Raw genomic sequence first — 229196 nt, forward strand, 5'->3', positions numbered from 1 at the left:
TGGCAGCATGGCGTGGTTGCTGAAGTTCGGCGTATGGCCATTAATCGCCACGCGCTCTTCCAGGTCGCTGCGCAGGCTGTCGACCATCTGCTCGTCTTCGTCATCGACGTAACGGAATTTCTTCGGCAGCTCGGAAACGCCAATCACCCCGTACGGGTGCATGATCGCCATACGCTCGACCAGGCTGGCCAGCTCGCGCACGTTACCCGGCCAGCCGTGGCGACACAGCGACATGATCGACGCGGAGTTGAAGCGGATGGACCCGCGCTTCTCGTGCTCCATACGCGAGATCAGCTCGTTCATCAGCAGCGGGATGTCTTCCACCCGCTCACGCAGCGGCGCCATCTCGATAGGGAACACGTTCAGGCGGTAGTACAGGTCTTCGCGGAACGTACCCTCCTCGATCATGGTCTCGAGGTTCTTGTGGGTCGCGGCAATGATGCGCACATCGATGCTCTGGGTCTTGTTGCTGCCCACGCGCTCGAAGGTACGCTCCTGCAACACGCGCAACAGCTTGACCTGCATCGGCAACGGCATGTCGCCGATTTCGTCAAGGAACAGGGTACCGCCGTTGGCCAGCTCGAAGCGCCCGGCACGGCTGGTGATCGCCCCGGTAAAGGCGCCCTTCTCGTGGCCGAACAGTTCGCTTTCCAGCAACTCGGCCGGGATCGCGCCGCAGTTGACCGGCACGAACGGCGCCTCGCGGCGTTTGGAATGGTAGTGCAGGTTGCGCGCGACCACTTCCTTGCCGGTGCCGGACTCACCCAGGATCAGCACGCTGGCATCGGTATCGGCCACTTGCTGCATCATCTGCCGCACGTGCTGAATGGCACGGCTGGTGCCGACCAGGCTGCGGAACAGGTTGGGTTCGCGCTGGCGACCACGCTCGCGCGCCTGGTCGTACATCTCGCGATAGACCTGGGCACGGTGCAGCGAATCCAGCAGCTGGCTGTAGCTTGGCGGCATTTCCAGGTTGGAAAGCACCCGGCGGCGAAGGTCTTCCGGGAACTCCGCAGAAGAAATTTCACCTAAAAGCAGAACCGGAAGGAACTCATCCCACCCAGTCACTGTCTTAACGAGCCCAAGCACACTGCCCGGGGCATTTACAGTGCCAATAAGCACGCACAGCACTTCGCGACTCGAAGACAACGGCTCGACCACTTGCTGCCAGTCCTGGCTGGAGCAAGCGAGGTTTTCTTCGCCGAGGAAGTTAAGCACCACCGCCAGGTCGCGGCGGCGTGCGCTGTCGTCGTCGATCAGCAGAATCTTGGTTTCACGCCACATGCAATAGCAACTTCCCTAGTCATATCGGCGCCCGAGGGCGTGCTCGACATCATTCCGACTGAATGGTCAGTGTTCGGACGTCTGAAATTCGAAAACAGCCACTAGTAAAGTCAAAAAACACCAGCCAGTCAAATTAATGGCGCATGGCTTTTGGCAACATCTGTGGTCAGGTGAACAAATGGTATACCTTTGCCGCGTTCTTCGCCTGACGGATTTTCGTCATTTCATCCACCAAGGATTGACGTTCGCCACTTGCAACATCGATTAGTTGACGGTATACGGCCAACAACTGCTCAAGGCTACCACGTACTTCCGCTTCGTTTTCATGAGCCTCGGCAAGCACATCGTCGACACACAGCCGGCATTCCAGGTCGAGCTCGCCAACTGTACCCCAGTCGCGATCAGCCAGCGCCGCCAGCAAGGCTTCTCGGGTGTGCTCTATACGGGCGATAACCTCGCTCATGTCATCCTCCTGGCTTAGGAAGCCGCCGACGGGTCGCCGATCGCGTCCCAACCTTCCTTGATGGTGATCAGCAGGCGCGCCACTTCGTCGATGATCTCCGGGTCATTTTTTGCATTGGCTTCGATCAAGCGACGACTCATGTAGGTATACAGGTTGTCCAGATCGGCCAGGGTGTCGGCATGGTTTTCCAGATCCAGGCCTTCACGCAGGCCGCCGATGATGTCGATGGCCTTGCCGATGAGGATACCCTTCTGGGCTATATCATTGCGCGCGATCGCGCCCTTCGCCTGCGCCATGCGATCAAGGCCGCCCTGCATGAGCATCTGCACCAGGCGGTGCGGACTGGCTTCGGATGTCTGTGCCACGCCGTTGACTTTCTGGTATTGCCGAAGGGCCAACATCGGGTTCATGGATCTGCCTCGTTGCTGCGAAAAAGGTTGCGTCTACCCTGTGTATCGCCGCCACGTCAAAAAACTTTAGGGTTAAAACGAAAAGCCCGGCGCGTCTGGCAAACGCTGCCGGGCTTTTGTCACACGGAAAGAATCAGGACTTCTTGGCCTGCGCGTTGATCGCCTCGAAGATCGACGTGATCTGGTCGGCCTGGGCTTTCATCTTGCCTAGGGCAGTGTCCAAGGCCACGTATTTCTTGGTCAGTGATTCGGTCAACGAGTCGGTGCGCCGATCGAGGGCAGCCTGCTGCTCACTCAAGTTCTTGGCAACGTTGCTCAATGCGCTATTACGGCTAGCCAAACTACCATCAGTGGCATTGTACGGGTCAATGGCCTTGTTCATCCGCTCGAAAATGCCATTCGTGCCGGTGAACAACTCCTGCACTTCCGCTCCCAACTTCTTGTCATTCATCGCTGCGGCGAATTTGGTGCTGTTGAACTCCAGAGTGCCGTCTTTTTGTGTGTTGATACCTAACTGACTCAGAGTGGTCAGCTGATCGCCTGCCCCCACTTCGGAAAGCACCTTACGAATATCACCCAACAGCGACCGGGTGGTAGGGTCGTTGGTCAGAGGTCCCAGCACCAGGTTGTCATCGTCATCACGGCTGGTCGAAGTCAGCGACGTAATAGCCTTCTGCAGCGTGTTGTAGGCATCGACAAAACTTTGGATGGAGGTCTTCAGGCCATCATTGTTGGCCGCTACGGTGACCTTGGTTGCCGCCGCGCTCTCACTGATCAACTCCAGGCTCAAACCACTGATCGAATCACTAATGGTATTGGTGGCGCTGGTGATCTTCAGGCCATCGATCGTCAGCTCGGCGTCCTGAGCTATATCGGTAATATAGCCTGCCCCCGTCCCTACCATCTTCTGGGTGCCGACAATATTCAGCTCAGTCTGATCGACATCCCCCTTCAATGAGAGATCATTGCCCGCGCCAGTCTTTGAGGACGTCAACACCAGACGAGCGCCATCCTCACCTGTAATGATGTTGGCACTGATGCCGTTGGCACTCATTTCCTTGTTGATCTGGTCGCGCACGCTTTGCAGCGTGGCGCCAGCGCCGACCTCGATCGTGTAGGCCGTGCCGCCAACTGCGGGATCACCTTGTTCGATCGTCAGGGTTCCCGCGGCAATCGCTTTGGAGGCACCTTCGACAAACGCCTGGCTAGCCACTTTCGAACCCGTTGCCAGCTTTGCTACCTGAATGTCGTAACTACCGGCGACTGCGGTGTTGCCCGAGGTGACCTTGACGACCTTGTCATTGGCCGAAGTAGCCGCATAGGCATTGAACGACGGCGCGGTCTTGTCGTTGAGCTTGGTCATGGCAGTCTGGAAGGCCGTGAGGGCACTACGCAGCGACCCGATTCCGGAGATCATCGCACTGTTGTTACTGGTCTGCCGGGTAATCTGCGCCTGCTTGGCGGCAGTGTCGGACTGGACCAGGACCTTGACGATCGAACCGATGTCCAGACCGGACCCGAGGCCAGTACTGGAGGCGATTGGGCTTGCCATGCTGTTCTCCCTCTCGTTAACCGCCAGCCCACTCCTGCGGGGCCGACATGCTTTACTTCATTGGTACTCGCCGCCAGTCAAACCTTGGCGTCGAACAGAACACTGTTGGCATCACTCAGGCTGCGGGCAATTCGCAACGCCTCTTCCGAGGGCAATTGGCGAATCAACTCACCACTGTCGCTGGCGATGACTTTGACCACGATCTTGCCGGATTCTTCGTCCGTGGAGAACTCCAGATTGCGCTGTGACGCTTTCAAAAATTTTTCGATTTCAGAGACGGCATTCTTGACCTTTTCGGCATCCTTCGCCGCCAGCGAGTCTTTCTTGTCGTCTTCACTGGGTACTGCAGCTTCAACTGCCCGGGTAACCGGCTTTTCGGCAACCTGCTCAACCGAACGTGCGACCGGGTAACTCAGGTTCAGCTTGGCACTCATGTCCATGCCCACCACCTCACGATGAAAAGGCGGGGAAGCGCCACGCATGCACTTCCCCGCCAGCGACTAGGCAGATTAGCCCAGCAGCTTCAGTACTGCCGACGGCAGCTGGTTGGCCTGAGCCAGAACCGAGGTCGAAGCTTGCTGCAGAGTCTGCTGCTTGGTCAGCTGGGCAGTTTCAGCAGCAAAGTCGGTGTCCTGTACACGGCCACGAGCGGCTTCGGCGTTCTCGTTGATGTTCTGCAGGTTGTTGATGGTGCTGGTCAGACGGTTCTGGGCAGCACCCAGATCAGCACGGGTGCTGTTGATGGTTTGCAGAGCGGAGTCGATAGCGTTCACAGCAGCGCTGAAGTTAGCACTGATGGTGCTGTCAGCACCAGAAATCGCGATAGCACCCGAGTTAACACCCAGGGCGGAAGCAGTCAGGTTAGCCAGCTTGATGGAGATCTGGTTTTCAGTACCAGTGTTGGAACCAACCTGGAAGCTCAAGGTGGCAGTGGTGTTGAGCAGGTTCTTGCCGTTCAGCTGGGTGCTGTTGGCGATACGAGTCAGCTCGTCGGACATCGAGGCGAACTCAGTGTTCAGAGCATCACGGTCCTTGTCGCTGTTCGAAGCGTTGTTGGCCTGGATGGCCAGTTCACGCATGCGCTGCAGGATGTTGGTCTGCTCTTGCATCGCACCTTCAGCGGTCTGGGCGATGGAGATACCGTCGTTGGCGTTCTTGATAGCCATGGTCTGACCGCGAATCTGCGAGGTCATACGAGTGGCAATTTGCAGGCCGGCGGCGTCGTCCTTGGCGCTGTTGATTTTCAGGCCGGAAGACAGGCGGGTCATCGAGGTGCTCAGTGCATCGGTAGCACGGTTCAGGTTTTTCTGAACACCCAGAGAGGTGGTGTTGGTGTTAACGGTCAAAGCCATGACGAATTCCTCGTTGGATTGGGTACTACGGCTTCCGGCCTTGGCAATTCGCCGGGTGTGGCACAGAGAACCTTCGTCATGGTTATCGTCGTCAGGGCGCGTTGCTTGAGGTTTTTTTTAAAAAATTTTACTGGCCACCTGCCAGCCCAAGAAAATCAATACGTTGACGCCAAAAAATCTTCGCACGCGTGGAGCATCACCTCAGAGATAGCATCAACCGTGACAATTGACGCCTCACTCCACCTCCCTGTGAAAATGGTCAACATACTCTAAAGTTGCCCGCCACGCGGCCGATCCCAATTTCACTCTCCGCTGTCAGCACGCGAAAGCCCGCGCCTGGCAGCCAGGACCCAAATAGAGCCGCGCAATAAAGGCTCGATACCTTCTGGCCCCCTCCAAGAGCTGATCAGCCATGAATTTATACGTAAACCAGACGAAGAACAGGCCGGCGCTGCGAGATGACATTTACCAGGGCGACATTTTTCTCGACACATCCCTGCGCAGTGCATACGACCTGTGCGCCCTTGCCCGGGCCTCTATCACTCAAGCGTTCGATGGAGAAACCGATCACCAATCGCTGCATAAAATGATGCCGGTGGAAAGTTTCGTTGAGCGGGTAACCGCCCTCAAACGCCATTTCACCAATGGCGGAGAAGCCAAGGCGCTGATCCAGGCGTTCATTCTGGAAATCGGGGCCGATCCAGGCGAATACTTGTTCGATGTGCCACGCGTACGGGTAGTGCCACATTACGATTACCTGCATGCAGGCGTCAGTTATGCCTACAAACCCCACCGGGACACCTGGTACGGCAATGTCGACTGCCAGATCAATACCTGGATGCCGCTGTACTCGCTCAAGCCCGAGCAAACCATGATGATCAACCCTGCCTACTTCAACCGCCCGGTGAACAACTCATCCGACGGCTGGAGCCTGGAGCACTGGATCACCGAACAACGCTTCAAAGCCAAGGAAAACATCACGCAGGAAAACCGCGTGCACCCGGTTCCCTTGGAAGAAATTGATGACCGCTCGGAGCTGCGCATTGCCAGCAACAGCGGCGAGATGCTGATATTCAGTGGCTCCCACTTGCATGGCACCGTGGCCAACACCACCGATCAAGTGCGTTTCAGTGTCGATTTCCGCCTGATTCACTTGCAAGATCTGATCAACAAGCGCGGCGCACCCAACGTAGACAATGGTTGCATCGACGCCCACGCCGGTTTTAAAGACCTTTTCCACGCCAAAGATTTTTCCAGATTCCAGGGAGTCAACCCATGACAAAGCGCCGCCTGACTGCTGCGGAAGTTGAGTACAACGAAAAACGCGCCACCGTGCTGAGCAAGGTAGACGCGCAGTACGTTGCCGATGCACCGTTCGTGTTTGCCAACCGAATCACCGTGACAGCCGCGCTATCGCGCATGGAGCTGTTCAAGATGGTGCAGGACGTACCCGGCGCAATCGTCGAATGCGGCGTCTACAAGGGCAACTCATTGATGCTCTACATGCACCTGTCAATGATTCTGGAACCGTATGCAATCAATCGCTCGATCATTGGTTTCGATACTTTCCAAGGATTTGCCAGCATCGACAAAGAGAATGATCCGACGGACATCAACGAAACGATGTTCTCCGACACCGATGACTCGATTCTTCAGGAAATGATCGACACTAATGACCTGGTGCGCCCGGTCAATCGCATTCCGCGCTGCGAGATCATCAAAGGCGACATCCTCGAGACCGTACCTGCCTTCGTCAAGACCCGCCCCGACCTCGTGGTGGCGATGCTGATTCTTGACACCGACCTGTATGCTTCGACCAAAGTAGCCTTGGAAACCTTCCTGCCTTACATGCCAAAAGGTGCGATCGTAGTACTCGACGAAGTCGCCTACCGTAACTTCCCCGGCGAGACCGCCGCATTGCGCGACGTGCTGGATCTGAACAAAATCGAACTCAAGCGTCTCCCGTTCGATTCAACCGTGGGCTATTTCCGCGTCTGATACCGCAACAATCGTCCGATGCCTTGCAGTGGCATCGGACGATCCATCGGCACAATCTTACTCAGGCGCCCTTTCGAGGATCGCCGACCCCCAAGACAGCCCCACACCAAAGCCGCTGAGCGCCACGCGCCTGTGCTGCGAACCGAGCACGTGCTTTTCGAGCAGTAGTGGAATGCTTGACGACACCGTGTTGCCGGTTTCCACCATATCCTTGACGAACTTCTGCTTATATTCGCCCTCGACAAAGCGCGACGACACCGCGTCGACGATCGCGGCGCTCCCCTGATGCAAGCAGTACAGATCGATATCGTCAGCCTGCAACTTGCTGGCTTCGAGCAACTGCTGCAGGTGTGCAGGCACCTTGACCAAGGCGAAGTTGTAAACCTGGCGACCATTCATGAAGAACTTGCCGTCGGTGGTACGTAGGTGCTCGGCACCGGCACCATCGCTGCCGAACAACGACCTGCCCAACTGCCAGGCGGCACCCTCACCCATCCAAGTGGCCGTGGCGGCATCACCAAACAACATGGTGGTGTTGCGATCCTCCGGGTCGACGATCTTCGAATAGGGGTCGGCGGTGATCAACAAGCCGTTTCTCAGGCCTGCGGCCTCCATGAAGCCTTTCATCGCATAAAGGCCGTAGACATAACCCGAACAGCCCAGCGAGATGTCAAAAGCGGCAACCGCTGTCGACAGGCCGAGCTTGTGCTGTACGATCGCCGCCGTATGCGGCAAACCTTCGGCATCACCGTTCTGAGTGACCACGATCACCACATCGATGGATGCCGGGTCCAGGGATGGATTGACAGCGAACAGGTTTTTCGCGGCCTCTACGCAGAGGTCGGACGTTTCCTGGGCAGCATCCTTGCGCGGCAAAAAGGTCGAACCGATCTTGCCGAAGATAAAATCCTGGTCCTTGCCGAATTTCGCGCCCTGGGCGTAGTTGTCCACGCCGTCAGTCGGCACGTAACTGGCGATACTTTTAATGCCAATCATATGGCTTCCCAATTCAGTAACAGCGAAATACCCGCCACGGAACCAAACGGCAAAACGCCAGGCGATGCGGTGGTTTCCGATCCCTGACAATTTGTTCGGAGCGGCGCGGCGGTTCCCGGTTTCGACAATATACAGTGAAGATGCGCGTTCTGACTCTCAAGTCACGCTCTTTTTGTCGAATCGACAAACCGGTGCGGCTGCGCCCACAAAAAAGCCATAACCGCCGCGAGGCGGTCATGGCTTGGCGTAGTTCCGCAACAGATGTCAGGCGATCAACGCCTGCCAATCAACCCGGCCATCCAGATCAAGGCTGAATAGCTTGCCGTCCAGACTATGGTTGGCGTTATAGCAAGTGTCCTGAGCCAATGCGTGCGCCCAGCGCTCACGCATGTGTGGGCAGGCCATCGCATCGTCGCCCACCAGAACATGCCGTACGGCCTGGGCCTGTGGTGTCCACACTATCAATAGGCCCGCCGCCACTGCTTGCAGGCACAGGTCGACGTGCGCGGCGCGCAGATTCGGTGACTGCTCTTCGAGCCCACCGACAGCGTGCAACAGTTCCGCACGTAGCATGATACAACCCGACACCGCCGAAACACCGTGTTCCACCTGAAGGCGCTGCATGTAACCAGGCGAATCCCTGGATTCGCCGACGAACGCGGCACGTACACCCGCCTGCCCTGCCAGCACAAGCCCAGCCTCGACCACCCGTCCCTCGGGGTTCAGCAACTTGCCACCCACTACACCCACTTCCGGACGCTGGGCGTGATTGAGCATACCTTCCAGCCAGTTGGCGTTAAGCACCTCGAGCTCGCTGTCCAGCAGCACCAGATACTCGCCCTGCGCCTGCTGAATGGCCAGATTGAGCATCGCAACCGGCGCTAGGGCGCGCTCGCTACGGACCACCCGCAACCGGCTCCCTCCTAACTGCAAGCTAGCCAGCCAATCGCACAGCTCGGGCGACTGGCTGGCATTGTCAGCAACGAGAATTTCATGCTGCTGATAGCGGGTGCGCTGCAACAGGCTGAGCAGGCACGCTTGCAACGCTGTGAAGTTGTCCTGGCAGTGCACGATGATCGAAACCATCGGCCGCGCCTCATGCCGATAGTCAACGGCCAACGTTCCCGGACGGACCGACCCGACCGACACCGCATACCCCCGCTGGGCCACATGCTGTACCAGCACGGCACGCTCTTGATCGTGCCGGCTATTGTCAGGCGCAGAGCAGAGCAACAGTGGCTCCGCCAGGTGGGCAAGGCCCGCCATACCTCCTTTGCCGATCAAGCGCAGTAACAGATCGAACTCCAGCGCCTGCGGGTAACGCGCGTCGAACCCACCTGCCTCCAACCACAGGTCGCGACGCACCAGCCAGTGCCGAGCCATCAGCCCAGGCACGCTCTGCAGCAGATCCAAGTTGATGCCTGGACGCATGACATCGCTCAGCAAGCCGTTGGCCTGTTCCTGCAATTCGTCCATCGCCACGGCACGCACCCCTTCGACGCCTAGCAACTCGAGCCCAGCACGCATCAGGCCGCCGGCGGTGAACTGATCACCACTTTCGGCCAGCATGATCCAGTCAGTGCCCAGTTGCCTGGCCGCCTCGTTCATGCGTTGAACATGATCCTGCTCGGTAACCTTGATGAAATGCACAGTCTGCTGCGGCTTTGTCACCGACGGCAGCTCTCCGGTGGTCAATACAACCACCTTGAAGGCGCGCGAGTAGCCGTTCATGAGACTGTCGAAGGTAGCCTGGAGCTTGACGATGTCGGCTTGCAGATCGAGCAATAAAATGCCAAAGCTCGGACCGCCATGATGCTTGTCCAGACGCTTGGCAGCCTGGCGTACCAACTCGTCGCCTGGCTCACGAGCCTTGAGCCAATTAAGCAGCCGCCCCGAGGACATACTGCTTAACAACACCTCGTTGTCGAAGCCAGGAAGCGACTCCAACCGGCACAACCAGTCACGTAATTGCTCCGCTTCGGCCTGGGCTTGGTCGTCCTGCTCCAGTTGCATCAACAGGCGCTCGACCACCGTCCGGTTGAACGGGTTGATGACAAGCGCCTCCCAGAGGCGAGTGCGCAGGGCAGTGGTATCATCACTGGCACGCGCCTGGAGCAAACGCCATTGCCTTTGCAGGATCGATTCCAGTTCGGTGAGCTGATGACGCCCGGCCGGCATGGCATGGATATGGAATTCGATCTCGGTCAGCAAGTCGAAGAACGCCTTGTTGTAGAACGGAAGTTCCACGAACTGCTGCTCGCCAAAGATTCGTTTAGGTTCGTACATCGGTCGCTGCCATTCGGAGCGAACAATCGGGCAAGCTTGTAGCGCACGCCCCGTCAGCAACCCGTCGGCCATGCTCTTGAAGCTTTCGAGGGCGATCTGCTTGACCGCAGCGGCGCCCCTGCTGCTCAACTCGGTAGGAATCGATGCAAGAAACTCTGCAAAGACTTCACGCCCCTGGCGTGACTTCTCGTCCTGCAAGGCAAGCACCGTGAGTACGTTGGTGCCATGCTCAGAACCGCCATAGTTGCCCTCTCGAACCGCAAAGGGAATCGGCAGAATTCGAGCCTTGGCATTGGCCAGCAGGTAGAAAGCGTGGCCGATTTCCTGCCATTCGAAGCTGGTGCCCAACGGCAGCAGCTCATACCACTGCTGCAACAGGTCAGTGCGGGTAACGGCGTAAAAAGGCGGGAGGAACTGGCCCATGAACTCCAGCAAGCGCTGCTCTGGATCTTGCGAACAGTAGTCTTCCTGCACCCGATTATCACGTTTGTAGTACTCGACCTGCGCGCCACCGGGCACATACATCATCCCGTAACCATGGCAAAGACCGTAATCAGAGTGCTGCTCAAGGAACTCCACCGAGCGGGTTATGCTGTCATGCAGCAGGAAGTCGTCGACCGCAATGAAGAGCATGAACGGCGTGACGACCTGCTTGACCCCGAAAGCCAGCTTTTCCAGCAATGCAGTGTAAGAAAACTGCGGTAGATGGCGGTAATCGACATCTGGGTAATCGCGAGCAATTTCATCGTCAGCCTTCAGCGACGAATCCAGCACCAGGATGCTGGCCGGGTAGTTGCGGTAGTAGCACAAGGCCCGGCGCAAAAAATCTGGGCGGTTGTGGGTAAGCAACACCAATGTGAGGCGATCCTTGAGCGATGCGTCGCCCCGGTGCTGTACATGTGCTTGCATATCTGCTTCTGCCTGTTGGTTGGTTCAGCGCACTCGGCGCAGGTAGCCATCACGCGCCACGGTGATCAGCAGCTTGTCGTGGATTTCGGCATCGATGACGAAGTCCTCGGTTTCCTTCAGGTAAGCCCACACAGCAGTGCGCGGGTTGTCGCCAACACCCCATGGCCGATCAGGGAAGGCATCGGCAGGCATGTCCTCGACCACCGTATCCATCACCACGCAGTAGCAGTCTTGCGACACTAACGGCGCGTAGGCGCGCAGTTCGGCCAGCACGTGGTCGTGGGTGTGGTTGGAATCGAGCACGACGATGACCTTCTTGCCCTCGGCCAGCATCCGCACCCGCTCGACAACGGCCGGGTCGATGCTGGAGCCTTCGATCATGCTGATACGCTTGAACATTGGGTGACTTTCGATGGCTTCGCGATTATGTGGACGGATATCGCGATCGATGCCAAGGACCTCACCATGCCCCACCAACTCCATCATCGACGCGTAATAGATGATCGAACCGCCATGAGCGATGCCACATTCGATGATCAAGTCAGGCTTGAGTTTCCAGATCAGCTCCTGCATGGCAACCATGTCCTGGGGCAGCTGGATGATCGGGCGGCCCATCCAGCTGAAGTGGTAGGTGTATTTGTGCTTGGCCGATTCGTTGTAGAAGACCTGGGCCAGTTCGCCCAGCGCCGCATCGTTGCCTTGGGCACGGATCTCGGCCTGGCATTCTTCGGCGAATACCTGTAGTGGCGTTTTGTCGCTCATTTGCAGCCTCTTGAAAAGTGTTGGCCCGACAGCGTCAGCGGTGCAAGGGCTCGATAGTGGATTGCAGCATGCGCTGCAAACGATCGGTCACCGCCCAGAACGCCATCGGCTCATGGGTTGGATAAGGGTAATAACCAAGATTCAGGCTCAGGCTGGCTCCTCGCTCACGCAGACGCTGCTCGACCAGACTGCGCACTGCAACCGGCTGACCACTGGCGCAATTGACCACCCCTGAGAATTCGCGACAGTGCAACACACCAGCCAGCTGGCGGGCGGCATCGGTAATCGGCTGAAAGTCGCGCAACTGCTCGCCACCGGACATGGCGAACGATGCCTCGCTGCTATCAATGGCTCGATCGAGCCCTGCCAGCAGGCTGTTGGGGTTCTGCCCCTGACCATACAGGTAGAACAGTCGCGCCCATTGCAGAGTGAATGGCCGATGCAACTGCAATGCCTGGAGGAACTGGTGCAGGCTGTGCTTAGCCAAGCCATAGGGGTTGGTCGGGCGCGCCGGACATTGTTCGTCCAGCGGGCCGCTCTGCATCCCGTACTCGAAGCAGGTGCCGGTGACCAGCACCTGTCGTACACCAGCCTCGACCGCGTGCTTGATGAAGCGGTAGTCGGCCATCAGGTTCTGCTCCAGATGGAACAGCGCCTGGTAGTTGGGCAGTCCCGGCCAGGCCAGGTGAGCAAGGGCGTCGATACCATCGACCCAACTGGCCACCGCTGCGGCGTCGGCCAACTGCAGGTCACCGGCAACGAACTCCACTTGGTCGAACCACGCCATGCCCCGTGCGCGCTCGACGTCACGCGCCAAGGCGCGCACGCGACAACCGCGGGCCAGCAGTTCGGCCACCAGATGGCGGCCAACGAAACCAGTGGCGCCGGTTACCAGTACATGCAATGCGGTCATAGCACGGTCAACTCGGGGACGGCGATGACGAACTGCCCGCCCCACTCACGGATGCCGGCCTGCTGCTCGCTGATTTCGTGCAGCAGATTCCACGGCAGCACCAGCACATAGTCCGGCTGTTCCTCGGCCAGGCGCTCGGGCGCCACTATCGGAATGCGGCTACCAGGCAGGAACTTGCCCTGCTTGTGCGGGCTGGTGTCGGCCACCCAGGCCAACAGGTCAGCCTTGACCCCGGCATAGTTGAGTAAGGTGTTGCCCTTGGCGGCAGCGCCGTAACCCACCACGCGCTTGCCAGCAGCCTTGGCGTCGAGCAGGAAACGCAGCAGCTGCAGCTTGATACGCTCGGCGGCAGGCGCCAAGGTGGAGTAGAAGCCAGCGCTGCGCACGCCCACGTCGTTCTCCAGCGCCAGCAGGCCGGTGACGGCCGGCTCCACCGTACGGCGCTGGCCATCAGTGCGTTGCACGAACACCCGCAGTGAACCACCGTGAGTCGGCAGCTCCTGCACGTCGAATATTTCCAGGCCGTTGCGCTGGCAGAGGATCTGCACCGCCGTAAGCGACAAATAGGAATAGTGCTCGTGATAAAGCGTATCGAACTGGTGCTCGGCGATCAGCGACAGCAAATGCGGGAATTCGAACGTGGCCACGCCGGTCGGCTTAAGCAAGGTGGCGAAGCCACCGAGGAAGTCATTGATGTCCGGCACATGGGCGAGCACGTTGTTGGCCGCCATCAGGTCGGCACTCCAGCCTTCGGCCACCAGTTGCGTCGCCACGTCGCGACCGAAGAACACTTCGCGGATCTCCAGTCCTTTGGCACGCGCCGCATCGGCAGTGCTGCGGGTCGGCTCGACCCCCAGGCAGGGAATACCGCGCCGGGCGACGTACTGCAACAAGTAGCCATCGTTGGCAGCGATCTCCACCACACGGCTGTCGGCGCTCAGCGCGAAGCGCTCGGCCATACCAGCCACATAGGCTTCGGCATGGCCCAGCCAGGAACTGGAATAGGAACTGAAGTAGGCATAGTCCGCATCGAACAGCTGCTCGGCGCGGGTATAATCCTCGGTCTGTACCAGCCAGCATTGCTCGCACACTGACACCTTCAACGGTACCCACTGTTCAGCCCCGGCCAGTTGCTCGGCACGCAGGTAGGCGTTGGAAGGCGGCGCTGTGCCCAGATCGATCAACGGCAGGTGCAGGGCGCTGCCACAACCACGGCAATTCATACGGTCACTCCGGTAAAGCGGCTGTCCAGCCAAGGATGCATTTCATCCCGGGCCGAGAGGTTGATCACGGGCAACGGCCAGGCGATGGCCAAGCGCGGGTCAAGCACCGACAGACCACCCTCATGCTCCGGGGCATAGTCGGCGCTGTGCAGGTAAAGCAGCTCGGCATCGTCGCTCAGCGCCTGGAAACCGTGGGCGAAACCGGCAGGTACCAGCAAGCTATTGCCCTCACCGGCCTTGAGGTGCTCGGCATGCCATTGCAGGAAGGTCGGCGAATCGGCACGCAGGTCAACCACCACGTCCCACACTTCACCCTGCAGGCAGGTGATGTACTTGCTCTCCGGCTGCGGCCCGACCTGATAATGCAAACCGCGCACGCTACCGCGCCCGCGAGTCAGCGAGCAGTTGATCTGGCGGATGTGGAACGGCGCTCCGAAACGCTCCAGGCTGCCTTCGCAGTAAAGCCGCGAGAATGCACCACGGGCATCCTCATGGCGGCGATGATCGACGCGGGCTAGGCCCTGCAATGGCAAGGGGTGCAAGGTGTACTCGCTCACAACGACTCCTGATACAAGCTCAACTGGGTCAGACAGACTGCACGCATGTCCATACCCTTACGCCAGGCCAGGTGCCAGCCTAGGGTTCGCTCCAGGCATTCGTTGAGCGTCCAGCGTGGTCGCCAGCCAAGCAGCTGGCGGGCTCGAGAGCTGTCCAGGCGTAGCAGCCCGGCTTCGTGCAGGTCGCTCGTCTCGACCTTGACCCCTGGGGCCAGAGGCCACTGCCCAGCCAGCAACTGGACCACCTCACCGACACTGCGCATGTCGTCGTCACCCGGGCCGAAGTTCCATGCACCTGCATAGCGCTGGCCCTGCTCGTATAGGCTGGCGGCCAGCAGCAGGTATCCGGCCAGCGGCTCCAGGGCATGCTGCCAAGGGCGCACCGCCTGGGGGAAACGCAGCGTCACCTGCTCGTCAGCAGACCACGCCTTGAGCACGTCGGGGATCAGCCGATCGGGCGAGAAGTCTCCTCCGCCCAGCACATTGCCGGCGCGTGCGGTTGCCAGGCTCAGGCCATGGTCGGCGTACCGCTCGGCAGGGAAGAATGACGCCGCGTAGGACTGTGCAAGAATCTCGCAGCAGGCCTTGCTGCTGCTGTACGGATCATGACCACCGAGCGCTTCGTTCTCGCGGTACGACCAGACCCACTCCTGGTTGGCGTAGACCTTGTCGGTGGTCACCACCACGCAGGCGCGCACGCCGCCTACCTGCCGCACGGCCTCTAGCAGATTGAGGGTCCCCATGACATTGCTCGAATAGGTGCCCAACGGGTCGCGGTACCCTTCACGCACCAGCGGCTGGGCTGCCAGGTGCAAGACAATTTCCGGCTGCACTTCGGCGACCAGTTCCAGCAGAACGCCAAGATCACGCACATCACCACGGCGATCATCGATGCCCTCGCCAACCCGTGCCAGATCGAACAGGTTCGGCTCGGTCGATGGGTCGAGGGCGAAACCGGTGACCTGAGCGCCCAGGCTCTGCAGCCAGAGCACCAGCCAGCTGCCCTTGAAACCAGTGTGACCAGTGACCAGGACGCGCTTACCGGCCCAGAACGCGGGACTCAAGCCCACTGTTTCCATGGCGCCTCCCCGCTGCTCCACAACTGTTCGAGGTGGTTCTTGTCGCGCAAGGTATCCATGGGGTGCCAGAAGCCGTCGTGCTCGAACGACATCAGCTGGCCTTGCTGGGCCAGGGTGGCCAACGGTTCGGCCTCCCACGGCATAGCATCACCGACAATATAGGGGATGACCTTGGGAGAGAGCACGAAGAAGCCACCATTGATCCAACCTCCATCACCGCGCGGTTTCTCGCTGAAACCTCGCACCCGGTCGCCCTCGCGCTCCAGTGCTCCGTATCGACCTGGCGGCTGTACCGCTGTGACAGTGGCGAGTTTGCCGTGACCGAGATGGAAGTCAACCAACGCACCGATGTTCAGATCAGAGACGCCATCACCATAGGTGAAGCAAAACGACTCCTCGTCTTCCAGGTATCTGGCAACACGACGCAAGCGGCCACCGGTCATGGTATCGTCACCAGTATCCACCAACGTCACACGCCATGGCTCGCTGTAGTTCTGATGCACATCCATACGGTTGGCACGCATGTCGAATGTGACGTCGGAGGTATGCAGGAAGTAGTTGGCGAAGAAGTCCTTGATCGCGTACCCCTTGTAGCCGAGGCAGATCACGAAGTCGTGGATGCCGTGCGCCGAATACTGCTTCATGATGTGCCAAAGAATTGGCTTGCCACCGATCTCGATCATCGGTTTGGGCTTGAGGTGTGACTCTTCGCTGATACGCGTGCCGAGCCCACCCGCCAGAATGACTGCCTTCATCGATTTCCTCATGTGCTTCGCGCCCCAGGTCCGCCCGGGTGAAGGATTTATGGCGATATCGATGGGTATTTGCAGGAAATGCGCCAACCCGCTTAAAGGGCCAACAGTTTTTTAATCCGATGTGGTAGACAACGCAGGCCTTTCCGGCAGCGGCGCCGGCCATGAAAGATGACTGCCCGCAACGACACACTGACGTTTAACAGAGCAGCAAACCGAAAGGGCCATAAGGCAGCCTTATCACAATACACAGAGCGCTATCACGGTGACCAGAAAGCCGTATCAATCCGCCAACCAGCCCCACTCCCAATGGCGCAGGTTGTCATCGCGCAAAACGAAATCACGCATCACCGCCTCGCGCAACTCATCCCCCATGCGATAACTGGAGGCCGGGTCTGCGAGATGCGAGCGAATCGCTTCGACCCATTCCTTGGTGCTGTTGCCATACACCCGCGTGCAAGGCAAATAACCGCGGTACGCCTCGGTATCGGTACAGATAACCGGGTAACCACAGGCGCCGTATTCCAGCAAGCGCAGGTTGCTCTTGCAGTCGTTGAAGATATGGAACTCCAGCGGGGCCAGGGCCAGATCCAGATTCAGGCTGGCAAGCTTGGCCGGATAGTTGGCCAAGGCTACCGGTGGATGAAACTCATGCACGTACGGGCGAAGCTCATCTGGGCACATGCCGAAGAACACCCAATGAACCTCATCCGCCAAAAGCCGAACTGTTTCAGCAATGATTTCCAGGTCACCCGAATGACTGGTGCCGCCACCCCAACCCACACGTGGTTTCGAGGCCGTTGCCCTCTCGCACTTGAAAGCGCACCAGACCTCCGGGTCGAGCATGTTCGGGACTACGCGGAAATCACTGTGCATCGAGCCCAGCGCATCTGCCAGCGCCTGGGTGGTAACGACGACACGATCACACAACCCGATTGCGCGGCGCAGGTGCTGCTCGATATCTGCCGGCTTGTTACGGGCATGCTTGTTCTTCTTCGGCGCCTTGAGCACATAGTCGTCGATCTCGTAGATACGCCGCGCACTGGAAAACCTGGCCAGCCGTTCAAGGTCGCTGACCGAGTTTTCGTTATGCCGCAACTGCACCACGATGATATCGGGATTCATGCGGGCGAGTTGGACGGTATCCGGGGACTCGTACGAAACCCGTCCGACAATACGCCCGCCAGCCTCCAGACGGGCGAACGGTTCGGTGACCCTATACGCGCCAACTGCCGAGGCGTTCACAGGTAAAGCGAGCACCGAAGGCAGCGTCCGCGCGCAGAACGGGTCCCAACTGCCTTGCTGGCTGGCATCCAGGTCGAAATTGACACGCCCCAGCCCCAGGTTAGGATTATATGCGGGATCGCGCACGACCAACGAACGCCAACGCTCGAAAAAGACCGACTGCTGCTCGAACGTCGCGTTTGCGTGAGGCTCGCCAGAGGCTGCTCCAATCGCATACAAACACGCATAGGGCGTCCAGACGACCAGATAACCCAGGCTTCTCGCGCGCAGGCACAGATCGACTTCACCCAACCCTGCGGAAAACTGGGTGAGATCCAGAGCATCTAATGCGTCAAAAACTGACTTGCGCACAATCAGACAGTCACCTGCCACCGCACTCCAGTTCTGAGTGACCTGCAGACGTTGCAAATAGCCTCGACTTTGTCCTTCTTCACCCGCACATACCAGCCCTACGCCACCACTGCCGCCTAGAACCAGGCCTGCGTGAACGACTCTGTCATGCACATCCACCACTTTGGCGCCCACGATTGCCACCTCTGGACGCTGAGCATGGTTGAGCAACTCACCTAGCCATTGGCTCTCGCGGACTTGCAGCCCCGATGAAAGCATCAGCAGGTAATCGCCGCGCGCTGTCTTAGCGGCTTCGTTGATCATCCGCCCGACATCGGCAGCCCCACTCAAACGCAATACCCGAAGTATCGCGCCGCCCACCTCGGCCATTGCATGAAGCCAGTTGCCTGCAGCGGGCTCGATATCATCAGCCGCGACCAGTACCAATTCATAGCGCGAATACGTGGTCTGCTCCAGCACCGACATGACGCAGCGCTGAACGATCTGAAACGGCTGGTTACAGGGCAGCACAAGCGTGACGAGTGGCTGCTCGGTGTGCAGATAGTCGACTCGGTTAAGTACAGGCACTTCATCGTGGCGTATCTGGTGAGCGACACCCAGACGATTCAAGTGCTCGTGAAGCACGGGCTCGCTCTGGGCAATTACCGAATCTTGCGACAGCCACTGCGCAAATCCGAGGGTCGAATGCACCTGAATCTCGGCAATATGCTCAACTGCCTGAGGGCCTTTGGCCTCCACCAACCGCCAGAGCAGATCATGCGCCGCCAGGTCTGCAAAACGTGAATCTAGGCCGCCCAGCGTAGCGAACGCTGCTCGATCGAAAGCTAGAGTACGCCCGACGTACGGATAGCTACGCATCAGGTCGATGTTGAAAGCAGGTTTGAAAATCGGCTCGCAGAGCGCGCCATCCACCCAAGTATCTTCATCGCTGTAGATACAGCCCAACCCCGGCATGACGGCGATGCGCTCCGCCAGCAACAGCAACGCGGTGTCGACAAGCCTGTCACCCGCATGCAACAGGTAGACCCAATCGCTTTCAGGCAAAGCGGCTACGACTCGATTGATCTGGCCGACCCAGTCCCCCTCCAGCGCATGCTGAGCAACCCCCGACCACACACAGCCTTTGACATCAGATAACACAACGCAATCCTGGGCTACGTAGCACTGCGCCTGAACGCTGTACACAGTCTGACTGAGCTCATCCAGGCTACCGGCCAGATCCAGTATCACTACGGCAACTCGGGGTTTGCGGGGCCAGGACTCGAAGGTACGGGGCAGCTGCTTGAGCTGTGCAGCACTCAGTTGACGCTCATCCACCCAGGCCTGGTAAAGCTCGGCGTAACTTTCACTGTCACTACCGATACGGCAACGCATGGTCTGCTGCCAGTTGCCCAACAGCAACACCAGATTCATCTCGCGCCATTGACCCGGCATGAGCGAGGTGTCCGACAGTGCCCGATAACGTACCCACCCTTGCGCCGGGGCTTGCTCGCCACCACGCTGCTCCAGCATCTGACGCAGCCAGCCCCATTCGCGCACGAGCGATGCCCTCACCGCTGACTGTTTGCTCAAGCGCTGGGCATGCAGGCGTTCAATCACCAGGACATCGCCGAGCAGCATCAACTGCCCGGTGCGCATCAAACAGCAGAAGAGCACCATATCCAGCAATGCCACGAACCCCTGCTCATCCTGCGTCAATGCGCACAAGAAGCTCAAGACCTGCTCACGCCGCATCATCGCTGAGGAGAAGTTGCCGAGGAAATTAGCCGGGCTATCGTTCAGGATCGACAATATGTCGTTGCCATTGAACAGGCTGTCGGTGTCAACAAACCGGGCATTGGCCAAGCGCATCGGCAGCACATAGCTGTTCTCGTCGACGAACATGCGCTGAGCGAGAACCAAGCTGACCTCGCTATCATCTGCCAGACACTTTGCCTGGCGCGCCACGCATAGCGGCATCAGCCGGTCATCGTCACACAACACCTTGACCAGCTCGCCAGATGCCATCTGCACAGCTTGGACCAGATTGCCGACAAACCCGAGGCGACGCTCGTTACGAACATAACGCACCGCCCTACCGCTCTGCTCTTCAACGCAACGCACGATCGTTTCGATCTCATCCCCTTCACTGTCATCACAGACCAGGACCTCGAGGTTCTCGTAGGATTGCCCCACCGCGCTCTGCAACGCCACGGCGAAAAAGCGCGCGCTGTAGGCAGGAATGAGGATGCTGACGAGGGGTTGTTCGTTCACGTTGGAGCCTTGAGAAAAGGGGCTGCGTCAGAGCGGGCACACTGACACAGCGAAGTTGAAACAGGAGGGGAAAGAATCAGATGTAGTTGACCAGCGAAAGCCCGGCGACTTTCGCATACGCTTGCAGCGAAGCTTGCAGCATGTTGGTCTGCATCTGCAGGCGCAGCATCACTTCTGCCGGGTCGCTTTCACGGATCGAGCTCTGAGTCTTGATGTTCTCGGTACTCAGCGCCTCGTTGGTCTCCGACTGAACGTCCAGCGCCTGTCCACGGCCACCGATGGCGCTGACGGACGACGAAACCTGATTGATAGCGCTGGTAATGTTACCCACGGCCGAATCCAGCGAAGCCAGGAAGTTCTGTCGAGCAACCGGATCATTATCCATCGGCGTGGTCAATGCGGTACGCAGCTTGCTGATGGTGTCCAGCGGGTTCTGGGTCTGGTGGGTATCGACCTTGACCGCAAACAAATCGCCCGCACTTGGCGCGCCCGACAATTCGAAACTGACGCCAGCCGCTGTCGCGGTAGTGCCACTCGCCCCGCCGAGCGCCCCAGACGCTATAGGGCGGCTATTGGCAGTAACCGGAGTTGCATACAGCTCGAACGTCGAGCTGCTGGTGAACTTGAGCACGCCCCCCCCTGACGGGAAAGCGGCCTTGTAGGCAGCCTGATCGGTGATGGTCGCGCCCGTCACCTGCTCGGAGGAGGTATTGCCAGGGCTGCGGGTGCCGGAAACCTCATCGGCCTTGGAGCTCAGGTTGAACGTATGCCCTGCGATAGCAGCATCTTCATTACCCTTGTCGCCATCCTTGAAGGTGATGTCCAGGCGCAGATCGACACCGCGGAAGCTGATGCTGGTGTTGTCGCCATTGGGGTCGAACTTGCCGCCCTGGCTGGCCTCGAGCGTGACGTCATTGCCGTCGACATCGGTGATCTTGTATTCGGTGCTGCTGAGGAATTCGATGGTGTATGGCTCGCCACTGCGGAAGCGATCGTTGTACAGGCTGTTGCCGGAGACCTGGCCGTTGGACAGGCTGACGCGGCCATCGTCGGTGGCCGGCGCGGTCAGGCTGGTCTGGCTACGGCTGGTGTTGAGCGCCTGCTCGAAGGCGTCGTAGCCGGTTTCATTGGCCGCCAGGCTGAGCATGTCACCCACCTGCAGGTTGAGCTTGCCCTGGTCGCCCTGGTAGCTGTAGGTGCCATCGGCATTGCGCGCGTAAGGCGGGGTATCGCCCTTGGAACCGGAGAAGATGTACTTGCCGTTCTCGTCCTTGCTGTTCATCAACGAGAACAGCTGGTCTTCCAGCGACGCCAGTTCGTCGGCGTTGGCCTTGCGGTCGGCATCGGTGAACGTACCGTTGCCAGAGCTCACCGCCAGCTCGTTGACCCGCTGCAGGATGGTGCCGATGGAGTTCAGGGTGCTTTCGGCAGTGCCCAGGGCGTTACGTACGTTGACGATGTTGCCGCTGTACTGCTTCAGCATGTTCTGCTGTTGTTCCAGTTGCAGCAGACGCGCCGCACCCACCGGGTCATCCTTGGCCGAACGCACGCGAATGCCATCGCTTGCCTCCTGCTGGCTCTTCACCGTCTTGGCGAAGTTGCTCTGGTAGTTGGCCTGGTTGGTGTTGTAGAACTGCGAAGTAGAGATGCGTACGCTCACGATCTACGGCTCCTTAAAGACTGTTGATCAGGGTGGCGAAGGTTTCCTGGGCCGCCTTGATGATCTGCGACGACGCGGTGTAGTACTGCTGGAACTTGACCAGGTTGCCGGTCTCTTCATCGATCGACACACCCGACAGGCCGTTGCGGCTTTCCACTGCCGAGGCATGCAGGGCAGTGGTGGCATCGCTGTCCATCTGCGCCTGGCCGGCCTTGCCGCCAACATTGGAGACCAGCTTGGCGTAGGCATCGGTGAAGCTGATGCCCTTGCCGTTGGCGCCAACCTCGACCGTGGACTTGGTCTGCAGGTCGATCACCGACAAGGCGTTGCGGTTGTCCGCCGAACCTGCGCCGCTCAGCGCCACGGTATAGCTGTCGCCGTTCTTCGGCGCGCCGGAAACGCTCATCTCGAAGGTGAAATTGCCACCCAGCGAATTGCCGCTGCCATCGACCATCGGCACCGACAGCTGCAACTTGTTCTCCTGCCCCGGCACGATGGTGCCACTGCCGATTTCGGTGCCCTTGGCGTCGTACATCTTGTAGGCCTGGGGCGAACTGGTGTCATCGCCGAACACCAGCTTGACCGGGGTCGAATACTTCAGGCCAGTCTGCAATTGCGAACGCTGGGCGGCATCGTAGATGTCCATTTCCGAGGTCAGCGTCGGCTGGGTGATGACGCCGGTACCTTTGTTGCCCGATCCACTGGTGGCGGTCAGCGGCGAAGCCAAGGCCAGGCGCTTCGGGTCGGTCAGGACAGTGTCGATGCCTGCGGCGGCATTGCGGGTCGGGGTGATCTTGAAGCTGTCGCCAGCACTCAGGCCGCCACCATTGAGCGACAGGGTGAACCCGTCGATCACCGGAGGCGGCGTGTCGGTGAGGTCGAAACTGCCCATGTCGGTGCCTTCCGGCAACTTGCGCACGCTGTAGCCAGTGGCGCTGGTGAAGGTCACCTGGTAATCGCTGGTGCTCAGCTTGCCGGTGTCCTTGATGGTCACATCGAGGTTGCCGGAGCCGGTGCTGTTGCCGGTCTTGGCGACACTGCGCTGGCTGATGGCAGCGGCGCTGTTGATATCGCCGAACAGGGTGGCACCGAAGTCACCGTTCTTGTCGATGCCCTGGGCCAGCTGGCTGTTGATCGCATCGGCTACTACCAGGGCCACGCGACCGAGCTCGTTGAGCGCCGGGTCGAGGGTATCCTTGCGGTAGCGGATCAGGCCGCCAAGTTCACCACCGGTAGTGGTGCTGGTGATGTCCATCTTGGTCGAGCCGCGATTGAGGATCAGGCTCATGCGGGTCGGGTCGGTGGCGCTCGGCTGCACGCCGATGGTCTGGGTGGTGTTGCCCAGCACCAGGGCCTGGCCGTTCTTCAGGTAGATGTCGTAGTTGCCGTTCTTCTGCTCTACAACGTCGGCACCGATCAGCGCCGACAATTCGCGCACCGCACCGTCGCGCTGGTCGAGCAGGTCGTTGGGCTGGCCATTGACGGCCGTCATCTTGGAGATCTGGCCGTTGAGGTCGGCAATCGACTGGGTCAGGGCGTTGACCTTGTCAGCGATCGACGCCATGTTGGCATTGATGTCGCTGTTCTGCTGGTTGAGCTGCGCCGACAGGGTATTGAAGCGCTTGGCCAGGGACTGCGCGCTGGTCAGCAGCAGTTGGCGCGAGGCGTCCTCGCTCGGCTTGGCCGCAGCATCCTGCATCGCACTGAAGAAGCTTTTCAGTGCAGCGGTGATACCGGTGTCGCTGCTCGACAGGGCGGTATCCAGCGGCGTGATCTGGTTCAGGTACGAGGTGGCATCGCTGCTCAGCGAGGTGGTGCTGCGCAGCTGGTTCTCGAGGAACGCGTTATAGACCCGGCGCACATCCGCCAGGGTAGTACCGCTGCCGATGAACACCTGGCCGACTTGCTGCCCGCCCTTGGTCTTCTGCACGTTCTGCTGGCGCGAGTAGCTTTCGACATCGGCGTTGGCGATGTTGTTACCGAGGGTGTACATCCCCGATTGCGCGGCGCCAAGCCCCGACATACCAATGTTGATCAGACTCGCCATGGTTCCATGCCCTTAAAGTTTCGTTGCGGTACCGAGCATTGCGTAGTGCTCGTACGACTTCATCTGTCTTGCGATCTGCGAGATCTTGCTGGCGTAATTCGGGTCGGTGGCGTACCCGGCCTTTTGCAACTCTTGCACGAACTGCTCTGGTTTATCGGCGGCCTTCACCGCATCTTGATAGCGCGAATTGTTCTGCAGCAGGCTGACCAGGTCGTGGAAGCTGTCCTGGTAGGAATCGTAGGAGCGGAACGCCGCCGTCTCCTTGACGAACTGGCCATCGCGGAACTCGCTGGTGATCGCCCGCGCCTCGCCACCTTCCCAGTTGCCGGTTGCCTTGATGCCGAACAGGTTGTGGCTGCTGCTGCCATCGGTGTTGCGCATGACCGATTTGCCCCAGCCGGTTTCCAGGGCGGCCTGCGCCACCAGGTAGCGTGGGTCGATACCGATGCGCTTGGCCGCCTGCTCGGCCATCGGCAGCATGGTGGCGACGAACTCGTCGCTGTCGGCAAAGGCCTTTTTCGGTGCCAGCGGTGGCTGGGCCACGGCGCGCCCGAGGATGCGCAGGCCGTTGTCCGGCACGGCGAAGGCCTTGGCCACTTGCTGGCCGTCACGGGCCTGCACGGCTGCGGTATTGGTGCTGGCCGCCGACGGCACGATGCCGGCCATCAGGCGGTCGGTGAGCTTGCTCGGCAGCGCCAGGCGTCGCGAATTGAGCGCGGCGACGTCGTTGCGGGTGGCGGTCGACTGGGCGGCATGCACGGGCTCGGCCACCTTGTTGCCCCACAGCGTCGGGGCATTGCCCTCGATGCGCGGAAACGGGCTGGTGTTGGCCGGCGTGCCCTTGTTCTTCGACAGCTGGCGCACCAGTACGTCCTGCAGCCCGATACCGCCGCCTTCGCGAGACATGCTCACGGCCAGTTGCTGGTCGTACATGTCGCGGTACTGCTTCACCGTTTCGGTGTTCATCGGGTTGTCGTCGGCCAGCACGTCGCTGGCCTTGCGCGAGGCCTTGAGCATTTCGCTGATGAACAGCGACTCGAACTCCTGGGCCACCTTGCGCACGTTGGCGTCGCTGTCGCGATCGCCATGCTTGAGCGAGCTCAGGCGGTTGAGGTCGGTGTAGGCGCCGCTGTCGGCGCTGCCGGAAACCAGGCTTTTGCTGTTCATCCGCGCCGTCCTCAGATCACGATCAGGTCGGCCTGCAGGGCGCCGGCCTGTTTCAGGGCTTCGAGGATGGCCATCAGGTCGCTGGGCGCTGCGCCCACCTGGTTCACCGCACGGACGATTTCATCCAGCGTGGTGCCCGGGCCGAACTTGAACATCGGCTTGGCTTCCTGCTCGGCGTTGACCCGCGAGCGCGGCACCACGGCGGTCTGCCCATTGGAGAACGGCCCCGGCTGGCTGACGATCGGGTCTTCGGTAATGGTCACGGTCAGGCTGCCGTGGGTCACCGCGGCCGGCGACACCTTGACGTTCTGGCCAATGACGATGGTGCCGGTGCGCGAGTTGATGATGACCTTGGCGACCGCCTGGCCCGGGTCGATCTCGAGGTTCTCGAGGATCGACAGGTAGTCCACGCGCTGGCTCGGGTCCATCGGCGCAGTGACCCGTACCGAACCGCCGTCCACGGCCTGGGCCACGCCCGGGCCGAGCAGGTCGTTGACCTTGTCGACGATGCGCTTGGCAGTGGTGAAGTCGGGGCGGTTGAGGTTCAGGGTCAGGCTGTTGCCCTGGTTGAAGCCGCTCGGCACTGCACGCTCGACGGTAGCACCGCCAGGGATACGACCGGCCGACGGAACGTTGACGGTGATCTTCGAACCGTCACGGCCCTCGGCATCGAAGCCGCCCACCACCAGGTTACCCTGGGCCACGGCATAGACGTTGCCGTCGATACCCTTGAGCGGGGTCATCAGCAGGCTGCCGCCGCGCAGGCTCTTGGAGTTACCGATCGAGGACACGGTAATGTCCACCACCTGGCCTGGCTTGGCGAACGCCGGCAGGTCGGCATGCACCGACACTGCCGCAACGTTTTTCAACTGCACGTTGCCGGAGCCGGCCGGCACCTTGATGCCGAACTGCGACAGCATGTTGTTGAAGGTCTGCAGGGTGAACGGCGTCTGGGTGGTCTGGTCACCCGTGCCATTGAGCCCCACCACCAGGCCGTAACCGATCAGCTGGTTGGAGCGCACGCCAGAAATGCTGGCGATGTCCTTCAGGCGCTCGGCCTGGGCGCCGAAGGCACAGGACAGGAGCAGGGTTGCGGCAATCAGCTGCCTCACGTTGAACATGGTCATCCGTACTCAGAAAGGCCAAAGCGGGCTGATGAAGAAGCGGTCCAGCCACCCGGGCTGGCTGGCATCGGCGAACGAGCCGGTACCGGAATAGGTGATGCGCGCGTCGGCCACGCGAGTGGACGGCACGGTGTTGTCGGTGGCGATGTCGTCGGCGCGGATCATGCCGGCGATGCGCACCAGCTCTTCGCCGGTGTTCAGGGTCAGCCATTTCTCGCCGCGCACGGCGATGATGCCGTTGGGCAGCACTTCGGCCACGGTCACGGTGATGGAACCGGTCAGGGTGTTGCCCTGAGTGGCCTTGCTGTCGCCCTTGGTGGCGCGCTCGCCGCTGTAGCCGGCCTCCAGCGACAGGTCACCACTGCCGAACGGGTTGTTGGTGTTCGGCGTAGTGCCGAACAACGATGTCAGGCCGATGTTGGCGTTGCTGTTTTTCTGGATCTGCGAGCCGGCGTTCTTGCTGGCCGATGTGCGCTCGTTGAGGGTGATGGTGATGATGTCACCCACCCGGAACGCCTTGCGGTCGCTGTACAGGTTCTGCTCGAAGCCGGCCTGGTAGATCGAACCGTTGTTGGCCGCTGCCGGCAACGGGGTGCGCGGCAGTACCGGCGCGTAGTACGGGTCGTTGGGCTTGGGCGTCGGCGCGACGCAACCTGCCAGCAACACCGCCCCCCCCAGGGCGAAAACGGACAACAGACGATTCATGACGCTTACCTCACGGGTGCAACGGAGTGACGGGGTTAGAGCTGCCTGCTTCAGAGCTGTTGAGTAACGAACGACAGCATCTGGTCAGCCGTGGAAATGACCTTGGAGTTCATCTCGTAGGCACGCTGGGTAGTGATCATGTTCACCAGCTCTTCCACGGTGCTGACGTTGGAGTTTTCCAGGGTCTGCTGCAGGGTGGTGCCGAAACCGTTCAGGCCCGGGGTGCCGACTTGCGGCGCGCCACTGGCGGCGGTTTCGAGGAACAGGTTGTCGCCAATCGCCTGCAGGCCGGCCGGGTTGATGAAGTCGGCGGTCTGGATGTTGCCGATCACCTGCGCAGCCGGGTTGCCGGCGGTGGTGATCGACACGGTGCCGTCCTGGCCGACGGTGAAGGTCTGCGCGTCGTTCGGCACGACGATGGCAGGTTCCAGGGCGAAACCGTTGGCGGTGACGATCTGGCCGTCGGAGTTCAGGTGGAAGGTACCGTCACGGGTATACGAAACGGTGCCGTCCGGCTGCAATACCTGGAAGAAACCACGGCCGTTGACCGCCATGTCCAGCGGGTTTTCCGTGGTTTGCAGGCTGCCGGTCTGGAAGTTCTTCTGGGTGCCGACGATGCGCACACCAGTACCGACCTGCAGGCCGGAAGGCAGCTCGCTGTCCTGGGTGGACTGCGCGCCCGGCTGGCGTTTGATCTGGTACAGCAAGTCCTGGAACTCGGCGCGATCACGCTTGAAGCCGGTGGTCGAGACGTTGGCCAGGTTGTTGGAGATGACCGTCAGGTTGGTGTCCTGGGCGGACAGGCCGGTTTTAGCGACCCAAAGAGCCGGAAGCATGTAAGTTCTCCTCGTGCGCCTGTTTTACGGCACTCGTTCAAAAGTGATTAGCCGATTTGCAAAACACGCGCCATGGCTTCGTCGCCTTCCTTGGCCGCGTTCATCATCTTCACGTGCAGTTCGAATTGACGGGACAGCGCCAGCACCGAGGTCATTTCTTCCACGGCGTTGACATTGCTGCCTTCCAGGAAGCCCGACACCACCCGCACGTTGACGTCGGCGTCTGCCGGCTGGCCGTCGCGGGTATGGATCAGGCCATCCAGGCCCTTGGTCAGGCCTTTGGTATCGGGGTTGACCAGCTTGATGCGGTCGACTTCGGCCATCACGCGCGGGTCTTCCCCCATGGAGCGGATGCTGATGGTGCCATCGGCGCCGACTTCGACCTTCTGCTCTGGCGGAATCGCAATCGGGCCGCCGTTGCCGATTACCGGCATGCCGTTGCCGGCACGCAGCACACCAAGGGCATCGATGTTCAGGCTGCCGGTGCGTACGTAGGCTTCACTACCATCGGGCGCCTGCACGGCGATGAAGCCCTTGCCGGTCACCGTCACATCCAGATCGCGGCCGGTTTCCACCATCGGACCTTCGCTGAAGTCGGTGGCCGGGCGCTCGGTCATGGCAAAGGCGCGCGACGGAAAGCTGTCGCCGAACACCGGCATCGAGCGGGCCTGCTCCAGGTCTCGCTGGAAACCGTTGGTGGAAATGTTCGCCAGGTTGTTGGCGTGCGCCTTCTGGGCCAGCGCATTCTGGCTCGCGCCGGTCATGGCCACGTAAAGCATCTTGTCCACAGTCATCCTCCATTGCACTGGCGGTCGTTTGCCGCTCGCCGTTGCTATGCGAGCTAGAAAGCAAGTTCCGAACCAACTTTGCGAAATCATGAAAAAGCCCGTGGATACGGGCTTTCGAGGGGGCAGTCGACGTGTTGGACGCCGGTTATCCGGCGCTTGGTTGCCGATGACGGCAAACCTGTACCGGCCTCTTCGCGGGTGAACCCGCTCCCACAGGCACAGCGCGACACCTGTGGAGCGGGTTTACCCGCGAAAAGGCCAGTACAGGTTTATTCAAGGCTCGCGGCAAGCGCCGTTGCTGTAGGGGCCGGCGAACTTCTTCCAGCCATCCCCCGGCGGCCATTGCGAGCAGACCAGGCGCCCGTCCACCTGGCTTTCCCAGCGCCACCAGGGCGCGGTACCGGCCTGGGCCTGGTACAGGCAGAAAGCAGCAACCAATGTGACAACCAGCCTTTTCATGACCCCTCCGGCAAAGACGACGAACCCCTTCATGACAAAGGGGTTCGCCCACATACACTCAGCCAGCAACCATCAGGCCATCTGGATGACGGTCTGCATGATGGTGCTTTCAGTGGAGATAGTCTTGGCGTTCGCCTGGTAGTTGCTCTGCGCCTTGATCAGCTCGACCAATTCCTGAGTCAGGTTCACGTTCGAGCCTTCCAGCGCGTTGGACTCGACGCTGCCCAGGGTACCTGTCTTCGGTGCATCGATGCCTGGGATGCCGGAGGTGTAGGTTTCGGTCCAGCGGGTACCACCAATCTGCTGCAGGCCCTGCTCGTTGGCGAAGCTGGCCAGGGCCACCTGGCCAATGGCGCGGGATTGCTGGTTGCTGAAGCTGGCGAACAGCACACCCGTCGAGTCGATGCTCAGGCTCGACAGGATACCGGTCGCGTAGCCGTCCTGAGACTGCGACATGCGCGCGGTCTCGGTGTTGTAGGAAGTGGTGCTGTTCATCGCCAGGCGCATGCCATCGGCATTGCCTACCGCGCCATTGGAGATCCAGTTACCCGCAGAATCCTCCACCGCCGGCACCCAGCCAGTCATGGTGAAGGTATTGTTGGTCACGGTGAACGACGAGCCCGCCGGGTGCCCGGTATTGTCCGCAGTCATGCTCTTGACCGAGCCATCGCTATTGAAGCTGATGGTGCCAGTCAGCGGCACGGTGGAGGATGGGGAAAACGGGTTGCGCCCATCGACCAGGGTGTACATGGTCCACTCATTGGTGCCAGTCTTGCGATAGAACTGCTCCATGGTGTGCTCGTTACCCTGGCTGTCGTACACCTTGGTCGGGAAAGACTTGGTGTAAGTCGTCTGATCGGAAGGATCGAACGGCAGGTTCGGCACCATCACGCCAGTGCCATCGTCCACTTCCAACGGGATGTCGGCGGCCGAAGAATTCAGGTTGATGCCCTGGTCGATCAGCGATGTTGCCTTTGGCTGCAGCGCCGACGTATCGATCTGCAAATCGGTCAGCACGCCCTTCTGGATCTTGCCAGTCGAGTCGGCGGCATAGCCCTGCAGGCGCAGGCCGTCCGAGGTAACCACGAAGTTGTCCTTGCTGGCCTGGAAAGCACCCGCACGGGTGTACACGCGCGAGCCGTTATCGGACAGCACGAAGAAGCCCTGCCCCTGGATCCCCATATCCAGCACGTTGCCGGTGGTGTTGACGTCACCCTGGGTGAACTGCTGGGAAACCGCTGCCAGGCGCACGCCGTTACCCACCTGGTTCTTGCCAACACCCAGGCGGTTGGAACCTGCATAGACATCGGCGAACTCGGCACGCGACGACTTGAAGCCATTGGTGTTGACGTTGGCGATGTTGTTGCCGGTGACATCCAGTTGCTTGTTTGCTGCGTACAGACCGCTAAGGCCGATATTGAAAGACATGAATTCGCTCCTTTTGCCGCTCTAGCGGGCCTTAGATACCGATGGTTTGCACGTCGGAGAGGGACACTTTGCCAACACCGGCGAGGTTGAGCACCATTTCGCCGGCGGCACTGAAACTGACGCTGGTCACCTTGGCTGGCAACAGCGTGTTCATCTGCACCGACTTGCCATCCACCGTGGTGGTGGCAGTGAAGGTGTAAGTACCAGGATCGACTTTCTCACCACTGCTGTTGGTACCGTCCCAGATGAAATCGGCGTAACCGGCTTTCTGCTCGCCCAGCTCGATGGTCTTGACGGTATTGCCGTCCTTGTCCTTGATGGTGATCTTCGCTTCGCCGATGGCTTGCGGCACGACGAACTGCGCATTGAAGCTTTCTGCGGTGTCGACCACGGCCTTGTCGTTCTGCACTACCACCGAACGCCCGACCAGCGACGACGCCTGCAGGGCCTGGGACGAGGCCATGGCGCTGGTGATGGAGTTGACCGATTCGTTCAGCGAGGTAATGCCTTCCAGGCTGCTGAACTGCGCCAACTGGGCAACGAACTCACCGTTGTCCTGTGGGTCCAGCGGGTTCTGGTGCTGCATCTGGGTGACCAGCAACTGCAGGAACGCGTCCTTGCCGAGCGAGTCGTTGCCGGTCTTGGATGCGGTGTCCGTGGTCTTCTTGGTGCTGGTGCCTACACCCGACGCCGCGAGCACGTCGTTGAGGTTCACACCGTTGGTATCGATTGCCATGCTCTGGTTTCCTTATCACTGACCGAGGGTCAGGACCTTCTGCATCATGGCCTTGGCCGTATTCATCAGCTCGGCGTTGGTCTGGAACGCGCGGCTGGCGGAGATCATGTCAGCCATCTCTTCAACCACGTTGACGTTCGGGTAGTAGACGTAGCCGTCCTTGTTCGCCGCCGGGTGGTTGGGCTCGTAACGGGCCTCCAGATTGCTCTGATCCTCGACGATGCCTTTTACCTGCACGCCCTGCCCTGCTTCGCCCTGGTCTTCGAACAGCGACTGGCTGCCGCCGGCCTGTGCGTCCTGGAAGGTGGTGGCGAACACCGGGTGGCGGGCGCGGTAGGTCTGATCGATGCTCGAAGATACGGTCTCGGCGTTGGCGATGTTGGAAGCAACGGTGTTCAGGCGCGTGTTCTGCGCACTCATGCCGCTACCGGCAATGTTGAAGACGCTGGAAAGGGACATGATCATTCTCCCCGCAGGGCCGAAACCAGCCCTTTGAATTTACTGTTGAGCAAGGTGAAGCTGGCCTGGAAGCCGACGGCGTTTTCGGTGTAGTTCGATTGCTCGATCTGCGCGTCCACGGTGTTCTGGTCGATCGACGGCTGCGTTGGCGTACGGTACTTGAGGGTATCGTCGGCCATGGCCAGGCCCTCGGCCTCGATATGGCGGCTGTTGGTACGATCGAGGCTGAAACGGCCGCCGCTCTGCTGCTTGTCGCTCTCGGCAGCGAGCACCGATGCGAAATCCATGTCGCGCGCCTTGTAGTTGGGCGTGTCGGCGTTGGCGATGTTGTTGGCCAGCACTTCGGCGCGCTGGGCGCGGAAGCCCAGGGCCTTTTCGTGAATACCAAGCGCCTTGTCGAAGCTGATGCTCATGTCGGGGAAACCTTCGGAGGTTGACCGGAATATCGTTGGGCAAGGTATAGCAAGGGCTGTGCCAACCAATAGAAAGCCCGGAAATACGGGCTTGCAGGGCAAGGTGCTGTCAGAGTGATGCCAGAAAAGCGGCAAAGGCCTTCCGCCTTCGGGCGCGAAAGCGGCAATTGCCGGGCGGCAAAAGCGGCAAAACAAAAAATTGACGTCAGTGTTTTGCGATAGAGGTGTTGCGCCTATGAGATCGAGCGCCGCCCGCGCGGCGCTTCGCGGGACAAGCCCGCTCCCACATTTGTTGCAACGTGGCCATGCCTGTGAGATCGGCGTTGCCCGCCTTGGTGAAGTGTTTGAGACTGGCGAGACGGCTGTAGCGCCAGCCCGGAAACCGCGTCAAGGCAACAAGGCTGACAACCATGGCCTGACAGGTTTGGCACGCTGCAACAAATGTGGGAGCGGGCTTGTCCCGCGAAGCGCCGCGCGGGCGGCGCTCGATCTCACAGACGCAACAAACCTTGACCCCGCCCCTACTTCGCCTGGTAGATGATCCCCGGACTGCACTGCACCATCTGATAATGGTCCGGCAACCCGTTCAGCGCCTCGGAAGCCCCGAGGAACAGATACCCACCCGGTTTCAAGGTACTGTGGATACGCAACAGGATGTCCTTCTTCACCTGCGCCGAGAAATAGATCAGCACGTTACGGCAGAACACCACATCGAACTTGCCCAGGCTGGCATAGCTGTCGAGCAGGTTGAACGAGCGGAACTCGACGCGGCTGCGAATCGCCGGCTTGACCGCCCAGCGCCCCGGCCCCTTGGTGTCGAAGTAGCGCTGCAGGCGCTCCTGGGACAAGCCTCGGGCAATCGCCAGGCTGTCGTACTCGCCGGTCTTGCAGTTGGTCAGCATGGTGCCGGACAGGTCGGTGGCAACGATCTGCGCGCCCATCTTCAACTGGCCGAGGTTGCTACGCTCGAACTCGTCGATGGCCATCGAGATGGAATACGGTTCCTGCCCCGACGAACAGGCCGCCGACCACATGCGCAGGCGCTGGCCGGGGTTGTTGCGGATGAACTCGGGGATGACCTTGTTCTTCAGCACCTCGAACGGATAGGTATCGCGAAACCACAGGGTCTCGTTGGTGGTCATGGCATCGACCACCTGCTCGCGCAAGCCGCCGCGCGGCTGGGCCTGGATGCGCTGCACCAGCTCGCCCAGGCTCTTGATGCCCTGTTGCTCCATCAGCTTGTTGAGACGGCTGGAGACCAGGTACTGCTTATTCTCGCCCAGCAGGATGCCACAGGCTTTCTCCAGGAAGACCCGGAACTGTTCGAAATCCAAATTACCCGTAGACACTACTGCCGCCTCTTTTAAATCACTGGTGCCGGGGGCCTGCCCCCGGCTGCTTCAATGCGTTGCCTTGATCCGGTCGACCACCCGCTGGGCCAGGTCGTCCGGCTTGAACTTGGCCAGGAAGTCATCGGCACCGACCTTCTTGACCATCGCCTGGTTGAACACCCCGGAAAGCGAAGTATGCAGGCAGATGTGCAATTTTTGCATGCGCGGATCGCTGCGGATCTCCGCCGTTAGCGTATAGCCGTCCATTTCCGGCATTTCAATGTCCGAGATCATCATCAGGAACTCTTCTTCCGGCTTCTTGCCCTCATCCACCAGCTGGCGCAGGTAGTTCAGGGCCTGACGACCGTCATTGAGCGCCACCACCTCGACCCCCACGGTCTGCAGGCAGCGGCTGACCTGCTTGCGCGCCACCGACGAATCGTCGACGGTGAGCACCCGAAGCAGCACGGCCTTGTCCTGCACCTCGGCATCAATCACACCGGCCGACACCGACTCGGAGGACGGCGCCACTTCGGCCAGCACCTTCTCCACATCGATGATCTCGACCATGCGGTTGTCCACCCGGGTGACCGCGGTCAGGTAGTGGTCGCGGCCGGTGCCCTTGGGTGGCGGATGGATCTCTTCCCAGTTCATGTTGACGATCCGCTCCACCGAATGCACCAGGAAGCCTTGGGTCTTGGTGTTGTACTCGGTGATGATCACGAAACTGTTGCGCGTGTCTTCCTGCAGCGGCCGCAACCCGGTGGCCATCGACAGGTCGAGGATCGGGATGGTCGCCCCGCGAATATTGGCAACACCACGCACCACCGGGTGCGCCTTGGGCAGCAGGGTCAGCGCAGGGCATTGCAGCACTTCCCTGACCTTGAATACGTTGATGCCGTAAAGCTGCTCGCCATTGAGGCGGAACAGCAGCAATTCCAGGCGATTCTGCCCCACCAGCTGCGTGCGCTGGTTGACCGAATCCATAACACCTGCCATGCCAGACTCCTTTATGTTTCAGCCTTTCGTTGCAACTCAGGTAGCGAGTCGGCACGGGCTTTGCTTTTTTGAGCGCCATGTACACGAAAACGACATTTTTCCGACGATTGACGCGCCTGCTGACTGGCTCGCTGGCCATGCTGTGCCTTCTGGTGCCCGGCGTTCGCACGGTAGCGGACGCGTTTACCTTGCCTGAACAGCTTATCGGTGTCACTCAAGGGTTTCTTGAATTCAGCGTCGAAGATTATCTGGCCACCACCCAGACCGCCGGCCGTTACGAGATCCAGGTCAATCCGCTGGACCCGCGCCTGCGTATGCCGCTGTGCAGCCAGCAGCTGGACGCCTCGCTGGAAAGCCCGGCTCAGCCGTTGGGCCGCGTCACGGTGAAGGTACGCTGCGAAGGCTCAGCGCCCTGGACCGTGTTCGTGCCGGCCACCGTGCGGCTGTTCCGCGACGTGGTGGTGGTGACCCGGCCGCTCAAGCGCGACAACGTGGTGGACGAAGGCGATGTGGCCCTGCGCGAGCGGGATGTCGGCACCCTGGGCCAAGGCTTCCTGACCGAACTGGAACAGGCGGTGGGCATGAAGATGCTGCGCCCCACGGTGATCGACCAGGTACTCACCCCGCAACACTTGGAACAGGCCGAGGTGGTGCGCAAGGGTGACCACGTGGTGATCATCGCCCGCAGTGGCAGCCTGAGTGTGCGCATGCCCGGAGAAGCCCTGAGCAAGGGTGGCCTGAGCGAACAGATCCGGGTGCGCAACCTCAATTCCAAACGGGTGATCAAGGCCAGGGTGACCGGCCCTGGGCAGGTCGAGGTAAGTATGTAGCCAGCCCACTGATTTGCGCTGGCGGTGAGGAACCGCTTTTCCTAAACTGTGTCAGAAAACGGGTTCGCGAGCTTGCTGACAGGCGGCTATGCATTTGTGCCTAAAGTTTCTTTCGGGTTGGCCGAAAACAAGGCAAGCGTCCAAATACCCAGAGGTTTCTGATCATGGTCATCGACTTCAGTCGTTTGAATAACTCTCCGTCCGTCACGGGCGGCGTGCGCGGCAACAACGCGTCCGGCAGCGCCGAAAAACCGGCAGCCAGCCAGGAAGCGGCAACCGCCACCAGCGCCAGCGGAGAAGCGGTACACCTCAGCCAAGAGGCCCAGCAGTTGCAGAAGATCAGCGACAAGCTGCGCGACGAGCCGGTGGTCAACAGTGCCCGTGTGGCCCAGTTGAAACAGGCGATCGCCGACGGCAGCTACCAGGTCGATGCCGGCCGGGTCGCCAGCAAACTGCTCGATTTCGAAGCCCAGCGCTGACCGTTCGGCGCGCTGACTTCACGGACGCTAGAAAAGCCAAGAGTTAGCCATGCACGACACCACCTTGCTGCAACTGATCGAAGATGACATTGCCCCTATGCAGGAACTGCTGGACCTTCTGCAAAAGGAAGCGGTCGCCCTGCATGGCCGCGACATGGCGCCACTGGAGAATATCCTGGCCCGCAAGCAGTCTTTGATTGTGCTGCTGGAGCAGCAAGGCCTGCGGCGCAACAACCTGCTTGCCAGCCTTGGCCTGAGCCCTGATCGCGCCGGAGTGGAGGCCGTGGCGGCACAATCGCCGAACGGTGAACTGCTGCTGCAGCAACTCGATGTGATCAGCCAGCTGATGCAAGCCTGCCAGCAGCTCAACGAGACCAATGGCCGGATCATCCAGGTGCAGCAGCACGTCACCAACAACCAGATCCGGATCCTCATGGGCGGCGATTCTCCGTCGCTCTACGACAGCCGCGGCAGCACCTCGCCGCTGGCCAAGCCACGGGCGCTCAGCCAAGTGTGATTTTTCTATCAAGGCACGGAACATACTGGCAAAATGCCGTTAATTGCGTGTGTCGCTTTTGCCTGGAGAACGATAAGCCGTGTTCAATGAATCCGATGCCCCGCAGCCGCCAAAGGTGCTGAACACCCCTTTGGAGATTGCGGCCAACTTGCGGCAGCTGCAGGAAAGCCACGACCCCCTGATCATCACCTTCCACGACCGCAGCCAGCGCTTCCAGAGCTACGTGGTGCACGTGGACCGTGAAAGCAATACCCTGGCGCTGGACGAAATGATCCCGCGCGACGGTGAGAAGTTCATCGAGAACGGCGAACACTTCCGCGTCGAAGGCTTCCACGATGGTGTGCGCATCGCCTGGGACTGCAACCACGAGTTGAAGATCAGCGAAGTCGACGGTCACCGCTGCTACCGCGGCGCCATGCCCCTGGAAATGACCTACCACCAGCGCCGCAATGCCTTCCGCGCCGCGCTGAAGCTGTCGCAGCTGGTCGATATCATCCTCGATGGCACCCACCTCAAGGGCAACGGCGCCCTGCGTGGCAAGCTGCTGGACATCTCAGCCACCGGCTGCAAACTGCGGTTCGAGGGCAATGTCGAGGATCGCCTGCAACTGGGCCAGGTGTACGAGCGGTTCAAGGCGGCCAACCCGCTGGGCCTGGTCGATACCATGGTCGAGCTGCGCCACCTGCACTATGAAGAGCGGATCAACACCACCTTTGCCGGCGTGCGCTTCCATAACCTTACCGGGCAGGCGCAGCGCAAGGTCGAGAGCTTTGTCTACCAGCTGCAGCGTGAGGCACGGCGCTTCGACAAAGACGATTATTGAGTGCAGGCCCACTGTGCGGGTGTAGCGCACAGCACCTGGGCGTGGTGCGCTTCCAGGTTACCTATGGCTCCGCGGCTGCTTAGTGTACTTGTACCCAAGCGACCGCCGAGGAGCCCACAATGATCCAAGCCAATTTCACCGCCGAACTCCACTGCCAGCATGGCCAGGTGGGAGTGGTCGACACCCCGCTGTACGTTCACCCCCTATTCTCCCTCGATCAGGATGGCTGGCTATGCACAGAGCACCAGCGCGGGGACAGCCCGAGCTTCAAGCCCATCACTTTCGCGTTCCGTTTCCTGAAGCACCAGGGCGAGCGAACGCACTATGCGATCAACGGCGCCGAGACCTGGGAATATTTTGGTTCGAGCCTGGAGCGCAACCGCAATGGCTGGGTAGGCTTTTATGCGACGCATATCGTTGGCCGGATCATCGGCAACGCCAATCTCGCAGAGGCTTTCTATGAGGCCATAGAGGGCAAAGGGCAATGGAAGATCGAAACGCTCAGCCCCTGGGACGGCCGCCTGGAAACAGCCGAAGAAGTGCCCTTCTACCTGCGTGACCTGAACGGTTACCGGGTGGCGCTGGCCAGGTCCACCTATACCCGGGACAAGGTCAAGCGCCATTACTGGTTCCTCAATGCCAGTACCAAAGAGGGCGAGATACTGGTCTTCAACCTGAAGAACATAAAGCCAGCCTGACTCGCCAGGGGCACCGGACATGACCGGCACCCTTCGAGGGGCAGGCCAACAGGCCGTCAGACCGCAGAGTTGATCTCGGCCTGGGGCTTGCCCTGCTCCTCATTCTGGCGGGGCTCGTCTTCGGTATCCTCCGCCGCCACCGGTGCCTGCATCACCTCCTGTACCGTCTGCTCATCCACCCGTGGGTCCAGCGCCGCCGACAGTGGCGAACCGGCAGCCGGCATCGCAACGTGGCCCAAAGGCGCATCCTGCACCTGGTGCAGCCCGGTGACCGCCTTCGGCCGAATGCGCCACACCAGCACCAGGGCAAAGAACACGAAGAAGGCATACAGCATCTGCGGGCCCAGCACCTTCATCAGCACGCCTGCCGCCAGCGGCCCGATACACGCGCCCACACCGTAGGTCACCAGCAGCATCGCGGTCAGCGACACCCGCCGCTCGCTTTCCACATGGTCGTTGGAAAACGCCACCGCCAGCGGGTACAGGCAGAACTGCAGCAACGAAATCACGAAGCCTATGCCGAACAGCAACTCCAGCGGAACGCTGGGCAGCATCGCCAGTGGCGCCGAGGCCAGCGCAAGCCCCACGGCCACGCTGCGGATCAGCACCGCCCGATCGTAGCGATCAGACAACCAGCCCAGCGGCCACTGCACCAGCAGGCCGGCAAAAATGCAGCTACCCATGAACAGACCGACCTGCTCGGTAGTCATGCCCTGACTGGAGGCATACAAAGGCGCCAGACCATAGAACGAGCCGACGATAAGCCCCGAACCCAGCACCGTGCTGAGCGACTGCGGCACCCGCTTGATGAAGAACTTCGGCTCCATCGGTGCCGGGCGCAACGGTGCGGGGTGAATGCGCCGGGTCATGGCCACCGGCACCAGGCACAGGGTGAAACACATGGCCACCAGCATCAGCAGCTCCAGGCCAAGCTGTGGGTGCACCACCAGGATCAGCTGGCCGAGCACCAGGCCCAGGTAAGAGGCGATCATGTAGCCGCTGAACACCGCGCCGCGGTGCTTCACATCGGCCTGCTCGTTCAGCCAGCTTTCGATGACCATGTACTGGCACATCATCCCCAGGCCGACGATCATCCGCAGCCCGACCCAGGCCGGCAACCAGCTGGTCAAACCATGGCCGAGCACCGCCGCACCGACGATGCCAGCGCAAGTGGCGTAGGCGCGAATGTGCCCTACCCGACCAATCAACCGGTGGCCGACCTTGCCGCCGACCGCCAGGCCAAAGTAGTTGGCCGCCATCAAGGCACCCACCCACAGGCTGTCGACATGATCGGCTGCCAGGCGCAGGGCCAGGTAGGTACTGAGCAGGCCCGAGCCGATCAACATCATCAGCGCGGCGAAATACAACGACTGAAACGGCTTCCAGATATTTCGCATAAGTCCCTTGCGGCTCCCGGGTCAGGTGGCGATGGGTTGCAGACAAGCATAAGGGCAAATGCCAGGGAATGAGTGCGGTGGCGATTAAAATGCTGTTGCCGGGGCGCGTCCGGTGCAGGTCATGTCGCGATCAGGCCTGTACAGCAGGCTGACAGGCACCCTCTTCCGTTGGCTGAAACGCATCCATGTCCCAAGTCGACAGGCAGTGCCTTAGCCTGGGCTACCGCCTCAACAATCATCGGAGACTTACATGATAAGGGCCAATTTCACCGCTACACTTCATAACGTCCACCGTGGCCAGATCGTTGTTGCAGACAACAACGTACACCCAGTGCTTGGCCTGGATGAAGACGGCTGGCTGTGCACGACTGCCGCGCGCAGGAGCGTGCCACGCAGTGCGGATGAATTCCAACGACTTGCATTCCATTTCGAATTCATCGAGCACCGTGAAGACCGCACGCACTACTACATTACCTGCGCAGAACACTGGGCCTATATTGGCGCCAGGCTTGAAAGCAGTTCCAATGGCTGGCTAGGCCTGTATGGTACGCATGTGGCCGGGCGGGTCCGGGATGTGCTCAACGCCCCACATCCGTACAACCTGCTACGTACCCGGCCCTACTGGAAAATCGAAACGCTCCAGCCATGGGACGGCACAGTGGAAAGCGCCGGCTTGGTTCCCTTCTACCTGCGGGACATGAACGGCTACCGTGTTGCGGAGTCGCTCTCGGACAATGTCCCGGTACTTGACCTGGGCCGCCAGTACTACCTCAACGCCGGCGAGCGTACCGGTGACGTGCTCGAATTCTTCCTGCGCGATATTCAGCTGACCTGACCAGCAAGTGCAGTACTCGGACGGCTACTCCCGCAAGGTCATGCCATTGGCCGGCAGCGGCAAGGCCGTCTTGTAGCGCACCTGCTTCAAGGCAAAACTGGAACGGATGTTGGCCACCCCTGGCAACCGCGTCAGGTAATCCAGGAACCGTTCCAGCGCCTGGATGCTGGGCAGCAGTACCCGCAACAGGTAGTCCGGATCGCCGGTCATCAGGTAGCACTCCATCACCTCGGGCCGTTCGGCAATCTCTTCCTCGAATCGATGCAACGACTGCTCGACCTGTTTTTCCAGGCTCACATGGATGAACACGTTCACATCCAGCCCCAACGCCTCGGGTGACAGCAAGGTCACCTGCTGGCGGATCACCCCCAACTCCTCCATGGCCCGAACCCGGTTGAAGCAGGGCGTGGGAGACAGGTTCACCGAGCGGGCCAGTTCGGCGTTGGTGATGCGGGCATTTTCCTGCAGGCTGTTGAGAATGCCGATATCGGTACGATCGAGTTTGCGCATGAGACAAAATCACCGGTTTTTTGTGTTTATGCGGAATGTTTATCTGCCCTGCTCGGCAAAGGCAACCAACTTGAGAGAAAAATTCTCCTGCCGGACCACTAAGATGTAGGGGACGCTGACCTACCAGTCACAAGCCGGTACTCAGCGGCGGCCGCTTCAGAGCTCACAAAAACAAATACCCGAGCGAGCGTAAAAAGCATGAACGAGTACGCCCCCCTGCGTTTGCATGTGCCCGAGCCTACCGGCCGGCCAGGCTGCCAGACCGATTTCTCCTACCTGCGCCTGAACGATGCAGGTCAAGCCCGTAAACCCCCAGTCGATGTCGACGCTGCCGACACCGCCGACCTGTCCTACAGCCTTATCCGCGTGCTCGACGAGCAAGGCGATGCACAAGGCCCGTGGGCCGAAGACATCGACCCGCAGGTTCTCCGCCAGGGCATGCGCGCCATGCTCAAGACGCGGATTTTCGACAGCCGCATGGTGGTCGCCCAGCGCCAGAAGAAGATGTCCTTCTACATGCAGAGCCTGGGTGAAGAAGCCATCGGCAGCGGCCAGGCCCTGGCGCTGAACCGCACCGACATGTGCTTCCCCACCTACCGCCAGCAAAGCATCCTGATGGCCCGCGACGTGTCGCTGGTCGAGATGATCTGCCAGTTGCTGTCCAACGAGCGCGACCCGCTCAAGGGCCGCCAGTTGCCGATCATGTATTCGGTGCGCGAGGCCGGTTTCTTCACCATCAGCGGTAACCTGGCGACCCAGTTCGTGCAGGCGGTCGGCTGGGCCATGGCCTCGGCGATCAAGGGCGATACCAAGATCGCCTCGGCGTGGATCGGCGACGGCGCAACCGCCGAGTCGGACTTCCACACCGCCCTCACCTTTGCCCACGTGTACCGCGCCCCGGTGATCCTCAACGTGGTCAACAACCAGTGGGCGATCTCCACCTTCCAGGCCATCGCCGGTGGCGAGTCGACCACCTTCGCCGGCCGTGGCGTGGGTTGCGGCATTGCCTCGCTGCGGGTCGATGGCAACGACTTCGTCGCCGTGTACGCTGCCTCGCGCTGGGCCGCCGAACGCGCCCGCCGTGGCCTGGGCCCGAGCCTGATCGAGTGGGTCACCTACCGTGCAGGCCCGCACTCGACCTCGGACGACCCGTCCAAGTACCGCCCGGCCGATGACTGGAGCCACTTCCCGCTTGGCGACCCGATCGCCCGCCTGAAGCAGCACCTGATCAAGATCGGCCACTGGTCCGAGGAAGAACACCAGGCCACCACTGCCGAACTGGAAGCCGCGGTGATCGCCGCGCAGAAGGAAGCCGAGCAGTACGGCACGCTGGCCAACGGTCACATCCCGAGTGCAGCCTCGATGTTCGAGGACGTGTACAAGGAAATGCCCGACCACCTGCGCCGTCAACGCCAGGAACTGGGGGTTTGAGATGAACGACCACAACAACAGCATCAACCCGGAAACCGCCATGGCCACCACTACCATGACCATGATCCAGGCCCTGCGCTCGGCCATGGATGTCATGCTCGAGCGCGACGACAATGTGGTGATCTACGGCCAGGACGTCGGTTACTTCGGCGGCGTGTTCCGCTGCACCGAAGGCCTGCAGAACAAGTACGGCAAGTCCCGTGTGTTCGACGCGCCGATCTCCGAGAGCGGCATCGTCGGCACCGCCGTGGGCATGGGTGCCTATGGCCTGCGCCCGGTGGTGGAAATCCAGTTCGCCGACTACTTCTACCCGGCCTCCGACCAGATCGTTTCCGAGATGGCGCGCCTGCGTTACCGCTCGGCCGGCGAGTTCATCGCCCCGTTGACCCTGCGCATGCCCTGCGGTGGCGGGATCTATGGTGGCCAGACCCACAGCCAGAGCCCGGAAGCGATGTTCACCCAGGTGTGCGGCCTGCGCACTGTCATGCCGTCCAACCCGTATGACGCCAAGGGCCTGCTGATCGCCTCGATCGAATGCGATGACCCGGTGATCTTCCTGGAACCCAAGCGCCTGTACAACGGCCCGTTCGACGGCCACCACGACCGCCCTGTCACCCCCTGGTCGAAGCACCCGCAAAGCGCCGTACCCGATGGCTACTACAGCGTGCCGCTGGACAAGGCAGCCATTACCCGCCCCGGCAATGACGTGACCGTGCTGACCTACGGCACCACGGTGTACGTGGCCCAGGTGGCCGCCGAAGAAACCGGCGTCGACGCCGAGGTGATCGACCTGCGCAGCCTGTGGCCGCTGGACCTGGAGACCATCGTCGAGTCGGTGAAAAAGACCGGCCGCTGCGTGGTGGTACACGAAGCTACCCGCACCTGCGGCTTCGGCGCCGAACTGGTGTCGCTGGTACAGGAACACTGCTTCCACCACCTGGAGGCGCCGATCGAGCGCGTCACCGGTTGGGACACCCCCTACCCCCACGCACAGGAATGGGCTTACTTCCCAGGGCCTTCGCGGGTAGGTGCGGCATTGAAAAAGGTCATGGAGGTCTGAATGGGCACGCACGTCATCAAGATGCCTGACATTGGCGAAGGCATCGCGCAGGTCGAGTTGGTCGAGTGGTTCGTCAAGGTCGGCGACATGATCGCCGAAGACCAGGTGGTGGCCGACGTCATGACCGACAAGGCCACCGTGGAAATCCCTTCGCCGGTCAGCGGCAAGGTGCTTGCCCTGGGTGGGCAGCCCGGTGAAGTGATGGCGGTCGGCAGCGAGCTGATCCGCATCGAAGTGGAAGGCAGCGGCAACCATGTGGATGTGCCCACCAAGGATGTGCAAAAGCCCGAACAGGTCGAGGCCCCCGCGGCCCCGGTAGCCGCCAAGCCAGAGCCGCAGAAGGAAGCAAGACCGGCCGCTTGCCAGGCGCCTGTCAACCACGAAGCAGCCCCGATCGTGCCGCGCCAGCCAGGCGACAAGCCGCTGGCCTCGCCGGCGGTGCGCAAGCGTGCCCTGGATGCCGGTATCGAACTGCGTTACGTGCATGGCAGCGGCCCGGCCGGGCGCATCCTGCACGAAGACCTCGACGCCTTCATGAGCAAGCCGCACAGCGCTGGCGGGCAAGCGCCGAGCGGCTATGCCAAGCGCACCGACAGCGAGCAGGTACCGGTGATAGGCCTGCGCCGCAAGATCGCCCAGCGCATGCAGGACGCCAAGCGCCGCGTCGCGCACTTCAGCTATGTGGAAGAAATCGACGTCACCGCCCTGGAAGCCTTGCGCCAGCAGCTCAACAGCAAGCACGGCGACAGCCGCGGCAAGCTGACCCTGCTGCCGTTCCTGGTGCGCGCCCTGGTCGTGGCACTGCGCGACTTCCCGCAGATCAACGCCACCTATGACGACGAAGCCCAGGTCATCACCCGCCATGGCGCGGTGCATGTGGGCATCGCCACCCAGGGTGACAACGGCCTGATGGTACCGGTACTGCGCCATGCCGAAGCTGGCAGCCTGTGGAGCAATGCCGGCGAGATCTCGCGCCTGGCCAACGCTGCTCGCAACAACAAGGCAAGCCGCGATGAGCTGTCCGGTTCGACCATCACCCTGACCAGCCTGGGCGCACTGGGAGGCATCGTCAGCACGCCGGTGGTCAACACCCCGGAAGTGGCGATCGTCGGCGTCAACCGCATGGTCGAGCGGCCTGTGGTGATCGACGGCCAGATCGTCGTGCGCAAGATGATGAACCTGTCCAGCTCGTTCGACCACCGCGTGGTCGATGGCATGGACGCCGCGCTGTTCATCCAGGCCGTGCGCGGCCTGCTCGAACAACCCGCCTGCCTGTTCGTGGAGTGAGCATGCAACAGACTATCCAGACTACCCTGTTGATCATCGGCGGTGGCCCTGGCGGCTACGTGGCTGCCATCCGCGCCGGGCAACTGGGCATCCCCACCGTGCTGGTGGAAGGCCAGGCACTGGGCGGTACCTGCCTGAACATCGGCTGCATCCCGTCCAAGGCGCTGATCCACGTGGCCGAGCAGTTCCACCAGACCTCGCGCTTTGCCGGCCCGTCGGAGCTGGGCATCAGTGTCGCCTCGCCGCGCCTGGACATCGGCCAGAGCGTGGCCTGGAAGGACGGCATCGTCGACCGCCTGACCACCGGCGTCGCAGCCCTGCTGAAAAAGCACGGAGTCAAGGTGATCCATGGCTGGGCGAAGGTGCTCGACGGCAAGCAGGTCGAGGTCGATGGCCAGCGTATCCAGTGCGAGCACCTGTTGCTGGCCACTGGCTCCAGCAGCATCGAACTGCCAATGCTGCCGCTGGGCGGGCCGATCATTTCCTCGACCGAAGCCCTGGCGCCGAAAACCCTGCCGCAGCACCTGGTAGTGGTGGGCGGCGGCTACATCGGCCTCGAGCTCGGCATCGCCTACCGCAAGCTGGGCGCCCGGGTCAGCGTGGTGGAGGCGCGCGAGCGCATCCTGCCAACCTACGACAGCGAGCTGACCGCCCCGGTGGCCGAATCGCTGAAGAAGCTGGGCATCACCCTGCACCTGGGGCATAGCGTCGAAGGTTACGAAGGCGGCTGCCTGCTGGCCCGTGATGGCCAGGGCGGCCAACTGCGCCTGGAAGCCGACCAGGTGCTGGTGGCCGTGGGCCGCCGGCCACGCACGCAAGGTTTCAACCTGGAGTGCCTGGACCTGAAGATGAACGGCGCCGCCGTCGCCATCGACGAGCGCTGCCAGACCAGCATGCGCAACGTCTGGGCCATCGGCGACGTGGCCGGCGAACCGATGCTGGCGCACCGGGCCATGGCCCAGGGCGAGATGGTCGCCGAGATCATCGCCGGCAAGGCGCGCCGTTTCGAACCCAGCGCGATCGCCGCGGTGTGTTTCACCGACCCGGAAGTGGTGGTGGTCGGCAAGACCCCGGAGCAAGCCAGCCAGCAAGGGCTGGACTGCATCGTCGCGCAGTTCCCGTTCGCCGCCAATGGCCGGGCCATGAGCCTGGAATCGAAAAGCGGTTTCGTGCGGGTGGTGGCGCGCCGTGACAACCACCTGATCCTGGGTTGGCAGGCGGTTGGCGTGGCGGTTTCCGAGTTGTCGACGGCGTTTGCCCAGTCGCTGGAAATGGGCGCGTGCCTGGAAGATGTGGCCGGCACCATTCATGCCCACCCGACACTGGGTGAGGCGGTACAGGAAGCGGCGCTGCGCGCGCTGGGCCACGCCCTGCATATCTGACACTGAAGCGGCCGAGGCCGATTTGGCCCGCAGCGCCCCTGGCGTTGCGGGTCTTTTTTCAGGGGCGAGTCAGTGCCGGCCTCTTCGCGGGTAAACCCGCTCCCACAGGGACATCACTGCCCGTGAGAGCAGTGGCGCACCTGTGGGAGCGGGTTTACCCGCGAAGAGGCCGGCACAGGCTACTCGGCAATGGCGTTCTTGCCGCTCCCCTTGGCCCGGTACAGCGCCTTGTCGGCACGCGCCAGCAGTGCATGCTGGTCCTCCCCTTCCTCCCGTTGCACCACACCGTAGCTCATGGTCAGCCGGCAATCGCCCACCGGCTCTATCTGCGCCATCGCCTGGCGCAAGCGTGCAGCCACCTCCAGTGCCTCGCCCAGCGACTCCTGCGGCAATACGATGACGAACTCGTCCCCACCCCAGCGCGCCAGCAGGTCCTGCTCCCGCAGGCAGGCACGCAGGACGTCGACCACCCGCAACAGCGCCGCATCGCCATGGGCATGGCCATAGCGGTCATTGATCGGTTTGAAGTCATCCAGGTCCATGGCTATCAGCGACAACGGCTGGCGAAAGCGCTGGGCACGCTCGCACTCCAGTTGTAACGCCTTCTCCAGCCGATAGCGATTGGCAATGCGGGTCAACGCATCACGCTCGGCCAGCTCGCGGTTTTCGTCCAGCTGCCGCTGCAACTGCTGGTTCACCCAGGACAGCTCGCGAGTGCGTTCGGCCACCTGGCTTTCCAGCGACTGGTTCCTCTGCTGCAGTTGCGCCACCAGGCGCTTGTTGGCGTCAATGTTGCGGTGGGCACCAAGCATGCGCGCCACCGAGCCGTCCTCGTTATGGGCGATGATGTAACCGCTGTCTTCTATCCACAGATAGCTGCCATCCTGGCAACGGCAGCGGTATTCGACCAGATAGTGCTCGTTACGCTGGTTGATGTACGCCTCGAAATGCGCCATCACCCGTGGGTAGTCCTCCGGGTGGATCACGCTTTCCCAGGTGAGCACCGAGTTGGCCATGGAGTGGCTGGGGTAGCCAAGCATGGCGTACCAGCCCGGGTTGCGATAGACGTAGCCGGTATTGGCATTCCAGTCCCAGATACCATCGCTGATAAGATCGAACAACGTACGCAACTGCTGCTCACTGAAGCCGGCAGGTACCGGCCGGGTTTCCTGACTCATTGACGCTCTCCCTGACGGCTGGCGCACCCGAACAGAATAGCCCCGACGCCCTGTTTTTGCGGCGCTGTGAAAGCAGGCATGGATCGAGGACGCTCAAGCCAGATGCAACAGCGCCTCCTCCACCGCGGCAACCACCTGGTTGCCCTTGGCACCCGGCAGCCGCCATGCGGCGATGGTCACACCCAGTGGCACAGCGCGGTCGATGGGGGCGACCAGTTCACCGCTGTCCAGATAGCGCTGCACCAGGCTTTTGCGCCCTATCAGCACCCCGGCGGCCAGCAAGGCTTGCTGCAGGGCGATCGAGTACAGGGAAAAACCCGGCCCACGGGCAACGAACTTGTGCCCGGGCATCACCGCCCCCGTCCACACCGCCCAGTCGTTCCAGCCCACGTCAGCGATGCAACGGGCGTCGGCAAGGTCCTCGGGCTTGGTGATGCTGGTGGCCAGGGCCGGCACGCACACGGGCAGGATTTCTTCCGTGGCTATCCTGCGTTGCCAGCGCTCGGGCTTTTCGGTGTAGAACAGGCACAGGTCGAACGGGCTGCGCTTCAGGTTGGGCGGCTCATCCACCGCAGTCACCGAGATCTCGATGGGTGCCAGCAAGCGGGTCAGTTCCGGCAGGCGTGGCCCGATCCACAACTGCGCCAGAGCAGGCGATGTGACGATATGCACCCGCTGCGGTGCCGCCAGGCGGCGCAGTGCGCGCGCAGCGGCTTCCACGGCGTCGAATGCCTCGGTGAACTGGCCTTTCACGCTTTCGCCCAAGGGCGTCAGCCGTACGCCTTTGGCATGGCGCTCGAACAAGGCCGCGCCGTATTCGTTCTCCAGGGTCTTGACCAGGGCGGCGATGGCCCCCGGTGTCACCTTCAGTTCGAGTGCGGCACGGGCAAAACCGCCCAGGCGGGCTGACGCTTCGAAGGCACGCAAGGCATTGAGCTGCAGCGAGTGCCGGGTAGGGGTGTCGAGGTACACGGTTTCAGGCCTATTTTTTTTAGGCCTACTATTTCAGAAATCTGACGTTGTGGCCAACTGTCGCGCGCATTAACGTGGACGTGCCGCCCTTGTACCGCCTGCACACTTTCAAGGATTTCAAATGCCGTATCCAAGCGCGCCCCAAGCGTTCAGGCAAGGTGCCCACAGCGCCCTGCCATTGACCTCCGGCATAGTGCCCTTCGGCCTGATCACCGGGGTCACGGCGATCGGCATGGGCCTGTCGCCAACCGATGCCATCGGCATGACCTTGCTGTTCTACTCCGGTTCGGCGCAGATGGTGGTGATGCAGTTGATGCAAAGCGCCGCCCTGCCGGTGACCATGGTAGTCACCGCGCTGGTGATCAACCTGCGCTTCCTGATGTACAGCGCCAGCCTGGCCCCGCACCTGGGCCAGTTGCCCCGCCGCCGCAAGTGGCCGATGGCGTACATGCTGTCGGACCAGTCCTTCGCCCTGTGCATGCTGAAGATGGGCACGGGCGGGCTGGGACAGTATGCCTACCCCTACTATGCCGGTACGGCAATCACCATGTTCTTTGGCTGGAACCTCTCGGTGCTGGCGGGCATGTACCTGGGCGCGAGCATTCCTGAAGACTGGTCGCTCGGCTTTGCCATTCCCTTGTCGTTCCTGGCCCTGTTGATACCCGGCATTCGCAATGCAGCCACGCTTGGCGCAGCGCTGACCGGCGGTGTGCTCGCCGTACTGGCCGTCGACCTGCCCTACAACCTCGGCCTGCTGGCTGGCGCGCTGGGCGGCATCATCGCCGGGCTGGCCATCGAGAACTGGCAAAAACAGCAAACTGCGGCAGAAGCCAATACCGAGCAGGAAGCATCATGAGCGAAACGACCCAGTGGATGACCTTCATTCTGATCGGCCTGGGCACCTTCGCCATCCGCCTGTCGTTCATCGAGTTGCACACGGTGTTGCGCATCCCCCCACTGTTTCGCCGCGCCCTGGCGTATGTGCCAGCCAGCGTGTTGGCCGCATTGGTACTGCCGGCCGTGGTATTCCCGGACCGGCAGGCGGGGTTCGACTGGATGAACCCACAGATACCAGCGGCGATACTTGCCGCGCTGGTGGCGTGGCGTACGCGCAGCACGATGCTGACGCTGATTGTAGGCATGGGAGTGCTGTGGGCCTTGAAGCATCTGGGGATGTAGGAATACGCAGCTTCAAGGCTTCCCGATTTCGCGTCACCAACACCGGGTGAACGCGGTAAGGGAACGAAAGGAAATGGCGTCCCAGGCAGGAATTGAACCATTATCTGGGGTACCTACGTCGCCCAGCAGCATTACCTAAAGCTTTATGTTATTGATTTAATGATGAAATCTCCATAAAAAAAAGCCCGCCGTCAATAGGAGTTCAGACTCCTATTGACTAGCCTGATTGGCCGCGCTTGGGAGCCTCGCGACTCAAAAACCCACCCATCGGCTTGGGCTTAAATCGGGCTTTACGATCACTCCGTTTCCCGCCTCACATGGCGGCTTCAAAGCATACGGATCATCTGAGCGTCGTGGGGCCAGGCATATCTTTGTCAATCTGTGTGGGCCTCAAGCATTCCGAGCCCCACGAACATGACCGTTCGTCGCGAAGCCAGTCTAGCCAATAGCAACTCTTTATTGTGTCGCAAACTCCATCTAGCCCTACTGGAATATATATATAGTCAAATTAAGCCAAGCCAAGGAAGCTTAAAAAGCTTAAAAAACATGACGTTACGACGCATCAAAAACATATAAAAACATAATAACAAGAAAGCTCGAATAAAATCAGCCACTTACAAAAAACCAATATTGAGAAATTGACAATATAAAAAGATAATACAACCAAAAAGAAAGCCACCAAACTTATTTATATACATAAAATCCACCACTTGACAGCATCAACTCGTCTTATCTAAGGTGCTAAGAGAAATCTAACATAGTCTATGACATCGCCACAGGAAACTGGCGAGTGCATGCTCGTGGGAGATGGAAATGTTGGTTAACTTCTTTTACACGACATCAATCCACCTCGGAAAACGGTACCATGTTCTCCGCAGTTCCGATCAAGATAATTTCGGAAAAGAGTTTACTCCACTTTCGATTCATCTCCGAGATTTGATTGAATCAGGCAGCCACCAGCAAAGCGTAAGAAAGTCCGGCCCTTGCGTCGCCAACTTCATCGACTACTTTCACATCGCATCCAAATACATCACACCAACAAAGTCCGCTATAAATACCGTCTTTCGCGAGTATCACTCTTACCTGACAGCAGGTGAGGACAGCTTCTCCGAGACCGTCCGAAAGGTCTGCGAGACCAAGCCCTCCCCTAAAGTTGAGAACTCCTCGTCATTCAACTATCACATGCAGATCATACCGTTTTTGAAAGACCTGAAAAATATTTATCAAACTTATGAAGAATATATTGAGAACGGCCTAACTGCAGACCAGCCTGAAACATCTCAGCTCATTGATAGCTTGATGAAAATCACTCCTTCCATGAGCAAGATCAGCAAGTACGAAAAAGCAGCCATGGCGCATCATATTACTCCAATGACTGCCGGGTCATGCAAAAAACAACGTAGAGCCAGCTATACAGGCCATATTCCCTACGAGGAAAGTTTCGCCAAAACCATCGAAGAGCATCAATTCTTCCCATTAGATCGAATAACAGACCTGATTAATAATGCGAGCAGTTTTCGCAATGCCTGCCTGTACGCCTTAATAGCGGCTACTAACGCTCGAGACTCAGAGGCTGATCAGATCCTCTGGCAGGATATAAATTTTTCAACACGAGAAGTGCTCCTAAGAAACCCGAACACCCGAAGCCACCCAAGTGAGGCCTATCGCGGGATAAGCGAGATTGATAGGAATAGGCTTGAGTGGAAAGGCCGAGGCACGGAGCTGACAGTATTACTAGAGCCGTATGGGACGCTTTTCTTCAAAAAGCTGGAAGACTACCTCCGATATGAATACAAACCGAGCTGCGGCCATAACTTCGTCTTTCATGATAAGTATGGGAAACCGCTCTTTCTCTGTGACTACTCCACCGTCATCCTCCATCAGTTCAAGCAGGCCGCCGCCAAAGCACTTTCAGACCAACCACACTTAGCTAGAAGACTTGGTTTGCATAGCCTTCGTCATAGCAACATTTATTTTTTTAAAAACTACCTTGAGCACAGCCAAGGACAAGGTCTGAGTGACAGTGAACTGATACTACTCACAGGCCATAGCGATATTCGAAGCTTGCAAAAATATGCCAAAGCAGACCGAGAAATGTTGCTGGAAAAAATCTTTCTTGCAAATCACATGCGAAAAAACGGCAATATAAAATCAAGCATCGAGTTCCAGGTAAAATATTTAGAAGAAAGGCTCGAAATTTTCAAGAACGAGCTAAAAAAACAGAGAAAAACCGAGGATTCAATATGATAAATCTTACGAAGAAAGTCATACTCCTCATGAACAGCGAGAATCTGATTAGCCATACAAAAGCAGCAATTGAACTTATCATCAAAATATTCGCCACAAACAATAAAAATTTTCACACAGCGCTAAATAAATTCCGCGCAATATGCTACCTCCAAGACATTAACACCATTGAAAAATTTTTAAACGATTGCTTTGAATATGTGGCCAACGACAGCACAAAGAACCATCACACATACACAAGGATTGAGCGATCATATTTCTCATCGCTGACAAAGACCGATGTAGACCCAACAAAAACGATTATTAAACTTACACTTGTTTACCTGCACAAAACAAGCTCGCTTTTACTGCCTCAAAATTTTACTCGCCCCATTGGCTCAATAACGTTACTGCCTGAGTCCCAAAAATTATTTTATGCTGAGACCATTCATCCATTTTTAGATTTGGAAACAAACTCTAGCCACAACCCGGGGGATGGGAAGAGAATTTATACAGAAACCCAAAGAGTCTGGCAGACCGGCATTAAAGTTCTTCTTATATCATCATCATTGCGCCCCGAAGACATAAGCGTAACCGATGTACAAGAGTTACGAGTCGCACAAATTAGAGGCAAGAGAAACATAATAATACCAATCCCCACAACACAGATATTCAAAGTCATATGCAGCAGATTCCCCTCTCGCGTTCCGCAGGAACTAAAAAATTGGGTTGAACAATCACTCAATTTAAAAAACTCCATTAGCGTGATGTATGGGACGTGTGAAGAACTATTGACTGACACACTGAAGAGGTATAGCTCGCCGCTGGATATCACCCTACAACTTGCAAAATCCCGAAAGCACGGAGTTAGTAGCTTTTCAAATGAAAACCTACATTACTACCAAGCAGATGTTCATATCCATCAGGGATGGGAGATGTTCAAAACAGCCATGAGAACTTGGCTCGCCGCAGAGCAGGCTTATTTAAACTACAAGAAACTTGAAAAACCAAGAAAAATGCGTTCGACATTTGGAAAGCTTAACCTCTACTTGTTTATTTATCTGCCACTCTGGGTATTACAGAACCCACTCTCTAAATTTAAATACCCCGACACCCCAGAAAAATTTACTAGCAGCGTGCATTACGATTGCCAATCCGACCTCACCGAGGACAGGCCTTTATCCCTCTGTGAGCTATTTCGCATAATGGGATACTCTGAAAGCTATGGAAGTCAAACGGACTTCCGAAGCTTCTTCAGCTACTTGATGGAGCTTGGAGACGATCTTGAAGGTTGCACTGGAGTCAAACAACCTGTTCGAAAACTTCCAGCCAGCAAGAAATACACCAATGTAACCAAAAACGTTTTCACTGGCGAACAACTTCGTCAGTTCATTGCATACCACAACTCAATTAACGCAGCCTCCGACTATTTCTCCGAACATTCAAACCAAATAAAGGCAGTAGTCGACGAAGCCAGAAAAAACAACACCTTTGTAGACACCAATGACCTAGGGTTTATTCCAGTCATGTATCATGATGGAAAATGCAGCCCCATACGACGACTGCATCCGGATACTTTCTTTTTCGTAGAACACGATTACCACTTCCACTACCATCCCGGTTCAATCCGTTTCAGCTTATTCATGCTAGAGTGCGGCGTAAGAGGGCAAACATTGCAATGGCTGGATGCTAATACATACGACCGAGTATCACACCGCCTGTCAAAAGACTCTTTGCAACTCACGAGCCTATGGCTAAACACCGACAAAATCCACAAGATGCCGCTGATTATTTTGACGACAATGGGCAATCTTATGCTTCTTGACGATCAGCGCCGTTGGCGTCAATACATGATTGACGACATCAACGTAAGCGGCTTCACTAAAAAGGTGTACTATGACCATGAGCCTAAATCTCACTGGGGCAAAATTCTTCCACTTTTTGTGGCCAACCCCGTTACCGGCGACCCCTTCACTGATGGGCAATACACCACCCTTTGGAACTCTCACTGCCTTAATTTTCAAATTTGGCTCAAGGAAAACACACAAGAAACAAAGCCTATCATCGGCTACCTTCCTCTTAAAAAAACGCCAAAAAACTCATATTTTACTTGGGAAGAGTGGGCAAACGGAATCAACCCCTCGAATGTGTTAGTCATAGAGGGCTCAGATGCTAATCATATCTACCAGGGCGATTATTGCCCCATAGCTCTCCGTGCGTTCGCAACTCCTCACGCCGCACGAGCATCTTTCATAACCGACATGTCTACCAATCTGCCTCCAGAGGCAGTTTCGCTACTGACGGGGCAAAGCCTCAGCACCATTATCAGATATAACAAAGGGCATCACCTGCTTATAAATAAACTACAGGGCGCATTCAATAACAAAGATGCCTCATGGTATCTGACAAATCTTTTCAACCCATCATTTTCGATGATGGATGCAAGAGACAATCTTGAAGAAGCAGTACGGCAAGGCCATCTTCCGACGGCTGTAGAGAAGCTTGGGCTGAACTCTTTCCCAACCTCTTCAAGCCCTCGCGAAATGACAGGCTTAAAACTCATTGCGACTGATAGGTCTCTACGCCTGGGAGCTTGCTACACACACATTTGCCCATACAACTTCATCTGCCCGGAGTCTATATTAATCAAGTTCGGAGGGCAGAAGAGATGCTCTCAATGCCCTTTCGCAGTTTTTTCGACTCATAACCTACCGGCAATCGAAGCTCACCGCCAAAAAGTGGCCGAGGACTACCTCAGCACCGTTGAGGTCGTTGTACAACACAGCGCCAGTAAAGAGGTTTCTACTGCAGAAGTCAGCCGCCTTCAGGAAGAGATCAAGAGCGCAGCCAAAGATGTGATGAGCTGGATGTGGGTAGAAGAGTTCTTGTGGGCTAAAATTGAAATGCAGCAGCACGAAGATGAAGACTCACTAGATAGAGACTTAGTGGTTACTGACGGCGAAGCCGTCCTCAATCAATTATCACGTTCAGAGTACAAACTAGACTCGGTTGAAGGCTTCCTCTCACGACTTAATAGCGCCTGCACGCATCCAGAGTCTCTCTCCCGGAGCTTCGAATACAAGATAGACCGTGCAACTCGCTTACTGATGATTAACGATGGCAAAACCCTGGAGGCCGCTACGATGTCCTCCAGCTTTCCCAGCGCGGTAAAACTGGCAGGCATGCTTCGCTCCACTCTTGAATTCAAAGATATCGACCTTGATCAATTTGTTCGTTTGATCAACCTAGAGGACAAGCAATGGACACAGGCATTGCTGTCATACCGCCCCTCTAAAAATTCAGGAAACGAGACGTGACGGCGTAGCACCTAAGGGGTGAAACAATGGACTCAAGTAACTGCTATAGATGGCAGCAGGATCGCATTCAAAACCGCCTGGAAATTATCGAAACCGCATTACGCGAGCTCGATGAGCGGAAGGCAAATTTCAAATTTATTACATATCTAGCTAAGCATCTAGCGGAAGCGATTTCATCCGCCGAACGTAAAGCGCTTTTGGATATCAAGAATCTTGGCATAAAGGTTTCTACGAAGAAAACGTGCAGGGCTAGCACCCTTCTCAAGAGTAACACCTATCGTCCACGTCTTGATATGTGGTTCTTGAGGAATGGTGGTAATAACATCAAGGAGAGCGCTGAGCTAACCGAGTTGCGGTTCAAATTATTAAAGCTCAGCAACGAACACGCGATTGTGAAGGACGACCTTCGGATGCTTCAGGAACTCCATGGGCGCAAGGTTGATACTTATCAAATAACTACAGACCGCAACGATGGAATGACTATTGCCCAGATGGTTATCGAGCACTTTTACGAGTTTTGTGAAATACATGAGGGAGCACTGGTAGAGCCATCACCAGGCCGCCCAACAATCGTTCCTAGCCATTTATTCGCTGCATACTTGAAGTGGAGGAACAGCTTGTATTAATGGATATTTAGAATGGATAATCACCTTCATACCGATCACTACCTGCCTCATCCAGACCGAACTCATCTATCCTTCTGATTGCTCAATCCATTAATGGGCCAGACATGTCTTCAAGCACCTCCTCCCTGCGCTCCCGCAAGGTACGGACAGCCCTTTGACCCCATACTGCACCATCACCAATGCCCTCAGATGGGAGCTCGACAGCTTACCCACACGTAAAGGTATGCGCATAACATACTGATATCTCGTCGGATTTTTTGAAAAAGCACCCTCCTCGCCTTGACCCTTCCTGCCCTCCAGTCTTCATTCCTCATATCACAAGGAGGAATGCGTATGTCGACACCCGTGCTGTTCCACCCTGAGTGTGATCCCGTGACGGTGCTCGGCGGGCCCGACTACGTCATCTACAGCTGTCTGCAGTGGCAAGACCAAGATCTCCGGGTAATGGCCCAGCCCGCCATACAGACGTTCTGCGTGATGCACGGCGACTACATCGATGATCGCTTCATCACGGCCTTGGAGCGTGCTTATCTCCGGGGAGCAATGGCTCCGGTGAAGCTGATCGCTATCCATGAGCAGGATTTGGATATCTTTCTGGACAGCAAGGTATCTGGCAGCAGCATCCCGGCCATCGAGGCAATTTGGAAAATCGATACCCATCTTTATTCGGGTCGGCATTACACCGTAGCTTTCGCGAGCGAAGACGAGATCTACTCAGGCCGTTCTGACTACGCATTCTGGCCTGTGGTCAAAGAGATTATGGAGTCAACCGCTCTGGGCATCAGTCCGTATGAGCTCCCCTGCTATGGCGAAAATGACCTGGAAGACTACACCGACGACAGCCTGAGTTTTCTCCCTTCTATCGATGAGGGCCAGCCATGATCTACTCTAGATTCCTGTATACCGAGTTCGAGCAGCCTCATGACGATGACGGTGAAGGCGGCTTTACGATTTTTAGCACTCCGCAGTCATTGGGTGCCAACGCAACGGACGAACAGCGCGTAGGCTTTCTTAACTTCGCTGTCTTGTGGGATGGAGAACCTGATACCAGGGTCATCTATCTGGCCGAGCAAGCAATCGTCCGTGACGTTATGGCGCCAGTCAGGCTCCTACATGCGCATGAGGGTACGCTCACCGTCGTCTATGAGCATCAAGGCGAAGCGCTCGACATTGATGCGTTCAAAGAGGCGTGGGAAGACATCGTTTCTGGCGTACAGTTGGAATATTGGACTGTTGAAGTGATCGAAGAAATTCTAGTAGGCCACTTGCTGTATGGTGGGCGACTGTTCCGCAAGTATGCCCCCGAAATTATGGCTAGCGATTATCTGGGAATGTCGTTTTACACGGAAGAAGATTTCTTGTTTGCGGATGACTGGACAGAGGATGAAATGTTTGGCTCTGGGCAGCAGCAGGATTCAGACGATGAACCACCACCTCCAAACGGGGGACTCTTCTAGGTAGGCCAGTGCTGCAAAAGCGTCCTGGGCGCGCCCTTCGGGCCGGCTGTCGTGAACCAAGCCGCTCGCCGCATGGCGGCGTCTTGGCCCTTACGGGCTTCCATCCTCGCGCCTCCGCCTTCCTGGCTGCGCGCTCCGCTTGCCGGTGCTGGGCAGTTCGAAATGTCTAAGCCTATCACTACTCCTTCAATAGATCGGTGGCCAGCGAACTGGGGCAAAACACACGAGGAGGCAGGCGCTCGCTTGCACTAGATTGCCTAGCAGTGGCCTTTGTAACGTACTTTCTGGAATGTAACATTGATAATGTTACATTCCAGAAACCGCGTTACATAGGTAGGTTCACGAGAGGGATGTCATGACCTGTATTCTGGTTGCTCATCTGGGCAACGAAGTCATAATCGCCGCAGACAAGCGTGTCACCCACATCGCTGAGGACGGCGTGAAAACACCTTGCGGTGACACCGAGGAAAAAATTGTAAGAACCGAGGTTGGCGTCATCACGGGCGCTGGCTCACTGGCGATGCTGGAGCCTGTCAAATCGCTTGTTAGAGACCACGGTTTCAATAGCCCTGATGACGTGCTGGATTTGATCCTGCGCGTGCGCGACTCGTTTTCAGAGATCCACGCCGACAACCCTCGCCTGCATGCCGATCTAGCAGAGACGTCCTGGATGTTCACGTACCCGACGCTGGTAAATGATCAAGCGGTTACTCGGTTCGTCTACTTCCACCAGCAGCACGGAGCTGAATCGTTGAGGCGATTGGATGCGGGCAGGGTAATGTGCTTCCCCGGTGGTTTCTCCCTGGAACAGGCGCAAGAGCTGCAGGTCAAGCTTCAGGATGCGGTGACCAAATCTCTCAAGTCCCGTCCTCCCGAACAGGCTAGGCAGTTGGTGATCTCGCGCATGCTCACATTGATGAGTGAGATCTCCACTACAAGCGAAACTGTCTCACACACATGTGACATCGCTGTTGTTGACGGTAGACAGGTGTACGTTGCCATGTCGGCCTCGGCTGGCGTTGAGGCGCTTACGTTTGTTCCGATGGCCCACCTGCCAAGCGGTTGAACTGGTCGGTGAGAACTGCCCTCTTAAAGAAATGGCAGATCACCGCTACTCATAAGGATCCCTTTTGGGGACATTAGCCCATCAAAACGCCATTAATGATCCATTTTGGGAACATTATGTGAGACGTTGTACCTTCGCCCAAATGCGGAAGTGCTTTGCCGCTAGACCGCCGGCAATCAGACTATAAATTTGGTGGTCGACTGTCGCTGGGGAGGCTGTATGGAGAAGGTCTTTAGCATGAGTCAAGCTCGGCGCCGCTGGCGTAGGATCATGAAGCTTGTCCAGCACGGCGAGATGTTTGTGATCACCAGGCTAGGCAAGCCGGTATGTAAGGTTTGTCCACCGGAGTAAGCATAAGAGTACATCTGTACTCCATCGCTACTGCGAGTTCGTCAGCCCTTGAGACCGATATCGGACGCCTAGCCAAGGTTGATACGAAGTCTCTTTACGGATAGGGTAACAGCGTATGCGTCTGGCACCAAAGCCTCAGCCCTGAGGACAAGAACTCTTCATTGGCACGCCGAAAGCCCGCCCGGGAGAGCCAGATACCCCGAGCTACACCCCCTGTAACCGCCCTTTGGCGGTTTTTTTCTTCCCGCTGCATGGTCGTACAGCCGCACCTCTGCAAAGAGCCTCCGATGCGGGACGGGAAGATGCTGTTCAACACCCGTTCCAAGGTTTTTGCATAGGCACTCTCGAAAAATCTCCTCTCGCCAGGCAGCACCAGGATTTCGGTGGGCGGAAAAGTCTCCTACAACGAATCTGGACACATTTCACGCCGGCAACGCTTGGAAGATACTCAGAGCACCTATCTCAGGCTTTCATGCTTAAGCTCAAATCCGAAAAAAAATCCGAACAATTTGGATGAGATCTTGCCTGCAGGCCAGGTGCGGCAAGGGCTGTAAGGTTTCATCAAATCAGCAAATCCGGGCATCCCACCACTCATGATCGAGCGTCATTTTCCTAAATGCCACTAGGAGTACAAATGTACTAAACACCTTTGATCAACTTTTGGGGATGCTTACTCAATCTGCTGCTAGTGTCATTAGTGCGGAGTTACTGTCCCGCGCGGTCGGCTCGTGAAGGCGAATGCCACAGGTAACAGCACCATCTTCCTCGCACGCATCTCGACGATAGTCAGTGGGGAGCCGACACCACGACGCTACCGGAGATTTGCCATGCGTGTACCTATCTCTCCATGCGACCTCACTCACAGTCATGGCTTCAAAAGCATTGCGAAGAAGCTCAAGGCGAATTGGTGCGGTACGTCTCCAATCACCCTGGCGTTTGCTCAAGAAACCTTGGCACAGGGATTTGGGTATAGCAGTTTGTACGACCTCCAAGAGCTCGCAAAAACTTCAAAATCAGGTCAGGCTACGCCGTCCGAAGCAGATGTGAGAATGGGTGTGCTGGCTGCCATTAAGAACGCTATCGCGTTTGATCAGGAGCCGTTCACGGATGAGGGCAGTCTGATCAAGCTCGTCAACGAACTGCCCATCAAGTCGTTGTCTGCGTATCGCTTTAGAGATCAGCTTGAGCAAGCTTCGCCAAGATCGACTCAAGGAGTTGATGCTCGAGGAACCGATCTCAGCCATCGGTCGGATACTGAGCGCCCTCCATTGCTCAGCCAGGAGGAGTTGCAACGCATAGAGACTGTCGTCGCGAGCTCCGGCAACCTAAGGGATGTGGCACTTTTGGCTTGCCTTGCAGGAGGACTCCGTGGAAATGAATGCCTGCCAATCAAGGTCAGTCACTCGTCAAACCGAGGCGAGTTCTTTTTTACAACAAAATCTGATCGCACCTTCTTCCTCCGTTCAATAGCTGTCTCCGATTACGTGATGATGCGGGGACTGAAAGCCGAGGATTTTCTCTTCCCTTCGAGGTCTTCCCGTGACCGGCCAATGTCTGATCTCGCACTCCGTAAAATCTGTGCTTCTTGGGCAGAGAAAGCGAATGTGAGGAGCGGTTCGGTGACACCTCAGCAAATCCGGGTTGCATCAATAATGTTCCCGGCCACTTCAACTCCCAGAGCTACCACAGCCGAGATTCGCTACCTGCAACGGTAAATTCAAAACGGCAAACCGCTTGGCCGCTGTCATACAGACCATGTGTGGCATGGCAACGGCCCTACGAGCGTGCGAAGGCAACGGTTCGCCGACTGAACCATGTTCAAAATCGTTAAATTGGCCACTGCAGCAGGATTAAGGCACGGGCATCATCCTGCGTCGTTCGCCGTTTAGTGCAGGGCCTCACCAAGCGCGCCGGCCTTGTGCAACTGGTAGTCGATGACGGTTTGATAAAGATGATCCGCCTCGATACGAAGCCGCTCCACCACATCGGCTGGCTTCCCGTCGTTCACGGCTTGCTGGTGGTCACGGATCGCGTGGAGAGCTTGCCGTAGTAGCGGCTCTCCCGCCTCGGTCATTCCCAGAATCGTTCTCTTCACTTCGAGCACTTATGCTGCCGGCTGGAACGGTGTGCTTTCAGGTGCTCAAGCTCCCTCTGCCAGGTCAGAACAAATTTCTCGAAGTCGAGGAAGTACGCCCCCGCAGCCAGGCGAGTGGATCCCACACTCGCTGCCCAAAAGCGCTGACGCCATGGCTCTGGAATACTGTCATCAACGACTAGGCGAATTCCGTTGTGGTACTGAGTTGTGACGGCTGCCATGAGCTCCTGGCTCGAGAGGTCACGACCCGTCACCAAGCCGTCGAGAGCCTGGTCAATCTCATCGAGCTCTACCAACACCTTCTCAGCGACGGGATTGCCTGGCTGCAATTTCGCAAGGGCCCACAAGGCTCTACGCTTCGCAACTTCGAGTTTGCGCAGCTGATCAGTCGTCATCATGCCCCCCATCGGTCTGTAGCCGGCATCACCTCATATGCCCATTTCATCACCGATGCGATCTCCCTTCATCCTGTGAGTGAGCTGGCTCATCGGCAGTCGAGCCATGAGGCCATCAGCCAAATCACTGGCGTGTCGTGAATACAGCGTGACAGTGCCAGGTACTGCATCACGTAGCGGTACGAATGCTCCGACTCTGCCTTGGGCAATTTTCAGTATATTCAACACCTGGTGGCCCAACGTGCCCGTGGACAGATGATCAACCGTGGCGTGCTCCGGGTAATCAAAAGTGCCCCACAGCTCCACGACGATCTGGAGCAGTGGCTCATGGCCAAAGTGTTCGAGGGCAATCTCCCAAAGCAGGCGCTCCTGATCGAGGGATAGGCGTTTGCTAGGCATAGAGGATATTCGACTGTGAGACTCTTTCTGGACTGCGAATTCACCGAGCTCAGCCAGCAGGCCAAGCTCATCTCCCTGGCGTTAGTCGCCGAGGATGGCCGGGAATTCTACGTGGAAGTGATCGACGCGTGGCGAGAAGAAGACTGCAGTGAGTTCGTGAAGGAGATCGTACTGCCGCAGCTCTGGGGCGGTGAGTACGCCATGCCGATAATCGAGGCGCGGTCGGCGCTCCTACGGTTCCTGGCAAAATACGACGTAGAACTCGAGGTTGTCACTGATGCACCTGTCTACGACTGGGAGCTGTTTTGTGAACTTGCTTACGACGCTGGGCGTTGGCCACAGAACGTCCGAAATAGTCCAATAGATGCGACCACACTGCCTCCGACAACCGATGGAGAAGAGCTGCCGCATCATGCTCTTCTCGATGCCAGGATCATCGCCGGCATGTTCTCCAGTCCAACACTTGACTAGAGCTCGACCAGTTCGGAAACCATTTCCTAATGGCCTTGCTCTGCCGGGCCACCAAGGGCTCGAAGCTGGTAATCAGTGACGGCTTGAAAACGATGCTCAGCCATCAACCGAAGGCGCTCCAGCTCCGCTCCAATTACCCCTTCAGCCTGGGCTTGATGGTAGATCTTCAGAGCTTCCACAGCCTCGGTGTACAGAGGGTGGTCGGGCATGAGCACCTTGCTCAGATCTCTTTTCACGATCCCTCCCTTTCGCCATAGCGATCCCACACGACGCGATGCCATCAAGGCTTGTGTTTAGCCTACCACTGCTGATCAGCCCGGACGGAATGGGCGTACATCAATGCTTCGTCGGCGAGCTCCAGCATGTCAGCCAAGGTTCCTGAGTCAACGGCATGGGTATCACGTAGCGCATATGCGTGATGCAGAAGCTCCCTGTGATGTTTCTTAGGTGCGAGGAGCAGCGCTTGGGTGTCGTTGAGCAACTGCCGCCACTCTTGGATCGACATTACGGGCAGATTGGTGCCTGTCATGGCGGCATCCTCTATTACTGTATTTATATACAGTATTCGGAAAATACCCTGCTGCATAGGCAGTGCGGACGAAATGCGCCCGCGATGAGAACAGATCAGTGGCGGGAATAAGCCACGTCTTCACTGGGAGTGCCGATGCCTCGCCCAGATGGAGAGATTGTTCCAGGTGATGCAACGCCACGCTGTAATGAAGGAGTGTGGGGTCGAGATTTGTCACGCTTCGATGCCGCCCGATTTCTACGTGTTATGTTGTGGCTATCACCCAAGGAGCGGAACAATGGATCAGATTACCCAACTCGACGACAGCATCGAGCGTTTGGCTCGTATCGCGGATGAGCTTGAGCAGCAAGTAGCTCCGTGCCCAGCATCCCGGTTGAGGTTGGTAACCTGGATCACCGACTGGGTAGGTAGTCCGTCAAGATTGGCTGAGCTTGAGCAGGGTTTACCAAGCATTCCGCAGAGCCTGGTTTCAGCTTACACATCTTGGATTCACTCAAACGGTGGGTGATAGCCCGTCGCTTCCAATAATCTTCACGGCATTTTCACATGCAGTATGGGAGCGTTAGCTATCCCTACGTGTGATAGATCTTGCCCGCCTAGCAGCGGGCTTTCTTTTTCCCGCAATTACCCTCATTGCAGGGCGGCCCAAGAATGTGTGATCGCTGGCATCTATGCACAGCGACCACCAGAAGCTGATTTTGAAGTCTATGCCACCTGCTGCACAGCAGGCCGCTGATCGGTCGCGAGTCGTCTTGCACGCCCCACTCCCCAGGCCAAGGCCCGAGTCATCGACTCGCCTGGCCGAGAGTCGAATGCCTCTTCGTGGAGAGCCATGCCACAGCCCGCATACACGCCGATGAACATCTGTGTCTGGCCAGTTCGGGAAAGCCTCACCTGGACATCAATCGAGGTGCCGTCATCCAGCTCCTCGTCATGGCTCCGGTGATGAAGCACAGAATCGGCCCACGCCCAAAAAACTTCACCGCGTATACGCATGCCGCTCTCCTACGACTTTAGTCTTATAGTCCATCAACCATAGCGCGGGATGATGACGTTTCAACCCTCCATGAGATTGGCTGCCCTAATTCAGACAACCGGCAGAAAATCCCTACAAAACAGAGTCCTATGCACACAGTACCGGTGCTGATCAGCATCAAGCTGGTCAGCAACCGCACCTGCCAGCATCGCCATAGAAAAAGCCCCCATCAGGGGGCTTTAGCAAACCGTAAGTGGAGCGTGTTACTGGGCGAGCCAGCCTTCCACCACATCGGAGCCGTACTCGGCTTTCCATTCCTTCAGCAGCTTGTGGTTGCCGCCCTTGGTCTCGATGATCTCGCCGTTATGCGGATTCTTGTACTGCTTCACCTGGCGGGCGCGGCGCGGTGTCTTTTCAACTTCAGCAGGAGCAGCACGGCGGCTGGCCTGTGGATCGAGAATGTTGATAATGTCGCGCAAGCTGTAGCCGTATTTGGCTAGCAGGTCACGAAGATTGGTTTCAAATTCGATTTCTTTCTGCAGTTCGGAGCTACCTTTAAGCGCTTCCAGTTCTGCCAGTTGAGCGGCGAGCTGCTGTTCAAGCTGACGAAATTCTGCGAGACGGGACATGTTCGATCCTCAAAGCTAAGGGAAACAGACGGGACATGCTAAGTAACCGTCCGGCCAACTCACCTTCCTGACCCCGACGCCAAAGGCGATGGTGTCCACCTAATTTAAGTGGACACCATTTCTAGCCTTTTAAGCGGGTCTTTCCATGCAGTCACAACGCCGTTCCTATTCAAAATCCTTCAAGGCCCAAGTTGTCCAAGAGTGCGCCCAGCCCGGCGCATCGATTGCCAGCGTCGCGCAGAAGCACAGCCTTAACGCGAACCTCGTACATAAATGGATTAGGGTACTCACGAACAAAACTATGGCGCTGCAACCTGCTTTCATTCCAGTGCCCTTGCCGCTAGCCGGAGGACATTCGCAGGCAGCTTCATCAAGTATCTGCATTGAAATCCAGCACCCGCGTGGCACCGTCAAAGTGAACTGGCCGACCGAAAGCGCTGTCGCCTGTGCCACCTTTCTGCGAGACCTGTTGGAATGATTCGGATCGATGCCATCTGGCTTGCCACCGAGCCTATGGACATGCGCGCCGGTACCGAGACCGCGCTGGCCAGGGTGATCGCGGTGTTCGGTGTGGCGAAGCCGCACTGCGCATACCTCTTCGCTAATCGCCGTGCCAACCGAATGAAAGTCTTGGTGCATGACGGTGTGGGCATTTGGCTGGCAGCGCGACGATTGAACCAAGGCAAGTTTCATTGGCCCGGCATCCGTCACGGATCGGAAGTCGAACTCGATAACGAGCAACTTCAAGCCTTGGTACTGGGTTTGCCGTGGCAGCGGGTCGGCGCAGGCAGCGCGATCACAGTGCTTTAGCCCCTGCCATTAGCCCATCGGTTTATCGCTGTTGACGACCTGCTCTGACACAATCAGCGGCATGACTTCCTCGCCCAATCTCGACCAGATGACACCGGAACAGCTGCGCGGCTTGGCCGAACAGGCTATGCAGTTGCTGTCCCAGGTCGACTCCATGAGCCAGAAAATCCAACGCCTCGAAACGGTCAACGAGCAACTGGCTCATGAAATCGCCATCCTCAAGCGACACAAGTTCGCCAAGCGCAGCGAGCAACTGAGCCCCGACCAAGGCAGTCTGCTTGATGATCTGCTCGATACCGATATCGCAGCTATCGAAGCCGAGCTGAAGGCAGCCAATCCGCCGGCCGCACCGGCCGAGCCACGTCATAAGCCCAAGCGTGCACCACTGCCGCCGCAGTTTCCGCGAACCGTGATCCGTCACGAACCAGAGAATACTCAGTGCGTGTGCGGCTGCCAGCTTCAGCGAATCGGCGAAGACGTCAGCGAGAAGCTCGATTACACTCCGGGCGTGTTCACAGTTGAGCGGCATGTGCGTGGAAAATGGACGTGCCGTCAGTGTGAAACACTGATCCAGGCGCCTGTACCGGCCCAAGTGATCGACAAGGGCATCCCGACCGCAGGCCTTTTGGCCCACGTGATGGTGGCGAAGTTCGCCGACCATTTACCGCTGTACCGGCAGGAGAAGATTTTTGGTCGGGCCGGACTGCCCATCGCCCGTTCGACACTGGCGCAATGGATCGGACAGACCGGTGTGCAGCTCCAGCCTCTGGTCGATGCGCTGCGTGAGCATGTGTTGGCCCAGGGCGTGATCCACGCCGATGAGACCCCGGTTCAGATGCTCGCACCAGGCGAAAAGAAAACCCACCGCGCTTACGTGTGGGCCTATAGCACCACGCCTTTCTCGGCCCTAAAGGCCGTGGTCTACGACTTCAGCCCCAGCCGTGCCGGCGAACATGCGCGTAACTTCCTGGGCACGTGGAACGGTAAGCTGGTCTGCGATGACTTCGCCGGCTACAAGGCCAGCTTCGAGCTGGGCATCACCGAAATCGGCTGCATGGCCCATGCACGCCGCAAATTCTTCGACCTGCATGCAGCCAATAAAAGCCAGTTGGCGGAGCAGGCGCTTCACTCGATTGGCGGGTTGTATGAAGTCGAGCGACACGCCAAGGAAATGAGCGACGAAGCCCGCTGGCGATTACGTCAGGAAACAGCGGTGCCCATCGCTGAAAAACTGCATGAGTGGATGTTGGCCCAACGCGAACTTGTGCCCGAGGGTTCGGCCACGGCCAAGGCCCTGGATTACAGCCTTAAACGCTGGGTAGCGCTGACGCGCTACCTGGAAGATGGTGCTGTGCCCATCGACAATAACCAGATCGAGAATTTGATCCGGCCGTGGGCGCTTGGGCGCTCGAACTGGTTATTTGCCGGGTCGCTGCGCAGTGGAAAAAGGGCGGCGGCAATCATGAGCCTGATCCAGTCGGCGCGTATGAATGGGCACGATCCGTATGCCTATCTCAAGGATGTACTGATGCGGCTTCCGACACAGCGGGCGAGCGAAATCACGCAATTACTCCCGCAGCATTGGATGCTTGCCTGAGGCAGGCTAAGTGGACTTCGCCAAATAGTCAGCTCAAAGGCTGATTGGCATCAACAATTCGGAAGCGACTTTTCTCAGCATGTAGGTTTCGCGCAGAATTGACTGCCCCATCGAAGACTCGTGACGCTGCATGACGGCTTCATTGTGTGCGATGGCTTCATGCAGGTTGATCCAGACAGGCCGCATACCATTAGCGATTTCGTGGCTTTCCATTCTCACCGGCTCTAGCTGGGGCGCTACTTCGCATTGATAAAAATGCGAGGTCATGTGCATCAGATCGTACTGTGGCTTTTGGTAGGGCCGGTACTCCTCGATGTAACCGTAGTGCTGGAGCACCTGTATTTCACGAGCACCAGTCTCTTCCTCAAGCTCACGCTTCAGGCCTGCGACAATGTCCTCGTCACCATCAAGGCCGCCTCCAGGAAAGCTGAAATCGTTATAGCGCTCGGTGAACAGCAACAGGATCTGTTCACCCCGCATCACGATGCCGCGAGCTGCATGTCGACGGAATACTCTGCCCTGCTTGGATTTCAGCTCGGGGTGAACAATTTCAGTTATGAGTTGCATGTGGTCTCGTAGCGGCAAGATCAGTTAGTCATCGTCCAGGGTGGCCACGGTATTTCCTCAGTTCTGGAAATACTGTGGCCAGTGGAACTGGCTCAGCGAAGCAGCAATAAGGGTACAGTGGATGTACGCAGCATCGTCGTGGTCGTGCTGCCTATCAGAAACTGCCTGATGCGTGAGTGCCCGTACGCCCCCATGACCAAGAGGTCAATGCCGTGCTCTGCCTGATACGCATGCAGTGTGGACTCTACTTCGCCTGGGCGGATCTCGGAATGCACCAGCGAGCCGGAAGACGCAAGCGTGGTTCGTGCCTTCTCCAGCGCGTTCTGGTTGTCTTCAGAATCCGTTCCAACCATGACGATATGAATTGGCAGGCCTTCGCACAGCGGGCTTGAAGCAAGCATCTGTAAGGTCTTGTGGCCTGTTGCGCTGCCGTCAAATGCCACCATGACCGTTTCAGGTTTCCTGAAATGGCTGGTTGTAATCAGGGTGGGGCGGTGGATAGTTCGGACTATCGCTTCAATCTGGCTGCCAAGACTTTGGGCACTGCGCGTGCTGTCCTCACCGACTCTTCCAATCACCAGTAACCGAATATCGTCTTGGAGATCGCTCAGGCTCTCGACGAGATGGCCATGGCGCTGCTTCATATCAGGTGACATGGCGCCAGAGTGAACTGTTCGCTCGCGAGCTTTTTCAAGCATGTGCTGCCCATGCTCCAACGCCAGTTTTGCCCGCTGCGCATCCAGCATGGCCAACTCTTCCAGCAGATGTTCTCTGCTACCGAGACCGATATTGCCGCTGAGGTCAGCGGATGCAGGATATTTCTCCTTATCCAGCACATGAAGCAAGGTCAGGGGAGCGCTGAGTCGTTGCGAGGCCCATGCTGCGTAATCGCAGACCGCCAATGAGGATTGTGAGTTATCAATGCATGCCATTACGCGGGTCATTGTCGTTCTCCTTAGTGGCTCATGAGCTTGTCGATGGCACCGGGTTTGTCATGCACGCCGAAGCGGTCAACGATTGTCGCGCTGGCTTCATTGAGACCGAGCACTTCAACCTCAGCGCCTTCGCGTCGGAACTTGATCACGACCTTATCCAGCGCTGCGACGGCGGTGATATCCCAGAAATGCGCCTGTGTGAGATCGATGGTGACCTTGTTGAGCGCCTCCTTGAAGTCAAAAACCTCAGTGAACTTGTCCGCAGAGCTAAAGAACACCTGGCCCACGACGCGGTAAGTCCGATGCGATTTCGTCTCTTCAAGAGTGCTCTTGATATCCAGGTAGTGCCCGACCTTGTTTGCGAAGAACAGGGAGGCCAGCAGCACACCTACCAGTACGCCGTAAGCCAGATTGTGAGTGGCCACGACGACCACGACGGTCGCCACCATGACGAGGTTGGTCGACAGCGGATGCTCTTTCAGATTACGCAAGGAATCCCAGCTAAAGGTGCCGATGGACACCATGATCATCACAGCCACGAGTGCCGCCATAGGGATTTTGGAGAGCCACTCGCCAAGAAATACCACCATCAGCAGCAGGAAAACGCCGGCACACAATGTCGAGAGACGGGTGCGGCCACCAGATTTCACGTTGATGATCGACTGGCCGATCATGGCGCAACCTGCCATGCCGCCAAGCATGCCGGCAGCGATGTTGGCCACACCCTGGCCTTTGCACTCGCGGTTTTTGTTGCTGGTGGTGTCGGTAAGGTCGTCGACGATGGTCGCGGTCATCATTGATTCGAGTAGACCCACTACTGCCAACGCAGCCGAGTACGGGAAAATGATGCGCAGGGTTTCAAAATTCAGCGGAACTTCAGGCCAGAGGAAGATCGGGAGCGTATCAGGCAGTTGGCCCATGTCACCGACGGTGCGGATATCCAAACCGAGGTAAATGGCGATGGCAGTCAGCGTCAGAATGCACACCAATGGAGAGGGAATCACCTTGCCGATTTTCGGTACATACGGGAACAGGTAGATGATTCCCAGGCCCGCAGCGGTCATGGCATAGACATGCCAGGTGACATTGGTCAGCTCAGGCAATTGCGCCATAAAAATCAGAATCGCTAATGCGTTTACGAAGCCGGTGACTACCGAGCGTGAAACAAAGCGCATCAACGAGCCGAGCTTCAGGTAGCCGGCAAGGATTTGAAGTACGCCACATAGTAGCGTCGCGGCCAGCAGGTACTGGAGTCCATGCTCTTTTACCAGCGTAACCATCAGCAGTGCCATGGCGCCTGTCGCCGCCGAGATCATTCCGGGGCGCCCGCCGACAAAGGCGATGACAGCACAGATACAGAAGGAGGCGTAGAGACCGACTTTGGGATCTACCCCGGCGATGATGGAAAAGGCGATGGCTTCCGGGATCAGCGCGAGTGCGACCACCAGCCCCGCGAGCACGTCGGCACGGACGTTGGAAAACCACGTTTGTCTAAGTTTTTGCAGCATATAAATATCCAAGGCAAAGCATCGCGCACGCCAAGGGAGTGGCGAGCGAATCGATACAAATTCAAATTTTGAGGATTTTTTGCTGTGTGCTTAAGGTGTAAAACCAGGCGTACAGCAGTGAGCACCCGCGAGCGAGGCTAGCGGAAGCAGGTTGTTGCGAGGGGGCGTAGCGCTAAGGCGGCGTAGGCTGCCAGTAGATCGTTTGGAGTACAGTCATGCTGATGTTCCTGTAGCTCAAGGGGTATGCGGAGCCGAAGTATACAATGAAGCCATCGTCGATTGCGACCCGCTGGCAGGCTCTGCATGACCTACGTCAGATACAGGCTTATTCAATGGGTATACCTGCGGGCAAGGCTTTGTTTTCCACCCGTTCTTGTCCGAGCTGGTCTGTGTGCTGAGGGGTGAGTTGGCCAGACGGTTACCATGCTAAAGCATCCCACTAACGATGTCCTTTAAATCGGACGTCCATGCCAGATCTTCGTTCGGTTTAACTAGCCTTAAAACTTCTCAAGACCAAGTCATTAGCCTCGCTTTTTTCAATCACCTGTCTGGAGCGAAGGCGTCCAGGGAGGATAGGAGCTTTTCTAGATCCATAAGCCTCGACGCCTTGATGATGTCATATTCACCGCGACTACTCAGCTTATAGACCTCGCGGGCCTTTTTGACTCGCTCAAGCAATGGCACGACCACACCAGATGCCATCTCCAAAAAGTCATTTATGTCGGCTCTTGTTTGAGGGATTTTGTAGCCTTTGGACGTGCTGGTGATGATGACATCAGAGTCCCGTAGCTTCGCAATGCCACTTGACCTAACCCGCTGCTCTGAGAGATCACCAAAGCCCTTGTCACCAAGATGGGCCAAAATTTCGGCTGTAGGAATGTAATCTTTCGTGACGAATTCGCTCTGAAACCTCAGGTAATCCAGGATGCTGACCTGTAAACGCTCATCCTCGTCTGGGTACTGGCCGGCTTTTTCAATGAAGCGATCTGCTTGTCGAAGAGCTTCCTGATGCACCTGGTAATCAGCGTAGCTGGACTCGTCCATTGGCGGAGATAGCAACGAGTTGAACTTGGGTGGCCATTCCAGAAGGCCAAGGGTCTGCTCGCGGAGAATCTTTTTGTAGACCTCAGCAATATCGCCACCCGCCTTTTGCTCATAGATCTGGGCAACGGATCCTGCGAAGAAATCAGCCACCTGAATCAGTACATCATTCTTGCTAGATTTTGTCTGAAACGCATGGTCGTCCCCGAAAAGATCATCGACATAGCGATCTTGGACGTAGGCCTTCAGGCTCTCCTGAAACTCAACCCCACCATGCTCATCCACCGTCATCTGCAGATTGCGGCAGTTCCTGAAAAGCCGACCGTAGAGCAATCCGTTGATATGCTTTACAAACGAGGTCTTGAATTGCAGGCCTCCATCCTTGTAGATGCGCTCCTTGTCTACGACCACGAAATAGAGCTTGATCGGAAGCTTCGCCAGGTCGGTTAGGATGCGAACACGTCGGTCAGCATCCTTCACTCGCACCTTACTGGACTTGATTTCACCTGTCTGGAAGTGCTGCCGACGAAGCTCCTCGCCACGCTGGTAGGCGTCCTGCAGGTCTTTCTCAGCCACAAGGATGGAGCAAACCACGAAGAAGCCAGAGCTCCCAGCCTTGGATGTGTCTAGATCGGAGTTGCCCGACTCATCAACATAGGCATACGTTCTGTCCAATCAGGAGTTCCCCCTCATCAGTAGGTGGCAGTGCTGCTACCTGGTGCGGGGCCTTCACTGAAGGTGTAATTGATGACCACATCATCGCGGATCAGGACATCTAGGGTCTTCTGCGTGCCAGTGGTGGTCACCTTCATAGTCACCACATAGCTCTGAGCATGGGCAGAGGCATTCGTGTACGTGTACACCCATTTCTCATCGGTCTCGCTCACGGCGCTTTTCGCGTAAGGCTCTCCAAAAAGCGCCTTTAGCTCAGTCGTCGTGGTCTTTCCTTTGGTGATGCTCGCCACACTTGCCGATGGGAAGTCGCGCCCTGCAGTGTAGTGGGAGGTCGCACACCCCCCGAGTACAAAGCAGATACCTACAGCAGCCAGGAATCTTTTCATTTGTCTTCCTTGATTTGTAAGCATTGAGCTTATCCCGCAAATAGGCCAAATGCCATCATTGCGACCATCGTTTGAGAGAACCCGCCTGGCAGCGGGCTTTCTTTTGCCCGCAATTCCTCATCCACGCTGGCCATCCGTCCGTTGGGCTGTCCGCTTCATCGGCCAAGGCTGTCCTCTAAGGACACCAGCCAGAGCCTTCCTCATGCGACAGCTATTCCAGACGATAAACCTTCCCCTCGCCTGCACTCTGCTGTGGGCCTGCTCCGCTCCCGAAACGAAGTCTCCTGTGGAGACACCAGGCAGGCCCGAGTCTGCTAAAACCCAGCTGCTGGAAGCCGGCGCCGCGACGCTACAGTCCAAACCGCCCATTGCAATGGGCAGCCCTCGGTGCAGGAAGGATCAGTTGGCCGAGGCTGGTAGCTGGATTCTCATTCGATTAGCCACCGCGCTCTGTGGTTCAGCATGTGAAGAGAATGATCATTTGACCGTGTGCTCGATTCTCGGAAACTATTTCTAATGATCACAGCGACAACCATGAAGGTTTGCAAGCAGTGCAGGACGAAGACAGCGGCATGACTGAAGACAACCGATAAGTTGCTTATGGCGAGGGAACTGGAAGCCCTGCCTTGCTCATGCCCCCGCTCTATTTGCAGTAAACAGTCCAGAGCTCATTAACCCGTGTCGTGAAGCTTTGGCTCATCATCTCCCGGCGCATTCCCCAAGCGGGATCGACAGGCACACTCGCCAACCGCATCGTTCCCCTACCCCACCGGCCATTCACCGCGTCAAGCACGCCCATAAGCCTCTCACTGGCGACTGGCTGTGCAACCGCAAACAGATCACCTGTGATCTCGTTACGCTGGCTGAGGTCGAGCAGAAGGACTTCAGCCTTGCTGTAGCGGTAGCCCTCCCGGTAAACCCTCTCTACTCCCTCCTGCGCAGCCTTTGTCAGGAAGCGCGTGTCATCCGTTGGGTAAGGCAGTTCGACAAGAACGCCGTTGGCATACTTCGCCTCATCGGAATTGAACATGCCGGTGCGGATGCTGACGCGTAGACGCTTGCAGAGCGACTGCTGCGCACGAAGCTTCTCGGCAGCCCTGGACGTGTAGGTCGCCACTGCCTCCTTGATAGGGGCCAGCTCAGTGAGCCGGGTACCGAACATGCGGCTACAGCAAATTTCTTTCTTGGGGGGATCGGGCTCGTCTAGCTCCAGGCAGGTGGTACCACCAAGCTCGCGTACAGTCTTCTCCAGCACAACGCTGAACTGCTTTCTGAGCGACCAGGCGTCGGCATGTGCAAGCTCCCACGCAGTACGGATATCCATAGCCGCCAGGTGGGCGGAGAGACGACGGCCAATGCCCCAAACATCTCCTGCATCGCATTTCTTGAGCACCCAGTTGCGCTTCACTTCATCGCGCAGATCTACAACGCCACCGGTATGGCTCTGCCATTTTTTGGCAGCATGATTGGCTAGCTTCGCCAAGGTCTTCGTCGAGGCAATACCGACGCCGACTGGGATGCCCGTGCGCCGGTATACCTCGGCTCGAATCTGCCTGCCAAGCCGCTCTAGATCTCCAGACATACCCGAGAGCTCAGCGAAGGCCTCGTCGATACTGTAAACCTCAGCTGCCGGCACCATGGACTCAATGACAGTCATGACGCGCTCACTCATATCGCCGTAGAGCTCATAGTTCGACGAGCACGCCACGATGCCATGCTTACGAAGCTTGTCCTTGATCTGGAAGTACGGCTCACCCATCTTCACGAAAGGCTTGGCATCCGCCGAGCGAGCTATCACACAGCCGTCGTTGTTGCTCAAAACGACGACGGGCTTGCTGCGGATATCCAGGCGAAAAACGCGCTCACAGCTGGCGTAGAAGGAATTGCAGTCGATGAGGGCGAAGACTCGCTCAGGCTTTGTCATGACTGCGCACGCTAAAGGTGACAACACCCCATACCTGAAGCTCTTCACCCTCCAGTAGATACCTTGATGGGTAGCGCGGATTCTCCGATTTAAGCACCACTTGACTACCGTCACGGGCAAGGCGTTTGCAGAGCGGTTCGCAGTTCACTGCGGCGATGACAATGTGGCCTGGCTCAGCCTCGATGGAGCGATCCACTATCACGAGGTCGCCCGGGTAAATGCCGGCACCGATCATAGAGTCGCCCTCAACACGCACCAGGTAAATATGTGGCGCCCGGACGTCGAGCAGCTCATCCAAGGAAATGCGTTTTTCGAGATGGTCAGCTGCTGGCGAAGGAAAACCTGCCGGGACATGAAAGGCAAAGAGCGGGAGTTCCGCACCGCTTGGTTCGAGGGGGCCGATGATGGTGACCATGACGAAAACGCCTATACTGTATATTCGTACAGTTAAGCGTTTTTCCGTCAGTTGGTCAATGCAGCCCGGACAAGCTGAAGATAGCTAGAGATCGCGAGCCCAGGTCTGGCTAACCAAATCTTTGCCGAAGCTGTTGACCTTCTCCTCCTCAATCAACTCAAAACCGGCACCCTGATAGAGTTTACGAGCGGTCGTGAGATTGCTGGTCGTCCAGAGGATCATCCTTTGTAACCAGCCTGACGAGCGAATCGTAGTGTCTCATCAACCAGGCGCTTACCAATACCCAGGCCTCTCGCACGAGCGTCGACGTACAACATCCTCAGCTTGGCAGTGTTCTCATCGTGCCGAACGACGAAAAATGATCCCACCACCTAGCCGCCCTGCTCTGCGATCCAGCAACGCTCGCAGGCTGGATCTCAAATTCGGAGTTCCAGCCTTACTCACCTGAGTAGAGTGCGGCCTGTTGCTGAACGACCATGGTCGCCTGATGGCACTGGCCTGGCCTGAATCCTAGTGAATTGAAATCGCCTTCACATTCGATTTGAAACCTGACGTGAGCACAGCAAGGTAGATGACACCTATCGTGAACCAAGTCACTCCAATGGAGAGGGTTAAGCCTGACAAGCTAGTCCAAAGCCACATGGTCAGGCACAACCCAACACCAGGGATGATGCCATATCGCACCAACCCACCCAGATCGCGATTGGAGGAGTCGTTGATCAAAAAGTCTCGTATTACCGCCAAATTCACGGACGAAAACGCAACCAACGCGCCAAAGCTGATTAAGGATGCCATGGTGGTCAAATCAATAAGCAGCGTGAGGAACGACAAGGATGTCACAAGCAAAGTAGCGGCTACTGGAGTACCGAATCGCGGAGAAAGACCACCCAGCCATCTACGCGGGAGGTAATTATCACGAGCCATGGTGTAAATGATACGCGAGACCGCTGCTTGAGATGCAATTGCAGAACCGAGGCTCCCAGCTACAAAGGCAGCAGTAAACAAGTTCGCAAACCACTGCCCACCGACCTTCAGCATCACCTCGTTGGCTGCTGTGTCGACGTTATCAAACGTCGTTTCAGAGTGCGCCAATTGGCTAAGATAGGCGAGAACAGCAAAGAGAATCCCGGCTCCAATGGTGGTAAGCATGATAGCTCTTGGAAGCGTGCGCTGTGGATCCCGAGTTTCCTCCGCTAGGGTTGATACCGCATCAAAACCGAGAAAAGAGAGACACAAAATCGCTGCACCAGCCATCAGTGGCGTGATACCAGCCGAATGTTCACCTCCATCCCCCAAAAAAGGCAACAAGAGATTTACAGGCTCACCACCAGCCATAGTCTTATAAGACATGGAAACAAATAAAACTATGAAAGCAAGCTGTGCTGCGACTATCACATTACTGGCTTTGGCCACAGTGGTGATACCCACAACATTAAGAACTGTAACAACACCAATTGCCAAAACAATAATTAGCCAAATCGGAATCTGAGGGAACGCTAAATTAACGAAAATACCAATCAGCAAGTAATTGATCATCGGAATAAAGAGATAGTCAAGTAACAATGACCATCCGGTTAAAAAACCGATATTAGGGCCAAATGCGCTATTAGTGTAGGAGTAGGCAGATCCCGCAATCGGATAGCGCTTAACCATGAAGCTATAAGAAGCTGCCGTGAAGGACATTGCACCTAGCGTTACGAGGTACGCGGCAGCCGCCCGTCCGCCTGTAATCTGAGTGACTATACCATACGTCGTAAATATGGTAAGCGGCACCATATAAACGAGCCCGAAAAACACAAGAGCCGGTAGCCCGAGAACTCGACGAAGCGCAGGATTGCTAGCATCAGCTTTCCTGCCGTAATCATGATTCGGCATGTTGGATTCCAAGTTGTTCTTATAGAAACCAGAAACAGATTTCCGTCCCTGGCAATGGGTATTACACCCAGCACACACAGGTCAAGGCCTTCTGAATGGCCCTGCGCGAAGTCTACACCCAGTGACCTTTGAAGCGTTCTTTGCGCGACCGCAATGAGGGATTGCACGGGCGCTACCTTCACAACACTACCCACCGGATCCGCGCCTGAAAATGCATTACATCAAATACTACGACCAGGCTTGAAGCCTTTCGCGTAACGATCAACTGCGCTCTGAAGTCCCGGTGGCTCAGGGGTTTCAAATTTCAGCCCCGAAAAATGGTTCGGCACAGACGCTATCGATACGCCCACCACAGAAGACCGCTTCCTTCAAATACTGCAACCTGATTCTCGAATCGTGCATGTAAAGTTTACGAAATGACCGTTCAACACATAGCTTTATGACTGCATTCTGACCGACATTGAGCCAGCAGCTTTTCTCCTGGCAGTCGACATATGGCACCAGCATGCTCAACCTCGCGTTAGATTTCTTTTTTGGCATTTTGATGGGCGCACTGGGCGGTTTCTTCGGTATAGGGGGAGGCCTCGTTGCCATCCCGCTGATGACCCTAATCTTGGGCTTAAGCCAAACCATGGCCCAGGGCACAGCGTTGGTCATGATGGTTCCGAACGTCGCACTAGCACTCTGGAGGTACCAGCAGAGAAGCCCCATTAGCTGGTCGCTAGCGCTCCCCCTCGCCACCATGGGCTTTATCACCGCAGGTTTTGGTGCACGAGCAGCGGTGCACGTTGATCCTCTGCACATCCGCACGGGCTTCGCCGTTCTGATGCTTGGCCTGGCAGTCCTCACCCTGTTCAGGAACCGCATCTCTCATCGAGACAGTACACCCAAAGCCCAACCATCCCCCCTCCGATTAGGGGCACTTGGATCGGGTTGTGGGGTTCTAGGGGGCTTTTTCGGAGTGGGTGCCTCCGTGGTGGCAGTTCCTGTCCTCACTGGTGTGTTCGGACTCAGCCAACTGGCAGCCCAAGGCATGGCGTTGACGCTCGCGCTCCCAAGCACCGTGATCACCTTGGCGACCTACTGTTGGAATGGCCATGTGGACTGGACTATGGGCCTCGCCATGGCTACAGGTGGGTTGTTAAGCGTTGGTTGGGGAGTGAAGTGGGCCTACCGGGTGCACGAGCGTCACCTCAGGATTTTGTTTGCCATATTTCTGGTTGTATCAGCAACCATGCTGCTCATCAAAGGTTAAAGCAGCCAATTTACGAATCGTGAACCAAAGGTCTTTACTTGGCATCTTTATTTAGAAATTTGACTCGATAAGCTGATACCACCACTGCTCGCCAGTGTTCGTGATGCCTGCGGGCTGTATCAATAACAATATCGGGTGCCAATTCGCCATGAATACCCCAAAGACGCTTTATCAAAAACACATCGATTCCCACACCGTTTGTGAGCTGGATGATCAAGGGCATGTGCTGCTTTACATCGATCGCCAGGTTGCGAACGAATACACCAGCCCTCAGGCTTTCAGCGGTTTGCGGGAAGCGGGTCGCAAGGTTTGGCGCCCGTCGGCAACCCTCTGTGTAGTCGATCACGTCAACCCGACCGCACCTGATCGCATCTCTGCCATGCCAGATGCTGGTGGAGCCCTGCAGGTCAACTACTTCGAGGAAAACTGCCGAGACTTCGGTATTGAACTGTTCGATGTCCTGGACAAACGTCAAGGCATCGAACATGTGGTCGCGCCAGAGCAAGGGTTCATCCTCCCAGGCATGGTGGTAGCAGCAGGTGACAGCCACACCACAACATACGGTGCTTTGGGTGCATTTGGCTTCGGCATCGGCACATCCGAGATCGAGCATCTCTTGGCAACCCAAACGCTGGTGTACAAGCGCCTAAAAAGCATGCGAGTTACTGTCGATGGCATTCCTGGGCCTGGTCTGGTCTCCAAGGACATCATCATGGAACTGATTCGCCAGATCGGCGCCTCGGGTGCAACTGGCTATGCCATCGAGTTTACTGGGCCTGCGATCACTGCCCTCAGCGTCGAAGCCCGGATGACCATTTGCAACATGGCAGTCGAGGCCGGCGCTCGTGGCGCGTTTATGGCGCCGGATGAAAAAGTATTTGCGTACCTCACCGATAAGCCGCGCGCGCCTAAAGGCGCAACATGGAATCAGGCCGTCGAAAGCTGGAAGTCGCTGTACACCGACCCTGGCGCCGAATTCGACCTGGAAGTTCGGATGGATGTTGGAGATCTCCAACCAATGGTGACCTGGGGCACTAGCCCTGATCAGGCGGCTGCGATCTCTGACACAGTGCCCGACCCCATGGAACAACCGGACTTGATCTTACGCAGGGATTTGGAGCGGGCACTCCGCTACATGGATCTACAGCCAGGTACCGCACTCAGTAGCATCAAAATTAGCCATGCGTTCATTGGTTCTTGTACCAATGCTCGAATCGAGGATCTTCGCGATGCTGCACGGGTCGTTAAAGGGCGAAAAGTTGCCGAAGGTGTTCGCGCCATGATCGTGCCAGGCTCCACGCTGGTACGTGACAATGCAGAAGCCGAGGGGATCGCCCAGATCTTCCGCGACGCAGGCTTCGAATGGCGGCAGTCGGGTTGTTCGATGTGTCTTGCCATGAATGATGATGTGCTGAGCCCAGGTGATCGTTGCGCATCGAGCACCAACCGCAACTTTGAAGGGCGCCAAGGCCAAGGGGCTCGCACCCACCTCATGAGCCCAGCCATGGTTGCAGCCGCTGCGGTAACTGGCCATTTGGTCGATGTTCGTTCCCTGGTACTGGAGGCCTGAGATGCAACCATTCAATAAAGTAGAAGGCATCGCAGCGCCCATCCTGGCGGCGAACGTCGATACCGACGTAATCATGCCTAAACAGTTCCTGAAAGGCATTGATCGTAGCGGCCTCGACCGTGGAGCGTTCTTCGATTTGCGCTTCTTGGACGATGGTTCTCCAAATCCTGAGTTTGTGCTCAACCAAGCGCCTTGGAACGCGAGCAAATTCCTGGTCGTGGGCCCCAACTTCGGTTGTGGATCAAGCCGCGAACATGCGGTTTGGGGGATGAAACAGCTAGGGATCCGAGCATTGATTGGTACCAGCTTCGCCGGCATCTTCTACGACAACTGCCAGCGCAATGGCGTACTCACCATCCAGTTATCCCCAGCAGAGCTCAAAGAGCTGGGAACTATGGTGAGTCAGCCAGAGACCGCAAAGATCGCTGTTGATTTGGACGAGCAGCGGATCTTCTTGTCAGATGGTCGCCGCATCGAATTCAAGATCGACGCTCTGCGCAAAGATGCTCTTCTCCAGGGACTTGACGCAATCGGTAGCACACTCGTTCGAAGTGAGCAGATCCGTAGCTTTGAGGAGCGCCATCTGCAAGCCAACCCCTGGCTGGCCTGACCCGTAGTCGTTAGCCGACCCCAAGTAGGGTCGGCCACTGCAAATCTGGAATGCTTTCGTGAGTAGCTACATGGTAAAGGCTGTTCTCTTCAAGGGCTGGCTTGCGCTCTCAATCTGCTCTTAGACGACTGAAGCTCGCTTCAAGGAATTCCACACATACCCGCAGCTTGGCGGAGTCCGCCAAGCGTGTTGGGTAAACAGCCCAAACGTTAGCACTCTGGCTGTATTTGTGAAGCACTTGAACTAACAGCCCTTGTTCTAAAAGTGGCTTAACATCCCACATCGACCTCAATAATAAGCCACGGTGGTTTAGCGCCCACTGGAGAACAATTTCGCCATTGTTGGACGAAAGCCGGCCATTGACCCTAACGGTTTCTTCTTTCTGTGCTTTGAGCAGCCGCCAAACACCGTAGGGATTGTTTCGTTCCTTGAGCACTAAGCAGTCATGTTCTGCCAAATCACTTAGCCTTTCTGGGGTTCCTCGCTGCGCGAGATATTCAGGCGTGGCGCATATCACTCGCTTATTGGCAACGAGCAGACGGCTTATATGATTCTCGGGAATATCATCCCCTACTCTTATTTCTAAATCAAATCCTTCCCCAACGATATCAACAACCCTATCAAATACATCAAGCTTAACCTCCAAGTCAGGGTATGCACTCGAAAGTTCAGCAATCGCTGGAGCTACATAATTTCGGCCAAATCCAAAGCTGCTACATATATGCAGCAGCCCCCTGGGTGCTTTCCGCACCTGGCTCAGCTCTCCCATGAACTCGTCAAGGTTATCCAAGATCCTCACGGCCCACTGCTGAGCTCTTTCGCCAGATTCCGTGAGGGCAATCCTGCGAGGGCTTCGATGAAGCAGCCGTGTTCCAAGTGTTTCTTCCAAAATCTTGATGCGCTTGGTCACATATGCAGGCGACTGGTCTAGCTCCAAAGCCGCACCTGAAAAGCTACCCACACGTATCACTGCGAGAAAAACCCGCAGGTCATCTGGTAGCGGCGTCACTTCATGATTCGTGTTCATAGCGTGCATAGAAGGGCCGTTTCTTTACGATTCCGCTAAGGATAGCATCCTTATCAGGAAGGAAATTCCCGTGACTCCTGGCATCAAGCCTCCTCACACAAAAATAAACAGAGGAATTCAAAAATGACCCTCGCAACCCAAGCACTGCCGGCACGGCGTCGGTTCAGCGCGTTCATGGAATATGAGATTGGCGTAATCCCGCTGCCGTATTTTCTCGGTATCGCCCTGATCGTTTTCCTTTCAGCTCATCTAGGCTATCTGCCCAAGACAATGATTGGTGGCCTCGCGGTCATCATGACCATGGGTATGCTGCTCGGCCAGGTGGGTCAACGATTGCCTCTTCTCCGCGACATTGGTGGCGGAGCGATCTTGTGCCTGTTGCTCCCCTCCGTCTTGGTGTACTACGGCTTCTTCGGCAGCACCACGATTGATGCCACCAAAATGCTGATGAAGGACGCAAACTTCCTTTATTTCGTGATCGCAAGTCTGGTGGTAGGTAGCATCCTGGGGATGAACCGGACAATTCTTGTCCAAGGCATGATCCGGATGTTCGTTCCACTTGTAATCGGCACTCTGGCGGCGGTGGCAGCGGGTTTGGCTGTGGGCGTTAGCTTCGGCTACACCGTGCATCACACATTCTTCTACATTATTGTGCCAATCATCGGCGGTGGCATCGGTGAGGGCATCCTTCCCCTCTCGCTTGCGTATTCACACATCCTTGGCGGAACCCCGGAACAATACGTTGCTCAGCTAGTTCCTGCCGCAGTCGTAGGCAACATCGTCGCAATCATCTGTGCCGGTACCTTGGCTCGTTGGGCAGCTCGTAAGCCCAACCTGAATGGTGATGGCCAACTTATTCGCGCCCGAGAAGAGAATGACGCGTTCAAGGAAGAAGCTGAGGATGATAGCGCAATCGACTTCCGCTATATGGGAGCTGGTGTTCTGCTCATCTGCGCCTTCTTCGTCCTGGGTGGCCTGCTCGAGAAAGTCGTGCATATCCCAGGCCCGGTGATGATGATCTTGGTAGCAGTTATCTTCAAATACGTTCGCGTGTTGCCTGAGAAGCTGGAAAAAGGCAGCAAAAAGTTCTACAAGCTCATCTCCACTGCTTTCATCTGGCCAGTAATGATCGGCCTGGGAATGCTCTACGTACCTCTCGATAGTGTTGCAAGCGTATTCTCGATTGGCTACGTGATGGTATGTGCCTCGGTAGTAATCGCGATGACCGCAGCAGGTTTCCTCATCGGCAATATGCTGAAAATGTTCCCCGTTGAGTCTGCCATCGTTACCTGCTGTCACAGTGGCTTGGGTGGCACAGGTGACGTGGCTATCCTGTCCGCTTGCAACCGCATGCAACTGATGCCTTTCGCTCAGATCTCGACTCGTATTGGCGGTGCAGCCACCGTGATCGGGGCCACCGTACTGCTGGGTATCTTCAGCTGAAGAATCACAGCTTCTTACCCTAGACTTTACGTTCATGTCATCGCCACCAGGCCACGCACCTGCATGGTTGTGGCATGAGCGTAACCAACAAGGCTATGGAGTAGGTGTTTGCGGCTACAAGGCTTACTGATTATCCGATCGTAGTCATTGATACAGCTGCTCACTCAAAGCTTCGAATGTCTGGCCAATCCATTTAACTCTGCGCAGTTGATTTTGCACTGCGATCTGATCCGAAACTGGTCAAAGCCTAAGCTGTTCAGGAATGCCTGCCACCTAGCGCGATGTCAAGGCGAGTGCGCAAGACGATGCTTTTGCATGATCAAGTGGGATATTCGGCCTGCCGATCACAGGTATAACCGTCTGTACAAAGACTTCGCGATCGCGACGCGTGTGCTAGTCTGACGACCCCATTGTTATCACGTAAGCGCTCAATAAATGCTCACTATCCGCATAATGACCATCGATGATTACGATGCCGTTATTGATCTCATGAAACAGACGCCTGGCATATCCGTCCGTGATGCCGACTCACGCGAGTCGACCTCAAGATACCTAGAGCGAAATCCGTCCATGAGCCTCGTGGCCGAGTCAGGGGCAATGGTCGTCGGCTGCATCATGGGCGGGCACGATGGCCGCAAAGGGTACCTGCAGCACCTGATTGTCCTGTCTGAGTATCGGCGGCAAGGTATCGCAAACGCTTTAGTCGAGCACTGCCTTTTAGCGCTTGAGGCCCAAGGAATACGGAAGTTTCATGTCGATGTGCTGAAGACCAATCCCACGGCTGCAGGCTATTGGCAGGCCCAAGGTTGGCAGCTCAGGTCTGATATCGACCGCTACTCGTTTGTCCGTTCGGGTGATGAGAACGCATAACGCATTGCGCCGAGGCTACCTACGTGTTCAACGAGTCCACAGCAGCGCATGGTATGCGTGTGGTTTCGGGCAGGAATCTTGGAATTCTCTGAACAATTCGGGTCGTATGCGCATATTCGGATACGACGGACGCAGCCATGGCTGGTGCTGCCGGTAAAAGTCGCACCTGGAAGGAGAGCCCGACGCCCGAAGCATTCGCGGCAGCATTGAGGTAAAAGCCTGAGTTTACTATCGCTTGTGAGATGGGCTTCTGTGACGAAAAATGTGAGGGTTTGACAACGTCCCCATTCGGTCGGTAGCAGCCTCTGGCCGTCCAGCAGCTTTCGACTCAAGCGCCAATTCAAGGCGAGCCACGAGCAACCAGGAGCTGCCATTTCAGCGAGACTGCTACCTATCCATTTCCTAACTATTCCTCTGCATTGGCAAAGGCACTGACACCTCGCCGATCTCTATTTGGTTGAGTGGCGGCTGACGAAGTTCGACTCCAGTTGAAGATGAAGTAAAGGAAGCCCGCCAAGACCAATCCAGCGATCCAGCTAACGTCTGCCCCAATCAGCTTCGCAAAGTAGCCTTCGAAGAAAGAGAGCTTCATGAAAGGAACGGTTCCGATGATCGATACGCCATAAACGATCATGGTTTTTCGGTTCCAACGGCCATATCGACCTTGAGCATCGTAAAGATCATCGATGCTGTAGCTACCTCGCTGAACCACGTAGTAATCCACCAGGTTAATCGCGCTCCAGGGAATCAACAGGTAGAGCTGGCCAATCAAAATGTCAGCGAAGAACGTGTCGAAGTGGAACTGGGTTTGGATAGCGATGACACAGGCCAGTACCGAGAGAACCGCCATCAGCAATGTCTTGGTGCCATGCCGCACATGCTGCAGCTTGGCGAAGCCACTGAAAATCGTCGTGGTAGACATGTAGGCACTGTAGAGGCACAAAACGTTGTACTGAATGACGCCGAGCGCGACTACCAACAATGCGGCTTTCGCCCAAGGGCCAAACAGGTTGGAGATCGCAGTCCCTGGGTCGACATTAAGAGCGGATGGCACCACTGCAGCCAGGGTAGCCCCTAACGCCATCATCCCCAGGGAGCCTAGGGCGCAGCCAAAATAGGTCGTCCAGAACGTGTCTTTGGTTCGGACGTCCGCTGGCAAGTAGCGGGAGTAATCTGCCACATAGGGGCCATAGCCCAGCGTCCAGGATGCAGCTTGTGCGATCACCAGATTGAACACCGGCATCGAAAAACCACCTGCATCAACATGAATGGCCTCAGCAGAGCTTGCTCGGATCAAAATCAGTACCAAGGCAGCACCGAACACAACAGATGACAGCAAAGTCATCCACGCCCCCATGCGATGGATGAGCTCATAGCCAACGACTCCGATCAGGAACGTCATGATGCCGACAATCAAGATTGCTTGGTTGTCCGAGACTGGGATCAGTGCCTTGAGCGGATCTCGCATCAAGACGCCGCTGGCCGCCATGAACAGCACTGCGGCAGTCACCATCACCAACAGCGGGATAGAAGCTCCAAAGACGCCGAACTGGGCTCGGCTTTGGATCATTTGAGGCACACCCAGGTGCGGCCCTTGCGCCGAATGAGCTGCCATGAAGATGGTGCCCAGCATGCAGCCAATCAGTAAACCTGCGAGCGTCCACATCAGGCTCAGCCCTGAGGCCACACCCAATGTACCGACCATCAATGCTGTCACCTGCAGGTTAGAACTGAACCACACAGTGAACAACCGTCGTGGCCGACCATAGCGCTCGTTGTGCGGTACGAACTCGATACTTCGCTTCTCGACTTTCATTTTATTGTCCTTATTTTCAGGCGAGCCTTTCCCCAGACAGGCATGGCCTGGCCGTTCAGACAACCCTTTCAAAGTGCCCCTTTCGGGGCAGGGTTACTTATTCAGAAAATGCTGGAACGCGTCGAAGCCGGGTTTTCCATCAAGAGTCGTCACCCCATCAAACCAAGGCTTTACCTGTTCGGAGTTGGCTTTGAGCCAAGCAAACGCCGCGTCCCTTGGAGAAACTCGTTCCAGGATTGGCACCATCAGGTGGCTTACCTGATCGCTTTTGAAGGACAGGTTTTGTAGTAGCCGGCCAGAGTTCGGACAACGCTGTTCATACCCATTGGCTGTCATCACCGAAACTGTCGCCGCACCTTCGCCCGGGCCGAATACATCATCGCTTCCGGTTAGATAGACCATGTCCAGTTGAAGGTTCATGGGATGTGGTTTCCAACCGAAAAACACTACCCACTCTTGCCTGCTCACGGCGCGCTTCACCGCCGTCAACATCCCCGCCTCACTCGACTCCATCAGAGTGAAACCTTTGAGACCAAACTGATCGCTCTCGATCATTTTCGCGGTGATGCGGTTTGAGCCACTGCCAGGCTCGATGACGTAGATTTTGGAGTCGAGCTTGTCTTTGAATTTCGCGATGTCGCCGAAAGTACGTAGTCCCGCATCGAACGCGTAACGCGGTACAGCGAAGGTGGACTGTGCATCGGGCAACGCAGCGGGGGCGAGTACCTGGATCTGCTGTTTTTGGATATAGGGAGTAGCAACCGGTTGCATGGTTGGCTGCCAATAACCCAAGAACGTATCCAGCTTTTTGTCAGCCAGGCCGGCGAGGATGATCTGCTGGGAAGCTGTTGTGAGCTTCACCTGATATCCCAGCGACTCCATCGCGAGCTGAGCCATCGCAGACGTCGCCACAGTATCCGACCAATTGGTCGATCCGAGTTTCACCATCTTGCACTCGGCAGGATCAGACGCCCAACTTCCTCCACTCGACAGGGCACACACTGCCCCTGCAAGGCTCATTGCAATCCAAGATGCCACACGTGATCGCGCCTTGATCCCTTGAACATTGTTCATCATGGCGCCACCTCCGCCTTGACTTTCGCCAGACCCGGTTGACCATCCCATGTCGTCACGCCTGCCAGCCAACCATCAAGTACCTGTGGGTTTTTCTTTAGCCAGGCTCTGGCGGCAGCCTCCGGCTCCATCTTCTCGTAAAGAATGGAGCCCATGATGTGGTTCTCCATATCCAAGGTAAAGCTAAGATTTTTCAGCAACTGCCCCACATTCGGACACTCATCTGCATAGCCTTTACGAGTGCTTGTGTAGACCGTGGCATCGCCGAAGTCAGGGCCGAAATAGTTGTCTCCACCCGTCAGGAATTTCATCTTGAATCGCGTGTTCATCGGGTGAGGCTCCCACCCTAGGTACACGATTGCCTGATTGCGTCGCTGCGCGCGCTCAACCTGAGTAAGCATTCCCGACTCGCTCGATGCGACCACCGAGAATCCAGCATCTTTCAGGCCGAACGCGTTTTCGCTGATTGCTTTGAGCACAGCATTATTCCCGCCATCGCCCGGCTCCAGGCCATAAATTTTGCCGCCCAATTCCTTTTTGAATTTCGCGATGTCAGCAAAATCTTTCAGCCCTTGATCCCACAAAGTCTGCGGTACAGCCAGTGTGTACTTGGCATGTTGCAGATTGACCCGCACGATGTCGATCATGCCTGAGTCACGGTATGGTTTGAGGTCAGGCTCCATGGTGGGCAACCAGGTGCCCAGAAACACATCCATGCTCTTGCCCTCAGACAAGGCCTTGAATGTCAGCGGCACGCCCACGAGGGTGGACTTGGTTTCATATCCGAGGCTTTTGAGCAGTGTGGTGGCGATGGCGGTAGTGGTCTGGATGTCAGTCCAACCAGGATCGGACATCCGTACCAGACGGCATTGGGAAGGCTCTGCCGCATAGCTGTTTGCGGACAGTACCAGGGCGGAACAGAACATAACGCGAAGTGCATTTTTCATGACGCAAAATCCTCTCTGTGGCAGCTATGGAAAGCGGCAGTTTTTTGTTATTTCAGAGGCGACGCAGTCTTGTTGTTCTTTGGGTAAAGCAATTGAGGGGTTAGCGACGAATCCCGATCACGCGACCGCAGTATCCGGGCCGTGGCAACAATCGATGAGATCCAAAGATCTGGCTGATGCTCGTCTCAACGGACGTCGCAAATTTCGCGGCACGCCCAGCCTCGCTAGCAATGTTCATGAGCATCTGCTCACTCACCGCCAACAGTTCTCCATCCTTGGGTCGATACAGGTGATGCACGATGTGCAACCGTTTGGTGTCATAGTCAATTATCTGGGTATAGACCTGTACGTCCTCCCCTAATTTGGTTTCACTGAGATAGTTGATGTGGGCTTCCAGCGTGTACAGCGTATGGCCATAGATGGCTCGCGCATCCGCGTCGAGACCTATGCGATCCATCAATGCATCGGTCGCGTGACTGAAAAGCAAAAAGTAGAAGGCATCACGCAGGTGCCCGTTGTAATCAATCCAGTCTTCGACGATCGTGGCTTGGTGAATCAGCAACAGATTGTTCACAAGTAAATCCTTCCAGAAGTCGTGGGTACGTTTCAGAGATCGAGAACGAGGTTTTCTGAAAGCGACCGGGAAACGCAGATCATCATCACGTCGTTCTTCTTGCGTTCGGCTGCTGTCAGCACGCTGTCGCGATGATCCGGGATACCGTCCAACACACAGATTTCGCATGAGGCGCACGTCCCCTCACGGCAAGAACTTTCCACTCGTAGACCGTTCGCCTCAAGCACCTGGAGAATGCTTTTGTCCGCTGGCACTTCAAAAGACTTGCCGCTTCTAGCAAGCTGAACAGTGAAAGCCTTGTCAGTTACTGGGCTTTTGGGCGCCTTCGGCGTAAACCATTCAAAATGCACCTGCTCCTCAGGGAAGCCGCACGCTGCAGCTTCAACGGCAAGCATTAGCGGGTTGGGCCCGCAGGTATAGAAGTGAACGTTGGACGGCTGCTGGTTTATCGCGGAAGCGACATCAAACAAACCGCCGGCCTCATCATCAGCGTGCAAGGTGACTTGATCGCCAAAGGCACGAAGCTCCTCCAGAAAAGCTGCTCGCTGGCGGCTGCGCACCAAGTAATAGAGGTGCCAAGGACGCTGTTGGGCTTCACACCACTGGATCATCGACCAGATCGGCGTGATGCCAATACCTCCGGCGAAAAACACGAAACCCGACGCGTCTTCTTCCAGTGGAAAATGGTTGCGTGGCGGACTGATCTTCAGCGTGTCGCCCACGCGAAGGGATTGGTGAACATGCCGGGAGCCACCACGACTGGTTGGCGACAGGCCAACGCCCACGCAATAGCGGTGATTCTCTCGTGAGTCGTTGCACAAGGAATATTGGCGCACAATATCCCCAGGCAAATGCAGTTCAATATGGGCGCCGGATTTAAATGACGGCAGCGCTTCCCCTGAAGGTGATCGCAGCTCGATGACCATGACGCCTTTGGCTTCGGCAATCAGGTCAGTTATCTGTAGGGTCAAAAATTCATCAGGCATGGCAAACCTCACGCAACGGCAAACTGGCCCGAGACGGTTTACGCCTCGGGCCCAAACTCAACGGCGCCGCAGTGGCGCGGTTGCCTTCAACATGTGAGTAATCAATTCATCCCGATTTGTCGCGAGTGATGCCCAGCTGTTATCCCCGGCTTCATGAAGAACGCCCTCTACGAGCATCGAAGCCGTCTCTACATCAAGGCGAGGATCGCCCAGGTCATCCCACCAGCCATGGAAGCTCTCGGTAAATTTCTCGCAGAAGGAGCTCAAACCTTCCGAGCCACCACCGAGATGGAACAACATGGTTGGCCCCATTGCGGCCCAGCGCAGCCCCGGCCCCGCCCAAACGGCCTTGTCGACGTCTTCTACGCTAGCGACGCCACTTTTCACCAGGTGAATGGCTTCACGCCAAAGCGCGGCCTGCAGGCGGTTGGCGACATGCCCTTTCACTTCACGGTTGACCCGAATGGTCACTTTCCCAACCAGTTGATAGAACCGCTCTGCCTGCTCAACTACGTCGGAAGCGGTCTTGTCGTTGCCCATGACCTCGACCAGAGGGATCAGGTGTGGCGGGTTGAAGGGATGGCCCAGGATGAAATGCGACGGGTTCTTCCAACCCGCCTGCATTTCACTCAGACGCAGACCAGATGCGGACGAGGCCACGATGGCACCGGGTTTGAGGGCAGCTTCCAGTTTGGCGAACAGCTCATGCTTGATGGCGATCCGCTCTGGCACGCTTTCCTGGACGAAATCAGCCTTCTGAACTGCGCTGGCAACATCATCATGGAAGCTGAGTTGTCCCGGCTCGGCATTTGCCAGGCCAAGCTCGCGGAGCGTTGGCCAGGCATTGTCGATGTAGGCGCGTACATCGGCCTCCATGGTCGGGGAGGGATCATAAACGGCAACGTTACGCCCAGATGCCAGGAACAGTGCAGCCCAGCTGGCACCGATGACACCCGCGCCAATCACCGCGACATTTTGGAATTCACTCATCAGAAGAACCTCGGTTGTAAGGGAGAAGCACTGGTCAGGCCGCCATCAACGACAAAACACTGCCCGGTAATAAAACGCGCCGCATCGGATGCCAACCACACCACCGTTTCGGCGATATCGTCGGGTTGCCCAAACCGGCCCGCTGGGTGGCGAGCCAACGCGTCCGCTTTGGCTTTTTCTGGGTTCTTGGACATGGCGAACGCATCTTCGGCCATGGCTGTCATGATCCAGCCGGGGCATACGGCGTTACAGCGAACGCGTGGCCCGTGATCCACTGCAATGGATCGGGTCAGTCCATGCACGAAGGCTTTTGAAGCGTTGTAAATCGCCATGGACGGGTCTGCGGTTTGTCCAGAGATAGAGCCCATGTTGATGATCGTGCCACCGCACTGAACCATGCCTGGCAACACCGCCCGACAGAGGTTGAAGGTGCCCCGAGCATTGATACCCATGACCTCGTCCCAATCAGCGTCAGTGCTCTCTAGAACTGTCTTCTCGATTTGCACACCCGCGTTGTTAACGAGGACGCCCACTCGGCCAAAGCGGTGTTCAGCACGCTCGACAATGTAGCGGGCGTCTTCAGGCTTGGAGACGTCTGCCTGCACCCACTCAACTGCCGTGTCCAGATGCCTTGGCCTGGCGCCGCGACCGCAGCTCACGACTTGACGGCCTTGAGCGACGAACTTTTCGACGATTGCCAGGCCAATGCCTCGACTGCCACCCGTCACGATCACTGCTGCTCTATCCATGGTCATCACCCGTGGGCAAGCATGACGTGACGAATACTGGTGTACGCGTCCAGTGCAAACACCGACATGTCACAACCGTGGCCTGATCCCTTCATGGCAGCCCATGGCATTTCTGGCGTGGCCACGCCATGCGTATTGACCCAGGTAAAGCCATAACGCAGGCGACTGCTGGCCTCCATTGCACGCCCACTGTCACGCGTCCACAGCGACGATGCCAGGCCATAACGGGTTGCGTTGGCGATAGCGACGGGGTCTTGATCCGGGGTGAACCGGGATACCGAAATCACCGGCCCGAACAGTTCCTGGGTTGCGATTTCAGCATGATGGTCGACATCAGCAACCACAGTTGGGCTGTAGAAGAAGCCACCGCCAGGCTCGATCAATCCTCCTGTTACCACCTCAGCGTAAACCCGAGCGCGGTCTACGAACCCGGCTACCCGTTGACGGTGCACTTCGGTCACGAGCGGCCCCATCTCTGTTCCGTTAGCCCTCGGTGCGCCCACTTTGATCGTCGCCGCAGCTTCGGCCAGGGCACTGACGACGCGGTCATAGATCTTGCTGGCGACCAGCACCCTGCAAGGCTGCGCGCAGTCCTGACCCGCATTGAAAAATGCCGTGGCACGCAGGGTCGCGACCAGCTTATCGACGTCGGCATCCTCATAAACGATTACGGGTGCCTTGCCGCCGAGTTCGACGTGAACCTGGCGCATCTGCTGCGCAGCCGCTCGCATGGCCGCACTTCCTGTTGCCGGCGAACCGGTGATGCTTACAGCTTCGATACCTTCAGCATTGATAAGGCGAGCCCCGGTCGAAGTGCCAATCCCGTGCACGATGTTGATGACACCCTTAGGTACCACATCCGCCAGCAACTGCCCCAGGCGCAAAGTCGATAGCGGTGTGACCTCCGAGGGTTTGAGTACCACGCTGCAGCCTGCTGCTAACGGCGCCGCCAACTTCCAAGCCGCCATCATCAGCGGATAGTTCCACGGTGCGATAGCCGCAACTGGGCCGATCGGATCGCGACGAATTAGGCTTGTATGGCCCGGCACGTATTCTCCGGCAGCCACACCGGCCATGGTGCGTGCAGCTCCTGCGAAGAAGCGAAAGGTATCGAGGGTCAACGGCATTTCATCGTCGAGCGCCGATGGCCACGGTTTGCCGACGTTCTGACTCTCCAACGAGGCCAGTTCTTCGGCGTTCTGCTCGATCACCCCGGCAATGTCTTGCAGGAGAGCAGCACGCTGCGCCGGGGTAGTTTTCGAATAGGACTCGAACGCTTCATGCGCGCTACGCACAGCACTATCCAGCTGAGCATCATCCGCCTGGCGAACACTGACGATCTCCTCGCCCGTGGCCGGATCGATGACAGCCAGGGGCGCAGCGCCGCCTTCAACGAGCTCGCCGTTGATCAACATTTTGGTATGCATGGCGTTTCCCCAATCACGAATCACAAGGTGATCTTGTCGCGACCTTTCAATCCAAGACGCGCTCGAGCTTCTTCAGGTGTGGCTACCTTGAGCCCGAGGTTTTCGACAATTGAACGAATCTTCAGCACTTGCTCGGCATTGCTTTTTGCCTTCTCGCCCGCACCGATGAAGAGGCTGTCTTCCAGACCCACCCGCACGTTGCCGCCGAGCATTGCAGCCTGAGTGGCAAAGCTCATCTGGTTCTTACCTGCGGCAAGCACCGACCATTCGTAGTCCTTCCCGAACAGCTTTTGCGCCACGGTGTGCATGTGCATCAGGTTGTCGAGGTCAGCGCCCACGCCACCGAGAACGCCGAACACAATCTGAATCAGGAACGGCGGCTTGACCCAGCCCTGGTCGATCACCCACGCCAGGTTGTACAGATGGCCCAAGTCGTAACACTCGAATTCAAACTTGGTACCGTGACCATCACCCAGCTCTTTGACGATGTACTCGATGTCGGCGAAGGTGTTGCGGAAGATGAAATCGCGGGTGCTGTCGAGGAAGGCCGGTTCCCAGTCATGCTTCCAGTTCGAATACTTGGCCTTCATTGGGAAGATGCCGAAGTTCATCGAACCTACGTTCAACGATGCCATTTCCGGGCTGACCGCCAGCGCCGCACGGAGACGCTCTTCACGGGTCATCCCGAGGCCACCACCTGTGGACACGTTCAGCACTGCATCGCTCTGGCGGTGGATCTGCCCCATGAAGTCTTGGAACAGCTCTGGACGTGGATCCGGCTTGCCGGTTTCTGGGTTTCGGGCATGCAAGTGGATAATCGACGCGCCGGCGTTGGCAGCCTCGATGGACGAATCGGCAATTTCCTGCGGGGTGATTGGCAGGTATTCCGACATGGTCGGGGTGTGTACGCCACCGGTAGTGGCGCAGGTAATAATCACTGATTTTGGCATGGCAAGGCTCACAATTTCATTTGTTGTACTTGGGCGGTCAGGCCACCATCGAGAATCCACAACTGGCCGCTGGCATAGCGGGCCTCATCACTGGCCAGCCAGTAAACGAGGTTGGCGACATCGGCTGGCGTGCCGTAGCGCCGGGTTGGGTGCACATCGCGCACCGCGTTTTCGAGACTGGCGATATCACCGTGATCCTGAAAAAAGCTACGGAGCATCGGCGTATCGATATAGCCGGGGCATACCGCATTGACCCGGATACCTTCAGGGCCGTGATCGCACGCCATGGCACGAGTCAGCGCATGTACCGCTCCCTTGCTTGCGCAGTAAGCCGCCAGACCAGGATCCGCAATGAATCCGTCGTAGGAGCCAAAATTAATCACACTGGCTCCGCTGCTTTCGCGCAGCAACGGCAAGGCGTACTTGCTGACCAAGAAGGTGCCGGTGACATTGACCGCGAAGACGCGATTCCAAACCTCCAGGGTTGTGTGCTCAATGGTGTGCTCCACTTCAATACCGGCAGCGTTCACCAGTACATCAAGCCGTCCTTGCTCCTGAGCCACTTGACGCATCGCCGCTTGTACCTGCACCTCATCGCTGACATTCAGCTCCACAGGTATTGCGCCCTGCACGGGCTGCTGCTGCGATAGATCGGCGGCATAAACCACAGCCCCCTCCTTGAGCAATCGCTCGCACACAGCCCTGCCAATGCCGCCTGTGCCTCCGGTAACCAAGGCGACCTTCCCCTTCAGGCCGCCCCCGCTCATGGCTTCACACGTCGTGCGTAAGCTTCAAGTACCAATCCATGGAAGTGGTGCAGCGCATGCTCAGATTTGCCTGAACCGTTCGGGTCAGTGACGATTCGCCCCTGATCGAATGCCGGGGTTTGCATACCGCGCTGGACGTTCTCTACCAACGAGATGTCTTCCACTTGCAGCACTTCATCCAGGTAGCGAATGGCTTCTTTTTCCATGTCGTCCGGCTCGGGCGTTTCCAGGAAGAAGTCATAGGTTTCGAAGGTACGGTCAGGCCCCATAGGCACGATGTTCAGGACGATCATCGAGCTACGGCCTGGGTAGCGCATCAGGCAGGTGTTAGGCCAGAGCCACCAGACCGCATGGGTGCGCACGCTGGCCTTGGACACATCGTAGGCGGAGTTCTGACCTTTACCGGCCTCAGCCATGTGGCTGGAGTAGATGCCATGGGTCTCCACCTTGTAGGTGTCCATGTCTACCAGTGTGCAGAAGTCCTTGTGAGCCGTTGGGCAGTGGTAGCACTCGAGGAAGTTGTCGACCACATTCTTCCAGTTCGACTTGATCTCATAGGTCAACCGATGGGCAAAGGTAAGCTTTTCAATATCTGGCGCCCAGTTCAGAATTTCCTTCGCCAGATCGCCGGACTGCTCGCGTAGCGGCGCGGCTTGAGGGTCGAGATTGACATAGACGAAGCCACAGAACTCTTCGACCTGAACGGGAGTAAGGTGAATCTCTTCTTTGTTGAAGTCTTTCAGGCCACCCACATGCGGTGCAGCGACCAAACTGCCGTTCAGGCCGTAGCACCAGGAGTGGTAAGGGCAAACAATGCGACGCGTTTTGCCTTCGCCCTGCAGCACTGGATGCGCTCGGTGCTTGCAGACGTTGTAGAAAGCACGCAGGGTGCCGTCCTGATCCCGTACCACGGCGATGGGGCTGCCAGCGATGTCTACAGTCGTGTAGCTACCGGGCTCACGAACCTTCTCAACGTGGCAAACCCACTGCCAAGTTTTCGCGATGATGGCCTGCTGATCATGGCGGAACCACTCAGGTTCGACGTAAGCCTCAGCACGCAGCGACTGGGAAACCAGAGGATCCGGGTCGTAGCCCTGCTTGATAGATTCAAACTGGCGAGGATGCAGCAACTCAGACATATCAACGGCCCTTTTATTATGACGGGCATGGGGTTTTGCCCGTTCTGTGGCGTTGATAGTGATCTGGTTGGATAGCTGAAAACTTTCAAAATTCGCCGATTTATATGCTTATTTCGTCAGCGTCGTTTTTAGGTATGTGTTTGCAATTCACGACAGATCTACCGGTCTTTACCTGCCTGATGCATCGGCCAGGCACGGTAATTGAATGGCACTCTTCCCTCCTGCCTATCTTGGCGAGGCGTCAGGCCAAAGCGCTCACGATAAATTTTGCAGAAGTGAGATTGGTTTGGAAAACCAGAGGCTACTCCAATCTTGGTCAATGCCATGCTGGTCTGGGTAACCAGCCCACGCGCTCGATCCAGTCGAATATCGCGGTAATAGAGAGCTGGCGTTTTATGGGTCACATCACGAAACAGACGGTCGAGTTGACGCTGCGAGATACCCACCCGCTCGCTGATCTCTGGAATGCTGATGACTTCCTCCAGATGGGTCTCCATGAGCTTGATTGCATGCATAACTGCCGGCGGGATTGTGTGCCCCAAGGGCTGATGGTCTTGAGGGTTCTGTTGGGTACTGCCGGGACGAAATTGCTGATGGAACACATAACGGGCTGCCTCGTTGGAAACAGTCTCACCGTGCATATTGCGAATGAGCTGCAGGGCCGTGTCGGTTGCCGCTGAACCGCCACAGCAGGTGAACCGATTGTCATCAAAGACATACAAGTCCTCGACGACGGTGACGTCAGGGTACAGTTCGATCAGCGCATCTATGTGCTCGTAATGGCCAGTTGCACGTCGCCCCGAAAGCAAACCTGCCTCTGCAAGTAGAAATGTCCCGGTATCAAGTGCTCCGAGCATACATCCCTTGCTGGCCCAGCTTCTGAGTAAGCTCTGCAAGCGAGCGCTGTGGAATTTTTCAGGCGTCCAGCTGCAAGACACCACAACCAGATCCCAGTTTTGATCCCGCACCTTTGCAATGGACTGAGTAAACAAGTCCATGCCATTCGATGCCCGGATGCCCCCGCCATCGAGCGAAGCGAACTCCCAATGGAAATGGGTCTCGCCGCTCAGGTAGTCGGCTGCTCGAAATGGATCGACAAATGCGGAGGTAGCCGCAGCATTGAAATAGGGAAACACAATGACTAGAAACCTGAACACATACATCTCCAATCGGGGGGCGCAGCTTAATCATACGGCACCTGGGTCAGGGCAAATTGCCTCCCATAGCCGAGGACAGTCCATCCGAGACACCATGAGCTCTGCATCAGCACTCATGAAACGCTCCATGCTACTTGACACCGGAGCCACCCAGGCTGGAGCTCTTGCTCACATACCGGATTAGCGGCACGCAGCCGTTGTACTTAGGTATAGAGGCGCAGGCCGAGCACCTGCCACTGCAGCATCGCTTAGCTATCTCTCCTGTTCAAAGCCTTCCCCGGAATGCGAACACAGGGAATGTGTCTATCTCGCCACCCGAGGGTAAGGTCACCTAAGCGCTTTTCGATGAGGGGCAAATAGAAAATTAATCCTCTTGACTTATTTTAATCCCGATGGATTAATCATATCAAATCCCGAAAGGGAGCCCAGCCCAGCCACGCTATGGCGCACGCCATGCGGGTGATCGAGCTTAGACATTACGACCACAGCGGCCCTGACCGCTGATCCAACAAAAATAACGAGTCGCCTACTTATGAATCTGTCCCGCGCTTTATCACCCCAGCAGGAGCAAGTAGATGTTTAAGCCTTCCAAAATCCATTTGGCGCTCGTCGCCTGTACCGCTATGACCCTCTCCCAGATCGCTGCAGCAGACGTCGTCATTGGCGTTGCTGGCCCAATGACAGGCTTAGCAGCAGCATTCGGCGATCAGATGTGGCGAGGTGCCGAGCAAGCCGCTCAGGACATCAATGCCAAGGGGGGTATCAACGGAGAGAAAATCAGGCTGATCAAGGCTGATGACGCCTGCGAACCCAAACAGGCAGTGGCCGTGGCAAACCGCCTGGTAGACGCTGACAAAGTGAACGCGGTGGTCGGCCACTTCTGCTCCTCATCCACCATGCCGGCGTCCGAGGTTTACGACGAAGCCGGCATCATTTCCATGACACCCGGCTCTACCAACCCCAAGATCACTGAGCGCGGGCTGTCCTACGTGTACCGGATGTGCGGACGCGATGATCAACAGGGCGTCATCGCCGGTGACTTCATCGTTGATAAGCTGCACGCGAAGAAAGTCGCCATCATTCACGACAAGGACACCTATGGCCAAGGCTTGGCCGACGCCACCCTGGCGGAGCTCAAAAAGCGCGGAGTAAGTGAAGTCCTGTATGAAGGCATCACTCGCGGCGAAAAAGATTTCAACTCGCTCGTAACCAAGATCAAGTCCAGTGGCGCTGACGTCGTCTATTTCGGCGGCTTGCACCCAGAAGCGGGCCCGATGATCCGCCAGATGCGCGAGCAAGGTCTCACCACCACATTCGTGTCGGGCGATGCGCTAGCCAGTGAAGAAATGGTCAGCACTGCTGGTGGGGCCAAGTATGTCAACGGGATGTACATGACGTTCGGTGCCGACCCGCGCTTGAGCCCCGACGGCAAGCAGGTCATCGACAACTTCCGTGCACACGGCTACGAGCCTGAAGGTTTCACCCTCTATTCGTACTCTGCCGTCCAGGCGCTGGCTGCTGCATTCAATGCCGTGGGTAGCCTGGACAGTGACAAGGCCAGCAAATGGCTGAAAGAGAATCCAGTTCATACCGTCATGGGCGTAAAAGAGTTCGATGATAAGGGCGACCTGAAAAAGTCGGACTACGTCATGTACCAATGGGCTGCTGACGGCACTTACAAGCAACTGTAATAGCCTCACTAAAGCTCAAAATATAACTACTGCCGTTTGAAGGTAGGGCCCCGCCCCGCCCTACTTTCGACGATTCGTCGTGCGCTTAAAAGTCCGCCATTGTGCGGAGCATTCCTCGCCTTGCGCTAGAGAGTTATGAGTATGGATCCTATATTCCTTCAGCAAATGATAAATGGCCTGACCCTTGGTTCAGTCTATGGGCTCATTGCAATTGGCTACACCATGGTCTACGGCATTATCGGCATGATCAACTTCGCCCACGGCGACGTGTACATGATCAGTGCTTACCTTGCTGCTATCAGCCTCGCACTACTTTCATTTTTTGGCCTTCACTCCTTCCCCCTCCTGATACTTGGAACACTGGTCTTCACCATTGTGGTCACAAGCTTCTACGGATTCGTCATCGAGCGCATTGCCTACAAGCCGCTGAGGAACTCAACCCGCTTGGCACCCTTGATCAGCGCAATCGGAATTTCGCTGATTCTTCAAAACTACACTCAGATAAGCCAAGGTGCCAGGCAGCAAGGTGTCCCAACACTCCTGGAAGGTGCCTGGCGGGTCGAAATGGGTGATAGCTTTATCCAGATCACCTATACCAAGATCTTCATTCTACTCGCCGCCTTCACAGGTATGGCGTTCCTGACTTACATCATCAAGTTCACGAAGCTTGGCCGTATGTGTCGAGCTACCCAACAAGATCGGAAAATGGCCTCGATCCTGGGCATCAATACTGACCGCGTGATTTCCTACGTCTTCATCATCGGCGCTGCGATGGCCGCGCTGGCCGGTGTTCTCATCACCATGAACTACGGAACCTTCGATTTTTATGCCGGGTTCATCATTGGCATCAAAGCCTTCACTGCAGCCGTACTAGGAGGCATCGGATCGCTTCCTGGGGCCATGCTAGGTGGGCTGGTATTGGGGGTCGCTGAATCGCAGTTCTCCGGAATGATCAACTCGGACTACAAGGACGTCTTCAGCTTTGGGTTGCTGGTGGTAATTCTGATTTTCAGACCACAAGGCCTTCTGGGTCGCCCACTTGTAACGAAGGTATAAAAATCATGCACTCAGTTAAAAAGCTCAACCTAAAACAGAGTGTCATCGATTCTGTGATTGCGGGTCTGCTTGCCCTCATCGTATTTGGCCCCATCGTCGGAGTGGTACTGGACGGCTACTCCTTCAACCTGCAGCCCACCAGGGTAGCCATGATCGTAGCCGCTGTGATGGCTGGGAGATTTGCGCTTAGCCTATTCCTTCAAACTGCAAAGGGTGCCCAATTTGCTCAGAGCTTTGAATCACCGGGCGCAGGCGTCCACGTCCTTGCCCCTGAGCATAAGTCACGACTTCGAATCATAGTGCCCATCCTGATCTTGGCCGCTGTCGCGCTCCCAATGATCTCGAACAAGTACATTCTAACCGTTGTGATCCTAGGGCTAATTTACGTGTTACTGGGCCTTGGCCTTAACATCGTTGTCGGCCTGGCGGGGCTGCTAGATCTCGGCTATGTGGCTTTCTACGCAATTGGTGCTTATGGGCTTGCTCTGGGGTATCAGTATCTTGGTCTCGGTTTCTGGTCGGCACTTCCCTTGGCAGCAATCGCCGCAGCTGTCGCGGGGTGCATACTCGGGTTCCCAGTCTTACGTATGCACGGAGACTATCTAGCAATCGTCACGCTGGGCTTTGGCGAGATCATTCGACTGGTGTTGAACAATTGGCTTGCCTTCACGGGAGGCCCTAACGGACTGTCGGTGCCCTCCCCGACGATCTTTGGCCTTGAGTTTGGTCGGAGGGCCAAGGACGGCGGCGTTCCAATTCATGAGTTCTTCGGCATCACGTACAACCCTGACCTGAAGTTCATTTTCATCTACTCGATGCTCGTCTTGGTCGTGCTCGCTGTGCTGTATATCAAGCATCGGTTGACCAGGATGCCAATCGGCCGGGCCTGGGAAGCGCTTCGAGAGGATGAGATTGCTTGCCGCTCCATGGGCTTGAATCACGTCCTTGTGAAGCTCTCCGCCTTCACCATCGGCGCATCCACTGCCGGCTTGGCAGGCGTTTTCTTTGCCAGCTACCAGGGCTTCGTGAATCCCACGTCGTTCACCTTCTTTGAGTCCGCGTTGATCCTGGCCATCGTGGTATTGGGAGGGATGGGATCAACGGTGGGGGTGGTCATCGCTGCCTTTGTGCTGACTGTCGCTCCTGAGTTGCTGCGAAGCTTCTCCGAATACCGCGTTCTGCTATTTGGAGTTCTGATGGTGCTGATGATGATCTGGCGACCACGAGGCCTAATCCGCATCAGCAGGGTTGGAGTAAAGCCGCGTAAGGGTGCAGTGGGTTGGGCTGAAGGAGCCGCACGATGAAAGACGATATCGTTCTGTCGGTCGACAACCTGATGATGCACTTCGGTGGCATCAAGGCATTGAGTGATGTGAGCCTGAAAGTACGCCGCAACTCAATCTTCGCCCTGATTGGCCCCAACGGTGCTGGCAAAACTACCGTATTCAACTGCCTCACTGGCTTCTACAAGGCCACGGGCGGAAGCATCGAACTCAACACCCGAGATAAAAGCACCAACGTCATCAAGCTCCTTGGTGAGTCTTTCAAGCCAGCCGACTTAGTATCCCCAAAGAGCTTCGGTAGCAGGCTCTGGTACAAGATGTTCGGCGGCACCCATCTCGTCAACCGGGCTGGCCTGGCCCGCACGTTCCAGAACATCCGACTCTTCAAGGAGATGTCGGTTATCGAGAACCTTTTGATTGCACAGCACATGTGGGTCAACCGGAATCTGATAGCCGGGATCCTGAACACCAGGGGCTATAGAGCGGCTGAAGAAAACGCTATCAACACCGCCTTCTATTGGCTGGAGGTTGTCGATCTGGCTGGCTCCGCAAACAGGTTGGCCGGCGAACTCTCGTATGGACAGCAGCGCCGGCTAGAGATAGCCCGCGCCATGTGTACGCGTCCACAGGTGATTTGCCTCGATGAACCAGCTGCAGGCCTGAACCCGCAAGAAACCGAGGCCCTGAGCAGCATGATCAAGGTTCTGCGAGATGAGCACGACATGACGGTAGTTCTGATCGAGCATGACATGGGGATGGTGATGGGCATATCCGACGACATTGTGGTGCTCGATCATGGCGTCGTTATCGCCACTGGCAAGCCAGACCAGATTCGTAATGACCCAAAGGTAATTGCGGCCTACCTGGGTGCTGATGAGGAGGAGCTGGTATGAGCCAACCTATTCTTGAACTGCGCGGAATCGACGTGCACTACGGCCCAATCCAAGCCCTGCGGAAAGTCTCGCTTTCCATCCATGAAGGCGAAACCATTAGCCTGATCGGATCGAACGGCGCAGGGAAATCCACTCTCCTCATGTCCATCTTCGGACAACCAAGGGTGAGCGCCGGCCAGATCCTCTATCAAGGTATCGATATCACCCAGAAGAGCTCTCACTACATCGCCTCCAACGGCATCGCCCAGTCACCGGAGGGACGCCGTGTCTTTCCCGACATGACGGTGGAAGAAAACCTCATGATGGGCACCATTCCTATCGGAGAGAAGCATGCAGATGAGGACGTTCGGCGTATGTTCGAGTTGTTCCCGAGATTGAAGGAGCGCCGTAATCAACGCGCTATGACGATGTCAGGGGGCGAGCAACAGATGCTCGCAATCGCACGAGCATTGATGAGCAGACCGAAGCTTCTGCTTTTGGACGAGCCTTCACTGGGCCTGGCGCCAATTGTGGTGAAGCAGATCTTCTCGACGCTCAGGGAGCTCGCGAAAAGCGGTATGACAATTTTTCTGGTCGAGCAGAACGCCAACCACGCGCTGAAGCTGTCGGATCGGGCCTACGTGATGGTGAACGGGGAGATCCGCCTCACAGGTAGCGGGCAAGAGCTGTTGAGCAACGATGAGGTACGAAACGCGTACCTCGGCGGCCACTAGCATCAAAAAAGGCCAAAGCTCGTTCAGGCATGAACGAGCTTTCCTTTAGAACAGCAGGTGAAGATCCGTCAGAACCTGGTAGTCCTTGGAGTCAACCGGAATGGTGTTCTCTGCCTGCATCCCACCAATGCAGAAGTCCAGGGAAATCCTGGTGATCGCTTCCAGAGATCCTGCGGGTGAGGACTGGTGGGAATTAACGATGTGGCCTGACACGGCCAAGCCTTGAACGAAGGCATAGATGCAATAGCTCAAGCGTTGTACCAGAACAGCTTCTGGCTGATCGGGCATGCTCCGCAGCACCATCGTTTTGAGACGCTTGAGCACTTTCTCAGCAATACGACCATGGAGGTCTTGGCTCGAGCTATCTTGCTCAAGTTGGATCCTGGCCAGAAAGCGAACTGCATCAAAACCCCAGGCTTCGGTCTGTATGACCTTGAGATAGGGAGCGGCCCAGACCTCCATAATCTCACGAATTGTGACGTGTTCTGAGGCTGACCTGATTTCCAGTTGCTTAAGATCTTCCTCTCGGGAATTCTCAAACCACTCCTGGACAAACAAAAGTATCGACTCAATAAGCCCATCTTTGTCGCCAAAATGGTAATGAGCAGCCGAATTATTCTTAGCCCCAACCTCACGGTTTACATTGCGCATAGAGACCGAAGCTATCCCATTCTCAGCGAATAGCTTCAGTGCCGTCATGATGATTTGCTTTTTGGTGTCATTAATAGACAAGGACGGTTGCATGGTGCGCTGTAAACCTACTTTCGGCTCATTCGAATATGACTCTACCTGAGCCAATCAGAAAGGTTTATCACGACCGCCATTCACTGTCAAGAAAATAGCTATTCTACAGCCTATGCTTTATACCCCCTCACAAGGGCTGCCAACTCTGTAGAGAGTCGAGTCATTTGAAGCGATTCTTCATGCGAGCTATTTGCCAATGACAAAATTGAGCGCGCCTCTTCATACACATCAATAATGTGCCTATTGATCCCTTCGGACACTTGATGTTGCTCTTCGGCAGCAGTTGCAATCTGAACATTTCCATCGCGAATACTGGTAACAATGGTCTGAATATTCAGAAAGCTTTCTCGAGCACTCTCAATGCTTTCAACACTGTCATTCGATAGCGCCAGGCTGGAATGCATCTGAGAGGCGACTGAAGCTGTCCGCTTTTGAAGTGTCCCTAGTAGATCATCGATCTCTCTGGTCGAATCAGCAGTTCGCTGTGCCAGTGCTCGTACTTCGTCCGCAACCACAGAAAATCCCCTGCCCTGTTCACCTGCCCTGGCGGCTTCGATGGCAGCATTGAGGGCGAGTAGATTTGTCTGGTCTGCTATCGAACGAATCGTGTCCAAAATCTTGTTGATGTTGATGCTGTCCTGCTTGAGCACGCCTAACGCACGTGCAGACTCCTCGATACTCAGGCCGAGCTCTTGAACACGTGACGTAGCCTTTTCGATTACGGCTTGACCGAGTGAGGCCTCATCCTGCCCAGTCTGTGCGAAGGTAGATGCTTCCGCACAAGTCTTGGCAACCTCTCCAGCTGTCGACACCATTTCATTGAAGGCGGTGGACACCAACTCGAGGGACTGATGCTGCCTTTGAGCCGCATGTTGAAGACGATCTGCAACATCTGTGACGGAAGCAGCGGAACCATCCAAGCGCTGGGCACTTGCCATGACTCGACTCACTAGATCACGGATGGAGTGAAGAAAGTGATTAAACCAGCGCGCAAGAGTCCCGGTCTCGTCTTGACCGACCACTTCCAGAGATTGGGTTAAATCTCCCTCACCCGTGGCGATATTTTCCAACCCACTAGAAACCTTCTCGATGGGCGTAACGATTCTGGTTGAAATATAAGCTCCTATCAGACCAAACATGACAATTAACACCACAGCCAGCCCTAGAATATTCCAGGCCATCCTCCAACTGCTAGCTAACACCTCTTCCTTTTTTATAACACTAATGAACTTCCACCCTAGACCTTCGGATTTCACGATACTAATCAGGTAGGTAGTTCCATCCAGCTTGACCTCATAAAAACCTGTACCGCTTGATTTCAGAGCTTCGTAACCATGGCCGGCACCTTTTAAAGAGCTGAATGCCTTTGCACGACCAGAACCGTCCGCCAAAATAGTCCCATCTTCTTGAACCAGAATGAGGTAGCCACTCTCTCCAAATTTGATGGATGATGCCATCTCCGTAATTTCAGAGAGCGAAACCTCGATATCTACAACCCCGATAATTTCCCCGGTAGCATTCTTCACTGCTTTCACTGTACTTATTAAGGCTACGTTACCCTGCTCCCACTGATAAGCTGAGGTACGTACTGTCTGTCCATTTGCAGATTTTCCCAGTTGGTACCATGGCCGACTCCTGGGGTCATATCCCGCGAGATCAGCCTCCGGCCAACCGACGACACCGGAATCTTCTGTTCCGAACGTCATGAATGAATATCCCTTGTGTGCGCTACCAAGACGCGAAAAAATACCCGCTATCACCATGCTCTCTGGTGTAGAGGAAAGATGATCATTGTTACCTATATAAGATTGCAGTAGGCCATTAGCGCTTTCGATCTGAGGCAGGCTTGCGAGAAAGTCAACATTGCCGGTTATAGCGGCGAAGAAATTGTCAATCGAATGCTCGATCTGCTGCACTTCCCGAGCGTTATTTACGTAAAAAGCGTTTACGGCCTCCGACCTCGCCTGAATGATCAACCAGGTAGCCAATACCAAAAGTGGTACGCCAGCCATTGATGCAAACAACATAACCAAACGGTGCTTGATGGTCATTCAGCCCTCCCTCAGAAATAAGTCGACCAGTAGCCACATGGCAAAAAAAAAGCGCGACCCCTGCTAAACAGGGAACCGCGCCGAGGTAAACCGCAGACGATAAAACGCTTCCTCCAATGCTTCCTAAGAACTAAAACTTAGAAAATGTTGAGCGGATATTCTGTGATAACCCGAACCTCATCAAGGTCATTATCGAACGAACTGGCTCGATGAGTCGCTTGACGCACCCTGAAGCTGAGATCTTTAGCCGGGCCCGACTGCACCACATATTTGACCTCAATATTTCGCTCCCAATGCTTCTCATCCGAACCATACAAGCCGGCATATGCCCCATTCGGGTCAGCCTTGGAACCGTCAATGTCGAAGCCTTTAACATAGCGAACCATGAAGCTCAGCCCTGGGACACCATAAGAGGCCATGTTCAAGTCATATCGAGCCTGGACGGACTTTTCGTTAGGCCCGTTGAAATCAGAATACTGTACAGAGTTGTTCAGCCATACCGAGTTACCCGCATTACCTCCGTCCTGCAGCAGATAATCGTAGGGCTCGTCACCGTCAATTTGCTGGTACGCCAGTGTGAATTTATGAGCACTGACACTATAGCTAGTTGCGAACGACCAGGCCAGCACGTCGATCTTGCCAGCTTTGGCGCTACCGGTCTCTTTTGTGTCGTAGGCATTGAAGTCAAAGTTTAACGCCTGCTGATCAGACAGCACCAGGTTGTAGTTGGCATTTACATAGGCCTGCTTCCACAGGTTTTCGTACTTGGCGCCGTAAAGGGTCAGACTCAAGTCGGTAATCGGCTTATACGTAAAGCCAGCGAACGTCGCCGCGTTAAATTCTGTTCCGCCATAGGAAGTGAAGAATGTCCCATCACGGTTTGTGGAGGCCCCACCAGTACCTCGGGTGAAGTGACCAGCGTCAATAGTAAGGTTCTTAATATCATTACTGAGGATAGACCAGCCTTCTGCAGTCGAGGGCAGCAAACGCGCCGTGCCGGTGGCAAACACTGGAGCCGTTGGCATCTGGGATCCGTACTTAACGACAGTCTCACCAATCTTGGCTTTGACTGCGCCATTAATCTTTGAGAACTCGTCTCGCGGCTCACTGTCTTCGTCCACAGCCAAAAGGCCACGCCCAGAGCGCCCAGGCCCACTGTCTAGTTTAATGCCAAGCGTGGCCTGGGCATCAATGCCAAAACCAATGACCCCAGGTGTGTACCCGGAGGCGAAGTCGGCAATAAAGCCTTGAGCCCACTCTTCGCCATTGTTAGAACGGTTTGGAGCGTTGTGATAGTCACGCAAGAAATAGAAATTTCTGGCCGTGACCGTCAGATGGCTATCCTCAACAAAACCTGCAGCAGTTTCATCTGACGCCGCCGACGCCAGCGTAGAGAAACCGGCCAATGCAATTGCCCCACAATATTTGCTAGACATACTTATTCCCCGCGATTCCTAGATCAAGATAGCCTTCTTCAAGACGAAGAAAGTCATAGACTTACCGCAAGTCGATATTGTTTTATGGTTGTCTTAGGTACAGGCGGCAACTAGCCGCCTCAAAACATGCTTTCAGCGAGTAGCTTTCCAGCACTTAGCGGGCGCAGCGTGTATTTTCACGCCTGTTGCGTCGCCCCGCTTATTTCTCAACGCTTTAACAGCGATAAAGAACACATACCCCATACCCAACCAGCCAGAGACAGGGAAAATAAAGCCTACTAGCTTACCAAATGGGAACAAGGAACAGCCGAATGCGACAATCGAGAGAAGAATCGACATGCGCTTGAAGCGGGCAGCTTCAGTGGGATCAAAGTTGAGACATACAGCCCAGAGAATCGAAGCAGCAGTCGTATAGATCCCGACGAATAGCAAGATAGCAAATGTATTGCCTACCCATGCACTCATATTGCTTGCCAGGAACAAGACAGGAACTTCTTTATGTAGCGATTCCAAATCCGAGATCAAGCCCAGCGCCACGGCAAACATGCAAATAAAGAAGATTGCAGCACCTAGCCCTCCACCAATCATCGCCTGTCGGGCACCTTTAGCTCTGTTACTCAACCGAATGAGAAAGGTGCTCATAGGAATGGTGATGAAGCACGGATAGAGAATGGCAGCCAACCACCAATATCCTGAGACCCGTGGGAGCTCTAATGTCACGATCTTATGAGCATTAGCATCAAACGAATCTATATTCTGCGCGGTGACGAGCAGAGACACCGACACACACACCAGGATGATCAGTGGCCCTTTGACTTTCAGAACTTTGACGAGACCATTGAAGCCAACAAACATGGAAACCACGCATGCTGTAGCCATCCCCAGGTTTCCGATCCAAGCATCAGATCCCGTGTGATCCTCGGTAACTGCACCTGCTGCCGATAGCATTACGATATAAATGCAGAACAGCAGCACGAGTGAAAACCAGCGGATTGCTTTACCCAATACAGGGCCACAAAAATGCTGGAAGATATCCTGTGGGTCAGCGAGCTTAAGCTGACTTCCAGTCTTCATAAGATAGGCACAGTAGAAGACAAATATTGCGCCTGCGAGCACAACACCTGCTAGCCCTGTGTATCCATGTGATGCGAAAAACTGTAACGCCTCTTGCCCAGTAGCGAAGCCCGCTCCCATGCAGTAAGCCATGATTGCGCCGGCGAAACCGAGCGTCTTCACCCAACCGATTCTTTCCATTGTTAGTACCACTTATTGTCGAAGAACGGGCAGTTCTAGAAATTGTTCTTGTTATCAGCAACCTCCGCACGCAAGCGAAGAGGTCGTGGGGTGCAGGCGTTTTCTCAGGCTTTTGACCTGGCGGCTGTCATCCCCGGATGAATCAAATGGATGGTTCAGGAGGGTCGATTAATCCCACTGGCTTAAATTGAGGCCGATAATCCTCCTGACTTAACGTGACGTCAAGAGGCATTTCGCATGACTTTCTATGTTCTCGCGGGGACTGACTTCTGAACCGCCCTCCTCAGATCAATCCTTAAACCAATGATAAATAAGGAGAAATTTTGTTTTTTCTGGCTCGACAGTCATACCTTAAAGCTAAATTAATCCCCTTGACTTAAATCAATCCGCATGGATTAATTGAGCCATGCCGAGGTACGGCTTGCCCGCAAGCTGTCGGCGCTTCTCACTTACCTGATGCAGGAACCTCACAATGACAAGCACTTCCTCCCCAGACGTTGATTACATCTTCACCTTCAAATGCCCAGATCGCCTGGGGATACTCGCCAAGGTGACGACCTTGCTGTGGGAGCAGGGATGCTTTGTGACCGATTCGCAGCACTACGGTGATCCTGAGACCAAGACCTTCTTCGCTCGCATGGTCTTCAAAGCGACGACCTCTCCAGTCGAGCAGATCGAATCGAAGGTGACCGACCTGGCAGCCGAGCTCGAAATGGAGTTCAAGATCCGTCCACAGGCGTACAAGCCAAAAATTTTGCTGGCCGTCTCCAAATACGACCATTGCCTGAACGTGCTGCTGACCAAATGGCGCTCCGGAGCATTGCCAGTTGAGATCGTGGGCGTCGTGTCCAACCACGATGATTGCCGTGGTCTCGTCGAGTGGTATGGCATTCCCTACCACTACCTGCCGATCACCAAGGACACCAAGCCACAACAGGAGGCTCAGATCCTTGGTTTTATGGATGAGTACAAGGCAGAACTCCTGGTACTGGCTCGCTACATGCAGATTCTGTCCGACGATCTGTGCCGCTCCCTGGATGGCCGGGCCATCAACATCCACCACTCGTTCCTTCCAGGCTTCAAAGGCGCCAAGCCCTACCACCAGGCCCATGAACGTGGCGTCAAAATCATCGGTGCAACTGCGCACTACGTGACCAGCGACCTGGACGAGGGCCCGATCATTGTCCAAGAGGTGAAGAGCGTCACTCACGTAGCAACAGTCGACCACATGGTTCTGATTGGCCATGACACCGAATCCACTGCCCTGTCCAGCGCTGTACGTATGCATGCAGAAGGCCGCGTGTTCATGAATGGCAGCCGGACAGTAATCCTGTAAGCGAGGTAAGAGGCGTGGAAAAATACTCTCTTTGGTCGCTTGCCAAGCACGCGCTCGCTGGCCACAAAGGCTGGACGCCCGCATGGCGTAACACGCCTCCGAAAAAGCGCTATGACGTAGTGATCATAGGCGGTGGCGGACAAGGTCTGGCGACCGCTTATTACTTGGCGAAGAAGCACGGCATCACCAATGTGGCCGTGCTCGAGAAAGGTTGGCTGGGTGGCGGCAATACCGGTCGCAACACCACCGCTATTCGCTCGAACTACTTCTATCCAGAAAGCACCAATTTCTTTGACCACTCGTTGCGCTTGTACGAGGGTCTGAGCCTGGAGCTGAACTACAACATCATGTTCAGCCAGGGCGGTGCCCTTACCTTGGCTCACACGCCCCACCAGATGGACATGTTGGAGCGTTGGTCGAACTCGCTCCAACTCCAAGGTGTGGATGCTGAAATGATGACGGTGGATCAGATCAGTGCTCGACTGCCGCTGCTCGACACCAGCCGCGAAGCTCGCTATCCGATCCTTGGTGGTTTTGTCCAAGGTCGTGCAGGCGTAGCACGCCACGATGCCGTGGCCTGGGGTTACGCTCGTGCCGCTGACAATCTGGGCGTCGACATCATTCAGAACTGCGAAGTGACAGACATCCTGCAGTCCTCTGGACGAGTACAGGGTGTCAAAACCAACCTGGGGACAATCCAGGCTGACAAAGTCGCAATCGCAGTGGCAGGCAACACGTCTGTCATGGGCGCAATGGCAGGCATCAAATTGCCAATTGTGAGCGCCGCCTTGCAAGCAATGGTCAGCGAACCGATCAAACCGGTACTGGATGGGCTTGTGGTCTCGCCGACCGTACACGCTTACATCAGCCAGTCCGACCGGGGTGAGATCCTCATGGGAGGGCGCGCAGATGCTTACCCCTCCTACGGTCAACGTGGAAGCCTTCCTGCCCTGGAAGACGTCATCAGCGCCGTGCTGAACATGTTCCCATCGTTTAGCCGTTTGAAGCTCATGCGTCAGTGGGCCGGCATCGTGGATCTCTCCCCAGACACCAGCCCGATCTTGGGCAAGACCCGAGTAACCGGTCTCTACATCAGCTGCGGCTGGGGCACCGGTGGCTTCAAGGCGATTCCAGCCGGTGGCGACACGCTGGCGTACACCATTGCCAATGACAAGCCACACGACCTCATCGCTCCTTTCGGTCTTGATCGCTTTGCCAAAGGCCGGTTCATCAACGAAGCCGCTGCCGCTGGCGTCGACCATTAATCGGAGGTCGTCATGTTAAAAATTCACTGCCCGTACTGCGGCAAACGCGACGAAGAAGAATTCAGCTACGGCGGCCCGTGGAATAAACCTCGCCCCGCAAATCCGCTGGTGCTGACTGATGAAGAATGGGCCGATTACCTGTTCACCCGCGACAACGTGCGGGGTGTAGCGCTGGAGCGTTGGAGGCACACATTTGGCTGCCGCCAATGGTTTGTCTGCGAGCGAGACAGCGTCACCCACGCTATCAGCAATATTTATCGACTTAACGAAGTACCTGTACCGGCTACCGGCCCCAGCGATCAGGCGAGTCCAGAGGTTCAGGTGAGGGCATCAGTATGAACTCAGTAAACAGACTGCCAGGCGCCAACCAGTCGCTGGGTCGCCCCGTCCGCTTCCGCTTTGACGGCAAAGAGTTCGTCGGCAAAGAAGGCGACACGCTCGCCTCCGCTCTGTTGGCGAATGGCGTTGGCATCGTAGGCCGGAGCTTCAAGCTTCACCGTCCACGTGGCCTCATGGGATCAGGCCTCGAGGAGCCGAATGGCCTGGTTCGCCTGGAGACCGGTCGCTTTGCCGAGCCGAACGTGCGTGCCACGCTGGTACCGCTTTACGAAGGCCTGCAGGCCTTTTCGCAGAATGCTTGGCCGAGCGTCCAGTTCGATTGCCTAGGTGCTCTGGACTACGCACACAAGCTCTTCCCCGCATCGTTCTACTACAAGTCGATGATGTGGCCGAACTGGGGCTTCTACGAGAAATTCGTGCGTCCAATTGCCGGCCTGGGCAAGGCTCCAGAAGGCAACGATGCGCAGCGCTATCAAAAGCGCAACATCCATTGCGACATCCTCATTTGCGGCGGCGGGCCTGCCGGCCTCAGTGCCGCACTGGAAGCTGGTCGCAGCGGTGCGAAAGTCGTCCTGGTTGACGACCAAGAATCCTTTGGCGGCGCACTGAAAAGTGAGACTTACCTCATTGATGGTGAGTCAGCAAACGCATGGGCTACCCGAGCAGTAAACCATCTGTCTCTGCTCCCCAACGTTACCCTCCTCCCTCGCACCACGGTCAGCGGTTACTACGAGAATAACTTCGTCTCTGCTGTCGAAAGGGTCACCCAGCACTTGGGCCCTAAAGCACCGTTGAATCAGCCACGTGAAAGACTGTGGCGTATTCGTGCAGAGCAAGTGATCCTTGCAACTGGCTCGATAGAGCGGCCTTTGGTCTTCCCGAACAATGATCGTCCAGGGATCATGCTCGCCTCTGCGGTACGCTCTTACGCAAACCGCTTCGGCATCGTGCCAGGGCAGCAGGTGGTTGTCGCAACCAACAACGACAATGCCTACCGGACTGTCTTTGATCTCCATGATCTGGGTATCAAGGGCATCACCGTCGTGGACACTCGACTGAAGATCTCCGGAAGCATCAGCAACGAGCTGTCCAAGCGCAACATCAAGCTCTATCAGGGGTATGGCATCAGCGATGCCGCTGGCAGCAAGAAACTCTCCAGCATCCAGATTGCTCGACATGCTGGTGAAGGCTTGCTGGACAACGAGCATCTGACGGTTGCATGTGACCTGCTGGCAATTTCCAGCGGGTGGACACCTACCATTCACCTGTTCAGCCAGGCAGGCGGCAAGCTTCGCTATGACCAACCCTCAGCAGCGTTGGTACCCGAAAGCTGCAGCCAGAACCTCGCGGTCGTCGGCTCTGCAAACGGAACCTGGGCACTAGCTGATTGCATTGCTGAAGGGCAAAAAACTGCTCTCGCGACACTGAAGCAATTGAAGATCGAGCCTGCTTCCACCAATGCAGTCGGTATCGTTGCCGGCGAAGATCTGGGCTTCAGCATCGAACCCTATTGGTACACAAAGAATCGCCGTACCGACAAGCAGTGGCTGGATTTCCAGTACGACGTGAAAGTCGCAGACATCGAGCTGGCAGTTCGCGAGAACTTTGTCTCCGTTGAGCACGTGAAGCGCTACACCACGGGCGGCATGAGTGTCGACCAGGGTAAGACCAGCAACTTCAACATTCTGGCCATCCTGGCTGAGCTCTGTGGCAAGCCACTGCCGAACGTCGGCACCACTCGCTTCCGTCCTCCATACCAGCCTGTGACGATGGGTACCTTTGCCGGCCCTACGCTCGGCAAGGCTTACTCTGCGTGGCAAGAACTGCCCGCACATGCCTGGCATGTGAAACGTGGCGCGCACTTCGCGGACTATGGCTGGAAGCGTCCGGAATACTATCCTCGCGGCAGCGAAAACAAGCTTGAAGCGACGCTTCGAGAGGTCAATACCGTTCGTAAATCGGTAGGTGTTTTCGACGGCTCCCCCCTCGGTAAGATCGAGGTGTTTGGGCCCGATGCAGGCGTATTCCTGAACCGCATGTACGTCAACAACATCGAGAGCCTGAAGGTTGGCTTCGCCCGCTATGCATTGATGACCAATGAAAACGGGATCTTGATCGATGACGGCGTCATCGTTCGACTCGAACAAGATCGCTTCCTCGTTCACGCCACAAGCGGTGCAGCTCCACGCGTCTTCCTGGCCATGGAGGAGTGCTTGCAGAATCACTGGCCAGATCTGCAGGTCTTCGTGAACAACGTCACCACCCAGTGGGGCAACGTCACCGTATCCGGCCCGCAGGCACGAGCCGTCGTCCAGCAGCTTGAGTCCGATATCGATTTCGGTGCCGAAGCATTCCCTCACATGCATTTCCGTGCGGGCACTATCCAGGGAATTCCGGTACGTGTGCTTCGTGCAAGCTTCACTGGCGAAGCCACTTACGAAATCTCGATTCCGGTGCGATATGTGGAGTCGCTGTTCGAGGCCGTGTTTGAGGCAGGTCAACCCTTCGGCATCACACCATACGGGATCGAAGCTCTCGAGATGATGCGTACCGAAAAGGGATACCTGCATATCGGCGGCGATACCGATGGTTCCACCAACCCTATCGATGTTGGCTTCGCCAAGATCATCGAGAAGAAGCAGGGTGATTTCATTGGTCGTCGGTCGCTGCAGCGTGAAGCCGACAACGAATCCAGCCGTTTCCAGTTTGTCGGCTTGGAAGCTGTCGACCCTTCCCAACTGCTGCCGGTAGGTGGCCATGTGGTCGATAGCTTGACGCCTTCCATTCCTGCGAAAAGTCGCGGCTATGTCACCGCTGCTTGCCTGAGCCCAACGCTCGGAAGATCGGTAGGCCTGGGCATCGTCACCAATGGCGCATCGCGTATCGGCGAAGAGGTCTATGTCTTCGCTCGGGGTAAAACACATGCCGCACGCATTGTGTCCCCTTCTCACTACGATCCAAAGGGGGAGAAGCTCAATGCTTAATCTCAAAGCCCGAGAAACACTCACCTCGTACTGGGCACCAGGCAAGTTCCCACTGCACGGCGAACACCTCCAGATTTCTGAGCACCACCTGGATGGCATTATCCGAGTTCAGGGTGTTGCCGAGTCTGCTGCATTTCGCGAAGCAGTGGCCAAAGCCATCGGTGTACAGCCACCGGCTGTGGGCCAGTACGTCCGGACGAATCAATACGAGTTCGCCTGGGTAGGGCCAAGGGAGTGGATCCTGTTCGTCCCGCTGGCGAAAGAATACGAGTATTTGGCCGCACTGAATGAAGCCTTCGCAGGAACGTTCGCCACTGCAGCCTTGATGTCCGACAGCCGCTTCGCTCTGGACATCAGCGGCTCGAGTGCTCTGGCATTCCTTTCCAAAGGCACCGGACTGAATACAGACCCTGCAGAGTTCCCACCGAGCAGCGCCACAACAACTCGGTTCATGGGGATGCCGGCGCTCCTCGTACACAGGGAGTCGGGCTCCTACCGCTTGTACTTCGATGTGTCCTACGCGGCCTACGTTTCGGCGTGGGTGCTGGATGCATCCGAAGAGTTCCTCACCCAGTCAGCGTAACCAATCTGATCGAGTTGAATAAGCAATGAACATTGATGGAAAGCAAAGCGCTGTTGCTCTGAACCTTGAGACCAAAGAGAAGGTAGATCTGATCCGCTCCCAGCATGGCATCACCCCTGCTCTTGCTGTCGTGCTCGTTGGCCAAGATCCAGCAAGCCAGGTCTACGTTCGCAACAAGGTCATGCAGGCTGAATCCGTAGGTATGGTCAGCATCGAGCGGAAGATGAGCGCTGACACGACTACCGAGCAGTTGCTCGCTGTGGTGAACGAACTGAACAACGACCCCTCGATTAACGGCATCCTGGTTCAACTGCCGCTGCCCAAGCAGATCGAAGAGTCACTGATCATCGAGGCAATCGCCGCCGAGAAGGACGTCGACGGATTCCACGAAATCAACAGCGGGCGCCTGCTGAATGGTGACAAGCGCGCTCTGGTTCCATGCACTCCGCAAGGCTGTGTAATCTTGGCCAAGAAGGCCTTGGGTACAGATCTGCGCGGTATGCATGCCGTCGTTATCGGTCGCTCGAACATCGTCGGCAAACCACTGGGCATGCTGCTCCTTCGTGAGAATTGCTCAGTCACCATCGTGCACTCCCACACCCGCAATATCGAAGAGATCTGCAAGCAAGCTGACATTCTCTTCGTTGCTGTAGGCCGAGCCAACATGGTCAAAGCTAGCTGGGTCAAACCGGGAGCAACGGTTATCGATGTAGGGATTAACCGTATCGACGTAGGTGAAGGCCGTAGCCGCCTGGTAGGTGACGTCGACTTCGAAGACGTTGCGCCTATCGCAGCCCACATCACTCCTGTCCCTGGCGGCGTTGGCCCGATGACGATTGCGTGCCTGCTCAAAAACACCATCGTTGCTGCCTGCAATCAGAACAACCTGAACATTCCCTTCGAATAATCCAAGAAGGGCCACCTCATGAGGTGGCCCAACGGGAGCTCATTCCATGTTTCTGCATCTCAAGCCTTACGCTGGAGACCCCATCCTTTCGCTCATGGAAAAGTACGAAGCCGACTGCCGCCCAGACAAAGTCAATCTGAGCATCGGCCTGTACTACGACGAGGATGGGCTGGTTCCAACGCTTCGTAGCGTCACCCTTGCAGCCGATGCCATCGCCAAACGCAACAACGCTTGCACCTATCTGCCAATGGATGGCAGCGCGCCATATCGCCAGGCCGTTCAGCGCTTGCTATTCGGGAACGACAGTCCAGCACTTGCTCAGAACCGCATTGCGACTGTTCAGACTGTGGGCGGCTCAGGCGCTCTGAAAGTAGGCGCCGACTTCCTCAAGCTGAGCTATCCGGAATCGCAGGTATGGGTTAGCAATCCCACCTGGGAGAACCACATAGGTCTGTTCGCCGGCGCCGGGTTCCAGGTCAACACCTACCCGTATTACAACGATGAGCAACGTAATGTTGACTTCGATGCGATGCTTGCCGCGATCAGTACCCTTCCGGCTCACTCTATCGTCCTGCTGCACCCCTGCTGTCACAACCCCACCGGTGCGGATCTAACGAATGGACAGTGGGACACCCTCCTCCCGGTGATCAAGGAACGGCAACTGATCCCGTTCATGGACATCGCGTACCAAGGTTTCGCTGCAGGTATCGAAGAAGATGCCTATGCAATTCGTGCGATGGTAGCAGCCGGCATGACTGGCTTCGTCAGCAACTCTTTCTCCAAGATCTTTTCGCTCTACGGTGAGCGCGTAGGCGCGCTTTCGGTGGTGTGCGAAAGCGCAGATGAAGCAGCGCTTGTTACTGGCCAACTGAAAGCCACGATCCGCAAAAACTACTCCAGCCCTCCTCGTTCGGGTTCGCTGGTTGTAGCAGAGGTGCTCAACACTCCAGAGCTCTATGAAATGTGGGTAGCAGAAGTGGCTGAGATGCGTGAGCGCATCCTGACCATGCGCACCGAGCTGCGAAGCCTCTTGGAGAGCCGAGTGCCGCACGCAGCGAGTGCCTACCTTACTCGTCAGCAAGGGATGTTCAGCTACACAGGGCTCAGCCATGACCAGGTAGACCAGCTCCGCTCCGAACGGGCCATCTACATGCTCTCCTCTGGCCGGATCTGCCTTTCTGGCCTGAGCCGACGCAATCTCCGTCGAGTAGCTAACGCGATGGCATCCGTCCTCTGAATCAGTCTCGGTGCTGGCCATCCTGGAGTCATCGGCTCGAGGCACGGCCAGACATTCAGGCGCTCCGGCTTTCCAGGTCGGCTGGAGTAGCCCTTACCTAACCCAGGACTCGAGAGATCAGCAGCCCACTACTCACCTGGTCACTGTCTATTGGTTTGGTCACCAAAAGCTCGGCACCTGGACTTTGGTAGCTCCTGAGGTAACTCAGGAGCTTTTTTATGGTCATCCCACACTCAGAACGTTCGCTCATGACTACGGCCACTTCAACCCTTCCCCATTCCCGTATCGAAGACGGGTTAGCACTGATCGTCGGAAGTGCACTTATTGCTTTTGGTTTGCTACTGGCTAAACAAGCAGGCGTTGCCACTGGAGGGACAGCCGGGGTAGCTCTGTATATACATTACGCCCTAGGGAAGGTCTGAAAAAGACTTCCTGAATCTGGTGAAATACGCCGATCCCGCCAGCCGAGTTTTTCCATGAAGCAGATGACCTTCGCCGACGCCGAGTACGCCGGCAAGCGCAAGCAGACCCGTAAGGAATTGTTCCTGATCGAGATGGATCAGGTGGTGCCGTGGAAGGGATTGATTGCCCTGATCGAGCCACACTACCCAAAGGGTGAAGGTGGTCGTCCAGCCTATCCGCTGATGGCCATGTTACGTATCCATCTGATGCAGAACTGGTTCGGCTACAGCGACCCGGCCATGGAAGAAGCGCTCTACGAGACGACCATCCTGCGTCAGTTCGCCGGGCTGAGCCTCGAGCGTATTCCCGACGAAACCACCATCCTCAAGTTCCGTCGCTTGCTGGAGAAACATGAGCTGGCAGCCGGCATCCTCGGCGTAATCAATGGCTACCTGGGGGATCGCGGCCTGTCGCTGCGCCAGGGCACTATCGTCGATGCCACACTGATCCACGCGCCCAGCTCGACCAAGAACCAGGACGGCAAGCGCGACCCGGAAATGCACCAGAGCAAGAAAGGGAACCAGTATTACTTTGGCATGAAGGCGCACATCGGCGTGGATGATGAGTCGGGGCTGGTACACAGCGTGGTAGGCACGGCAGCCAACGTGGCGGATATCACCCAGGTCGAAAAACTGCTGCACGGTGACGAGAACGTCGTCTGCGCCGATGCCGGCTACACCGGCGTCGAAAAGCGCCCCGAACATGCTGGCCGCGAAGTGATCTGGCAGGTCGCAGCACGCCGCAGCACCTACAAGAAGCTCGATAAACGCAGCGCCCTGTACAAAGCCAAGCGCAAGATCGAGAAGGCCAAGGCACAAGTGCGAGCGAAGGTCGAGCACCCGTTTCGAGTGATCAAGCGCCAGTTCGGTTACGTGAAGGTGCGCTTCCGTGGCCTGGCCAAGAACACCGCTCAGCTGGTGACGCTGTTCGCGCTGTCGAACCTATGGATGGCGCGCCGACATTTGCTGACTACCGCAGGAAAGGTGCACCTGTAATGCGGAAAATGGCTGCTGCGAGGTGCTCGCGGCGGCCAAAAACGGAGAACTGAGCGGGTTACCTGGTCGAATTTGATCGACGGCCCGCTTTCAAAAGCAGCGAGGGCTGAAGTCGACCGGAAATACAGGGCTACTTCAGACCTTCCCTAGGCTACGCTTTCGGCCCTACTTTCTTCTTGGTGAACATGCCATTTTACTACCTAGCTGTGCGACGCATGAGCTGGAGCTTCTCTCTCAAGACCTTTGCTGCAATTGCGATGGTTTCCTTAATGTCTGCTCACAGCCAGAACTTTATCACTCTCGAACGCATTGATACTTGGTATGCCGCACTGATCGGAAACATGCTGATGGGCATTGGTTACCTCGTCTTGTTTCGACACCGTGCGAGCTTGGGCGGCTTCGGCATTCTCATGCTGTATTTGCAAGACAAATTCGGTTGGAGAGCGGGTTGGCTGCAAATGGGTACAGATGTGATCATCGTCTGCATTTCCCTAACCCTCTTGACCTTTCCAGTGTGGGTGTTCTCAGTGATCGGAGCAGTAACACTCAATATGATTGTCGCATTGAATCATCGTGCAGACCGTTATCTGGCCTAAGGGCCACCAACACTTTCAAAGATCGAAACCTTCATCAGACACAAAAGAAAACGCCGCGATAAACGCGGCGTTTTCTATTACTGCACAGCAAGCTTAGTTGGCTTCAAGAACACCGCGCTTGATTTGATCACGCTCGATGGATTCGAACAGGGCCTTGAAGTTGCCCTCGCCGAAGCCGCTGTCGCCTTTGCGCTGGATGAACTCGAAGAAGACCGGGCCGAGGGAGGTCTCGGAGAAAATCTGCAGCAGGAGACGGCGGTCACCATTCTCCGATGCACCATCCAGAAGAATGCCACGCTTGCGAAGCTCTTCGGTCGGCTCACCATGGTTAGGCAGACGGCCCTCGAGCATCTCGTAGTAGGTCTCCGGAGGAGCGGTCATGAACTTGGTGCCGCAGGCCTTCAGAGCATCCCAGGTCTTCAGCAAGTCGTCGGTCAGGAACGCAACGTGCTGGATGCCCTCCCCGTTGAACTGCATCAGGAACTCTTCGATCTGACCGGAGCCTTTGGACGACTCCTCGTTCAACGGGATGCGAACCATACCATCGGGAGCAGTCATGGCCTTCGAAGTAAGGCCGGTGTACTCACCTTTGATGTCGAAGTAGCGAATCTCGCGGAAGTTGAACAGTTTCTCGTAGAAGCCGGCCCAGTAGGCCATGCGCCCACGATAGACGTTGTGGGTCAGGTGATCGATCAGCTTGAGACCGGCGCCGACGGGATTGCGATCTACGCCTTCCAGGAACACGAAGTCGATGTCATAGATAGAGCTGCCTTCCTCAAAACGGTCGATGAGGTACAGCGGAGCGCCGCCGATACCTTTAATCGCTGGCAGCTTCAGTTCCATCGGGCCAGTTGGAATTTCGACTGGCTGAGCACCCAGCTCCAGGGCACGTGCGTAAGCCTTTTGAGCGTTACGAGTGCGGAAAGCCATGCCGCAGATTGAAGGGCCGTGCTCAGCTGCGAAATGGGCAGCCTGGCCAGTCTTCTCGTTGTTCACAATGGCGTTGATCCCGCCCTGACGGAACAGCGCAACGTTTTTGGAACGGTGGTTTGCCACATGAGTGAAGCCCATACCTTGCAGTACCGGCTCCAGGATGCCTGGCTCTGGGGAGGCCAGCTCAATGAACTCGAAGCCCATCAGTTCCATCGGGTTTTCAAACAAATCAGCCATCTTCTTATCCTCGTCAAACTATTAGTTTTGGTGTTGTTCAAACCGCGATTGATGAGGCGGCGAGCATGGAATGCCCCGGACAGTCCGGGACAAAAAATCTCCATGTATGAGTTGAAAACCTAGATACCGCATGTGTGCTACCTACTAGGCATTCGCAGGAGCGCGAATGTCGTTACAAAATTTTCGACGGATGATCTGGCTGTTGATCAGGGTGCGCGATCCAGAAAGCATGCGTTGCTGCTGCGAACGTCTGCACTCGACGAATCCTCGGGTACGGCTCAAGCGAAACCCCGAACCTTTCTGCTGCGTACAACTGTGGGTTCAGGTAGACATCGGCCAGGCTCGGGAGCTGCCCGAAGCAGAAGCTCTCATCCCCAATCATCTCTTCAACAGCAGCCAGCCCCTGACTGATCCAGTGAGCGATCCAGTTCTTGATCGCCTCCTCCTCGTGCCCCATCTCACGCAGCCGGTTAAGTACCGCTACGTTGTGCAGAGGATGGATGTCGCATGCGATGAGGGCGGCTACACCACGCTGCCTGGCACGCAGTTCCGCATCGTCCGAGAGCAGGGATACCTCTGGATATCGCTCCTCCAGGAATTCGATGATTGCTGGCGACTGAATAATTTCCTGCCCGTTATCCACCAACAGAGGCACACGACCCTGTGGGTTTTTGGAAACGAAAGCCGGTTCCTTATGCTCAGCCCGCAAGAGGTTGACCGGAACGTATTCGTAGTCCAGACCTTTCAAAGCAAGTGCGATTCGCACCCGATATGAGGATGTCGACCTGTAGTATCCGTAGAGCTTCACGTCAGTTTCTCAGCACGCTTTGATGATCTTGCCTCGGCATTCGCCGAAGCCAATGGACGCCATACCAGGCCGGGTGCACCGGGCCTTGAGGAAGATCTCATCACCATCTTCAAGGAAGCGACGCTCCTCACCAGAGCTCAACACGACGGGCTTTTTACCCCCTTCGGTAATTTCCAGCAGGCTTCCGAACTGTCCAGGCTCAGCACCCGACAATGTCCCAGACCCCATGAGGTCACCGGCCTGCAGTTGGCAGCCATTGACGGTGTGATGCGTCAGCATTTGAGCGATAGTCCAGTACATGCTGAGCGTGTTGCTGAGGGTCAGGCGCTGAGGCTCAAGACCTTCGCTACGCATCCGCTCACTCTGGATCAGGACTTCAAGCTCGATATCAAATGCACCTTGGGCCTGATCAGCTTCACCCAAGAGGTAAGCCAGTGGCTCCGGATCTCCCGAAGGACGTTTGGGCTGCGGGCGACGGAACGGCTCCAGAGCCTCCAGGGTGACCACCCAAGGAGAAATCGTGGTGATGAAGCTCTTGGACAGGAACGGCCCAAGAGGCTGGTACTCCCATGCCTGAACATCACGCGCAGACCAATCGTTCAAAAGGCACAGGCCAGCTATGTGCTCTGAAGCGTTTGAAATCGATACGGGCTCACCAAGGCGATTGCCTTTAGAAACCCAGACGCCAATCTCTAGCTCATAATCCAAACGGCTCGACGGCCCAAACACAGGTTTCGACTCACCTGCAGGAAGGGTCTGTCCATTTGGCCGCTGCACCTCTACGCCTGATGGACGAATAGTCGACGCCCGACCGTGATAACCGATGGGCACGTACTTGTAGTTCGGGAGCAATGGATTATCGGGACGGAATAGTTTGCCGACGTTCTTCGCATGCTCAATCCCTACGTAGAAGTCGGTATAGTCGTTGATACGGGCCGGCAGGTGCATGACACATTCCGCCGAGACGACCAGGCATTTTTCAACCACATGCCGATGCTCCGCCCCTTCAACCAGCAACGATTGAAGCACCTCACGCAAGGCCACACGCACACCGCGCCCAAGCTCAAACAACGCATTCAGTTCGCCAGATTCTGCAGCGTCTATCGCTCGCAGGGCATCTCCGGCCACCAGGCCCGTCGACTTCAGTGCCTGCAGATCCAGGATGAGATCACCGATTGCCACACCGACTCGTTTTCGATCATCTCCATGGCTGAATACGCCAAGCGGAAGGTTTTCTAGTGGGAAATCAGAGTGGCCGTTTGCGGACTCAACCCAGCTTCGTTGAATGGTTGTTTGAGCTGACATTGCTTAGCGTTTCTCCGGGTTGAAGGTAGTAGGGATAGAGGCCCAGCAGGAGTCGTAGTCAGCCTGCAGCTGCGACGTTTCCAGCGCATAGCGACTAGGTCGGAACACTTGGCTGGTTTCGAACATGAAGGCCATGGTGTCGGTGATTTTGGCCGGCTTCAGCTCGGCAGCAATTGCTTGAGTGCAGGTCGGGCCATCTGGGCCATGGGCACTCATGCAGCTGTGAAGCGACGAGCCGCCTGGAAGGAAACCATCTGCTTTAGCGTCGTACTCACCGGTGATGAGCCCCATGTACTCGTTCATGAGGTTTCGGTGGAACCATGGTGGACGGAAGGTTTTCTCGGCCACCATCCAGCGTGGCGGGAAGATCACGAAGTCCAGGTTGGCCATACCATGAACGCTGGTCGGCGAAGTCAGAACAGTGAAGATCGATGGATCGGGGTGGTCGAAGCTGACGGTGCCGATGGTGTTGAAGCGACGAAGGTCGTATTTGTAAGGCACGTTATTGCCATGCCAGGCCACCACATCCAGCGGTGAGTGCTGCAACGTGCAACCCCACAGCTCGCCCAAGAATTTTTGTACCAGCGTGACTGGGCCATTCGCTTGCTCATAGGCCGCTACAGGAGCCAGGAAATCGCGTGGGTTGGCCAAGCCGTTGCTGCCGATAGGCCCCAAATCTGGAATGCGCAAAGGCGCGCCGTGGTTTTCGGCGATGTAACCGCGCGCGGTGCTATCCAGGAGCTCTACACGGAATTTCAGACCACGTGGCAGGACAACAATCTCCTGAGGCTCAACCTGAAGCTTGCCGAGCTCAGTGGTGATCAACAGCCGACCAGCTTGAGGCACTACCAGGAGCTCGCCGTCAGCGTTGAAGAACACACGCTCCATCGAGCGGTTCGCAAAATAGCTGTAGACCGTGATGCCTGCCGGCTTCTCGGGGGCCGAGTTAGCAACCATGCATACCAAACCATCGACGAAATCTACAGGAACGTCGGTCGACGGCAGTGGGTTCCAGCGCAGACGGTTCGGAGTAACAGCGCCCAGGCCGCCCCCTGCAATCTGGCGAGGCAAACGAGCAAACTCTGGATGGTTGGCCGACGGTTGAATTCGGTACATCCAAGTACGGCGCAATTCGGATCGTGGCATCGTGAAAGCCGTACCCGAGAACAGCTCTGCATAGAGAGCGTAAGGCGCTTTCTGTGGAGAGTTCTGCCCTACCGGCAGCGCGCCGGGCAGCGCCTCACTGCTGAACTCATTGCCAAAGCCTGATTGGTACTGCAGATCGACGCTCATGGATCCTCCAGACGAACTCATCTTGTTGTGCGAGCCCCTGGCCAGGTCGGCCAAGGGAACCAGTTTCTCTATTCGTAATCCGATTACGGAACATTAATCCCCTTGGATTAATTCGGTCAAGTGGTATTCTCAAGTCCCCAGAATCCGGGGCTTCCAGCGGGAGCCCTCCTCGATAAAGGCGTGGATGTCGCGATGAACACCGAAAACAAGAAGGGTATTGAGATCAGAACAACAGTCATGGGCGAGCCATTCGTCGAGCGGGCCATGGCCAACGCCACGCCATTCACAGAACCTCTGCAGGAGTTCATCAACGAGCACGCCTGGGGCAGCGTGTGGGCCAGAGATGGGCTGCCCTTGAAGGTTCGAAGCCTGATCACCTTGGCCGCATTGACGGCACTGAGGGCGCCTCACGAACTGGCAGGTCACGTCCGGGGCGCTTTGAACAATGGGTGCACGGAGGAGGAGATTCGGGAGGTGCTTCTGCACTGCGCGGTCTATGCCGGCGTTCCTGCGTCCGCTGAGGCTTTCCGGGCTGCGCAGGAGGTCATCGACTCGTTCAAGTGATCAGATTTGGTGGAGCTGCAACCATCTAGGGGAGCTGCACTAGGGGTATGCCAAGCAGCTACCTCGCCCAGAAGGCCGATTCCGATCCGTGATGATGGCACTGCGCTACACTCGAACGGCGTTGTCGAGCGTTGATAAAGCAGACGGAAAGGAGCCGAATGAATGATCACTCAAATCGACGTTAATAGTTTCGGAAGTTTCAACGGGCTGGTCTGGCGAACAGCAATGAGGGATACAGGTCGAAATGTTCAGAACTTTAAGCGACTTAATATAATTTACGGCAGGAACTATTCTGGAAAAACAACTCTTTCCCGCATTTTTCGAACACTGGAAACAGGAAAGCTACCAACAAATTACGCGTCCCCCTCCTTTACCCTTTACGGTGATTCAGGAAACGTCGCTCACACAGCCCTGGCGTCCCACAGCTATGAAGTCCGAGTATACAACCGAGACTTCGTGAGCGAAAATCTGAGCTTCTTGATCGACCAAGCAAATGGCGAAATTAAAACCTTTGCAATCGTTGGCGAATTGAACAAAGAGATTGATGAAAAAATCGCTGCTCTCGAAGCGCAGCTAGGCAAACCGGAAACCAATACTGGCCTTCACCACTCTAAGGCCGTCAAACAGGTTGAGTCAGGCAAGGCTTCCTTGGCATTTAGCACGGCCAAAGATGACCTTGAAAGCAAGTTGCGAACACATGCGAATGATAAAATCAAGAAGAATCGCACCTATGGCTCTGCGAACTACAACATGGAAAGCATCCGAAAGGACATTACGGCTGTCCAAAAGGTCGGATTCACACCATTGAATCCAGACGCATGGACTTCTAAAATCGGACTGTTAAAACAAGAAGCTCTTGCAGACATACCTGAGCTACAAGCACCCCAGCTGAAATACAAAAAAATACTGGATTCATGTCGAGAGCTCCTCATCAGTAAGGTCACTCCAACCAGCCCTATTAAAGAGCTTTTAGACAACAATTCTCTGCAAAGCTGGGTAAAGCAAGGTGTCGATCTACATAAAGGCTCACGTGAGTCCTGTGCTTTCTGCCGGCAAGATTTACCTCATGACATCTGGGACGTCCTGGCTGCTCACTTTAATGAAGAGTCTGAGGCCCTGGAGACCAAGCTAAACCAGTCGATAGCTTCTATTGAAATTGAGATAGCCGCTACAGCTCGTATCATTCTCCCCGCGCCGGAAGATTTCTATTCAATACAAAGAGCCAGCTATGAACAATCTTTGGACAGTCTCAAAAGCGCGCTTAAAATCTACACCATAGACCTTGAACTGTTGAAAACTGCGCTGGGAGAACGCAAGAAAAATTTGTTTAAGCCCGTACTCCCCCCTGAGCCGGCCCACAATCCAGAGACCATCCCCCTACTCCTTCAGTCGATCAATGAGACCATTAAAGAAAATAACAAGAGTACAACAACCCTTGACAAGGCGAAGTCCGAGGCAATAACGCAGCTTCGCCTGTCCGACGTTTATTCCTTCATAGGAATCATTGAATACCAGAAAGGGCTAGACCGAGTTAGCCAGCTAAAGACTACGGCAGACACATGCTCAACAGAACTGAACAGCCTGAAGACTGAAATAGCACAGATCGAAAAGGAAATCGACGACCTCAAAAGCAAGCTAAAAGATGAACGAAAAGGTGCCGAGCGAGTTAACGCCATACTTAGTCATTTTTTTGGGCATGATGGGATTAAGCTAGAGGCCGTAGACAACACTGAAAGCAAAGCCATTAAATTTGAAATAACCAGGGACGGCAAATCCGCTTACAATCTAAGCGAAGGAGAATGCAGCCTAATCGCTTTCTGCTATTTCGTTGCAAAGCTTGAAGAGACCAACACCAAGGGCAAAGAACTAATCGTCTACATTGACGACCCAATATCTAGCCTAGACGGAAACCATATATTCTTCGTATACAGCCTTATTGAAAGCCTCATTGCTCGCCCAGAGAAAAACGAAGACGGATCAAACAAATATCGATATAAGCAACTGTTCATATCCACGCACAATCTAGACTTCCTTAAGTACCTGAAAAAGATATCTATCCCAAACGATAAAAACGGTGGGAACCAGCACTTCATTATCGAACGCAGCGGTGTCGGCAGCAACATACTGCTGATGCCATCGTATCTAAAAAACTACATCACCGAGTTCAATTACCTATTCCATCAAATCTACAAATGTCGAAACCAAGACCTTGCTCATACTGAGCATGAGCCTTTTTACTCCTTCGGCAATAATTTAAGAAAATTCCTCGAGGCGTTCTTGTTCTACAAATACCCTCATCACGATGACCAGAACAATTCCCTGGAGCGAATCTCTAAATTCTTTGGAAACGATGATACAGCTGTTGCACTTGCCAACCGCCTGAACAATGAGCTATCTCATCTTGAATCAATTTTTGATAGGAGCATAAAGCCAGTTGAAATACCTGAAATACCTAAACTGGCCAACTATGTTCTTGATAAAATTTACGCAGCCGATCCCGAACAGTACAATTCGCTACTAAAAAGCATCGGTGAACCTGAAAGAGTGGGATAGAGGTGTGCCAGTGTAGGCCTCAATCGAGGCCTACACTACGATCACTGGCGCCAAGATTCCACAACCTCAGCACCGTGTTCAGCTTTCCAGTTTTTCAGCACGGCGTGGTTGCCGCCTTTGGTCTGCACCACCTCACCGCTGTGTGGATTTTTGTAGACCTTGACTTCCCGAGGCTTGCGAGTCGATTTTTCATGAACCTGAGGAGCATGACGACGACTGCTAGCTTGCGGATCCAAGATGTTGATCACCTCTCGCAAGCTGTAACCATACTCGCCGAGCAAAGCTCGCAGCTTTTCCTCAAACTCCATTTCGGCTTTGATTGCAGAATCGCCTTTCATGGCTTCAAGCTCAGCGAGCTGCTGAGCCAACTGTTGTTCCAGACGACGGAATTCAGCGAGACGAGACATGGGTTATCCTGTGGTTGCATTACGATAAGGCGATCAATATAGCTCAGTATATGGAGTGCCAGTCAAATTAACCCGCTGCATAAGGTGTGCTTACTCATCATCGCCATCTGGTGAATCCGTGATGAAATATGAGCCTCCCCATGGCCTACCGGAGAAAAACGGTAGATCGTCTGGTCGTTGCGAGTTCAAAACACTGAAGAATGAGCTCTCAATGCCATGCTGCTCTCGCAGCTCCTTGGCGAGCTGTTGGGCGATTCCTTGCCGCTCACGAAGATCCCTGCGGGTGTCCAGTTCATCCAATGAGGCCATATATCGTCCCTGCTTATTGACCTTGACCCGGCCAGCTTTGACCAAAGCCCGGACGTAGGGGTGGGTATTGTCTTGGAAACAGAGCCAGCACCCTCCAACCTCGTGGGTGGGCCCTTTGGGAGTGGTACCTTCGAGAATCAAGACACGACTCGAGAAATCGAGTTGCATGCTCTTGGCCATGAGATCAGACACCTTGAGACACGACTTGAAATCGAAGCACGCCGAGGAAAAGACTGCCTGTAGCTGTTCGGTGTCAAATCCGCCCACATTCGATGGGAGCTTTTCGCATACCAGGATGTGATCGAAATGAGTGTCGGAAACGACCTCGCGGTCGATCAACGAGAGGATATCGTATTGCAGCCTCCGCGCCTCCACCATGGTGGGAACCACTACCCCAATCCCCGACCATTTCTTGTGGGTCAATTGAAGACCAGGGATCGTTGTTCCTACTAAGCCCTTTGCGTTGATCTTCGCAATGGCCCGCCGGTAATTATGAGGATACGGCCAGCGCCATTCTGAGCACTGGTTGGGCAGATTCTGCTGGGCACTGACATACCTGAACTGATTTTCGACAACCTCCCGACCATTGAGCTCAAGTGGCGTGCCGTCCTGCAGATACGCTTGGCCTTGAGACCAATGAGCAACCCTTTTAAAGCCGCCATTTTCGGCCACCGCCAACGGGAAAGTCAGGGCGTACTGCGTTGCGGCCCCTGCTTGGGGCGGCTCACCTTCCTTGACTGCAATGATGTCAGCTATTTGGAAGCTGGAGCAGCAAACCGCTGGATGAGAGCCATGTACCGTCCGTTCGCCATCTCGTACCCCGTAGGTCGCCCAGATGTAGTTGAGGCGTACCGCTACCCGCTGAAGAAAATGGGCCGGCCACTGCTCACCGTCATACCAACAGTTCGATGAAAAAGCCTCTGGGATGAACTCAGGACACGAGTTACCAAGCAGGTCAACATCACGAAAATAATGGGCTATCCGAGGCGTAGTGCGAGAGTCGATTTTTTTACGCATCTCCGATTACCTTTCTTTGGACATGGAAGTCCCCGCCCTGGGAGTAGGGATTTTTAGTCAAATAGCGCAAATCAAACATAGACCTGATAGATGAGCCACGCAAGTTCACAACGAAGAAAAAACACCACCCAAAGCCCAAACTAATAGTATCGAGAAACAATTTCTCTAATATTGACTTATTAACGAAACCAATGAGATTTGACGCACAACATATAAAACGTCACACAAACTAAAATCCCGAATAAACACCACCTTTTTTGGCTGCACCTATTTAATAGTTTACATGTAAACCATGGATATTAGAGATATGGAGCGATTACAGGAGTCGATAGCGAATTTGCTGATGAAGGTATCCTTGATCTGTTCCCGCGAGCAGCACAGGAGCTTGGGTCGAGCCGCGACAGTGCCTGGTTTTTGAGGACAGCCCTCAAGGTGTTCAGGCTGCGTATATGCTATTGGAGTGACTGTGATCAATGTTACTGCTCTCATGCCGCGAATCTGGTTACACCTCCCCACAGCCGTCTCGCTTACCGGCTAACCGAGCTATGATCACTTCGAATACTGCCACTAGGAAGTGAGCCAGCGCATGAATCTCCAGGCATTAGGCGATAAATTTCAGCGGTACCGAAATCAGCTCCAACGCTCTGTGGACGAGGTCGCTAAGGCCGTGGCCATCGACGTCGAACGCCTCAAAAGAATCGAGTTGGGAGCTCAAGAGCCCACTGGGGATGAGGTACTCATTCTCGCCGATTACTACCGCTGCGATTTTAAATTTTTCATCTCGAACGAGGAGCTCGCCCCATTTGAGCAAACGGAGACGCTCTACCGGGCCCACGGGAGTGAGTTCTCTAAGGAAGATCGTGCGGCGATTCAAGAATTCTTGTATCTCTGTGAGACCGAAGAGTTTCTTACCCAAGAGCTTCGAGCAAGCCCACGACCATTCGCTTTCAGTCCACAGGGAAACTATTACGTGGGGCATGCTGAAGAGGCCGCTAAGGCATTTCGGCAGTTCATGGGGCACTCAGATCGGGAGGTGCCCCGAGATATCTATACAGAGTTCCGCTCGGTCGGTGTGCATGTGTTTCGTCGTAGGCTGGAAAACTCCAAAATTTCTGGCGTATTCGTGATGCACCCAATCGCAGGCAAGTGCATTTTGGTCAACTACAACGAGGATGTGTACCGACAGCGTTTCAGTGCGGCTCACGAGATGGCTCACTGCATTTTTGATAGCGCCGACGGCCCCAGTGTGACCATCCCTGGAGACAGGGATATCAGGGAGGTGCGCGCCAATAGATTTGCCTCCTGCTATCTGATGCCACCCGAAACGATCAGCAAGCTTCCTGACCCCAGCGCTTGGACTCAGGATGATGCCCAATCTTGGGCCAATAAGTTCCGAGTCAGTTGTGACGCCCTCGGGGTTGCCTTGATAGCGGCTAAGCGAACCGACAAAGAGACCAGTCGACGCATTCGCGGCTACCGCGTTCCGAGGGAAGCAAAAATAGATCCTGAGTTGCCGGAAAGCCTGACGCAGCAACAACGAGAGAGAAAGGCAGCCTTGCTCGAGCGAGGGCTGTCCCATCACTACGTGACGCTCTGCCTAGATGCACATAGTCAAGGCGTCATCAGCCTTGGCCGCTTGGCTGAAGCACTCCTCTGCAGCTATGGAGAGTTGAACGCACTTGCGTCCCTGTATGGAAGGAAAATTCATGGCCATTGATCCATCCCGGTTCCACAAGATCAACGTCGCCGACACCTGCTCGGTTTGGAATATTTTGTCATCACGTAGGCTGTATGCTGGAGCTCAGGAGGCCAGGTGCGAATTCTGCATCACAGGCTTTGTATTGTACGAATGCTTGGTCAAGCCACGGACATCTCCAACGGATGCTGATCTTGAGCTCAGGGAGCGTCTTAAACGTGAGCAAACAAGGGGCAAGTTCGCCTCTCACTCCTGCAGCATTGACGATCTTCAGGCCATTGCTGATCTCGAAAGTCGCCGAAGGCTGGGGAAGGGCGAACTGTCATCAATCGCCTTCGCCAGCAGAATCCGCCAAGCCTTCATAACTGACGACCTCAAGGCGCGAGCTCTGTCCGAAAGCCTTGCGAATTCAATCACTCAGACCACGCCGCATCTGCACTCCTGGCTCATCTTCAACAACACCCTAACAGATGCCGACCACCAGACGGTGCTGTCGCAACACGCTGAGATGGGGGGCTCGCTTACCACGCATTTGACCACTGCATACTCCATGGCATTGCAATGCAAACTAAACATCGTATTACCTCCTCCTACGCCGGCAGCCCCTGCCGAGTGACGAAGAAAATGAACTCGGTGAACTGGAACGTAGTAGTCACAATTGGCAATCGCCCGGAACTGTATATAGATACAGTAAACCTATCTATTACGTTAAATATCCAGTCCGAGGCATCTCAATCCAGCCCGAAAGGTGGCTCAATGCCACTAATAATTGTAGATTCCTTCGCTGGCGCTGGTTAAGGCTTCGCCACCGCGCTACAGGACGCCCAGTGCGATTTTCCAAGAGAAGGAACCATGGACAACACAGAAGCCAGCGCAAGCATTGCCGGATTCGGCTATCAGTTCGAGCGTGCGCTTTACAGAATTTTTCATAGCAGCCATCGGGACGCTCTGTTCGGAATCGAAACAGCTGATGATGTTGAAGAGATCATCCCTACTGCGACAGGAACAATTTCCATTCAGGAGCAGGACAAGCTAACCCTCGCAGCCAAGAATCCGCTGCAGGACAGCAGCCGGAACTTGTGGAACACCCTCAAGAACTGGCTGGACAAGCTTGAGCAATCGCAATGGAGCCATCAAGAGCTCCTTTTCATGCTCGTTACTAATGGTTCAGTTAGCGAAGGCAGCCTAGCTCATAGACTCTCAGCCGCCTCGAGCACTGAAAGTGTGGCCGAAGCAATCTCTCACCTTCGTGCCCAAGCCCTGACTATGACCGGCGCTGTCGCGGAGATCGCAGACAAAGTGACGGCTTTTGATGACAAGTCGTTAGCCTACGTCATCACTCGTTTCGAGTTGATTCACAGGCTAGGGTCAGACTCTATCACTGAGGCGATGTACACAGCCCTCCAGCTCCCAGACGGGCTGGATGATCATAAGAAGATCATTCTGGATAGCCTTTCAGGACATCTGTTCAACGCGGCACTTGAGTCGTGGCGGCGTAAAGAACCGTTCTGGACGACGGCACAGCCTTATTTCAACCGCAAGCAGATTCTCTTTGACAAATTCCTCAGCGAACCCTGGACGGCGAGAAAGCTGGAGGATACTGGCTATAGGGAGCTGATTGAGCTCAACCGCGAGCTTCAATTGCCCTTTATTGCTCAGCTCAAAGAGCTGGGGATCATGGAGCGATCCATCGAAAAAGAGCTGGGTCACTATTGGGGCGGGTACGCAGAACGCTCCAGGCTGCTGCTCAAAGGGAAGATTCTCCCTCAGCACTTTGACGATCTTGAAGAAATGCTGCGTGACCGCTGGGACAACCTCCGGGAGGTCTATTCGAACGATGCGGAGATCCCACTCGAAGACTTTTCCAAGGCTGATCACAAAAAGATTTATCTGGCGACCACCTCTCCGGAGAAATTCACAATCGAGCTAGGCCGGCTCAAATCGAACCATCGCTACCTGTATCTAGGCACCTACCACCATCAGGTCAACGACGACGGTACCAATCACCCAGTTCACTGGCACCCAACGGAAGGCAAGAAACCTTGAACCGGCCCTATTTGGACAGATACATCGTCCACAACAGCTCTCTCTCATGCTTCTTACTGGTGCTCTTCGTTCAGCAATACGAACTGGAGGCTTCAGAGCATCCTCTCGACCTCATGAAACTGAAGCTCGTTCTCCCATTTGTCTGGGACGAGGCATCGCGAGGATCGCTATGTAGCCGTAATGCCAGATCCAAGCTGGACGCCGTTCTACGCGAGGCGCCTGAATTGAAGGTTGACCTGGAGCAGCGGGTGGCATCTCGAGCAGCAGTGACTGTTCAGGGATTGAACCTCGCCGTATCCACGAAACTGCTGGCCGTCACCCAGCGTGAAAATGATCTCCCAGTCTTCAGCAACCTCAGCGACCGCTGGCCAAAAGGCACAAAGTCAGCCCTCCCTAAGGAGATGGTGTCGACTGTCAACCGCTTGGCCAATTGGTACGCCGGGGTCGACACCCCGACCCTTATTAAGCTTTTCTTCGGTATTTCCAATGAAATTTCACATTGACTCAGTAGTTCTTTGGCCCAGAAACCAGGATAACGAGATCCAAGAGATCTCATTTGAAAAGTCAAAGATCAACATCATTCACGGCCTCAGCCGCACCGGTAAATCGTCGATCCTGCACGTTATCGATTACGCCTTGGGGTCGACAAAGTGTCAGATCCCGATTGGCGTCATCCGGAACAAGGTCATGTGGTTCGGCCTCAAGGTTACCTTACGAGGTGAAACCTGGCTGATCGCTCGGAAGGGGCCAAAAGATGGTACCCCATCCAACGACTACTACTTTGAGCCGTTTACCGGGGTACTCCCAGAAATCGTGCCCACCAAGACCACCAGGGCAATTTTCAAAGACAAGTTCAACAACCTGACTCGGGTGAGTGACCTACCTCATTCAGACGCTGAGAAACCCAGCCCACTCGATGCTCGTACATCGTTCAGGGACTTGGCTGCCTTCAATTTTCTGCCACAGCACATCGTTGCCAACCCCAACACCCTTTTCTTCAAGGCTGACACCTGGACTCACCGCGAAAAACTGATTCGAGCGATGCCATATGCTCTGGGCATCGTAGATGCTCAGTACGTGATGAATGAACGTCGACGTGATGAGGCAAACAAGGAGCTCGAGAGCCTCAAAAAGGAACTCATAGTCGTTGAGAAATCTAAGGCTCACTGGAAAACCGAAGTCGACCGCAACTTGGACAAGTGCATCGAGATCGGCCTGTTGGATGCAGACATTCCAGATATCCTTGACTCCAAAATTGCCAAGCTTAGATCGGTAGTACAGGCGTATAAGGACAGGCGCCTTGAACAGACCCTTGTCGAACCCAAACGCCTTCACATCAACGAGCGTTTTAATGCAGCAGTAGCGAAGGAAACTGAACAGCAGCGCGTTGTCGACGACCTTGGTGAAGAAATAAGCGGCTACACCAGCCTCGCCCAAAGCGGTCAGCAGTTCGTCAAAGCTGTAAACCTAGAAAAAAATCACGTGGTCGGCTTGAATTGGTTGAAAAAAAGCTTCGAACCAGGAGGACAGTGTGTTGCCTGCGGTTCTCCCTCTGACAGCATGAGTTTGGTGATCAATAATCTGGAGACGAAAGTAAATCAGATCACTCGGGTAGCCGATATCCTTGAGCAGAACCCAGCCTTCGACAACAAGCTCTCGTCACTTAAGAGAAACCTTGCTGCAGAGGAAAAGAAGCTCCATGGCATCCGCACAGATAAGAATGCGATCCTGGCAGAGGACGAGAAGCTGCGAAATGCCGTTGGTGAAATTTATTACCTGGCGGGGACGATCTCTGAAGTCCTGAAAAAGATCGGACAGACTTCTGCTGATGAAGCCATCACTGAACGCATGAAGGTCGTAAGCAGCAAGATCAATGACCTCGACAGGGTCATGAGCAAGACAAATCGTCAAGCCCGAGAAAATTACGTCGATCAGAAAGTCGGAGAACTTATAGAGCACTACGCAGATACCTTCGGCAACCTTGAAGGAGCGGCGAACTCTGTCCTCAAGCTGGATCGGAAGGAACTGACCATTCGATTCGACAAAGAATTCAGGCAATTCGACTATCTTTGGGAAGTCGGGAGCGGCGCGAACTGGATGGGCTACCACATTGCCGCGTTCCTAGGCATCCACGAGTACCTTCTCGAAGAGGAAAATCAGCATCTGCCGCCTCTCAGCTTCCTAGTAATAGACCAGCCCAGCCAGGTCTATTTCCCGAGCAGCGATCAAGGAGCCAACGCCTTGGACTCAGACATCGCTACGCTTCGAGAACACCGAACTGAGGATCTGATCGCCACTCGACGAATCTTTGAAGTGCTGGGGGAAGCGATCAAACGAACAAATGCCGGCCTCCAGATCATCGTGCTGGAGCACGCTGGCAAGGACATCTGGAGCGGAATACCACACACCCACTCTGCCGCATCCTGGAGCAAGAAAGGTGATGGGTTGATCCCTTCCACCTGGGTATAGGTCTATCAAATTGATCCTGAAGAAGGCAACCGGCCTTCTTCTCTCAAATGAGCTATTATTTCTGCAAATAACTAATACCAACTTATGAACCTAAACGAAATAAAAAAGCAATACGATCATCTCGGCGACCGAAATGAACAGGTGGGCATCCCCATCAATTACTTTCTATTCCACCTTGACGAAACATTTTCCAAAAGCAGCGACAAGCTGCTAGCTGACTACCTGGAGAGCTACTCTGACGTAAGAAAATGGATTATTGTTTCCGACTATGTAATAGGCGATAAAAAAAAGCCGAATGACACCGTGGTCTTTTCCATAATCCCTGGCGATGCCGATATAGAAAAAATCTTCTCAACAATTGATAGAATGGCCCCTGTCGATATAAAAAAAAACAAGAGAAGTCAGCGGTGAATTCTTAGAGTTTCTTTCCAATGGGCCAATCTTCAATATATGCATAAAGCTCAACAAAAACAGGAAGCTACACAGCGACGAGCGCTCATACCACAATGCAAAAATTAATTCGATTATTGCACAACTTGAAATTTGGTGTAGAACTACGCCCGAGCGCCAATCCGACTACATACAGTCCATCAAAAAATTCAAAGCCGTACAAAAAATAATTAACTCCCCCGCACCAAACTATAAACTATTCAGAGACATCGAAGTAGTATCAACACTTGCCGCCTATTTCATGGCAAAGATAACCTCCCGCATTAACACAAAATTAATTGGATGGTTTTCGGATAGAGACGCAATGCTGAGCTTCAAACACGACAAAATTGGCAACTACCTATTCACTTGCACAGAACACCTCCACTACACCATCACTCTTAACTCCCAAAATGATTACCGTGGCGAAATCACGTTCGGAGTGCCAGAGACTGAAGGCAAAATGTGGTACGACTCACTCATCAGAATTCCGGACTTGCTCGCTGGCACATTTGCCGACTATGACTACAAAGACAACAAACTTACGCACGACAAATATGTGCCTGTCGTAGAAAACCTATTTACTGCGGAGAAAAGAAATATTTTCTTCCGTTTAGATTTTATACCCCAGCCAGAGTCTGCGCGACTTACATGGCAAAAGCAGTCAGACATCTCAGATGGGATCGAGAGTTCGAACCGACTGCTATGCCCATTCAAGTAACGGCACAGACAACGGAAAATGACAACTGCAACCAAAATAAACCAGGCCACTCTGCATCCACATGTTTAAAATTATAAAATCATCCATGAAATTCATAGAAGATCACTTCGACCGCGTCAGCCCGCATCCATTTTTTGCCTGGCTCATTGTAAGTATTACATTCATTTTCCTATCTCCTTCCGAACTAACAATAGAGTTTGTAAAAGCAAACTCAACCTACCTTAACATTACATACGGCGCAGTAATCAGCACCCTAATCATGCTAATTTGCTGCATACTTATCGGATATACACGACTCAAAGAAAAGCCTTTAAGGAAGGTCTGAAAAAGACTTCCTGAATCTGGTGAAATACGCCGATCCCGCCAGCCGAGTTTTTCCATGAAGCAGATGACCTTCGCCGACGCCGAGTACGCCGGCAAGCGCAAGCAGACCCGTAAGGAATTGTTCCTGATCGAGATGGATCAGGTGGTGCCGTGGAAGGGATTGATTGCCCTGATCGAGCCACACTACCCAAAGGGTGAAGGTGGTCGTCCAGCCTATCCGCTGATGGCCATGTTACGTATCCATCTGATGCAGAACTGGTTCGGCTACAGCGACCCGGCCATGGAAGAAGCGCTCTACGAGACGACCATCCTGCGTCAGTTCGCCGGGCTGAGCCTCGAGCGTATTCCCGACGAAACCACCATCCTCAAGTTCCGTCGCTTGCTGGAGAAACATGAGCTGGCAGCCGGCATCCTCGGCGTAATCAATGGCTACCTGGGGGATCGCGGCCTGTCGCTGCGCCAGGGCACTATCGTCGATGCCACACTGATCCACGCGCCCAGCTCGACCAAGAACCAGGACGGCAAGCGCGACCCGGAAATGCACCAGAGCAAGAAAGGGAACCAGTATTACTTTGGCATGAAGGCGCACATCGGCGTGGATGATGAGTCGGGGCTGGTACACAGCGTGGTAGGCACGGCAGCCAACGTGGCGGATATCACCCAGGTCGAAAAACTGCTGCACGGTGACGAGAACGTCGTCTGCGCCGATGCCGGCTACACCGGCGTCGAAAAGCGCCCCGAACATGCTGGCCGCGAAGTGATCTGGCAGGTCGCAGCACGCCGCAGCACCTACAAGAAGCTCGATAAACGCAGCGCCCTGTACAAAGCCAAGCGCAAGATCGAGAAGGCCAAGGCACAAGTGCGAGCGAAGGTCGAGCACCCGTTTCGAGTGATCAAGCGCCAGTTCGGTTACGTGAAGGTGCGCTTCCGTGGCCTGGCCAAGAACACCGCTCAGCTGGTGACGCTGTTCGCGCTGTCGAACCTATGGATGGCGCGCCGACATTTGCTGACTACCGCAGGAAAGGTGCACCTGTAATGCGGAAAATGGCTGCTGCGAGGTGCTCGCGGCGGCCAAAAACGGAGAACTGAGCGGGTTACCTGGTCGAATTTGATCGACGGCCCGCTTTCAAAAGCAGCGAGGGCTGAAGTCGACCGGAAATACAGGGCTACTTCAGACCTTCCTTAAAAATTTTTTACTCAGTATCCAGGTTGTTTTCGGACACAGCAATGGGTGCTGCTGGATTCATTGCAGCAAACGGCATATACAATGAGCAGTATTTCGCTGTAACCTTGTTGGTGTCTGGAGTATTTCTATACACGCTTACTGGAAACCATATTTACCATAGCATTTTCAACGAAAACAAAGGCAGCCGCAGTTTTTTCAAAAAAATTGATGAAGAGTCGAATACAAGAGTAGGCACCGGCTTAGCCGAACGAGACATTGAGAGAAAGGTATTAGCAATCGCATCTGCAATTACAATAGCGGTAACTGTCTGGCTCGTATTAACATTGTATTTAGTCAGACACTAAGCCTACAGGAAAGTAACAAGCACAACACGCAGCCAAGAATGTCGTAAACGTGTATTAGGCAGAAACCTCACACTGCCGCAGGCAAGCGGAGCGCGCAGGCCACGATGGCCGTAGAGGTGAGGATGGAAGCCCGAAGGGCCGAGCCCAGTTTAACTGGGCTCGGTTTACGACAGCCGTACCCGAAGGGTCACCCAAATCAGCGATGCAACTTACTGAATCGCTCTACTAGCCTTGCAGGAGCAATCGACTGCCACGTTTCAAGCACGGTAGTTTTATAGAAAAGATTAATCCCCATCCCTACAAAAAATGCCGCAATTAAACAGGCAAGAGTAAATGCGCAACGCGTTACATCTCCCGCATATTCTGCGAACCCATTCACAGAGCTATAATGATAATCATCGACAATCGAGCCCAGGCCAAAGAAAAACGCGATCCAAGCCAAAACAAAAGCTACTGCGGAAATTACCGCTGCGTTCGCCCAAATGCCAAATTGCGCGGTATACCGCAGGCTCGGCACCTCGATGACGTCACCACTAGCAGTCTTTACAGCATATACGAAGCCCTTATTTTTTGTTTTAGTTTTGGAGTTCTGTACCATGCCATAGAATTCGTAATGCTCGCCCTTCTCCAGCCCCTCAAATATTTTTGTAGGCATGCGAAAGTTCGGAATTAGCACATCATCCAGTTTGATAATGACTTGGACATTATCGGAAAAACTTTCGAAGACCCGGATGTCGTCAAGGTGGCCAGAGAATTTCAGGTACTCAAATTTTATCACTTACAGCTCCTTGCTTGACCTGCATTTCAGGCAGGGGGTGACCTTGAGCACAGCTGGCGTGCCCAGGGTCTATCTCATAAATCAGTGGAGGTGATTGGGAGTGGGTATATACCGATCACCAGCGAGACTCTGAAACTCTCGAAGGCTTCTGCGCCCGGAACCTCGGCGAAACGACGCAACTACGTAGCGAGAGTTCGTGGTCGTAATTACCCAGAATCTACCCTCTTTCGCCACAGATCGAATGTCAGATGTACGGATCAAATGTCCGTCTGCGAACCTACCAGTCGGGTGCTTAAGTAAATGGCCAAAAACAACACCGACAGCACTGCATGCGTGAATCTGGACGTTCACCAGAAACGCAGTGACTTGGGCCGCGTAACCCTGGCTCACCGCCCGGGCAATCCTCAAGAGATCAAAATCCGAGTACCGCTTCACGTGGTAATCAACCACCACTGTATTGATCTCAGCCATATCTATGCCCTCCGGTGCTCAGGCGCTAAACCGGTTCTTGTAGCTCGGCGCCGGTACAGTTCCTTCATTCCAGTTAGGGATTCAACATCGAGACTGGGCTCGTGTGCGTCTACGTAAATCGCGCCACCTTCAACTTCTAGGACACAGACGGGCACCTCCGTCTTGCTGTATCCCACCGACAGTGAAGTCAAAGTTTCCATCTGCCAGCCGGCCCCCTTGTTCATCCAATGCGGGGTGACCGCCTGGACTTCCTGAACAATCAGGCTCTCATCCTGCGCAAGCAGTAACTCAACGAGCCTTGTCTCATCATTGAGCATCTCCTCGTAAGCTACAAAGCGGTCTTCGTGACGTCGCTTAACGCTGACGTGGTACCAATGGGTTGCTAGGGCTCGGGAAACGCCATGGAAATGCATCAGACCATCACCGAACATTCCCGGGATGCCAGCCATGTCAGCTTGGTTCGAACGGAACATATTTTGATCTCTGAAACAGTCGAGTCGTCACGAGCGAGGTCTTGACGCCTAAAAGATTGAGAAGATGCCTTGCAAGGAAGAAGACTTGCGATGGCCAGGCCCCTTCAATACGTAAACCGTATTTCTCGTCTCGAAGAGGTATCCATCCGTGAACGCCCTGGCGATAGTTGACCTGACCCAGTTGCCAGGCTCAAAGCGCCTCTGCTCGTCATGAACGACCCTGTGTGCAAACACGAACATGGGCAAGCACCCAGCTGCTTTCACCTTTGCTCGTTCTTCATCCGTGAGGATGGCATCTAGGATCACCCACTCTTCAACAACGCAGAGCGGCATACGTTTGTAACGGTGCCGAGCTGACTCCAAAATTTCGCTGAGGGAGCTCTCAGCCCCCATCAGTTCAGCCACACTTCCAAATAGGCCGTCATCGATGGGTGTATCCACAAGCCTTACCTCACCACAGCAATATCGAAATAATGTTCAGGCACTCAGGTGAGCGCCAGACCCACAGCGAAGGTCATCTTCAGGGTTCGAGGGGTTAGCCAGGAACCTTTTATACACAATAATACCTGATATTGATGTTTATCGAAAACCCCGTGGTGTGGCTATATCCTGACTTTTGGCCAAGCCATGCAGCTAAGAATTGCCATAGCAGGCGCCATTCGGGCTCTTCGCCTGAAACGTGGCCTCCGGTACGAGCACCTTTACGAGGCCAGTGCTAAATCGAAAATCAGCGCCCTCGAACGTGGTGAAACCAGCATCACCCTTGAGAAGTTTGAAGCCCTCTCAGAGGCCCTGAAGATCGACTCTCTAGCGCTGCTTGCGCTATCGATGTCCGCTCAGCAGGGCATCCCCTACTCGTCCCTGATAAATAATGCCTACGAGCAGCTGAGGGCCTTTGAGGCGGAGGGAGGCATCGAGTTGCTAGCTGAGCAATTTGCTAATGAAGAGCTAGTACAGCGCCCTCGTGGGAAGCCAGCGAACACTGAGAATTTGAACGCCGTAAGGCGGTTGAAGGAAGCAGGGTTGAGCCAAGCAAGAATTGCGGATGAGCTTGGACTGTCACCCACGATAGTGAATCGCCACTGGAAGCGAATTGCCTCCGAAGATCCGAAAACGTGACCCCCACTCGGGTGTCTTGAGTATCGCCAACCAACAAAAAAGCCACCCTTGGGTGGCTTTTTTGTTCTGCCTCGCGGCGAAATCAGGAATGGTGATTGGATGTCTCAACCGGTCAGCTACAAGCATGGGTCATGACGCTCCAGTGCTTGAGGTGATGCGTCCCCTGCTGGAATCGAACCAGCATCTAGCCCTTAGGAGGGGCTTGTTCTATCCGTTAAACTAAGGAGACATCAAGCGGCGTATCTTACGTAAAACCAGGGACTTAGGAAAGCTTACCCTCTCTCCACTCCCCATGGGCATCCCACCCTTTGATCGCTTGCTCAAAGCGAGAGGACTGGTAGGCTCAATAGGAGTCTACGTCCTACCCCAGATAAGAACCTGCAACCTTCCCCTTAGGAGGGGGATGCTCTATCCAATTGAGCTACTGAGACGCAAGTGCCGGCAGCGAACGCTGCATAGCAGGACGGCCAGCATGTTAACCAGCATGCTGGCGTTTGTCATGCCTAAAGCGGGCTTTTTCGCGTAATCCTTTTCTGCCAATGCTACACCTGCGGCAGCACACCTTCATCATGCAGCAGCGTGAACAATGCCGCGACTGCGGTTTCCAAAGTGGTGGAGTTGTCCAGCACATGCAGCGACGGATCAGCCAGCGCCTGCAAGCGTGCATTACGTGCCAGGCGCTGCTCGATTTCCTCTGCGCTTTCCCGGCCGCGGGCCAACAGGCGCTCGCGCAGCACTCCGTGCCTGACCTCCACCAGCACTGCCAACAAGTTCGGGTAGCGCCGGCGCGCCTCGGCGAGATAAGCCCGCGAACCATTCACCAGCACCGACCTGCCCGCCGCCAGCCACTGATCCACCTGCAGTGGAATGCCGTAATCCAGGCCATTGGCGCGCCAATGCATGGCGAACGCGCCCTGTGCTCGCATTGCTTCGAACTGTTCGGCCGTTACGCCATGGGCGGCTTCGCCCTTGGCTTCAGCCGAACGGGTAATGACGCGACGAGCGATTTCCACCCCGGCGGCTGAAAGCCGCTGACGGGAAGCGTCAATCAGGGAATCTTTCCCGGAACCCGACGGTCCTACCAGATATATCAACCGGCCTGTGCCTGATTGGCGGTCGCTTGCATCATGTTGCATAGCCACTATGCTCTATGGAGGAAAACCCGCACATTCTAGGGATATTCCCAGCCTTTTGCTGCGTTTTACCAGTTTTTGACGGCAAGAGTCTGACGATTGGGCAAGCCGGTGCATGTAAAACTTTTCAAACCAGTACTCATTTCTGATAATTGGTACTGGCACAAAGCCTTTATCCGGCTCACTATTTGTCACAGAATTGACGCCAAGGAAACGGCGACCATGAGGCAAGATGAGCATCCATTTTTCACAGACGGTTGAACATTTCGTCGTCGCCACGGTCGTACTACCACCCCGTGCGGCCAATTTGAGAACCGCTTCCCCTGAACCAAAATCCGGTCAATTTATATGCGCCCAATGAAACAGGCTATTTATTCGAGCCGCACCGCTGACAAGTTCGTCGTCCGCCTGCCCGACGGGATGCGTGAGCGCATTGCCGAGGTAGCGCGCAACCATCACCGCAGCATGAACTCCGAAATCATCGCGCGCCTGGAACAGAGCCTTATCCAGGAAGGTGCGCTGGGTGACGATTTGAGCATGCGCCTGGACAGCCCCGAACTGTCCCTGCATGAACGCGAGTTGCTGCAACGCTTCCGCCAACTGTCGCACCGCCAGCAGAACGCGCTGGTGGCCCTCATCGCTCACGATGTGGAAATGGCTGCCGACGCCTCCTGAGGTTTGCAGCCGAACACAAAAAAGCCAGCGTAAGCTGGCTTTTTTGTAGGTGGTGTCCCTGCAAGAGACGCGATCCGCGGGTTACAGCAGAAACACTGTCGCCAGCCCGAGGAAGATGAAGAACCCACCACTGTCGGTCACCGCGGTAATCATCACGCTGGAGCCCATCGCCGGGTCGCGCCCCAGGCGTGTCAGGGTCATCGGAATCAACACCCCCATCAAGGCCGCCAACAGCAGGTTCAAGGTCATCGCCGCAGTCATCACCAGGCCCAACGACCAGCTGCCATACAACCAGAACGCCACCGCACCGATCACCCCGCCCCAGATCAGGCCGTTGAGCAGCGATACCGCCAGCTCCTTGCGCATCAGGCGGCTGGTGTTGCCCGGTGACACCTGGTCCAGCGCCATGGCACGCACGATCATGGTGATGGTCTGGTTACCGGAGTTGCCGCCAATGCCTGCCACGATCGGCATCAGTGCGGCCAGGGCCACCAGTTTCTCGATCGAACCTTCGAACAGGCCGATCACTCGCGAGGCAACGAAAGCGGTAATCAGGTTGATGGCCAACCAGGCCCAGCGGTTGCGCAGCGAACGCCAGACCGAGGCGAAGATGTCTTCTTCCTCGCGCAAACCGGCCATGTTCAGCACTTCGCTTTCGCTTTCCTCACGAATCAGGTCGACCATTTCGTCGATGGTCAAGCGGCCGATCAGGCGTTCGTTCTTGTCCACAACTGGCGCAGATACCAGGTCGTAACGCTCGAAGGCCTGCGCCGCATCATAGGCATCTTCCTCGGGGTGGAAGGAGACCGGATCGGTCGCCATGACCTCCGCCACCTTCTTCTCCGGGTCGTTGACCAGCAGGCGCTTGATCGGCAATACGCCCTTGAGAATGCCGTCATAGTCGACCACGAAGAGTTTGTCGGTGTGGTTCGGCAGCTCTTTCAGGCGGCGAAGGTAGCGCAACACCACTTCCAGGCTGACGTCTTCGCGGATGGTGACCATCTCGAAGTCCATCAGCGCACCAACCTGCTCCTCGTCGTAGCTAAGCGCCGAACGCACGCGCTCGCGTTGCTGTGCATCGAGGGTTTCCATCAGCTCGTGAACAACGTCACGCGGCAGCTCTGGAGCCAGGTCGGCCAGCTCGTCGGCGTCCATTTCCTTGGCGGCGGCGAGCAGCTCGTGATCGTCCATGTCGGCGATCAGCGATTGCCGCACGGCGTCGGACACTTCCAGCAGGATGTCGCCATCGCGATCCGAGCGCACCAGCTGCCAGACCGTCAGGCGGTCTTCCAGGGGCAATGCTTCGAGTATGTAGGCGATGTCGGCGGGGTGCAGGTCGTCGAGTTTGCGCTGCAGCTCGACGAGGTTCTGGCGGTGGACCAGGTTTTCCACCAGGTCGTGGTGGGCGCCTTCCTGACGGTGGGTCAGGTCTTCTACCACGCGCTGGCGCTGCAGCAGTTCGACCACCTGGGCCAGGCGGTCCTGCAGGCTTTCCTGCGCTTTTTTTACTTCTACTTCAGTCATAGGCGAACTCCACTCCCAGCAGCGGAGCACGCCGGGAGAATCAATCGGTCAGATCTTTCTGTATGAATCTTGTTAGCGAGTAACTACTGGGTAAGTCCATGGTGGTTTTCCACAAGCCCCGGCGGGGCTGACGGGCGCAATCATACACTGCTAAAGCTGTCAGATCGCTTAAAATTTTTGGCCAGAACAATCGTTTGCGTGATAAAGCTGGGACAACGCTCGAAGCTATCAGTGCGACGGTGGGTCTGGCGGTTAAAGCACATTTGTTGTGTGCCTGGATGTGTATGCGATACCTGATCGAATTCGGGGCTGCTTTGCAGCCCTTTCGCCGGCAAGCCAGCTCCCACAGGGACAACACAGTCCAGAGAGCAGCGCGATACCTGTGGGAGCTGGCTTGCCGGCGATGGGCCGCATGGCGACCCCAAGCTACACCACAATCATTACAGAAGAGCGTAGATCGACATCAGCAACAATTCATTGGCGTAGAAAAACAAAAAGCCCGCTCAACTGAGCGGGCTTCTTGATTTGGTGTGGCGGACTCAGGAGGATTCGAACCTCCGACCGCTCGGTTCGTAGCCGAGTACTCTATCCAGCTGAGCTATGAGTCCGTGGTGGTATTTTTAGACCAGATTACCACTGGTTGGTTGAAGTGCCTTTGCAAGCAGAGCCACTTCAAAAAGTGGCGGACTCAGCAGGATTCGAACCTGCGACCGCTCGGTTCGTAGCCGAGTACTCTATCCAGCTGAGCTATGAGTCCGCGATGGTAGTTTTAGACCAGATTACCACTGGTTGATTGAAGCAGCCTTGCAAGCAAAGCCACTTCAAAAGTGGCGGACTCAGGAGGATTCGAACCTCCGACCGCTCGGTTCGTAGCCGAGTACTCTATCCAGCTGAGCTATGAGTCCGTGTCTTGCCGCGCATTATAGGTCGCTGAAACATTTTTGCAAGAACTTTTTCGTTTAAAATCAACTACTTAGCGTTCTTACCGTTTGCAGCGCTCTAAGCGAATAATGGCGGTGAAGGGGGGATTCGAACCCCCGATACCCTTATGAGGTATACTCCCTTAGCAGGGGAGCGCCTTCGGCCACTCGGCCACCTCACCGCAACACGAGGCGAATATTAAACAGGCTCTTCCTCGTTTGCAACCCTTTTTTTGAAAAAAACTTCAAAAAAATTAAAGGCTTGGCTCCTCGTCCTTCTCTTTCTTGATCCGCAGGTAGATTTCCTCGCGGTGTACAGCCACTTCTTTCGGGGCGCTGACGCCAATACGCACCTGGTTGCCTTTTACGCCGAGCACCGTCACGGTGATCTCGCCGTCTCCAATGATCAGGCTCTCGGCGCACCGACGAGTCAGAATCAACATAGCTTTCTCCTTACGCAAAACATTCAGGGGGTAACAGTCTTGGGTGTCGCGGCCTGGTCGTGGACGACGACCTGGGCCTGGTTGATCGCCACACAGGGCAGGACGGGCCTGCGTGGCGAGCAGAAACGCGAAGGGCGCGGCAAGCCGCGCCCTTCCAGGCAGCGTATTACTCGCTCTGTCGTGCCGGGGCGTCGAGCTCGAACGCGGTGTGCAGCGCGCGTACGGCCAGCTCCAGGTACTTCTCTTCGATCACGACCGAAACCTTGATCTCGGAGGTGGAGATCATCTGGATGTTGATGCTCTCCTTGGCCAGGGCTTCGAACATGCGGCTGGCAACACCGGCGTGCGAACGCATGCCGACGCCGACGATCGAGACCTTGGCGATCTTGGTGTCGCCGATCACTTCACGGGCACCGATTTCGCGGGCAGTGTTTTCCAGCACGCTCTGCGCCTTCTCGTACTCGTTGCGGTGCACGGTGAAGGTGAAGTCGGTGGTGTTATCGTGGGCAACGTTCTGCACGATCATGTCGACCTCGATGTTCGAGGCACTGATCGGGCCGAGGATCTTGAAGGCCACGCCCGGGGTGTCCGGCACGCCGCGAATGGTCAGCTTGGCTTCATCACGGTTGAAGGCGATACCGGAAATGATCGGCTGTTCCATGGATTCCTCTTCATCAATGGTAATGAGGGTACCCGGACCCTCCTTGAAGCTGTGCAGCACGCGCAGCGGAACGTTGTACTTGCCGGCGAACTCCACCGAACGGATCTGCAGCACCTTGGAACCGAGGCTGGCCATTTCCAGCATCTCTTCGAAGGTGATCTTCTCCAGGCGCTGGGCCTGCGGCACAACACGCGGGTCGGTGGTGTAGACGCCATCGACGTCGGTGTAGATCTGGCACTCGTCAGCCTTCAGCGCAGCCGCCAGGGCCACACCCGTGGTGTCGGAGCCGCCACGGCCAAGCGTGGTGATGCTGCCGTGCTCGTCGACGCCCTGGAAGCCTGCTACCACGACCACGCGGCCTTCCTTGAGGTCGGCACGAATCTTCTGGTCGTCGATCTGCAGGATGCGCGCCTTGTTGTGTGCGCTGTCGGTGAGAATGCGCACCTGGTTGCCGGTGTAGGACACCGCTGGCACACCGCGCTTGATCAAGGCCATGGTCAGCAAGGCAATGGTGACCTGCTCACCGGTCGACACGATCACGTCCAGCTCACGCGGAACCGGCTGATCGGTGATCTGCTTGGCCAGGTCGATCAGGCGATTGGTTTCACCGCTCATTGCCGACAGCACAACCACCAGGTCGTCGCCCGCTTCACGGTGTTTCTTGACCTTATCGGCTACCTGCTCGATCCGCTCGATGGAACCGACAGAGGTGCCGCCAAATTTCTGTACGATCAACGCCATTTCAATGGTGCCTCAGCCCATACAGGGCCCCAAAAAACAATCCAACATGAAGAGGCCGGCGACTAGACCGCCGGCCCCCTCATCTCAAAGTCCCTGCTCTGCGAATGGCACGGCCAGCGCCAGGGCCTGGTCCAGTGCGGCGACGTCGACGCCGCCACCCTGAGCCATGTCCGGACGACCACCGCCCTTGCCACCCACCGCCGCAGCGGCTTGTTTCATCAGATCGCCAGCCTTGAGTTGGCTGGAGAGGTCCTTGGTCACGCCGGCCACCAGCACAACCTTGCCCTCATGCTCGCTGCCCAGCAGGATCACTGCGTGGCCGAGCTTGTTCTTCAGCTGATCGACCAGCGCCAGCAGTGCCTTGCCGTCCTGTCCATCCAGGCGGGCGGCGAGCACCTTGGCGCCCTTGACCTCAACGGCCGCGTTGGAGAGATCATCCCCGGCGGCGCTGGCGGCCTTGGCCTGCAGCTGTTCCAGCTGCTTCTCCAGCTGGCGGTTGCGCTCGAGCACAGCCGACAGCTTGTCGATCAGGTTGTCGCGGTTACCCTTCACCAGCTGCGCGGCTTCCTTGACCTGCTCTTCGGCAGCGTTCAGGTAGGCCAGCGCAGCAGCGCCGGTGACCGCTTCGATACGGCGCACGCCAGAGGCCACGCCGCCTTCGCTGATGATCTTGAACAGGCTGATGTCACCGGTGCGCTTGGCGTGGATACCGCCGCACAGCTCCACCGAGAAATCGCCGCCCATGCTCAGCACACGCACGGTGTCGCCGTACTTCTCGCCGAACAGCGCCATGGCACCCTTGGCCTTGGCGGTTTCGATGTCGGTCAGTTCGGTTTCCACCGCAGTGTTCTTGCGCACTTCACGGTTGACGATGTCTTCCAGGGCCTTGATCTGCTCCGGTTTCACCGCCTCGAAGTGGCTGAAGTCAAAACGCAGGCGCTGGCTGTCGACCAGCGAGCCTTTCTGCTGTACGTGTTCGCCCAGTACCTGGCGCAGCGCTTCGTGCAGCAGGTGGGTGGCGGAGTGGTTCAGCGAGGTGGCGTGCTGCACGTCGGCATCGACCTTGGCCTCGACCGGGGAGCCGATCACCAGCGCACCGCTGGCAACCACGCCGTGGTGCAGGAAGGCACCACCGGTCTTGGTGGTGTCGCGCACGTCGAAGCGCGCAGCGCCAGCCTGCAGGTAGCCGGTGTCGCCCACCTGGCCACCGGATTCGGCGTAGAACGGCGTGCGGTCGAGCACGACCACGCCCTGCTCGCCTTCACCCAGCTGGTCGACGGCCTGGCCGTCCTTGTACAGGGCGATGATCTTGCCCTGGCCTTCGGTGGCCTCGTAGCCGAGGAACTCGGTGGCGCTGTCGACCTTGACCAGGCTGTTGTAGTCCATGCCGAAGGCGCTGGCGGAACGGGCACGTTCACGCTGGGCGTCCATCTCGCGCTCGAAACCGGCTTCGTCGATGGTCAGCTCGCGCTCACGGGCGATGTCGGCGGTCAGGTCCATCGGGAAGCCGTAGGTGTCGTACAGCTTGAACACCACGTCGCCCGGCACCACATCACCCTCGAGCTGGGCCAGGTCCTGCTCAAGGATGCGCAGGCCCTGCTCCAGGGTCTTGGCGAACTGTTCTTCTTCAGCCTTGAGCACGCGCTCGATGTGCGCCTGCTGGATGTTCAGTTCCGGGAAGGCCTCGCCCATTTCAGCGACCAGCGCGGCAACGATCTGGTAGAAGAAGCTGCCTTTGGCGCCCAGCTTGTTACCGTGGCGGCAGGCGCGGCGAATGATGCGGCGCAGCACGTAGCCACGGCCTTCGTTGGACGGCAGCACGCCGTCGGCGATCAGGAAGCCGCACGAACGGATGTGGTCGGCGACCACTTTCAGCGAGGCCTGGCCCTCATTGCTGCAACCGATGGCCTTGGCCGCGGCCGACAGCAGGTTCTGGAACAGGTCGATCTCGTAGTTCGAGTGCACGTGCTGCAGCACGGCGCTGACGCGCTCCAGGCCCATGCCGGTGTCCACAGACGGCGCTGGCAGCGGGTGCAGCACGCCGTCGGCGGTGCGGTTGAACTGCATGAAGACGTTGTTCCAGATCTCGATGTAGCGATCGCCGTCTTCTTCCGGCGAGCCGGGTGGGCCGCCCCAGATGTCCGGGCCGTGGTCGTAGAAGATCTCGGTGCACGGGCCGCATGGGCCGGTGTCGCCCATGGTCCAGAAGTTGTCGGAAGCGTACGGGGCGCCCTTGTTGTCGCCGATGCGCACCATGCGCTCGGCCGGCACGCCGACTTCCTTGGTCCAGATATCGTAGGCTTCGTCGTCAGTGGCGTAGACGGTGACCCAGAGCTTTTCCTTGGGCAGGTTCAGCCATTTTTCCGAAGTCAGGAAGGTCCAGGCGAAAGTGATCGCGTCGCGCTTGAAGTAGTCACCGAAGCTGAAGTTGCCCAGCATTTCGAAGAAGGTGTGGTGACGCGCGGTGTAACCGACGTTTTCCAGGTCGTTGTGCTTGCCACCTGCGCGCACGCACTTCTGGCTACTGACGGCACGCGTGTAGGCACGCTTCTCCGCACCGAGGAAGCAGTCCTTGAACTGGTTCATGCCGGCATTGGTGAACAGCAGGGTCGGGTCGTTGTTCGGGATCAGCGAACTGGAGGCGACTCGGGTATGTCCCTGCTCTTCGAAGAAGCGAAGGAAGGCTTCACGGATTTCTGCGCTTTTCATAGGTTCTTCCACGGAAACGGCGGCCGTTTGGGCTAATACGTCGAATCGACGAAACGACGGCAAAGGGCGCCATTATATCCAGCCTGAACGGGAGATACAGTGTGTTTGTACACCAGAACAGCAATCGGCGGATGAAAAGCCGTTCATTAGCACGACCAGGGCGGAAAAGCAGACCTGCGGGCCCACCCATGCGGTACATAAGCAACACCTGACCCGGGCAGTGGAACGGGATCCTGCCGGCCCACCCTCGCTGCCGGAGCACTCCATGCCTGAGCTGAACATATCCAAACTCCACTCGGACCCGCATCCGCTACCCCACGGCATCATGCAGGCCAACCCGAGACCGATCTACTACATCGACGCCCGGGAACCCGGCCACTCGCAAACCGCCTTCGACAATAACGAAGACAACCCTCGGCAGCAGACCGAGGTCAAGTACATCCAGGCCGACGAAAATGTGCGAATCACCCTCGAACGCGCCTATCCATTGGGGCGGCGCTATCGCCGCAGCACCCCGAACAGCGAGTTGCTGGTCTTCAACGTGGCCCCGCGTGCGCTGCGCGCGAATGAACAGCAAAAGCGCGTACGTATCGCCCCGCGCGAATGCCTGCTGGAAGTGACCATCAACGATGCGGTATTCATGGTCCCCGCGCATACCGCCCAAGCCATTGCCATTCGCCTCACCGATGGCAATCACCACGTGGTCATAGCCCCGGAGGTGAAGAAGACGGTGCTGATCGACATGATAGGGACCGGCAACAGGATCGAGACCGGCGCAGGTATCGTCCACATCGACGCCCATACCGGCACGCACCAGATTGTGGTCGGTAGCGGCCCGGTACTCATCGACAAGGGCGACGCGGTTGTCAACGCCACGGGGCACCGCCTGCTTGGCCGCGAGTCATCCAGGGTCGAGTTCTACCGCAATGCCGAAAACGATGCACGACTGGCCCGGCCCGTGATGGCCGAACATCAGGCCCTGGGCAATATCGGCGTGCGAGTGACGGGTAGCGACCAATTCAGCCAAGCGGCAGAGGATGCGCTGGAACTGCTGCGCAAACTACCCTGTGGCCAGGCGCTACTGGCGGCCCTGGATAAAAAGGCCGGGCAGTCCGGAGCCCCGATCAGCGTGATCGAAGCAGCCAGACACCAATTCACGACCTATACACCCAGCGACCACGAAGAAGATGAAGACGAAGGCCACTTCATCATCGACGAAAACCAGAGTAGCTGGGGATACAGCGGCGGCACACTGGCATACAACCCAGGCTGGTCGACCGCTGCGCAACTGCCACTGCTCGACCTGTACCGCTGCCTGTGCCAAGGCTGGAACTCGATGTCAGGCACCGTCTTTCCGGGCCAGACCGAGGTTCAAGGCAAAAACGGCGCCTATCCGGTGGACAACCTGCTGCTACAGAGCATCGGCTTGCCCACCGATTGCAGGTTCACATTCGGCGGCAGCACCGCCCTGAACACCAACCCACCCGCCTTCACTGAAAACGGGCTGCGTCAGGCTTTGCAACTGGAGCTGCGCACACAGCCGTGAACCCAGGCTATCGGGGCCAGCTCAGCCTAATCGCTGGCCGGAGTCGGGAACGATCAGAATCCCCGCCCTGAGGCCATTCTTGACCTTGGGGTTGGGGAAGATGATGCGCGCGCCCTCCTCCTCGACCACCCAACGCGTCTCGGCCAGGTCCTCGGCCAGCAAGTAGCCCTTGCTCAGCTCGGAGAAGTTCTCGATGTCTGCAGGCAGGTGCAGGTGGAAGCTGTCGCTGTGCTTGATGATCTCGCGGGAAACGCTGAACAGCTGCAGGCCATCCAGCGAGCCTTCGCCTTCGGGCTCGGTGTTTTCGATGATGCTGATCAGCCGCTCCTCCAGCTTGTCGAGGTTGACCTCCTCGTTCTGGCCGAACGGGCGGGCCTTGCCCAACTCCAGGGTGAAGGCTTCGGCCTCCAACTGCTCATAGGTGAAGGCGCTGAAAGTGATGGAAGACTTGCTCTGCAACAACACCGCCTCCATGCCCGCCGCCGCCAGGCGTGCCAGCTCGCGACGGGAATGCTTGCGCCCCTCTTTATAAGGGTACAAGGCGAACTGCTCGATCTTCGAGCCGCGGATGGCGGTATGCAGGTCGTAGTGCAGGCGGCTGCGCCCCGCCTTGCTGAAGAACACCCGGGCGAACTGTTCCAGCTCGGCGGCACGCAATGCCTCGAAGCCACTGGACAGCTCGTGGCGGCCGTTGAACAGGCGGTTGATGTCCTGCTCGATGAAGCGCTCGCCCTTGCGGATCGCTGCGGGGTTGCCAAACAGGAAAAGCACCCGGGCCTTGGGTTTGATCTTGCCGTTGGCCACGCCATGCAGCAGCCGCTCGAGCAACTCGATCGGTGCCGTTTCGTTGCCGTGGATGCCGGCGGACAGCAGCAGGTCCAGCCCGCAATCCTCGTTTTCGGCCGGGCGCACTTCGAGCGCGCCCTCCCCCAGCCAGCGCAAACGCGCGCCCTTGGGTGTCACTTGGGTCTTCTCGGCCGGTTCGTGATCGGTGAGGGTCAGCTCAAGCAATTTGCCAAGGGCGAGCATAGGTACTTCCTTAGTGGTGGTGGCCGCAATCGGGGCCATGGACGTGATCGTCGTCTTCGCCGACCTCCGCCGGTTCCATTTCCAGCTGCAGGCTGACCAGGTTGGTGGCCATCGGGCGCAGCAGCAGGTTGGCGTACTCGGTGTCGTCTTCCTCGACATCCACGCCGATCAGCAGCTGGCCACGACCATCCTGCTGAATCCACACTTCCTTGCCTTGCCAGACCACGGCAAAGCGGGTGCAGGAAGTTTCCAGCTGAGTGCCGTCTTCATCTTCCAGGATAAGGCGCAGGGCGTCGGTCATTGCAAAGTCTCTCTTCAAGGTTGGCGTTGGAACGGATACACCGAGCCCAACTTCAGGATCTGGGTCAATTCGTCCAGTGCCGTACGGCATTCCACCAGCAATTGCGGGTCGGCCAGGTCCGCCTCGCAAAGGCGATCGCGGTAATGCTTGTCGACCCACTGCAACAGGGTGTCGTACAGCGAGGCGGTCATGATAACGCCTTGGTTGACCGCTGCCAGTTCCGTTTCCTTCAACGCCACGCGCAAACGCAGGCAAGCCGGCCCACCGCCGTTCTGCATGCTCTGCTTGAGGTCGAACACTTTCACCTCCCGCACCGGGCCGCCCTGGCTGGTCAACTGGCCCAGATAGGCCCAGACCCGCTCGTTGTTGCGGCACTCTTCCGGCACCACCAGCAGCATGGAGCCGTCGTCGCGGCTGAGCAACTGGCTGTTGAACAGGTATGAACGCACTGCGTCCTCTACCGTCACCGCCGCCCGCGGCACGCAGATGGCCTGGAAGTTGCCACCCTTGCTGGCCAGTTTAGCTCGCAGCTGGCCAAGTACCGCGTCCGTCTCAAGGAAAGCGTCCTCGTGGTAGAACAGCACCTCGCCGTTGCCCACCGCAATCACATCGTTGTGGAACACGCCCTGGTCGATCACCGCCGGGTTCTGTTGAGCGTAGACCACGCCGTCATCGCCCAGACCATGCAGCCGGGCCACGGCCTGGGAGGCTTCCAGGGTCTGCCGGGCCGGGTACTTCTGCGGCGCCGGGTAGCGGCTGTCGAAGGCGCTGCGGCCGTAGACGAAGAACTCCACGCCGGCCTCGCCATAGGTACGGCAGAAGCGCGTGTGGTTGGCCGCCCCCTCGTCACCGAACTGTGCCACGGCAGGCAGTGCCGCGTGGTGGGCAAAGTGCTTGTCGTTGCTGAACATGGCCCCCAGCACGCGGCTGGTGGTCGGGTGCTCGATGCTGCGGTGGTACTTGCAGTTGAGGTTGGCAGCAGTGAAATGCACGCGGCCATCGGCAGTGTCGGCACTGGGGCTGACCGTGGCGGCGTTGGCCACCCACATGCTCGAAGCCGAGCAACTGGCCACCAGCAATGGCATGGCCTCCTTGGCGGCACGCTGGATCACTTCGGCATCGCTGCCGCTGAAGCCCAGGCGGCGCAGTGCAGCCACGTCCGGGCGCTCCTGCGGCGCCAGCACGCCCTGCTTGAAGCCCATGTCGGCCAGCGCTTTCATCTTCGCCAGGCCCTGGCGCGCGGCTTCGCGCGGGTTGGAACCCTGCTGGCTGTTGCTCTGCGAAGCCACGTTGCCGTAGGACAGGCCGCCATAGTTGTGGGTAGGCCCCACCAGGCCATCAAAATTCACTTCGTAGGATTTCATCGGCTAGGCTCCGTGACCTGTTGTTATAGGGTGACGCCCGGCGTCAAGGTTGCCGGCAAGGCAAGGCTGGCGGTCTCCAGCGAAGCCACGGGGTAAGCGCAGTAGTCCGCTGCGTAGTAGGCGCTGGCGCGGTGGTTGCCACTGGCACCCACGCCGCCGAACGGCGCACTGCTGGCGGCACCGGTCAGTTGCTTGTTCCAGTTGACGATGCCGGCGCGGCTGCGCAGCCAGAAGTACTGGTAACGGGCGTGGGAGTCGGACAGCAAGCCGGCGGCCAGGCCGTACTGGGTGTTGTTGGCCTCATCGATGGCGGCATCGAAGTCGGCATAGCGGATCACCTGTAGCAGCGGGCCGAAGAACTCTTCGTCCGGGCGCTCGGCCACAGCGGTGACATCGACAATGCCCGGGGTCAGCAGTGCGGCATCGGCCTGTGGCTGGGTCATTTCCAGCAGCTTCACGGCGCCCTTGGCGACCAATTCGGCCTGGGCCGCAATCAGCGCCCGCGCCGCCTGCAGCGAGATCACCGAACCCATGAACGGCGCCGGCTGCTGGTCGAACGCCCCGACCGTGATGGATCTGCTCACCTCGACCAGGCGCGCGATCAGCGCATCACCCCAAGCGCCTTGCGGCACCAGCAGACGACGGGCGCAGGTGCAGCGCTGGCCGGCGGAAATGAACGCCGACTGGATAATGGTGTACACCGCCGCATCGAGGTCCTTGACCTCGTCCACCACCAGCGGGTTGTTACCGCCCATTTCCAGGGCCAGGATCTTGTCCGGGCGGCCGGCGAACTGCTGGTGCAGCAGGTTCCCGGTGCGGCTGGAGCCAGTGAAGAACAAGCCATCGATACCTGGGTTGGCGGCCAGCGCCACACCCGTTTCGCGCGCACCCTGCACCAGGTTGAGCACACCCGCCGGCAGCCCGGCGGCAATCCAGCAATTGACGGTCAGTTCGGCCACCTTGGGCGTCAGCTCACTGGGCTTGAACACCACGCAGTTGCCAGCCAGCAGCGCTGGCACGATATGGCCGTTGGGCAGGTGACCAGGGAAGTTGTACGGGCCGAACACCGCCACCACGCCATGGGGCTTGTGCCGCAGCACGGCCGTGGCATCGGCCAGCGGGCCGCTCTTCTCGCCGGTGCGCTCGCGGTAGCTCTGCACCGAGATCGCGACCTTGTTGATCATGCTGGTGACTTCGGTCGCCGACTCCCACAGGGGCTTGCCGGTTTCCTCGCCGATGCACTGGGCCATGGCTTCGGCATGCGCTTTCAGTTGCGCGGCGAACTTCTCCAGCACATCGATACGCGCCTCCAGGCTCAATTGCGCCCAGGCCGGGAAGGCCTGACGCGCAGCCTGCACGGCGGCACCCACCTGGCTGGCGTCAGCGCCCTGCCCCTGCCAGACGACGGCTTGCGTCACCGGGTTGAGCGACTGCAGGGTTTCGCCCTGGCCAACCTGCCAATTGCCTGCGATGTAATGCGTGGTCATTTACTGGGCCTCCCGGCTTGCCGACAGCGGCACGGCGCGCACGTTGTCGCCGGCGCCCATGCGCAGGCGCTTGGCGGTCAAGGGGTCGACCACCAGGGTACCGGCAGCCAGCCGCGCAGGTGCGGCCGTGATGCGGCAGTCGTCGCGCTTGCGGTTGTGGATGATGTAAGGCGTCGCGTCATCGCCCGGCGTGCCCACCGCCAGCACCAGGGTCTGGCTCTCGCGCACGGCGCGGATCCTGGAGGTGTCGCACTCGATGGCGGGGCCGGCGTCGAAGATGTCGACGTAGCCCTGGTAGTTGAAGCCTTCCTGCTTGAGCATGGCCAGCGCCGGCTCGGTGTCCTTGTGCACGCGGCCGATCACGTTGCGCGCCGCCTCGGACAGGAAGCAGGTGTACAGCGGGAACTTCGGCATGAGTTCGGCAATGAACGACTTGTTGCCCACGCCGGTGAGGTAGTCGGCCTGGCTGAACTCCATCTTGAAGAAGTGCCGGCCCAGGCTTTCCCAGAACGGCGAGCGGCCCTGCTCGTCGGACATGCCGCGCATTTCGGCGATGATCTTCTTGCCGAACAGCTCGGGGAACTCGGCGATGAACAGCATGCGCGCCCGCGACAGCAGGCGGCCGTTGAGGCCGGAGCGGTAGTCGCTGCGCAGGAACAGCGAGCACAGCTCGGAGTTGCCGGTCAGGTCGTTGGCCAGGAACAAGGTGGGGATTTCGCGGTAAATCTTCAGCTCCTGCGAGGCGCTGACGGTCAGCCCGACCCGATAGTTGTACCAGGGCTCGCGCAGGCCGACGGCACCGGCGATGGCACTGATGCCCACCACCATGCCTTCGTCGTTTTCCAGCACGAACAGGTAGTCGGTGTCGCCACGCTCGGCTTCGCCGCGGAAGCTCTTCTCCGCCCAGCCAACGCGATGCCCCAGGCGCTCTTCGTTGGCCGGCAGCGTGGTCAGCCCGGTGGTACCGGTGCTGCGTGCCAATTCGATCAACGCAGGCAAATCGCTGCTGCGTACAGGACGAACGATCATGCTATCTCCTTTTGCGGCGGCGGCGGCCGGCGCGAAACTCTTCTAACGCATCAATCCCGAAACGTCTGTTGCCAGACCTCAGACCGCAACCAGGCGCACGCTGGCACCCTCGCCCACCCCCAGCGCCTCGGCGGCTGCCGGGCTCAGGCTGACCGGCTTGCCGGGCACCCAGTCCAGGTCCAGCAGCACCGCGCGGTAGTCCTGCAACTGGCCGTTGCACACCAGGTACGGGCGCCCGCCCTTGACCGGGGCTTCCTCGAGCCTCACCGGCACAACCCGGCTCTGGGCGATCGAGCGGATACCCGAGGTACGCGCATGCAGGGTCGGGCCACCGTCGAAGATGTCGATGTAGTGCTCGGTCTCGAAGCCTTCGCGCATGAGGATGTCGAAGGTAATCTGCGCCCGCGGGTGCACCTGGCCCATGGCTTCCTGAGCCAGGTCAGGCAGCAGCGGCACGTAGATCGGGTAGTGCGGCATCAGTTCGGCGAGGAAGGTGCGGCTCTTCAGGCCGCACAGGCGCTCGGCGTCGGCGTAGTTGAGGTCGAAGAAGTTGCGACCGATGGCATCCCAGAACGGCGATTCGCCCTGCTCGTCGCTGTAGCCGACGATCTCGGTCACCACCGAGTCGGCGAAACGCTCCGGGTGAGCGGCCATGAACAGCAGGCGGCCACGCGAATTGAGCTCGGCCCAGCCACTGTTCACCAGTTCCGGCAGCACATAGAAGCTGGTCAGCAGGCTGTTGCCGGTCAGGTCATGGCACAGCGACAGCACATGGATCTTGTTGTGGATCTTCAGCTCGCGCGAGGCGTGCACGAAGGTCTCGTTACGAAAGCTGTAGAACGGCTCGGAGTAGCCCGCTGAAGCGACGATGGCCGAGCAACCGGCCAGCTTGCCGGTTTCGCTGTCCTCGAGCACGAAGAAGTAGCTTTCTTCACCGTTGAAGCTGACCTCGGCGGCGAAGGAAGTCTCGGATGCGGCGATCTTGTCGCCCAGGCGAGCGGTGTCGTCCGGCAGCGAGGTGACACCAATGGGGCTGTCTGCAGCCATGCGCTGCACTTCGTTCAGATCAGCCATTTGCGCGGGGCGCATCACCAGCATGGTGTCACTCCTTTGGAATACGGGCCGCTCACGGCGGCACGGAAAAACGGCAGATGCACTGGCACCTGCACTGGGATCGGGTATCACCGGCCCGGTACAGACTCGGGCTGAGCCTGCACCGTGGCCGGCAAAGGGACCGCGGGCGGATCAGCCCTTGGTCAGGGTGGCCACGGCGCGCTCGAAGCGGTCCAGGCCTTCGTCGATGTCGGCGTCTTCAACTACCAGGCTTGGCGCGAAGCGGACCACATCCGGGCCGGCCTGCAGCACCATCACGCCTTCTTTCTCGGCGGCGTTGAGCACGTCCTTGGCCTTGCCTTTCCAGGCCTCGGTCAGCACGCAGCCCAGCAGCAGGCCAACGCCACGCACCTGGCTGAACAGGTTGTACTTCTGGCCGATCTGCTCCAGGCGGCCCTTGAAGCGCTCATGCTTGGCCTTGATACCGGCCAGGGTTTCCGGGGTGTTGACCACGTCCAGCACCGCGCAGGCGACGGCGCAGCCCAGCGGGTTGCCGCCGTAGGTGGTGCCGTGGGTGCCGACGGCCAAGTGCTTGGCCAGTTCGGTGGTGGTCAGCATGGCACCGATCGGGAAACCACCGCCCAGGCTCTTGGCGCTGGTCAGGATGTCCGGGGTAACGCCGTAGTGCTGGTAGGCATACAGCGAACCGGTACGGCCAACGCCGGTCTGCACTTCGTCGAAGATCAGCAGGGCGTTGTGCTCGTCACACAGTTTGCGCGCGCCTTCCAGGTAGGCCTTGTCGGCCGGCACCACGCCGCTCTCGCCCTGGATCGGCTCGATCACCACGGCGCAGGTCTTGTCGGAAATCTGTGCCTTCAGCGCTTCCAGGTCGTTGTACGGCACATGGCTGATGCCGGTGATCTTCGGGCCGAAACCATCGGAGTACTTCGGCTGGCCACCGACGCTTACGGTGAACAGGGTACGGCCGTGGAAGCTGTTCACGGTGGCGATGATTTCGTGCTTTTCCGGGCCGAAGCGGTCGTGGGCAACACGACGGGCCAGCTTGAAGGCGGCCTCGTTGGACTCAGCGCCGGAGTTGCAGAAGAACGCACGGTCGGCAAAGGTGGCGTCCACCAGCTTGCGGGCCAGGCGCAGGGCCGGCTCGTTGGTGAACACGTTGGATACGTGCCAGAGGGTATTGGCCTGCTCGGTCAGGGCCTTGACCAGTGCCGGGTGGCAGTGGCCCAGGGCGTTGACCGCGATGCCACCGGCAAAATCGATCAATTCGCGACCCGACTGGTCCCAGACACGGGAGCCCTCGCCTCGCACAGGAATGAAGGCCGCCGGAGAATAGTTGGGGACCATGACCTGGTCGAAATCGGCACGTTGCACCGGGGCTTGCTCAACGGACATCTGAGTCTCCTGAAGAGGAACGCTGGCCTGGAAGTGGCGAGCGATGGGGGGGATTGTAAGGACTGATCCGCGCCTGTCCTTGCGGCCAAGCGACAACTTGTTACAGCGCAAAACCCAGTTTTGACAAGGCTTTCGGCAATGCGACAAACACTGTCGCAATCGCGCAGTGTACGGGAGAGAGGGGGCTGGGTGAACGGGTGTACACGAAGGTTTGTGAGGGGCCAGGGAGGTTCGGCGAAACGGGGGCGGCGCCTGTGAGACCGAGCGCCGCCCGCGCGGCGCTTCGCGGGACAAGCCCCACATTTGTTGCAACGTGGCCATGCCTGTGGGAAAGGCGTTGCCAGCTTTGGCGGAGAGTTTGAGACTGGCGAGACGGCGGTAGCGCCAGCCGGGAAACCGCGTCAAGGCAACAAGGCTGACAACAATGGCCTGACAGGTTCGGCACGTTGCAACAAATGTGGGAGCGGGCTTGTCCCGCGAAGCGCCGCGTGGGCGGCGCTCGATTTCCGCCGCACCATCAAAACCAAGGCATACGCCCCAAACCCCCTCGAAATATCAGCCTTTTTCGGCAGGCGCCGAGCTCAGTTCGAACGGGCTGCTGCTACGCCGCTGGTTGCGATCCTCCCGCGGCGTTGCGCCAAAGAAGTTGCGGTAGGCGCTGGAAAAATGCGGCCCCGAGGAGAAGCCGCAGGACAGCCCGATCTGGATGATCGACTTGCTGGTCTGCATCAGCATCTGCCGCGCCTTGTTCAGCCGCAGCTCCAGGTAATACTGGCTCGGCACACGGTTCAGGTACTGCTTGAAGATGCGCTCCAGCTGCCGGCGCGACACGCACACGTGCTGGGCAATTTCGTCGGTGGTCAGCGGCTCTTCGATGTTGGCTTCCATCAGCAGCACCGCCTGGGTCAGCTTGGGGTGGCTGGAGCCCAGGCGGTTCTGCAGCGGAATACGCTGGCGCTCGCCACCCTCGCGAATGCGCTCGACCACCAGTTCCTCCGACACCGCCCCGGCCAGCTCCGCCCCGTGATCACGGGCCAACACTGCCAGCAGCAGGTCGGTCACGGCCATGCCGCCACAAGCGGTCAGGCGATCGCGGTCCCAGTCGAACAGGTGACTGGTGGCGATAACCTTGGGGAAGCGCTCGGCAAAATCATCCTGCCAGCGCCAGTGCACCGCAGCCCGGTAACCGTCGAGCAGGCCCAGCATCGCCAGAGGGTAGACCCCGGCCGACAGGCCGCCAATCATGCAGCCACTGCGCGCCAACTGCTTGAGCGCCGTAGACAACGCAGCCCCCACCGCCGGCGGCTGCTCGTCAGCCAACAGGAACAGCTTGTGACACCCCTCCAGGCGACCGTTCCACGGCTCGCCCGGCAAACGCCAGCTACCCTCTTGCGCCGGCTCCGCCTGCAGAAAGACCAGATCGTAGACCACCTCCGGGTGCACCCGCTGCGCCACCTGCAACACTTCCTCGGCCAGCGCCAGGGTCAAGGGCCGGGTGCTGGGCCAAATGAGAAAACCGATTCGCTGGGTGGTCATAGGGTGCGGTCCGAAACCTGAGGTCGTTCGAGTCTGTGCGCCGGGTCAGGCTGCGCTCGCCGCGCAGCATGCCCTATTCTGGTGCAAAAATGCAGCTTTTACTTCAGGCTGCCGGAGAGGAACTGCTTCAGGCGCTCCGACTGCGGGTTGGCCAGCACTTCGCGCGGGCAGCCGGTTTCTTCCACCAGGCCCTTGTGCAGGAACACCAGCTGGTTGGAAACCTCACGGGCAAAGCCCATTTCGTGGGTCACCACCACCATGGTGCGGCCTTCCTGGGCCAGCGACTGCATCACCTTGAGCACATCGCCCACCAGTTCCGGGTCCAGCGCCGAGGTCGGCTCGTCGAACAGCATGACCTCCGGCTCCATGGCCAGCGCCCGGGCAATTGCCACACGCTGCTGCTCGCCGCCGGACATGTGCCCCGGGAAGGCGTCCTTGCGGTGGGCGACTCCGACCTTGGCCAGGTAGTGCTCGGCCTTTTCCAGGGCTTCCTTGCGGTTCACGCCCAGCACATGCACCGGCGCTTCGATGATGTTTTCCAGCGCGGTCATGTGCGACCACAGGTTGAAGTGCTGGAAAACCATCGACAGGCGCGAGCGCATGCGCTGCAGCTGACGCGGGTCGGCTGCCTTGAGCGCACCATCCTTGCCCGGTACCAGCTTCAACTCTTCGTTGTTGAGCAGGATCTTGCCGGCGTGCGGTTGCTCCAGCAGGTTGATGCAGCGCAGGAAGGTCGACTTGCCCGAACCGCTGGAGCCGATGATGCTGATGACATCGCCTGCCTTGGCTGACAGGGACACGCCCTTGAGCACTTCATGGCTGCCGTAGCGCTTGTGCAGGTCTTGGACTTCGAGTTTGTACATGCTGTCGATTCTCACAAAGCGGTCAGTGCTTGCGCGGCGCCAGGTAGCCGAGCCAGCGGCGTTCGGCCACCTTGAACAGGCGCACCAGGATGAAGGTCAGGCACAGGTAGAACACGCCCGCCGTGATATAGGCCTCGAAAGGCAGGTAGTACTGGGCATTGACCGTGCGCGCAGCGCCAGTGATGTCGATCAGGGTAACGATCGACGCCAGGCTGGTGGTCTGCAGCATCATGATCACTTCGTTGCTGTACTGCGGCAGCGCCCGGCGCAGGGCCGACGGCAGCAGGATGCGCCGGTACATCTTCATGCGCGACATGCCCATGGCCTTGGCCGCCTCGATTTCGCCATGCGGCGTGGCCTTGAGGCTGCCGGCGATGATTTCGGCGGTGTAGGCACTGGTGTTGATGCCGAACGCCAGGCAGGCGCAGAAGGTAGCGCTGGACAACAGCGGCCACAGGAAGCTTTCGCGCACCGCCTCGAACTGCGCCAGGCCGTAGTAGATCAGGAACAGCTGCACCAGCATCGGCGTGCCGCGGATCACGTAGGTGTAAAGCCACGCCACGAGATTGACCGCTGGCTGCTTGGACACCCGCATCAGGCCCAGCGGAATGGCCGCCAGCAGCCCGAAGAACAGCGAAATCGCCAGCAGCTTGAGGGTGGTCAGCAGGCCGCCGAAATACATCGGCAGTGCCTCCCAGACGACGTTGTAGTCGAAGATCATAGTTCAGCCACCTTGACGCCAACCGAGTAGCGGCCCTCGAGATACTTCAGGGCCAGCAGCGAGATGCTGGTCAGCACCAGGTACAGGGCCGCCACCGCCAGGAAGAAGGTGAAAGGCTCGCGGGTGGCATCGGCCGCCTGCTTGGCCTTGAACATCATGTCCTGCAGGCCCACTACCGAAATCAGCGCGGTGGCCTTGGTCAGCACCAGCCAGTTGTTGGTGAAGCCCGGGATCGCCAGGCGAATCATTTGCGGCACCTGGATGCGGAAGAACACCTGGCGGTTGCTCATGCCATACGCCACGCCGGCTTCGGCCTGGCCTTTCGGAATACCAAGGAACGCACCGCGGAAGGTTTCCGACAGGTAGGCACCAAAGATGAAGCCCAGGGTACCGATACCCGCGATCAGCGGATTCAGGTCGATGTAGTCTTCATAACCGAGCAGCGGCGCAACCCGGTTGATGATGTCCTGCCCGCCGTAGAAGATCAGCAGGATCAGTACCAGGTCCGGAATACCACGAATCACCGTGGAATACAGATCGCCCAGCCAGGCCAGCCAGCGCACCGGCGACAAGCGCAGTGCCACACCGATCAGGCCGAGCACGATGGCCAGGGCCATCGACGACAGGGCGAGCTGAAGCGTCAGCCACGCCCCGTCGAGGATGACTGCCCCGTAGCCTTTCAACATGATGAGGTCCTCGACCTAGAGAATGAAAAATGGTGCAAACCTCAGAGCCTCTGCTGTTTGCACCATTGCACAGGTGAAACTCGACGTCTTATTTCGAGTCTGGACCGTAGATATCGAAGTTGAAGTACTTCTTCTCGATTTCTTTGTACTTGCCGTTGGCACGAATGGCGTCGATGGCCGCGTTGATGCGGTCGACGTTGGCCTTGTCACCTTTGCGCACGGCAATGCCGATGCCGTCGCCGAAGTACTTGGCGTCGGTGAAGGACGGCCCTACGAAGGCGAAGCCCTTGCCGGCGCCGGTCTTGAGGAAGCCATCTTCCAGCAGGGTGGCGTCGGCCACGGTGCCATCGAGGCGGCCAGCCGCCACGTCCAGGTAGATTTCGTTCTGGGTGCCGTAAGGAACCACGGTGGCACCTTTGGCGCCCAGTACTTCCTTGGCGAAGCGGTCGTGGATCGAACCGCGCTGCACACCAATCTTCTTGCCCTTGAGCTCATCCAGGCTGTCGCTGACGGCGGTACCTTCCTTCATCACCAGGCGCGCCGGGGTCAGGTAGTAGCGCTTGGTGAAGTCGACCGATTTCTTGCGGTCTTCGGTGATCGACATGGACGACAGGATGGCGTCGATCTTGCGCACTTTCAGCGCCGGGATCAGGCCGTCGAACTCCTGCTCGACCCAGGTGCACTTGGTCTTCATCTCTTCGCACAGAGCGTTGCCGATGTCGTAGTCAAAACCGGCAATGCTGCCGTCTGGCTGCTTGAAGGCGAAGGGTGGGTAGGCGGCTTCGATGCCGATTTTCAGCGGTTTTTCATCGGCCTGCGACACCAGGGAAAACACGGACAGCGCCAGGGCGCCAAGCAGTGCGAGCTTCTTCATCAGGTAACTCCATCGGTACAGGGCAATACAAGGCAGGTAACGGCTGCCCGATATGCGAATGGGTACAACGCGAGCCGCGCAGGGTTCGACCAAGGCCGCAGACCACGAGCGAGTGAGTGGCATTTTAACGACAGCCCGGTAGTCGATATTTCTTCAAAGCGACAACTACTTACAGAAGCGCTTGAAACGGCAACGGGCGATGTTGACAGCCATTGCAAAATATGCAAGAGCGCAAGAAATAGAACCTATAGTACTAGCAATTCCCGGGCCTATTATTGGCAAAGCCTTGTATTACGGCAAGTGCAGCGTGCCGTGTCGCAAAAAAGGCTGCGAAAACGCACCGAAACAGGCCGGATTTGTTTCCTGGCGCCCCGATATTGTGCGACGCCGGTGACAGAACAGTTACCGATGAATGTCGGGTAACAGTAAAGCAAAAACCCCGCCGGTTGCCCGGGCGGGGTTCTTGTTGGCGGCACAGCTCCTGTAGGCGCTCCCACAGCCCCCTACAAAATGTGCGACGCGGCTATCAGGCCGAAGCCAAGCTCATGGCCTTGTGGGTATCGATCAGGTGTTGCACCACACCCGGGTCGGCCAGGGTCGAGATATCGCCCAGGGCATCGTACTCACCCGTGGCAATCTTGCGCAGGATGCGGCGCATGATCTTGCCCGACCGGGTCTTCGGCAGCCCCGGCGCCCACTGGATCACATCCGGCGAGGCGATCGGGCCGATTTCCTTGCGCACCCAGTTCTTCAGCTCCAGGCGCAACTGCTCGCTGGCCTCGATACCGGCATTGAGGGTGACATACACATAGATGCCCTGCCCCTTGATGTCGTGTGGCACACCTACCACCGCGGCCTCGGCCACTTTCGCATGCGCCACCATGGCACTTTCGATCTCGGCAGTACCCATGCGGTGACCGGAGACGTTCAGCACGTCATCCACGCGACCGGTGATCCAGTAGTAGCCATCCTCGTCGCGGCGCGCACCGTCGCCGGTGAAGTACATGCCACGGAAGGTCTTGAAGTAGGTATCGACGAAACGGTCGTGGTCTCCGTACAGCGAACGCGACTGGCCCGGCCAGGAATCGAGGATCACCAGGTTGCCTTCGGCAGCGCCCTCGATCAGGTTGCCCAGGTTGTCCACCAGCGCCGGCACCACGCCGAAGAATGGGCGGGTTGCCGAGCCCGGCTTGAGGCCGGTGGCGCCCGGCAGCGGGCTGATCAGGATGCCGCCGGTCTCGGTCTGCCACCAGGTGTCGACGATCGGGCAACGCTCCTTGCCCACGGTCTTGTAGTACCAGTTCCAGGCTTCGGGGTTGATCGGCTCACCCACCGAGCCCAGCAGGCGCAGGCTGGAGCCATCGGCACCTTCGACTGCAGCCTGCCCTTCGGCCATCATCGCGCGGATGGCGGTTGGTGCGGTGTACAGGATGTTGACCTTGTGCTTGTCGACGATCTTCGACACGCGCGTGATGTCGGGGTAGTTCGGCACGCCTTCGAACAGCAAGGTAGTAGCGCCGTTGGCCAGCGGGCCGTAGACGATGTAGCTGTGGCCGGTGACCCAACCCACGTCGGCGGTGCACCAGTACACCTCGCCCGGGCGATAGTCGAACACGCGCTCATGGGTGAGCGCGGCGTACACCAGGTAGCCACCGGTGGTGTGCAGCACGCCCTTCGGCTTGCCGGTGGAGCCGGAGGTATAAAGGATGAACAGCGCTTCCTCGGCACCCATCTCTTTCGGCGCGCAATGGCTGGAGGCGACTTTCATCAGGTCTTCGTACCAGATGTCGCGGTGCTGGTGCCAGGCAATGTCGCCACCGGTGCGCTTGCACACGATGATCTTCTGCACGCTGTTGGTTTCAGGGTTGGTCAGCGCCAGGTCGACGTTGGCCTTGAGCGGGGTACGCCGGCCACCGCGTACGCCTTCGTCGGCGGTAATCACGACCTTGGACTTGCAGTCGATGATACGACCGGCCAGCGCCTCGGGCGAGAAGCCGCCGAACACCACCGAGTGAATCGCACCGATACGGGCACAGGCCAGCATGGCGACCACGGCTTCGGGGATCATCGGCATGTAGATGGTGACCACGTCACCCCGGTGCACATCCTGGCCACGCAGGGCGTTGGCGAACTTGCAGACCTGCTCGTGCAGTTCGCGGTAGGTGATGTTGCGGTGTTCGGAAGGGTCGTCGCCTTCCCAGATGATGGCCAACTGGTCACCGCGCTCTTCGAGGTGGCGGTCCAGGCAGTTGGAGGAAACGTTCAGAGTGCCGTCGGCGAACCATTTGATATCGACGTGATGGTCGTCGAAGGAGGTCTGCTTGACCTTGGTGAACGGCTTGATCCAGTCGATGCGCTGGGCCTGCTCGCGCCAGAAGCCGTCCGGGTTGATCACCGATTGCTGGTACATGGCCTTGTAGGTGGCCTCGTCGGTCAGGGTGGTGGCCGCAACCTCGGGACGAACGGGATACAGTGGAGCCGCACTCATCTGTGTTACCTCGGTGTAATAGTTGTTTTTGTATGGAACCGTTTGTAACTGTACCAGAGCGACAAAAGCCATTCGACGTTGGTAGTAATTTGGTACGCCCGTTCAGACAAAGCGCTCTGGCACGCACCTTACAGCCCAGGCGAGAAATTACGGGCGCGGTTTACCATAGGATTGTTACAGATTCTGTCAAAACACTTTATCAAAAGACCCACTGTTTCGGCCTTGGCCCCAGCCATAAAATTCACCTCGCCAGCAACGGCAAGGCGATTAACAACTGGTAACAGCCCCCACGAAGGCAAGCGTTAATCCCCCTCCAAACCTGATAGTTAAAACTAGCAATACTCGCGGCGCCATAAGCGCCGCGTGCCCCCTCACGACCTTAGACAGGTAAATTGAAAATGAAAGCTTTACTGGTATTGGTACTTGGCAGTCTTTGCGGCGCGGCGATGGCCGGCGAAGCCAAAGATGCCGAGCAGATTCCGGTTGAACAGTACAGTTACTCGCAGCACCTGGACATTGCCCGCGTCATTTCCATGAGCGAAGTGCCCAATGTGTGCGAAGTCGTGCCAGCCCGCATGACCTACGAGGACTCCAAGGGCCAGAAGCACATTCTCGAATACCGCGTGATGGGGAACGGCTGCTCGAACGGCTGATACCTTGTGAATTGGGGCCCTGCGGGCCCCTTTCGCGACACAAGGCCGCTCCTACAGGTACTGCGCAGGCTTCAAACATTGCGCAGTACCTGTAGGAGCGGCCTTGTGTCGCGAAAGGACTGCGCAGCAGTCCCGCCTTTTATAAAGGCGGATTATTCTGCAGACTTGCCAAGTGAATAATCCCTCAACTTGTTGGCAATAGTCGTATGCGAAACACCCAGTCTTTTACCTAAAGCCCGACTACTCGGGAATTCCCCCATCAAACTTTCCAGTACCGCTTTTTCAAAACGTCCGACAATCTGCGAAAGATCCCCATCCAGCGAAAATTCACCCAGCGGTTGGCGCACGCCGTAATCCGGCAAACGTATATGTTCACTTTTGACCACGCCGCCTTCGCATAACGAAACCGCCTGGAACAACACGTTTTCCAACTGCCTTACATTACCCGGCCAATGGTACTGGCCGAGTTTATCCATCGCCGCTGGCGCCAGGCGCGGCATGGCGCAGCCGATCTGCCGGCTGGCCTGGTCGAGAAAGTGCTGCACCAGCCCTTCCAGGCCATCCATGCATTCGCGCAATGGTGGAATGTGCAGCGACAACACATTGAGCCGGTGATACAGGTCCTGACGAAACTCGCCCCGGGCACACAATTCGGACAAATCCACCTGGGTCGCGCAGATCACTCGCACATCCAGGTACACCTCTTCATCGCTGCCTACGCGGCGGAAGCAGCCATCTTGCAGAAAACGCAGCAGCTTCACCTGCAAGCGTGGGCTCATCTCCCCTACCCCGTCGAGAAACAGCGTGCCACCGGCGGTCAGCTCCAGCAGCCCCAGCTTGCCCTCGGCCCGCGCCCCTTCGAATGCCCCAGGGCCGTAGCCGAACAGCTCGGTCTCGGCCATCGACTCGGGCAACCCGGCGCAGTTGAGCGCCATCAACGGCGACTGGCCGCGCGGGCTTGCCAGGTGGCAGGCACGCGCCAGCAACTCCTTGCCGGTGCCGGTCTCGCCCTCGATCAGCAAAGGCGCGTCCAGCGGCGCCATGCGCCGCGCCTCGCGCACCACCGCAGCCATTACCCGCGAGCTCTGGAAGATACTGTCGAAACCGCGCAGCTCCTGCTTGCGCACGTTATAGATGCGCTCACCGATACGGTCGGCGCGGTGCAGGGTCAGCACCGCGCCGGCCAGCGCCTCGCTGTCGTCGTGCTCGGACTGCAGCGGCGCGATATCGGCCAGGAACACATCGCCCTTGACCTTGATGCGCAGGCCGTTGATGCGCGACTTGTTGGCGCGCACTAGCTCTGGCAGGTCGAAGTCCTCCACATAGCGCGCCAGCGGCATGCCCGGCACCTCGTCCACCCGAACCCCCAGCAGCTGCGCAGCGGCACGGTTGGCGGCGACGATGCTGCCGCCCATGTCGATCGACAGTACCGGAAAGTCCAGCGCACCCAGCAACGCATTCAGCTCCATGTGTCGGCGCTCGCTGGGCATCAGCCCCACGCGCTTGACACCGAATACCCCGGCAATCGCCTCGAACTTCGGCCGCAGCGCCTGGAACTGCAGATTGATCAGGTTCGGGCAATGCAGGTAGATGGCGTTGCCATGGTCACCGCCCACCTCGCCGCGCAGCACGTTGATGCCGTACTCCACCAGCAGGTTGAGGATGTCGCGCAGGATGCCAATACGGTTCTGGCAATGCACTTTGATACGCATGAGGGCTCTCGAAGCGCCAATGTTTTTCAACATCGCGCGGAAAAGTCGTAAAGATAAGCTGACAAAAACAGCCGAAGCTTCAGCCAGATGCCTCGGATTTTCCGACACCTACGCCTTTTTGTAAAATTATCGTTACGAAAACATCGCCGAATGCCGGTCCCGCTCACTGGCCCACCCCGTGCAAAGTGGCCAGCGAAGGGATATTCATTAGGCATGTCCTGCACATAACAAGAAAAGCCCTCACCAGGAGAGCCACATGAAACAGACGCAATACGTGGCACGCGAGCCCGATGCGCATGGTTTTATCGATTACCCGCAGCAAGAGCATGCGGTATGGAACACCCTGATCACCCGTCAGCTGAAAGTGATCGAAGGCCGCGCGTGCCAGGAATACCTGGACGGCATCGACCAGCTCAAGCTGCCCCATGACCGTATTCCGCAACTGGGCGAGATCAACAAGGTGCTGGGCGCCACCACCGGTTGGCAGGTTGCTCGGGTCCCGGCGCTGATCCCCTTCCAGACCTTCTTCGAACTGCTGGCCAGCAAGCGCTTCCCGGTAGCCACCTTCATCCGTACCCCGGAAGAGCTGGACTACCTGCAAGAGCCCGATATCTTCCACGAGATCTTCGGCCACTGCCCGCTGCTGACCAACCCTTGGTTCGCCGAATTCACCCATACCTACGGCAAGCTCGGCCTGGCCGCGACCAAGGAACAACGTGTGTACCTGGCGCGCCTGTACTGGATGACTATCGAGTTCGGCCTGATGGAAACCGCGCAGGGCCGCAAGATCTATGGCGGCGGCATCCTCTCGTCGCCAAAGGAGACCGTCTACAGTCTGTCTGGCGAGCCCGAGCACCAGGCCTTCGACCCGATCGAGGCCATGCGCACACCGTACCGCATCGACATCCTGCAGCCGTTGTATTTCGTGCTACCGAACATGAAGCGTCTGTTCGACCTGGCCCACGAAGACATCATGGGCATGGTTCACAAAGCCATGCAGCTGGGCCTGCACGCACCGAAGTTTCCACCCAAGGTCGCTGCCTGAGCGACCTTGCCGATAACAACTCGAACCGGAAAACACCACATGAATGCCTTGAACCAAGCCCATTGCGAAGCCTGCCGCGCCGACGCACCAAAGGTCACCGACGAAGAGCTGGCCGAGCTGATTCGCGAAATCCCGGACTGGAACATCGAAGTACGTGACGGCCACATGGAGCTGGAACGCGTGTTCCTGTTCAAGAACTTCAAGCACGCCCTGGCGTTCACCAATGCCGTGGGCGAGATCGCCGAGGCCGAAGGCCACCACCCGGGCCTGCTGACCGAGTGGGGCAAGGTCACCGTGACCTGGTGGAGCCACTCGATCAAAGGCCTGCACCGCAATGACTTCATCATGTGCGCACGCACCGACAAGGTGGCGGAGACGGCTGAAGGCCGCAAGTAAGCACTGAAAGAATGGGGCCCGATGGCCCCATTTTTTATGGAAAACATGTCCGCTGTTCGCCCGCAAAACCGACAAGCGACCGCCAAAAAATCCAAACTGTCATCCAGACTTGTGTATCCTGCCCCAGCTTTGCGAAGCTTCAAACGCGCCTGGCGCAGACTTTTCACTCACACTTGCGAGGAACGACGAGATGCATGAAATCCCGAATCTTCCCTTCCCAAGCCTGAACCCAGAAGAGCCAACCGTGACCGTTCACGCCGAACCGGCAGCTGCCGTCGAGCAGGATGGTGACGATCAATCAAGCGCTGACCAGGAATAACCGCGCATCCCCCGACTGTGTGAAAACGGCTGACCTGCGGGCTACCCCCGTCATCACGTTTTCACACCGTCCAGAACCCACGTAGGCCCTCATGCCCCACTCACCGCGCCCCCTTGCGGTCACCCTGCAAGTCGTCTCCATCGTCCTCTTCACCTTCATCGGCTACCTGAACATCGGCATCCCGCTGGCCGTATTGCCCGGCTATGTGCACAACGACCTGGGCTTCAGTGCCGTGGTCGCGGGCCTGGTGATCAGCGTGCAGTACCTGGCCACCCTGCTCAGCCGCCCCACCGCCAGCCGCATCATCGACAACCACGGCAGCAAGAAGGCGGTCATGTATGGCCTGGCCGGCTGCGGCCTCAGCGGGGTTTTCATGCTGGCCTGCGCCTTCCTCACCCACCTCCCCTGGCTGAGCCTCGCCTGCCTGCTGGTCGGCCGCCTGGTACTCGGCAGTGCGGAAAGCCTGGTGGGCTCCGGTTCCATTGGCTGGGGCATTGGCCGCGTAGGTGCTGAAAACACGGCCAAGGTCATTTCCTGGAACGGCATCGCCAGCTATGGCGCGCTGGCCATCGGCGCTCCGTTGGGCGTGCTGATGGTCAAGAGCCTGGGCCTGTGGAGCATGGGCGTGAGCATCATCCTGCTGTGTGCGCTCGGGTTGCTGCTGGCCTGGCCCAAACAGGCCGCACCGATCGTCAGTGGCGTGCGCCTGCCGTTCCTGCGGGTGCTGGGCAAGGTGTTCCCGCACGGCTCGGGACTTGCCCTGGGCTCGATCGGCTTTGGCACCATCGCCACCTTCATCACCTTGTATTACGCCAGCCGTGGCTGGGCCAATGCGGCACTGACGCTGAGCCTGTTCGGCGCCAGCTTCATCAGTGCGCGACTACTGTTCGGCAACCTGATCAACCGGCTTGGCGGGTTCCGGGTGGCGATCGCCTGCCTGTCGGTGGAAACACTCGGGCTGCTGATGCTGTGGCTGGCGCCCAGCGCCGAACTGGCGTTGGCGGGGTCCGCACTGAGCGGGTTCGGCTTCTCGCTGGTGTTCCCGGCACTGGGGGTGGAGGCGGTGAACCAGGTGTCGGCGGCCAACCGCGGGGCGGCGGTGGGGGCTTATTCGCTGTTCATCGATTTGTCGCTGGGGGTGACCGGGCCGCTGGTGGGCGCGGTGGCGGCGGGGTTCGGGTTTGCTTCGATGTTCCTGTTTGCGGCAGCAGCGGCGGCTTGCGGGCTGGTATTGAGCCTGTATCTGTATCGGCAGGCATCATCTTCAAGGCATGCACGGGACTTGTAGGAGCAGCCTTGTGCTGCGAAGAGGCCATTACTGCCGAAGAAAACCTATTGGCTCTACCAGCCTCTTCGCAGCGCAAGGCTGCTCCTACAGGGACGGCGTAAACCAGGGGGCTGCAAGGCAGCCCCGAGGCCCTGATGGTCAGCGCTTGGCGTACTGCAGCACCACTTCCAGCGGGTGGCGCATCTGCCGCTCGGTCATGCGCTTGACCTGGCTGCGGCACGAGTAGCCTGTCGCCAGCGGCTCGCCTTCCTTGTCCAGCTTGGTCGCCCACGACTGCTCGAAGATGGTCCGCGAGGTATCCTGATTGCGCGCCTCGTGCCCATAGGTACCAGACATACCGCAGCAACCAGTCGCCTCGGTCACCAGCTTCAGGCCCAGACGGGCGAACACCTGCTCCCACTGCTTGGTGCTGGCCGGCACGTTGGTCTTCTCGGTGCAGTGCGCCATCAGGCGGAAATTGCCCGGCGCAGTCGGTGCCTGCTCCGGCAGCACGTCCATCAACCACTCCTGCGGCAACAGCACCTGCGGGCAGCCATCCAGGCCCGGCACTTTCTGGTACTCCTGGCGATACACCAGGGTCATCGCCGGGTCCAGGCCCACCAGCGGCACGCCGCAGTCAGCCAGGGCCTTGAGCTGGGTCGCATTACGGACAGCCGCCTTGGCAAACGCACCGAGGAAGCCCTGAACGTGGAGTGGCTTGCCGTTTGCACTGTACGGCGCCAGGAACACCCGGTGGCCCAGGCGGTGCGCCAGGTCGATGAAGGCCGACAGCAGCGGTGTCTCGAAGTAACGGGTAAATGCATCCTGCACCAGCACGATGCTGCGCTCGCGCTGGGCCGGGGTCAGCTCACGCAGTGCCGGCACGCTGGCCACGCCGACGCGACAGCGGGTCAGGGTAGCCTGGAAGTTGAAGCGACTGATCAGCGGGCTGTCGACCATGCCGACCTTGTCGGCCAGCAGCTTGCTCACCCACTTCGAGCCCATCACCGCGTTGTACAGCCCTGGCGCGTGGGCCAGGTACGGGATGGTGAACTCCAGCGAACCGATCAGGTAGTCACGCAGCGGGCGCTGGTAGCGGCCGTGGTACAGCTCGAGGAAGCGCGAGCGAAAGTCCGGCACGTTGACCTTGATCGGGCACTGACCGGCGCACGACTTGCACGCCAGGCAGCCGGCCATGGCGTCGTACACCTCATGAGAGAAGTCTTCCTGGCCCTGGCTGCGCGCGCGGTTGTTGCGCAGGCGTGCCGGCAGGCCCTTGAGCCACGACACCTTGTTGCGTGCCGCCGCCAGCACGTCGATGTTGGCCTCGCCCTGCAGGCGCAGCCATTCGCGCATCAGCGAGGCACGGCCCTTGGGTGAGTGCTGGCGCTCGCGGGTGGCCTTCCACGACGGGCACATGGCGTCGTTGGGGTCGTAGTTGTAGCAGGCGCCGTTGCCGTTGCAGTGCACGGCGCTAGGGAAGTCCTGCCACACGCGTTCGTCGATGGTGCGGTCGAGATCGCCGCGCAGGGTTACGCCATCGACCGGGGTCAGGCCTTCGGCACTGCCCAACGGGGTGCAGATCTTGCCCGGGTTGAGCTGGTTGTGTGGGTCGAAGGCGCCTTTCAGGCGCTGCAGCGCCGGGTACAGCTCGCCGAAGTACTCCGGCACGTATTCAGAACGCAGGCCCTTGCCGTGCTCGCCCCACAGCAAGCCGCCATAGCTTTTGGTCAGCGCCGCCACGGCGTCGGAAATCGGCTTGACCAATGCGGCCTGGGCCGGGTCCTTCATGTCCAGCGCCGGGCGCACGTGCAGCACGCCGGCATCGACGTGGCCGAACATGCCATAGGCCAGGCCGTAGCCATCGAGCAGTGCACGGAAGTCGGCGATGTAGTCGGCCAGTTGCTCCGGCGGTACCGCGGTGTCTTCCACGAACGGTTGCGGGCGTACTTCGCCCTCGACGTTGCCCAGCAGGCCCACCGAACGTTTACGCATGGTGTAGACGCGGGTCACCGCCTCGGCACCCTCGGCCAGGGTATGGCCCAGGCGCTCGACGCTGGTGTCGCTCTGCAGGTGCTGGATGAACGCTTGCACCTTGGCATTGACCTCGGCCGGCTCGTCGCCGCAGAACTCCACCAGGTTGATGCCCAGGGTCGGGCGCTCGGGGTCTGCCGGAAAGTATTCGGCGACGCTGTGCCAGACGATATCCTTCATCGCCAGCATCAGCACCTTGGAGTCGACGGTCTCGATCGACAGCGGCTTGTGCGCCATCAGCGCGTTGGCATCACGCAGTGCATCCATGAAGCTGGTGTAGCGCACGTTGACCAGCACGGCGTACTTGGGGATCGGCAGCACATTGAGCTTGGCTTCGACCACATAGCCCAGCGAGCCCTCGGCACCGCACAGCACGCTGTTGAGGTTGAAGCGGCCCTGCTCGTCGCGCAGGTGGGCCAGGTCATAACCGGTCAGGCAACGGTTGAGCTTGGGGAAAGTGGCTTCGATGAGATCGGCCTGGGTTTCCTGGATCTCCCGCGCCATGCGGTACACCTCGCCGACCCGGCCGGGCGCGGCACAGGCCTGTTCCAGCGCAGCATCGTCGATCGGCAGGCTGTGCAGGCGCTCGCCACCGAGCAGCACGCTGTGCAGCTCCAGTACGTGGTCGCGGGTCTTGCCATAGGTGCAACTGCCCTGGCCACTGGCATCGGTGTTGATCATGCCGCCGACAGTGGCACGGTTGGAGGTGGACAGCTCGGGGGCGAAGAACAGCCCGTGCGGCTTGAGCGCAGCGTTGAGCTGGTCCTTGACAGTACCGGCCTGCACCCGCACCCAGCGTTCCTCGACGTTGATTTCGAGGATCTTGTTCATGTGCCGCGACAGGTCGACGACGATACCGTCGGTCAGCGACTGCCCGTTGGTGCCGGTACCACCACCGCGTGGGGTCAGCTTGACCTGCTGGAAGCGCCCCTCGGCCATCAGCGTGGCGACCCGCGCCACATCGTCGGCGTCCAGCGGGAACACCGCCGCCTGTGGCAAGCGCTGGTAGATCGAGTTGTCGGTGGCCAGCACCGTGCGGGTGCCGTAGTCGGCACTGATCTGGCCACGGAAGCCGCTGTTGCGCAGGGCTTCGAGGAATTCGGGGTAGTTGGCGCTCGGGGCAACGGTCGGCAGCTGGGCGATCATCGAAGGATGGCCTCTTGATATTGGCTAATTCACGGGATTCCTGTCGTTCCGGCATGGGTGATGACATGCGGAGGTGACGTGCAGGCCAATGTTCCTGTAGTTTCGCTTCAGGGGCAAACGGATAATCCTGCCGCTATTAATGACTTTCATGAATGAATTACCGCCATCTCACCCCGTCCATGTCGCTGCTACTGGCTTTTGAGGCTGCCGCCCGGCATGAAAGCTACACCCGAGCCGCCGCCGAGCTGTCGCTCACCCAGAGCGCGGTCAGCCGCCAGGTGCAGGCGCTGGAGCAGCAACTGGGCCTGACCCTGTTCCGCCGCGAGGGGCGCCAGGTGCAGCTGACCGATGTCGGCCGCCTGTACCAGCGCGAGCTCAGCGAAGCACTGGGGCGCATCCGCAGCGCCACCTTGCAGGCGTTGGCCTACCAGTCGGGGGTAGGCACCTTGCGCCTGGCCACCCTGCCCACCTTCGGTTCGAAATGGCTGCTGCCGCGGTTGCATGCCTTCTACAGCGCACACCCGGGCATGCTGGTGCACATACATTCACGCATCGAAGCCATCAACTTCGACACCAGCGAGATCGATGCCGCCATCGGCGTGGCCAGCCACGACCTGCCGGGGTTGATCTGCCATCGCCTGCATGCCGAGGAACTGGTGGTGATATTGCCGCCTGAGGCTGGTGCGGACAGCCAAGGCTGGAGCCCTGCACGCATCACTGAAGAGGTGCTGCTGAATGTGGCCAACAACCCGCATGCCTGGGGCGAGTGGTTCTCGCACCATGGCCTGGCGCACCGGGCGATGCGCCTGGGGCCGAGCTTCGAGCTGACCTCGCACCTGATCCAGGCGGTACGGGCCGGGATCGGCATCGGCCTGGTGCCGCGCATACTGGTGGAGGAAGAACTGGCCAAGGGTGAGCTCTACAGCCCAGGGGTGGCATTTGCCAGCCAGCGCAGTTATTACCTGATCTACCCGCCGCGCAATGAGGCGTTGCCGTCGCTGCGGGCGTTTCGCAGTTGGTTGCTGGAGCAGATCTGATTCTTGCCTGTGCCGGCCTCTTCGCGGGTAAACCCGCTCCCACAGGTATAGCGCTGCTTTCAGGTCAGGTGATGTCCCTGCGGGAGCGGGTTTACCCGCGAAGAGGCCGTTACAGGCAATAAAAAACCCGAAGCCAGTTCCTGACTTCGGGTCTTTTGTACGCTACCTGCAGCGCCTTACTTGGCCACGCTACCAGCAGCCCCAAGGGCCTGCGCCTTGCGACGCGGCTTGACCATGTAGACCACGAACATGGCGAACAGCCACACCGGGATCGCATACACGGAAACCTGGATACCCGGGATCATCGCCATGATGCCCAGAATCAGCACCACGAACGCCAGGCAGATGTAGTTGCCATAGGGGTACCACAGCGCCTTGAACAGCGGCTTCTGGCCAGTGCGGTCCAGGTGCTGGCGGAACTTCAGGTGCGAGTAACTGATCATCGCCCAGTTGATCACCAGGGTAGCCACCACCAGCGACATCAGCAGCTCCAGCGCGTTTTGCGGCATCAGGTAGTTGAGCAGCACCGCGATCAGCGTCACGCCTGCCGACGCCAGGATCGAGCGCACCGGCACACCGCGGCTGTCGACCTTGGCCAGCGACGCCGGAGCGTCACCTTGTTCGGCCATGCCCAGCAGCATGCGGGCGTTGCAGTAGGTGCCGCTGTTGTACACCGACAGCGCTGCAGTCAGGACCACGAAGTTCAGCAGGTGCGCGGCCACGTCACTGCCCAGCAGCGAGAACACCTGCACGAATGGGCTGCTGCCATAGCTGCCACCGGAGGCATCGATGCTGGCGACCAGGTTGTCCCATGGGGTCAGCGACAGCAGCACCACCAGGGCACCGACATAGAAGATCAGGATACGGTAGATGACCTGGTTGATCGCCTTGGGGATCACGGTCTTCGGCTTGTCGGCCTCGGCTGCGGTGAAGCCGAGCATTTCCAGGCCACCGAAGGAGAACATGATGAAGGCCAGGGCCATCACCAGCCCGCTGACACCGTTCGGGAAGAAGCCGCCGTGCGACCACAGGTTGGCCACGGTTGCTTCCGGGCCGCCGCTGCCGCTGGTCAGCAGGTAGGCACCCAGGCCGATCATGCTGACGATGGCCACCACCTTGATGATGGCAAACCAGAATTCGGCCTCACCGAAGAACTTCACGTTCATCAGGTTGATGGCGTTGATCAGCACGAAGAACGCTGCCGCTGTGACCCAGGTGGGGATCTCCGGCCACCAGTAGTGGACATACTTGCCGACCGCCGAAAGCTCCGACATGCCCACCAGGATGTACAGCACCCAGCAGTTCCAGCCCGACAGGAAGCCGGCGAAACCACCCCAGTAGGTGTGGGCGAAATGGCTGAACGAGCCGGCCACCGGCTCTTCGACGATCATTTCGCCGAGCTGGCGCATGATCATGAAGGCGATGAAGCCGCAGATGGCGTAGCCAAGGATCATCGACGGGCCAGCGGATTTCATCACGCCTGCCGAGCCGAGGAACAGGCCGGTACCAATCGCACCGCCGAGGGCGATCAACTGGATATGGCGGTTCTTCAGGCCCCGCTTGAGCTCGCCTGAATGCATGTTTTGTCCACTCATGAACGAAGTCACCTGCATTGTTTTTATCTGTGACGGAATCGGACCCACCGCGCTCGTGGCGCAGCGGAATGGGCAAGGTGGTTACCTTGGGTTTCCTGACCTCAGGGGCCGCCGGAGCGGGTCAACCAGGCGTGATCAAGAGTGCGCGGTACGCAAAGGAGTCACAGGTAAAACGCGGCGCACTGTATACCCCTGCAAACGCGCAGGCGTCAACGCGTTGCATCGTTTCCTCGGGAAAAAACGCAGCGATCCTGTGGTGTGGGCCTTGAAAGGCGAAGTGATCGGCGTACATGGCGCCTCCATTTGTTGTTTTGTCAGCCTGGCTCTGTGGACAGGCTTTTGCACACGGCAATGGCGGCTATAACACCGTGGGGCGGGGCTTTGGGCAAGGGTGGGCGGGGCTTGGCTGGCTGTTTTGATGGGGAGTCGGCGGCAAGGTTTGTTTACACGATTCGACCTAATCTGAAATCCGGGCTGAAACCGACTACATTCGTACAATTTTCTTTACAGGGTGGTTCGGGAACTTGCCAGTCGTCCGAAAATTCTTTTTGTTCAATATCTTGGGGCCGCTTTGCGGCCCATCGCGACACAAGGCCGCTCCTACATGGACCGCGTCAATTTCAAATATTGCGCGGCCCTGTAGGAGCGGCCTTGTGTCGCGATGGGCTGCGCAGCAGCCGCAAATTCTCACAGCCATAAAAAAACCAGCCCGAAGGCTGGTTCTATTTCAACGCAAAGGCCAATCAGCCACGCGGTTTGCCGCGGCCACGCCCTGCCGGCTTGTCACCTTCAGGCTTGGCCGGACGCTTGCGCATCTCGCTCGGGCGTTCGGCCACGGTGCTGCCACGGCCGGTCTTGCGCGGGGCCTCTTCACGCGCCTGGCGCGCCGGGCGTTCGCCGGCAGCAGCACCTTCGTGGGCCGGGCGCAGGCTGCGCACGCGCTCGCCACGGCCCAGCGGGCGGGTCGATTTGCGCTGCAGGCGCTCCATCTTGTCCTTGGCCTTGAGCTTCATGGCTGGCAGCGCCACCGGCTGCAGGCCCACTTCAGCAGCGAGGATGTCGATTTCGCCCTGGGTCATTTCACGCCAGCGGCCCATCGGCAGGTCGGAGTTGAGGAACACCGGGCCGAAACGCACGCGCTTCAGGCGGCTGACCACCATGCCCTGGGACTCCCACAGGCGACGCACTTCACGGTTACGGCCTTCCATCACCACGCAGTGGTACCAGTGGTTGAAGCCTTCGCCACCGGGTGCCTTCTGGATGTCGGTGAACTTGGCCGGGCCATCTTCCAGCATCACGCCGGCCTTCAGGCGCTCGATCATCTCGTCGTCGACCTCACCACGCACACGTACCGCGTACTCACGGTCCATCTCGTAGGACGGGTGCATCAGGCGGTTGGCCAGTTCACCGTCGGTGGTGAACAGCAGCAGGCCGGTGGTGTTGATATCGAGGCGGCCGATGTTGATCCAGCGGCCTTCTTTCGGACGTGGCAGGCGGTCGAACACAGTCGGGCGGCCCTCCGGGTCGTCACGGGTGCAGATTTCGCCATCGGGCTTGTTGTACATGATCACCCGGCGGGTGGCCTCGGCGGCCTCTTCGCGCTTGATCAGCTTGCCATCCACGGCAATGGCGTCGTGCAGGTCGACGCGCTGGCCGAGGGTGGCCTCGACGCCGTTGACCTTGATGCGGCCCTGGCTGATCCAGGCCTCGACGTCACGGCGCGAGCCAACGCCAATGCGCGCCAGCACTTTCTGCAGCTTTTCGCCGGATGGAGGGGTGATCTCGGTATCTTGCAGGTCTTGCTCACTCATCTGGGCACCTCCCGGTGTAGGAATGAAATAAGGGTTCTGGCGACGAACGCGCCAAAAGGCCGCGCATCATACGCGGTTCGGCGTGGGAACGCACTGGAGGGTAGAGGGTTTTGTGGGCTTTGCGAGGGGTTTCTGCCTAATGGTTATGTATTGGCATGGCCGGCCCTTTCGCGGGCACGCCCGCGAAAGGGCCGGTACAGGCAACAAAGGAATCAGGGCAGTGACTTGCCCTCTTCTTCCACCGAGGCCTCAGGCTCTTCCTCGCGCAAATCATCGAAATCGGTCTTCAGCCCCTCTTCCATGGCATCCAGCTCCACCAGCAGGCTACGGAAGCTGGTCTCCTCCTTCGGCTCGGCAACCTCTTCCTCTTCCCCAAGGCTGGCATCCGCCAATGCCTGCAGGTGCGCCGGCACTGGCGCATCATCCGGGTCGAGCAGCGGCTCGGGCTCCATCTCCCGCAGCTCGGCCAAGGCCGGCAGCTCGTCCAGGCTCTTGAGGTTGAAATGGTCGAGAAACCCCTTGGTAGTGGCGAACATCGCCGGCCGCCCGGGCACTTCGCGGTAGCCGACCACGCGGATCCACTCGCGCTCCATCAGGGTCTTGATGATGTTGCTGTTCACCGCCACGCCGCGCACATCTTCGATTTCGCCACGGGTGATGGGCTGGCGGTAGGCGATCAGGGCCAGGGTTTCCAGCAGCGCGCGCGAGTAGCGCTGCGGGCGTTCTTCCCACAGGCGCCCGACCCACGGCGCAAAGTCCTCGCGAATCTGCAGGCGGTAACCGCTGGCCACCTCCTTGAGCTCGAAGGCGCGGCCGTTGCACGATTTGCCCAGCAGCTCCAGCGCCAGCCTGAAGACCTTGGGCTCCGGTCGCTCGGCTTCCTCGAACAGTTCGTACAGACGCTCCAGGGATTGCGGCTTGCCCGAAGCCAGCAGGAAAGCCTCGATCAGCGACGCGAGGTCGCGGGGTTCATTCAGGTTCATCAGGGTCTTCAACAAGCGCCGGGCGAAGCCGCACGTGGATGGCGGCGAAGGGTTCATTCTGCACCAGTTCGATCAGCGATTCCTTCACCAGCTCGAGAATCGCCATGAACGTCACCACTACGCCCAGCTTGCCCTCCTCGGCGGCGAACAGCTCGACGAACGGCACGAAACCGCCACCCTTCAGGCGTTCCAGCACCTGGCTCATGCGTTCGCGGGTGGACAAGGTCTCGCGGGTGATCTGATGGCTTTCGAACAGGTCGTTGCGGCGCATCACCTCGGCCATCGACACCAGCAGCTCTTCCAGACTGACCTGGGGCAGCAGCTTGCGCACCTTGGCCTGTGGCGCCTCCAGGCGCGGCACCACCACCTCGCGGCCGACCCGTGGCAATTCATCGATACCTTCGGCGGCAGCCTTGAAGCGCTCGTACTCCTGCAGCCGGCGAATCAGTTCGGCGCGCGGGTCACCCTCCTCCTCCTCGACCTCGGCCGAGCGCGGCAGCAACATGCGCGACTTGATCTCGGCGAGCATGGCAGCCATCACCAGGTATTCGGCGGCCAGCTCCAGGCGCACGCTCTTCATCAGCTCCACGTAGCCCATGTACTGGCGGGTGATTTCCGCCACCGGAATGTCGAGGATGTCGATGTTCTGCTTGCGGATCAGGTACAGCAACAGGTCCAGCGGGCCTTCGAAGGCTTCGAGGATGACTTCCAGAGCGTCCGGCGGGATGTACAGGTCCAGTGGCAGTTCGGTCAGGGCTTCGCCATAGACCAGTGCCAACTGCAGCTGCCGAGGCGTTTCGGCCTGCTCGGCCGGTGCCTCGGGCGTTTCCACCTGGCTCACGCGTTGACCAGGAACGGCGTGGGGTCGCCGCAGCCTTCACGGACCAGTTCCGGTTCATCACCGGACAGGTCGATGATGGTCGATGCCTTGAGGTCACCGAAACCGCCGTCGATCACAAGGTCGACATGGTGCTCCAGGCGCTCGCGGATCTCGTAAGGGTCGGTCATCGGCTCGGTGTCGCCTGGCAGGATCAGGCTCACACTCATCAACGGCTCGCCCAGTTCGGCCAGCAGGGCCAGGGTAATGGCATGGGCCGGCACCCGTAGCCCGATGGTGCGCCGTTTATCGTGCAACAGCAGGCGCGGCACTTCGCGCGTGCCGTTGAGGATGAACGTGTAAGGCCCCGGCACATGTGCCTTGAGCAGCCGGAAGGTGCCGGTGTCGACCTTGGCGTACAAACCCAGCTGCGACATGTCGCAGCACATCAGAGTGAAGTTGTGCGTCTTGTCCAGCCCGCGCAGGCGCCGCACCCGTTCGATGGCCGCCTTGTCACCCATCTGGCAACCCAGTGCATAGGCCGAATCCGTCGGGTACACCACCACACCGCCCTTGCGGATAATCTCGACGGCCTGCTTGATCAGGCGCTGCTGCGGGTTCTCCGGATGAATCTGGAAAAATTGGCTCACGTAGTCGTCCTGTTCATACCGCCAAAGGCTGTTCATGGCTGAATCGGCGCCACAGAGGTGGCAGGTCCTCGGGCAAAGGCCGGTAGGCACCGATCTCGCCCCAGGTGCCGGGGCCGTGGAAGTCACTGCCAGCGCTTGCCAGCAGGCCGAACTCACGGGTGAGGATGGACATGGTGCCCACCTGCTCGGCAGGCATCATCCCGTTGACCACTTCAAGCGCCTGCCCGCCTGCCTGAATATAGTCGGCAATCAGTCTTCTGCGCTTGCTGCGGGTCAGATCGTAGTGCATGGGATGCGCCAGGCTCACCCAAGCGTTGGACTGGCGCAGGGTCGCGACGGTTTCATCAAGGGTCGGCCAGTGCTGCTTGACGTCCCCCAGCTTGCCGGCGCCCAGCCATTTGCGAAACGCCTCGCTGCGATCCTTGACGTGCCCGGCACGCACCAGGTACTCGGCAAAATGCGGGCGCGCCGGGGCGTTGCCGCTATCGCCCAGTTCGTGCTGCACGGCGCGAGCGCCGTCGAGGGTACCGGGCATGCCCTTGGCCGCCAGCCGTTTGTCGATTTCTTCGGCGCGCAGCCAGCGGCCACGGTGCAGCGCTTCGATCGCCGCCAGCAGGGGCGGTGCGTCGAGCGGGAAGTCATAGCCCAGCACATGGATGGTCGCGCCACCCCAGGTGCACGACAGCTCCACCCCGCTGACCCAGTGCATGCCCTTGTCGCGGCACGCCTGGCGCGCCTCGGGCAGGCCTTCGATGGTGTCATGGTCGGTCAGTGCCAGCGTTTGCACCCCATGCTCATGGGCCCGGGCGACCAGTGTCGAAGGCGACAGGGCGCCGTCGGAGGCCGTGCTGTGACAGTGCAGATCAACATTCATGGAGGAGCGCTTTCGCTGGAATCGATGTTTGTTATTATGCCGTCACATCCCGATTCTGGCTGCCATTGTGAAACAATTCATCGATTTCATCCCGCTGCTGCTGTTCTTCATCGTCTACAAGCTCGACCCGCGCCCCATGGAAGTCGCCGGCCACAGCTTCGAATTCGGCGGCATCTACAGCGCCACGGCCATGCTGATCATCAGCTCGCTGGTGGTCTACGGCGCGCTGTTCCTGCGCCAGCGCAAGCTGGAAAAGGGCCAGTGGCTCACCCTGGTGGCCTGCCTGGTGTTCGGCGGCCTGACCCTGACCTTCCACAGCGAAACCTTCCTCAAGTGGAAGGCACCGGTGGTGAACTGGCTGTTCGCCCTGGGCTTCGCCGGCAGCCACTTCATCGGCGACCGGGTGCTGATCAAGCGCATCATGGGCCACGCCCTGAGCCTGCCCGATGCCATCTGGACCCGCCTGAACCTGGCCTGGATCGGCTTCTTCCTGTTCTGTGGCGCGGCCAACCTGTTCGTCGCCTTCACCTTCCAGGACTTCTGGGTCGACTTCAAGGTGTTCGGCAGCCTGGGCATGACCGTGATGTTCCTGGTAGCGCAGGGCGTGTACCTGTCGCGCCACCTGCACGACGACCCTTCTACCTCCAAACCCAAGGATTGACATGCTCTACGCCATCATCGCCAGCGACGTCGCAAACTCCCTGGAAAAGCGCCTGGCTGCCCGCCCGGCGCACATCGAACGCCTGCAGCAGCTGAAGGCCGAGGGCCGCGTGGTACTGGCCGGCCCGCACCCGGCCATCGACAGCAACGACCCTGGCGAAGCGGGTTTCAGCGGTAGCCTGATCGTTGCCGAGTTCGACTCCCTCGCCGCGGCGCAAGCCTGGGCCGATGCCGACCCCTACATTGCCGCGGGCGTGTACGACAAGGTGGTGGTCAAGCCGTTCAAGCAAGTGCTGCCTTGATCTGAGACCGCGTGTGCTTCTTCGCGGATAAACCCACAGAGACGGCGCAGGCTTCAAGCTTGCACTGCTCCTGTAGGAGCGGGTTTACCCGCGAAGAAGGCCACGCGGTACCACCAGTTATACTGTTGCCATCAGTCTGCGGTATCTTTGCCACTGGCGGGCCGAATAGCCGCCGTCAATGGTTGAATTGAGTGAGTCATGAGCGAGCTGTTACTGATAGATGATGACCAGGAGCTGTGCGAGCTGCTCGGCAGCTGGCTGACCCAGGAAGGGTTTACCGTGCGCGCCTGCCACGATGGCCAGAGCGCACGCCAGGCCTTGGCCACGCATGCCCCGGCGGCCGTGGTGCTGGACGTGATGCTGCCCGACGGCAGTGGCCTGGAACTGCTCAAGCAGTTGCGCAGCGAGCATGCCGAACTGCCGGTACTGATGCTCTCGGCCCGCGGCGAGCCGCTGGACCGCATTCTCGGCCTGGAACTGGGCGCCGACGACTACCTGGCCAAACCTTGCGACCCGCGTGAACTCACCGCTCGCCTGCGTGCCGTGCTGCGCCGCAGCCACCCCACCGCCACCACCAGCCAGGTGGAGCTGGGCGACCTGGTCTACAGCCCTGCCCGTGGCGTGGCCAGCATCGATGGCCGTGAAATGACCCTGACCCTGTCCGAAAGCCGCATTCTGGAAGCGCTGCTGCGCCAACCCGGCGAGCCGCTGGACAAGCAGGAACTGGCGCAGATCAGCCTGGGCCGCAAGCTGACCCTGTACGACCGCAGCCTGGACATGCACGTCAGTAACCTGCGCAAGAAGATCGGCCCCCACGCCGATGGCCGGCCACGCATCGTCGCCCTGCGCAGCCGTGGCTATTACTACTGCCTCTGAACATCTTTACCGAGCCTTTACCATCCGCTGACCGCGCTTGACGGTGATCTCCCTAGACTGTGCTCATCCGGTAACCACCGGCCCATGAAAGGAGAGACACCATGCGCAAGACCCTTATCGCCCTGATGTTCGCCGCCGCCCTGCCGACCGTGGCCATGGCCATGCCTGAAGGCGGCATGCGCCACGACGGCCCACATCATCGCGGTGATGCGCCCTTCCACCAGCTGGACCTGAGCCGTGACCAGCGCCAGCAGATCGGCAAGCTGATGGGCGAGCAGATGAAACAGCGCCGCGACATTACCGAGCGCTACCTGTCCAAACTGCCGGCCGCCGACCAGAAGGCGATGAAGGACGAACTGCAGGCCAACCGCGACAAGACCGACAGCGCGGTCCGCGCCCTGCTCAAGCCTGAGCAGCAGAAGAAGTTCGACGAACTGCAGAAGGAACGCGCCGCACAGAAAGCCGAGTGGCAGGAGTTCCAGGCCTGGAAAGCTGAAAAAGGCAACAAGGCCCAGTAAGCTGTCCGCCCGATGCCCGGCCCGCCTCAGTGCGAGCCGGGCTTTTCTTGTTTGCAGGAGGTGCACTTGCGTTCACTGTTCTGGCGCATCCTGGCCAGTTTCTGGCTGGCCATCACCCTGGTTGCGGGCCTGTCGATCCTGCTGGGCCACATGCTCAACCAGGACGCCTGGATCCTCAGCCGCCACCCGGGCCTGAATACCCTGGCCAGCAAGTGGGCCAAGCATTACGAACAGGAAGGCCTGGCTTCGGCACAGCATTTCCTGGAACGGCGCAAGGACCGCTACAAGATCGACGTGCAGGTGCTCGACGACAGTGGCGAAGCCGTGGTGCCCGGCACCTTCCCGCGCCGTGCGGCGGCCTTCGAGGCACGCCAGCACAATGACCAGCGGCGCCTGCCGTGGCGCCGGTTGACCGAGGAATACACCAGCCCCGACACCGGCCAGACGTACCTGCTGATCTACCGCATCCCCCACCCGGCGCTGGATGCCTGGCACCGCGAAAGCCTGCTGTGGCCGCTCAGTGCGCTGGGCATTGCCCTGGTGGTGCTGACCCTGTTCAGCCTGCTGGTGACCCTGTCCATCACCCGCCCGCTCAGCCGTCTGCGCAGCGCCGTGCATGACCTGGGCCAGACCACCTACCAGCAGAACAGCCTGGCGCAGCTGGCGGCGCGGCGTGACGAATTCGGCGTGCTGGCCAAGGACTTCAACAAGATGGGCGCGCGCCTGCAAAGCACCATCGGCAGCCAGCGCCAGTTGCTGCGCGATGTGTCCCATGAATTGCGTTCACCGCTGGCCAGGCTGCGTATTGCCCTGGCCTTGGCCGAGCGCGCCGAACCTGAGCAGCGTGAAGCGCTGTGGCCACGCCTGACCCGCGAATGCGACCGCCTGGAAGACCTGATAAGCGAAATTCTCGCCTTGGCGCGGGTCGATGCCGAACAGGCCCATGCCGAGCCGGTGGACCTCAACGCCCTGCTCGGCAGCGTGCGCAAGGATGCCCAGCTCAGCGCACCAGAGCAGGATGTGCGCCTGGAGGCTCAGCCGGGGTTGACCTTGCAAGGTTGGCCAACGCTGATCGAGCGTGCCGTGGACAACCTGCTGCGCAATGCCCTGCGCTTCAACCCGCAGGGCCAGCCGATCGAAGTCAGCGCCGCGCGCGAGCAGGACCGTATCCTGATCAGCGTGCGTGACCATGGGCCGGGGGCGGCGGCGGAGCACCTTGCGCAGTTGGGGGAACCGTTCTTCCGTGCGCCGGGGCAGGATGCGCCGGGACATGGGCTGGGGCTGGCGATTGCACGCAAGGCGGCGGAGCGACACGGTGGCAGCCTGGTACTGGAGAACCATCCACAGGGGGGCTTCGTGGCGCGGCTGGAGTTGCCTGTGACTGAAGCGACAGGCAGTTGATTTGATGTAAATGCTCCCGGCCTCTTCGCGGGTAAACCCGCTCCCACAGGTAACCGTGCAAGGCCTGAAACTTGCGCCACACCTGTGAGAGCGGGTTTACCCGCGAAAGGGCCGGATGCCTTGATACGGCAATCAGCCCCAGGCCGCGCTATTCACCCCAGGCACTGACGAAATCAGCAGTTTCCAGAATCGGCGCGGTGCGCGGCTCGGTCAGCGGCGTACCCACATACAGGTAACCGATCAGCTCCTCGTTCGCAGCCAGCCCCAGGCCCTTGTGCACATGGGCATCGAAAGCCATGTCCCCGGTGCGCCATACCGCACCGATACCTTGCGCATGCGCCGCAATCAGGATGCCGTGCGCGGCACAGCCCGCCGCCAGCCGCTGCTCGGACTTGGGCACCTTGAAGTGGTCCTGCAGCTTGGCAATCACCACGATCAGCAACGGCGCCCGCAGCGGCATGGCGCGGGCCTTGTCCAGGGCAGCCTGGGTGGCATCCCCCTTGTGCTGCAGCGCTTCGGCGAACAGCTCACCCAGCTTCTCGCGGCCCTGGCCTTCGATGGTGAGAAAGCGCCACGGCCGCAGCTGGCCGTGGTCCGGGGCGCGCAGGGCGGCCTGGAACAGCGCCTCGCGCTGGGCGGCATTGGGCGCCGGGTCGGTCAGGCGTGGCACGGAAACACGGTTGAGCAATGCGTCGAGAGCCTCCATCGGCTACCCTCCTGGCAGGTAAATGTGCGGCCATTCTAGCGTTTACATCACCAGACCCATAGGTAGAATGGCGCCCTTCCGTTTAGAGTCAGAGCAGATCACATGGCGTTGCCGACCTTAAGGATCATTGGTTTCATCATCGGCATCTTCCTGATTACCCTCGCCGTCAGCATGGCCGTGCCCATGGCGACCCTGGTGATCTTCGAACGCACCCGTGACATGCCGTCGTTCCTCTGGTCGAGCCTGATCACCTTCATCGCCGGCCTGGCCCTGGTGCTTCAGGGTCGCCCCGAGCATGTGCACCTGCGCCCGCGCGACATGTACCTGCTGACCGTCAGCAGCTGGCTGGTGGTGTGCGTGTTCGCCGCCCTGCCTTTCCTGCTGACCCAGCACATCAGCTACACCGACGCCTTCTTCGAGAGCATGTCGGGCATCACCGCCACCGGTGCCACCGTACTCAGCGGGCTGGACAACATGTCACCGGGCATCCTGATGTGGCGGTCGATGCTGCACTGGCTCGGCGGCATCGGCTTCATCGGCATGGCGGTAGCGATCCTGCCGCTGCTGCGCATCGGTGGCATGCGCCTGTTCCAGACCGAATCATCCGACCGTTCGGAGAAGGTAATGCCGCGCTCGCACATGGTCGCCAAGTCGATCGTGGGGGTATACGTCGGCTTCTCGATCCTGGGCGCGCTGGGCTTCTGGTGGGCCGGCATGAGCCCGTTCGATGCGATCAACCACGCCATGTCGGCGATTTCCACTGGCGGGTTTTCCACCTCCGACCAGTCGCTGGCCAAGTGGGATATCCCGGCCGTGCACTGGGTCGCGGTGGTGGTGATGATCCTCGGCAGCCTGCCCTTCACCCTTTACGTGGCGACCCTGCGCGGCAACCGCAAGGCACTGATCCGCGACCAGCAGGTGCAGGGTTTGCTGGGCTTGCTGGTGGTTACCTGGCTGGTGCTCGGCACCTGGTACTGGGCCACCACCAACCTGCACTGGCTCGACGCCCTGCGCCACGTGGCGCTGAATGTGACTTCGGTGGTCACCACCACCGGCTTCGCCCTGGGTGACTACAGCCTGTGGGGCAACTTCTCGCTGATGCTGTTCTTCTACCTGGGCTTCGTCGGTGGCTGCTCCGGCTCGACGGCTGGTGGTATCAAGATCTTCCGCTTCCAGGTCGCCTACATCCTGCTCAAGGCCAGCCTCAATCAGCTGATCCACCCACGTGCGGTGATCAAGCAGAAGTACAACGGCCACCGCCTTGACGAAGAAATCGTGCGTTCGATCCTGACCTTCTCGTTCTTCTTCGCCATCACCATCTGCGTCATGGCGCTGCTGCTGTCTTTGCTTGGCGTGGACTGGATGACCGCCCTGACCGGCGCTGCGGGTACGGTTTCGGGTGTGGGGCCGGGCCTGGGTGAAGTGATCGGCCCATCGGGCAACTACGCCACGCTGCCGGATGCTGCCAAGTGGATTCTCGCCAGCGGCATGTTGCTCGGCCGATTGGAAATCATCACCGTGCTAGTGTTGTGCATGCCGGCGTTCTGGCGCCATTGACCACCTCCGGCTCGGCGCCCAGGCGGGCGCGGTACTCACTGGGCGTGACATGGAACCAGCGGCGAAACGCACGGTAGAAATTGCTGGGGTCGGCAAAACCCAGCAGGTAAGCGGTTTCCAGCAGGGTCATGCCCGGCTGCGCCAGGTACTGTTCGGCCAGTTCGCGGCGGGTGTCGTCAAGCAGGGTCTGGAAGCTGGTGCCCTCCTCCTGCAGCCGCCGCTGCAAGGTGCGCTGCGACAGGTGCAGGGCCTGGGCCAGGGTTTCGCGCTTGGGCTCGCCCTGCGGCAGGATGCGGCACAGTACCTGGCGCACCCGGTGGGTGACCCGGCTTTCCGAGAAACGCGCCAGGTATTCGCCGGCAAAACGGTCATGCAGTATCGCCATGGCTTCATTGGCGGTGGGCAGCGGTGCCTCCATGTCGGCGCGCTCGAACACCAACGCATCGTGCGGCGCACCGAACACCAGCGGCGAATGGAACGCCACCTTGTAGGGTTCGATATTCTTTGGCTGCGGCCCTTGCACCAGCACCCGGCGCGGTTGCACCGGGCGACCGCTCAGCCAGCTGCACAGCGCCAGCGCACAGGCCAGCGATGCTTCGGCGCTGTGCCGGGTCGGTGGCAAGTGGTCGCCGTGTACGGTCAGGATCAGCGAATAGCCCTCGGGGCCGAGGACGAAGCTGAGGTCGGAGCTTTCGGCAATGATGCGCTGGTAACGCACCAGGCGCTCGAAGCCTTCGGCCAGGGTGCGGCTGGACATCAACGCATAACCCACCACATGGAACGATGCCGGGCGCACCACCCGCGCCATGTTCAGGCCTATGGCCTCGTTGCCCGACAGCTCTACCGCCAGTTGCCACAGCCGGGTCATGGAGTCCTGGGGGAAGCGCGCGTCGGGGTCGTCGAGGGCAGCGAAATCCAGCCCCAGCTGCTTGAACATGGCCCGGCAGTCCAGCCCTTCCAGTTCGAGTGCCTTCACGATCCCTGATGCCCAGCTGGCTGACGTGGTTCTTTCGCTCATGACAGGCTTCTTATGCTGACCGCTCCTGCGGTGAACCCCAAGGATATTCAATTGGCGCCTATTGTCACTGATAGGCTTCGCCAGTCACTCTAGACTCGAATCAGGCTCCACGCCGTGCATCTTGTCCAGAAGTGTTAATCCCGGAGCACTGTCATGAACCGCACAGCGCAGTTTCGCAGTTTTGCCGAGTTCTACCCTTACTACCTGGGGGAGCACAGCAACCCCACCTGCCGCCGCCTGCACTTCGTCGGCACCAGCCTGGTGATAGCCCTGCTGGCCTACACCATCGGCAGTGGCAAATGGTTGTTGCTGCTGGCCTTGCCCGTGTTCGGCTACGGCTTTGCCTGGGTCGGGCATTTCTTTTTCGAAAAGAACCGGCCTGCAACCTTTACCCATCCGCTGTATAGCCTGATCGGGGATTTCGTGATGTTCAGGGATATCCTGCTGGGCAAGATCAGCCTGTAGATCTTTTGGGGCTGCTTTGCGGCCCCCAGGGCCCTCAAGCCCTACGCCGGTTCGCGCACCGCCGCCGCTGCTTGCGCCTCCCGCGCCTGTGCCTCGGCCAACCGGTACAGCTCGATCGTGCCATCCCAATGCTCGATCAGCGCCGTGCACGACTCCACCCAATCCCCGCAATTGAGGTACTCCACTTCCCCCACCTGGCGAATCTCGGCATGGTGGATATGCCCGCACACCACCCCATGAAAACCGCGACGGGTGCACTCGTGGGCAATGGCATCCTCGAAGTCGCTGATGAAGTTCACCGCGCCTTTGACCTTGTGCTTCAGGTACGCCGACAGCGACCAATAGCCGTATCCATAGCGGGCACGCCAGCGGTTGAGCCAGCGGTTGAGCACCAGGGTGAATTCGTAGGCACGGTCACCGAGGAACGCCAGCCAGCGGTGGTAACGGGTAATCACGTCGAACTGGTCGCCATGGATCACCAGCAGGCGGCGGCCATCGGCGGTAAGGTGCTCGGCCTCGTCCACCAGTTGGATGTTGCCGAGTATCAGCCTGGAGTAACGGCGCAGGAATTCGTCATGGTTGCCGGTGACGTAGATCACCTCGGTGCCCCGCTTGCTCATGGTCAACAGGCGGCGAATCACGTTGGTGTGGGCTTGAGGCCAGTAGATACCACCGCGCAGCTTCCAGCCATCGATGATATCGCCCACCAGGTAGATACGGTTGGCCTGGTAGCCCTTGAGGAACTGCGACAGGTGTTCGGCCTGGCAGTCGCGGGTGCCCAGGTGCACATCGGAAATCCACAGGGTACGCACGCGTTGCTTGCGCGAGGGACGTGACAGTTCGGCATGGGTCATGGGCAGGCTCCGACGCAGTTTGCTGGAGACTGGCAGGCGCGAATGACAGATCGGTGGCAAAACCGTTACGAGTGATGGACCGCGAGGAATGAGGCACAATGCGCCTCTGCCCTGCGAGGACGCCTCTCCCCATGACCGCCGGCCCGATCCTCTCGCTGCGCCATTACCGCGACAGCCTGATCGCCCACAGCCACGAACACCCGCAACTGGTGTTCGGCCTGCGCGGTCGTCTGGACTTCGAGGTGCAGGGACATGGCGCCGGGATCGATCGACAGGGGTTGATCGTGGTACCGGCGGGCGCCCATCACACCTGCGCCAGCGATGGCGGCAGCGATTGCCTGGTGCTGGATGTACCAGGGGACCATTGGTTGCGCGAGCAACTGGGCGAACATGCAGATGCCAGCCGCCGCCTGCTCGACCGCCCCGCCGCCCTGGGCCTGGATGAGCGCCAGCAACAGTTGGTGGACTGGCTGGCGACCAGCCCCATGCACGACCCGCTGATTGCCCGACAAGGGGCAGCGCTGCTGCTGGCCAGCCTCAACCCCACGGCGGCCGCCAGCGTCACAGCCAGCCAGCGTCTGCCCTACGCCGCCTTCGACGCACATATCGAGCGGCATGCCGCCTACCCGCTGCAAGTGGCTGACCTGGCGCGCATCGCCGGGTTGTCCAGCGCCCGCCTGCATGCGCGCTTTACTGCGGAATGCGGTATGACGCCGATGGACTACATTCGCCAGCGGCGCTTGCTCAAGGCGCGACGGCTGGTGATGCAGACCTTGCTACCGATGGGGGAGATTGCGGCGCAGGTGGGGTACAGCTCGCAAAGTGCGTTTTCGGCGGCGATGTTGCGGGCGTTCGGGTGTACGCCGCTAGCTTTGCGGCGAGAGTCTGGCGACAAACCACACTAGCCTTGCGACAGAATGCATTCTCCTGAGCCTATACACTTGGCCTGTGCCGGCCCTTTCGCGGGTAAACCCGCTCCCACAGGTGCTGCAAAGGCTTCGAAAGCGGTGCAGTAGCTGTGCGGGTTTACCCGCGAAGAGGCCGGCACAGCCAGTAGAGATCTTGAGCAAGGACCACCCATGAACCACCGCACCGCCCTCGGCGCCCTGCACATCGGCGCGCTGTTCTTCGGCCTCACCGGCGTCTTCGGCAAACTGGCCACCAGCGCCAGCCCGGCGATCATCGTCTTCGGCCGCGCCGCCTTCGCCGTGCTCGCCCTGGCCCTGTTCGCCAGCCTGGCCGGCCCGGGCTGGCAACGCCTGAGCGGCCAGGACACTCGCCGCCTGCTGCTCGGTGGCGTGCTGCTGGCCGGCCACTGGGTCAGCTTCTTCATCGCGGTAAAGGTTGCCGGCGTGGCCATCGCCACCCTCGGTTTCGCCAGCTTCCCGGCCTTTACCGTGATCCTCGAGGGCCTGCTGTTCCGCGAACGCATCCGCCGCAATGAGGCTTTGCTGGTACTGCTGGTCAGCATCGGCCTGGTACTGGTCACGCCGGCATTCGACCTGGCGAGTGAAGCCACCGGTGGCCTGCTCTGGTCATTGCTGTCGGGGCTGCTGTTCTCCCTGCTGTCACTCACCAACCGCGCAGGCTCCGGCCGCCTGCCTGCAGTGCAGGCGGCGCTGTGGCAGAACCTGGTAGTGGGCCTGTGCCTGCTGCCGTTCGCGGCGCCGGACCTGGCCGGCGTAACTACCATGGACTGGCTGTGGATCGCCCTGCTCGGCATCTTCTGCACCGGCGTGGCGCACAGCCTGTTCGTCGCCAGCCTGTCGGTGATCAAGGCGCGCACCGCCGCCGTGGTGTTCGGCATGGAGCCGGTCTACGGCATCGCCGTGGCCTGGGTGGTGTTCGCCGAAACCCCCACCCTGCGCATGCTGCTGGGCGGTGCACTGATCATCTTCGCCATCGTGCTTTCCAGCCGCCTGGCCGCCGAACAACCGCCCAGGCAGCGGCCACTGGCCGAAAGCGCCTGATTCAGCGGTCGTTGTGACCCAGGTCACGCTGCGGGTCGATCTGGTCGCGCACCCGCTGCTTCAGCACCTTGGCTTCGGGGAAGCCACCGTCGGCTTTGCGCTCCCAGATCTGCACGCCATTGCAGGTAATGCGGAAGATACCGCCGGTGCCAGGCTCCAGGGCCACTCGGCCGAGGTCGTCGGCAAAGGTGCTGAGCAGTTCCTGGGCCAACCAGGCGGCCCTCAGCAGCCATTGGCACTGGGTGCAATACGTGATGACAATTTCCGGTTTGCTGTCGGCCATGGTGAGGCATCTCCAGATGAGGGGCCGCTTATACTAGCCGTCTTTAGCCCACGGTTTGAGACTCACGATGCGCCGTTTGCTGTTCTGTTTCCTGCTCACCCTCTCCTCCTTCACAGCATTCGCCGCCGAACCGGCCAGGCCCAAGGTTGGCCTGGTGCTGTCGGGGGGCGCGGCCCGCGGCCTGACCCATATCGGTGTGCTCAAGGCCCTGGAGGAACAGGGGGTACGCATCGACGCTATCGCAGGCACCAGCATGGGGGCGGTGATAGGCGGCCTGTATGCCTCTGGCTACAGCGTCGAAGAGCTGGAAAAGCTTGCCACCACCCTCGACTGGCAACAGGCGCTGTCCGATGCCCCGCCGCGCAAGGACGTGCCGTTCCGGCGCAAGCAGGATGACCGCGACTTTCTGGTCAAACAGAAGCTCAGCTTTCGCGACGACGGCAGCCTGGGCCTGCCGCTGGGGGTGATCCAGGGCCAGAACCTGGCGCTGCTGCTGGAAAGCAAGCTGGCGCACACCGCCGACACCCGTGACTTCGACAAGCTGCCAATCCCCTTCCGCGCCGTGGCCACCGACATTGCCAGTGGCGAAAAGGTGGTGTTCCGCCGTGGCCACCTGCCCCAGGTGATCCGCGCCAGCATGTCGATCCCGGCGGTGTTCGCCCCGGTCGAGCTGGACGGCCGGCTGCTGGTGGACGGCGGCATGGTCGACAACATCCCGGTGGACGTCGCCCGCGAAATGGGTGTGGACCTGGCCATCGTGGTCGACATCGGCACGCCGCTGCGTGACCGCAAGCAGCTGGCCACGGTGGTCGACGTGCTCAATCAGTCGATCACCCTGATGACCCGGCGCAACTCGGAAGAACAACTGGCCAGCCTGCACCGCGACGACATTCTCATCCAGCCACCGCTGACCGCCTTTGGCGTCACCGACTTTGGCCGCGCCAAGGAAATGATCGAGGCCGGCTACCGCGCCACCCGCCTGCTCGACCCGCGCCTTGTCGCCCTGCGCCAGCCCGAAGGTGACAGCAGCCTGGCCGTGGCCCGCTCGCCACGCCAGCGCACGCCAACGATAACCGCGATCAGGATCGAGAACGACTCCAAGGTCAGCGACGAGGTCATCCGCTCGTACATCCGCCAGCCGATCGGTGCGCCGCTGGAGCTAGGCCGCCTGCAGACCGACATGGGCACGCTGTACGGACTGGACTACTTCGACCGGGTGCAGTACCGCGTGGTGCACAAGGGCGACGACAACACCCTGGTGATCAACGCCCGGGGCCGACGCGGTGGCACCGACTACCTGCGCCTGGGCCTGAACCTGTCGGACGACCTGCGCGGCGACAGCGCCTTCAATCTGGGCGCCAGCTACCGGGTAAACGGCATCAACAGCCTCGGCGCCGAATGGCTGACCCGTGGCCAGATCGGCGACCAGCAGGAGTTGTACAGCGAGTTCTACCAGCCGCTGGACGTGGGCTCGCGCTATTTCATCGCACCGTACCTGGACTTCAGCTCGCAGAACATCGAAGCCACCCTGGACAACGACCCGGTAGCCGAGTACCGCCTGGAGCGTTACGGTTTTGGCCTTAACGTGGGGCGGCAGATCGGTACCAACGGTGAAGTGCGCCTGGGCGTGGGCAAGGCCTGGGGCGAGGCCGAGGTGCGCATCGGCGACCAGGACCTGCCCAAGGTCAGTTTCAACGAAGGTTTCTACGAGCTGAAGTACTCGTTCGACACCCTGGACAATGTGTACTTCCCGCACAGCGGCGAGGATATCGGCCTGACCTTGCGCAAGTATGACCAGTCTCTGGATTCTGACCAGGATTACCGGCAGTGGATGTTCAACCTGGACAAGGCCATCAGCAGCGGGCCGAACACCTTCGTTCTGGGCGGGCGCTACGGGCGCACGCTGGATGATACCGAGGTGGTGACGTCGAGCTTCGTGCTGGGTGGCGCGCGGGAGCTGTCAGGCTTTCGCCAGGACTCGGTGTCGGGGCAGAACGTGAGCCTGATGCGCATGGTCTACTACCGCCGCCTGACGCCACGGGCCTACGTACCGCTGGACTTCCCGCTGTACATCGGCGGGTCGCTGGAGCGAGGGCGGGCGTGGAACAACGACAACGAGTTCGACAGTGGGTACATCAATGCGGCGAGCATCTTCCTGGGGCTGGAGACGCCGCTGGGGCCCTTGAACTTCACTTATGGTGCCAACAGTGCGCATGAGCAGGCGGTGTACCTGAACCTTGGGCATACCTTCTAGGGCCTGCACTGAACCTGTAGGAGCAGCCTTGTGCTGCGAAGAGGCAGGTTTGACAGAAGATGTTCTGTGCCTGGAATGACCTCTTCGCAGCACAAGGCTGCTCCTACAACGATCGCGGGTGCAGGTTGATCAGGATTTCTCCAGGTTGGCCAGGATCTTGGCATGCACCCGCATGCACACCTGCAGCTCCGCCTCATCCACCCCGGTGAACAGCTCTACCCGCAGTTGATTGGCAATGGTCTCGATCTGGTCGATCAGCGGCTTGGCCGGCGGGCACAGCACAATTTTCTTCGCCCGTCGGTCCTCCAGCACCGCCTGCCGGCGTACCAGCCCCTGCGCTTCCAGGCTATCGAGCAGGCGCGCCAGGGTCGGGCCTTCGACGCCCACGCTCTGGGCCAGCTCACGCTGGGTCGGGGCCTCTTCGAAACGGGCCAGGTGCAGCAACACCAGCCAACGTGCCTGTGACAGGTTGAGCCCGGCCAGGCGGCGGTCCAGCTCGGCACGCCAACCCCGGGACATCTGGGCCAGCTGCATGCCGAAGCGGTGTTGGTTGTCGGTCAGGGGCATAAGCAACTCATTGAATAGATCTAATTATTAGGCAGCTAACCATGGCCCGCCCCACGAGGCAAGGCTCGGGCACCCTGGAATATTCGATAATCGTCAAAAAACATGACAAAGGTCAGCAGATGGCAGTTCTGCCTCCGATCCTGTCACCACTTACAGCTCGAACTCGGCCGCCAGCGCAGCCCGCACGCAGTACAGCACGCCCTCCGGCACCCGCCCCCCGAACAGCGGCACGATCGCAGGCACCGGTGGCAGCTCGCCCTCGCCATCGAGGAAGGCATCCTGCACTTCCATCAACAGGTCTTCCGGCAGGTCCAGGGCCTGCTCGAGGCTCAGTTCCTGGCGGCCCAGCGCCTCGGCCAGCAGGCTGTAGACGTTCTTCTCGCTGCAGTTGAGCTGGCCGGCGATCTGCGCCGGGGTCATGCCGGCGCGTGCCAGGCTGACCAGTTCGTGGCGCAGGTCGAGCACCACTTTCGGTGCTTCGTCGGTGCCACCGCTATTGTTCAGCACCTCGAGGAAGGCCTGGCCATAACGCTCCAGCTTGCGCGCACCCACGCCGCTGACCTGGGCCATGTCGCTGAGGCTGACCGGCTGGCTGCGCAGCATCTCCAGCAGCGTCGAGTCGGGGAAGATGACATAGGGCGGCACGCTGTGCTCCTCGGCCAGCTTGCGCCGCAGGGTACGCAGTGCTTCCCACAGCTCGCGCTCTTCGGCACGCACCAGCTGGCTGGCCGGGCTGCCGCCACTGGACGACGACGTCCTGGCGGTGGTCTGCGGCTTGAGGTCACGGCGCAGCTGCAAGGTCACCTCGCCCCGCAGCAGCGGCCGGCAGCTGTCGGACAGGCGCAGGCCACCGTAGCCTTCCAGGTCGATGTCGACCAGGCCGCGCGCCACCAGCTGACGGAACAGCGAACGCCACTCGACCTCGGCCAGCCCCTTGCCGACGCCAAAAACCGAGAGTTTTTCGTGGCCGAAATTGCGCACCTTTTCGGTGTCCTTGCCCAGCAGCACGTCGACCAGGTGCCCGACGCCGTAGCGCTGGCCGGTGCGGAACACCGCCGACAGCGCCTGGCGGGCAGGCTCGGTGGCATCCCAGGTCTGCACCTGGTCGACACAGTTGTCACAGTGCCCGCACGGTTGCTCGAGGGTTTCGTCGAAATAGGCCAGCAGTGACTGGCGGCGGCAGCGGGTTTCTTCGCACAGGGCCAGCATGGCATCGAGCTTGTGCTGCTCGATGCGCTTGTGGCGCTCGTCCCCTTCGGAGTTCTGCAGCATCTGCTTGAGCATGACCATGTCCTGCAGCCCGTAGGCCATCCAGGCATCGGACGGCAGCCCGTCACGGCCGGCACGGCCGGTCTCCTGGTAGTACGCCTCGAGCGACTTGGGCAGGTCAAGGTGGGCAACAAAACGCACGTTCGGCTTGTCGATGCCCATGCCGAAGGCAATGGTGGCGACCATGATCAGGCCTTCCTCGTTGAGGAAACGGTGCTGGTTGGCCGCGCGCGTCTCGGCTGCCAGGCCGGCATGATACGGCAGCGCCGGGAAGCCCTGGTCACAGAGGAAGGCAGCGGTTTCGTCGACCTTCTTGCGTGACAGGCAATAAACGATACCGGCGTTGCCGCGGCGTTCGCCGAGGAAGGCCATCAGCTGCTTGCGCGGCGCCTCCTTGGGCACGATGCGGTAGAAGATGTTGGGCCGGTCGAAACTCGACAGGAAGCGTTCGGCGCCTTGCAGGTGCAGGCGCTGGACGATCTCTTCACGGGTGCGCATGTCGGCGGTGGCGGTCAGCGCTATGCGCGGCACATGCGGGAACAGCTCGGCCAACTGGCCCAGTTGCAGGTATTCGGGGCGGAAATCGTGGCCCCATTGCGACACGCAGTGGGCCTCGTCGATGGCGAACAGCGAGATATCCAGATCACGCAGGAAGTCGAGCATGCGCGGCTGCACCAGGCGTTCCGGTGCCAGGTACAGCATCTTCACTTCGCCACGGCGCAGGCGCCCGGCCAGGTCACGCTGCTGCTCGGGGGTCAGCGTGGAGTTCAGCGCGGCAGCCGGCACACCCAGTTCGTCGAGCGTGGCGACCTGGTCGTCCATCAGCGCGATCAGTGGCGAGACCACCACTGTCAGGCCCGGACGCAGCAGCCCCGGCACCTGGAAACACAACGACTTGCCGCCGCCGGTGGGCATCAGCACCAGGGCATCGCCGCCATTAGCCACGCAGTCGATGATCGCTGCCTGGCGCCCGCGGAAACTGTCGTAGCCAAAGACGTCCTTGAGAACGCGCTGAGCCTGTTCGAGCATGTGCAACTCCACAAATCGCCGTACCATCCCGGATACAGGCTGGACGAAAAACCCGCCCCGCACACGCCAAATGCGTAAGCGGTTTTTGCCAGGCGGCCGGCAAATCCTGCCCCTGGATGAAAAATCGCGGAGTATACCGCAGCACCGCCCCGCGCAGGGCACCACGGCGATAGACGTTCCCTTTACCCCGCTGCCGTCGCAAGGTGCTAGAATTCGTTATCGTTTATTCCCCAAGGTAGCCCTGTAATGTCCTTCGCCGAGCAACTGACCCGCCTGCAAGCCTTCCTCGACGCCGACGAGCTGCACGAAGAAGCGCTGGACTATGTCGCCGCCCACGGCTACCTCACCGCCCTGTCGATCAATGCCGAGGAAGTGCCCGAGCGCGAATGGATCGACGCCCTGTTCGCCGAAGAGCCGCACTACGCCAGCGACGCTCAGCGCACCGAGATCGAGGCCACCCTGGTAGCGCTCAAGGCACACATCGCCCGCCAGCTGGCCAGCGACGATGAATTCGAGCTGCCGTGCGACCTCGACCTGACCGAAGAGCCGGACGATTCCGACCTGCGCGGCTGGTGCATCGGCTTCATGGAAGGCGTATTCCTGCGTGAAGAGGCCTGGTTCGAAAACGCCGAGGAAGAAGTCAGCGAGATGCTGCTGCCGATCATGGTCGGCTCGGGCCTGTTCGACGAGCAGCCGGAGTTCGCCGACATCGCCAGCAACGCCAACCTGCAGGACGACATGATCGTACAGATCCCCGAAGCACTGACGGCGCTGTTCCTGCTGCTGCATGCCCCTGACGAAAAGCCGGCACTGCTCAAGCCACGTCACCACTAAGTCGCCTGTGCGCTACCTGCTGCTGGCCACCGGCTGGCTCAGCGTCGCGTTGGGGGTGTTGGGGATATTCCTGCCGGTATTGCCCACCACCCCGTTCCTGCTATTGGCGGCTGCCTGCTTTGCCCGCAGTTCGCCGCGCTTTCACCACTGGCTGGTTCATCACCCCAAGCTCGGGCCATGGATCCGTGACTACCTCAGTGGTGAAGGTATCCCCCTCAAGGGCAAGGTCTACGCCATCGGCCTGATGTGGGCCAGCATCGGCCTGTCGTGCTATCTGGTGCCCCTGTTCTGGGCACGCATCTTCATGTTGTCCAGTGCCGTCCTGGTAAGCCTGTATATCCTCAGCCAGAAAACCCTGCACAAGCCAAAGTGACAATATTCTGTCGCCAAATATCACTTTCGCCTAATTCGTGCTTCCCTTATCCGAAATGATTCTGGAAGTCGGTTAAAGCCCTGTATTCATTGGCCTTAATGGAGTTTTACGCCGCCATTTCCAAGGTTCACCTGCGAGCCTGTTAGATTATTTAATTAGGTTATGGCAATTTGATATGAATAAATCTTCTTGTCTATCGCGTTGAATGTACTTAGCTGTGTTATTAAAAACCTGCAACACTATATGAAATAACTTTATCGTCATTTTTTTGGCGAATAGCAGGATCAATTCCAGGATCAGGGAGATGTACCATGCGCGTTTTGAACCCCATCACCAGTGCATTACTGTTGGCCCTGGCGAGTGCCAACGTACAGGCGATGTCGATCACCGAGGCTGTCCAGAGCGCCGTGGACTACCACCCGCAGGTCAGCTCCAACCGCAACAGCAAGCTGTCTGCCGATGAAGATGTTAAGTTTGCGCGTGGTGGCTATTACCCTTCCGTGGATCTGGTCGCAGGCTATGGCCGCCAGCGTTCTGACAACACCACGACGCGTGCCGAGGGCAACCACAACAAGGAAACCCTCAACTACACCCAGTCCGAGCTGCGCCTGCGGCAGATGATCTTCGACGGCTTCAACACCTCGAATGAAGTGGGCCGCACCGAAGCGGTCTCCACCTCCCGCGCCTACTACACCCAGGCCGTTGCCCAGGATGTCGCTCTGCGTGCAGTCGAGGTGTACCTGGAAGTGCTCAAACGCCGTGAACTGGTGACCCTGGCCAGGAACAACCTGCAAGCCCACCTGCGCGTCAACGACCAGATCGGCCTGCGCAACGAGCGCGGCGTCGGCAGCACCGCCGACCTTGACCAGTCCCGCGCACGTCGCGCCCTGGCGGAAAACAACCTGGACACCGCCGAAGTCGACCTGGCCGATGCCGAAGCCAACTTCTTCAGCGTCGTCGGCCGCATGCCGGACGAGCTGGAAAGCCCGCAGTCCATCAAGGGCGAGGTGCCTGGCACCCTCGATGAAGCCCGCGACGGCATGCGTCAGAACAACCCGTACATCAAGTCTGCCCAGGCTGACGTCAATGCTGCCGAGCAGCAATACGAAGTGGCCAAGTCGACCTTCTACCCACGCTTCGACGCCATTCTGGCTACCGGTGCCAACAACAACACCGGTGGCGAGAAAGGCCACAACAACAACGACTGGCAAGCCGGCGTGGAGATGAACTACAACCTGTTCCGCGGCGGCAGCGACAAGGCTCGCCTGCAGTCCGACGCGCACAAGATCAACCAGGCCCTGGACATCCGCAATAACGCCCTGCGTGAGCTGACCGAAAACCTGAGCCTGGCGTGGAACGCCATGAACAACGCCAGCAAGCAGCTGCCGACTGCGCGTGAATACGCCGAGACCACCAAGCGCGTGCGTGCCGCCTACCAGGACCAGTTCGGCCTGGGCCAACGTACCCTGCTCGACGTGCTCGACAGTGAAAACGAGCTGTACAACGCCGACCGCCGCTACACCGAGGTGCGTTATACCGAGGAGTTCTCGCGCTACCGCGTGCTGGCGACCATGGGCGAGCTGTTGACCAAGCAACGTATTTCGCTGCCACCGGAAGCGCTGGCTACCACCGAAGTACGCACCGAGGCACGTTTGCCTGATATGCGTTGATCGGGTTCGAGATAGCCGGGGCCGCTTTGCGGCCCATTCGCAGCTCAAGGCTGCTCCTACAGATGTTGCGCGCTTTCCTGTAGGAGCAGCCTTGTGCTGCGAATGGGCTGCAAGGCAGCCCCCAGCCCCTACTCGCTGCCATGGTTGCGCCGGAACGTCTCCTCGCCCATGGCCCTGATCTGCCCTTCGATCAATGCCTCGAACGGCGCCAGCAATGCATCGAAACAGGCCGGTTGCTCAAGCGCATTGAGCGCCCCCACCACCGCCTCGATAGTCGACAACGCCCCCGCCTCCGGCGCCTTGCGCAAGCGGTAGCGTGAAGGCGCGACAGCCCCCAGCGTCACTCGCGGCAACGCCTCCAGCAATGGGTTCAGGTACAACAGCTTGCGTGCCTTGCGCCAGGTGCCGTCGGGTACGATCAACAGCAAGGGTTTGTCGTCCGTCTTGCCATAGGCCACCAACCTCTGGGCGTCGTCGCCCGGGAACAGCAGGGCCGGCCGGTAACCGGGGGTCGCCAGCAATTCGTTCAGGTCATCGAATACCTCGCCTACCCGCAACTCGGCGTTGTTCAGGCCAAGGGCGGCCAGGCGGGCGGTATTCAGGGCATGGGCGGTTTCACTGGGGTGCTGCAGCAGGATGACGCGGGTACGGCTGTCGAGCGCGGGGATCAGTGGGCAGAGGCAATGGTCGAGCGGGCGCTGGCAGCGCTCGCAGCGGGGTCTGGGCATGGGGTTCTCCTTGGCGGGAACAGTTTGCCACAGAACCGGGGCCCGCTTTGCGGGCCTTTCTCCGGCAGGCCAGCTCCCACAGGATCACCACAGGCCTGAGCCTTGTGCGATACCTGTGGGAGCTGGCTTGCCGGCGAAAGGGCCGCAAAGCGGCCCCGGCGATCTCAACGGTTGAACCGCTCTGCCAGGCTATGCAGGTATTCCGCCATGCGCTCCAGGTCCTGGCTGATTTCCGCGCCCTGCCTGGCCTGCCCGGCACTCTGGTCGCATAGGTGGGCTATGCGCACGATCTGCTGGTTGATGTCCTCGGCCACATGGCTCTGCTGCTCCGACGCCGTCGCCATCTGCTGGCTCATGCCGGTGATGCGGCTGACCGCCTGGGCAATCCCGCTCAACGCTGCCTGCACCGCCTCGACGCTGTGCACGCTGTCCCGCGAGATCTGCTCGCCGCGGCTGGCGGTGCTGACCGCGCGCGCTGCCCCGGCGCGCAACGAGGCGATGATCTGGTGGATCTCCTCGGTCGAGGCACGGGTGCGCTGGGCCAGCGAACGCACCTCGTCGGCCACCACGGCAAACCCGCGCCCCTGTTCGCCGGCACGCGCCGCCTCGATGGCTGCGTTGAGCGCCAGCAGGTTGGTCTGCTCGGCGATCGAGGTAATCACATCGACCACGCTGCCGATCGACTGGGTCTGCTCAGCCAGGGCATTGACCGCCTGGCCGATGTCGTTGACCGCATTGCTCATGCTGCCCATGGCTTGCAGGCTCTGCATCGCCAGCTCGCTGCCCTGTTGCGCCAGCTGGTCGGCATCGCCCGCTGCGTGCGCCGTGCTCTGCACGTTGTGGGTAACCTGCTGGATGGTCGCCGCCATCTGCGCGATGGCGGCGGCGGACTGGTCGGTCTCGTTGCGCTGGCGGTCGAGCATCTGTGCCTGGGCATCGGACAAATCGGACGACTGCGCTGCCCGCGACTTCACCCCGACCCCGGCATCCACCAGGCGGGTCAAGGCCGTTTGCAGGCGTGCTTCTTCACTGATGATGGCAAGATCCAGCTGGCCCTGCAGGCCTGGGTTATCACTGTAGGTCAGTGCCACCAGTGGGCTGGTGAAGGCCTTGGGATGCTCGGCCAGCGTGCGCCGGACCGCCTGGTTCTGCCGGTGCTCGACCAGATACCAGGCCAGCAGCAGGCTGGCCATCAGCACCCCGAGCGCCGCGTAGGGCGGTAGCCACAGGTAGCCCGCCGCCGACAGCAGTCCCGCACCTATCAATGGCCAACCGTGGCCCAGGCCATGCAGCAGGCGGGCCGCCCACGGCACCGGTGTGCGGCCGGCCCGCAGGCGCGCATACAACGCCTCGGCGCGACGGATCTGCTCGCGAGTGGGCACCGAGCGCACCGACTCGTAGCCACTGATGCGGCCCTGCTCGTAGATGGCCGTGACGTAGGCGCTGACCCAGTAGTAATCACCGTTCTTCGCCCGGTTCTTGACGACCCCCATCCACGGTTTGCCTTGCTTGATGGTTTCCCACATGTGGCCGAACACTGCCGGCGGCATGTCCGGGTGGCGCACCAGGTTGTGGGGTTGGCCGACCAGCTCGTCGTAGGTGAACCCGCTGATCGCCACGAAAGCGTCGTTGCAGTAAGTGATGCGGCTGTTGAGGTCAGTGGTGGAAATCAGGCGTTGATCGTTGGGAAAGGTTCTTTCGTGCTCAGTGACGGGCAAATTCATGCGCATCTTGGGCAATCCTTGCAGGATGAAAGGGAGGTAGACAGCAGCACACGCAAATTTGATATATAGCAGGACGCCATTATGTTGTCGGTCGACAGCACCAACAATTTAACGGGTGCCGACGAAATACAGCATATGCCGGGCTTCAGCCCACGTTGAGCTGGCTTTTGAGGAGGTCGCGGAAGGTCTGGATCAATGGCTCACGGCTGCGCCCGCGGCGAATGATCAGCGAGAACGGTGCCTGGTAGCCGAAGGTCGACGGCGACAGCACGCGCAAGTCGCCCTTGTCGACCCAGGCCTGGGCATAGTGCTCGGGCAGGTAGCCGATGTAGGCCCCGGACAGGATCAGGATCAACTGCGCCTCCATGCTCTCCACCGTCGCCGCGCTGTGCTTGAAGCCATGCCGGGCCAGTTCGGCCTGGCTCCAGTAGCCACGCCCGACCATGCGCTGCTGGGTCACCACCTGCTCGGGGATGCGCCGTTCGGCATACAACGGGTGGCGGCTGCTGCAGTACAGCCAGTGCTGCTCACGGTACAGCGGCTGGTAGAGCAGCCCGCTCATGCGCGAGGAGAACGCCCCGATCGCCAGGTCCAGACGGTTGTCCTGCACGCCCAGTTGCAGCTCGTAAGGGCTGGATACCGACAAGTGCAGGTGCACCGCCGGGTGTTCCTGGCTGTAGGCGCCAATGGCTTCGGCCAGCGGCAAGGCCCTGTCACCGACCGTGGAATCGATCACCCCCAGGTTGAGGGTGCCACGCAACTCGCCCTTGAGGGCGGCGGCGTACTGTTCGAAGCCGTCCAGCTCGGCCAGCAGGCGCAGGGTTTCCTGGTGGAACAGCTCGCCCTTGCTGGTCAGGCTGAAGCCGCCACGGCCACGGTGGCACAGCACGATCCCCAGGGCACCTTCCAGCTGGCTCATGTAGGTGCTGATGGCCGAGGTCGACAGGTTCAGCTCGCGCTGGGCATTGGCAAAGCCCTGGTGGCGCACCACGCTGACGAAGATGCGCAGCAGTTTCAGGTCGGGCAAGGTCGAGGCCATGGTGCAACGGTTCCGCAGGGGGTATTAGCGCGCAGTCTAACCGCTCTGCCGCCTTTAGTTCAGAAATTCCTGAACTAAGTATTTGCCGGTACCGATTTTTCCCCGGCACTACCTTCAGCAGACTTGGCCGAAATGTCCCTGCCCGCCGGCAAGACCACACCTGGAAGGCGCGCGGCGGCACAGGTTCGAACAAACAGAACAATCGACCGACTGATGAGGCCCACCGTGGACAAGATCCTCCACCAACCACTGGGCGGCAACGAAATGCCGCGTTTCGGCGGCATCGCCACCATGCTCCGTCTCCCCCACCTGCAAAGTGCCCAAGGCCTGGACGCCGCCTTCATCGGCGTGCCACTGGACATCGGTACTTCGCTGCGCTCCGGCACCCGTTTCGGCCCGCGTCAGATCCGCGCCGAATCGGTGATGATCCGCCCGTACAACATGGCCACGGGAGCTGCACCGTTCGACTCGCTCTCGGTGGCCGACATCGGTGACGTGGCGATCAACACCTTCAACCTACTGGACGCCGTGCGCATCATCGAAGAAGCGTATGACGAGATCCTCGAGCACAACATCATCCCGCTGACCCTGGGTGGCGACCACACCATCACCCTGCCGATCCTGCGCGCGCTGCACAAGAAGCACGGCAAGATCGGCCTGGTGCACATCGATGCCCACGCCGACGTCAACGACCACATGTTCGGCGAGAAGATTGCCCACGGCACCACCTTCCGCCGTGCCGTGGAAGAAGGCCTGCTCGATTGCGAGCGCGTGGTGCAGATCGGCCTGCGCGCCCAGGGCTACACCGCCGATGACTTCAACTGGAGCCGCCGCCAGGGCTTCCGTGTAGTCCAGGCCGAAGAGTGCTGGCACAAGTCGCTGGAACCGCTGATGGCCGAAGTGCGCGAAAAGGTCGGCGGTGGCCCGGTGTACCTGTCGTTCGACATCGATGGCATCGACCCGGCCTGGGCTCCCGGCACCGGTACCCCGGAAATCGGCGGCTTGACCACCATCCAGGCGATGGAGATCATTCGCGGCTGCCACGGCCTGGACCTGATCGGCTGTGACCTCGTCGAAGTCTCCCCGCCTTACGACACCACCGGCAACACCTCGCTGCTCGGTGCCAACCTGCTGTTCGAGATGCTCTGCGTGCTACCGGGCGTAGTGCGTCGTTAATACCGCTATACCCCGGCAGGAGCCATGAGGGAGGGCCACAGAGGCCCGCCAACAACACGACAAGACCGCCGGGCGCCGTGAACCCGCCCGCGTGGTCGATCTCGCCATAATAAAGATAATCGGGAGACCCCCAATGGCCTTGGACATCATTGTTGTAATGATCTATACCGCCGGCATGCTCGGGCTTGGCTGGTACGGCATGCGGCGCGCGAAAACCCATGAGGACTACCTGGTGGCCGGGCGCAACCTCGGCCCGGTCCTGTACATGGGCACCATGGCCACCACCGTACTCGGTGGCGCTTCCACCGTCGGCACCGTACGCCTGGGCTACGTCCACGGCATCTCCGGCTTCTGGCTGTGCGCAGCCCTGGGCCTGGGCATCATCGCCCTCAACCTGTTGCTGGCCAAACCCTTGCTGCGCCTGCGCATCTTCACCGTGACCCAGGTGCTGGAACAGCGCTACAACCCGGCCGCACGCCAGGCCAGCGCCGTGATCATGCTGGCCTACGCACTGATGATCGGCGTTACCTCGACCCTGGCCATGGCCACCGTATTGCAGGTGCTGCTCGACCTGCCGTTCTGGGCCTCGCTGCTGCTGGGCGGTGGTGTGGTGGTGCTGTACTCGACCATTGGCGGCATGTGGTCGCTGACGCTGACCGACATCGTCCAGTTCGTGATCAAGACCGTCGGCCTGATGTTCATCCTGCTGCCTGTGTGCCTGTACAAGGCCGGTGGCTGGGACACCCTGGTGGCCAAGCTGCCGGCGGCCAGCTTCCAGCTGACCACCATTGGCTGGGACACCATCATCACCTACTTCCTGATCTACTTCTTCGGCATCCTCATCGGCCAGGACATCTGGCAGCGGGTGTTCACTGCCCGTGACGAGAAGGTCTGCCAGCGTGCCGGCACCACCGCCGGTGTGTACTGCATACTGTACGGCCTGGCCTGCGCCGCGATCGGCATGGCTGCGCATGTGCTGATGCCCGACCTGGCCAACCCGAACAATGCCTTTGCCGAGATGATCAAGACCACGCTGCCCGATGGCATCCGTGGCCTGCTGATGGCAGCGGCGCTAGCCGCCATGATGTCCACCGCCAGCGCCGGCCTGCTGGCTGCGTCCACCACCCTGACCGAAGACCTGCTGCCCAAACTGCGTGGCGGCAAGGCGTCGAGCCTGGGCGTCAGCCGCCTGTTCACCCTGCTCACCGGCCTGGTGGTGCTGGGCATTGCCCTGGTGGTGAACGATGTGATCAACGCCCTGACCCTGGCCTACAACCTGCTGGTCGGCGGTATGCTGATCCCGCTGATCGGGGCGATTTTCTGGAAGCGCGCTACCACCGCCGGGGCTATCGCCAGCATGTCGCTGGGCTTTGCCACCGCGCTGCTGTTCATGTTCAAGGATGGGCTGGAGGCCAATACGCCGATCTACTACAGCCTGGCGGTTGGTCTGGTGAGCTTTGTGGTGGTCAGCCTGATATCGCGTAAATCGGTGGCGGCGGTTAAGCTGGCCTGATAGGTCCCGGCTGCCTTTACTGGCCCTTTCGCGGGTAAACCCGCTCCTACAGGAATATCACAGGCCTCGAGTGCTGTGGGGTACCTGTGGGAGCGGGCAAGCCGGCGAAGAGGCCGGTACAGGCAACACACAACTGGCAGACACTAAAAGGCCGCTGCACCCACCCAGGTGCAGCGGCCTTTGTCTGTATCAGCGACGACGCGGTTGGCGTTTGCGCTGCTCTTCATCAGTCGGGATCGGCACCGGCTGCAAGGGTGGTGGAATCAGCCCCAAGGCGACAGCCAGGTCATGGAGCCAGTTGGACAGTGGTTTATTCATAATGCCCCCTTGACGGGTCAGCCTCACGGCAATTCAATCCTGCGATGTTTCATACAGATCATAGCCCTATGTCCTGTATTACGCATGCCTCTAAAGCTACAGATACGGGCCATTTTGATACGGATCAAGCCGTAACGGCGCATTCCGACGACTGGTTAATCGTTTCGCTTTGTTGCAGGTCGATCCAGGCCTGCAAATTTGCCCCGCGCATGCCCTGGCGCCACATCAACCAAGTGACCGCCTGATCGAACGGTGCCTGCAGCTGGTGCACCCGCACCCGGTCGCGCCCGGGCAGGCTGTCGAGCATCGACCTGGCCATCATCGCCACACCCGCGCCAGCGATCACGCAGGCCAGCATACTCTGGTACGACTCGATCTCCATCACCCTGCCCATGGGCGTATGGGCATGGGCATACCAGGCCTCCAGGCGCATACGGTACGAGCAGCCCTGGCGGAAGGTGAACACCGCCTTGCCGGCCACATCCTTGGCAGTGTGTACCGCAGGGTGCTCGGGGCTTGTGATCAGCACCAACTGCTCATCGCAAAGCGGCACGCCATCCAGCCCGGCCAGGCTCGGTGGCCCGTCCACCAGGGCCGCGTCCAAGGTGTGGTTGAGCAGGCCTTCCAGCAACTCGCCACTGGGCGCCGCACGCACCTGCAAGTTAACCGCCGGGTAGGCCTGGTGATAACGCGCCAGCAACCCCGGCAAATGGGTCGCCGCCGTGCTGTACATGGTCCCCAGCACGAAGTCCCCGGCCGGTTGGCCGCCCCGCACGGCGGCCAGCGCCTCGTCGCGCAAGGCTGACATGCGGTTGGCGTAATCCAGCAGCACCTTGCCCGCGGGCGACAGCTGCAGGCGCTGGCGCTCGCGCAGGAACAGCTCGACACCCAGTTGCTCTTCAAGCTGGCGCAAGCGCGTCGACAGGTTCGACGGCACCCGATGCAGGCGCTCTGCGGCGCGGGTGACCGAACCTTCCTCGGCCACGGCCTGGAAGATACGCAGTTGGCTGAATTCCACGGCATTCTCCAAAACAGAACAACTTGATCATCATTATTCAATTTTATTGAAAAAGAAACCGCCCTAACCTGCCAGCCATCGCTTACATCCGTGCAGGAGACTTGTCATGTCGCCACTCATTCAACTGCTGGCCAGCGCCGTGGCGCTGATGATGGCCATGGGCATCGGCCGTTTCGCCCTGACCCCGCAGCTGCCGCAACTGATCGCCGAAGGCCAGTTCGACCTGACGGTCGCCGGGCTGGTGGCAGCGGCCAACTACCTGGGTTACCTCATCGGCGCGGTAGATGCCATGTTCGCCCGCTCGCCGGGCCAGGTGCGCCTGCGCCTGCACGGCGGGCTGTGGCTGTGCGTGCTGCTGACCCTGGCCTCATGGGCCGCAGACGGGTTCTGGAGCCACCTGCTGCTGCGCTTCGGCACCGGCGTGGCCAGCGCCTGGGTGCTGGTGATGATCACCAGCCTCAGCCAACAGGTGGCCAATGCCGACAACCGCCAGCGCCTGGGTGCCCTGGTGTTCGCGGGACCCGGCCTGGGCATTGCGCTGACTGGTTTGCTGGCGCTGGTGGCGCATTTGTGGGGGCTTGGCTCGGCAGCACTGTGGCTGATCTATGCCGTGGCCGCGCTGGTGATGCTGCTGGCGGTGCGGCCTTGGCTGCCCAGGGCGCTGCAAGCCGCGCCGGTATCGCCCGCTGCACACCTAGGCCCGACCCGCCGTGTCGGCATCGGCCGCCTGGGGCTGGTATATGCGCTGTATGGCGTAGGTTACATCCTGCCGGCCACCTTCCTGTCGCAGATGGCCAACCAGCAGTTCCACGGGCAGTGGCTCGCAGACCTGTTCTGGCCGGCATTCGGCATGGCGGCGGCGCTGGGGGTTCTGCTCGTGAGCCTGCGGCGTGGCGGCCGAACCGCGACCTGGCTCACCGCCACCCTGTGGCTGCAGGGGCTGGGTGTGCTGGCCTGCCTGATGGGCGGAGGTGTCGGGCTGGCGTTGGGCGTGGTGCTGTGTGGCGGGCCATTCCTGGCCTGCATGCAACTGGTGATGCAACGTTCGCGGGAGCTGGCGCCGCATGCCACGCAGCGCAATGCCGGGCTACTGACAGCCTGCTTTGCCTTGGGGCAGTTGAGCGGGCCGCTGCTGGCGGCGGTCAGCAGCCATTACAGCGGCGGGTTGCAGCCTGCGCTGATGGTGGCTGCGGGTGGGTTGGTGGTGGCTGGGGGGCTGGTGCTGTTTGGCAGCTCTGCACAGCAGGGCAACGCCTGTCAGGCCAAGGCGACATCCTGAATCGTGGTTGCCTGTGCCGGCCTCTTCGCGGGCTCGCCCGCTCCCACAGGGGCCGCAAAATCTTCAAGACCTGTGCAGTACCTGTGTAAGATTGCCCAGCCCTTTCGGGCTGCGCTGTCGGGCAGAGAACAAATATCGCTCGTCCGACGCGTTCCTTGTAGGAGCAGCCTTGTGCTGCGAAGAGGCCAGCACAGGCTGAACCTCACCCCACAATCTTACGCAACTGCTGCTTAACCCAAGGCTCGGCACTCACCAGGACCACCCCCAGCAGCACCATCAACGCACCAACCACAAAGTTCAGGCTAAGCGGCTCATCCAGCAACAAAACGCCAAAGGTCACCCCGAACAGCGGGGTGATGAACGAGAACACTGCCAGGTTCGACGCCAGGTATTTGCGCAGCAACCAGAACCAGGTCAGGTAGCTGATGAACGACACCACAATCCCCTGGAACAGCACGCTGCCCATCGCCAGCGGCGTCAGCGTCACCGCGCCGATCTGGCCGCTGAGCAAGGCAATCAGCAGCAACCCGGCAAAGCCCACCGCCAGCTGATAGAACAGGGTCAGGGTCGCCGGTGCTTCCGACAGCCGCGAGCAACGCACCACCACCGTTGTCGCCCCCCAGGCCAGCCCGGCGATCACGCCAAAGGCATCCCCCAGCAAGGTGCGGCCATCCATGTGTTTGAACGACATGCCGCCGGCAAATGCCATGGCGATGCCGCCGAAGGCCAGCAGGATCCCTAGCCATTGCAGCAGCCGCAGGCGTTCGCTGGGCAGCCTGAAATGCAGGCCCAACGCGGTGAACACCGGCGCGGTATAGAGGAACACCGACATGTGCGCCGCCGAGGTCAGCTTCAGCCCCTCGGCAATGAACAGGAACTCCAGGCCGAACAACCCGCCCGCCACCACCCCGGCACGCCAGGTGCTGCCGACCTGCTCCCAGCCCCCGCGCCAGCACAGCATCAGGCCCACCAGCACGGCGGCGATGCCGTTGCGCAGGGCCGCCTGCATCACCGGCGCGATATCGATGGCAGCAGTCTTGATCAGGACCTGCTGGCAGCCCCAGATCAGGCACAGCCCCAGCATCACCTGAAAGGCAAAGGCATCAGGGTTCTTGCGGGCCGCGCTCATGAGCGGGCCTCTGCGGTGGTCATTGGCATGGGCGAGGGCTCGGCAGTTATTCAGGAACTACCGATTATCGGGTTTCCATGGCCGCCCTTGCCAGCCTCAAAACGACCTCAGGCGATCTGTGCCTTCGCCGACACCTGCTCGAAGGTGGTTTCATCCAGCGCATCCTCTTGCTCGTCCAGCACCTGGCGCGGGTGCTCGAAGCCGGGGATGCTGCTGTCGATCAGGCTCATCAACCGCGAGCCACGTTCGGTCAGCACGAAATTCTCGCCATTACCGCCATCTTCTTCGGGTCGGGTTTCGATGAAGCCACGCTCGAACAACAGCCTCTCGTACTCGCAGGCACGGGTTTTCAGGTGGTCCAGGTCGCCCACCGGCTCCCCCTTGGCAGCCAGTGCCGCAGCGTGTTGCTCGGCATAGGGGCGTGGCGTGAAGCTGTGACCGGCGCCGTTCTGCACCTCGTGCAGCAAACGCTCGATCAGGTCCCAGTCGTAGGCGATGCTCATGGCTACGGGCTCCTGCTGTGGACGGAAGGTGTACACAGGTTGGGACCTGCCGAGGTTGCCCGGCGTTCCGAAATATCTCAGCGCTGGCGTTGATGTGCTTGCATGTACTGGCGCAGCAACTGGCTCACAAGGCCAGGTCAGTTGCCCAACTGGGGACAGGCTGACCATGAAGTGCCACCGGTCGAAGGCGCTGAACTAACGGCCAGGCACATGCCTCCACCGGGCATCACCACCGCCGGAGGTAGAAGGATGAAACTGCTGCTGCCCATTGCCTGTGCCACTGCCCTGTCCTGCGCCCTGCCCGCCTGGGCCTGCACACCGGAAGAAGCAACGCAGAAACGCGAAGAGCTGGCCGGGTTGGTCACCCAGTTGACCGAGCAGAACCCGCAGAAGGCCAAGGAGATCAATGACGAGCTTCAAGGGATGGAGCTGGGCACGGCTAGCAAGGATTTGCCCGACAAGTGTCAGCTGATCGACAAGCGGATCAAGGAGTTGAAAGAGGCGGAGAAAAAGGCTGAATAGAGGTCGCCTGTGCTGGCCCCTTCGCGGGCACGCCCGCTCCCACAGGGATAACACAGCCTTCGATATCTGTGATTATCCTGTGGGAGCAGGCGTGCCCGCGAAGAAACCAACAGCGCTACTGAAGGTTACTCAGCCGCAGGCTTGCGCTTTTTCAGCGGCGCCAGGCCGTCGGCGCTGGCCAGCGGTGCATTGGCCTTCGGCTTTGCGGTTGGCTTGCGCTTGGCGGCCGCCTTCTTGTCACCGGTCTTCTTCTCGACCTTTTTCTTCTTGCTGCCAGCCGCCTTGCCCGAGGCCTTGACCTTCTTAGGCCCGTTGTAGGTGCCCTTCACTTCCTTGATCACCCGGCGCTCGAACTGCTGCTTGAGGTAGCGCTCGATGCTCGACATCAGGTTCCAGTCGTTGTGGGTGATCAGCGAGATCGCCAGGCCTTCGCCACCGGCACGGCCGGTACGGCCCACGCGGTGCACGTACTCGTCACCGCTGCGCGGCATGTCGAAGTTGATCACCAGGTCCAGGCCGTCGATGTCCAGGCCACGGGCCGCAACGTCGGTAGCCACCAGCACCTTGGAGCTGCCCTGCTTGAAGCGGTCCAGGGCCAGCTTGCGGTCCTTCTGGTCCTTCTCGCCGTGCAGCACGAAGGCCTTCACGTCCTTGGCCACCAGGTGGCCGTAGATGCGGTCGGCCAAGGCGCGGGTGTTGGTGAAGATGATCGCCTTGTCGAAGGTTTCGTTGGCCAGCAGCCACTGCACGATCTGCTCTTTGTGCTGGTCGTGGTCGGCGGTGATGATCTGCTGGCGGGTGCCTTCGGCCAGCTGCGAGACGCTGTTGAGCATCAGGTGCTCTGGGTCTTTCAGCACCTTGCCGATGATGTCGCGCAGGGCCGCACCACCGGTGGTGGCGGAGAACAGCAGGGTCTGCTGGCGGTTCTCGCACTCCTTGCACAGGCGCTCCATGTCCTCGGCGAAGCCCATGTCGAGCATGCGGTCGGCTTCGTCGAGGATCAGCACCTGTACGTGGGACAGGTCGAGGTTGCCGGCATTGAGCTGCTCGAGCAGGCGGCCCGGGGTGCCGATCAGCACGTCCGGCACCTTGCGCAGCATGGCGGCCTGTTCCTTGAAGTCTTCACCGCCGGTAACCAGGCCCGACTTGATGTAGGTGAACTGCGAGAACAGCTGTACCTGCTTGAGGGTCTGCTGGGCCAGCTCACGGGTCGGCAGCAGGATCAGCGCGCGGATCTCGACGCGGCGTTCGCGCAGGTCGACCAGGCGGTTGAGCAACGGCAGCACGAAGGCCGCGGTCTTGCCGCTGCCGGTCTGCGCGGTCACGCGCAGGTCACGCCCTTGCAGGGCCAGGGGGATGGCCGCGGCCTGCACCGGGGTTGGCTCGACAAAGTTAAGCTCGGCCACGGCTTTAAGCAGGCGTTCGTGCAGGGCGAATTGGGAGAACACGGAGGTAACCTCAGGCAAGTGCGGAAAATTCAGTTGCATAGGGTAACGTTTTCTGCCGCCTTAGCCGAATTTCTTTTGGCAACTTTGTCGCCATCCGCGCTCTAATGGCGCTTCGTTTGGCAACAAAGACTGTACGCAAGCCCATGGATATCCAACGAATCTGGCGCGACTCCCTCGACCTGTGGGGCACCCTTGACCAACATCCGATGCTGCACGCGGCCATCGGCCTGGCGGTGCTGCTGCTCATTTCCCTGGTCATCGGCCGCCTGGCACGCTTCCTGGTGTTGCACGGCGCCCGCCTGCTGGCCCGCCAGCCAGCGCTGAAGTGGCTGGACGACCTGCGCAACAACAAGGTTTTCCACCGCCTGGCACAGACCACGCCGTCACTGGTGCTGCAGTTCGGCCTGAAACTGGTGCCCGAGCTGTCCGACACTGCCCAGCACTTCCTCGGCAATGTCGCCCTGGCCTTTACCCTGCTGTTCATGACCATGGCGCTGTCGTGCCTGCTGGATGCCCTGCTCGACATCTACGCCCGCACCGAACACGCCCGCACCCGCTCGATCAAGGGTTACGTGCAACTGGCCAAGATGATGCTGTGGATCTTCGCCTCCATCGTCATCGTCGCCACCCTGATCGACCGCTCGCCGCTGTTGCTGCTGTCGGGCCTGGGCGCCATGTCGGCGGTGCTGCTGTTGGTGTACAAGGACACCCTGCTGTCGTTCGTCGCCAGTGTGCAGCTGACCAGCAACGACATGCTGCACGTGGGCGACTGGATCGAAATGCCCCAGGTGGGTGCCGATGGCGATGTGGTGGACATCACCCTGCACACGGTGAAGGTGCAGAACTTCGACAAGACCATTGTCTCCATCCCCACCTGGCGCCTGATGAGCGAGTCGTTCCGCAACTACCGCGGCATGCAGCAGTCCGGTGGCCGACGCATCAAGCGCAGCCTGTTCATCGACGCGGCTGGCGTGCGGTTCCTGACTCGCGAGGAAGAACAGCGCCTGAGCCAGGTCAGCCTTCTGCGCGACTATCTGGCGGGCAAGCGCCAGGAACTGCAAAGCTGGAACGAAGCCCTGGGGCCAGTGGCCGAGCTGTCGGCCAACCGCCGCAAGCTGACCAACATCGGCACCTTCCGGGCGTTCGCCCTGGCCTACCTGAAGAACCACCCCAACGTGCACCCGAACATGACCTGCATGGTGCGGCAGATGCAGACCACCGCCGAGGGCGTGCCGCTGGAGATCTACTGCTTTACCACCACCACCGTGTGGGCCGATTACGAGCGGATTCAGGGGGATATCTTCGATTATCTGCTGGCGGTGTTGCCGGAGTTTGGCTTGAGCCTGTATCAGCAGCCAAGTGGCAACGACATGCGGGTGGGGTTGAGCGGGCGTGTATCGCAAGAGCCTGTGCCGCGTCGGCTGGAAGACATGAGCGAGGCTTGAGATTGCCTGGGCTGCTTCGCAGCCCATCGCCGGCAAGCCAGCTCCCACAGGTACTGCACACGTCTCGAATTTTGCGCGGTGCCTGTGGGAGCTGGCTTGCCGGCGATGGGCCGCAAAGCGGCCCCTTTCCGTGTCAGGGCCGAGTCAGGGGTGCGCATTCATGGTTGTCGAAAGCCGGTTGCTCTCGCGCCCATGGACCATGCAGTACAGCGCACCGGCCAGGATCAACCCCATCGCCCAACTGATGTCCGCCCCCAGCCACTCGGCCACGAAGCCCGTGTAGAACGACAGCTTCATGAACGGGATGGTACCGATGATCGACACGGCGTACACCGCCAGGCTTCGACGATTGAAGCAGCCATAACGCCCCTTGGAGTCATACAGCGCCCCCACATCATAGTGGCCTCGGCATACCCAGTAGTAATCCACCAGGTTGATGGCGCTCCATGGGATCAACAGGTACAGCTGGCCGATCAGGATGTCGGCAAAGAACGTATCGAAATTGTATTGGGTGGCGATGGCGATCAGCGTTGCCGCTGCGGTCAGGCCAGCCATTACCAAGGCCTTGGCCGTCGCGGTCACGCGCCGGATGGTCTTGAAGGCACCAAAGATCGTGACCGACGACATGTAGGCGCTGTACAGACACAGCACGTTGTACTGGATCACCCCCAGCGCTATCACCGCCAGCGCCAACGGCGCCCACGGGCCGAACAACGCGGCAATGGCTGTGGCCGGGTCATGCCCCAGTGCCGACGGCAATGCCACTGCCACCAGCGCGCCCAGTGCCATCATGGCGAAGGAGCCCAGCGCACAACCGCAATAGGTGGCCCAGAACGTGGCGCGTGGGTTGACGTTGGCCGGCAGGTAGCGCGAGTAATCGGCTACATAGGGGCCATACCCCAGCGTCCAGGAGGCCGACTGGGCCACGATCAGGTTGAAGGCGGTGAACGAGAAGCCGGTACTCACTGCCGTCGTGGTTGCCATGTCGCCGGGGTGCAGCAGGATCAGCACCAGGGCGCCGGCAAAAACCAGTGTGGACAACAGGCTCATCCACGCGCCCAGGCGGTGGATCAGCTCGTAGCCGACAAAGCCGATGACAAAGGTCAGCAAGCCGACCACCACGATCGCCTGGTCATCGCTCATGGGCACCAGCGCCTGCAAGGCATTGCGCATCAGCACGCCGCTGGCGGCGAGGAACAGGACTGCGGCCATGACCATCACCAGCAGAGGGAGCGCGGCACCATGGACACCGAACTGGGCCCGGCTCTGGATCATCTGTGGCACGCCCAGGTGAGGCCCCTGGGCAGAGTGCGCGGCCATGAACACGGTACCGATGAGGTTGCCGACCAGCAGGCCCAACAAGGTCCAGCCAAGGCTTAGCCCCGATGCAATGCCCAGGGTGCCGACCATCAGCGCGGTTATCTGGAAGTTGGAGCTGAACCAGATAGTGAACAATCGTTTAGGCGTGCCATAACGCTCTGCGTGTGGGACAAATTCGATACTTCGCGTTTCTAGCTTCACGCCGGTCTCCCGATTTTGTTTCCCTGATTATCGGGTAGGGACCGGCGGAATTTGGGTTCAGTAACGAACGCGTCATAGCTGACTGCGCCATGGCTTGCTTGATAACGTCAGGGTACCCAGGCGGCTCATCCACACCGACGCCAGGATCACCGCCGCGCCGATGAACAGCCTGCCCAATGGCTCGTCCTGGTTCCAGATCAGCAGATTGAGCAGCAACCCTACCGGCACATGCAGGTTGTTCATCACCGCCAGCGTCCCGCCCGAAACCATGCATGCGCCCTTGTTCCACCAGTACAGCCCCAGCGCCGTCGGGCACAGGCCCAGGAACAGCAGCACCAGCCACTGCACATCGGTGGTCGGCAGGTGCTGGGCGTTGCCAAACAGCAGGAAGGCCGGCAATACCACGATCAACGCGCCCAGGTAGAAGTAGCCAAAGCGCTTGTAGTGCGGCAGGTCGCTGGGGTGGCGTGCGACCAGGTGGCGATAAAGCACCTGCCCGGCGGCATAGGTGAAGTTGGCCAGTTGCAGCAGCAGGAAGCCGATGAAGAACTCGCCGCTGATGGTATCGAAGCGGATCACTGCAGCACCGGCCACCGCCACTAGCGCTGCCACCAGGGCCCAGGGGTTGAAGCGCCGGTTCATGGCGTCTTCGATCAGCGTCACGTGCAACGGCGTGAGAATGGTGAACAGCAGCACCTCCGGCACGGTGAGCACGCGAAAGCTCAGGTACAGGCAGACGTAGGTGATGCCGTACTGCAGCGCGCCGATCAGCAGCATCGAGCGCATGAAGCGCGGCTCGACCTGGCGCCAGCGGGTCAGCGGCAGGAACACCAGGCCAGCCAGCACCACGCGCGCGAGCACGGCAAAGTAGCTGTCGACGTGCCCGGCCAGGTACTCGCCGATCAGGCTGAAGGAAAACGCCTGGATCAGCGCGACGATTATCAGGTAGCCCATGGTTGCCTCTCGTGGATCAAGGCCGCGACCTTAGCGGGTTGCGGCAAATGAGTTCAACCATGAGGAATGTAAGGGCTGTGCCGGCCTCTTCGCGGGCTTGCCCGCTCCCACAGGGATATCACAGTACCTGAGACCTGCGGTGTACATGTGGGAGCGGGCAAGCCCGCGAAGAGGCCGGCACAGGCACCTACAAAATTTCTGGCATAAAAAAGCCCGGCCATGCAGGCCGGGCAGGTACACCCAAAGGAGCAACAACAGGTGTCAGGGTTGGGAATTCGCTAAGCCTCAGGCCACCGCCGCCAGCTTGGCCTTGGCCTGGTTGACGCCCTTCTCGTGGAAGTCAGCGCTCATGTTCAGGCCTTCGGCATGGATGAAGTCGACATCGTGGATGCCGATGAAGGCCATTACCTGGCGCAGGTACGGTTCCTGGTGGTCGCTGGTGGCACCGGCGTGGATGCCGCCACGGGCAGTCAGGACGATGGCGCGCTTGCCGGTCAGCAAGCCCTGCGGGCCGGTGGGGGTGTACTTGAAGGTGATGCCGGCACGCAGCACATGGTCCAGCCAGGCCTTCAGGGTGCTGGGGATGGTGAAGTTGTACATCGGCGCGGCCATCACCAGCACGTCGGCGGCGAGCAGTTCATCGGTCAGTTCGTTGGAGCGGGCCAAGGCGTCCAGTTCCGCCGCACTGCGCTGTTCTTCGGGCTTCATCCAGCCACCCAGAAGGTTGGCGTCCAGGTGCGGCACCGGGTTCACGGCCAGGTCGCGCACACTGATCTGATCGGCCGGGTGGGCGGCCTGCCACTGCTGGATGAAATCACGGGTCAGCTGACGGGAAACGGAATCCTGCTGGCGGGCGCTGCTTTCGATGATCAGTACGCGGGACATTGGGGTGCCTCCATCGGCAAAAAGGGTTGCGATTCGATGGAGGTGAGATTACGGGTTGACCTATCGATAAAAAAGCGTAAAAAATGGGTTCAATCTATCGATTTATCAGTTTATTCTGCACTGCAGTTCAAGGCGATCCGAAGTTTGATGATCTGTCGGTTGAACTTGGCAGTGACATCGACGCTTTTACCGGCCGGTACGTTCACCCGGCGCACCCTTGGTGCCTCGGGGCCATTGCGGAAGGTCACCTTGCACGCGGCCGGTACCTGCCCATAGTTGTTGAGGGTGATGGCGCCAATGTCATAAGCCGTGTCATAGGCGGTGTAGTCGAGCTTTACCCCGGTCAGTTCCTTCTCAACGTCGATGGGATAAGCCATGGCCCCGAGGGGCAGGCACATCAGTATTGCCGCACAACATTTCTTCATGGGCCGCTCTCCTTGAAAGAGCGCAGCTTAGGACAACAGGAGCGAAAGATGAAAGCGCCGCGCGTAACCCTTGACCAGTGGCGAACCCTGCAGGCAGTGGTCGATCACGGCGGGTTTGCCCAGGCCGCCGAGGCACTGCACCGCTCGCAGTCATCGGTCAGTTACACCGTGGCCCGCATGCAGGAGCAACTGGGCGTGCCGCTGCTGCGTATCGACGGCCGCAAGGCGGTGCTCACCGAGGCCGGCAATGTGCTGCTGCGCCGTTCGCGCCACCTGGTCAAACAGGCCAGCCAGCTCGAAGACCTTGCCCACCACATGGAGCAGGGCTGGGAAGCCGAGGTACGCCTGGTGGTCGATGCCGCCTACCCCAGTGCCCGCCTGGTCCGCGCCCTGGCCGCGTTCATGCCGCAGAGCCGTGGCTGCCGGGTGCGCCTGCGTGAAGAAGTGCTGTCTGGCGTCGAGGAAGTGATGCACGAAGGCATCGCCGACCTGGCCATCAGCAGCTACAGCATCGGCGGCTACCTGGGCGCCGAACTGAGCGCGGTAGAGTTCGTCGCTGTCGCCCACCCCGAACACAGCCTGCACCGCCTGGGCCGCGAACTTACCTTCCAGGACCTGGAAAGCCAGTTGCAGGTGGTAATCCGCGACTCCGGCCGCGCCCAGCCGCGCGATGTCGGCTGGCTGGGTGCCGAGCAACGCTGGACCGTCGGTAGCCTGGGCACTGCTGCTACCTTCGTCAGCAGCGGCCTGGGCTTTGCCTGGCTGCCCCGCCACATGATCGAGCGTGAGCTACGCGAAGGCGTGCTCAAGCCGTTGCCGCTGGATCAGGGTGGCAGCCGCCACCCACTGTTCTACCTTTATTCGAGCAAAGAGAAGACCTTGGGCCCGGCTACGCAGATTCTCATCGACCTGCTGCGCAATTTCGACACCGCGCCACTGGACGTGCCCTTCGCTGCCCCCCCGCAAGCCTGAGAGGACCGCGCCCATGGCCTATTTCGAACACGAAGGATGCACACTGCATTACGAGGAATACGGCCAGGGCGAACCCCTGGTATTGCTCCATGGCCTGGGCTCCAGCTGCCAGGACTGGGAGCTGCAGGTGCCGGTGCTCAGCCGCCACTACCGGGTAATCCTCATGGACATCCGCGGCCACGGCCGCTCCGACAAGCCACGCGACGGCTACCAGATCGCCACCTTCAGTGCCGACCTGCTGGCCCTGCTCGAACACCTGCACACCGGCCCCGTGCACATCGTCGGCCTGTCCATGGGTGGCATGGTCGCCTTCCAGTTCGCTGTCGACCACCCGCAGTGGCTGCGCAGCCTTTGCATCGTCAACAGCGCCCCCGAGGTCAAGCGCCGCACTCGCAGTGACTGGGTATGGTGGCTCAAGCGCTGGGGCCTGGCGCGCCTGCTCAGTGTCGAAACGGTCGGCAAGGGCCTGGCCGAGCGGCTGTTTCCCAAACCGCAGCAGGCCGAACTGCGGCACAAGATGGCCCAGCGCTGGGCACGCAACGACAAGCGTGCGTACCTCAAGAGTTTCGACGCCATCGTCGACTGGGGCGTGCAGGAACGCATCGGCCAGGTTCACTGTCCTACCCTGGTGATCGCCGCCGACCAGGATTACACCCCGATACAACTGAAAGAACGCTACGTCGCCCTGATGCCTCACGCCAGGCTGGTGGTCATCGACGATTCCCGGCACGCTACACCCCTCGACCAACCCGAGGTCTTCAACCAGACCCTGCTGCAGTTCCTTGCAGCCGCTTCCACCTCTCAAGGATCTTTGAGCCCATGCTGAAAAAACTCCTGCTCACCGCCTGCTCGGTCGCCTTCGCCACCAGCGTCATGGCCTCCGACAAGACCCCGCACGTACTGCTGGACACCAGCTTCGGCCAGGTCGAAATCGAGCTGAATGCCGAGAAGGCACCGATCAGTACCAAGAACTTCCTCGAATACGTCGACAGCGGCTTCTACAACAACACCATCTTCCACCGTGTAATCCCGGGCTTCATGGTCCAGGGCGGCGGCTTCACCGACCAGATGGTGCAGAAGAACACCCGAGCCCCGATCACCAACGAAGCCGGCAACGGCCTGCAGAACACCCGTGGCACGCTGTCCATGGCCCGTACCCAGGACCCGGACTCGGCCACCAGCCAGTTCTTCATCAACGTGGCCGACAACGACTTCCTCAACCCTGGGCGTGACCGTGGCTATGCCGTATTCGGCAAGGTGACCAAGGGCATGGAAGTGGTCGACCAGATCGTCAATTCGCCGACCACCATCAAGAAAGGCATGCGCGATGTACCGGCCGATCCGGTCTACATCAAGTCGGCCAAACGCATCGACTGACCGCAGGCTTCACAGGGACGTGAAACCGCCTGAGGGTCGGATGAAACAGGAGTGTCGTCACCCATGCTGTACCGCCGTTTCGAGCAGTTGATCGATATCTTCCGCGACGCGCCCAGCGAGTCGCCACCCGGCCAGGTCTGGCCGTTCTACCTGTACTACCTGCGCCAGGTGTGGCCAAGTTTTGTCGCCCTGCTGGTGGTGGGCCTGGTCGCCTCGCTGATCGAGGTGGCGATGTTCAGCTACCTCAGCCGCATCATCGACCTGGCACAGGGCACGCCCAATGCCAGTTTCTTCAGCGAACACAGCGGCGAACTGATCTGGATGCTGGTGGTGATCCTGCTGCTGCGCCCGGTGTTCTTCGGCCTGCACGACCTGCTGGTGCACCAGACCATCAACCCCGGCATGACCAGCCTGATCCGCTGGCAGAACCACACCTATGTACTCAAGCAGAGCCTGAACTTCTTCCAGAGCGACTTCGCCGGGCGCATCGCCCAGCGCATCATGCAGACCGGCAACTCACTGCGAGACTCTGCGGTGCAGGCGGTGGATGCGCTATGGCACGTGCTGATCTACGCCATCACCTCGCTGGTGCTGTTCGCCGAGGCCGACTGGCGCCTGATGCTGCCGCTGCTGCTATGGATCGCCGGCTACATCGCCGCGCTGTTCTACTTCGTCCCCCGGGTGAAGGAGCGTTCGGTGATTTCCTCCGATGCCCGCTCCAAGCTGATGGGCCGCATCGTCGACGGCTACACCAACATCGCCACCCTCAAGCTGTTCGCCCACACCGACTTCGAGCAGCAGTACGCGCGCGAAGCGATCCGCGAACAGACAGAGAAAACCCAGCTGGCCGCGCGCGTGGTCACCAGCATGGACGTGGTCATCACCACCCTAAATGGCCTGCTGGTGGTCGCCACCACAGGCCTGGCGCTGTGGCTGTGGAGCCAGTCGCTGATCACCGTCGGCGCCATCGCCCTGGCCACCGGCCTGGTGATCCGCATCGTCAACATGTCGGGCTGGATCATGTGGGTGGTCAACGGCATCTTCGAGAACATCGGCATGGTCCAGGACGGCCTGCAGACCATCGCCCAGCCGGTCACCGTCACCGACCGGCCCAACGCACCGGCGCTCAAGGTCAGCCGCGGTGCGGTGCGTTTCGATGATGTGGACTTCCATTACGGCAAGGCCGCCAACGTGATCGAAGGGCTCAGCCTGGACATACGCCCGGGCGAGAAGATCGGCCTGATCGGCCCGTCGGGGGCAGGCAAGTCGACCCTGGTCAACCTGCTGCTGCGGCTGTATGACGTGCAGGGCGGGCGCATTCTCATCGACGGCCAGGACATTGCCGAGGTAAGCCAGGCCAGCCTGCGCGCGCAGATCGGCATGATCACCCAGGACACCTCGCTGCTGCACCGCTCGATCCGTGACAACCTGCTGTATGGCCGCCCCGATGCCAGCGAGGCCGCGCTTCATGAAGCGGTGCGCCGGGCCCGCGCCGACGAGTTCATCCCGCAGCTGTCGGACGCTCAGGGGCGCACCGGTTTCGATGCCCATGTGGGCGAGCGCGGAGTCAAGCTGTCGGGTGGCCAGCGCCAGCGCATCGCCATTGCCCGGGTGCTGCTGAAGAATGCACCGATCCTGATCATGGACGAGGCCACTTCGGCGCTGGACTCGGAGGTAGAGGCAGCAATCCAGGAAAGCCTGGAGACGCTGATGCAGGGCAAGACGGTGATCGCGATTGCCCACCGGCTTTCCACCATCGCCCGGATGGACCGGCTGGTAGTGCTGGACAAAGGGCGGATTGTCGAGAGTGGCAGCCACAGTGAACTGCTGGAGCAGCAAGGCTTGTATGCCCGGTTGTGGCATCACCAGACCGGGGGGTTTGTCGGGGTCGACTGATTTCCTGTGCCGGCCTCTTCGCGGGCTCGCCCGCTCCCACAGGATCACCACATGCCTTGAAAACTGTGCCGTACCTGTGGGAGCGGGCAAGCCCGCGAAGAGGCCGGCACAGGCAATATGAATGGATCAGTCCCGACGATAGGGCAACATCCCCCTGGCCTCCTCGGCATACGCCCGCACCCCTTCCCGTTCCTGCGCCAGAAAATCCTCCACCGCCCGCCGCAGCCCCGGGTGCAGCAGGTAGTGCCACGACCGCGTCAGCACCGGCTCGAACCCTCGAATCAGCTTGTGCTCCCCCTGTGCCCCGGCATCGAAACGCTGCAGCCCTTCGGCAATGGCAAAGTCCATGCCCTGGTAGAAACAGGTTTCGAAGTGCAGCCGGTCGAACTCGTCCAGGCACCCCCAATAACGGCCAAACAGGCTGTCGCCCCCCACCAGGCTCAGGGCCATGGCCACATCACGGCCACCCTGCCGCGCCATCACCACGCGCAACGCTTCGGGCATGCGCTCGGCAAGCAGGCTGAAGAACTCGCGTGTCAGGTAGGGCGCACGGCGGCGCACCGCGTAGGTATTGGCGTAGCAGCGATAGACGAAATCCCACTGCGCCTCATCCAGTTCATCTCCACGGTACCAGCGGAACTCGATACCGTGCCCGGCCACCTGTTCACGCTCCTTGCGCATCTGCTTGCGCTTGCGCGAACTCAGGCTGTCGAGAAAATCCTGAAAGTCACGATAGCCATGGTTGCGCCAATGAAACTGGCAGCCCAGGCGCTCCATCCAGCCCGGCAGGCCGGCCAGCTGCTCGTCCAGCGCCGGCTCGGTGAAATTGATGTGCGCGCCAGACAGCCCGCCCTTGGCCAGGTACTCCGGCAAAGCCTGCAGCACCAGCAGGCCATCGGCTGGGTCGGCGGCGAGCAGGCGCGGGCCGCTGACCGGGCTGAACGGCACGGCACCGAGCAGCTTGGGGTAGTAGGCAATGCCGGCCCGCTCACAGGCATCGGCCCAGCCATGGTCGAACACGTACTCGCCAAACGAGTGCCATTTGCGGTACGCCGGCAGCAGCGCCCGTACCCGCCCGTCACGTTCCAGCACCAGGTGCTCGGCGGCCCAGCCGGTGTTGCGCGCCACGCTGCCGCTGTCCTCCATGGCGCTGAGAAACGCATGGCGTAGAAACGGTTGGCCAGCGGGCACCAGGGCATCCCAGGTGGCCGCCGGAAGATCACGCAAATGAGCAAGGCTGTACAGGCTGGTCACGGTTTCGGCTCGCTGTTTCAAGGTACCCAGTATCCCCAAGGAAGGCCCGCCACTCAAATCACGATAGCCGGGACAGATCCTTTTATTCTCAATTACTTAACCGCAGTGCCACCAATTCGACATTAATCTGTCATTCGCCCCCGCAATACTTGCGCCTGTTTTCCGGAACCCCAGAACCTGTCTATTCAGGCCCTTTCCGAAGACATGCCAACACAGGGGCGGGCGCTTGAGCCTCCCCATCTTATTCAACAGGGAGAACCTTATGCGTCTTGTTTCTACACTTACCGGAGTGAGCCTCACCGGCATGATGCTGGCTCTGAGTACTCCGGCCAGTGCAGCTGTCGACGCCAAGCTGCTCGAAATGCTCCGCGCCAATGGCTCGATCAACCAGGCGCAGTACAACGAACTGCAGGCGGACCTGGCTCAAGAAACCAAGGAAAAGGCCGCTCAGAAAGCTCAGTCCGAACGGATGAGCTCCTTTGAACAGAAAGTGGCATGGGCCGCCAAGACCCAGGTCAAGGGTGATGTGCGCCTGCGTTACGAAGACGTCAACGTCGACGACCCGAACAGCAGCAGCGGCAACCAGGACCGCCAGCGCGTGCGTGCCCGTGTCGGCTTCTACAGCGAAATCAACCCGCAGGTCGACGCGGGCATCCGTATCGCCACCGGCAGCAGTGCCGACCGCCGTTCGACCAACCAGAGCTTCGACAACTACTTCGACAAGAAGTCGCTGTGGGTCGACCAGGCCTACCTCGACTGGCACCCGACTGCAGTTCCCAACCTGCACCTGATTGGCGGCAAGATGGCGCAGCCATGGGTGAGCATGGGCGACATCATCTGGGACAGCGACATCAACCCGGAAGGCGTGGCAGCCACCTACAAGACCGACCTGGGCGGGGCCGAGGTGTTCGCCAGCGCCGGTCAGTACACCCTCAAGGACAACGTCGATGGCGACGGCGTGCAATACAAGCATGACGCACAGGTCTATCACGGCCAGTTGGGCGCCAAATTCGCCCCGGCAGACGTGCTCAAGCTGACCGTAGGTGCCAGTATCTATGGCTACGACAACGACAAGGAAGCCACCATCCTGCAGTCGTTCGGCAACACCACCAACGAGTTCAACCTCGTGGAAGGCTTCGGCCAGCTGGACTTCACCGGCTTTGCCATCCCGCTCTCTGCTTACGGTCAGTATGTGAAAAACACCGAGAGCACCGATGGCGAAGACCAGGCCTGGTTGGCGGGCCTGAAAACCAAGGTCGGCGCCTGGAGCCTGGACTACAACTACCGCGACGTGCAGCGTAACGCCGTGGTCAGCCTGTTCACCGACTCTGACTTTGGCAACGGCTTTACCGGTTCGCGCGGGCACAAGTTCAAGGTCGGATATGAAATCGACAAGAACTTCTCCCTGGGCGCTGCCTACCTGATGGCCAAGACCGACCTGTCGCAGTTGCCCAACAGCGATGCCGATGTAGATACCCTGCAGGTAGACCTGGAAGCCAAGTTCTAAGCGAAACCCTGCACTGCTTCACCTGAAGCGGGAAATGCCGACCCCATCCGGCGTTTCCCGCTTTTTTTGTCTGTGAAATTGCAGGGGGCTGCCATGCAGCCCATTCGCAGCACAAGGCTGCTCCTACAGGGGAATGCGAACCCTGCAACCGGCGCGTTCTCCTGTAGGAGCAGCCTTGTGCTGCGAATGGGCCGCAAAGCGGCCCCGATATTTCGAAGCAATCAGCGCTTGCGCAGGATCACGCTACCAATCGAATACCCCGCACCAAACGAGCTCAACACCCCCAGCGAGCCCTTGGCCAAGTCGTCCTGGTACAGGTGGAAGGCAATCACCGACCCCGCCGAACTGGTGTTGGCATAGCGATCGAGAATCACCGGTGCATCCTCTTCGGCCACTTCACGCCCCAGCAGCTTCTTGACGATCAGGTGGTTCATGCTGAGGTTGGCCTGGTGCAGCCAGAAGCGTTTCACATCGCTTGGTTGCAGCCCGTTTTCCTGCAGGTGCTCACCGATCAGCTCGGCCACCTTCGGGCACACCTCGCGGAACACCTTGCGGCCTTCCTGGATGAACAGCTTGTCCGCCGCGCCCTCGCCCTCTTCCGCCGCGCGGTTGAGGAAGCCGAAGTTGTTACGGATGTTGTTGGAGAACTCGGTCCACAGCTTGCTGCTGACGATGTCGAACTGGTGCGCCGAGGTGGCCTTGTCGGCACGCTCGAGCAATACCGCAGTGGCAGCATCACCAAAGATGAAATGGCTGTCGCGGTCACGGAAGTTCAGGTGGCCAGTGCACACCTCCGGGTTGACCATCAGCACCGCGCGCGCCTGGCCCAGGGCCACGCTGTTGGCGGCGGTCTGGATGCCGAAAGTGGCCGACGAGCAGGCCACGTTCATGTCGAAGGCAAAGCCCTGGATGCCCAGCGCCTGCTGCACTTCGATGGCAATGGCCGGGTACGGGCGCTGCAGGTTGGAGCAGGCGACGATCACCCCGTCGACATCGGCCGCCGTGCGACCGGCGCGCTCCAGGGCCTGGCGGGCGGCGGCCACGGCCATTTCGCAGAGCACCGAAGGTTCGTCGTTGGAGCGCTCGGGCAGACGCGGTTTCATGCGCTGCGGGTCGAGAATGCCGGCCTTGTCCATGACGAAGCGGCTCTTGATGCCCGAGGCCTTTTCGATGAACGCCCCATCGGACAGCGGCGCCGCCTCGACTTCACCGCGCTCGATGGCGGCGGCGTTGTCCTGGTTGAACTGCTGCGACCAGGTGTTGAAGGACGCCACCAGTTCTTCGTTGGAAATGCTCTGGGCCGGGGTGTACAGGCCGGTGCCGCTGATCACGACGTTATGCACGGTCGTTCCTCTGGTCAAAGGCCATCGCCACGGGGCGCTGGCTGGGAAACATGACAGGTTAATGGCACTTTAGTGCCAATTTAAAGGCGAGGGCTGCGCCCGCGAAGGGCCGCAAAGCGGCCCCAAATTGCATCAATATTGCCACAACTGTGGAAGTTTAGCCTTCCACCTGGCTCCATTGCTTGCTCAATCGCTTGTCGGAAATCGGCACCTTGGTCCCCAACTGCTGGGCAAACAGCGAAACCCGATATTCCTCCAGCCACCAGCGGTACACCGTCAGTTGCTCATCACGCTTGCCTTCCTGGGCATGCTTGTCGGCACGTGCCTTGTACTGCGCCCACAGGTTGGCCAGCTCACCGCTCCACACCCGGTCCTTCTGCACCTGCGAACCCAGCTTCTCCAGGCGCAGCTCCACCGCCTTGAGGTAACGCGGCAGCTCCTTGAACCAGGCCCCGGGGGTTTCACGCACGAAGCCTGGGTACACCAGGTTTCCGAGCTGTTGCTTGATGTCGTTAAGCGCCACTGCCTGGCTCAGGTCGATCTTGCCCTTGAAGCGCTTCTGCAGCCCATGCCACAGCTTCAGCACTTCCAGGGTCTGCCGTGCCAGGCGCTCGGCATGCTCGGCCCAGCTGCCGCGCTTGCGCTCGGCCAGGCCAGCCAGGGCCGCACCATCGCGTGGCAGCGGCTGTTCGCCTTCAAGGATGCAGCTGTCCAGGCTGGCCAGCAGAATGTCCTCGACCAGCGCCTCGACCCGGCCCATTTCACGGTACAGCAGGCCCAGCTCGGTCAGCCCCGGCAGCTTGCCGCGCAGGTACTTGGCCGGTTCGGCCAACTGCTGCAGCAACAGGCGCTGCAAAGCGCGGCGGTGCTGGAACTCGGCCTCGGCCTGGGTCGAGAAACGCCCTTCGCGCACGGTGCCGCCCTCTTCCACCAGTGCCGGGTACACGGTCATCGACAGGCCGGCAATTTTCTGCTGCGCGGTCTGCTTAACCTCGCTGAAAGCCTTGGCCTGCACCGGCTGCTCGCTCTTGGCGTCACGCGGCACGGCCAACGCTGCCTGGCTGGCTGCAGCAAAGCGTGCGGTCAGCTCGGCCAGGTCGCGGCCTTCACCCAGAAACTTGCCCTGGCCATCGACAACCTCGATGTTCATGCGCAGGTGGCCTTCGACCAGGTTGACCGACTCGTCCCATGCCTCGTCGGGCACACGGGCGCCGGTCATGCGCAGCAGTTCCTGGCCCAGGGCCTGCGGCAATGCGCCCTGGCCGAAGGTCATGCGCGCCAGCGAGGCCTTGACGAAGTCCGGCACCGGCACGAAGTTCTTGCGCAGGGCCTTGGGCAGGTTGCGCACCAGCGCCACGCACTTGGCTTCCAGCAGGCCGGGCACCAGCCACTCCAGGCGCTCGCCCGGCAGGCTCGGCAACAGCGGTGCCGGCACCCGCACGGTCACGCCATCGCGGGGGTGGCCGGGCTCGAAGTGGTAACTCAGCGGCAGGCGCAGCTCGCCCACCTGCATGCTGTCGGGGTACTGCGCGGCGGTGACTTCGCTGGCCTCGCGGGCCAGCACGTCTTCCTCGCGCATGATCAGCAGGTTGGCGTCCTTCTGGCTGCCCATGCGGTACCAGCTGTCGAAGGTCGCCGTCTGGTGGATTTCCGCCGGCAGACGCGCTTCGTAGAAGGCATACAGCGTCTCTTCGTCGGCCAGGATGTCACGGCGGCGGGCCTTGGCCTCCAGCTCGTCGAGCTCCTCCAGCAGGCGCTTGTTGGCCGCCAGGCACTTGGCCCGCGACTGGATTTCGCCACCCACCAGGCCTTCGCGGATGAACAGCTCGCGCGATGTGACCGGGTCGATCGGGCCGAAATGCACCGGCCGACGGCCGACCAGGATCAGGCCGTACAGAGTGATCTGCTCGTAGGCCACCACCTGCCCGCGCTTCTTCTCCCAATGCGGTTCGAAGTGGTTCTTCTTGACCAGGTGGCCGGCCAACGGCTCGATCCAGTCCGGCTCGATCCTGGCCACCATGCGTGCGTACAGCTTGGTGGTTTCGACCAGTTCGGCCGCCATCACCCACTGCGGGCGCTTGCGCCCCAGGCCCGACGACGGGTGCACCCAGAAGCGCCGCTGACGGGCGCCCTGGTAGTCGCCCTCTTCGGTCTTCTGGCCGATCTGGCTGAGCAGGCCACTGAGAATGGCCTTGTGCATTTTCGGGTAGTCGGACGGGTCCTTGTTTACCGTCAACTGCAGGTCACGGCAGATCAGCGCCAGCTGGCGATGGGCATCGCGCCATTCGCGCAGGCGCAGGTAGTTCAGGAAGTTTTTGCGGCACCAGTTGCGCAGCGGGTTGGCGGTCAGCGCCTGGCGCTGTTCCTCGAAGCCACGCCACAGGTTGACCAGCGCGGCGAAGTCGGAATCCACATCCTTCCATTGCGCGTGCGCCTGATCGGCGGCCTGCTGGCGCTCCGGCGGGCGTTCGCGCGGGTCTTGCACCGACAGCGCACTGGTGACGATCAGCACTTCCTGCAGGCTGCCCAGGCGGGCGCCTTCGAGCAGCATGCGGCCCAGCCGCGGGTCGATCGGCAGGCGCGCCAGCTGGCGGCCGATCGGCGTCAGCTGGTTTTCGCGGTTGACCGCCGACAGCTCCTGCAGCAGGTTGAAACCATCGCTGATGGCCTTGCCATCCGGCGGCTCGATGAACGGGAAGGCGTCAATAGCGCCCAGGCGCAGGTGCAGCATCTGCAGGATCACAGCCGCCAGGTTGGTGCGCAGGATCTCCGGGTCGGTGAACGCCGGCCGGCTGTTGAAATCCTCTTCGCTGTACAGGCGCACGCAGATGCCCGGTTCGACCCGGCCGCAGCGGCCCTTGCGCTGGTTGGCACTGGCCTGCGACACGGCCTCGATGGGCAGGCGCTGCACCTTGGCGCGGTAGCTGTAGCGGCTGATGCGCGCGGTACCGGTGTCGATCACATAGCGGATGCCCGGCACGGTCAGCGAGGTTTCCGCAACGTTGGTGGCCAGCACCACACGGCGCCCGGTGTGTGGCTGGAAGATGCGCTGCTGCTCGGCCGGCGACAGGCGCGCGTACAACGGCAGGATCTCGGTGTGGCGCAGTTGCGCCTTGCGCAAGATCTCGGCGGCATCACGGATCTCGCGCTCGCCCGGCAGAAAGATCAGCACATCGCCGGGGCCCTTGCCCTCACTCCGCTCGTGGTGCGCCAACTCATCCAGCGTGGCGAGGATGGCCTGGTCGACGGTGAGGTCGTCCTCGATCTGGTTGCCCTCCTCGTCCTGCTCGCTGGTCAGCGGGCGGTACCAAGTTTCCACCGGGAAGGTACGCCCGGACACCTCGATGATCGGCGCGCCGTCGAAGTGTTTGGAGAAGCGCTCCAGGTCGATGGTCGCCGAGGTGATGATCAGCTTCAGGTCCGGGCGGCGGTGCAGCAGGGTCTTCAGGTAGCCGAGCAGGAAGTCGATGTTCAGGCTGCGCTCGTGGGCCTCGTCGACGATGATCGTGTCGTAGCGCTCGAGGAAACGGTCGTGCTGGGTTTCGGCCAGCAGAATGCCGTCGGTCATCAGCTTGACCAGGGTGTTGGCGTCGCTCTGGTCCTCGAAGCGCACCTGGTAGCCGACCAGCCCGCCCAGCGGCGTGCCCAGCTCTTCGGCGACCCGCGCGGCAACGCTGCGGGCGGCGATCCGGCGAGGCTGGGTGTGGGCGATCAGGCCATGGCTGCCACGGCCCAGTTCGAGACAGATCTTCGGCAACTGGGTGGTCTTGCCCGAGCCGGTTTCGCCGGCGATCACCAGCACCTGGTGCTCGGCCAGGGCCTTCTTGATTTCGTCACGCTTGGCAGCGATTGGCAGGCTGTCGTCGTAGCGCACGGTCGGCACGCTCTGCTGGCGCGCGGTGACCTGGGCGCAGGACGCCTGGACCTTTTCCACCCACTGCGCCAGCTTCGCCTCGTCGGGGCGCTTGCGCAGTTCGTGCAATTGCCGGCGCAGGCGATGGCGGTCGGCGATCATGGCGTGGTCGAGGTTTTGCAGCAGTTTGTCGATGGCGTGGTCAGTCATGGGGCTTTTTAGTGATGCAGGTGGGCCTGCTTTTTCATGATCGGCATTCGAAGGATGCGCGATTGTCGCAGATTTGGGCCTGCTTTGCTGTCCAGGCTGGCGCTGCCCCTGTAGGAGCGGCCTTGTGTCGCGATGGGCTGCGGCAGCAGCCCCGGCAATTTGTGCTGGAGCGAAGATCCTGGGGCTGCTGCCGCAGCCCATCGCGACACAAGGCCGCTCCTACAGGGATCGCACGGCGGCGGAAAGTTTAGCAAGGGCTTATGTAAAGGTTGCCATTCACTGCTTTAATCAACCTTACGCCGCATGTGAGTATCAAAGGCATGACTCCCGTCCAGCCCATCGCCCCACCGTCGTCCCGCCCTTCGCAAGCGAAGGCCCGGCGCCGTGCCGGTGAGAATCCGCTGGTCCACATCATCCTCGCCTTCTGGGCCCTGTGGCACTGCCGTCACGCACGCCCACCGGATTTCTCGCTCACGCCTTTGTGACCAAACCCGGCCGTCGTCTGGCCGCTTGACTCAGCCGGGCCGCCTGCATGCGCGGCGGCCTGTGCGCCCCGTGAGCGAATCCATCATGCACTTTGCACCTGTAGAGCAGGCCAGCCGTTTTCTGGCCGACAACCCCGATATCGAACTGTTCGAACTGTTCATCCTCGACGCCAATGGCGTGCCGCGCGGCAAGCTGCTGCACCGCGACGAACTGCTGGCCGTGTACCAGGCCGGCCGGCCGCTGCCCAGCACCATTCTCGGCCTGACCCTGAACGGCGACGACGTGGAAAACTCCGGCCTGGTGTGGGACGTGGGCGATATCGACTGCCGCGCCTACCCGCTTGAAGGCAGCCTGGTGCGCCTGCCCTGGCGCCGGGTGCCGACCGCCGCGGTGCAGGTGAGCATGCACCCGAACGAGGGCCTGCCGGCCAGCATCGCCGACCCGCGCCATGTGCTGCTGCGTACCATCGAGGCGTTGAAGGCCGACG

The 229196-nt window shown here is 58.9% G+C and carries 211 protein-coding genes, 5 tRNA genes and 3 pseudogenes (2 of these 219 cut by a window edge); 89 read left to right on the top strand and 130 right to left on the bottom strand.

Annotated elements, in window-relative coordinates; translation table 11 throughout:
- From fleQ to ACK56M_RS20725, 6 genes are all read right to left on the bottom strand, one after another.
- Positions 1 to 1284 carry the 5' portion of a transcriptional regulator FleQ gene (fleQ, locus tag ACK56M_RS20700; protein ID WP_411958965.1) on the bottom strand. It extends 192 nt beyond the left edge of the window, so the window shows 1284 of its 1476 coding nt (coding positions 1-1284); the start codon lies at positions 1282 to 1284; the stop codon falls past the left edge of the window.
- 166 nt (positions 1285 to 1450) lie between these two features.
- Positions 1451 to 1747, bottom strand: coding sequence for a flagellar protein FliT (locus ACK56M_RS20705; protein WP_191472267.1), 297 nt, complete (start codon positions 1745 to 1747; stop codon positions 1451 to 1453).
- 14 nt (positions 1748 to 1761) lie between these two features.
- Complete coding sequence (gene fliS, locus ACK56M_RS20710; RefSeq protein ID WP_054573108.1) at positions 1762 to 2157, bottom strand: flagellar export chaperone FliS; 396 nt, start codon at positions 2155 to 2157, stop codon at positions 1762 to 1764.
- Positions 2158 to 2290: 133 nt separating this feature from the next.
- A complete protein-coding gene (fliD, locus tag ACK56M_RS20715) occupies positions 2291 to 3709 on the bottom strand; it encodes a flagellar filament capping protein FliD (protein WP_054573107.1) in 1419 nt (472 codons plus the stop codon).
- Positions 3710 to 3786: 77 nt separating this feature from the next.
- Positions 3787 to 4149: a flagellar protein FlaG gene (locus ACK56M_RS20720; protein ID WP_054573106.1), complete on the bottom strand. Its 363-nt coding sequence runs from the start codon at positions 4147 to 4149 to the stop codon at positions 3787 to 3789.
- Positions 4150 to 4218: 69 nt separating this feature from the next.
- A complete protein-coding gene (locus ACK56M_RS20725) occupies positions 4219 to 5061 on the bottom strand; it encodes a flagellin domain-containing protein (RefSeq protein ID WP_054573105.1) in 843 nt (280 codons plus the stop codon).
- Between the two features lie 412 nt (positions 5062 to 5473).
- On the opposite strand from ACK56M_RS20725, the gene ACK56M_RS20730 reads away from it, so the two are divergent.
- Together ACK56M_RS20730 and ACK56M_RS20735 are read left to right on the top strand one after the other, a co-directional pair.
- Positions 5474 to 6340: a hypothetical protein gene (locus ACK56M_RS20730; RefSeq protein ID WP_054573104.1), complete on the top strand. Its 867-nt coding sequence runs from the start codon at positions 5474 to 5476 to the stop codon at positions 6338 to 6340.
- The gene (locus tag ACK56M_RS20735) at positions 6337 to 7059 is read left to right on the top strand and encodes a TylF/MycF/NovP-related O-methyltransferase (protein ID WP_054573103.1); all 723 of its coding nucleotides are present in this window, start codon (positions 6337 to 6339) and stop codon (positions 7057 to 7059) included. Before ACK56M_RS20730 ends, ACK56M_RS20735 begins: the two co-directional genes overlap by 4 nt.
- Before the next feature lie 57 nt (positions 7060 to 7116).
- On the opposite strand, the gene ACK56M_RS20740 is transcribed toward ACK56M_RS20735, so the two are convergent.
- The 23 genes from ACK56M_RS20740 to ACK56M_RS20850 all read right to left on the bottom strand — a co-directional run bounded on the left by ACK56M_RS20740 (position 7117) and on the right by ACK56M_RS20850 (position 34537).
- A complete protein-coding gene (locus ACK56M_RS20740) occupies positions 7117 to 8055 on the bottom strand; it encodes a ketoacyl-ACP synthase III (RefSeq protein ID WP_054573102.1) in 939 nt (312 codons plus the stop codon).
- Between the two features lie 264 nt (positions 8056 to 8319).
- The gene (locus tag ACK56M_RS20745; RefSeq protein ID WP_054573101.1) at positions 8320 to 11250 is read right to left on the bottom strand and encodes a glycosyltransferase family 2 protein; all 2931 of its coding nucleotides are present in this window, start codon (positions 11248 to 11250) and stop codon (positions 8320 to 8322) included.
- Positions 11251 to 11274: 24 nt separating this feature from the next.
- On the bottom strand, positions 11275 to 12012 hold the full coding sequence (locus tag ACK56M_RS20750) for a cephalosporin hydroxylase family protein (protein WP_054573100.1): 738 nt from the start codon (positions 12010 to 12012) through the stop codon (positions 11275 to 11277).
- 34 nt (positions 12013 to 12046) lie between these two features.
- On the bottom strand, positions 12047 to 12925 hold the full coding sequence (locus ACK56M_RS20755) for an NAD-dependent epimerase/dehydratase family protein (protein WP_054573099.1): 879 nt from the start codon (positions 12923 to 12925) through the stop codon (positions 12047 to 12049).
- A complete protein-coding gene (locus ACK56M_RS20760) occupies positions 12922 to 14148 on the bottom strand; it encodes a class I SAM-dependent methyltransferase (RefSeq protein WP_054573098.1) in 1227 nt (408 codons plus the stop codon). Before ACK56M_RS20760 ends, ACK56M_RS20755 begins: the two co-directional genes overlap by 4 nt.
- Positions 14145 to 14705, bottom strand: a complete 561-nt coding sequence (locus ACK56M_RS20765) for a dTDP-4-dehydrorhamnose 3,5-epimerase family protein (RefSeq protein ID WP_054573097.1) — start codon at positions 14703 to 14705, stop codon at positions 14145 to 14147. The genes ACK56M_RS20760 and ACK56M_RS20765 overlap by 4 nt, the downstream gene beginning before the upstream one ends.
- Positions 14702 to 15784 carry a CDP-glucose 4,6-dehydratase gene (rfbG, locus tag ACK56M_RS20770; protein WP_054573096.1) on the bottom strand — a complete coding sequence of 361 codons (1083 nt, stop codon included), beginning with the start codon at positions 15782 to 15784 and terminating at the stop codon, positions 14702 to 14704. Before rfbG ends, ACK56M_RS20765 begins: the two co-directional genes overlap by 4 nt.
- Positions 15766 to 16539 carry a glucose-1-phosphate cytidylyltransferase gene (gene rfbF, locus ACK56M_RS20775; RefSeq protein ID WP_054573095.1) on the bottom strand — a complete coding sequence of 258 codons (774 nt, stop codon included), beginning with the start codon at positions 16537 to 16539 and terminating at the stop codon, positions 15766 to 15768. Before rfbF ends, rfbG begins: the two co-directional genes overlap by 19 nt.
- A 279-nt stretch (positions 16540 to 16818) precedes the next feature.
- Positions 16819 to 20385: a glycosyltransferase gene (locus ACK56M_RS20780; RefSeq protein WP_411958966.1), complete on the bottom strand. Its 3567-nt coding sequence runs from the start codon at positions 20383 to 20385 to the stop codon at positions 16819 to 16821.
- A gap of 76 nt (positions 20386 to 20461) precedes the next feature.
- Positions 20462 to 22045 (bottom strand): flagellar hook-associated protein 3, encoded by a 1584-nt coding sequence (locus tag ACK56M_RS20785; RefSeq protein ID WP_173895923.1) that lies wholly within the window; start codon positions 22043 to 22045, stop codon positions 20462 to 20464.
- 13 nt (positions 22046 to 22058) lie between these two features.
- Positions 22059 to 24092 carry a flagellar hook-associated protein FlgK gene (gene flgK / locus ACK56M_RS20790; RefSeq protein WP_054573092.1) on the bottom strand — a complete coding sequence of 678 codons (2034 nt, stop codon included), beginning with the start codon at positions 24090 to 24092 and terminating at the stop codon, positions 22059 to 22061.
- Between the two features lie 12 nt (positions 24093 to 24104).
- Positions 24105 to 25259: a flagellar assembly peptidoglycan hydrolase FlgJ gene (flgJ, locus tag ACK56M_RS20795; RefSeq protein WP_054573091.1), complete on the bottom strand. Its 1155-nt coding sequence runs from the start codon at positions 25257 to 25259 to the stop codon at positions 24105 to 24107.
- Between the two features lie 11 nt (positions 25260 to 25270).
- The gene (locus tag ACK56M_RS20800; protein ID WP_015271237.1) at positions 25271 to 26380 is read right to left on the bottom strand and encodes a flagellar basal body P-ring protein FlgI; all 1110 of its coding nucleotides are present in this window, start codon (positions 26378 to 26380) and stop codon (positions 25271 to 25273) included.
- 12 nt (positions 26381 to 26392) lie between these two features.
- Positions 26393 to 27088 (bottom strand): flagellar basal body L-ring protein FlgH, encoded by a 696-nt coding sequence (gene flgH / locus ACK56M_RS20805; protein ID WP_015271238.1) that lies wholly within the window; start codon positions 27086 to 27088, stop codon positions 26393 to 26395.
- A 50-nt stretch (positions 27089 to 27138) separates the two neighbouring features.
- Positions 27139 to 27924 (bottom strand): flagellar basal-body rod protein FlgG, encoded by a 786-nt coding sequence (gene flgG, locus ACK56M_RS20810; RefSeq protein WP_015271239.1) that lies wholly within the window; start codon positions 27922 to 27924, stop codon positions 27139 to 27141.
- A gap of 47 nt (positions 27925 to 27971) precedes the next feature.
- Positions 27972 to 28712, bottom strand: coding sequence for a flagellar basal body rod protein FlgF (locus tag ACK56M_RS20815; RefSeq protein WP_015271240.1), 741 nt, complete (start codon positions 28710 to 28712; stop codon positions 27972 to 27974).
- 273 nt (positions 28713 to 28985) lie between these two features.
- Positions 28986 to 29171, bottom strand: a complete 186-nt coding sequence (locus ACK56M_RS20820) for a hypothetical protein (RefSeq protein ID WP_015271241.1) — start codon at positions 29169 to 29171, stop codon at positions 28986 to 28988.
- A 72-nt stretch (positions 29172 to 29243) separates the two neighbouring features.
- The gene (gene flgE, locus ACK56M_RS20825) at positions 29244 to 30599 is read right to left on the bottom strand and encodes a flagellar hook protein FlgE (protein WP_015271242.1); all 1356 of its coding nucleotides are present in this window, start codon (positions 30597 to 30599) and stop codon (positions 29244 to 29246) included.
- 31 nt (positions 30600 to 30630) lie between these two features.
- On the bottom strand, positions 30631 to 31335 hold the full coding sequence (gene flgD, locus ACK56M_RS20830) for a flagellar hook assembly protein FlgD (RefSeq protein WP_003257261.1): 705 nt from the start codon (positions 31333 to 31335) through the stop codon (positions 30631 to 30633).
- 15 nt (positions 31336 to 31350) lie between these two features.
- Positions 31351 to 31794 carry a flagellar basal body rod protein FlgC gene (gene flgC, locus ACK56M_RS20835; protein ID WP_003257260.1) on the bottom strand — a complete coding sequence of 148 codons (444 nt, stop codon included), beginning with the start codon at positions 31792 to 31794 and terminating at the stop codon, positions 31351 to 31353.
- A gap of 2 nt (positions 31795 to 31796) precedes the next feature.
- Positions 31797 to 32207 (bottom strand): flagellar basal body rod protein FlgB, encoded by a 411-nt coding sequence (gene flgB, locus ACK56M_RS20840; protein WP_015271243.1) that lies wholly within the window; start codon positions 32205 to 32207, stop codon positions 31797 to 31799.
- A 521-nt stretch (positions 32208 to 32728) separates the two neighbouring features.
- On the bottom strand, positions 32729 to 33556 hold the full coding sequence (gene cheR / locus ACK56M_RS20845; protein ID WP_015271244.1) for a protein-glutamate O-methyltransferase CheR: 828 nt from the start codon (positions 33554 to 33556) through the stop codon (positions 32729 to 32731).
- A gap of 51 nt (positions 33557 to 33607) precedes the next feature.
- Entirely contained in the window at positions 33608 to 34537 is a 930-nt protein-coding gene (locus ACK56M_RS20850; RefSeq protein WP_039612677.1) for a chemotaxis protein CheV, read from the bottom strand.
- Positions 34538 to 34614: 77 nt separating this feature from the next.
- Here ACK56M_RS20850 and flgA point away from each other — a divergent pair, with 77 nt between their 5' ends.
- The 5 genes from flgA (at position 34615) to ACK56M_RS20875 (ending at position 37884) form a co-directional block, all read left to right on the top strand.
- Positions 34615 to 35367, top strand: coding sequence for a flagellar basal body P-ring formation chaperone FlgA (flgA, locus tag ACK56M_RS20855; RefSeq protein WP_137137643.1), 753 nt, complete (start codon positions 34615 to 34617; stop codon positions 35365 to 35367).
- Positions 35368 to 35531: 164 nt separating this feature from the next.
- Positions 35532 to 35846, top strand: coding sequence for a flagellar biosynthesis anti-sigma factor FlgM (flgM, locus tag ACK56M_RS20860; protein WP_137137644.1), 315 nt, complete (start codon positions 35532 to 35534; stop codon positions 35844 to 35846).
- A gap of 49 nt (positions 35847 to 35895) precedes the next feature.
- Positions 35896 to 36363, top strand: a complete 468-nt coding sequence (locus tag ACK56M_RS20865; RefSeq protein ID WP_015271248.1) for a flagella synthesis protein FlgN — start codon at positions 35896 to 35898, stop codon at positions 36361 to 36363.
- A 79-nt stretch (positions 36364 to 36442) separates the two neighbouring features.
- Positions 36443 to 37186, top strand: coding sequence for a flagellar brake protein (locus ACK56M_RS20870; RefSeq protein WP_015271249.1), 744 nt, complete (start codon positions 36443 to 36445; stop codon positions 37184 to 37186).
- Between the two features lie 119 nt (positions 37187 to 37305).
- Positions 37306 to 37884 (top strand): hypothetical protein, encoded by a 579-nt coding sequence (locus ACK56M_RS20875; protein WP_015271250.1) that lies wholly within the window; start codon positions 37306 to 37308, stop codon positions 37882 to 37884.
- A 56-nt stretch (positions 37885 to 37940) separates the two neighbouring features.
- Here ACK56M_RS20875 and ACK56M_RS20880 read toward each other — a convergent pair whose 3' ends face one another.
- Positions 37941 to 39281 carry an MFS transporter gene (locus ACK56M_RS20880; protein WP_015271251.1) on the bottom strand — a complete coding sequence of 447 codons (1341 nt, stop codon included), beginning with the start codon at positions 39279 to 39281 and terminating at the stop codon, positions 37941 to 37943.
- Positions 39282 to 39531: 250 nt separating this feature from the next.
- On the opposite strand from ACK56M_RS20880, the gene ACK56M_RS20885 reads away from it, so the two are divergent.
- On the top strand, positions 39532 to 40116 hold the full coding sequence (locus ACK56M_RS20885; protein WP_102059496.1) for a hypothetical protein: 585 nt from the start codon (positions 39532 to 39534) through the stop codon (positions 40114 to 40116).
- Positions 40117 to 40140: 24 nt separating this feature from the next.
- Here the strand turns inward: ACK56M_RS20885 and bkdR are convergent, their stop codons facing one another.
- Positions 40141 to 40626, bottom strand: coding sequence for a Bkd operon transcriptional regulator BkdR (gene bkdR / locus ACK56M_RS20890; protein WP_012273540.1), 486 nt, complete (start codon positions 40624 to 40626; stop codon positions 40141 to 40143).
- Positions 40627 to 40824: 198 nt separating this feature from the next.
- Here bkdR and ACK56M_RS20895 point away from each other — a divergent pair, with 198 nt between their 5' ends.
- From ACK56M_RS20895 to lpdA, 4 genes are read left to right on the top strand one after another with little or no spacing between them, the layout of a single operon-like run.
- Positions 40825 to 42057, top strand: a complete 1233-nt coding sequence (locus tag ACK56M_RS20895; RefSeq protein ID WP_013973636.1) for a 3-methyl-2-oxobutanoate dehydrogenase (2-methylpropanoyl-transferring) subunit alpha — start codon at positions 40825 to 40827, stop codon at positions 42055 to 42057.
- 1 nt (position 42058) lies between these two features.
- On the top strand, positions 42059 to 43117 hold the full coding sequence (locus tag ACK56M_RS20900; RefSeq protein WP_015271253.1) for an alpha-ketoacid dehydrogenase subunit beta: 1059 nt from the start codon (positions 42059 to 42061) through the stop codon (positions 43115 to 43117).
- Positions 43118 to 44404 (top strand): dihydrolipoamide acetyltransferase family protein, encoded by a 1287-nt coding sequence (locus ACK56M_RS20905; RefSeq protein WP_015271254.1) that lies wholly within the window; start codon positions 43118 to 43120, stop codon positions 44402 to 44404. It begins immediately after the preceding gene.
- Between the two features lie 2 nt (positions 44405 to 44406).
- The gene (gene lpdA / locus ACK56M_RS20910) at positions 44407 to 45786 is read left to right on the top strand and encodes a dihydrolipoyl dehydrogenase (protein WP_061304395.1); all 1380 of its coding nucleotides are present in this window, start codon (positions 44407 to 44409) and stop codon (positions 45784 to 45786) included.
- A gap of 179 nt (positions 45787 to 45965) precedes the next feature.
- On the opposite strand, the gene ACK56M_RS20915 is transcribed toward lpdA, so the two are convergent.
- Positions 45966 to 46964 carry a diguanylate cyclase gene (locus ACK56M_RS20915; protein ID WP_085721193.1) on the bottom strand — a complete coding sequence of 333 codons (999 nt, stop codon included), beginning with the start codon at positions 46962 to 46964 and terminating at the stop codon, positions 45966 to 45968.
- Between the two features lie 93 nt (positions 46965 to 47057).
- Positions 47058 to 47936 carry a LysR family transcriptional regulator gene (locus ACK56M_RS20920; RefSeq protein ID WP_015271257.1) on the bottom strand — a complete coding sequence of 293 codons (879 nt, stop codon included), beginning with the start codon at positions 47934 to 47936 and terminating at the stop codon, positions 47058 to 47060.
- A 121-nt stretch (positions 47937 to 48057) separates the two neighbouring features.
- Here ACK56M_RS20920 and ACK56M_RS20925 point away from each other — a divergent pair, with 121 nt between their 5' ends.
- The 9 genes from ACK56M_RS20925 (at position 48058) to ACK56M_RS20965 (ending at position 59873) form a co-directional block, all read left to right on the top strand.
- Positions 48058 to 48792 (top strand): AzlC family ABC transporter permease, encoded by a 735-nt coding sequence (locus tag ACK56M_RS20925; RefSeq protein WP_015271258.1) that lies wholly within the window; start codon positions 48058 to 48060, stop codon positions 48790 to 48792.
- Positions 48789 to 49115 carry an AzlD domain-containing protein gene (locus tag ACK56M_RS20930; RefSeq protein ID WP_015271259.1) on the top strand — a complete coding sequence of 109 codons (327 nt, stop codon included), beginning with the start codon at positions 48789 to 48791 and terminating at the stop codon, positions 49113 to 49115. The genes ACK56M_RS20925 and ACK56M_RS20930 overlap by 4 nt, the downstream gene beginning before the upstream one ends.
- A gap of 813 nt (positions 49116 to 49928) precedes the next feature.
- Positions 49929 to 51362 (top strand): tyrosine-type recombinase/integrase, encoded by a 1434-nt coding sequence (locus ACK56M_RS20935; RefSeq protein ID WP_411958967.1) that lies wholly within the window; start codon positions 49929 to 49931, stop codon positions 51360 to 51362.
- Positions 51363 to 51391: 29 nt separating this feature from the next.
- On the top strand, positions 51392 to 54658 hold the full coding sequence (locus ACK56M_RS20940; RefSeq protein ID WP_411958968.1) for a hypothetical protein: 3267 nt from the start codon (positions 51392 to 51394) through the stop codon (positions 54656 to 54658).
- Positions 54659 to 54684: 26 nt separating this feature from the next.
- A complete protein-coding gene (locus ACK56M_RS20945; RefSeq protein WP_411958969.1) occupies positions 54685 to 55284 on the top strand; it encodes a hypothetical protein in 600 nt (199 codons plus the stop codon).
- Positions 55285 to 55617: 333 nt separating this feature from the next.
- Complete coding sequence (locus ACK56M_RS20950; RefSeq protein ID WP_411958970.1) at positions 55618 to 56166, top strand: hypothetical protein; 549 nt, start codon at positions 55618 to 55620, stop codon at positions 56164 to 56166.
- Positions 56163 to 56741, top strand: coding sequence for a hypothetical protein (locus ACK56M_RS20955; protein ID WP_411958971.1), 579 nt, complete (start codon positions 56163 to 56165; stop codon positions 56739 to 56741). The genes ACK56M_RS20950 and ACK56M_RS20955 overlap by 4 nt, the downstream gene beginning before the upstream one ends.
- 355 nt (positions 56742 to 57096) lie before the next feature.
- Positions 57097 to 57807: a hypothetical protein gene (locus ACK56M_RS20960; protein ID WP_411958972.1), complete on the top strand. Its 711-nt coding sequence runs from the start codon at positions 57097 to 57099 to the stop codon at positions 57805 to 57807.
- A gap of 1178 nt (positions 57808 to 58985) precedes the next feature.
- Positions 58986 to 59873 (top strand): hypothetical protein, encoded by an 888-nt coding sequence (locus tag ACK56M_RS20965; protein ID WP_411958973.1) that lies wholly within the window; start codon positions 58986 to 58988, stop codon positions 59871 to 59873.
- A gap of 170 nt (positions 59874 to 60043) precedes the next feature.
- Here ACK56M_RS20965 and ACK56M_RS20970 read toward each other — a convergent pair whose 3' ends face one another.
- The 3 genes from ACK56M_RS20970 to ACK56M_RS20980 are packed head-to-tail and all read right to left on the bottom strand — an operon-like array spanning position 60044 to position 61047.
- Positions 60044 to 60253, bottom strand: coding sequence for a hypothetical protein (locus tag ACK56M_RS20970; RefSeq protein ID WP_411959633.1), 210 nt, complete (start codon positions 60251 to 60253; stop codon positions 60044 to 60046).
- Complete coding sequence (locus ACK56M_RS20975; protein WP_411958974.1) at positions 60250 to 60651, bottom strand: hypothetical protein; 402 nt, start codon at positions 60649 to 60651, stop codon at positions 60250 to 60252. Before ACK56M_RS20975 ends, ACK56M_RS20970 begins: the two co-directional genes overlap by 4 nt.
- 30 nt (positions 60652 to 60681) lie before the next feature.
- Positions 60682 to 61047, bottom strand: a complete 366-nt coding sequence (locus tag ACK56M_RS20980; RefSeq protein WP_411958975.1) for a hypothetical protein — start codon at positions 61045 to 61047, stop codon at positions 60682 to 60684.
- Between the two features lie 15 nt (positions 61048 to 61062).
- Here ACK56M_RS20980 and ACK56M_RS20985 point away from each other — a divergent pair, with 15 nt between their 5' ends.
- Positions 61063 to 61518 (top strand): hypothetical protein, encoded by a 456-nt coding sequence (locus ACK56M_RS20985; protein ID WP_411958976.1) that lies wholly within the window; start codon positions 61063 to 61065, stop codon positions 61516 to 61518.
- Between the two features lie 26 nt (positions 61519 to 61544).
- On the opposite strand, the gene ACK56M_RS20990 is transcribed toward ACK56M_RS20985, so the two are convergent.
- On the bottom strand, positions 61545 to 61754 hold the full coding sequence (locus tag ACK56M_RS20990; RefSeq protein ID WP_411958977.1) for a hypothetical protein: 210 nt from the start codon (positions 61752 to 61754) through the stop codon (positions 61545 to 61547).
- A gap of 62 nt (positions 61755 to 61816) precedes the next feature.
- On the bottom strand, positions 61817 to 62047 hold the full coding sequence (locus ACK56M_RS20995; RefSeq protein ID WP_411958978.1) for a hypothetical protein: 231 nt from the start codon (positions 62045 to 62047) through the stop codon (positions 61817 to 61819).
- A 277-nt stretch (positions 62048 to 62324) separates the two neighbouring features.
- Between ACK56M_RS20995 and ACK56M_RS21000 the strand changes: the two genes are divergently transcribed.
- Entirely contained in the window at positions 62325 to 62555 is a 231-nt protein-coding gene (locus tag ACK56M_RS21000) for a hypothetical protein (protein ID WP_411958979.1), read from the top strand.
- Between the two features lie 197 nt (positions 62556 to 62752).
- Here the strand turns inward: ACK56M_RS21000 and ACK56M_RS21005 are convergent, their stop codons facing one another.
- Both ACK56M_RS21005 and ACK56M_RS21010 read right to left on the bottom strand, forming a co-directional pair.
- Positions 62753 to 63043: a hypothetical protein gene (locus ACK56M_RS21005; RefSeq protein WP_411958980.1), complete on the bottom strand. Its 291-nt coding sequence runs from the start codon at positions 63041 to 63043 to the stop codon at positions 62753 to 62755.
- A gap of 243 nt (positions 63044 to 63286) precedes the next feature.
- Positions 63287 to 63652 carry a histone-like nucleoid-structuring protein, MvaT/MvaU family gene (locus tag ACK56M_RS21010; RefSeq protein ID WP_411958981.1) on the bottom strand — a complete coding sequence of 122 codons (366 nt, stop codon included), beginning with the start codon at positions 63650 to 63652 and terminating at the stop codon, positions 63287 to 63289.
- A gap of 145 nt (positions 63653 to 63797) precedes the next feature.
- Here ACK56M_RS21010 and tnpA point away from each other — a divergent pair, with 145 nt between their 5' ends.
- From tnpA to tnpC, 3 genes are all read left to right on the top strand, one after another.
- A complete protein-coding gene (tnpA, locus tag ACK56M_RS21015; RefSeq protein WP_009684096.1) occupies positions 63798 to 64130 on the top strand; it encodes an IS66-like element accessory protein TnpA in 333 nt (110 codons plus the stop codon).
- Positions 64127 to 64462: an IS66 family insertion sequence element accessory protein TnpB gene (gene tnpB, locus ACK56M_RS21020; RefSeq protein WP_009684097.1), complete on the top strand. Its 336-nt coding sequence runs from the start codon at positions 64127 to 64129 to the stop codon at positions 64460 to 64462. Before tnpA ends, tnpB begins: the two co-directional genes overlap by 4 nt.
- 61 nt (positions 64463 to 64523) lie before the next feature.
- Complete coding sequence (gene tnpC, locus ACK56M_RS21025; RefSeq protein ID WP_009684098.1) at positions 64524 to 66059, top strand: IS66 family transposase; 1536 nt, start codon at positions 64524 to 64526, stop codon at positions 66057 to 66059.
- Positions 66060 to 66092: 33 nt separating this feature from the next.
- On the opposite strand, the gene ACK56M_RS21030 is transcribed toward tnpC, so the two are convergent.
- From ACK56M_RS21030 to ACK56M_RS21070, 9 genes and pseudogenes are all read right to left on the bottom strand, one after another.
- Positions 66093 to 66626 carry an NUDIX hydrolase gene (locus tag ACK56M_RS21030; protein ID WP_009684099.1) on the bottom strand — a complete coding sequence of 178 codons (534 nt, stop codon included), beginning with the start codon at positions 66624 to 66626 and terminating at the stop codon, positions 66093 to 66095.
- Between the two features lie 92 nt (positions 66627 to 66718).
- The gene (locus tag ACK56M_RS21035) at positions 66719 to 67570 is read right to left on the bottom strand and encodes a universal stress protein (protein WP_012316922.1); all 852 of its coding nucleotides are present in this window, start codon (positions 67568 to 67570) and stop codon (positions 66719 to 66721) included.
- A gap of 11 nt (positions 67571 to 67581) precedes the next feature.
- Positions 67582 to 69069, bottom strand: a complete 1488-nt coding sequence (locus ACK56M_RS21040; protein WP_009684101.1) for a SulP family inorganic anion transporter — start codon at positions 69067 to 69069, stop codon at positions 67582 to 67584.
- Between the two features lie 540 nt (positions 69070 to 69609).
- Positions 69610 to 70785 (bottom strand): DUF3800 domain-containing protein, encoded by a 1176-nt coding sequence (locus tag ACK56M_RS21045; RefSeq protein WP_411958982.1) that lies wholly within the window; start codon positions 70783 to 70785, stop codon positions 69610 to 69612.
- Between the two features lie 17 nt (positions 70786 to 70802).
- Entirely contained in the window at positions 70803 to 71171 is a 369-nt protein-coding gene (locus ACK56M_RS21050; protein WP_196185039.1) for a hypothetical protein, read from the bottom strand.
- A gap of 643 nt (positions 71172 to 71814) precedes the next feature.
- A complete protein-coding gene (umuC, locus tag ACK56M_RS21055; protein WP_411958983.1) occupies positions 71815 to 73095 on the bottom strand; it encodes a translesion error-prone DNA polymerase V subunit UmuC in 1281 nt (426 codons plus the stop codon).
- Positions 73082 to 73510 (bottom strand): LexA family protein, encoded by a 429-nt coding sequence (locus ACK56M_RS21060; protein WP_411958984.1) that lies wholly within the window; start codon positions 73508 to 73510, stop codon positions 73082 to 73084. The genes umuC and ACK56M_RS21060 overlap by 14 nt, the downstream gene beginning before the upstream one ends.
- Positions 73511 to 73594: 84 nt before the next feature.
- Positions 73595 to 73988, bottom strand: a pseudogene (locus ACK56M_RS21065) (GNAT family N-acetyltransferase); the annotation flags it as partial.
- 32 nt (positions 73989 to 74020) lie between these two features.
- Positions 74021 to 75385 carry an APC family permease gene (locus tag ACK56M_RS21070; RefSeq protein ID WP_411958985.1) on the bottom strand — a complete coding sequence of 455 codons (1365 nt, stop codon included), beginning with the start codon at positions 75383 to 75385 and terminating at the stop codon, positions 74021 to 74023.
- Positions 75386 to 75890: 505 nt separating this feature from the next.
- Between ACK56M_RS21070 and ACK56M_RS21075 the strand changes: the two genes are divergently transcribed.
- From ACK56M_RS21075 to leuD, 3 genes are all read left to right on the top strand, one after another.
- The gene (locus ACK56M_RS21075) at positions 75891 to 76640 is read left to right on the top strand and encodes a sulfite exporter TauE/SafE family protein (RefSeq protein WP_411958986.1); all 750 of its coding nucleotides are present in this window, start codon (positions 75891 to 75893) and stop codon (positions 76638 to 76640) included.
- Positions 76641 to 76788: 148 nt separating this feature from the next.
- Positions 76789 to 78210 carry a 3-isopropylmalate dehydratase large subunit gene (gene leuC, locus ACK56M_RS21080; RefSeq protein WP_411958987.1) on the top strand — a complete coding sequence of 474 codons (1422 nt, stop codon included), beginning with the start codon at positions 76789 to 76791 and terminating at the stop codon, positions 78208 to 78210.
- A gap of 1 nt (position 78211) precedes the next feature.
- Positions 78212 to 78820, top strand: a complete 609-nt coding sequence (gene leuD / locus ACK56M_RS21085) for a 3-isopropylmalate dehydratase small subunit (RefSeq protein ID WP_411958988.1) — start codon at positions 78212 to 78214, stop codon at positions 78818 to 78820.
- 109 nt (positions 78821 to 78929) lie between these two features.
- Here the strand turns inward: leuD and ACK56M_RS21090 are convergent, their stop codons facing one another.
- Positions 78930 to 79847, bottom strand: a complete 918-nt coding sequence (locus ACK56M_RS21090; RefSeq protein ID WP_411959634.1) for a LysR substrate-binding domain-containing protein — start codon at positions 79845 to 79847, stop codon at positions 78930 to 78932.
- Positions 79848 to 79970: 123 nt separating this feature from the next.
- Here ACK56M_RS21090 and ACK56M_RS21095 point away from each other — a divergent pair, with 123 nt between their 5' ends.
- Both ACK56M_RS21095 and ACK56M_RS21100 read left to right on the top strand, forming a co-directional pair.
- Positions 79971 to 81290 carry a 2-hydroxycarboxylate transporter family protein gene (locus tag ACK56M_RS21095; RefSeq protein ID WP_411958989.1) on the top strand — a complete coding sequence of 440 codons (1320 nt, stop codon included), beginning with the start codon at positions 79971 to 79973 and terminating at the stop codon, positions 81288 to 81290.
- 435 nt (positions 81291 to 81725) lie between these two features.
- A complete protein-coding gene (locus ACK56M_RS21100; RefSeq protein WP_411958990.1) occupies positions 81726 to 82160 on the top strand; it encodes a GNAT family N-acetyltransferase in 435 nt (144 codons plus the stop codon).
- A 406-nt stretch (positions 82161 to 82566) separates the two neighbouring features.
- Here ACK56M_RS21100 and ACK56M_RS21105 read toward each other — a convergent pair whose 3' ends face one another.
- From ACK56M_RS21105 to ACK56M_RS21160, 12 genes are all read right to left on the bottom strand, one after another.
- On the bottom strand, positions 82567 to 83976 hold the full coding sequence (locus ACK56M_RS21105; RefSeq protein WP_411958991.1) for a purine-cytosine permease family protein: 1410 nt from the start codon (positions 83974 to 83976) through the stop codon (positions 82567 to 82569).
- 93 nt (positions 83977 to 84069) lie between these two features.
- Positions 84070 to 84996 (bottom strand): choline ABC transporter substrate-binding protein, encoded by a 927-nt coding sequence (choX, locus tag ACK56M_RS21110; protein WP_411959635.1) that lies wholly within the window; start codon positions 84994 to 84996, stop codon positions 84070 to 84072.
- Between the two features lie 53 nt (positions 84997 to 85049).
- On the bottom strand, positions 85050 to 85997 hold the full coding sequence (gene choX / locus ACK56M_RS21115; RefSeq protein ID WP_411958992.1) for a choline ABC transporter substrate-binding protein: 948 nt from the start codon (positions 85995 to 85997) through the stop codon (positions 85050 to 85052).
- A 100-nt stretch (positions 85998 to 86097) separates the two neighbouring features.
- Positions 86098 to 86571, bottom strand: a complete 474-nt coding sequence (locus ACK56M_RS21120; protein ID WP_411958993.1) for a thioesterase family protein — start codon at positions 86569 to 86571, stop codon at positions 86098 to 86100.
- Between the two features lie 32 nt (positions 86572 to 86603).
- Positions 86604 to 87557, bottom strand: a complete 954-nt coding sequence (locus ACK56M_RS21125; protein ID WP_411958994.1) for a PDR/VanB family oxidoreductase — start codon at positions 87555 to 87557, stop codon at positions 86604 to 86606.
- A gap of 57 nt (positions 87558 to 87614) precedes the next feature.
- The gene (locus tag ACK56M_RS21130; protein WP_411958995.1) at positions 87615 to 88547 is read right to left on the bottom strand and encodes a 3-hydroxyacyl-CoA dehydrogenase NAD-binding domain-containing protein; all 933 of its coding nucleotides are present in this window, start codon (positions 88545 to 88547) and stop codon (positions 87615 to 87617) included.
- Entirely contained in the window at positions 88547 to 89296 is a 750-nt protein-coding gene (locus ACK56M_RS21135) for an SDR family NAD(P)-dependent oxidoreductase (protein ID WP_411958996.1), read from the bottom strand. Before ACK56M_RS21135 ends, ACK56M_RS21130 begins: the two co-directional genes overlap by 1 nt.
- A gap of 5 nt (positions 89297 to 89301) precedes the next feature.
- Complete coding sequence (locus tag ACK56M_RS21140) at positions 89302 to 90723, bottom strand: aminobutyraldehyde dehydrogenase (RefSeq protein WP_411958997.1); 1422 nt, start codon at positions 90721 to 90723, stop codon at positions 89302 to 89304.
- Between the two features lie 20 nt (positions 90724 to 90743).
- Positions 90744 to 91673 carry a 3-keto-5-aminohexanoate cleavage protein gene (locus tag ACK56M_RS21145; protein ID WP_411958998.1) on the bottom strand — a complete coding sequence of 310 codons (930 nt, stop codon included), beginning with the start codon at positions 91671 to 91673 and terminating at the stop codon, positions 90744 to 90746.
- 8 nt (positions 91674 to 91681) lie between these two features.
- On the bottom strand, positions 91682 to 92440 hold the full coding sequence (locus ACK56M_RS21150; RefSeq protein ID WP_411958999.1) for an SDR family NAD(P)-dependent oxidoreductase: 759 nt from the start codon (positions 92438 to 92440) through the stop codon (positions 91682 to 91684).
- Positions 92437 to 93579, bottom strand: a complete 1143-nt coding sequence (locus tag ACK56M_RS21155) for an aromatic ring-hydroxylating oxygenase subunit alpha (protein WP_411959000.1) — start codon at positions 93577 to 93579, stop codon at positions 92437 to 92439. Before ACK56M_RS21155 ends, ACK56M_RS21150 begins: the two co-directional genes overlap by 4 nt.
- Positions 93580 to 93737: 158 nt before the next feature.
- On the bottom strand, positions 93738 to 94742 hold the full coding sequence (locus ACK56M_RS21160) for a GlxA family transcriptional regulator (protein WP_411959001.1): 1005 nt from the start codon (positions 94740 to 94742) through the stop codon (positions 93738 to 93740).
- Between the two features lie 569 nt (positions 94743 to 95311).
- On the opposite strand from ACK56M_RS21160, the gene ACK56M_RS21165 reads away from it, so the two are divergent.
- The 5 genes from ACK56M_RS21165 to ACK56M_RS21185 all read left to right on the top strand — a co-directional run bounded on the left by ACK56M_RS21165 (position 95312) and on the right by ACK56M_RS21185 (position 100372).
- A complete protein-coding gene (locus ACK56M_RS21165) occupies positions 95312 to 96427 on the top strand; it encodes a branched-chain amino acid ABC transporter substrate-binding protein (protein ID WP_411959002.1) in 1116 nt (371 codons plus the stop codon).
- 141 nt (positions 96428 to 96568) lie between these two features.
- Positions 96569 to 97483, top strand: a complete 915-nt coding sequence (locus tag ACK56M_RS21170; protein WP_411959003.1) for an ABC transporter permease subunit — start codon at positions 96569 to 96571, stop codon at positions 97481 to 97483.
- A gap of 5 nt (positions 97484 to 97488) precedes the next feature.
- The gene (gene livM / locus ACK56M_RS21175; RefSeq protein ID WP_411959004.1) at positions 97489 to 98787 is read left to right on the top strand and encodes a high-affinity branched-chain amino acid ABC transporter permease LivM; all 1299 of its coding nucleotides are present in this window, start codon (positions 97489 to 97491) and stop codon (positions 98785 to 98787) included.
- The gene (locus tag ACK56M_RS21180; protein ID WP_411959005.1) at positions 98784 to 99659 is read left to right on the top strand and encodes an ABC transporter ATP-binding protein; all 876 of its coding nucleotides are present in this window, start codon (positions 98784 to 98786) and stop codon (positions 99657 to 99659) included. Before livM ends, ACK56M_RS21180 begins: the two co-directional genes overlap by 4 nt.
- On the top strand, positions 99656 to 100372 hold the full coding sequence (locus ACK56M_RS21185) for an ABC transporter ATP-binding protein (protein WP_411959006.1): 717 nt from the start codon (positions 99656 to 99658) through the stop codon (positions 100370 to 100372). The genes ACK56M_RS21180 and ACK56M_RS21185 overlap by 4 nt, the downstream gene beginning before the upstream one ends.
- A 45-nt stretch (positions 100373 to 100417) precedes the next feature.
- Here the strand turns inward: ACK56M_RS21185 and ACK56M_RS21190 are convergent, their stop codons facing one another.
- From ACK56M_RS21190 to ACK56M_RS21210, 5 genes and pseudogenes are all read right to left on the bottom strand, one after another.
- A complete protein-coding gene (locus ACK56M_RS21190) occupies positions 100418 to 101116 on the bottom strand; it encodes a TetR/AcrR family transcriptional regulator (protein WP_411959007.1) in 699 nt (232 codons plus the stop codon).
- Between the two features lie 110 nt (positions 101117 to 101226).
- Complete coding sequence (locus ACK56M_RS21195) at positions 101227 to 102054, bottom strand: methyl-accepting chemotaxis protein (protein ID WP_411959636.1); 828 nt, start codon at positions 102052 to 102054, stop codon at positions 101227 to 101229.
- A gap of 75 nt (positions 102055 to 102129) precedes the next feature.
- A pseudogene (locus ACK56M_RS21200) lies at positions 102130 to 103167 on the bottom strand (cache domain-containing protein); the annotation flags it as partial.
- 137 nt (positions 103168 to 103304) lie between these two features.
- Positions 103305 to 104603: an OprD family porin gene (locus ACK56M_RS21205; protein ID WP_411959008.1), complete on the bottom strand. Its 1299-nt coding sequence runs from the start codon at positions 104601 to 104603 to the stop codon at positions 103305 to 103307.
- Between the two features lie 132 nt (positions 104604 to 104735).
- Positions 104736 to 105857 carry a hypothetical protein gene (locus ACK56M_RS21210; RefSeq protein WP_411959009.1) on the bottom strand — a complete coding sequence of 374 codons (1122 nt, stop codon included), beginning with the start codon at positions 105855 to 105857 and terminating at the stop codon, positions 104736 to 104738.
- Between the two features lie 472 nt (positions 105858 to 106329).
- Here ACK56M_RS21210 and purU point away from each other — a divergent pair, with 472 nt between their 5' ends.
- The 9 genes from purU (at position 106330) to ACK56M_RS21255 (ending at position 116561) form a co-directional block, all read left to right on the top strand.
- Positions 106330 to 107193 carry a formyltetrahydrofolate deformylase gene (gene purU / locus ACK56M_RS21215; protein WP_411959010.1) on the top strand — a complete coding sequence of 288 codons (864 nt, stop codon included), beginning with the start codon at positions 106330 to 106332 and terminating at the stop codon, positions 107191 to 107193.
- Positions 107194 to 107207: 14 nt separating this feature from the next.
- Positions 107208 to 108458: a sarcosine oxidase subunit beta family protein gene (locus ACK56M_RS21220; protein WP_411959011.1), complete on the top strand. Its 1251-nt coding sequence runs from the start codon at positions 107208 to 107210 to the stop codon at positions 108456 to 108458.
- Positions 108459 to 108470: 12 nt separating this feature from the next.
- On the top strand, positions 108471 to 108797 hold the full coding sequence (locus ACK56M_RS21225; protein WP_411959012.1) for a sarcosine oxidase subunit delta: 327 nt from the start codon (positions 108471 to 108473) through the stop codon (positions 108795 to 108797).
- Positions 108794 to 111781, top strand: a complete 2988-nt coding sequence (locus ACK56M_RS21230; protein ID WP_411959013.1) for a sarcosine oxidase subunit alpha family protein — start codon at positions 108794 to 108796, stop codon at positions 111779 to 111781. The genes ACK56M_RS21225 and ACK56M_RS21230 overlap by 4 nt, the downstream gene beginning before the upstream one ends.
- Positions 111774 to 112364, top strand: a complete 591-nt coding sequence (locus ACK56M_RS21235) for a sarcosine oxidase subunit gamma (protein ID WP_411959014.1) — start codon at positions 111774 to 111776, stop codon at positions 112362 to 112364. The genes ACK56M_RS21230 and ACK56M_RS21235 overlap by 8 nt, the downstream gene beginning before the upstream one ends.
- A 25-nt stretch (positions 112365 to 112389) precedes the next feature.
- On the top strand, positions 112390 to 113271 hold the full coding sequence (locus ACK56M_RS21240) for a bifunctional 5,10-methylenetetrahydrofolate dehydrogenase/5,10-methenyltetrahydrofolate cyclohydrolase (RefSeq protein WP_411959015.1): 882 nt from the start codon (positions 112390 to 112392) through the stop codon (positions 113269 to 113271).
- A 46-nt stretch (positions 113272 to 113317) separates the two neighbouring features.
- Positions 113318 to 114508, top strand: coding sequence for an aromatic amino acid transaminase (locus tag ACK56M_RS21245; RefSeq protein ID WP_411959016.1), 1191 nt, complete (start codon positions 113318 to 113320; stop codon positions 114506 to 114508).
- 476 nt (positions 114509 to 114984) lie between these two features.
- Positions 114985 to 115965: an IS5-like element ISPpu18 family transposase gene (locus ACK56M_RS21250; RefSeq protein WP_058178368.1), complete on the top strand. Its 981-nt coding sequence runs from the start codon at positions 114985 to 114987 to the stop codon at positions 115963 to 115965.
- A 185-nt stretch (positions 115966 to 116150) separates the two neighbouring features.
- The gene (locus ACK56M_RS21255) at positions 116151 to 116561 is read left to right on the top strand and encodes a YitT family protein (RefSeq protein WP_411959017.1); all 411 of its coding nucleotides are present in this window, start codon (positions 116151 to 116153) and stop codon (positions 116559 to 116561) included.
- Positions 116562 to 116654: 93 nt separating this feature from the next.
- Here ACK56M_RS21255 and hppD read toward each other — a convergent pair whose 3' ends face one another.
- From hppD to hmgA, 4 genes are all read right to left on the bottom strand, one after another.
- Entirely contained in the window at positions 116655 to 117731 is a 1077-nt protein-coding gene (gene hppD, locus ACK56M_RS21260; RefSeq protein ID WP_401344929.1) for a 4-hydroxyphenylpyruvate dioxygenase, read from the bottom strand.
- A 172-nt stretch (positions 117732 to 117903) separates the two neighbouring features.
- Positions 117904 to 118539: a maleylacetoacetate isomerase gene (gene maiA / locus ACK56M_RS21265; protein WP_411959018.1), complete on the bottom strand. Its 636-nt coding sequence runs from the start codon at positions 118537 to 118539 to the stop codon at positions 117904 to 117906.
- A gap of 9 nt (positions 118540 to 118548) precedes the next feature.
- Entirely contained in the window at positions 118549 to 119844 is a 1296-nt protein-coding gene (gene fahA / locus ACK56M_RS21270) for a fumarylacetoacetase (RefSeq protein WP_401344932.1), read from the bottom strand.
- A gap of 3 nt (positions 119845 to 119847) precedes the next feature.
- Positions 119848 to 121137, bottom strand: coding sequence for a homogentisate 1,2-dioxygenase (gene hmgA, locus ACK56M_RS21275; RefSeq protein ID WP_411959019.1), 1290 nt, complete (start codon positions 121135 to 121137; stop codon positions 119848 to 119850).
- 192 nt (positions 121138 to 121329) lie between these two features.
- On the opposite strand from hmgA, the gene ACK56M_RS21280 reads away from it, so the two are divergent.
- Together ACK56M_RS21280 and ACK56M_RS21285 are read left to right on the top strand one after the other, a co-directional pair.
- Positions 121330 to 121701: a carboxymuconolactone decarboxylase family protein gene (locus ACK56M_RS21280; protein ID WP_411959020.1), complete on the top strand. Its 372-nt coding sequence runs from the start codon at positions 121330 to 121332 to the stop codon at positions 121699 to 121701.
- Between the two features lie 162 nt (positions 121702 to 121863).
- Positions 121864 to 124254 carry an AAA family ATPase gene (locus ACK56M_RS21285; RefSeq protein WP_411959021.1) on the top strand — a complete coding sequence of 797 codons (2391 nt, stop codon included), beginning with the start codon at positions 121864 to 121866 and terminating at the stop codon, positions 124252 to 124254.
- A gap of 41 nt (positions 124255 to 124295) precedes the next feature.
- Here the strand turns inward: ACK56M_RS21285 and ACK56M_RS21290 are convergent, their stop codons facing one another.
- Entirely contained in the window at positions 124296 to 124661 is a 366-nt protein-coding gene (locus tag ACK56M_RS21290; RefSeq protein ID WP_411959022.1) for a histone-like nucleoid-structuring protein, MvaT/MvaU family, read from the bottom strand.
- 90 nt (positions 124662 to 124751) lie between these two features.
- Positions 124752 to 125987 carry a DUF4427 domain-containing protein gene (locus ACK56M_RS21295; protein ID WP_411959023.1) on the bottom strand — a complete coding sequence of 412 codons (1236 nt, stop codon included), beginning with the start codon at positions 125985 to 125987 and terminating at the stop codon, positions 124752 to 124754.
- 586 nt (positions 125988 to 126573) lie between these two features.
- Here ACK56M_RS21295 and ACK56M_RS21300 point away from each other — a divergent pair.
- From ACK56M_RS21300 to ACK56M_RS21340, 9 genes are all read left to right on the top strand, one after another.
- A complete protein-coding gene (locus ACK56M_RS21300; RefSeq protein WP_411959024.1) occupies positions 126574 to 127704 on the top strand; it encodes an ImmA/IrrE family metallo-endopeptidase in 1131 nt (376 codons plus the stop codon).
- Positions 127694 to 128299 (top strand): hypothetical protein, encoded by a 606-nt coding sequence (locus ACK56M_RS21305; RefSeq protein WP_411959025.1) that lies wholly within the window; start codon positions 127694 to 127696, stop codon positions 128297 to 128299. The genes ACK56M_RS21300 and ACK56M_RS21305 overlap by 11 nt, the downstream gene beginning before the upstream one ends.
- A 236-nt stretch (positions 128300 to 128535) precedes the next feature.
- Positions 128536 to 129729, top strand: a complete 1194-nt coding sequence (locus tag ACK56M_RS21310) for an ABC-three component system protein (RefSeq protein ID WP_411959026.1) — start codon at positions 128536 to 128538, stop codon at positions 129727 to 129729.
- Positions 129726 to 130232, top strand: coding sequence for a three component ABC system middle component (locus ACK56M_RS21315; RefSeq protein WP_411959027.1), 507 nt, complete (start codon positions 129726 to 129728; stop codon positions 130230 to 130232). Before ACK56M_RS21310 ends, ACK56M_RS21315 begins: the two co-directional genes overlap by 4 nt.
- Entirely contained in the window at positions 130216 to 132198 is a 1983-nt protein-coding gene (locus tag ACK56M_RS21320; RefSeq protein WP_411959028.1) for a DUF3732 domain-containing protein, read from the top strand. The genes ACK56M_RS21315 and ACK56M_RS21320 overlap by 17 nt, the downstream gene beginning before the upstream one ends.
- An 84-nt stretch (positions 132199 to 132282) precedes the next feature.
- Complete coding sequence (locus tag ACK56M_RS21325; RefSeq protein ID WP_411959029.1) at positions 132283 to 132609, top strand: hypothetical protein; 327 nt, start codon at positions 132283 to 132285, stop codon at positions 132607 to 132609.
- 343 nt (positions 132610 to 132952) lie between these two features.
- Positions 132953 to 133348: a hypothetical protein gene (locus ACK56M_RS21330; protein ID WP_411959030.1), complete on the top strand. Its 396-nt coding sequence runs from the start codon at positions 132953 to 132955 to the stop codon at positions 133346 to 133348.
- A gap of 379 nt (positions 133349 to 133727) precedes the next feature.
- Positions 133728 to 134708 (top strand): IS5-like element ISPpu18 family transposase, encoded by a 981-nt coding sequence (locus tag ACK56M_RS21335; protein WP_058178368.1) that lies wholly within the window; start codon positions 133728 to 133730, stop codon positions 134706 to 134708.
- A gap of 191 nt (positions 134709 to 134899) precedes the next feature.
- Positions 134900 to 135202, top strand: a complete 303-nt coding sequence (locus ACK56M_RS21340) for a hypothetical protein (RefSeq protein WP_411959031.1) — start codon at positions 134900 to 134902, stop codon at positions 135200 to 135202.
- Positions 135203 to 135398: 196 nt separating this feature from the next.
- Here ACK56M_RS21340 and ACK56M_RS21345 read toward each other — a convergent pair whose 3' ends face one another.
- The 4 genes from ACK56M_RS21345 to ACK56M_RS21360 all read right to left on the bottom strand — a co-directional run bounded on the left by ACK56M_RS21345 (position 135399) and on the right by ACK56M_RS21360 (position 137317).
- Positions 135399 to 135980 carry a hypothetical protein gene (locus ACK56M_RS21345; protein WP_411959032.1) on the bottom strand — a complete coding sequence of 194 codons (582 nt, stop codon included), beginning with the start codon at positions 135978 to 135980 and terminating at the stop codon, positions 135399 to 135401.
- An 81-nt stretch (positions 135981 to 136061) separates the two neighbouring features.
- On the bottom strand, positions 136062 to 136451 hold the full coding sequence (locus tag ACK56M_RS21350; protein WP_411959033.1) for a hypothetical protein: 390 nt from the start codon (positions 136449 to 136451) through the stop codon (positions 136062 to 136064).
- Positions 136452 to 136453: 2 nt separating this feature from the next.
- Entirely contained in the window at positions 136454 to 136924 is a 471-nt protein-coding gene (locus ACK56M_RS21355; RefSeq protein WP_411959034.1) for a hypothetical protein, read from the bottom strand.
- Between the two features lie 48 nt (positions 136925 to 136972).
- On the bottom strand, positions 136973 to 137317 hold the full coding sequence (locus ACK56M_RS21360) for a DUF6957 family protein (RefSeq protein WP_411959637.1): 345 nt from the start codon (positions 137315 to 137317) through the stop codon (positions 136973 to 136975).
- A gap of 234 nt (positions 137318 to 137551) precedes the next feature.
- Here ACK56M_RS21360 and ACK56M_RS21365 point away from each other — a divergent pair, with 234 nt between their 5' ends.
- Positions 137552 to 138043, top strand: coding sequence for a helix-turn-helix domain-containing protein (locus tag ACK56M_RS21365; RefSeq protein WP_411959035.1), 492 nt, complete (start codon positions 137552 to 137554; stop codon positions 138041 to 138043).
- Between the two features lie 157 nt (positions 138044 to 138200).
- On the opposite strand, the gene ACK56M_RS21370 is transcribed toward ACK56M_RS21365, so the two are convergent.
- Positions 138201 to 138272: transfer RNA gene (locus ACK56M_RS21370), tRNA-Arg, on the bottom strand.
- 313 nt (positions 138273 to 138585) lie between these two features.
- Positions 138586 to 139179, bottom strand: a complete 594-nt coding sequence (phnN, locus tag ACK56M_RS21375; RefSeq protein ID WP_054573231.1) for a phosphonate metabolism protein/1,5-bisphosphokinase (PRPP-forming) PhnN — start codon at positions 139177 to 139179, stop codon at positions 138586 to 138588.
- 345 nt (positions 139180 to 139524) lie between these two features.
- On the opposite strand from phnN, the gene ACK56M_RS21380 reads away from it, so the two are divergent.
- The gene (locus tag ACK56M_RS21380; protein ID WP_015271261.1) at positions 139525 to 139851 is read left to right on the top strand and encodes an Arc family DNA-binding protein; all 327 of its coding nucleotides are present in this window, start codon (positions 139525 to 139527) and stop codon (positions 139849 to 139851) included.
- A gap of 81 nt (positions 139852 to 139932) precedes the next feature.
- Here the strand turns inward: ACK56M_RS21380 and mgtE are convergent, their stop codons facing one another.
- The 8 genes from mgtE to alaS form a co-directional block, all read right to left on the bottom strand.
- A complete protein-coding gene (gene mgtE / locus ACK56M_RS21385) occupies positions 139933 to 141375 on the bottom strand; it encodes a magnesium transporter (RefSeq protein ID WP_015271262.1) in 1443 nt (480 codons plus the stop codon).
- 531 nt (positions 141376 to 141906) lie between these two features.
- Positions 141907 to 141983: transfer RNA gene (locus tag ACK56M_RS21390), tRNA-Arg, on the bottom strand.
- Between the two features lie 72 nt (positions 141984 to 142055).
- Positions 142056 to 142132 (bottom strand) — tRNA-Arg (locus tag ACK56M_RS21395).
- 71 nt (positions 142133 to 142203) lie between these two features.
- Positions 142204 to 142280, bottom strand: a tRNA-Arg gene (locus ACK56M_RS21400).
- A gap of 106 nt (positions 142281 to 142386) precedes the next feature.
- Positions 142387 to 142477, bottom strand: a tRNA-Ser gene (locus tag ACK56M_RS21405).
- A 72-nt stretch (positions 142478 to 142549) separates the two neighbouring features.
- Positions 142550 to 142738: a carbon storage regulator CsrA gene (csrA, locus tag ACK56M_RS21410; RefSeq protein ID WP_003254503.1), complete on the bottom strand. Its 189-nt coding sequence runs from the start codon at positions 142736 to 142738 to the stop codon at positions 142550 to 142552.
- 166 nt (positions 142739 to 142904) lie between these two features.
- Positions 142905 to 144140 carry an aspartate kinase gene (locus ACK56M_RS21415; RefSeq protein WP_013973645.1) on the bottom strand — a complete coding sequence of 412 codons (1236 nt, stop codon included), beginning with the start codon at positions 144138 to 144140 and terminating at the stop codon, positions 142905 to 142907.
- 84 nt (positions 144141 to 144224) lie between these two features.
- A complete protein-coding gene (alaS, locus tag ACK56M_RS21420) occupies positions 144225 to 146849 on the bottom strand; it encodes an alanine--tRNA ligase (RefSeq protein WP_411959036.1) in 2625 nt (874 codons plus the stop codon).
- A 265-nt stretch (positions 146850 to 147114) separates the two neighbouring features.
- Here alaS and ACK56M_RS21425 point away from each other — a divergent pair, with 265 nt between their 5' ends.
- Positions 147115 to 148395 carry a M91 family zinc metallopeptidase gene (locus ACK56M_RS21425; RefSeq protein ID WP_085721189.1) on the top strand — a complete coding sequence of 427 codons (1281 nt, stop codon included), beginning with the start codon at positions 147115 to 147117 and terminating at the stop codon, positions 148393 to 148395.
- 21 nt (positions 148396 to 148416) lie between these two features.
- Here the strand turns inward: ACK56M_RS21425 and astE are convergent, their stop codons facing one another.
- The 13 genes from astE to acs form a co-directional block, all read right to left on the bottom strand.
- Positions 148417 to 149424: a succinylglutamate desuccinylase gene (gene astE, locus ACK56M_RS21430; RefSeq protein ID WP_015271265.1), complete on the bottom strand. Its 1008-nt coding sequence runs from the start codon at positions 149422 to 149424 to the stop codon at positions 148417 to 148419.
- Between the two features lie 10 nt (positions 149425 to 149434).
- Positions 149435 to 149725: a topoisomerase II gene (locus ACK56M_RS21435; RefSeq protein WP_003256592.1), complete on the bottom strand. Its 291-nt coding sequence runs from the start codon at positions 149723 to 149725 to the stop codon at positions 149435 to 149437.
- 14 nt (positions 149726 to 149739) lie between these two features.
- Complete coding sequence (astB, locus tag ACK56M_RS21440) at positions 149740 to 151089, bottom strand: N-succinylarginine dihydrolase (RefSeq protein WP_061304403.1); 1350 nt, start codon at positions 151087 to 151089, stop codon at positions 149740 to 149742.
- Between the two features lie 23 nt (positions 151090 to 151112).
- The gene (gene astD / locus ACK56M_RS21445; protein ID WP_039612610.1) at positions 151113 to 152576 is read right to left on the bottom strand and encodes a succinylglutamate-semialdehyde dehydrogenase; all 1464 of its coding nucleotides are present in this window, start codon (positions 152574 to 152576) and stop codon (positions 151113 to 151115) included.
- A complete protein-coding gene (astA, locus tag ACK56M_RS21450; protein ID WP_013973651.1) occupies positions 152577 to 153605 on the bottom strand; it encodes an arginine N-succinyltransferase in 1029 nt (342 codons plus the stop codon).
- A 78-nt stretch (positions 153606 to 153683) separates the two neighbouring features.
- Positions 153684 to 154703: an arginine/ornithine succinyltransferase subunit alpha gene (aruF, locus tag ACK56M_RS21455; RefSeq protein ID WP_013973652.1), complete on the bottom strand. Its 1020-nt coding sequence runs from the start codon at positions 154701 to 154703 to the stop codon at positions 153684 to 153686.
- Between the two features lie 147 nt (positions 154704 to 154850).
- Positions 154851 to 156071, bottom strand: a complete 1221-nt coding sequence (locus ACK56M_RS21460) for an aspartate aminotransferase family protein (protein ID WP_100412927.1) — start codon at positions 156069 to 156071, stop codon at positions 154851 to 154853.
- Between the two features lie 555 nt (positions 156072 to 156626).
- Positions 156627 to 157607: a transcriptional regulator ArgR gene (argR, locus tag ACK56M_RS21465; RefSeq protein WP_054573802.1), complete on the bottom strand. Its 981-nt coding sequence runs from the start codon at positions 157605 to 157607 to the stop codon at positions 156627 to 156629.
- Between the two features lie 98 nt (positions 157608 to 157705).
- Complete coding sequence (locus tag ACK56M_RS21470; protein WP_013973655.1) at positions 157706 to 158470, bottom strand: ABC transporter ATP-binding protein; 765 nt, start codon at positions 158468 to 158470, stop codon at positions 157706 to 157708.
- 22 nt (positions 158471 to 158492) lie between these two features.
- Complete coding sequence (locus tag ACK56M_RS21475; RefSeq protein ID WP_253152337.1) at positions 158493 to 159191, bottom strand: ABC transporter permease; 699 nt, start codon at positions 159189 to 159191, stop codon at positions 158493 to 158495.
- Positions 159188 to 159877, bottom strand: coding sequence for an ABC transporter permease (locus tag ACK56M_RS21480; RefSeq protein ID WP_411959037.1), 690 nt, complete (start codon positions 159875 to 159877; stop codon positions 159188 to 159190). The genes ACK56M_RS21475 and ACK56M_RS21480 overlap by 4 nt, the downstream gene beginning before the upstream one ends.
- Before the next feature lie 88 nt (positions 159878 to 159965).
- A complete protein-coding gene (locus tag ACK56M_RS21485) occupies positions 159966 to 160751 on the bottom strand; it encodes an ABC transporter substrate-binding protein (protein ID WP_015271270.1) in 786 nt (261 codons plus the stop codon).
- Positions 160752 to 161277: 526 nt separating this feature from the next.
- Complete coding sequence (gene acs, locus ACK56M_RS21490) at positions 161278 to 163239, bottom strand: acetate--CoA ligase (protein ID WP_015271271.1); 1962 nt, start codon at positions 163237 to 163239, stop codon at positions 161278 to 161280.
- Positions 163240 to 163637: 398 nt separating this feature from the next.
- Here acs and ACK56M_RS21495 point away from each other — a divergent pair, with 398 nt between their 5' ends.
- Complete coding sequence (locus tag ACK56M_RS21495; RefSeq protein WP_003260110.1) at positions 163638 to 163892, top strand: DUF2790 domain-containing protein; 255 nt, start codon at positions 163638 to 163640, stop codon at positions 163890 to 163892.
- Positions 163893 to 164044: 152 nt separating this feature from the next.
- Here the strand turns inward: ACK56M_RS21495 and ACK56M_RS21500 are convergent, their stop codons facing one another.
- Entirely contained in the window at positions 164045 to 165604 is a 1560-nt protein-coding gene (locus tag ACK56M_RS21500) for a sigma-54-dependent phenylalanine hydroxylase transcriptional regulator PhhR (RefSeq protein WP_015271272.1), read from the bottom strand.
- A 256-nt stretch (positions 165605 to 165860) separates the two neighbouring features.
- On the opposite strand from ACK56M_RS21500, the gene phhA reads away from it, so the two are divergent.
- The 4 genes from phhA (at position 165861) to ACK56M_RS21520 (ending at position 168652) form a co-directional block, all read left to right on the top strand.
- Complete coding sequence (gene phhA, locus ACK56M_RS21505) at positions 165861 to 166649, top strand: phenylalanine 4-monooxygenase (protein WP_003260109.1); 789 nt, start codon at positions 165861 to 165863, stop codon at positions 166647 to 166649.
- A 39-nt stretch (positions 166650 to 166688) separates the two neighbouring features.
- Complete coding sequence (locus ACK56M_RS21510; protein ID WP_003254532.1) at positions 166689 to 167045, top strand: 4a-hydroxytetrahydrobiopterin dehydratase; 357 nt, start codon at positions 166689 to 166691, stop codon at positions 167043 to 167045.
- A gap of 190 nt (positions 167046 to 167235) precedes the next feature.
- Positions 167236 to 167364, top strand: coding sequence for a hypothetical protein (locus tag ACK56M_RS21515; protein ID WP_015271274.1), 129 nt, complete (start codon positions 167236 to 167238; stop codon positions 167362 to 167364).
- Positions 167365 to 167455: 91 nt separating this feature from the next.
- On the top strand, positions 167456 to 168652 hold the full coding sequence (locus tag ACK56M_RS21520) for an MFS transporter (RefSeq protein WP_015271275.1): 1197 nt from the start codon (positions 167456 to 167458) through the stop codon (positions 168650 to 168652).
- Positions 168653 to 168790: 138 nt separating this feature from the next.
- Here ACK56M_RS21520 and ACK56M_RS21525 read toward each other — a convergent pair whose 3' ends face one another.
- Positions 168791 to 171811 carry an FAD-binding and (Fe-S)-binding domain-containing protein gene (locus ACK56M_RS21525; protein WP_054573799.1) on the bottom strand — a complete coding sequence of 1007 codons (3021 nt, stop codon included), beginning with the start codon at positions 171809 to 171811 and terminating at the stop codon, positions 168791 to 168793.
- Between the two features lie 152 nt (positions 171812 to 171963).
- Between ACK56M_RS21525 and ACK56M_RS21530 the strand changes: the two genes are divergently transcribed.
- Positions 171964 to 172848, top strand: coding sequence for a LysR substrate-binding domain-containing protein (locus ACK56M_RS21530; RefSeq protein ID WP_015271277.1), 885 nt, complete (start codon positions 171964 to 171966; stop codon positions 172846 to 172848).
- Between the two features lie 176 nt (positions 172849 to 173024).
- Here ACK56M_RS21530 and ACK56M_RS21535 read toward each other — a convergent pair whose 3' ends face one another.
- The 6 genes from ACK56M_RS21535 to ACK56M_RS21560 all read right to left on the bottom strand — a co-directional run bounded on the left by ACK56M_RS21535 (position 173025) and on the right by ACK56M_RS21560 (position 179578).
- Positions 173025 to 174443 carry an amino acid permease gene (locus tag ACK56M_RS21535; RefSeq protein WP_161551429.1) on the bottom strand — a complete coding sequence of 473 codons (1419 nt, stop codon included), beginning with the start codon at positions 174441 to 174443 and terminating at the stop codon, positions 173025 to 173027.
- Positions 174444 to 175186: 743 nt separating this feature from the next.
- On the bottom strand, positions 175187 to 176254 hold the full coding sequence (gene rluB / locus ACK56M_RS21540) for a 23S rRNA pseudouridine(2605) synthase RluB (RefSeq protein ID WP_013973666.1): 1068 nt from the start codon (positions 176252 to 176254) through the stop codon (positions 175187 to 175189).
- Positions 176255 to 176466: 212 nt separating this feature from the next.
- Positions 176467 to 177237, bottom strand: coding sequence for an SMC-Scp complex subunit ScpB (scpB, locus tag ACK56M_RS21545; RefSeq protein WP_191472264.1), 771 nt, complete (start codon positions 177235 to 177237; stop codon positions 176467 to 176469).
- Complete coding sequence (locus ACK56M_RS21550) at positions 177224 to 177949, bottom strand: segregation and condensation protein A (RefSeq protein ID WP_161551480.1); 726 nt, start codon at positions 177947 to 177949, stop codon at positions 177224 to 177226. Before ACK56M_RS21550 ends, scpB begins: the two co-directional genes overlap by 14 nt.
- 125 nt (positions 177950 to 178074) lie before the next feature.
- Entirely contained in the window at positions 178075 to 178704 is a 630-nt protein-coding gene (locus ACK56M_RS21555; protein WP_038408376.1) for an L-threonylcarbamoyladenylate synthase, read from the bottom strand.
- A 13-nt stretch (positions 178705 to 178717) separates the two neighbouring features.
- Positions 178718 to 179578: a PHP domain-containing protein gene (locus ACK56M_RS21560; protein WP_054573797.1), complete on the bottom strand. Its 861-nt coding sequence runs from the start codon at positions 179576 to 179578 to the stop codon at positions 178718 to 178720.
- Between the two features lie 67 nt (positions 179579 to 179645).
- On the opposite strand from ACK56M_RS21560, the gene ACK56M_RS21565 reads away from it, so the two are divergent.
- From ACK56M_RS21565 to ACK56M_RS21585, 5 genes are all read left to right on the top strand, one after another.
- Complete coding sequence (locus ACK56M_RS21565; protein ID WP_003259096.1) at positions 179646 to 180239, top strand: septation protein A; 594 nt, start codon at positions 179646 to 179648, stop codon at positions 180237 to 180239.
- Position 180240: 1 nt separating this feature from the next.
- Positions 180241 to 180540: a YciI family protein gene (locus tag ACK56M_RS21570; RefSeq protein WP_015271283.1), complete on the top strand. Its 300-nt coding sequence runs from the start codon at positions 180241 to 180243 to the stop codon at positions 180538 to 180540.
- Between the two features lie 198 nt (positions 180541 to 180738).
- Positions 180739 to 181416: a response regulator transcription factor gene (locus tag ACK56M_RS21575; RefSeq protein ID WP_013973673.1), complete on the top strand. Its 678-nt coding sequence runs from the start codon at positions 180739 to 180741 to the stop codon at positions 181414 to 181416.
- 101 nt (positions 181417 to 181517) lie between these two features.
- Positions 181518 to 181934 carry a Spy/CpxP family protein refolding chaperone gene (locus tag ACK56M_RS21580; RefSeq protein ID WP_013973674.1) on the top strand — a complete coding sequence of 139 codons (417 nt, stop codon included), beginning with the start codon at positions 181518 to 181520 and terminating at the stop codon, positions 181932 to 181934.
- Between the two features lie 60 nt (positions 181935 to 181994).
- Positions 181995 to 183335, top strand: a complete 1341-nt coding sequence (locus ACK56M_RS21585) for a sensor histidine kinase (protein ID WP_054573796.1) — start codon at positions 181995 to 181997, stop codon at positions 183333 to 183335.
- 148 nt (positions 183336 to 183483) lie between these two features.
- On the opposite strand, the gene ACK56M_RS21590 is transcribed toward ACK56M_RS21585, so the two are convergent.
- Complete coding sequence (locus tag ACK56M_RS21590) at positions 183484 to 184041, bottom strand: nitroreductase family protein (RefSeq protein WP_013973676.1); 558 nt, start codon at positions 184039 to 184041, stop codon at positions 183484 to 183486.
- A 102-nt stretch (positions 184042 to 184143) separates the two neighbouring features.
- Between ACK56M_RS21590 and ACK56M_RS21595 the strand changes: the two genes are divergently transcribed.
- Positions 184144 to 185598 (top strand): TrkH family potassium uptake protein, encoded by a 1455-nt coding sequence (locus ACK56M_RS21595; protein ID WP_411959038.1) that lies wholly within the window; start codon positions 184144 to 184146, stop codon positions 185596 to 185598.
- Here the strand turns inward: ACK56M_RS21595 and ACK56M_RS21600 are convergent.
- Positions 185555 to 186616 carry an AraC family transcriptional regulator gene (locus ACK56M_RS21600; RefSeq protein WP_015271285.1) on the bottom strand — a complete coding sequence of 354 codons (1062 nt, stop codon included), beginning with the start codon at positions 186614 to 186616 and terminating at the stop codon, positions 185555 to 185557. The two genes, ACK56M_RS21595 and ACK56M_RS21600, sit on opposite strands and share 44 nt — an antisense overlap.
- Positions 186617 to 186769: 153 nt before the next feature.
- Here ACK56M_RS21600 and ACK56M_RS21605 point away from each other — a divergent pair, with 153 nt between their 5' ends.
- The gene (locus ACK56M_RS21605; RefSeq protein WP_015271286.1) at positions 186770 to 187081 is read left to right on the top strand and encodes a DUF962 domain-containing protein; all 312 of its coding nucleotides are present in this window, start codon (positions 186770 to 186772) and stop codon (positions 187079 to 187081) included.
- Positions 187082 to 187122: 41 nt separating this feature from the next.
- Here the strand turns inward: ACK56M_RS21605 and ACK56M_RS21610 are convergent, their stop codons facing one another.
- A complete protein-coding gene (locus ACK56M_RS21610; protein WP_015271287.1) occupies positions 187123 to 187935 on the bottom strand; it encodes a UDP-2,3-diacylglucosamine diphosphatase in 813 nt (270 codons plus the stop codon).
- A gap of 131 nt (positions 187936 to 188066) precedes the next feature.
- Here ACK56M_RS21610 and ACK56M_RS21615 point away from each other — a divergent pair, with 131 nt between their 5' ends.
- Together ACK56M_RS21615 and ACK56M_RS21620 are read left to right on the top strand one after the other, a co-directional pair.
- Positions 188067 to 188840: a helix-turn-helix transcriptional regulator gene (locus ACK56M_RS21615; protein WP_015271288.1), complete on the top strand. Its 774-nt coding sequence runs from the start codon at positions 188067 to 188069 to the stop codon at positions 188838 to 188840.
- Between the two features lie 174 nt (positions 188841 to 189014).
- Positions 189015 to 189905, top strand: a complete 891-nt coding sequence (locus ACK56M_RS21620; protein WP_054573795.1) for a DMT family transporter — start codon at positions 189015 to 189017, stop codon at positions 189903 to 189905.
- Position 189906: 1 nt separating this feature from the next.
- Here the strand turns inward: ACK56M_RS21620 and ACK56M_RS21625 are convergent, their stop codons facing one another.
- Positions 189907 to 190188: a SelT/SelW/SelH family protein gene (locus ACK56M_RS21625; protein ID WP_003259082.1), complete on the bottom strand. Its 282-nt coding sequence runs from the start codon at positions 190186 to 190188 to the stop codon at positions 189907 to 189909.
- A gap of 67 nt (positions 190189 to 190255) precedes the next feature.
- Here ACK56M_RS21625 and ACK56M_RS21630 point away from each other — a divergent pair, with 67 nt between their 5' ends.
- Positions 190256 to 192442, top strand: coding sequence for a patatin-like phospholipase family protein (locus ACK56M_RS21630; protein WP_411959039.1), 2187 nt, complete (start codon positions 190256 to 190258; stop codon positions 192440 to 192442).
- A gap of 129 nt (positions 192443 to 192571) precedes the next feature.
- Here ACK56M_RS21630 and ACK56M_RS21635 read toward each other — a convergent pair whose 3' ends face one another.
- The gene (locus tag ACK56M_RS21635) at positions 192572 to 193009 is read right to left on the bottom strand and encodes a MarR family transcriptional regulator (RefSeq protein WP_013973685.1); all 438 of its coding nucleotides are present in this window, start codon (positions 193007 to 193009) and stop codon (positions 192572 to 192574) included.
- A 150-nt stretch (positions 193010 to 193159) separates the two neighbouring features.
- Positions 193160 to 195307, bottom strand: a complete 2148-nt coding sequence (recQ, locus tag ACK56M_RS21640; RefSeq protein WP_061304427.1) for a DNA helicase RecQ — start codon at positions 195305 to 195307, stop codon at positions 193160 to 193162.
- Positions 195308 to 195553: 246 nt separating this feature from the next.
- On the opposite strand from recQ, the gene ACK56M_RS21645 reads away from it, so the two are divergent.
- The 3 genes from ACK56M_RS21645 (at position 195554) to ACK56M_RS21655 (ending at position 198184) form a co-directional block, all read left to right on the top strand.
- Complete coding sequence (locus tag ACK56M_RS21645; RefSeq protein WP_013973687.1) at positions 195554 to 196141, top strand: YecA family protein; 588 nt, start codon at positions 195554 to 195556, stop codon at positions 196139 to 196141.
- Positions 196095 to 196514 (top strand): YbaN family protein, encoded by a 420-nt coding sequence (locus ACK56M_RS21650; protein WP_161551430.1) that lies wholly within the window; start codon positions 196095 to 196097, stop codon positions 196512 to 196514. Before ACK56M_RS21645 ends, ACK56M_RS21650 begins: the two co-directional genes overlap by 47 nt.
- A 311-nt stretch (positions 196515 to 196825) precedes the next feature.
- Entirely contained in the window at positions 196826 to 198184 is a 1359-nt protein-coding gene (locus ACK56M_RS21655; RefSeq protein WP_003259075.1) for a TolC family outer membrane protein, read from the top strand.
- 128 nt (positions 198185 to 198312) lie between these two features.
- Here ACK56M_RS21655 and ACK56M_RS21660 read toward each other — a convergent pair whose 3' ends face one another.
- The 4 genes and pseudogenes from ACK56M_RS21660 to ACK56M_RS21675 form a co-directional block, all read right to left on the bottom strand.
- Positions 198313 to 198912, bottom strand: a complete 600-nt coding sequence (locus tag ACK56M_RS21660) for a tRNA-uridine aminocarboxypropyltransferase (RefSeq protein ID WP_015271291.1) — start codon at positions 198910 to 198912, stop codon at positions 198313 to 198315.
- Positions 198913 to 199076: 164 nt separating this feature from the next.
- Complete coding sequence (locus ACK56M_RS21665) at positions 199077 to 200105, bottom strand: methyl-accepting chemotaxis protein (RefSeq protein WP_371035233.1); 1029 nt, start codon at positions 200103 to 200105, stop codon at positions 199077 to 199079.
- A gap of 228 nt (positions 200106 to 200333) precedes the next feature.
- Positions 200334 to 200642 (bottom strand): annotated as a pseudogene (locus ACK56M_RS21670) (PAS domain-containing protein); the annotation flags it as partial.
- Between the two features lie 139 nt (positions 200643 to 200781).
- A complete protein-coding gene (locus ACK56M_RS21675) occupies positions 200782 to 201675 on the bottom strand; it encodes a LysR family transcriptional regulator (protein ID WP_013973692.1) in 894 nt (297 codons plus the stop codon).
- A gap of 225 nt (positions 201676 to 201900) precedes the next feature.
- On the opposite strand from ACK56M_RS21675, the gene speB reads away from it, so the two are divergent.
- Both speB and ACK56M_RS21685 read left to right on the top strand, forming a co-directional pair.
- Complete coding sequence (gene speB, locus ACK56M_RS21680; RefSeq protein ID WP_013973693.1) at positions 201901 to 202851, top strand: agmatinase; 951 nt, start codon at positions 201901 to 201903, stop codon at positions 202849 to 202851.
- Between the two features lie 133 nt (positions 202852 to 202984).
- Positions 202985 to 204364: a sodium:solute symporter gene (locus ACK56M_RS21685; RefSeq protein ID WP_015271293.1), complete on the top strand. Its 1380-nt coding sequence runs from the start codon at positions 202985 to 202987 to the stop codon at positions 204362 to 204364.
- A gap of 189 nt (positions 204365 to 204553) precedes the next feature.
- Here the strand turns inward: ACK56M_RS21685 and ACK56M_RS21690 are convergent, their stop codons facing one another.
- A complete protein-coding gene (locus ACK56M_RS21690; RefSeq protein ID WP_009683677.1) occupies positions 204554 to 204682 on the bottom strand; it encodes a PA1414 family protein in 129 nt (42 codons plus the stop codon).
- 124 nt (positions 204683 to 204806) lie between these two features.
- Entirely contained in the window at positions 204807 to 205700 is an 894-nt protein-coding gene (gene ptrR / locus ACK56M_RS21695) for a putrescine utilization regulator PtrR (protein WP_015271294.1), read from the bottom strand.
- A 106-nt stretch (positions 205701 to 205806) separates the two neighbouring features.
- Here ptrR and ACK56M_RS21700 point away from each other — a divergent pair, with 106 nt between their 5' ends.
- A complete protein-coding gene (locus tag ACK56M_RS21700; protein WP_411959040.1) occupies positions 205807 to 206979 on the top strand; it encodes an MFS transporter in 1173 nt (390 codons plus the stop codon).
- 202 nt (positions 206980 to 207181) lie between these two features.
- On the opposite strand, the gene ACK56M_RS21705 is transcribed toward ACK56M_RS21700, so the two are convergent.
- Both ACK56M_RS21705 and ACK56M_RS21710 read right to left on the bottom strand, forming a co-directional pair.
- Positions 207182 to 208108: a DMT family transporter gene (locus ACK56M_RS21705; protein ID WP_309669222.1), complete on the bottom strand. Its 927-nt coding sequence runs from the start codon at positions 208106 to 208108 to the stop codon at positions 207182 to 207184.
- A gap of 107 nt (positions 208109 to 208215) precedes the next feature.
- A complete protein-coding gene (locus ACK56M_RS21710) occupies positions 208216 to 208611 on the bottom strand; it encodes a hypothetical protein (RefSeq protein ID WP_013973698.1) in 396 nt (131 codons plus the stop codon).
- Positions 208612 to 208860: 249 nt separating this feature from the next.
- On the opposite strand from ACK56M_RS21710, the gene ACK56M_RS21715 reads away from it, so the two are divergent.
- Positions 208861 to 209133, top strand: coding sequence for a hypothetical protein (locus ACK56M_RS21715; protein ID WP_013973700.1), 273 nt, complete (start codon positions 208861 to 208863; stop codon positions 209131 to 209133).
- A 125-nt stretch (positions 209134 to 209258) separates the two neighbouring features.
- Here the strand turns inward: ACK56M_RS21715 and ACK56M_RS21720 are convergent, their stop codons facing one another.
- Positions 209259 to 210620, bottom strand: coding sequence for a DEAD/DEAH box helicase (locus tag ACK56M_RS21720; RefSeq protein ID WP_039612590.1), 1362 nt, complete (start codon positions 210618 to 210620; stop codon positions 209259 to 209261).
- Between the two features lie 104 nt (positions 210621 to 210724).
- Between ACK56M_RS21720 and ACK56M_RS21725 the strand changes: the two genes are divergently transcribed.
- A complete protein-coding gene (locus tag ACK56M_RS21725) occupies positions 210725 to 212026 on the top strand; it encodes a mechanosensitive ion channel family protein (protein WP_015271298.1) in 1302 nt (433 codons plus the stop codon).
- Between the two features lie 144 nt (positions 212027 to 212170).
- On the opposite strand, the gene ACK56M_RS21730 is transcribed toward ACK56M_RS21725, so the two are convergent.
- The 4 genes from ACK56M_RS21730 to ACK56M_RS21745 form a co-directional block, all read right to left on the bottom strand.
- On the bottom strand, positions 212171 to 213547 hold the full coding sequence (locus ACK56M_RS21730; protein WP_043935828.1) for a purine-cytosine permease family protein: 1377 nt from the start codon (positions 213545 to 213547) through the stop codon (positions 212171 to 212173).
- A 72-nt stretch (positions 213548 to 213619) separates the two neighbouring features.
- Entirely contained in the window at positions 213620 to 214501 is an 882-nt protein-coding gene (locus ACK56M_RS21735; RefSeq protein ID WP_015271300.1) for a carboxylate/amino acid/amine transporter, read from the bottom strand.
- A gap of 285 nt (positions 214502 to 214786) precedes the next feature.
- Positions 214787 to 215386 (bottom strand): FMN-dependent NADH-azoreductase, encoded by a 600-nt coding sequence (locus tag ACK56M_RS21740; RefSeq protein WP_013973705.1) that lies wholly within the window; start codon positions 215384 to 215386, stop codon positions 214787 to 214789.
- 110 nt (positions 215387 to 215496) lie between these two features.
- Complete coding sequence (locus ACK56M_RS21745) at positions 215497 to 215811, bottom strand: hypothetical protein (RefSeq protein ID WP_012051530.1); 315 nt, start codon at positions 215809 to 215811, stop codon at positions 215497 to 215499.
- Positions 215812 to 215859: 48 nt separating this feature from the next.
- Here ACK56M_RS21745 and ACK56M_RS21750 point away from each other — a divergent pair, with 48 nt between their 5' ends.
- The 4 genes from ACK56M_RS21750 (at position 215860) to ACK56M_RS21765 (ending at position 220056) form a co-directional block, all read left to right on the top strand.
- Positions 215860 to 216783 (top strand): LysR family transcriptional regulator, encoded by a 924-nt coding sequence (locus ACK56M_RS21750; RefSeq protein WP_012273620.1) that lies wholly within the window; start codon positions 215860 to 215862, stop codon positions 216781 to 216783.
- A 13-nt stretch (positions 216784 to 216796) separates the two neighbouring features.
- Positions 216797 to 217609 (top strand): alpha/beta fold hydrolase, encoded by an 813-nt coding sequence (locus ACK56M_RS21755; RefSeq protein ID WP_013973707.1) that lies wholly within the window; start codon positions 216797 to 216799, stop codon positions 217607 to 217609.
- Positions 217603 to 218160 (top strand): peptidylprolyl isomerase A, encoded by a 558-nt coding sequence (locus ACK56M_RS21760; RefSeq protein WP_015271301.1) that lies wholly within the window; start codon positions 217603 to 217605, stop codon positions 218158 to 218160. The genes ACK56M_RS21755 and ACK56M_RS21760 overlap by 7 nt, the downstream gene beginning before the upstream one ends.
- Before the next feature lie 63 nt (positions 218161 to 218223).
- A complete protein-coding gene (locus ACK56M_RS21765) occupies positions 218224 to 220056 on the top strand; it encodes an ABC transporter ATP-binding protein (protein WP_015271302.1) in 1833 nt (610 codons plus the stop codon).
- 126 nt (positions 220057 to 220182) lie between these two features.
- Here the strand turns inward: ACK56M_RS21765 and ACK56M_RS21770 are convergent, their stop codons facing one another.
- The gene (locus ACK56M_RS21770; protein ID WP_043936234.1) at positions 220183 to 221310 is read right to left on the bottom strand and encodes a GNAT family N-acetyltransferase; all 1128 of its coding nucleotides are present in this window, start codon (positions 221308 to 221310) and stop codon (positions 220183 to 220185) included.
- 262 nt (positions 221311 to 221572) lie between these two features.
- On the opposite strand from ACK56M_RS21770, the gene ACK56M_RS21775 reads away from it, so the two are divergent.
- The gene (locus ACK56M_RS21775) at positions 221573 to 222817 is read left to right on the top strand and encodes a putative porin (protein WP_015271304.1); all 1245 of its coding nucleotides are present in this window, start codon (positions 221573 to 221575) and stop codon (positions 222815 to 222817) included.
- A gap of 221 nt (positions 222818 to 223038) precedes the next feature.
- On the opposite strand, the gene ACK56M_RS21780 is transcribed toward ACK56M_RS21775, so the two are convergent.
- Positions 223039 to 224160, bottom strand: a complete 1122-nt coding sequence (locus tag ACK56M_RS21780; protein ID WP_411959041.1) for a beta-ketoacyl-ACP synthase III — start codon at positions 224158 to 224160, stop codon at positions 223039 to 223041.
- Positions 224161 to 224317: 157 nt separating this feature from the next.
- Positions 224318 to 228223 carry an ATP-dependent RNA helicase HrpA gene (gene hrpA, locus ACK56M_RS21785; protein ID WP_102085109.1) on the bottom strand — a complete coding sequence of 1302 codons (3906 nt, stop codon included), beginning with the start codon at positions 228221 to 228223 and terminating at the stop codon, positions 224318 to 224320.
- Between the two features lie 570 nt (positions 228224 to 228793).
- Between hrpA and ACK56M_RS21790 the strand changes: the two genes are divergently transcribed.
- Positions 228794 to 229196, top strand: partial view of a glutamine synthetase family protein gene (locus ACK56M_RS21790; RefSeq protein ID WP_054573792.1) — the 5' portion only. Its footprint extends 962 nt past the window's final position; the window shows 403 of its 1365 coding nt (coding positions 1-403); the start codon lies at positions 228794 to 228796; its stop codon lies beyond the right edge, outside the window.

The sequence above is a fragment of the Pseudomonas sp. s4 genome (genome assembly GCF_046764235.1).
Classification (GTDB): Bacteria; Pseudomonadota; Gammaproteobacteria; order Pseudomonadales; family Pseudomonadaceae; genus Aquipseudomonas; species Aquipseudomonas asiatica.

Bases quoted from the DNA above. Each gene is read 5' to 3' on its own strand.
- ACK56M_RS20705 (WP_191472267.1), bottom strand. From the start codon at position 1,747: ATGAGCGAGGTTATCGCCCGTATAGAGCACACCCGAGAAGCCTTGCTG.
- fliS (WP_054573108.1), bottom strand. From the start codon at position 2,157: ATGAACCCGATGTTGGCCCTTCGGCAATACCAGAAAGTCAACGGCGTG.
- fliD (WP_054573107.1), bottom strand. From the start codon at position 3,709: ATGGCAAGCCCAATCGCCTCCAGTACTGGCCTCGGGTCCGGTCTGGAC.
- ACK56M_RS20720 (WP_054573106.1), bottom strand. From the start codon at position 4,149: ATGGACATGAGTGCCAAGCTGAACCTGAGTTACCCGGTCGCACGTTCG.
- ACK56M_RS20725 (WP_054573105.1), bottom strand. From the start codon at position 5,061: ATGGCTTTGACCGTTAACACCAACACCACCTCTCTGGGTGTTCAGAAA.
- ACK56M_RS20730 (WP_054573104.1), top strand. From the start codon at position 5,474: ATGAATTTATACGTAAACCAGACGAAGAACAGGCCGGCGCTGCGAGAT.
- ACK56M_RS20735 (WP_054573103.1), top strand. From the start codon at position 6,337: ATGACAAAGCGCCGCCTGACTGCTGCGGAAGTTGAGTACAACGAAAAA.
- ACK56M_RS20740 (WP_054573102.1), bottom strand. From the start codon at position 8,055: ATGATTGGCATTAAAAGTATCGCCAGTTACGTGCCGACTGACGGCGTG.
- ACK56M_RS20745 (WP_054573101.1), bottom strand. From the start codon at position 11,250: ATGCAAGCACATGTACAGCACCGGGGCGACGCATCGCTCAAGGATCGC.
- ACK56M_RS20750 (WP_054573100.1), bottom strand. From the start codon at position 12,012: ATGAGCGACAAAACGCCACTACAGGTATTCGCCGAAGAATGCCAGGCC.
- ACK56M_RS20755 (WP_054573099.1), bottom strand. From the start codon at position 12,925: ATGACCGCATTGCATGTACTGGTAACCGGCGCCACTGGTTTCGTTGGC.
- ACK56M_RS20760 (WP_054573098.1), bottom strand. From the start codon at position 14,148: ATGAATTGCCGTGGTTGTGGCAGCGCCCTGCACCTGCCGTTGATCGAT.
- rfbG (WP_054573096.1), bottom strand. From the start codon at position 15,784: ATGGAAACAGTGGGCTTGAGTCCCGCGTTCTGGGCCGGTAAGCGCGTC.
- rfbF (WP_054573095.1), bottom strand. From the start codon at position 16,539: ATGAAGGCAGTCATTCTGGCGGGTGGGCTCGGCACGCGTATCAGCGAA.
- flgK (WP_054573092.1), bottom strand. From the start codon at position 24,092: ATGGCGAGTCTGATCAACATTGGTATGTCGGGGCTTGGCGCCGCGCAA.
- flgJ (WP_054573091.1), bottom strand. From the start codon at position 25,259: ATGAACAGCAAAAGCCTGGTTTCCGGCAGCGCCGACAGCGGCGCCTAC.
- ACK56M_RS20800 (WP_015271237.1), bottom strand. From the start codon at position 26,380: ATGTTCAACGTGAGGCAGCTGATTGCCGCAACCCTGCTCCTGTCCTGT.
- flgH (WP_015271238.1), bottom strand. From the start codon at position 27,088: ATGAATCGTCTGTTGTCCGTTTTCGCCCTGGGGGGGGCGGTGTTGCTG.
- flgG (WP_015271239.1), bottom strand. From the start codon at position 27,924: ATGCTTCCGGCTCTTTGGGTCGCTAAAACCGGCCTGTCCGCCCAGGAC.
- ACK56M_RS20820 (WP_015271241.1), bottom strand. From the start codon at position 29,171: ATGAAAAGGCTGGTTGTCACATTGGTTGCTGCTTTCTGCCTGTACCAG.
- flgE (WP_015271242.1), bottom strand. From the start codon at position 30,599: ATGTCTTTCAATATCGGCCTTAGCGGTCTGTACGCAGCAAACAAGCAA.
- flgD (WP_003257261.1), bottom strand. From the start codon at position 31,335: ATGGCAATCGATACCAACGGTGTGAACCTCAACGACGTGCTCGCGGCG.
- flgC (WP_003257260.1), bottom strand. From the start codon at position 31,794: ATGTCCCTTTCCAGCGTCTTCAACATTGCCGGTAGCGGCATGAGTGCG.
- flgB (WP_015271243.1), bottom strand. From the start codon at position 32,207: ATGAGCATCAGCTTCGACAAGGCGCTTGGTATTCACGAAAAGGCCCTG.
- ACK56M_RS20850 (WP_039612677.1), bottom strand. From the start codon at position 34,537: ATGGCAGGTGTTATGGATTCGGTCAACCAGCGCACGCAGCTGGTGGGG.
- flgA (WP_137137643.1), top strand. From the start codon at position 34,615: ATGTACACGAAAACGACATTTTTCCGACGATTGACGCGCCTGCTGACT.
- flgM (WP_137137644.1), top strand. From the start codon at position 35,532: ATGGTCATCGACTTCAGTCGTTTGAATAACTCTCCGTCCGTCACGGGC.
- ACK56M_RS20865 (WP_015271248.1), top strand. From the start codon at position 35,896: ATGCACGACACCACCTTGCTGCAACTGATCGAAGATGACATTGCCCCT.
- ACK56M_RS20875 (WP_015271250.1), top strand. From the start codon at position 37,306: ATGATCCAAGCCAATTTCACCGCCGAACTCCACTGCCAGCATGGCCAG.
- ACK56M_RS20880 (WP_015271251.1), bottom strand. From the start codon at position 39,281: ATGCGAAATATCTGGAAGCCGTTTCAGTCGTTGTATTTCGCCGCGCTG.
- ACK56M_RS20885 (WP_102059496.1), top strand. From the start codon at position 39,532: ATGATAAGGGCCAATTTCACCGCTACACTTCATAACGTCCACCGTGGC.
- bkdR (WP_012273540.1), bottom strand. From the start codon at position 40,626: ATGCGCAAACTCGATCGTACCGATATCGGCATTCTCAACAGCCTGCAG.
- ACK56M_RS20895 (WP_013973636.1), top strand. From the start codon at position 40,825: ATGAACGAGTACGCCCCCCTGCGTTTGCATGTGCCCGAGCCTACCGGC.
- ACK56M_RS20900 (WP_015271253.1), top strand. From the start codon at position 42,059: ATGAACGACCACAACAACAGCATCAACCCGGAAACCGCCATGGCCACC.
- ACK56M_RS20905 (WP_015271254.1), top strand. From the start codon at position 43,118: ATGGGCACGCACGTCATCAAGATGCCTGACATTGGCGAAGGCATCGCG.
- lpdA (WP_061304395.1), top strand. From the start codon at position 44,407: ATGCAACAGACTATCCAGACTACCCTGTTGATCATCGGCGGTGGCCCT.
- ACK56M_RS20915 (WP_085721193.1), bottom strand. From the start codon at position 46,964: ATGAGTCAGGAAACCCGGCCGGTACCTGCCGGCTTCAGTGAGCAGCAG.
- ACK56M_RS20925 (WP_015271258.1), top strand. From the start codon at position 48,058: ATGCCGTATCCAAGCGCGCCCCAAGCGTTCAGGCAAGGTGCCCACAGC.
- ACK56M_RS20930 (WP_015271259.1), top strand. From the start codon at position 48,789: ATGAGCGAAACGACCCAGTGGATGACCTTCATTCTGATCGGCCTGGGC.
- ACK56M_RS20935 (WP_411958967.1), top strand. From the start codon at position 49,929: ATGTTGGTTAACTTCTTTTACACGACATCAATCCACCTCGGAAAACGG.
- ACK56M_RS20940 (WP_411958968.1), top strand. From the start codon at position 51,392: ATGAACAGCGAGAATCTGATTAGCCATACAAAAGCAGCAATTGAACTT.
- ACK56M_RS20945 (WP_411958969.1), top strand. From the start codon at position 54,685: ATGGACTCAAGTAACTGCTATAGATGGCAGCAGGATCGCATTCAAAAC.
- ACK56M_RS20950 (WP_411958970.1), top strand. From the start codon at position 55,618: ATGTCGACACCCGTGCTGTTCCACCCTGAGTGTGATCCCGTGACGGTG.
- ACK56M_RS20955 (WP_411958971.1), top strand. From the start codon at position 56,163: ATGATCTACTCTAGATTCCTGTATACCGAGTTCGAGCAGCCTCATGAC.
- ACK56M_RS20960 (WP_411958972.1), top strand. From the start codon at position 57,097: ATGACCTGTATTCTGGTTGCTCATCTGGGCAACGAAGTCATAATCGCC.
- ACK56M_RS20965 (WP_411958973.1), top strand. From the start codon at position 58,986: ATGCGTGTACCTATCTCTCCATGCGACCTCACTCACAGTCATGGCTTC.
- ACK56M_RS20975 (WP_411958974.1), bottom strand. From the start codon at position 60,651: ATGATGACGACTGATCAGCTGCGCAAACTCGAAGTTGCGAAGCGTAGA.
- ACK56M_RS20980 (WP_411958975.1), bottom strand. From the start codon at position 61,047: ATGCCTAGCAAACGCCTATCCCTCGATCAGGAGCGCCTGCTTTGGGAG.
- ACK56M_RS20995 (WP_411958978.1), bottom strand. From the start codon at position 62,047: ATGACAGGCACCAATCTGCCCGTAATGTCGATCCAAGAGTGGCGGCAG.
- ACK56M_RS21000 (WP_411958979.1), top strand. From the start codon at position 62,325: ATGGATCAGATTACCCAACTCGACGACAGCATCGAGCGTTTGGCTCGT.
- ACK56M_RS21005 (WP_411958980.1), bottom strand. From the start codon at position 63,043: ATGCGTATACGCGGTGAAGTTTTTTGGGCGTGGGCCGATTCTGTGCTT.
- ACK56M_RS21010 (WP_411958981.1), bottom strand. From the start codon at position 63,652: ATGTCCCGTCTCGCAGAATTTCGTCAGCTTGAACAGCAGCTCGCCGCT.
- tnpA (WP_009684096.1), top strand. From the start codon at position 63,798: ATGCAGTCACAACGCCGTTCCTATTCAAAATCCTTCAAGGCCCAAGTT.
- tnpB (WP_009684097.1), top strand. From the start codon at position 64,127: ATGATTCGGATCGATGCCATCTGGCTTGCCACCGAGCCTATGGACATG.
- tnpC (WP_009684098.1), top strand. From the start codon at position 64,524: ATGACTTCCTCGCCCAATCTCGACCAGATGACACCGGAACAGCTGCGC.
- ACK56M_RS21030 (WP_009684099.1), bottom strand. From the start codon at position 66,626: ATGCAACTCATAACTGAAATTGTTCACCCCGAGCTGAAATCCAAGCAG.
- ACK56M_RS21035 (WP_012316922.1), bottom strand. From the start codon at position 67,570: ATGACCCGCGTAATGGCATGCATTGATAACTCACAATCCTCATTGGCG.
- ACK56M_RS21040 (WP_009684101.1), bottom strand. From the start codon at position 69,069: ATGCTGCAAAAACTTAGACAAACGTGGTTTTCCAACGTCCGTGCCGAC.
- ACK56M_RS21050 (WP_196185039.1), bottom strand. From the start codon at position 71,171: ATGAAAAGATTCCTGGCTGCTGTAGGTATCTGCTTTGTACTCGGGGGG.
- umuC (WP_411958983.1), bottom strand. From the start codon at position 73,095: ATGACAAAGCCTGAGCGAGTCTTCGCCCTCATCGACTGCAATTCCTTC.
- ACK56M_RS21060 (WP_411958984.1), bottom strand. From the start codon at position 73,510: ATGGTCACCATCATCGGCCCCCTCGAACCAAGCGGTGCGGAACTCCCG.
- ACK56M_RS21070 (WP_411958985.1), bottom strand. From the start codon at position 75,385: ATGCCGAATCATGATTACGGCAGGAAAGCTGATGCTAGCAATCCTGCG.
- ACK56M_RS21075 (WP_411958986.1), top strand. From the start codon at position 75,891: ATGCTCAACCTCGCGTTAGATTTCTTTTTTGGCATTTTGATGGGCGCA.
- leuC (WP_411958987.1), top strand. From the start codon at position 76,789: ATGAATACCCCAAAGACGCTTTATCAAAAACACATCGATTCCCACACC.
- leuD (WP_411958988.1), top strand. From the start codon at position 78,212: ATGCAACCATTCAATAAAGTAGAAGGCATCGCAGCGCCCATCCTGGCG.
- ACK56M_RS21090 (WP_411959634.1), bottom strand. From the start codon at position 79,847: ATGAACACGAATCATGAAGTGACGCCGCTACCAGATGACCTGCGGGTT.
- ACK56M_RS21095 (WP_411958989.1), top strand. From the start codon at position 79,971: ATGACCCTCGCAACCCAAGCACTGCCGGCACGGCGTCGGTTCAGCGCG.
- ACK56M_RS21100 (WP_411958990.1), top strand. From the start codon at position 81,726: ATGCTCACTATCCGCATAATGACCATCGATGATTACGATGCCGTTATT.
- ACK56M_RS21105 (WP_411958991.1), bottom strand. From the start codon at position 83,976: ATGAAAGTCGAGAAGCGAAGTATCGAGTTCGTACCGCACAACGAGCGC.
- choX (WP_411959635.1), bottom strand. From the start codon at position 84,996: ATGAGCCTTGCAGGGGCAGTGTGTGCCCTGTCGAGTGGAGGAAGTTGG.
- choX (WP_411958992.1), bottom strand. From the start codon at position 85,997: ATGAAAAATGCACTTCGCGTTATGTTCTGTTCCGCCCTGGTACTGTCC.
- ACK56M_RS21125 (WP_411958994.1), bottom strand. From the start codon at position 87,557: ATGCCTGATGAATTTTTGACCCTACAGATAACTGACCTGATTGCCGAA.
- ACK56M_RS21130 (WP_411958995.1), bottom strand. From the start codon at position 88,547: ATGAGTGAATTCCAAAATGTCGCGGTGATTGGCGCGGGTGTCATCGGT.
- ACK56M_RS21135 (WP_411958996.1), bottom strand. From the start codon at position 89,296: ATGGATAGAGCAGCAGTGATCGTGACGGGTGGCAGTCGAGGCATTGGC.
- ACK56M_RS21140 (WP_411958997.1), bottom strand. From the start codon at position 90,723: ATGCATACCAAAATGTTGATCAACGGCGAGCTCGTTGAAGGCGGCGCT.
- ACK56M_RS21145 (WP_411958998.1), bottom strand. From the start codon at position 91,673: ATGCCAAAATCAGTGATTATTACCTGCGCCACTACCGGTGGCGTACAC.
- ACK56M_RS21150 (WP_411958999.1), bottom strand. From the start codon at position 92,440: ATGAGCGGGGGCGGCCTGAAGGGGAAGGTCGCCTTGGTTACCGGAGGC.
- ACK56M_RS21155 (WP_411959000.1), bottom strand. From the start codon at position 93,579: ATGTCTGAGTTGCTGCATCCTCGCCAGTTTGAATCTATCAAGCAGGGC.
- ACK56M_RS21160 (WP_411959001.1), bottom strand. From the start codon at position 94,742: ATGTATGTGTTCAGGTTTCTAGTCATTGTGTTTCCCTATTTCAATGCT.
- ACK56M_RS21165 (WP_411959002.1), top strand. From the start codon at position 95,312: ATGTTTAAGCCTTCCAAAATCCATTTGGCGCTCGTCGCCTGTACCGCT.
- ACK56M_RS21170 (WP_411959003.1), top strand. From the start codon at position 96,569: ATGGATCCTATATTCCTTCAGCAAATGATAAATGGCCTGACCCTTGGT.
- livM (WP_411959004.1), top strand. From the start codon at position 97,489: ATGCACTCAGTTAAAAAGCTCAACCTAAAACAGAGTGTCATCGATTCT.
- ACK56M_RS21180 (WP_411959005.1), top strand. From the start codon at position 98,784: ATGAAAGACGATATCGTTCTGTCGGTCGACAACCTGATGATGCACTTC.
- ACK56M_RS21185 (WP_411959006.1), top strand. From the start codon at position 99,656: ATGAGCCAACCTATTCTTGAACTGCGCGGAATCGACGTGCACTACGGC.
- ACK56M_RS21190 (WP_411959007.1), bottom strand. From the start codon at position 101,116: ATGCAACCGTCCTTGTCTATTAATGACACCAAAAAGCAAATCATCATG.
- ACK56M_RS21195 (WP_411959636.1), bottom strand. From the start codon at position 102,054: ATGGCAAGTGCCCAGCGCTTGGATGGTTCCGCTGCTTCCGTCACAGAT.
- ACK56M_RS21205 (WP_411959008.1), bottom strand. From the start codon at position 104,603: ATGTCTAGCAAATATTGTGGGGCAATTGCATTGGCCGGTTTCTCTACG.
- ACK56M_RS21210 (WP_411959009.1), bottom strand. From the start codon at position 105,857: ATGGAAAGAATCGGTTGGGTGAAGACGCTCGGTTTCGCCGGCGCAATC.
- purU (WP_411959010.1), top strand. From the start codon at position 106,330: ATGACAAGCACTTCCTCCCCAGACGTTGATTACATCTTCACCTTCAAA.
- ACK56M_RS21225 (WP_411959012.1), top strand. From the start codon at position 108,471: ATGTTAAAAATTCACTGCCCGTACTGCGGCAAACGCGACGAAGAAGAA.
- ACK56M_RS21230 (WP_411959013.1), top strand. From the start codon at position 108,794: ATGAACTCAGTAAACAGACTGCCAGGCGCCAACCAGTCGCTGGGTCGC.
- ACK56M_RS21235 (WP_411959014.1), top strand. From the start codon at position 111,774: ATGCTTAATCTCAAAGCCCGAGAAACACTCACCTCGTACTGGGCACCA.
- ACK56M_RS21240 (WP_411959015.1), top strand. From the start codon at position 112,390: ATGAACATTGATGGAAAGCAAAGCGCTGTTGCTCTGAACCTTGAGACC.
- ACK56M_RS21245 (WP_411959016.1), top strand. From the start codon at position 113,318: ATGTTTCTGCATCTCAAGCCTTACGCTGGAGACCCCATCCTTTCGCTC.
- ACK56M_RS21250 (WP_058178368.1), top strand. From the start codon at position 114,985: ATGAAGCAGATGACCTTCGCCGACGCCGAGTACGCCGGCAAGCGCAAG.
- ACK56M_RS21255 (WP_411959017.1), top strand. From the start codon at position 116,151: ATGCCATTTTACTACCTAGCTGTGCGACGCATGAGCTGGAGCTTCTCT.
- hppD (WP_401344929.1), bottom strand. From the start codon at position 117,731: ATGGCTGATTTGTTTGAAAACCCGATGGAACTGATGGGCTTCGAGTTC.
- fahA (WP_401344932.1), bottom strand. From the start codon at position 119,844: ATGTCAGCTCAAACAACCATTCAACGAAGCTGGGTTGAGTCCGCAAAC.
- hmgA (WP_411959019.1), bottom strand. From the start codon at position 121,137: ATGAGCGTCGATCTGCAGTACCAATCAGGCTTTGGCAATGAGTTCAGC.
- ACK56M_RS21280 (WP_411959020.1), top strand. From the start codon at position 121,330: ATGAACACCGAAAACAAGAAGGGTATTGAGATCAGAACAACAGTCATG.
- ACK56M_RS21285 (WP_411959021.1), top strand. From the start codon at position 121,864: ATGATCACTCAAATCGACGTTAATAGTTTCGGAAGTTTCAACGGGCTG.
- ACK56M_RS21290 (WP_411959022.1), bottom strand. From the start codon at position 124,661: ATGTCTCGTCTCGCTGAATTCCGTCGTCTGGAACAACAGTTGGCTCAG.
- ACK56M_RS21295 (WP_411959023.1), bottom strand. From the start codon at position 125,987: ATGCGTAAAAAAATCGACTCTCGCACTACGCCTCGGATAGCCCATTAT.
- ACK56M_RS21300 (WP_411959024.1), top strand. From the start codon at position 126,574: ATGAATCTCCAGGCATTAGGCGATAAATTTCAGCGGTACCGAAATCAG.
- ACK56M_RS21305 (WP_411959025.1), top strand. From the start codon at position 127,694: ATGGCCATTGATCCATCCCGGTTCCACAAGATCAACGTCGCCGACACC.
- ACK56M_RS21310 (WP_411959026.1), top strand. From the start codon at position 128,536: ATGGACAACACAGAAGCCAGCGCAAGCATTGCCGGATTCGGCTATCAG.
- ACK56M_RS21320 (WP_411959028.1), top strand. From the start codon at position 130,216: ATGAAATTTCACATTGACTCAGTAGTTCTTTGGCCCAGAAACCAGGAT.
- ACK56M_RS21325 (WP_411959029.1), top strand. From the start codon at position 132,283: ATGAACCTAAACGAAATAAAAAAGCAATACGATCATCTCGGCGACCGA.
- ACK56M_RS21330 (WP_411959030.1), top strand. From the start codon at position 132,953: ATGCTGAGCTTCAAACACGACAAAATTGGCAACTACCTATTCACTTGC.
- ACK56M_RS21335 (WP_058178368.1), top strand. From the start codon at position 133,728: ATGAAGCAGATGACCTTCGCCGACGCCGAGTACGCCGGCAAGCGCAAG.
- ACK56M_RS21340 (WP_411959031.1), top strand. From the start codon at position 134,900: ATGGGTGCTGCTGGATTCATTGCAGCAAACGGCATATACAATGAGCAG.
- ACK56M_RS21350 (WP_411959033.1), bottom strand. From the start codon at position 136,451: ATGGCTGAGATCAATACAGTGGTGGTTGATTACCACGTGAAGCGGTAC.
- ACK56M_RS21355 (WP_411959034.1), bottom strand. From the start codon at position 136,924: ATGTTCCGTTCGAACCAAGCTGACATGGCTGGCATCCCGGGAATGTTC.
- ACK56M_RS21360 (WP_411959637.1), bottom strand. From the start codon at position 137,317: ATGGGGGCTGAGAGCTCCCTCAGCGAAATTTTGGAGTCAGCTCGGCAC.
- ACK56M_RS21365 (WP_411959035.1), top strand. From the start codon at position 137,552: ATGCAGCTAAGAATTGCCATAGCAGGCGCCATTCGGGCTCTTCGCCTG.
- phnN (WP_054573231.1), bottom strand. From the start codon at position 139,179: ATGCAACATGATGCAAGCGACCGCCAATCAGGCACAGGCCGGTTGATA.
- ACK56M_RS21380 (WP_015271261.1), top strand. From the start codon at position 139,525: ATGCGCCCAATGAAACAGGCTATTTATTCGAGCCGCACCGCTGACAAG.
- mgtE (WP_015271262.1), bottom strand. From the start codon at position 141,375: ATGACTGAAGTAGAAGTAAAAAAAGCGCAGGAAAGCCTGCAGGACCGC.
- csrA (WP_003254503.1), bottom strand. From the start codon at position 142,738: ATGTTGATTCTGACTCGTCGGTGCGCCGAGAGCCTGATCATTGGAGAC.
- ACK56M_RS21415 (WP_013973645.1), bottom strand. From the start codon at position 144,140: ATGGCGTTGATCGTACAGAAATTTGGCGGCACCTCTGTCGGTTCCATC.
- alaS (WP_411959036.1), bottom strand. From the start codon at position 146,849: ATGAAAAGCGCAGAAATCCGTGAAGCCTTCCTTCGCTTCTTCGAAGAG.
- ACK56M_RS21425 (WP_085721189.1), top strand. From the start codon at position 147,115: ATGCCTGAGCTGAACATATCCAAACTCCACTCGGACCCGCATCCGCTA.
- astE (WP_015271265.1), bottom strand. From the start codon at position 149,424: ATGCTCGCCCTTGGCAAATTGCTTGAGCTGACCCTCACCGATCACGAA.
- ACK56M_RS21435 (WP_003256592.1), bottom strand. From the start codon at position 149,725: ATGACCGACGCCCTGCGCCTTATCCTGGAAGATGAAGACGGCACTCAG.
- astB (WP_061304403.1), bottom strand. From the start codon at position 151,089: ATGAAATCCTACGAAGTGAATTTTGATGGCCTGGTGGGGCCTACCCAC.
- astD (WP_039612610.1), bottom strand. From the start codon at position 152,576: ATGACCACGCATTACATCGCAGGCAATTGGCAGGTTGGCCAGGGCGAA.
- astA (WP_013973651.1), bottom strand. From the start codon at position 153,605: ATGATCGTTCGTCCTGTACGCAGCAGCGATTTGCCTGCGTTGATCGAA.
- aruF (WP_013973652.1), bottom strand. From the start codon at position 154,703: ATGCTGGTGATGCGCCCCGCGCAAATGGCTGATCTGAACGAAGTGCAG.
- ACK56M_RS21460 (WP_100412927.1), bottom strand. From the start codon at position 156,071: ATGTCCGTTGAGCAAGCCCCGGTGCAACGTGCCGATTTCGACCAGGTC.
- argR (WP_054573802.1), bottom strand. From the start codon at position 157,607: ATGACCACCCAGCGAATCGGTTTTCTCATTTGGCCCAGCACCCGGCCC.
- ACK56M_RS21470 (WP_013973655.1), bottom strand. From the start codon at position 158,470: ATGTACAAACTCGAAGTCCAAGACCTGCACAAGCGCTACGGCAGCCAT.
- ACK56M_RS21475 (WP_253152337.1), bottom strand. From the start codon at position 159,191: ATGATCTTCGACTACAACGTCGTCTGGGAGGCACTGCCGATGTATTTC.
- ACK56M_RS21480 (WP_411959037.1), bottom strand. From the start codon at position 159,877: ATGTTGAAAGGCTACGGGGCAGTCATCCTCGACGGGGCGTGGCTGACG.
- ACK56M_RS21485 (WP_015271270.1), bottom strand. From the start codon at position 160,751: ATGAAGAAGCTCGCACTGCTTGGCGCCCTGGCGCTGTCCGTGTTTTCC.
- acs (WP_015271271.1), bottom strand. From the start codon at position 163,239: ATGAGTGCGGCTCCACTGTATCCCGTTCGTCCCGAGGTTGCGGCCACC.
- ACK56M_RS21495 (WP_003260110.1), top strand. From the start codon at position 163,638: ATGAAAGCTTTACTGGTATTGGTACTTGGCAGTCTTTGCGGCGCGGCG.
- ACK56M_RS21500 (WP_015271272.1), bottom strand. From the start codon at position 165,604: ATGCGTATCAAAGTGCATTGCCAGAACCGTATTGGCATCCTGCGCGAC.
- phhA (WP_003260109.1), top strand. From the start codon at position 165,861: ATGAAACAGACGCAATACGTGGCACGCGAGCCCGATGCGCATGGTTTT.
- ACK56M_RS21510 (WP_003254532.1), top strand. From the start codon at position 166,689: ATGAATGCCTTGAACCAAGCCCATTGCGAAGCCTGCCGCGCCGACGCA.
- ACK56M_RS21515 (WP_015271274.1), top strand. From the start codon at position 167,236: ATGCATGAAATCCCGAATCTTCCCTTCCCAAGCCTGAACCCAGAAGAG.
- ACK56M_RS21520 (WP_015271275.1), top strand. From the start codon at position 167,456: ATGCCCCACTCACCGCGCCCCCTTGCGGTCACCCTGCAAGTCGTCTCC.
- ACK56M_RS21525 (WP_054573799.1), bottom strand. From the start codon at position 171,811: ATGATCGCCCAGCTGCCGACCGTTGCCCCGAGCGCCAACTACCCCGAA.
- ACK56M_RS21530 (WP_015271277.1), top strand. From the start codon at position 171,964: ATGAATTACCGCCATCTCACCCCGTCCATGTCGCTGCTACTGGCTTTT.
- ACK56M_RS21535 (WP_161551429.1), bottom strand. From the start codon at position 174,443: ATGAGTGGACAAAACATGCATTCAGGCGAGCTCAAGCGGGGCCTGAAG.
- rluB (WP_013973666.1), bottom strand. From the start codon at position 176,254: ATGAGTGAGCAAGACCTGCAAGATACCGAGATCACCCCTCCATCCGGC.
- scpB (WP_191472264.1), bottom strand. From the start codon at position 177,237: ATGAACCTGAATGAACCCCGCGACCTCGCGTCGCTGATCGAGGCTTTC.
- ACK56M_RS21560 (WP_054573797.1), bottom strand. From the start codon at position 179,578: ATGAATGTTGATCTGCACTGTCACAGCACGGCCTCCGACGGCGCCCTG.
- ACK56M_RS21570 (WP_015271283.1), top strand. From the start codon at position 180,241: ATGCTCTACGCCATCATCGCCAGCGACGTCGCAAACTCCCTGGAAAAG.
- ACK56M_RS21575 (WP_013973673.1), top strand. From the start codon at position 180,739: ATGAGCGAGCTGTTACTGATAGATGATGACCAGGAGCTGTGCGAGCTG.
- ACK56M_RS21580 (WP_013973674.1), top strand. From the start codon at position 181,518: ATGCGCAAGACCCTTATCGCCCTGATGTTCGCCGCCGCCCTGCCGACC.
- ACK56M_RS21590 (WP_013973676.1), bottom strand. From the start codon at position 184,041: ATGGAGGCTCTCGACGCATTGCTCAACCGTGTTTCCGTGCCACGCCTG.
- ACK56M_RS21595 (WP_411959038.1), top strand. From the start codon at position 184,144: ATGGCGTTGCCGACCTTAAGGATCATTGGTTTCATCATCGGCATCTTC.
- ACK56M_RS21600 (WP_015271285.1), bottom strand. From the start codon at position 186,616: ATGAGCGAAAGAACCACGTCAGCCAGCTGGGCATCAGGGATCGTGAAG.
- ACK56M_RS21605 (WP_015271286.1), top strand. From the start codon at position 186,770: ATGAACCGCACAGCGCAGTTTCGCAGTTTTGCCGAGTTCTACCCTTAC.
- ACK56M_RS21610 (WP_015271287.1), bottom strand. From the start codon at position 187,935: ATGACCCATGCCGAACTGTCACGTCCCTCGCGCAAGCAACGCGTGCGT.
- ACK56M_RS21615 (WP_015271288.1), top strand. From the start codon at position 188,067: ATGACCGCCGGCCCGATCCTCTCGCTGCGCCATTACCGCGACAGCCTG.
- ACK56M_RS21620 (WP_054573795.1), top strand. From the start codon at position 189,015: ATGAACCACCGCACCGCCCTCGGCGCCCTGCACATCGGCGCGCTGTTC.
- ACK56M_RS21625 (WP_003259082.1), bottom strand. From the start codon at position 190,188: ATGGCCGACAGCAAACCGGAAATTGTCATCACGTATTGCACCCAGTGC.
- ACK56M_RS21630 (WP_411959039.1), top strand. From the start codon at position 190,256: ATGCGCCGTTTGCTGTTCTGTTTCCTGCTCACCCTCTCCTCCTTCACA.
- ACK56M_RS21635 (WP_013973685.1), bottom strand. From the start codon at position 193,009: ATGCCCCTGACCGACAACCAACACCGCTTCGGCATGCAGCTGGCCCAG.
- recQ (WP_061304427.1), bottom strand. From the start codon at position 195,307: ATGCTCGAACAGGCTCAGCGCGTTCTCAAGGACGTCTTTGGCTACGAC.
- ACK56M_RS21645 (WP_013973687.1), top strand. From the start codon at position 195,554: ATGTCCTTCGCCGAGCAACTGACCCGCCTGCAAGCCTTCCTCGACGCC.
- ACK56M_RS21650 (WP_161551430.1), top strand. From the start codon at position 196,095: ATGCCCCTGACGAAAAGCCGGCACTGCTCAAGCCACGTCACCACTAAG.
- ACK56M_RS21655 (WP_003259075.1), top strand. From the start codon at position 196,826: ATGCGCGTTTTGAACCCCATCACCAGTGCATTACTGTTGGCCCTGGCG.
- ACK56M_RS21660 (WP_015271291.1), bottom strand. From the start codon at position 198,912: ATGCCCAGACCCCGCTGCGAGCGCTGCCAGCGCCCGCTCGACCATTGC.
- ACK56M_RS21665 (WP_371035233.1), bottom strand. From the start codon at position 200,105: ATGGCCAGCCTGCTGCTGGCCTGGTATCTGGTCGAGCACCGGCAGAAC.
- ACK56M_RS21675 (WP_013973692.1), bottom strand. From the start codon at position 201,675: ATGGCCTCGACCTTGCCCGACCTGAAACTGCTGCGCATCTTCGTCAGC.
- ACK56M_RS21685 (WP_015271293.1), top strand. From the start codon at position 202,985: ATGGCCTTGGACATCATTGTTGTAATGATCTATACCGCCGGCATGCTC.
- ACK56M_RS21690 (WP_009683677.1), bottom strand. From the start codon at position 204,682: ATGAATAAACCACTGTCCAACTGGCTCCATGACCTGGCTGTCGCCTTG.
- ACK56M_RS21700 (WP_411959040.1), top strand. From the start codon at position 205,807: ATGTCGCCACTCATTCAACTGCTGGCCAGCGCCGTGGCGCTGATGATG.
- ACK56M_RS21705 (WP_309669222.1), bottom strand. From the start codon at position 208,108: ATGAGCGCGGCCCGCAAGAACCCTGATGCCTTTGCCTTTCAGGTGATG.
- ACK56M_RS21710 (WP_013973698.1), bottom strand. From the start codon at position 208,611: ATGAGCATCGCCTACGACTGGGACCTGATCGAGCGTTTGCTGCACGAG.
- ACK56M_RS21715 (WP_013973700.1), top strand. From the start codon at position 208,861: ATGAAACTGCTGCTGCCCATTGCCTGTGCCACTGCCCTGTCCTGCGCC.
- ACK56M_RS21720 (WP_039612590.1), bottom strand. From the start codon at position 210,620: ATGCAACTGAATTTTCCGCACTTGCCTGAGGTTACCTCCGTGTTCTCC.
- ACK56M_RS21725 (WP_015271298.1), top strand. From the start codon at position 210,725: ATGGATATCCAACGAATCTGGCGCGACTCCCTCGACCTGTGGGGCACC.
- ACK56M_RS21735 (WP_015271300.1), bottom strand. From the start codon at position 214,501: ATGGGCTACCTGATAATCGTCGCGCTGATCCAGGCGTTTTCCTTCAGC.
- ACK56M_RS21740 (WP_013973705.1), bottom strand. From the start codon at position 215,386: ATGTCCCGCGTACTGATCATCGAAAGCAGCGCCCGCCAGCAGGATTCC.
- ACK56M_RS21745 (WP_012051530.1), bottom strand. From the start codon at position 215,811: ATGAAGAAATGTTGTGCGGCAATACTGATGTGCCTGCCCCTCGGGGCC.
- ACK56M_RS21750 (WP_012273620.1), top strand. From the start codon at position 215,860: ATGAAAGCGCCGCGCGTAACCCTTGACCAGTGGCGAACCCTGCAGGCA.
- ACK56M_RS21755 (WP_013973707.1), top strand. From the start codon at position 216,797: ATGGCCTATTTCGAACACGAAGGATGCACACTGCATTACGAGGAATAC.
- ACK56M_RS21760 (WP_015271301.1), top strand. From the start codon at position 217,603: ATGCTGAAAAAACTCCTGCTCACCGCCTGCTCGGTCGCCTTCGCCACC.
- ACK56M_RS21765 (WP_015271302.1), top strand. From the start codon at position 218,224: ATGCTGTACCGCCGTTTCGAGCAGTTGATCGATATCTTCCGCGACGCG.
- ACK56M_RS21775 (WP_015271304.1), top strand. From the start codon at position 221,573: ATGCGTCTTGTTTCTACACTTACCGGAGTGAGCCTCACCGGCATGATG.
- hrpA (WP_102085109.1), bottom strand. From the start codon at position 228,223: ATGACTGACCACGCCATCGACAAACTGCTGCAAAACCTCGACCACGCC.